191 protein-coding genes, 5 tRNA genes and 3 other RNA genes (2 of these 199 only partly in view) are annotated in these 230,686 nt (G+C 56.9%); 63 read left to right on the top strand and 136 right to left on the bottom strand.

Features of this window, described 5'->3' with window-relative positions; translation table 11 throughout:
- The 3 genes in view from rhtC to pldA are tightly spaced (at most 24 nt apart) and all read right to left on the bottom strand, a layout consistent with a single transcriptional unit that may run on beyond the window.
- Positions 1-109: the beginning of a threonine export protein RhtC gene (gene rhtC, locus ACX3P5_RS19655; protein WP_458969155.1), read on the bottom strand. The gene continues 515 nt to the left of window position 1, outside the view; the window shows 109 of its 624 coding nt (coding positions 1-109); it begins with the start codon at positions 107-109; its stop codon lies beyond the left edge, outside the window.
- A 12-nt stretch (positions 110-121) separates the two neighbouring features.
- Positions 122-1,951 carry an ATP-dependent DNA helicase RecQ gene (gene recQ / locus ACX3P5_RS19650; RefSeq protein WP_233985643.1) on the bottom strand — a complete coding sequence of 610 codons (1,830 nt, stop codon included), beginning with the start codon at positions 1,949-1,951 and terminating at the stop codon, positions 122-124.
- A gap of 24 nt (positions 1,952-1,975) precedes the next feature.
- Complete coding sequence (gene pldA, locus ACX3P5_RS19645) at positions 1,976-2,854, bottom strand: phospholipase A (protein WP_233985644.1); 879 nt, start codon at positions 2,852-2,854, stop codon at positions 1,976-1,978.
- A 194-nt stretch (positions 2,855-3,048) separates the two neighbouring features.
- Here pldA and ACX3P5_RS19640 point away from each other — a divergent pair, with 194 nt between their 5' ends.
- A complete protein-coding gene (locus ACX3P5_RS19640; protein ID WP_233985645.1) occupies positions 3,049-3,519 on the top strand; it encodes a thioesterase family protein in 471 nt (156 codons plus the stop codon).
- Between the two features lie 23 nt (positions 3,520-3,542).
- Complete coding sequence (rarD, locus tag ACX3P5_RS19635) at positions 3,543-4,442, top strand: EamA family transporter RarD (protein ID WP_233985646.1); 900 nt, start codon at positions 3,543-3,545, stop codon at positions 4,440-4,442.
- On the opposite strand, the gene ACX3P5_RS19630 is transcribed toward rarD, so the two are convergent.
- The 10 genes from ACX3P5_RS19630 to ACX3P5_RS19585 all read right to left on the bottom strand — a co-directional run bounded on the left by ACX3P5_RS19630 (position 4,413) and on the right by ACX3P5_RS19585 (position 15,221).
- On the bottom strand, positions 4,413-5,465 hold the full coding sequence (locus ACX3P5_RS19630) for an AbrB family transcriptional regulator (RefSeq protein WP_233985648.1): 1,053 nt from the start codon (positions 5,463-5,465) through the stop codon (positions 4,413-4,415). The genes rarD and ACX3P5_RS19630 overlap by 30 nt on opposite strands.
- A 97-nt stretch (positions 5,466-5,562) precedes the next feature.
- Positions 5,563-6,516 carry a magnesium/cobalt transporter CorA gene (corA, locus tag ACX3P5_RS19625; RefSeq protein ID WP_233985649.1) on the bottom strand — a complete coding sequence of 318 codons (954 nt, stop codon included), beginning with the start codon at positions 6,514-6,516 and terminating at the stop codon, positions 5,563-5,565.
- 179 nt (positions 6,517-6,695) lie between these two features.
- Positions 6,696-6,752, bottom strand: a complete 57-nt coding sequence (gene ysgD, locus ACX3P5_RS19620; protein WP_353846917.1) for a YsgD/CorL family protein — start codon at positions 6,750-6,752, stop codon at positions 6,696-6,698.
- Between the two features lie 66 nt (positions 6,753-6,818).
- Positions 6,819-8,981: a DNA helicase II gene (gene uvrD, locus ACX3P5_RS19615; RefSeq protein ID WP_233985650.1), complete on the bottom strand. Its 2,163-nt coding sequence runs from the start codon at positions 8,979-8,981 to the stop codon at positions 6,819-6,821.
- A 165-nt stretch (positions 8,982-9,146) separates the two neighbouring features.
- The gene (gene yigB / locus ACX3P5_RS19610; RefSeq protein ID WP_458969154.1) at positions 9,147-9,863 is read right to left on the bottom strand and encodes a 5-amino-6-(5-phospho-D-ribitylamino)uracil phosphatase YigB; all 717 of its coding nucleotides are present in this window, start codon (positions 9,861-9,863) and stop codon (positions 9,147-9,149) included.
- Positions 9,860-10,765, bottom strand: coding sequence for a tyrosine recombinase XerC (xerC, locus tag ACX3P5_RS19605; protein WP_233985652.1), 906 nt, complete (start codon positions 10,763-10,765; stop codon positions 9,860-9,862). Before xerC ends, yigB begins: the two co-directional genes overlap by 4 nt.
- Complete coding sequence (locus tag ACX3P5_RS19600) at positions 10,762-11,466, bottom strand: DUF484 domain-containing protein (protein ID WP_233985653.1); 705 nt, start codon at positions 11,464-11,466, stop codon at positions 10,762-10,764. Before ACX3P5_RS19600 ends, xerC begins: the two co-directional genes overlap by 4 nt.
- Positions 11,463-12,287 carry a diaminopimelate epimerase gene (gene dapF, locus ACX3P5_RS19595; RefSeq protein WP_233985654.1) on the bottom strand — a complete coding sequence of 275 codons (825 nt, stop codon included), beginning with the start codon at positions 12,285-12,287 and terminating at the stop codon, positions 11,463-11,465. The genes ACX3P5_RS19600 and dapF overlap by 4 nt, the downstream gene beginning before the upstream one ends.
- Positions 12,288-12,315: 28 nt before the next feature.
- A complete protein-coding gene (lptM, locus tag ACX3P5_RS19590; protein ID WP_031375042.1) occupies positions 12,316-12,516 on the bottom strand; it encodes an LPS translocon maturation chaperone LptM in 201 nt (66 codons plus the stop codon).
- A gap of 146 nt (positions 12,517-12,662) precedes the next feature.
- Positions 12,663-15,221 (bottom strand): class I adenylate cyclase, encoded by a 2,559-nt coding sequence (locus tag ACX3P5_RS19585; protein WP_293002437.1) that lies wholly within the window; start codon positions 15,219-15,221, stop codon positions 12,663-12,665.
- 313 nt (positions 15,222-15,534) lie between these two features.
- On the opposite strand from ACX3P5_RS19585, the gene hemC reads away from it, so the two are divergent.
- The 4 genes from hemC to hemY are packed head-to-tail and all read left to right on the top strand — an operon-like array spanning position 15,535 to position 19,559.
- The gene (hemC, locus tag ACX3P5_RS19580; RefSeq protein WP_336756918.1) at positions 15,535-16,476 is read left to right on the top strand and encodes a hydroxymethylbilane synthase; all 942 of its coding nucleotides are present in this window, start codon (positions 15,535-15,537) and stop codon (positions 16,474-16,476) included.
- Positions 16,473-17,201 (top strand): uroporphyrinogen-III synthase, encoded by a 729-nt coding sequence (gene hemD / locus ACX3P5_RS19575; RefSeq protein ID WP_336756919.1) that lies wholly within the window; start codon positions 16,473-16,475, stop codon positions 17,199-17,201. The genes hemC and hemD overlap by 4 nt, the downstream gene beginning before the upstream one ends.
- 25 nt (positions 17,202-17,226) lie before the next feature.
- Positions 17,227-18,360, top strand: coding sequence for a uroporphyrinogen-III C-methyltransferase (gene hemX / locus ACX3P5_RS19570; RefSeq protein ID WP_233985658.1), 1,134 nt, complete (start codon positions 17,227-17,229; stop codon positions 18,358-18,360).
- A gap of 2 nt (positions 18,361-18,362) precedes the next feature.
- A complete protein-coding gene (hemY, locus tag ACX3P5_RS19565) occupies positions 18,363-19,559 on the top strand; it encodes a protoheme IX biogenesis protein HemY (RefSeq protein ID WP_233985659.1) in 1,197 nt (398 codons plus the stop codon).
- A gap of 1,104 nt (positions 19,560-20,663) precedes the next feature.
- Here the strand turns inward: hemY and ACX3P5_RS19560 are convergent.
- The 19 genes from ACX3P5_RS19560 to trxA form a co-directional block, all read right to left on the bottom strand.
- A non-coding RNA gene (locus ACX3P5_RS19560) (RtT sRNA) lies at positions 20,664-20,793 on the bottom strand.
- Between the two features lie 32 nt (positions 20,794-20,825).
- A tRNA-Pro gene (locus ACX3P5_RS19555) sits at positions 20,826-20,902 on the bottom strand.
- Positions 20,903-20,922: 20 nt separating this feature from the next.
- Positions 20,923-21,009 (bottom strand) — tRNA-Leu (locus tag ACX3P5_RS19550).
- 16 nt (positions 21,010-21,025) lie between these two features.
- A tRNA-His gene (locus tag ACX3P5_RS19545) sits at positions 21,026-21,101 on the bottom strand.
- 102 nt (positions 21,102-21,203) lie between these two features.
- Positions 21,204-21,280 (bottom strand) — tRNA-Arg (locus ACX3P5_RS19540).
- A gap of 158 nt (positions 21,281-21,438) precedes the next feature.
- The gene (gene wecG, locus ACX3P5_RS19535) at positions 21,439-22,179 is read right to left on the bottom strand and encodes a lipopolysaccharide N-acetylmannosaminouronosyltransferase (RefSeq protein WP_458969153.1); all 741 of its coding nucleotides are present in this window, start codon (positions 22,177-22,179) and stop codon (positions 21,439-21,441) included.
- A 25-nt stretch (positions 22,180-22,204) separates the two neighbouring features.
- Positions 22,205-23,548, bottom strand: a complete 1,344-nt coding sequence (gene wzyE, locus ACX3P5_RS19530) for an ECA oligosaccharide polymerase (protein WP_233985661.1) — start codon at positions 23,546-23,548, stop codon at positions 22,205-22,207.
- A complete protein-coding gene (wecF, locus tag ACX3P5_RS19525) occupies positions 23,545-24,612 on the bottom strand; it encodes a TDP-N-acetylfucosamine:lipid II N-acetylfucosaminyltransferase (protein ID WP_458969152.1) in 1,068 nt (355 codons plus the stop codon). Before wecF ends, wzyE begins: the two co-directional genes overlap by 4 nt.
- On the bottom strand, positions 24,609-25,859 hold the full coding sequence (gene wzxE, locus ACX3P5_RS19520) for a lipid III flippase WzxE (protein ID WP_458969151.1): 1,251 nt from the start codon (positions 25,857-25,859) through the stop codon (positions 24,609-24,611). The genes wecF and wzxE overlap by 4 nt, the downstream gene beginning before the upstream one ends.
- A complete protein-coding gene (gene rffA / locus ACX3P5_RS19515; RefSeq protein WP_458969150.1) occupies positions 25,859-26,989 on the bottom strand; it encodes a dTDP-4-amino-4,6-dideoxygalactose transaminase in 1,131 nt (376 codons plus the stop codon). The genes wzxE and rffA overlap by 1 nt, the downstream gene beginning before the upstream one ends.
- A complete protein-coding gene (rffC, locus tag ACX3P5_RS19510) occupies positions 26,976-27,683 on the bottom strand; it encodes a dTDP-4-amino-4,6-dideoxy-D-galactose acyltransferase (RefSeq protein WP_336756927.1) in 708 nt (235 codons plus the stop codon). Before rffC ends, rffA begins: the two co-directional genes overlap by 14 nt.
- Positions 27,661-28,542, bottom strand: coding sequence for a glucose-1-phosphate thymidylyltransferase RfbA (gene rfbA, locus ACX3P5_RS19505; protein WP_233985667.1), 882 nt, complete (start codon positions 28,540-28,542; stop codon positions 27,661-27,663). Before rfbA ends, rffC begins: the two co-directional genes overlap by 23 nt.
- An 18-nt stretch (positions 28,543-28,560) precedes the next feature.
- Complete coding sequence (gene rffG / locus ACX3P5_RS19500) at positions 28,561-29,631, bottom strand: dTDP-glucose 4,6-dehydratase (RefSeq protein WP_336756931.1); 1,071 nt, start codon at positions 29,629-29,631, stop codon at positions 28,561-28,563.
- On the bottom strand, positions 29,628-30,887 hold the full coding sequence (gene wecC / locus ACX3P5_RS19495) for a UDP-N-acetyl-D-mannosamine dehydrogenase (protein WP_458969149.1): 1,260 nt from the start codon (positions 30,885-30,887) through the stop codon (positions 29,628-29,630). Before wecC ends, rffG begins: the two co-directional genes overlap by 4 nt.
- Complete coding sequence (wecB, locus tag ACX3P5_RS19490) at positions 30,884-32,014, bottom strand: non-hydrolyzing UDP-N-acetylglucosamine 2-epimerase (protein WP_262287777.1); 1,131 nt, start codon at positions 32,012-32,014, stop codon at positions 30,884-30,886. The genes wecC and wecB overlap by 4 nt, the downstream gene beginning before the upstream one ends.
- A gap of 10 nt (positions 32,015-32,024) precedes the next feature.
- Entirely contained in the window at positions 32,025-33,074 is a 1,050-nt protein-coding gene (wzzE, locus tag ACX3P5_RS19485; RefSeq protein ID WP_233985670.1) for an ECA polysaccharide chain length modulation protein, read from the bottom strand.
- A 24-nt stretch (positions 33,075-33,098) separates the two neighbouring features.
- On the bottom strand, positions 33,099-34,187 hold the full coding sequence (gene wecA / locus ACX3P5_RS19480) for a UDP-N-acetylglucosamine--undecaprenyl-phosphate N-acetylglucosaminephosphotransferase (RefSeq protein ID WP_233985671.1): 1,089 nt from the start codon (positions 34,185-34,187) through the stop codon (positions 33,099-33,101).
- A 280-nt stretch (positions 34,188-34,467) separates the two neighbouring features.
- The gene (gene rho, locus ACX3P5_RS19475) at positions 34,468-35,727 is read right to left on the bottom strand and encodes a transcription termination factor Rho (RefSeq protein WP_031375060.1); all 1,260 of its coding nucleotides are present in this window, start codon (positions 35,725-35,727) and stop codon (positions 34,468-34,470) included.
- Positions 35,728-36,078: 351 nt separating this feature from the next.
- Positions 36,079-36,411, bottom strand: coding sequence for a thioredoxin TrxA (trxA, locus tag ACX3P5_RS19470; RefSeq protein WP_003851963.1), 333 nt, complete (start codon positions 36,409-36,411; stop codon positions 36,079-36,081).
- Positions 36,412-36,528: 117 nt separating this feature from the next.
- Here trxA and rhlB point away from each other — a divergent pair, with 117 nt between their 5' ends.
- The gene (gene rhlB, locus ACX3P5_RS19465) at positions 36,529-37,821 is read left to right on the top strand and encodes an ATP-dependent RNA helicase RhlB (protein WP_458969148.1); all 1,293 of its coding nucleotides are present in this window, start codon (positions 36,529-36,531) and stop codon (positions 37,819-37,821) included.
- 7 nt (positions 37,822-37,828) lie between these two features.
- Positions 37,829-39,313, top strand: a complete 1,485-nt coding sequence (gene gppA, locus ACX3P5_RS19460; protein WP_458969147.1) for a guanosine-5'-triphosphate,3'-diphosphate diphosphatase — start codon at positions 37,829-37,831, stop codon at positions 39,311-39,313.
- A gap of 61 nt (positions 39,314-39,374) precedes the next feature.
- On the opposite strand, the gene rep is transcribed toward gppA, so the two are convergent.
- Positions 39,375-41,396, bottom strand: a complete 2,022-nt coding sequence (gene rep, locus ACX3P5_RS19455; RefSeq protein ID WP_336756935.1) for a DNA helicase Rep — start codon at positions 41,394-41,396, stop codon at positions 39,375-39,377.
- A 74-nt stretch (positions 41,397-41,470) separates the two neighbouring features.
- Between rep and ppiC the strand changes: the two genes are divergently transcribed.
- Positions 41,471-41,752, top strand: coding sequence for a peptidylprolyl isomerase PpiC (gene ppiC / locus ACX3P5_RS19450; RefSeq protein ID WP_010257386.1), 282 nt, complete (start codon positions 41,471-41,473; stop codon positions 41,750-41,752).
- On the opposite strand, the gene ACX3P5_RS19445 is transcribed toward ppiC, so the two are convergent.
- Complete coding sequence (locus tag ACX3P5_RS19445; protein ID WP_458969146.1) at positions 41,753-43,813, bottom strand: AsmA family protein; 2,061 nt, start codon at positions 43,811-43,813, stop codon at positions 41,753-41,755.
- Positions 43,814-43,876: 63 nt separating this feature from the next.
- Entirely contained in the window at positions 43,877-44,650 is a 774-nt protein-coding gene (pdeH, locus tag ACX3P5_RS19440; protein WP_458969145.1) for a cyclic-guanylate-specific phosphodiesterase, read from the bottom strand.
- A 283-nt stretch (positions 44,651-44,933) separates the two neighbouring features.
- On the opposite strand from pdeH, the gene kdgK reads away from it, so the two are divergent.
- Together kdgK and ACX3P5_RS19430 are read left to right on the top strand one after the other, a co-directional pair.
- On the top strand, positions 44,934-45,866 hold the full coding sequence (kdgK, locus tag ACX3P5_RS19435) for a 2-dehydro-3-deoxygluconokinase (RefSeq protein WP_336756938.1): 933 nt from the start codon (positions 44,934-44,936) through the stop codon (positions 45,864-45,866).
- A gap of 382 nt (positions 45,867-46,248) precedes the next feature.
- Positions 46,249-47,121, top strand: a complete 873-nt coding sequence (locus tag ACX3P5_RS19430) for an alpha/beta hydrolase (protein WP_233985678.1) — start codon at positions 46,249-46,251, stop codon at positions 47,119-47,121.
- Here ACX3P5_RS19430 and ACX3P5_RS19425 read toward each other — a convergent pair whose 3' ends face one another.
- The 8 genes from ACX3P5_RS19425 to bcsR all read right to left on the bottom strand — a co-directional run bounded on the left by ACX3P5_RS19425 (position 47,122) and on the right by bcsR (position 61,784).
- Positions 47,122-48,618 carry a M16 family metallopeptidase gene (locus ACX3P5_RS19425; protein WP_336756940.1) on the bottom strand — a complete coding sequence of 499 codons (1,497 nt, stop codon included), beginning with the start codon at positions 48,616-48,618 and terminating at the stop codon, positions 47,122-47,124.
- Between the two features lie 246 nt (positions 48,619-48,864).
- Positions 48,865-50,154, bottom strand: coding sequence for a dicarboxylate/amino acid:cation symporter (locus ACX3P5_RS19420; protein WP_233985680.1), 1,290 nt, complete (start codon positions 50,152-50,154; stop codon positions 48,865-48,867).
- 225 nt (positions 50,155-50,379) lie between these two features.
- The gene (gene hmsP / locus ACX3P5_RS19415; protein ID WP_458969144.1) at positions 50,380-52,386 is read right to left on the bottom strand and encodes a biofilm formation regulator HmsP; all 2,007 of its coding nucleotides are present in this window, start codon (positions 52,384-52,386) and stop codon (positions 50,380-50,382) included.
- A gap of 116 nt (positions 52,387-52,502) precedes the next feature.
- Positions 52,503-55,970, bottom strand: coding sequence for a cellulose synthase complex outer membrane protein BcsC (gene bcsC / locus ACX3P5_RS19410; protein WP_458969143.1), 3,468 nt, complete (start codon positions 55,968-55,970; stop codon positions 52,503-52,505).
- Entirely contained in the window at positions 55,963-58,251 is a 2,289-nt protein-coding gene (gene bcsB / locus ACX3P5_RS19405) for a cellulose biosynthesis cyclic di-GMP-binding regulatory protein BcsB (protein WP_458969142.1), read from the bottom strand. The genes bcsC and bcsB (ACX3P5_RS19405) overlap by 8 nt, the downstream gene beginning before the upstream one ends.
- A gap of 4 nt (positions 58,252-58,255) precedes the next feature.
- Entirely contained in the window at positions 58,256-60,859 is a 2,604-nt protein-coding gene (gene bcsA / locus ACX3P5_RS19400; RefSeq protein ID WP_458969141.1) for a UDP-forming cellulose synthase catalytic subunit, read from the bottom strand.
- The gene (gene bcsQ / locus ACX3P5_RS19395) at positions 60,856-61,587 is read right to left on the bottom strand and encodes a cellulose biosynthesis protein BcsQ (protein WP_458969140.1); all 732 of its coding nucleotides are present in this window, start codon (positions 61,585-61,587) and stop codon (positions 60,856-60,858) included. The genes bcsA (ACX3P5_RS19400) and bcsQ (ACX3P5_RS19395) overlap by 4 nt, the downstream gene beginning before the upstream one ends.
- Positions 61,587-61,784, bottom strand: a complete 198-nt coding sequence (gene bcsR / locus ACX3P5_RS19390) for a cellulose biosynthesis protein BcsR (protein ID WP_010257416.1) — start codon at positions 61,782-61,784, stop codon at positions 61,587-61,589. Before bcsR ends, bcsQ (ACX3P5_RS19395) begins: the two co-directional genes overlap by 1 nt.
- A 200-nt stretch (positions 61,785-61,984) precedes the next feature.
- Between bcsR and bcsE the strand changes: the two genes are divergently transcribed.
- Genes bcsE through bcsG form a run of 3 tightly spaced genes read left to right on the top strand, consistent with a single transcriptional unit; the run spans position 61,985 to position 65,369 of the window.
- Positions 61,985-63,520 (top strand): cellulose biosynthesis protein BcsE, encoded by a 1,536-nt coding sequence (bcsE, locus tag ACX3P5_RS19385; RefSeq protein ID WP_458969139.1) that lies wholly within the window; start codon positions 61,985-61,987, stop codon positions 63,518-63,520.
- A complete protein-coding gene (gene bcsF, locus ACX3P5_RS19380; protein ID WP_039390442.1) occupies positions 63,520-63,708 on the top strand; it encodes a cellulose biosynthesis protein BcsF in 189 nt (62 codons plus the stop codon). Before bcsE ends, bcsF begins: the two co-directional genes overlap by 1 nt.
- A complete protein-coding gene (gene bcsG / locus ACX3P5_RS19375; protein WP_458969138.1) occupies positions 63,708-65,369 on the top strand; it encodes a cellulose biosynthesis protein BcsG in 1,662 nt (553 codons plus the stop codon). Before bcsF ends, bcsG begins: the two co-directional genes overlap by 1 nt.
- 128 nt (positions 65,370-65,497) lie before the next feature.
- On the opposite strand, the gene ACX3P5_RS19370 is transcribed toward bcsG, so the two are convergent.
- The 18 genes from ACX3P5_RS19370 to ACX3P5_RS19285 form a co-directional block, all read right to left on the bottom strand.
- A complete protein-coding gene (locus ACX3P5_RS19370; protein ID WP_233985688.1) occupies positions 65,498-66,505 on the bottom strand; it encodes a glycosyl hydrolase family 8 in 1,008 nt (335 codons plus the stop codon).
- A gap of 8 nt (positions 66,506-66,513) precedes the next feature.
- Positions 66,514-66,957, bottom strand: a complete 444-nt coding sequence (bcsD, locus tag ACX3P5_RS19365) for a cellulose biosynthesis protein BcsD (protein WP_061901880.1) — start codon at positions 66,955-66,957, stop codon at positions 66,514-66,516.
- Complete coding sequence (locus ACX3P5_RS19360) at positions 66,957-70,772, bottom strand: cellulose biosynthesis protein BcsC (protein WP_458969137.1); 3,816 nt, start codon at positions 70,770-70,772, stop codon at positions 66,957-66,959. Before ACX3P5_RS19360 ends, bcsD begins: the two co-directional genes overlap by 1 nt.
- A gap of 11 nt (positions 70,773-70,783) precedes the next feature.
- Positions 70,784-73,672, bottom strand: coding sequence for a cellulose biosynthesis cyclic di-GMP-binding regulatory protein BcsB (gene bcsB / locus ACX3P5_RS19355; protein ID WP_458969136.1), 2,889 nt, complete (start codon positions 73,670-73,672; stop codon positions 70,784-70,786).
- Positions 73,669-75,780 (bottom strand): UDP-forming cellulose synthase catalytic subunit, encoded by a 2,112-nt coding sequence (gene bcsA, locus ACX3P5_RS19350; RefSeq protein ID WP_233985692.1) that lies wholly within the window; start codon positions 75,778-75,780, stop codon positions 73,669-73,671. Before bcsA (ACX3P5_RS19350) ends, bcsB (ACX3P5_RS19355) begins: the two co-directional genes overlap by 4 nt.
- Before the next feature lie 49 nt (positions 75,781-75,829).
- A complete protein-coding gene (gene bcsQ, locus ACX3P5_RS19345) occupies positions 75,830-76,633 on the bottom strand; it encodes a cellulose biosynthesis protein BcsQ (RefSeq protein ID WP_010671647.1) in 804 nt (267 codons plus the stop codon).
- On the bottom strand, positions 76,624-77,214 hold the full coding sequence (bcsO, locus tag ACX3P5_RS19340) for a cellulose biosynthesis protein BcsO (RefSeq protein ID WP_233985693.1): 591 nt from the start codon (positions 77,212-77,214) through the stop codon (positions 76,624-76,626). The genes bcsQ (ACX3P5_RS19345) and bcsO overlap by 10 nt, the downstream gene beginning before the upstream one ends.
- A 516-nt stretch (positions 77,215-77,730) precedes the next feature.
- Positions 77,731-78,753 carry a dipeptide ABC transporter ATP-binding subunit DppF gene (gene dppF, locus ACX3P5_RS19335; RefSeq protein WP_233985694.1) on the bottom strand — a complete coding sequence of 341 codons (1,023 nt, stop codon included), beginning with the start codon at positions 78,751-78,753 and terminating at the stop codon, positions 77,731-77,733.
- Complete coding sequence (gene dppD / locus ACX3P5_RS19330; RefSeq protein ID WP_233985695.1) at positions 78,743-79,729, bottom strand: dipeptide ABC transporter ATP-binding protein; 987 nt, start codon at positions 79,727-79,729, stop codon at positions 78,743-78,745. The genes dppF and dppD overlap by 11 nt, the downstream gene beginning before the upstream one ends.
- 12 nt (positions 79,730-79,741) lie before the next feature.
- Positions 79,742-80,644, bottom strand: a complete 903-nt coding sequence (gene dppC, locus ACX3P5_RS19325; RefSeq protein ID WP_094120946.1) for a dipeptide ABC transporter permease DppC — start codon at positions 80,642-80,644, stop codon at positions 79,742-79,744.
- Between the two features lie 9 nt (positions 80,645-80,653).
- Entirely contained in the window at positions 80,654-81,673 is a 1,020-nt protein-coding gene (dppB, locus tag ACX3P5_RS19320; RefSeq protein WP_233985696.1) for a dipeptide ABC transporter permease DppB, read from the bottom strand.
- Between the two features lie 171 nt (positions 81,674-81,844).
- Entirely contained in the window at positions 81,845-83,455 is a 1,611-nt protein-coding gene (gene dppA, locus ACX3P5_RS19315; RefSeq protein WP_233985697.1) for a dipeptide ABC transporter periplasmic-binding protein DppA, read from the bottom strand.
- An 829-nt stretch (positions 83,456-84,284) separates the two neighbouring features.
- Positions 84,285-84,414, bottom strand: a non-coding RNA gene (locus tag ACX3P5_RS19310) — RtT sRNA.
- Positions 84,415-84,448: 34 nt separating this feature from the next.
- A non-coding RNA gene (locus ACX3P5_RS19305) (RtT sRNA) lies at positions 84,449-84,578 on the bottom strand.
- A 34-nt stretch (positions 84,579-84,612) separates the two neighbouring features.
- Positions 84,613-84,689: transfer RNA gene (locus tag ACX3P5_RS19300), tRNA-Pro, on the bottom strand.
- A gap of 126 nt (positions 84,690-84,815) precedes the next feature.
- Complete coding sequence (gene eptB / locus ACX3P5_RS19295) at positions 84,816-86,507, bottom strand: kdo(2)-lipid A phosphoethanolamine 7''-transferase (protein ID WP_233985698.1); 1,692 nt, start codon at positions 86,505-86,507, stop codon at positions 84,816-84,818.
- A 320-nt stretch (positions 86,508-86,827) separates the two neighbouring features.
- Positions 86,828-87,256, bottom strand: a complete 429-nt coding sequence (locus tag ACX3P5_RS19290) for an organic hydroperoxide resistance protein (RefSeq protein WP_233985699.1) — start codon at positions 87,254-87,256, stop codon at positions 86,828-86,830.
- A gap of 95 nt (positions 87,257-87,351) precedes the next feature.
- A complete protein-coding gene (locus tag ACX3P5_RS19285) occupies positions 87,352-87,816 on the bottom strand; it encodes a MarR family winged helix-turn-helix transcriptional regulator (RefSeq protein WP_233985700.1) in 465 nt (154 codons plus the stop codon).
- A 64-nt stretch (positions 87,817-87,880) separates the two neighbouring features.
- Between ACX3P5_RS19285 and ACX3P5_RS19280 the strand changes: the two genes are divergently transcribed.
- Positions 87,881-88,474: an HD domain-containing protein gene (locus ACX3P5_RS19280; RefSeq protein ID WP_458969135.1), complete on the top strand. Its 594-nt coding sequence runs from the start codon at positions 87,881-87,883 to the stop codon at positions 88,472-88,474.
- Positions 88,475-88,516: 42 nt separating this feature from the next.
- Here ACX3P5_RS19280 and ACX3P5_RS19275 read toward each other — a convergent pair whose 3' ends face one another.
- Positions 88,517-88,810 carry an HTH-type transcriptional regulator gene (locus tag ACX3P5_RS19275; RefSeq protein WP_094119881.1) on the bottom strand — a complete coding sequence of 98 codons (294 nt, stop codon included), beginning with the start codon at positions 88,808-88,810 and terminating at the stop codon, positions 88,517-88,519.
- 704 nt (positions 88,811-89,514) lie between these two features.
- On the opposite strand from ACX3P5_RS19275, the gene ACX3P5_RS19270 reads away from it, so the two are divergent.
- The 6 genes from ACX3P5_RS19270 to ACX3P5_RS19245 all read left to right on the top strand — a co-directional run bounded on the left by ACX3P5_RS19270 (position 89,515) and on the right by ACX3P5_RS19245 (position 96,706).
- Complete coding sequence (locus tag ACX3P5_RS19270; protein WP_458969134.1) at positions 89,515-91,113, top strand: gamma-glutamyltransferase family protein; 1,599 nt, start codon at positions 89,515-89,517, stop codon at positions 91,111-91,113.
- Between the two features lie 181 nt (positions 91,114-91,294).
- The gene (locus tag ACX3P5_RS19265; protein WP_233985703.1) at positions 91,295-92,011 is read left to right on the top strand and encodes a DUF3053 domain-containing protein; all 717 of its coding nucleotides are present in this window, start codon (positions 91,295-91,297) and stop codon (positions 92,009-92,011) included.
- 441 nt (positions 92,012-92,452) lie between these two features.
- Positions 92,453-94,387 (top strand): PTS mannitol transporter subunit IICBA, encoded by a 1,935-nt coding sequence (locus ACX3P5_RS19260; protein WP_233985704.1) that lies wholly within the window; start codon positions 92,453-92,455, stop codon positions 94,385-94,387.
- Between the two features lie 92 nt (positions 94,388-94,479).
- Complete coding sequence (gene mtlD, locus ACX3P5_RS19255) at positions 94,480-95,628, top strand: mannitol-1-phosphate 5-dehydrogenase (protein ID WP_233985705.1); 1,149 nt, start codon at positions 94,480-94,482, stop codon at positions 95,626-95,628.
- A gap of 64 nt (positions 95,629-95,692) precedes the next feature.
- Positions 95,693-96,238, top strand: coding sequence for a mannitol operon repressor MtlR (mtlR, locus tag ACX3P5_RS19250; RefSeq protein WP_233985706.1), 546 nt, complete (start codon positions 95,693-95,695; stop codon positions 96,236-96,238).
- A 105-nt stretch (positions 96,239-96,343) separates the two neighbouring features.
- A complete protein-coding gene (locus tag ACX3P5_RS19245) occupies positions 96,344-96,706 on the top strand; it encodes a YibL family ribosome-associated protein (protein ID WP_233985707.1) in 363 nt (120 codons plus the stop codon).
- 8 nt (positions 96,707-96,714) lie between these two features.
- Here ACX3P5_RS19245 and ACX3P5_RS19240 read toward each other — a convergent pair whose 3' ends face one another.
- From ACX3P5_RS19240 to ACX3P5_RS19230, 3 genes are all read right to left on the bottom strand, one after another.
- Positions 96,715-97,677 carry a VirK/YbjX family protein gene (locus tag ACX3P5_RS19240; RefSeq protein WP_233985708.1) on the bottom strand — a complete coding sequence of 321 codons (963 nt, stop codon included), beginning with the start codon at positions 97,675-97,677 and terminating at the stop codon, positions 96,715-96,717.
- A gap of 205 nt (positions 97,678-97,882) precedes the next feature.
- Positions 97,883-98,500: a superoxide dismutase [Mn] gene (gene sodA / locus ACX3P5_RS19235; RefSeq protein WP_031375573.1), complete on the bottom strand. Its 618-nt coding sequence runs from the start codon at positions 98,498-98,500 to the stop codon at positions 97,883-97,885.
- A 258-nt stretch (positions 98,501-98,758) separates the two neighbouring features.
- A complete protein-coding gene (locus ACX3P5_RS19230) occupies positions 98,759-100,099 on the bottom strand; it encodes an aspartate aminotransferase family protein (protein ID WP_458969133.1) in 1,341 nt (446 codons plus the stop codon).
- 177 nt (positions 100,100-100,276) lie between these two features.
- Between ACX3P5_RS19230 and ACX3P5_RS19225 the strand changes: the two genes are divergently transcribed.
- Positions 100,277-101,053, top strand: a complete 777-nt coding sequence (locus ACX3P5_RS19225) for a DeoR/GlpR family DNA-binding transcription regulator (protein ID WP_458969132.1) — start codon at positions 100,277-100,279, stop codon at positions 101,051-101,053.
- On the opposite strand, the gene fdhD is transcribed toward ACX3P5_RS19225, so the two are convergent.
- Positions 101,050-101,874, bottom strand: coding sequence for a formate dehydrogenase accessory sulfurtransferase FdhD (gene fdhD, locus ACX3P5_RS19220; protein WP_233985711.1), 825 nt, complete (start codon positions 101,872-101,874; stop codon positions 101,050-101,052). The genes ACX3P5_RS19225 and fdhD overlap by 4 nt on opposite strands.
- A 402-nt stretch (positions 101,875-102,276) precedes the next feature.
- On the opposite strand from fdhD, the gene fdnG reads away from it, so the two are divergent.
- The 5 genes from fdnG to ACX3P5_RS19195 are packed head-to-tail and all read left to right on the top strand — an operon-like array spanning position 102,277 to position 108,436.
- Positions 102,277-105,327, top strand: coding sequence for a formate dehydrogenase-N subunit alpha (gene fdnG / locus ACX3P5_RS19215; RefSeq protein ID WP_458969131.1), 3,051 nt, complete (start codon positions 102,277-102,279; stop codon positions 105,325-105,327).
- A 12-nt stretch (positions 105,328-105,339) separates the two neighbouring features.
- The gene (gene fdxH / locus ACX3P5_RS19210; RefSeq protein ID WP_233985713.1) at positions 105,340-106,239 is read left to right on the top strand and encodes a formate dehydrogenase subunit beta; all 900 of its coding nucleotides are present in this window, start codon (positions 105,340-105,342) and stop codon (positions 106,237-106,239) included.
- The gene (gene fdoI, locus ACX3P5_RS19205) at positions 106,239-106,880 is read left to right on the top strand and encodes a formate dehydrogenase cytochrome b556 subunit (RefSeq protein ID WP_233985714.1); all 642 of its coding nucleotides are present in this window, start codon (positions 106,239-106,241) and stop codon (positions 106,878-106,880) included. The genes fdxH and fdoI overlap by 1 nt, the downstream gene beginning before the upstream one ends.
- Positions 106,880-107,806, top strand: coding sequence for a formate dehydrogenase accessory protein FdhE (gene fdhE / locus ACX3P5_RS19200; RefSeq protein WP_233985715.1), 927 nt, complete (start codon positions 106,880-106,882; stop codon positions 107,804-107,806). The genes fdoI and fdhE overlap by 1 nt, the downstream gene beginning before the upstream one ends.
- A gap of 18 nt (positions 107,807-107,824) precedes the next feature.
- On the top strand, positions 107,825-108,436 hold the full coding sequence (locus ACX3P5_RS19195; protein WP_336756975.1) for a glutathione S-transferase: 612 nt from the start codon (positions 107,825-107,827) through the stop codon (positions 108,434-108,436).
- 240 nt (positions 108,437-108,676) lie between these two features.
- On the opposite strand, the gene ACX3P5_RS19190 is transcribed toward ACX3P5_RS19195, so the two are convergent.
- The 4 genes from ACX3P5_RS19190 to ACX3P5_RS19175 all read right to left on the bottom strand — a co-directional run bounded on the left by ACX3P5_RS19190 (position 108,677) and on the right by ACX3P5_RS19175 (position 112,604).
- A complete protein-coding gene (locus tag ACX3P5_RS19190) occupies positions 108,677-109,258 on the bottom strand; it encodes a hypothetical protein (RefSeq protein WP_458969130.1) in 582 nt (193 codons plus the stop codon).
- Positions 109,259-109,419: 161 nt separating this feature from the next.
- Positions 109,420-110,190, bottom strand: a complete 771-nt coding sequence (locus ACX3P5_RS19185) for a hypothetical protein (RefSeq protein ID WP_458969129.1) — start codon at positions 110,188-110,190, stop codon at positions 109,420-109,422.
- A gap of 440 nt (positions 110,191-110,630) precedes the next feature.
- On the bottom strand, positions 110,631-110,828 hold the full coding sequence (locus ACX3P5_RS19180) for a hypothetical protein (RefSeq protein WP_458969128.1): 198 nt from the start codon (positions 110,826-110,828) through the stop codon (positions 110,631-110,633).
- 9 nt (positions 110,829-110,837) lie between these two features.
- Positions 110,838-112,604, bottom strand: coding sequence for a VENN motif pre-toxin domain-containing protein (locus tag ACX3P5_RS19175; RefSeq protein WP_458969127.1), 1,767 nt, complete (start codon positions 112,602-112,604; stop codon positions 110,838-110,840).
- Positions 112,605-112,964: 360 nt separating this feature from the next.
- On the opposite strand from ACX3P5_RS19175, the gene ACX3P5_RS19170 reads away from it, so the two are divergent.
- Together ACX3P5_RS19170 and ACX3P5_RS19165 are read left to right on the top strand one after the other, a co-directional pair.
- Positions 112,965-113,189 carry a SymE family type I addiction module toxin gene (locus tag ACX3P5_RS19170; protein WP_458969126.1) on the top strand — a complete coding sequence of 75 codons (225 nt, stop codon included), beginning with the start codon at positions 112,965-112,967 and terminating at the stop codon, positions 113,187-113,189.
- The gene (locus ACX3P5_RS19165) at positions 113,186-113,509 is read left to right on the top strand and encodes a SymE family type I addiction module toxin (protein WP_458969125.1); all 324 of its coding nucleotides are present in this window, start codon (positions 113,186-113,188) and stop codon (positions 113,507-113,509) included. Before ACX3P5_RS19170 ends, ACX3P5_RS19165 begins: the two co-directional genes overlap by 4 nt.
- A 62-nt stretch (positions 113,510-113,571) precedes the next feature.
- Here ACX3P5_RS19165 and ACX3P5_RS19160 read toward each other — a convergent pair whose 3' ends face one another.
- From ACX3P5_RS19160 to glyQ, 5 genes are all read right to left on the bottom strand, one after another.
- Positions 113,572-114,072 carry a contact-dependent growth inhibition system immunity protein gene (locus ACX3P5_RS19160; RefSeq protein ID WP_458969124.1) on the bottom strand — a complete coding sequence of 167 codons (501 nt, stop codon included), beginning with the start codon at positions 114,070-114,072 and terminating at the stop codon, positions 113,572-113,574.
- Entirely contained in the window at positions 114,072-125,132 is an 11,061-nt protein-coding gene (locus ACX3P5_RS19155) for a hemagglutinin repeat-containing protein (RefSeq protein ID WP_458969123.1), read from the bottom strand. The genes ACX3P5_RS19160 and ACX3P5_RS19155 overlap by 1 nt, the downstream gene beginning before the upstream one ends.
- 68 nt (positions 125,133-125,200) lie before the next feature.
- Positions 125,201-126,931: a ShlB/FhaC/HecB family hemolysin secretion/activation protein gene (locus ACX3P5_RS19150; RefSeq protein ID WP_458969122.1), complete on the bottom strand. Its 1,731-nt coding sequence runs from the start codon at positions 126,929-126,931 to the stop codon at positions 125,201-125,203.
- A gap of 363 nt (positions 126,932-127,294) precedes the next feature.
- Entirely contained in the window at positions 127,295-129,364 is a 2,070-nt protein-coding gene (gene glyS / locus ACX3P5_RS19145) for a glycine--tRNA ligase subunit beta (RefSeq protein ID WP_458969121.1), read from the bottom strand.
- A gap of 9 nt (positions 129,365-129,373) precedes the next feature.
- Positions 129,374-130,285: a glycine--tRNA ligase subunit alpha gene (glyQ, locus tag ACX3P5_RS19140; protein ID WP_031375581.1), complete on the bottom strand. Its 912-nt coding sequence runs from the start codon at positions 130,283-130,285 to the stop codon at positions 129,374-129,376.
- Positions 130,286-130,505: 220 nt separating this feature from the next.
- Here glyQ and ACX3P5_RS19135 point away from each other — a divergent pair, with 220 nt between their 5' ends.
- Entirely contained in the window at positions 130,506-131,501 is a 996-nt protein-coding gene (locus ACX3P5_RS19135; RefSeq protein ID WP_233985726.1) for an acyltransferase, read from the top strand.
- 49 nt (positions 131,502-131,550) lie between these two features.
- Here ACX3P5_RS19135 and yieH read toward each other — a convergent pair whose 3' ends face one another.
- Positions 131,551-132,210, bottom strand: coding sequence for a 6-phosphogluconate phosphatase (gene yieH / locus ACX3P5_RS19130; RefSeq protein WP_233985727.1), 660 nt, complete (start codon positions 132,208-132,210; stop codon positions 131,551-131,553).
- A 151-nt stretch (positions 132,211-132,361) separates the two neighbouring features.
- Here yieH and ACX3P5_RS19125 point away from each other — a divergent pair, with 151 nt between their 5' ends.
- On the top strand, positions 132,362-133,675 hold the full coding sequence (locus ACX3P5_RS19125; RefSeq protein ID WP_233985728.1) for an NCS2 family permease: 1,314 nt from the start codon (positions 132,362-132,364) through the stop codon (positions 133,673-133,675).
- A 49-nt stretch (positions 133,676-133,724) separates the two neighbouring features.
- Here the strand turns inward: ACX3P5_RS19125 and ACX3P5_RS19120 are convergent, their stop codons facing one another.
- A complete protein-coding gene (locus ACX3P5_RS19120; RefSeq protein WP_336756996.1) occupies positions 133,725-134,501 on the bottom strand; it encodes a hydroxypyruvate isomerase family protein in 777 nt (258 codons plus the stop codon).
- Positions 134,502-134,552: 51 nt separating this feature from the next.
- On the bottom strand, positions 134,553-135,872 hold the full coding sequence (locus ACX3P5_RS19115) for an MFS transporter (RefSeq protein ID WP_458969120.1): 1,320 nt from the start codon (positions 135,870-135,872) through the stop codon (positions 134,553-134,555).
- A gap of 335 nt (positions 135,873-136,207) precedes the next feature.
- Here ACX3P5_RS19115 and ACX3P5_RS19110 point away from each other — a divergent pair, with 335 nt between their 5' ends.
- On the top strand, positions 136,208-137,119 hold the full coding sequence (locus ACX3P5_RS19110; protein WP_458969119.1) for a sugar phosphate isomerase/epimerase family protein: 912 nt from the start codon (positions 136,208-136,210) through the stop codon (positions 137,117-137,119).
- Positions 137,120-137,162: 43 nt separating this feature from the next.
- Here ACX3P5_RS19110 and ACX3P5_RS19105 read toward each other — a convergent pair whose 3' ends face one another.
- The 8 genes from ACX3P5_RS19105 to rpmH form a co-directional block, all read right to left on the bottom strand.
- On the bottom strand, positions 137,163-138,023 hold the full coding sequence (locus ACX3P5_RS19105; protein WP_458969118.1) for a sugar phosphate isomerase/epimerase family protein: 861 nt from the start codon (positions 138,021-138,023) through the stop codon (positions 137,163-137,165).
- Between the two features lie 308 nt (positions 138,024-138,331).
- On the bottom strand, positions 138,332-139,081 hold the full coding sequence (locus tag ACX3P5_RS19100) for a 4'-phosphopantetheinyl transferase family protein (RefSeq protein WP_233985733.1): 750 nt from the start codon (positions 139,079-139,081) through the stop codon (positions 138,332-138,334).
- A 189-nt stretch (positions 139,082-139,270) separates the two neighbouring features.
- Complete coding sequence (locus tag ACX3P5_RS19095) at positions 139,271-139,861, bottom strand: malonic semialdehyde reductase (protein ID WP_233985735.1); 591 nt, start codon at positions 139,859-139,861, stop codon at positions 139,271-139,273.
- A gap of 277 nt (positions 139,862-140,138) precedes the next feature.
- Positions 140,139-141,503 carry a tRNA uridine-5-carboxymethylaminomethyl(34) synthesis GTPase MnmE gene (gene mnmE, locus ACX3P5_RS19090; protein WP_233985736.1) on the bottom strand — a complete coding sequence of 455 codons (1,365 nt, stop codon included), beginning with the start codon at positions 141,501-141,503 and terminating at the stop codon, positions 140,139-140,141.
- A 91-nt stretch (positions 141,504-141,594) separates the two neighbouring features.
- Positions 141,595-143,241 (bottom strand): membrane protein insertase YidC, encoded by a 1,647-nt coding sequence (yidC, locus tag ACX3P5_RS19085; protein ID WP_094119857.1) that lies wholly within the window; start codon positions 143,239-143,241, stop codon positions 141,595-141,597.
- A gap of 2 nt (positions 143,242-143,243) precedes the next feature.
- Entirely contained in the window at positions 143,244-143,501 is a 258-nt protein-coding gene (gene yidD, locus ACX3P5_RS19080) for a membrane protein insertion efficiency factor YidD (RefSeq protein WP_072051038.1), read from the bottom strand.
- Positions 143,465-143,824 carry a ribonuclease P protein component gene (rnpA, locus tag ACX3P5_RS19075; protein WP_008926396.1) on the bottom strand — a complete coding sequence of 120 codons (360 nt, stop codon included), beginning with the start codon at positions 143,822-143,824 and terminating at the stop codon, positions 143,465-143,467. The genes yidD and rnpA overlap by 37 nt, the downstream gene beginning before the upstream one ends.
- Before the next feature lie 14 nt (positions 143,825-143,838).
- A complete protein-coding gene (gene rpmH / locus ACX3P5_RS19070; protein ID WP_003849659.1) occupies positions 143,839-143,979 on the bottom strand; it encodes a 50S ribosomal protein L34 in 141 nt (46 codons plus the stop codon).
- Between the two features lie 596 nt (positions 143,980-144,575).
- On the opposite strand from rpmH, the gene dnaA reads away from it, so the two are divergent.
- From dnaA to ACX3P5_RS19010, 12 genes are all read left to right on the top strand, one after another.
- A complete protein-coding gene (gene dnaA, locus ACX3P5_RS19065) occupies positions 144,576-145,988 on the top strand; it encodes a chromosomal replication initiator protein DnaA (protein ID WP_031375181.1) in 1,413 nt (470 codons plus the stop codon).
- Between the two features lie 4 nt (positions 145,989-145,992).
- Positions 145,993-147,093 carry a DNA polymerase III subunit beta gene (gene dnaN / locus ACX3P5_RS19060; protein ID WP_233985737.1) on the top strand — a complete coding sequence of 367 codons (1,101 nt, stop codon included), beginning with the start codon at positions 145,993-145,995 and terminating at the stop codon, positions 147,091-147,093.
- Positions 147,094-147,322: 229 nt separating this feature from the next.
- Entirely contained in the window at positions 147,323-148,408 is a 1,086-nt protein-coding gene (gene recF, locus ACX3P5_RS19055) for a DNA replication/repair protein RecF (RefSeq protein WP_458969117.1), read from the top strand.
- Between the two features lie 18 nt (positions 148,409-148,426).
- The gene (gene gyrB, locus ACX3P5_RS19050) at positions 148,427-150,835 is read left to right on the top strand and encodes a DNA topoisomerase (ATP-hydrolyzing) subunit B (protein WP_233985739.1); all 2,409 of its coding nucleotides are present in this window, start codon (positions 148,427-148,429) and stop codon (positions 150,833-150,835) included.
- A gap of 194 nt (positions 150,836-151,029) precedes the next feature.
- Entirely contained in the window at positions 151,030-151,509 is a 480-nt protein-coding gene (locus tag ACX3P5_RS19045) for a YhcH/YjgK/YiaL family protein (RefSeq protein WP_336757005.1), read from the top strand.
- Between the two features lie 100 nt (positions 151,510-151,609).
- Positions 151,610-152,419 (top strand): sugar-phosphatase, encoded by an 810-nt coding sequence (gene yidA, locus ACX3P5_RS19040; protein WP_094119852.1) that lies wholly within the window; start codon positions 151,610-151,612, stop codon positions 152,417-152,419.
- A 131-nt stretch (positions 152,420-152,550) separates the two neighbouring features.
- Positions 152,551-153,249, top strand: coding sequence for a FadR/GntR family transcriptional regulator (locus ACX3P5_RS19035; protein ID WP_233985742.1), 699 nt, complete (start codon positions 152,551-152,553; stop codon positions 153,247-153,249).
- On the top strand, positions 153,246-154,121 hold the full coding sequence (locus ACX3P5_RS19030; RefSeq protein ID WP_458969116.1) for a 2-dehydro-3-deoxygalactonokinase: 876 nt from the start codon (positions 153,246-153,248) through the stop codon (positions 154,119-154,121). The genes ACX3P5_RS19035 and ACX3P5_RS19030 overlap by 4 nt, the downstream gene beginning before the upstream one ends.
- Complete coding sequence (locus ACX3P5_RS19025) at positions 154,105-154,722, top strand: 2-dehydro-3-deoxy-6-phosphogalactonate aldolase (protein ID WP_458969115.1); 618 nt, start codon at positions 154,105-154,107, stop codon at positions 154,720-154,722. Before ACX3P5_RS19030 ends, ACX3P5_RS19025 begins: the two co-directional genes overlap by 17 nt.
- Positions 154,719-155,867, top strand: coding sequence for a galactonate dehydratase (gene dgoD / locus ACX3P5_RS19020; RefSeq protein WP_336757009.1), 1,149 nt, complete (start codon positions 154,719-154,721; stop codon positions 155,865-155,867). Before ACX3P5_RS19025 ends, dgoD begins: the two co-directional genes overlap by 4 nt.
- A gap of 113 nt (positions 155,868-155,980) precedes the next feature.
- Entirely contained in the window at positions 155,981-157,303 is a 1,323-nt protein-coding gene (locus ACX3P5_RS19015; RefSeq protein ID WP_233985746.1) for an MFS transporter, read from the top strand.
- A gap of 47 nt (positions 157,304-157,350) precedes the next feature.
- Positions 157,351-158,613 carry a DUF3748 domain-containing protein gene (locus tag ACX3P5_RS19010; protein WP_458969114.1) on the top strand — a complete coding sequence of 421 codons (1,263 nt, stop codon included), beginning with the start codon at positions 157,351-157,353 and terminating at the stop codon, positions 158,611-158,613.
- Here the strand turns inward: ACX3P5_RS19010 and ACX3P5_RS19005 are convergent.
- Positions 158,585-158,956: a YceK/YidQ family lipoprotein gene (locus tag ACX3P5_RS19005; protein ID WP_233985748.1), complete on the bottom strand. Its 372-nt coding sequence runs from the start codon at positions 158,954-158,956 to the stop codon at positions 158,585-158,587. The two genes, ACX3P5_RS19010 and ACX3P5_RS19005, sit on opposite strands and share 29 nt — an antisense overlap.
- Positions 158,957-159,246: 290 nt before the next feature.
- Here ACX3P5_RS19005 and ibpA point away from each other — a divergent pair, with 290 nt between their 5' ends.
- Entirely contained in the window at positions 159,247-159,663 is a 417-nt protein-coding gene (gene ibpA / locus ACX3P5_RS19000; RefSeq protein ID WP_046289498.1) for a small heat shock chaperone IbpA, read from the top strand.
- 45 nt (positions 159,664-159,708) lie between these two features.
- Here the strand turns inward: ibpA and ACX3P5_RS18995 are convergent, their stop codons facing one another.
- The 6 genes from ACX3P5_RS18995 to ACX3P5_RS18970 are packed head-to-tail and all read right to left on the bottom strand — an operon-like array spanning position 159,709 to position 165,430.
- Positions 159,709-160,620: an EamA family transporter gene (locus ACX3P5_RS18995; RefSeq protein WP_233985749.1), complete on the bottom strand. Its 912-nt coding sequence runs from the start codon at positions 160,618-160,620 to the stop codon at positions 159,709-159,711.
- A gap of 20 nt (positions 160,621-160,640) precedes the next feature.
- On the bottom strand, positions 160,641-161,141 hold the full coding sequence (locus ACX3P5_RS18990; protein ID WP_233985750.1) for a YbaK/EbsC family protein: 501 nt from the start codon (positions 161,139-161,141) through the stop codon (positions 160,641-160,643).
- Positions 161,142-161,170: 29 nt separating this feature from the next.
- Positions 161,171-161,971, bottom strand: coding sequence for a 2OG-Fe(II)-dependent halogenase WelO5 family protein (locus ACX3P5_RS18985; protein WP_458969113.1), 801 nt, complete (start codon positions 161,969-161,971; stop codon positions 161,171-161,173).
- A 5-nt stretch (positions 161,972-161,976) separates the two neighbouring features.
- Entirely contained in the window at positions 161,977-162,684 is a 708-nt protein-coding gene (locus tag ACX3P5_RS18980) for a class II glutamine amidotransferase (protein ID WP_458969112.1), read from the bottom strand.
- Complete coding sequence (locus ACX3P5_RS18975) at positions 162,672-163,946, bottom strand: ATP-grasp domain-containing protein (protein WP_336757019.1); 1,275 nt, start codon at positions 163,944-163,946, stop codon at positions 162,672-162,674. Before ACX3P5_RS18975 ends, ACX3P5_RS18980 begins: the two co-directional genes overlap by 13 nt.
- A 17-nt stretch (positions 163,947-163,963) precedes the next feature.
- The gene (locus ACX3P5_RS18970; RefSeq protein WP_458969111.1) at positions 163,964-165,430 is read right to left on the bottom strand and encodes a hypothetical protein; all 1,467 of its coding nucleotides are present in this window, start codon (positions 165,428-165,430) and stop codon (positions 163,964-163,966) included.
- A gap of 227 nt (positions 165,431-165,657) precedes the next feature.
- Here ACX3P5_RS18970 and ACX3P5_RS18965 point away from each other — a divergent pair, with 227 nt between their 5' ends.
- Positions 165,658-167,109 (top strand): aminotransferase-like domain-containing protein, encoded by a 1,452-nt coding sequence (locus tag ACX3P5_RS18965; protein WP_233985755.1) that lies wholly within the window; start codon positions 165,658-165,660, stop codon positions 167,107-167,109.
- Here the strand turns inward: ACX3P5_RS18965 and ACX3P5_RS18960 are convergent.
- The 5 genes from ACX3P5_RS18960 to ACX3P5_RS18940 all read right to left on the bottom strand — a co-directional run bounded on the left by ACX3P5_RS18960 (position 167,106) and on the right by ACX3P5_RS18940 (position 172,534).
- Entirely contained in the window at positions 167,106-168,356 is a 1,251-nt protein-coding gene (locus tag ACX3P5_RS18960; protein ID WP_458969110.1) for a valine--pyruvate transaminase, read from the bottom strand. The genes ACX3P5_RS18965 and ACX3P5_RS18960 overlap by 4 nt on opposite strands.
- 81 nt (positions 168,357-168,437) lie before the next feature.
- The gene (ghrB, locus tag ACX3P5_RS18955) at positions 168,438-169,412 is read right to left on the bottom strand and encodes a glyoxylate/hydroxypyruvate reductase GhrB (RefSeq protein WP_458969109.1); all 975 of its coding nucleotides are present in this window, start codon (positions 169,410-169,412) and stop codon (positions 168,438-168,440) included.
- A gap of 83 nt (positions 169,413-169,495) precedes the next feature.
- Positions 169,496-170,779: an MFS transporter gene (locus tag ACX3P5_RS18950; RefSeq protein WP_233985758.1), complete on the bottom strand. Its 1,284-nt coding sequence runs from the start codon at positions 170,777-170,779 to the stop codon at positions 169,496-169,498.
- A 33-nt stretch (positions 170,780-170,812) separates the two neighbouring features.
- Complete coding sequence (locus ACX3P5_RS18945) at positions 170,813-171,778, bottom strand: sugar kinase (RefSeq protein WP_233985759.1); 966 nt, start codon at positions 171,776-171,778, stop codon at positions 170,813-170,815.
- 9 nt (positions 171,779-171,787) lie between these two features.
- Positions 171,788-172,534: a sugar phosphate isomerase/epimerase family protein gene (locus tag ACX3P5_RS18940; RefSeq protein WP_458969108.1), complete on the bottom strand. Its 747-nt coding sequence runs from the start codon at positions 172,532-172,534 to the stop codon at positions 171,788-171,790.
- A gap of 402 nt (positions 172,535-172,936) precedes the next feature.
- Here ACX3P5_RS18940 and mchS3 point away from each other — a divergent pair, with 402 nt between their 5' ends.
- A complete protein-coding gene (gene mchS3, locus ACX3P5_RS18935; RefSeq protein WP_458969107.1) occupies positions 172,937-173,338 on the top strand; it encodes an MchS3 family protein in 402 nt (133 codons plus the stop codon).
- Positions 173,339-173,351: 13 nt separating this feature from the next.
- On the top strand, positions 173,352-173,555 hold the full coding sequence (locus ACX3P5_RS18930) for a hypothetical protein (RefSeq protein WP_458969106.1): 204 nt from the start codon (positions 173,352-173,354) through the stop codon (positions 173,553-173,555).
- Between the two features lie 250 nt (positions 173,556-173,805).
- On the opposite strand, the gene ACX3P5_RS18925 is transcribed toward ACX3P5_RS18930, so the two are convergent.
- From ACX3P5_RS18925 to ACX3P5_RS18910, 4 genes are all read right to left on the bottom strand, one after another.
- On the bottom strand, positions 173,806-174,831 hold the full coding sequence (locus tag ACX3P5_RS18925; protein ID WP_458969105.1) for a LacI family DNA-binding transcriptional regulator: 1,026 nt from the start codon (positions 174,829-174,831) through the stop codon (positions 173,806-173,808).
- 72 nt (positions 174,832-174,903) lie between these two features.
- Positions 174,904-175,884 carry a LacI family DNA-binding transcriptional regulator gene (locus tag ACX3P5_RS18920; RefSeq protein WP_458969104.1) on the bottom strand — a complete coding sequence of 327 codons (981 nt, stop codon included), beginning with the start codon at positions 175,882-175,884 and terminating at the stop codon, positions 174,904-174,906.
- 148 nt (positions 175,885-176,032) lie between these two features.
- Complete coding sequence (locus tag ACX3P5_RS18915) at positions 176,033-176,695, bottom strand: OmpA family lipoprotein (RefSeq protein ID WP_233985763.1); 663 nt, start codon at positions 176,693-176,695, stop codon at positions 176,033-176,035.
- A gap of 116 nt (positions 176,696-176,811) precedes the next feature.
- Positions 176,812-177,372, bottom strand: a complete 561-nt coding sequence (locus ACX3P5_RS18910) for a DNA-3-methyladenine glycosylase I (RefSeq protein WP_233985764.1) — start codon at positions 177,370-177,372, stop codon at positions 176,812-176,814.
- A 253-nt stretch (positions 177,373-177,625) separates the two neighbouring features.
- Between ACX3P5_RS18910 and ACX3P5_RS18905 the strand changes: the two genes are divergently transcribed.
- From ACX3P5_RS18905 to ACX3P5_RS18880, 6 genes are all read left to right on the top strand, one after another.
- Positions 177,626-178,255, top strand: a complete 630-nt coding sequence (locus tag ACX3P5_RS18905; RefSeq protein ID WP_458969103.1) for an autotransporter — start codon at positions 177,626-177,628, stop codon at positions 178,253-178,255.
- 75 nt (positions 178,256-178,330) lie between these two features.
- On the top strand, positions 178,331-179,005 hold the full coding sequence (locus tag ACX3P5_RS18900) for a hypothetical protein (RefSeq protein WP_458969102.1): 675 nt from the start codon (positions 178,331-178,333) through the stop codon (positions 179,003-179,005).
- A 110-nt stretch (positions 179,006-179,115) separates the two neighbouring features.
- A complete protein-coding gene (dnaT, locus tag ACX3P5_RS18895; RefSeq protein WP_458969101.1) occupies positions 179,116-179,652 on the top strand; it encodes a primosomal protein DnaT in 537 nt (178 codons plus the stop codon).
- The gene (gene dnaC, locus ACX3P5_RS18890) at positions 179,652-180,392 is read left to right on the top strand and encodes a DNA replication protein DnaC (RefSeq protein ID WP_233985768.1); all 741 of its coding nucleotides are present in this window, start codon (positions 179,652-179,654) and stop codon (positions 180,390-180,392) included. The genes dnaT and dnaC overlap by 1 nt, the downstream gene beginning before the upstream one ends.
- A 155-nt stretch (positions 180,393-180,547) precedes the next feature.
- Positions 180,548-182,059, top strand: coding sequence for a sodium:solute symporter family protein (locus ACX3P5_RS18885; RefSeq protein WP_233985769.1), 1,512 nt, complete (start codon positions 180,548-180,550; stop codon positions 182,057-182,059).
- Between the two features lie 127 nt (positions 182,060-182,186).
- Complete coding sequence (locus ACX3P5_RS18880) at positions 182,187-183,320, top strand: ROK family protein (RefSeq protein WP_458969100.1); 1,134 nt, start codon at positions 182,187-182,189, stop codon at positions 183,318-183,320.
- Between the two features lie 33 nt (positions 183,321-183,353).
- On the opposite strand, the gene ACX3P5_RS18875 is transcribed toward ACX3P5_RS18880, so the two are convergent.
- From ACX3P5_RS18875 to xylF, 8 genes are all read right to left on the bottom strand, one after another.
- Positions 183,354-184,805 carry a sugar porter family MFS transporter gene (locus ACX3P5_RS18875; protein WP_336757031.1) on the bottom strand — a complete coding sequence of 484 codons (1,452 nt, stop codon included), beginning with the start codon at positions 184,803-184,805 and terminating at the stop codon, positions 183,354-183,356.
- A 556-nt stretch (positions 184,806-185,361) separates the two neighbouring features.
- Positions 185,362-185,823: a hypothetical protein gene (locus tag ACX3P5_RS18870; protein ID WP_458969099.1), complete on the bottom strand. Its 462-nt coding sequence runs from the start codon at positions 185,821-185,823 to the stop codon at positions 185,362-185,364.
- Positions 185,768-186,088: a polymorphic toxin type 44 domain-containing protein gene (locus ACX3P5_RS18865; protein WP_233988240.1), complete on the bottom strand. Its 321-nt coding sequence runs from the start codon at positions 186,086-186,088 to the stop codon at positions 185,768-185,770. The genes ACX3P5_RS18870 and ACX3P5_RS18865 overlap by 56 nt, the downstream gene beginning before the upstream one ends.
- 89 nt (positions 186,089-186,177) lie before the next feature.
- Positions 186,178-186,669, bottom strand: a complete 492-nt coding sequence (locus ACX3P5_RS18860; RefSeq protein ID WP_336757032.1) for an Hcp family type VI secretion system effector — start codon at positions 186,667-186,669, stop codon at positions 186,178-186,180.
- A 230-nt stretch (positions 186,670-186,899) separates the two neighbouring features.
- Positions 186,900-188,078, bottom strand: a complete 1,179-nt coding sequence (xylR, locus tag ACX3P5_RS18855) for a D-xylose utilization transcriptional activator XylR (RefSeq protein WP_233985775.1) — start codon at positions 188,076-188,078, stop codon at positions 186,900-186,902.
- A gap of 94 nt (positions 188,079-188,172) precedes the next feature.
- A complete protein-coding gene (gene xylH / locus ACX3P5_RS18850; protein ID WP_233985776.1) occupies positions 188,173-189,357 on the bottom strand; it encodes a xylose ABC transporter permease XylH in 1,185 nt (394 codons plus the stop codon).
- Entirely contained in the window at positions 189,350-190,870 is a 1,521-nt protein-coding gene (locus ACX3P5_RS18845; RefSeq protein ID WP_458969098.1) for a xylose ABC transporter ATP-binding protein, read from the bottom strand. Before ACX3P5_RS18845 ends, xylH begins: the two co-directional genes overlap by 8 nt.
- 28 nt (positions 190,871-190,898) lie before the next feature.
- A complete protein-coding gene (xylF, locus tag ACX3P5_RS18840; protein ID WP_233985778.1) occupies positions 190,899-191,891 on the bottom strand; it encodes a D-xylose ABC transporter substrate-binding protein in 993 nt (330 codons plus the stop codon).
- Between the two features lie 340 nt (positions 191,892-192,231).
- Between xylF and xylA the strand changes: the two genes are divergently transcribed.
- From xylA to ACX3P5_RS18825, 3 genes are all read left to right on the top strand, one after another.
- On the top strand, positions 192,232-193,554 hold the full coding sequence (gene xylA / locus ACX3P5_RS18835) for a xylose isomerase (protein ID WP_233985779.1): 1,323 nt from the start codon (positions 192,232-192,234) through the stop codon (positions 193,552-193,554).
- Between the two features lie 17 nt (positions 193,555-193,571).
- Positions 193,572-195,014, top strand: a complete 1,443-nt coding sequence (xylB, locus tag ACX3P5_RS18830; RefSeq protein ID WP_458969097.1) for a xylulokinase — start codon at positions 193,572-193,574, stop codon at positions 195,012-195,014.
- A 421-nt stretch (positions 195,015-195,435) separates the two neighbouring features.
- Entirely contained in the window at positions 195,436-195,684 is a 249-nt protein-coding gene (locus tag ACX3P5_RS18825; protein ID WP_458969096.1) for a hypothetical protein, read from the top strand.
- 382 nt (positions 195,685-196,066) lie between these two features.
- Here ACX3P5_RS18825 and ACX3P5_RS18820 read toward each other — a convergent pair whose 3' ends face one another.
- From ACX3P5_RS18820 to ravA, 24 genes are all read right to left on the bottom strand, one after another.
- Positions 196,067-197,305: an MFS transporter gene (locus ACX3P5_RS18820; RefSeq protein WP_233985782.1), complete on the bottom strand. Its 1,239-nt coding sequence runs from the start codon at positions 197,303-197,305 to the stop codon at positions 196,067-196,069.
- Between the two features lie 107 nt (positions 197,306-197,412).
- Positions 197,413-198,147, bottom strand: a complete 735-nt coding sequence (gene phoU / locus ACX3P5_RS18815; RefSeq protein WP_003849553.1) for a phosphate signaling complex protein PhoU — start codon at positions 198,145-198,147, stop codon at positions 197,413-197,415.
- 17 nt (positions 198,148-198,164) lie between these two features.
- Positions 198,165-198,938: a phosphate ABC transporter ATP-binding protein PstB gene (gene pstB / locus ACX3P5_RS18810; protein ID WP_233985783.1), complete on the bottom strand. Its 774-nt coding sequence runs from the start codon at positions 198,936-198,938 to the stop codon at positions 198,165-198,167.
- A gap of 44 nt (positions 198,939-198,982) precedes the next feature.
- Positions 198,983-199,873: a phosphate ABC transporter permease PstA gene (gene pstA / locus ACX3P5_RS18805; protein WP_031376161.1), complete on the bottom strand. Its 891-nt coding sequence runs from the start codon at positions 199,871-199,873 to the stop codon at positions 198,983-198,985.
- Positions 199,870-200,832, bottom strand: coding sequence for a phosphate ABC transporter permease PstC (pstC, locus tag ACX3P5_RS18800; RefSeq protein WP_031376162.1), 963 nt, complete (start codon positions 200,830-200,832; stop codon positions 199,870-199,872). The genes pstA and pstC overlap by 4 nt, the downstream gene beginning before the upstream one ends.
- 87 nt (positions 200,833-200,919) lie before the next feature.
- Entirely contained in the window at positions 200,920-201,963 is a 1,044-nt protein-coding gene (pstS, locus tag ACX3P5_RS18795) for a phosphate ABC transporter substrate-binding protein PstS (RefSeq protein WP_233985784.1), read from the bottom strand.
- 165 nt (positions 201,964-202,128) lie between these two features.
- A complete protein-coding gene (glmS, locus tag ACX3P5_RS18790; protein WP_458969095.1) occupies positions 202,129-203,958 on the bottom strand; it encodes a glutamine--fructose-6-phosphate transaminase (isomerizing) in 1,830 nt (609 codons plus the stop codon).
- A gap of 146 nt (positions 203,959-204,104) precedes the next feature.
- Positions 204,105-205,475 (bottom strand): bifunctional UDP-N-acetylglucosamine diphosphorylase/glucosamine-1-phosphate N-acetyltransferase GlmU, encoded by a 1,371-nt coding sequence (gene glmU / locus ACX3P5_RS18785; RefSeq protein ID WP_233985789.1) that lies wholly within the window; start codon positions 205,473-205,475, stop codon positions 204,105-204,107.
- Positions 205,476-205,636: 161 nt separating this feature from the next.
- Positions 205,637-206,056 (bottom strand): F0F1 ATP synthase subunit epsilon, encoded by a 420-nt coding sequence (locus ACX3P5_RS18780; protein WP_233985790.1) that lies wholly within the window; start codon positions 206,054-206,056, stop codon positions 205,637-205,639.
- A 24-nt stretch (positions 206,057-206,080) separates the two neighbouring features.
- On the bottom strand, positions 206,081-207,478 hold the full coding sequence (atpD, locus tag ACX3P5_RS18775) for a F0F1 ATP synthase subunit beta (RefSeq protein ID WP_010258870.1): 1,398 nt from the start codon (positions 207,476-207,478) through the stop codon (positions 206,081-206,083).
- A 30-nt stretch (positions 207,479-207,508) separates the two neighbouring features.
- Positions 207,509-208,375 carry a F0F1 ATP synthase subunit gamma gene (gene atpG / locus ACX3P5_RS18770; RefSeq protein ID WP_031590993.1) on the bottom strand — a complete coding sequence of 289 codons (867 nt, stop codon included), beginning with the start codon at positions 208,373-208,375 and terminating at the stop codon, positions 207,509-207,511.
- 52 nt (positions 208,376-208,427) lie between these two features.
- Complete coding sequence (atpA, locus tag ACX3P5_RS18765) at positions 208,428-209,969, bottom strand: F0F1 ATP synthase subunit alpha (RefSeq protein WP_010258868.1); 1,542 nt, start codon at positions 209,967-209,969, stop codon at positions 208,428-208,430.
- 14 nt (positions 209,970-209,983) lie between these two features.
- Positions 209,984-210,517, bottom strand: a complete 534-nt coding sequence (gene atpH / locus ACX3P5_RS18760; protein WP_233985791.1) for a F0F1 ATP synthase subunit delta — start codon at positions 210,515-210,517, stop codon at positions 209,984-209,986.
- A 14-nt stretch (positions 210,518-210,531) separates the two neighbouring features.
- Positions 210,532-211,002, bottom strand: coding sequence for a F0F1 ATP synthase subunit B (gene atpF / locus ACX3P5_RS18755; RefSeq protein ID WP_233985792.1), 471 nt, complete (start codon positions 211,000-211,002; stop codon positions 210,532-210,534).
- A 105-nt stretch (positions 211,003-211,107) separates the two neighbouring features.
- Positions 211,108-211,347 carry a F0F1 ATP synthase subunit C gene (gene atpE, locus ACX3P5_RS18750; RefSeq protein ID WP_003849523.1) on the bottom strand — a complete coding sequence of 80 codons (240 nt, stop codon included), beginning with the start codon at positions 211,345-211,347 and terminating at the stop codon, positions 211,108-211,110.
- Positions 211,348-211,451: 104 nt separating this feature from the next.
- Entirely contained in the window at positions 211,452-212,270 is an 819-nt protein-coding gene (atpB, locus tag ACX3P5_RS18745) for a F0F1 ATP synthase subunit A (protein WP_233985793.1), read from the bottom strand.
- Positions 212,271-212,278: 8 nt separating this feature from the next.
- Entirely contained in the window at positions 212,279-212,659 is a 381-nt protein-coding gene (atpI, locus tag ACX3P5_RS18740) for a F0F1 ATP synthase subunit I (protein ID WP_233985794.1), read from the bottom strand.
- A gap of 707 nt (positions 212,660-213,366) precedes the next feature.
- Positions 213,367-213,990, bottom strand: coding sequence for a 16S rRNA (guanine(527)-N(7))-methyltransferase RsmG (gene rsmG, locus ACX3P5_RS18735; protein ID WP_458969094.1), 624 nt, complete (start codon positions 213,988-213,990; stop codon positions 213,367-213,369).
- Between the two features lie 47 nt (positions 213,991-214,037).
- Positions 214,038-215,927, bottom strand: coding sequence for a tRNA uridine-5-carboxymethylaminomethyl(34) synthesis enzyme MnmG (gene mnmG / locus ACX3P5_RS18730; RefSeq protein WP_458969093.1), 1,890 nt, complete (start codon positions 215,925-215,927; stop codon positions 214,038-214,040).
- Between the two features lie 432 nt (positions 215,928-216,359).
- Positions 216,360-216,800: an FMN-binding protein MioC gene (gene mioC / locus ACX3P5_RS18725; RefSeq protein WP_458969092.1), complete on the bottom strand. Its 441-nt coding sequence runs from the start codon at positions 216,798-216,800 to the stop codon at positions 216,360-216,362.
- Positions 216,801-216,955: 155 nt separating this feature from the next.
- On the bottom strand, positions 216,956-217,417 hold the full coding sequence (gene asnC, locus ACX3P5_RS18720; RefSeq protein WP_013359557.1) for a transcriptional regulator AsnC: 462 nt from the start codon (positions 217,415-217,417) through the stop codon (positions 216,956-216,958).
- 102 nt (positions 217,418-217,519) lie between these two features.
- Positions 217,520-219,658 (bottom strand): 5-histidylcysteine sulfoxide synthase, encoded by a 2,139-nt coding sequence (gene ovoA / locus ACX3P5_RS18715; RefSeq protein WP_458969091.1) that lies wholly within the window; start codon positions 219,656-219,658, stop codon positions 217,520-217,522.
- A gap of 71 nt (positions 219,659-219,729) precedes the next feature.
- Positions 219,730-221,190 carry an ATPase RavA stimulator ViaA gene (gene viaA, locus ACX3P5_RS18710; protein WP_458969090.1) on the bottom strand — a complete coding sequence of 487 codons (1,461 nt, stop codon included), beginning with the start codon at positions 221,188-221,190 and terminating at the stop codon, positions 219,730-219,732.
- Entirely contained in the window at positions 221,187-222,683 is a 1,497-nt protein-coding gene (ravA, locus tag ACX3P5_RS18705; RefSeq protein ID WP_233985800.1) for an ATPase RavA, read from the bottom strand. Before ravA ends, viaA begins: the two co-directional genes overlap by 4 nt.
- A gap of 293 nt (positions 222,684-222,976) precedes the next feature.
- Here ravA and kup point away from each other — a divergent pair, with 293 nt between their 5' ends.
- The gene (gene kup, locus ACX3P5_RS18700) at positions 222,977-224,845 is read left to right on the top strand and encodes a low affinity potassium transporter Kup (RefSeq protein WP_233985801.1); all 1,869 of its coding nucleotides are present in this window, start codon (positions 222,977-222,979) and stop codon (positions 224,843-224,845) included.
- Between the two features lie 31 nt (positions 224,846-224,876).
- Here kup and qseC read toward each other — a convergent pair whose 3' ends face one another.
- Together qseC and qseB are read right to left on the bottom strand one after the other, a co-directional pair.
- Complete coding sequence (gene qseC, locus ACX3P5_RS18695) at positions 224,877-226,220, bottom strand: quorum sensing histidine kinase QseC (protein ID WP_336757053.1); 1,344 nt, start codon at positions 226,218-226,220, stop codon at positions 224,877-224,879.
- Positions 226,208-226,879 (bottom strand): quorum sensing response regulator transcription factor QseB, encoded by a 672-nt coding sequence (gene qseB, locus ACX3P5_RS18690; RefSeq protein WP_233988241.1) that lies wholly within the window; start codon positions 226,877-226,879, stop codon positions 226,208-226,210. Before qseB ends, qseC begins: the two co-directional genes overlap by 13 nt.
- Positions 226,880-227,041: 162 nt before the next feature.
- On the opposite strand from qseB, the gene ACX3P5_RS18685 reads away from it, so the two are divergent.
- The 5 genes from ACX3P5_RS18685 to rbsB form a co-directional block, all read left to right on the top strand.
- Positions 227,042-227,443, top strand: a complete 402-nt coding sequence (locus ACX3P5_RS18685) for a YgiW/YdeI family stress tolerance OB fold protein (RefSeq protein ID WP_336757056.1) — start codon at positions 227,042-227,044, stop codon at positions 227,441-227,443.
- 183 nt (positions 227,444-227,626) lie between these two features.
- Positions 227,627-228,046, top strand: a complete 420-nt coding sequence (rbsD, locus tag ACX3P5_RS18680) for a D-ribose pyranase (protein ID WP_233985804.1) — start codon at positions 227,627-227,629, stop codon at positions 228,044-228,046.
- Between the two features lie 7 nt (positions 228,047-228,053).
- On the top strand, positions 228,054-229,562 hold the full coding sequence (gene rbsA, locus ACX3P5_RS18675; RefSeq protein WP_094121266.1) for a ribose ABC transporter ATP-binding protein RbsA: 1,509 nt from the start codon (positions 228,054-228,056) through the stop codon (positions 229,560-229,562).
- On the top strand, positions 229,559-230,530 hold the full coding sequence (rbsC, locus tag ACX3P5_RS18670) for a ribose ABC transporter permease (protein ID WP_233985806.1): 972 nt from the start codon (positions 229,559-229,561) through the stop codon (positions 230,528-230,530). Before rbsA ends, rbsC begins: the two co-directional genes overlap by 4 nt.
- Positions 230,531-230,556: 26 nt before the next feature.
- On the top strand, positions 230,557-230,686 hold the start of the coding sequence (gene rbsB / locus ACX3P5_RS18665; protein WP_233988242.1) for a ribose ABC transporter substrate-binding protein RbsB. 746 nt of this gene lie beyond the right edge of the window; the window shows 130 of its 876 coding nt (coding positions 1-130); it begins with the start codon at positions 230,557-230,559; the stop codon falls past the right edge of the window.

Raw genomic sequence — 230,686 nt, 5'->3', positions numbered from 1 at the left:
CTTTGCGCGATCGGCTGGCGGCAGTCTGAGACACGAAAAAGAAATCGGGGCCGGGGCTCATCAGAGCCACCAGATGAACCAGCGCCACGGTAGCGAATAACATCAGCATATGCAGTGTCCTTTACTCTTCATCATCAAGGTGCTCTTTGATCATCACCAGGAAAGGTTTGCCAAAGCGCTCCAGTTTACGGTGGCCGACGCCATTGACGCTGAGCATCTCTGAGGCGCTGACCGGCATCTGCTCGGCCATTTCGATCAGCGTGGCGTCATTGAACACCACGTATGGCGGAATATTCTCTTCATCAGCAATCGCTTTGCGCAGCTTACGCAGCTTGGCAAACAGTTTGCGATCGTAGTTACCGCCGTGAAACTTCGCCGGACTGTTGCTTTTCGGCCTGGCGGTAATCAACCGCGGAACCGCCAGCATCAGCGGCACTTCACCACGCAGCACCGGCCGTGCCGCTTCGGTCAGCTGCAGCGCCGAGTGCATGGCGATGTTTTGCGTGACCAGCCCCAGATGAATCAGCTGGCGTAACACGCTGACCCAGTGCTCATGGCTCTGATCTTTGCCCAGCCCGTAAATCGGCAGTTTGTCGTGCCCGAGCTCGCGGATTCGCTGGTTATTGGCTCCACGCAGCACTTCGACAATATATCCCATGCCGAAACGCTGGCCGACGCGATAGATACCGGAGAGCGCTTTTTGCGCCTCAACCAGACCGTCGTAGCGCTTGGGCGGATCGAGACAGATATCGCAGTTGCCGCACGGCTGCTGCCGGCCTTCACCGAAGTAGTTGAGTAGCACCAGACGGCGACAGGTCTGCGCTTCCGCGAAGGCCCCCATCGCGTTGAGCTTATGACGCTCAATATCCTGCAGCGGACCCGGCGCTTTTTCTTCGAGACATTTGCGCAGCCACGCCATATCCGCCGGATCGTAGAGCATCATCGCCTCAGCCGGCAGGCCATCACGCCCTGCTCGTCCGGTTTCCTGATAGTAGGATTCGATGTTGCGCGGAATATCGAAATGTACCACAAAGCGAACGTTGGGCTTGTTGATGCCCATCCCGAATGCCACCGTGGCGACCACGATTTGCAGATCGTCGCGCTGAAACGCTTCCTGCACCCGGGCGCGCTGCTCGCTGTCGATTCCGGCATGGTAGGCACCCACGCTCAATCCACGGCTTTGCAGGCGTGCGGCGGTGTCTTCGACCTTCGCCCGGCTGTTGCAGTAAATGATGCCGCACTTACCGCGCTGATCCTGCACGTAACGCAGCAACTGCTCGGTAGGTTTGAATTTCTCGACCAGCGTATAGCGAATATTGGGGCGGTCAAAACTGCTGATCTGAATCAGCGGGTCCTGCATATGCAACAGGTTAACGATATCGTTGCGGGTGGTTTCATCGGCGGTAGCGGTCAGCGCCATCACCGGCAGCTCCGGGAAGCGCTGACGCATCCGTCCCAGCGCACCATACTCCGGACGGAAATCGTGGCCCCACTGAGAAATACAGTGCGCTTCGTCCACCGCCAGCATGGCGGGCTGCCAGTGCGCCAGATTTTCGAGGAAGTTATCCATCATCAGGCGTTCTGGCGCGATATAGAGCAGCTTAACCCGACCGGTACGGCAATCCGCCATCACCGTCTGCTGCTGCTCACGCGTCATGGTCGAATTGAGGTAGGCCGCCGCCACGCCGTTGGCCAGCAGTTGATCCACCTGATCTTTCATCAGCGAGATCAGCGGCGAAACCACCAGCGTCAGCCCGTCGCGTACCAGCGCCGGGATCTGATAGCACAGTGATTTACCGCCGCCGGTCGGCATCACCACCAGACAGTCGCGCCCGCTCAGCGCCTGGTTAATGATTGTCTGTTGACCGGGACGAAACTGCTGGTAGCCGAAGGTATCCTGCAATACCTGCTGCGCCAGCGCTTCCTGATTAAGGACTGCCGAGGTTGCCACGCTATTCCTGTCTTTCGTTAGGGATTAGAACAAGTCGTTAAGCGTTACGCCGACACCCAGACGGGTCTGACGATGGTCGTAATCGATCAGCGATTCGCCATAGCCGCTAAATACCTGCGTATAGAAGCGAACGTGCTCCGAGATCGGATAGCTCCAGCCAAACGTCGCGCCGCCATAACCGCTGTTCCAGTTATAGTTGCCTTCTACACTGAAGATACTATCGCCGAGCATGTAACCCAATTTGGCGCGGTAGTAACCCATATATTTGGTGATATCGGGATTATCATCGCTGCTATCCCCTTCCGGAATGCGGTACCAGGGTTTGATCTCCGCCATGAAGTTGCCGTTCTGCGCCATCAGACGCGTATAGACGCGGTTCCAGCTACGTGAAGTGGGGTCGCTACGGCCATTAGATTCATGGTTGAGACCCACCTCAACATCACGCAGGGTCCAGCCCGCGAACGAGTAATCGGTCGCCCAGCCCAGGAAAATCTGCGGCTCATAGTTGGTTTCACGAAACGGGGATGACTCACCGCGATTCGACAACTGCCACCAGGAACGCTGCGTATAAGAGGCCGCCAGCACCGAATTATCACCCAGGATACCGCGCCACAGCGGGAACGCCAGGCTGAGCTGGAATTTTACCTCATCCTTACGGGCATTTTCAGCCCAGTTATAGGAGGAGATCGCCTCTTTATTGAGATCGCTGGTATAGGTATAGAGAAGATAGTTGTTCTCATAAGGATAGAGAACAAACGGGTTGTCATGCTTCTCCAGCAGGTTAGCGATAATGCTGCCACGCACCTGCGGCGCGTCATGAACATCTTTAACCTGAGCTTCGTCCGCCTGCGCCAGTGCAGGAAGTAATACCATAGCCGCCAGCAAGGCGCGATGCTTACGCATAAAATTCTCCGGTGAGCGCTGCGTAGTAAAAAGTACCGAAAGGGTGTGTTAAAAAGCAGGCCATTCTACACACAAATGGCAATGATGATGAGAGCTGATTTCTTAAACTGGAAACCCCCTCGCGAGCGGCATAGAATACACAGCTCATTAACATTACGCGCCCCTCTGGCCCGAATTTTTCAGGACACCGCATCATGTCATCACTCGTGCTGACGCAGCAGGAAGCTCGCCAACTGGTTGGCGAAATTTTCGTGTATCACATGCCGTTTAATCAGGCGTTAGGCCTGGAACTGACGCGGCTGGAGGCTGACTATGCCGAAATCAGTTTTGCCAACAAAACCATGCTGGTCGGCAACACCGCACAGCAGATTTTGCACGGCGGGGTGATCGCCTCGGTGCTGGACGTCGCGGCGGGTATGGTGTGCGTCAGCAATGCGCTCACCCGCCAGCAGAGCATCAGCGAAGAGGAGTTACGTCAGCGTCTCTCCCGCATGGGCACCATCGACATGCGCGTTGATTATTTACGGCCGGGACGCGGTGAACGTTTTACCGCCACCAGCAGCCTGCTGCGCGCCGGCAACAAAGTCGCGGTGGCCCGCGTCGAATTACACAACCAGCAGGGCGATTATATCGCCACAGCAACCGCCACTTATCTGATCGGCTAATTTTGCCTGACAACGGAACTGACATGGATACGCAACAAACTCGCCAGGGCGTCGGCTTTGCACTGGGTGCTTACTTTATCTGGGGTATCGCCCCGGCTTATTTCAAACTGGTGAAAGCCGTTCCGGCAACCGAGATCATGACGCACCGGGTTATCTGGTCAGCCCTGTTTATGCTGATCCTGATCTCCCTGACCCGCAGCTGGCCTGGCGTACGCAGCGTGCTGCGCCAGCCGAAAAAAGTGCTGTTGCTGGCGATCACCGCGCTCACTATCGGCGGTAACTGGCTGCTGTTTATCTGGGCAGTCAATAACCAGCATATGCTGGAAGCCAGCCTCGGCTACTTTATTAACCCGCTGATTAACGTGGTGTTCGGCATGCTGTTTTTGCGCGAGCGTTTTCGCCGCTTACAGTGGCTGGCGGTGTTGCTGGCTACCGTCGGCGTGCTGGTGCAGCTCTGGCAGTTCGGTTCGCTGCCGATTATCGCGCTGGGTCTGGCGCTAAGCTTTGCCTTTTATGGCCTGCTGCGTAAAAAGATTCAGGTGGATGCGCAGAGCGGGATGCTGATTGAGACCCTGTGGCTGTTTCCGCTGGCGGCCATCTACCTGTTTGGCTTTGCCGACAGCGCCACCAGCCACTTATCCGCCAATCCGCTGAGCCTGAACCTGAAGCTGGTGGCGGCCGGTATCGTTACCACCATTCCGCTGATGCTGTTCGCCGCTGCCTGTAGCCGCCTGCGTCTCTCCACCGTCGGTTTCTTTCAGTACCTGGGCCCGACGCTGATGTTCGTGCTGGCGGTGGTGTTCTACGGCGAGACTATCACGCCAGACAAAATGGTGACCTTTGGCTTTATCTGGCTGGCGCTGCTGGTGTTCGTCTGTGATGCGGTGGCATTTTCATTCCGTGGCCGGCCGCGCATAGCGTGAGATAAAGCGCGCCATCGCCGGGCCGGTCAACAGGATGGTGAACAGCCGCAGCGTCTGTAATGCCATCACAAATGCCATGTTGACCTGGGTGCCGGCAGCAATAATCGCCACCGTGTCCAGCCCGCCGGGACTGGTGGCGAGATAGGCCGTCATCAGATCGATATGCAGTACCCGCGTCAGCATCCACGCCAGCCCACCACAGAGCAGCATCAATCCAAAGATTGACGCCAGCATCTGCGGCAGCGTACGTAATGCCAGCAAAAAGACCGGTCGGGTGAAGCGCAGCCCGACGCTCCAGCCGATCAGCGCGTACGCCAGCGCCAGCAGCCATTCCGGCACCTGCAAAACCGCTATTTCACTGCTGTGCAATGCCGCACCGGCCAGCGCCGGCAGCAATAAGGCACCGGAAGGAATACGCAGCCGGGTGCCGAGCCATGCCCCTATCAGCATGACCGCTAGCGTCACCGCAAAACCGCGATTCAGCGGCGGGAACCAAATCGTCGAAATGCTGTGGGCTGCATCGCCCAGCCCGATTCGCGCCACCATTGCGGCCGCCGTCGCGACAAACAGCACCCGCAGATACTGCATAAACGCCACCAGCCGCACGTCAGCACCAAAATCACCGGCCATCGCCACCATCGCTGAGGCACCGCCCGGTGACGATCCCCATGCGCCGGTCGGGCCGGGCAGATGACTGAAGCGAACCAGCAGAAAACCCGACAGCCCGCTGGCGGCCAGCGTCAGCAGCAACACCGCCAGCACCACCGGCCAGTCCTGAATCAGCGGCGTCAGAATCGAAGGCGAAAGGCTCTGCGCAATCATGCAGCCCAGGATCGCCTGAGCCAGCAGAAACAGCCGTTTATCAATTCGCAGCGTGGCGCCGGACAGCCCCATCACCACTCCGACAATCATCGGCCCCAGCAACAGCGCGGCGGGCAGGTGAAAAAATTGCAGCACGCCGCCCAATAGCACCGAGCTTAATAACAGCAGTGTCCATTGTGCGCGCAACGAGAGAGCGTCCATAAGAAGTTAATAATTTGTAAAAAGAGGGGAGTAGATTACGCAGAAATGCAGACCGGGACCAGCAAAACGGGCCGTATCAGACGACCCGTTGCACGCTTTATAACCAGTTTTTACGTTTGAAGTAGAGGTAGGGTGCCAGACCCGCCAGAATCATCAGGCCGATGGCGGCCGGATAACCAAAGCTCCACTTCAGTTCGGGCATAAACTCAAAGTTCATGCCGTAGCTGGAGGCAACCAGCGTTGGCGGCAGGAACACCACCGATACCACCGAGAAGATCTTGATGATGCGGTTCTGTTCGATGTTGATAAAGCCCATCGCCGCCTGCATCAGGAAGTTTACCTTCTGGAACAGCGACTCGTTGTGCGGCAGCAACGATTCGATATCGCGCAGGATTTCACGCGCCTGTTCCAGCTGATTGCCCGGCAAACGCGCTTTACGCACCAGGAAGTTGAGCGCGCGCTGGGTATCCATCAGGCACAGGCGCACCTTCCAGCCGATATCTTCCAGTTCGGCTAAGCGGGACAGCGCCAGATCGTACTCTTCGCCCTGCTGACCTTCCATGATCACCCGGCTGAGTTTTTCCAGCGCGCTATAGATGTTTTCAATCTCATCCGCCAGCTGTTCGATTTTGGTTTCAAACAGGTCGAGCAGCAGTTCGAACGCATTGCCGTCAATCAGGGTCTGGTTGCGGGCACGCATACGATAGAGCCGAAACGCCGGCAGTTCGCGTTCACGCAGCGTGTAAAGGCGGCCTTCACGAATGGTGAACGCCACGGTGGAGTTACCGGCGTGATCTTCCGCATCTTCATAAAAGAAGAAGGAGTGGATATGCAGGCCATCTTCATCTTCGAAGAAACGTGCTGAGGCCTCGATATCTTCCAGCTCAGGTCGGGTTGCCAGGCTCTGACCCAGCTCCGATTGCACCCGTTCACGCTCACCCTCTTCCGGTTCGATCAGATCGACCCAGACGGAGGTGGTCAGTTTGTCGTTTTCGTCTTCCAGCTCCAGACGCGTCAGGCGGCTGTGATCCAGTTTAAATGCGCTCAGCATAGCAATACTCCCCATTGCAGACTAAATGGGACAAGGCCGTTCGCCGTTCCGCAAAGCGGAACGGGCAACCTGAACACGGAAACAGAGTTTCAAGGGTAAATCAGTGCTGACTCGTGCGACGGGATTAGTAAAGGGAGGTCGCTGATAACCGCTAAGGCTACCCGCGTAGAGAGGTAGCCTTAGATGTTATTCCTGTTATCCAGGTTAGTGAGCCAGCATCGACTGGGCGTGTCCAAGGCATTGTCCTCTCATGATAATAGTGGGCGCATGTTACGCTGAGACGAAAAAGTCGTCAACCGCAGCTAAAGGGTTTCCAGTTTGGCGTAAGCCGCCACTAACCACTTGATTCCCTGCCCCTGAAAGGCCACCTGCAGGCGGCTGTGCTCACCGCTGCCTTCCAGATTAATGATGGTGCCTTCACCAAATTTTGCGTGGTGAACCCGCTGGCCGAGCGCGAATCCGCTGTCGTTTTTGCTCACCGGCGCGCCCATCCGCTGGTGGTTCACCGGCCGGCTGACGCTGGCGCGTAAGCGCACCTCTTCGATGCACTCTTCCGGCAGTTCGCCGATAAAACGGGAAGGCCGGTGATACACTTCCTTACCATAGAGTCGGCGGGTTTCGGCATAGGTCAGCGTCAGCTTGATCATCGCACGGGTGACGCCAACGTAAGCCAGACGACGCTCCTCTTCCAGCCGGCCGCCTTCATCCAGCGACATCTGGCTTGGGAACATCCCCTCTTCCATCCCGACGATAAACACCTGGCTGAACTCCAGCCCTTTTGCCGAGTGCAGCGTCATCAGCTGCACCGCATCCTGCCATTTGTCCGCCTGGCCTTCGCCCGCTTCCAGCGCCGCGTGCGATAAAAAGGCCTGCAGCGGCATTAAATCTTCATCTTCATCCTGATAGCTGAACTGGCGCGTGGCGGTCACCAGTTCCTCAAGGTTTTCGATACGAGCCTGGCCTTTTTCGCCTTTCTCCTGCTCGTACATCAGCCACAGGCCGGAATCTTTGATCACCCGATCGGTCTGGACGTGCAGCGGCAACTCTGCTGTTTCGGTAGCCAGCGAATCAACCAGTTCACAGAAGCGTTGCAGCGCCGAGGCAGCCCGACCAGCCAGCGCCCGGGTCTGCAGCAGTTCACGCGTCGCCTGCCACAACGTCATCTGCCGTTCACGCGCGGTCTGACGCACCACGTCGAGGGTACGATCGCCGACGCCACGCGTCGGGGTATTCACCACGCGCTCAAATGCCGCGTCATCATTGCGGTTGGCCATCAGACGCAGATAAGAGAGCGCATCTTTGATCTCCTGACGTTCGAAGAAGCGCATACCGCCATAAATCCGGTACGGCATACTGCTTTGCAGCAGCGCCTCTTCCAGCACGCGCGACTGGGCGTTGCTGCGATAGAGAATGGCGCAATCGTTCAGCGCATTGCCGTTTTCCATCCACGTCTTGATGCGGTTTACCACAAAGCGCGCTTCGTCCAGTTCGTTAAAGGCGCAATAGATGGAGATAGGCTCGCCGTCGCTGCCGTCGGTCCACAGCTCTTTGCCCAGACGTCCGTTGTTGTTGGCGATCAGGGCGTTGGCAGACTTCAGAATGTTATTGGTGGAGCGATAGTTTTGCTCCAGGCGGATGGTTTCCGCGCCGGGAAAGTCCTGCAGGAAGCGCTGAATATTCTCAACCTGCGCGCCGCGCCAGCCATAGATAGACTGATCGTCATCACCGACGATGATCACCCGGCTGCTGTCACCCGCCAGCATACGGATCCACGCATACTGAATGTTGTTGGTATCCTGGAACTCGTCCACCAGCACATTGGTGAACCGTTCGCGATAGTGATTAAGAATGTGCGGCTTGTTGAGCCACAGCTCATGCGCGCGCAGCAGCAGTTCAGCAAAATCGACTAAACCGGCGCGGTCACAGGCTTCCTGATAAGCCTGATAGATGCGCAGCCAGGTCTGTTCGACCGGGTTACCGTAGCTTTCGATATGCTTTGGCCGCAGGCCTTCATCTTTTTTGCCGTTGATGTACCACATGCCCTGACGTGCCGGCCACTGCTTCTCATCCAGGTTCATCGATTTGATCAGGCGCTTGAGCAGGCGCAGCTGATCTTCGCTGTCGAGGATCTGAAAATCCTGCGGCAGGTTAGCGTCCAGATGGTGCGCACGCAGCAAGCGGTGCGCCAGGCCGTGGAAGGTGCCGATCCACATCCCGCCCTGACTGGTACCGATCAGTTGCTCAATACGGTGACGCATCTCGGCCGCCGCTTTGTTGGTAAAGGTCACCGCCATGATCGAGTAAGGTGAGCAGTTCTCGACCGACAGCAGCCAGGCGATGCGATGCACCAGTACCCGCGTTTTGCCGCTGCCCGCGCCTGCCAGCACCAGCAGGTTACTGCGCGGTGCCGCAACGGCCTCGCGCTGTTTGTCATTCAAACCGTCGAGCAGTTCAGAAACGTCCATAAGCCCCGTTTACCAAAGAAGAGAAGCGTCGTCGTCCGGTCTGGTCCGCCTGATGGCAGGCCGCGCGTTGCGGCAGCCGATTGATGCAGCCGGCGGGTTTAAACCCGGCGACCGTCACAAGCGCAGCGCGAAAACTGGGAAGACGACTGGATAAATTTACAGCCATTATAGCAGTGAGGTGAGGGATGCCAACTGCGAAATTTCGACGTGCGGCAGCAGGCGCGCATCCGCGATCTGCATCAGGTTACCCTGGCGCAGGTTAATCCAGCAGGCCTGCATCCCACAACGCAGCGAGCCCACCACATCGGTAGTGAGATCGTCGCCGACGTGCAGAATGTGTTGTGGCGCAATGTTCAGCCGCTGCGCCGCCCGCTGATACATATCCTGCCACGGCTTGGCGCGCCCATCCGGTCCGGCCCGCAGCGTGAACTGAAAGTAATCAGCCAGCCCCATTTTTTCCGGGCAGGCATTACCGTTGGTGACCGCCACCAGCGGCACTTTTTCCGCCAGTTTTTTCAGCGTCTGATGGGTCTCATCCGGCATCTCAACCTGGCTACGCCATTGATGAAACACCGCCATCACCTGCTCTGCACCCGCCGTCGCTTCAGCAGCCGACAAGCCAATATTCAGCATCGCCAGCTCAACAGAACGCCGACGCCATTCCGACACGTCGTGATAGATCTCCGGCTCACGCTGTAACAGCTCATCACGCAGCGCCTGATAGGCCTGCGGCGTAAAATCGCGCAGCGCCGGATGAAAGGCCTGCAACGCCGCATGTGACTCAGCGGTGGTCCGGCGGATCACCGGATAGTTATCATACAGCGTGTCATCAAGGTCGAAGGTGATCGCTTTGATGGCAGCCAGCGGACGATAAAACTTCATTCGTTCTTTCCTCGTTTGGCCCTGGGATGCGCAGCATCATAGACCGAAGCCAGATGCTGGAAGTCGAGATGGGTATAAATCTGGGTGGTCGAGAGGTTAGCGTGGCCCAGCAGCTCCTGCACGGCGCGCAGATCGCCGCTCGACTCCAGCAAATGAGTCGCAAAGGAGTGACGCAGTTTATGCGGATGAATATGGCTGGTGACGCCCTGCTTAATACCCCATTCGGCGAAGCGCTTTTGCACGTTGCGCGTCGATATCCGGTTGCCGCGCGTAGAGAGGAACAACGCGTCATCTTCAGCGTTAAAGGCCGCTCGCAGCGGTAACCAGTGCTGGACCCAGCTGACAGCGGTGCGGCCAATCGGCACACGACGCTCTTTGCTGCCCTTACCCACCACCCACACTTCGCCGGAGTCGAGATCGACGTGGCGACAATCCAGATTCACCAGTTCAGAGAGACGCAGCCCGCCGCCGTACATCACTTCCAGCATGGTGCGGTCGCGCACCGCCAGCGGGTCGCTGGGATCGATCTCCAGCAGTTGGTTGACGTCATCCACATCAATATTTTTTGGCAGATGGCGCGCCTTACGCGGCGTCATCACCCCTTTAGCCGGGTTGGCGCTGAGTAAACCCTGGCTGACCTGCCAGTCGAGAAAACTGCGCAGCGCGGAAAGGCGTAACGCGAGGCTGCTGGCGGCCAGGCCGGCGCGACGACTGCGCGCGGCCATGCTGCGCACCTGCGCCGGCTCCAGCTGCGCCCAGCTACTGAGCTTCATCTCATCGGCAATCGCCACCAGCGCCGCCAGCTGGCGGGCATAGCTGCTCTGGGTCAGCGGACTGAGCTGGCGCTCCACTTTCAGGTAGCGCAGAAATCCGTCGACGGCCTCCTGCAGCGCGCTGTTCATGCGCGTTCAACCCAGCGGGCCAGCAAATCAGGCATCATCTGTGACAGGTGCTGCAACAGCAGCGTTCCCATGCCGGATTGATAATGCTGGCTGTCGCGGCTGCTGAAGATCAGCACGCCCAGATCGCCCGCTTCGCCCATCAGGGACATTGCAACCGAACCGATTGCTTTGGCCTGCGGCAACAGCAGCAGTAATTCCGGGCCATTGATATTACCCAGATAGTGATGCTGATTACCGAAGCGCTGAATCCGCAGCGGCTCAAACGCCTGACGTGACAGGCTAAGCTGGAAGAAATCAGAGGGCGCGCCGAGCTGCCATTTATCACTGAACAGGCGCACGTTAGCACCGGCCAGGCCGAGTTCACGCGCCCAGCGATGCAGACGATTAAGCATCTCCTGCAGCGAATCGGCCGCCGCCAGATGGCTTTGCAGCGCCAGCAAGCGATCAAACAGCTCGTGATTGGCGGTCGCCTGCTCCATCAGCAGGGTGATCTCTTCTTCCAGCTGCTGAATGTGGTTACGCTGCCGCGCCATGTGCCACTCAACCAGTGACACGCTGCCGCGCACCGGATGCGGCACCGCCATCTGTTCAATCTGGCGGGCGTTGCGGATGAAGAAATCGGGATTTTGCCGCAGATAATCGCTGACGGCCTGATCGTCCAGCAGAACGGTAGTGTCGGTCTGCTCTTCGATATTTTTCATAGATGAATAAACCCATCGTAGACGTGTGTGGCAGGTCCGGTCATATAGAGCGGCTGACCCGCCCCTTTCCAGGCGATATGCAGCGTTCCACCGGGCAGATCGACGCGCACTTTAGGCGCCAGAATACCCTGCTGAATGCCGCACGCAACGGCAGCACAGGCACCGCTGCCGCACGCCTGCGTTTCCCCTGCGCCGCGTTCATACACGCGCAGACGAATATGTTCCGGACTGATGATTTCCATAAAGCCGACGTTAACGCGATCCGGGAAGCGTTCATGGCTTTCCAGAATCGGGCCCAGCAGTTCAACCTGCGCGGTTTTCACGCTTTCGACCTGAATCACGCAGTGAGGATTGCCCATTGAAACCGCGCCCAGCATCACCGTCTGTTCGGCAACGCGCAGCAGATAGAGATTTTCAGCTTTATTGGCGCGAAACGGCACCTGCTGCGGCTCGAAATTGGGCTCGCCCATGTTGACGCGAACCTGATCGTCCGGCGTAACGCTCAGCACCATCCGGCCGTTTTGGGTACTGACGCGGATGTCGCTTTTGTTAGTCAGCCCTTTCAGCTGAACGAAGCGGGCAAAACAGCGCGCGCCGTTGCCACACTGGGCGACTTCACTGCCATCGGCGTTGAAAATGCGATAGTGGAAATCGAGATCGGGATCGTAAGGCGGCTCAACAATCAGCAGTTGATCAAAACCGATCCCCAGATGGCGATCGGCCAGCCGGCGGATCAGTTCCGGCGAGAAAAAGACGTTTTGCGTCACCGCATCGACCACCATAAAGTCGTTGCCGAGACCGTGCATTTTGGAGAACTGCATTTTTTGCTCCGCCGGATAAGCCATGATATTAGTTCGCTTGCGCGCTCGAATCGCCGGTCACCAGACCGTTCACATCCGCTTTAGATGCATCGGCTTTCTGGCGTTCAGTCGGCGCTTGCTGTTTCTTCGGCTGGTCCTTCGGCGGGAAGTAGAGCGGCCCTTTCAGACCACAACCGGCAAGGCTGGTCACGGCCAGCGCCATCGCCAACAGGCTTATCACTTTCTTCATTCTTTATGCTCTTCATGTCCTTTACCTGGATGCTTATCATCGCAGTTGAAGTTGGAAAAGCAACAGGAAATGCCCGCAAATAGCGTGAGCAGAGTGTCAGGCCAGGAAGATGATGGCCGCCTGCACAGGCAGGCGGCCGATCGCTATTAATGCACCTGATAGCGCGGCTGATAGTCGCCGTTGTCGTTGTCAGGCTGCGAGGCGCACAGCTGGGTCAGCGTCTGGCTGCGGAATGGAATCACCTGGAAACGTTCGCCAGTGTTCACGATCTGATAAAACTGCGGCAGGTTGAAGTTGATAAAACTGGAGCCGTAGGTGAAACGATCGTGCGATGAGGAGTAGAAGCGGCTGACGTCACGCACCAGCTCCTCTTTGCTGCCTTCACAGTGGTGATACACCTCGACCCGATTGGTCTCATCCAGAATGTAGATATTGAAACCACGCTCATCGGTGGTGTTTTCAAAAAAGAACTGGATGATGCCTTCGCTGGCATAGCCGTTCACCACCGGCGGCAGCGGCGTCTGGTTGGTTTCCACCTTGATCGACAGGCCGTGCAACTTGTTGTTGGAGATCGCACCGTAAAATTCAACCGCGTTTTCCAGCTTCTGTACCGACACGCTCATGCGTTCAAAGAACAGTCCCCAGGTCTGGCCCGCCATGCGCAGCGCCTTAAAGCGACCCGGCTCCTGACGCGTACTGGAGAGACGCAGCTCAATGCATTCCGAGACCAGCTGCTGCACACGGGTGCGGATCAGGCCGCGCAGATGCTGACTGTAGCAGAACACTTCGACCGTATCGGGTGGCGCAGCATCCTGATGCATTTTGCCAAGGATGGTTTTCAGCCCTTCAATCATCGCCTGTTCGCCGCTGAAGTGCAGCGTACGCACCTCATTCCACGAATTACGGTAGAGCAGGTCGATACTGCCGATCAGGCACTGTTGCTGCTGGCCAAAGCTGAACACATCCAGCTTGCGGAAGTCGAAATGCACCACCTGATTGCGAAACGCCGAGGTCGGATCGTGCTCAAGATTGACGATAATCGCGAGGTGGCGAATTTCACACGGACTGTAGAGCGCTTTCGGCGTCGGTGCCGGCAGACGCAGCGGGAAATGACTGGAGACGTCATTGACCAGCTCCTGCAGGCGCGCCAGATCGCAGATCTCATTGCCTTTAATGTGCAGCCGGGTTTTGCGGGTCAGCAGACCGTTAAACCACGCCCACGCCACCAGCTTATTCAGGTAACGGTTATATTCCAGCGGCTGATGGCTGATGATCGAATCCATGTCCGGTGCCTGATTATACAGATACCAGCCAGAGCGATTGGCCCGGCCAGGCGGCACGTGGATAAAGGTCAGATTCGGTTCAGAGAGATCGGGCGAAATCTGCGGATTCACCAGCGTCACTTTGCCCGGCAGTGCTTCAAATGCGGCGTACAGTTTACGGGTCAACACACCGATATCCTGCGGACTCGCGCTGACGCTTAAATTGTTGCGGCGGGCGAAGCGGATCAGATTGCGATAACTCTGCATCATCGCATCCAGCAGTTCGTTGTGCGCTTCACGCACCCGCTCGATTTTCCACTCGGCGCGGTTATCCAGGATGGCAATTTTCTCTTCATCCCAGCCCCACTCTTTCACCAGCTGCAGCAGAATTTCACGCCGCCAGCCGGTGCGATGCTGATGTTCTTCGGTGCTGAGTTTTTCGCACACTTTGAGATAGAAGCAGCGGCGCACCAGATCGAGACGTGGCTGATCGTCCACGCTGGTCAGATAATGGGTGACGCGCTCCAGCATCATGCAGTAGGGATCAAGCCCGAAGCAGATGATTTCGCCGTCGTGCAGACGCTGTTTGATGTCCATCGCCAGCAACTGCGTATTCGGGTATTCCCAGCTGTAGGCTTCCAGCAGCAGCGTTTTAAGCACCGCTTTGTAGGGTGAGTCGATGCTTTTATAGAGCTGCCACAGGCTGGCGCCGAAATATTCTTCCGCCGACAGCGTACCGAGGCCGCCCAGATCGAGCCACTCATTCGGCGTCAACACGCCTTTGGCATACAGCGACATCACGTAGTCGTCGTAATGGTGCTCTTCTTCGCCCGGCACCATATTCCACAGGATACGTTTACCCGCCATGCGCACCGCAGTACGGTAAAACTCATCCAGCAGCAGAATGTGTTGTGTTGAGCCGCAATCTTCCCCGCCCAGATTACCGCTTTCGTTATGCCGGAAACGGTTCTCATCGATCAGGAAAAAGCTCACTTCCACGCCCATGGAGACGCACCACTTCTGCAGCATGGTACATTTACGCTGCAGATTAAGGCGCTCTTCATTGTCCAGCCAGGATTGATGGCAGACCCAGATGTCGAGATCCGACACGCTGTTCTGACCCACAGACGAGGTGCTGCCCATCGAATAGATCGCCGTGATCGGCATTTCGCCTTTTGGCGTATCCGCCAGACGCAGGTCGCTGTCGCCGGTCAAATCGGCCAGCAGCTGACGCTGATTTTCATCAGGCGTGAAGAAGCTGATGCCATGTGGAACGCTACCTTCAAGGTAACCCGGCATCTGCGGATGTTGATAATGTAATAAGGTTGGCAGCAGACTGTAGACGCGCTGAAAAGCGGGTCCCATGGCAGCCAGTGCACGATCGACGCGCAGCTGGTTGATTGCATCCAGTCTCTGTTTCAGTGTCTCAATGTAGAGGTACAAGACGTTTCGCCTGATTGTCCCAGTGTTTAAGCACCCTGTTTCCACCATCTGCCGCTTATGAAGTGTAAAAGTGGGCAGATTATTGCTGGAAACGTGATCAATCTAACACCCGGCAGATTGACCGTAAAGAAAGTTGCGCTACTTAACAGTTTAGCACGTTCTTACTGGCTTCCCGCCTTTTCAGCACCGGTATCAAATGAGGCTTGATAAATCGGGCCTAATCCGCGAGCAGGCCGTTTTCAATCCGTTGAAACTGACAGCATTCCCCCATAGATGATAGGATATTCAGTGAACGATCAAAATGGTTAACAGCATGTTAGACAAAATTTTCAGAATTGCTACAAGACAAAGTCCGCTGGCCTTATGGCAGGCACATTATGTACAGCAACGTTTGATGAGCGCCCATCCTGGCCTGCGCGTTGAGCTGGTGCCGATGGTCACCAAAGGTGACATTATCCTTGACACCCCGCTGGCCAAAGTGGGCGGTAAAGGGCTGTTTGTCAAAGAGCTTGAACAGGCGATGCTGGACGGCCGTGCCGATATGGCGGTGCACTCGATGAAAGATGTGCCGGTCGATTTCCCGCTGGGGCTGGGTCTGGTCACCATTTGCGAGCGCGATGATCCGCGCGATGCGTTCGTTTCTCATCATTATGATTCGATTGATGCCCTGCCGCACGGTGCGGTGGTCGGAACCTCCAGCCTGCGCCGCCAGTGCCAGATCAGCGCGCGTCGCCCCGATCTGGTGATTCGATCGCTGCGCGGTAATGTCGGCACCCGCCTCGGCAAACTCGATGCCGGTGAATATGACGCCATTATCCTGGCCGTCGCCGGTCTCAAGCGTCTGGGCCTGGAAGATCGTATCCGTCAGGCACTGCCCGCTGAGATTTCACTGCCCGCCGTCGGCCAGGGCGCGGTCGGCATTGAATGCCGCGTGGATGACAGCACCTTAATCAGCCTGTTACAGGCATTAAACCACGATGATACTGCCGTCTGTGTCAAAGCGGAACGGGCCATGAACACCCGCTTAGAGGGCGGCTGTCAGGTTCCTATCGGCAGTTTTGCCGTGCTGGAAGGCGATGAGCTCTGGCTGCGTGGCATGGTTGGCGCACCGGATGGCAGCGTGATGGTCAGCGGCGAGCGGCGTGGACCGCGCGCGCAGGCCGAACAGATGGGCGTTTCACTTGCGGATGAACTGCTGAACGGCGGCGCGCGTGAAATTCTGCGAGAGGTCTATCAGGGGCAGCCGCCGGCATGACGATCCTGGTGACGCGTCCGGAACCCGCCGCAGCAGAGCTGGTGTCACGCCTGCATGCGCTGGGTAAGCAGGCCTGGAGCCTGCCGCTGATTGAGTTCGCGCCGGGCGTCGATCTGCCTCAGCTGCCGCAAAAGTTAGCGGCGCTGCAGCCTGGCGATCTGGTTTTTATCCTGTCACAGCAGGTTATCCACTACGCTCAACACGCGGTCACAGCGTGGCCCGCCGGGCTGGACTATTATGCAATTGGTCGTTCTACTGCACTGGCGTTTCATACCGCCAGTGGCCATCAGGTGACCTGGCCGCATGCGCAGGAAACCAGTGAAGAATTAATCCGGTTAAACACGCTGCAACAGGTTGCCCACAAACGTGCCCTTATTTTACGGGGCGACCCTGGCCGCGAGCTGCTGGCGGACACGTTAACTCAGCGGGGCGCAGAGGTAAGCTTTGCGGCCTGCTATCAGCGCTGTCAGAAGCAGTACAATGGCGCGACAGAAGGCCGGAGATGGCGCGATCGTGGCGTCTCAGTGCTGGTGGTCACCAGCGGTGAAATGTTACAACAGCTTTTTTCGCTGTTCCCCGCAGTTGATCGCGAGGAATGGCTGCTCAACTGCCGACTGATTGTCGTCAGTGAACGTTTGGCTACCCTGGCCGCAGGATTGGGTTGGCAGGATATTCAGGTAGCCGATGGTGCCGATAACGATGCGCTGTTGCGCGCGTTACGCTGAACTTTAACAATGGGATGTGCCACATATGACGGAACAAAAAGACTCCTCCGCCATGGTTGAAGAAACCACCCCAGCGGTTGACCGCTCTGCTGCCAGCAACACCACACCACCCCGTAAAGCAAAAAACGGTGGAATGGTGCTGGGTGCGGTTGCGATCGTCATTGCGCTGGCGATTGGTGCGGGTTTATACCTTAATGGGAAACATCAGGCTGATTTACAGGCACAGACCAACCAGCGCCTGAGCGAGCAGCTTAGCGCGCTCCAGCAGCAGGCCAGTAGCGATAAGCAGCAGCTCACCCAACAGCTGAGCAGCACCGAAACGGCCCTGCAGAAAGCCGAAGCACAACAGGGCGCATCCACAAAAGAGCTGGAAACGCTGCGTGAGAAAGTCGCCGTAATTTCAGGCAACGATGTCCGTAGCTGGTTGCTGGCACAGGCTGATTATCTGGTGAAACTGGCCGGTCGCAAACTATGGAGCGACCAGGATGTCACTACCGCTGCCGCGTTGCTGAAAAGCGCCGATGCCAGTCTGGCCGATATGAATGACCCGAGCGTAATGAATGTTCGTCGCGCCCTGACTCAGGATATCAGCACGCTCTCTTCGGTCACTCAGGTCGATTATGACGGTGTGATCCTGAAACTGAATCAGCTGTCGAACAACGTCGATAACCTGCGTCTGGCCGATAATGACAGCGATGATGCGCCGATGGATAGCGACGGCGGTGAACTGTCAGGTTCGGTGCGCGAATGGCGGCAGAATCTGGTGAAGAGCTGGCACAATTTTATGGATGACTTCATTACCATCCGTCGCCGTGACAACACCGCACAACCGCTGCTGGCCCCTAATCAGGACGTTTATCTGCGTGAGAACATTCGTTCTCGTCTGCTGATCGCCGCCCAGGCGGTGCCACGCCATCAGGATGAAATCTACAAACAGTCAATCGACACCGTTTCTGCCTGGGTTCGCGCCTGGTACGACACCAATGATGCCGCCACCAAAGCGTTTCTCGCCCAGCTGGATGAGCTGAGCCAGCAGAGCATCAATATGGACCTGCCAGATAATCTGGAAAGCCAGCCGTTACTTGAGCAGCTGATGCAAACCCGCGTGCGGAACCTGTTAGCGCAACCCTCTGCCGCTGCTAATCAGCAGGGAGGCTAAGCATGCTTAAGGTATTTATCCTCTTTATCCTGCTGATTGCGGGCGTGGTGCTGGGACCGATGATCGCCGGTCATCAGGGCTATGTGCTGATTCAGACCGATAACTGGAATATCGAAACCAGCGTTACCGGCCTGGTGATTATCCTGATCATCAGCCTGCTGGTGATTCTGGCGGTGGAGTGGCTGCTGCGTCGCGTGCTGCGTACCGGTGCCCGTACCCGCGGCTGGTTTACCGGCCGTAAGCGTCGTCGCGCCCAGCGTCATACCCAGTCGGCGCTGATGAAGCTGGCAGAAGGCGACCATCGTCAGGTTGAAAAGCTGCTCTCTAAGGATGCCGATCATGCAGATGTGCCGGTCGCTAACTACCTGCTGGCGGCGGAAGCGGCGCAACAGCGCGGTGATGAAGCCCGCGCCAATCAGCATCTGGAGCGGGCGGCTGAGCTGTCAGACAGCAACACCATTCCGGTAGAAATTGCCCGCGCGCGAATTCAGCTGGCGCGTAACGAAGATCACGCCGCCCGTCACAGCATCGATCGATTACTGGAAGTCGCGCCGCGCCATCCTGAAGTGCTGCGTCTGGCCGAACAGGCGTATATCCGTACCGGTGCCTGGAGCGCCCTGCTCGATATACTGCCTGCGATGCAGAAAACCCAGGTCGGCGATGACGATCATCGCACTGCCCTGCAGCAGCAAGCCTGGCTGGGCCTGATGAGTCAGGCGATGGCCGATCAGGGTAGCGATGGACTGAAGCGCTGGTGGGGCAATCTGAGCCGTAAAACCCGCCAGGAAACGACGCTGCAGGTGGCGATGGCTGACCACCTGATTGAGTGTGACGATCACGATACCGCGCAGTCAATCGTGCTGGAAGGGCTGAAACGTCACTATGACGATCGGCTGGTGCTGCTGATGCCGCGCATTAAGAGCGGCAATCCGGAGGCGCTGGAGAAAGCGTTACGCCAGCAGATCAAACAACACGGTGCGACGCCGCTGCTGCACAGCACGCTGGGTCAGTTGTTGATGCGTCATGGTGAATGGCAACAGGCGGCCGAGGCGCTGCAGCAGGCGCTGGCGCAACGTCCTGATGCGTTCGACTATGCGTGGCTGGCGGATGTGTATGATCGTCTGCATCGTCCGGAAGAAGCGGCGAAAATGCGTCGTGAGGGGTTACTGCTGACGCTGAAGAATAATCCCGGCGGCTGATCGGGCTTAACAGAGTATGAAAGCCGGGCATGCCCGGCTTTTTTGTGCCCGTCATTTACCGCCCGTTGTCAGTAACACGCAGATAAAAAAACACCTGCCATTGGCAGGTGTAAGATCAGGTCGGTAAGACAACCGGGAGGTACCTGACTCAACGTGGTGTCCGTTAACCCTGTAAGACTTACGCGATACAGGCAGGCAGACAACAGGTACCTAAAAATTGGCTCTGCATCATTCCCAGGTTTATGTTGCATCAGCAAACATAAGAGGTGGAATGAGCATCTACAAAATCATTACTGCATAATTCATGCCAGGTTTATGATTTTTTTAAAACCTCAATAATTCAGCAGGTTAAAGAATTAACTGAAAGCATCTTCCGGGAGACCTGCCGGGAAGTGTAGGTATTTAGCGACAGCGGTGACTTTCTCTGTCTCTGAATAGAGACAGTTAAAATAAACTGACTATGAACGCAATAATAACAATGACTTATCTGTCGGCAATTCACGACGCTGCCGATCCAGTTCATACTGCTGGCGAAATCAAAGTGGGATGAATCTGGCTACACGCGCAGACACGCTTCTACCATTGGGCAGGCTTCAGGAAGCATACGCCTTTCGCAAAGACGCAAAAAACGCCTTCACTGGCGGGCTCAGTGCGGGCGATTACGCACCTCATCCCTGAGGTGCGCCCGTAGCCAGGCTAACGCTTTGCGTTGTTTAAAAACGTTCCCCGCGGTTTTGTCTCTGGCCCGCGATGCTTTGCTACAGGCGTATGCTTCCTTCGCTTTACGTCTGGCAGACACATCAGGTACTTAGATTAGCACTCCAGACGGTTGCCAGCCCAAACCAGAGTCAGTCTGCCCGCAATGCAAATGCTCAACGCGCAGGGAATAGGGTCAGAGGAGGAAAGCGTCCCGCGCCAGGGACGGCGCGGGCCGAGCGGCCATGGATGGCATTAGCGCCTTTCCGATCTGACCGTATTCCCTGCGCAGGCTCGAACTTACAGCTACGCTGTTCCTCTGCACCCTACCCCAATCTCCCGCAGAAATTCTCATCCTCTTTTTATTCAGACGAAAAAAAACCTGTCTTTTCAGACAGGTTTCTAAAATGGTCGGCGAGAGAGGATTACCCGGCTCTGCGAGCCGCGCCCTGCGGGCCGTTGCTGAAGCAACGTTGTCTCGCTACGCTCGGCTCAAACCTCCTTCGGAGGTTCTCATCCTCTTTTTACTCAGACGAAAAAAAACCTGTCTTTTCAGACAGGTTTCTAAAATGGTCGGCGAGAGAGGATTCGAACCTCCGACCCACTGGTCCCAAACCAGTTGCGCTACCAAGCTGCGCTACTCGCCGATTTTTTTAACTGTTTTGCCTGGTGCGAAGAGAGGGACTTGAACCCTCACGTCCGTTAAGACACTAACACCTGAAGCTAGCGCGTCTACCAATTCCGCCACCTTCGCGTATCCCAGCAAAATCTGGGGTGGCTAATGGGACTCGAACCCACGACAACTGGAATCACAATCCAGGGCTCTACCAACTGAGCTATAGCCACCACAATACTTAATGTTACAAGTTCAAAACCTGCAGCATCTGAATCTTTACTGCCAACTAACGCGGTAAATCAAACCACCGAAGCTCATGCGCACAAACGATATGGCGCGCCCGACAGGATTCGAACCTGAGACCTCTGCCTCCGGAGGGCAGCGCTCTATCCAGCTGAGCTACGGGCGCGTAGCGCCGTTGCGGATGTGCATACTAGAGATAAGCGCCCATCGTGTCTAGTGCTTTTTCAATAAAAAAACGCGTTTGATTACGCTTTGTGCATTTCGTCGACAAATAGTGCACTTCTCCCGCCGTAACGGGTAAAAACGCGGCATTAATCAGCAATATCAGAGATCCCCCCGCCAGTGATAGCGCAAATATTTCAGCAGTTTTAATTGCCGCCGCAGGCGACTCGGTTGCCTGATCAGCCGGTAGAGCCACTCCAGTCCGAGCCGCTGCCAGATTTTAGGCGCACGCTTCACATGACCGGTGAAAACATCGTAGGTGCCACCAACACCCATATAGAGCGCATCAGGCCATTGAGCACGGCACGCCAGCATCAGCATCTCCTGACGAGGAGAACCCAGCGCCACCGTCACCAGCTTCGCGCCACTGGCAGCCACGCGGGCAAACAGTGCGTCCTGTTCGGCTGGGGCAAAGTAACCATCCTGCGCCCCGACAATGTTCACATTCCACTGGCGACGCAGCTTGTCGCAGGTTTCATCCAGCACCGCCTGACGTCCGCCGATCAGAAATACCGGCGTGCCTTCGCGTCCGGCCCGCTCCATCAGCGCTTCCCATAAATCTGCGCCCGCAATGCGCTGCACCGACGCCTGCGGGTATTTTTTACGAATCGAACGGACAATGCTGATGCCGTCCGGGTAAGCGAACTCCGCCTGCGCTAACAGGTTACGCAATCCCTCATCCTGTTCAGCAGTCAGAATCTTTTCTGCATTAATAGCCACTAAGATGCCGCTGCGCACGCCCTGCGGCGGCATTAAAAAATCCACCGCCGACGGCATACTGTCGAAGCCATACAAGGTGACGCCGCGAATCAGGTACTGCGGCGAGTCAGGTAACTTTGTCATATCTTCCGTCAATCCCAGAGGTTATTCAGGAGGGGCTATGTAACACCCGCCTGCTGCGGTCGCGAATTAAACCAGCGCGATCCAATAACCAGAATAGTAATTTAGCCAGGCCCAGGCAGGCGGCAAAAATAATCGCGAAAAACACCACGCGTGAGCCAAACGCATCCAGCCCTTCACGGGCCAGCACGATCATGTTGAACACCGCACCAAAACAGAAACTTTGCAGGATCGCCCCGCTGTAGCGATTGGTTTCCTGGCAGCCGCGCGCATAGAGCGCATCGAAGGCTTTAATAATCATCCCCACCGCCACCGCGCCAACAGGGATCGCCCAGACGCCACCCATTACCACCAGCGAGCCGATCAGCGTCGGTGAAATGGCCAGTCCCGAGTGGTTGTTCAGCACTTCCCAGGTGAAGTAGTTTGCGCTGTTCAGCACCGCCAGCGGACGATCCGGCCACAGCCAGCTGGGGATAAAGACATAAAAGTCACGCCACAGCGGCGCCAGCCCCTGAAACTCAATACGGGCATAGTTATCCAGCAGTAACGCCAGATTCTCCCACGGCGAGAAGGTATCACGCGTCAGGTAAAGGAAGGTGTAAAACGCTTCATCGCCCATGACGTCGAGGTTGTAACGGCGCAGCGCCAGCCAGAACATTCCGGCAATCGCCATGACGCCTGCGGTCGCCAGCATCCACAGCGTAATCCAGCCGCGGGTGATGCCGATAAACAGAAACAGGGCGAAGGCGATAATAATATTGGCCCGGGTCCCGCCGACCAGCGCATAGGTCAGCAAACCAAACGCGACTGTCACCACCAGAAACAGCAGCCAGTTGCGCTGCGTCGGACGCAAAAAATAGGGGATCAGCATCGCCGGAATAAAGAAATAGAAGAAGCGTTTCAGCGCCACGCCAGAGACTTCACTGGAAAAAATCTGGTTATAGGCGGTCAGGCGGAACAGCAGAAACCCATTGTGGATGAAAAACACCGTCACGGTGCCCAGCGCCACCAGCGCCAGAATGACACAGGTCAGATGGGTTTCGACCCGATTCATCTGCAGCCAGGGTTTAGCGGGCGGAGCATTAGCGGGCCTTAGCCGTACCTTATAGCTAACGTAGTAGATGGCATAAAAACCTGTGGCCGACAGCAGCGCCTCCAGCAGTGAGGGCACCGGCACGACCCCGACATTGAAGCGGAACACCAGTATGCTGGTCAGCGGAAAACCAAAGTAGAAGGTCAGTAAAAACAGCAGAGTGAAGAACAGGTGAAAGTTAAAACGCACCCGCTTAAACTCCCGCCAGGTCAGGGTCAGAATAAACCCCAGCGACAGCAGATAAACCATCAGCAGACCGCTAAACTGCATAAGGCTCATGACAACTCCCCTTCGCTGAGGCGTAATGCGTTGCGCCATCCCGCCAGATAGCCGGGGGCAAAAAAGGCGATCGCCTGCTTATCGCAGCCAGCCAGCTGACGGCGTGCTTCGGCAACGACCGCTGGTGTCAGCGCATCCTCACTGAACAGCACCGGCAGCTGCTGCTCCGCTACATCCCGCCAGAACGGATTTTTACGACTCAGAACAAACGGCACGTTGGCCTGAATCAACAGGCATAAAGTTCCGATGCCTTGCTGGCGTTCAAACATAAAATAACCGACATGGCAGCGCGCCAGCAGCGCTAAATAGTCATCAAACGCCATTTTTTCAGTGATCAGGTTCACCTGACCCTGCGGAAACAACGCCTCAGCCGCTGCCTGCACCTGACTGATATAAGCCTGATTGTTCGGCGGATAACCCAACGGCACCTCGATGCGCACCTGGTCGCCAAACTGCGCGCGAATCGCCTTCAATCCATCAATGTGCCGGTTGCTGGGATCGCCTGAATTTCCCAGCAGCAGAGTAAACGTCGGATCGGGCGCAGAGTGAACCGCGACTTCCGGCATGCGGGTCGGGAAATAGAGCAACGCGCCCGGCACCCGACGATGGCGCTGCTGGTAATGATGCAGATCGCCGCGGGTGGCAAAAACCTGCGCCACCCGTCCCTGCGCCATCCGGCGCAGAAAATAGAACAGGCGAAACTTCAGGCTGCGTGAATCTTCATACAGATCGGCGCCCCAGACGTGCCAGAACAGCTGGGAACGCTGCAGCTTACCGCTGAGTAGCGCCAGCCAGATCCAGGGATTGAACTGGCCGTGGCAGAAAAAGCGTTGCTGACGATTGCTGGCCCGCTGCAATACCGCCTGCGCCAGCGCCTTTTTACTGGTAAAGCACTCAATCTGTAAGGCACCGAACGGCGCTACGCTCTCAGGCTGCTGCGTCACCACCATAAAGTGGCGAGGTTTGGCCACAGGCTGTTCAACGCTCAGTACGTCGTTGAAAAAGCGCAGCACCGTAAGGTTGTGGTGGGGAATATCCGATCCCAGAACGTGAATTAAAGTCATTTTTTCCGGCAATAAATCATAAAGGCGCCACAACACAGGGCGAAATAAGCCATATAGGTAAACATGTAGGCCTGCGCCGCACCCGTTGCGCCATGTAACGGGATCAGCCAGCGTGAGAACAGCGTCAGCAACACAAACTGGCTGATCTCAGTCAGAACATAAAAGCGCAGCGAGGCTTTGGCGATCACCAGATATCCGAAAACGTAGGCGCCCACTTTAAAAACATCGCCACACAGTTGCCAGATAAACAGATCGCGCATGCCGCGAAACGCATCGGAAAACAGCAGGCTGATGGCAATATCACGCAGAACCCATACGCCAAAACTGGCCACCGCCACCGCCGGCAGCACAAAGCGCAGAGCACGCCCTATTTCCAGCGCGATATCGCGTTTGTTATCCAGTCGCGCCAGCGTCGGCAGCAGCCAGACGCTGAAGGTAGCGGTGATAAATTGCAGGTAGGCATCAGAGATGCTGGTCACGCCCTGCCAGAGACCGACCTGCGCCCAGCCCTGCTGCGCCGCCAGCAGGTTACGCATCATCACCCAGGCCACCGGCAGCGTTACGGTGGTAATCAGCGCCATCAGGGTATATTTGGTCAGGTTACGGGCCAGTTCAGGCTGCCATTGCGGACGCAGCCAGCTGAGCGGCAAAGGGATGCGGCGTTTCAGCAGCGCCATCGCCGGTAGAAGCAGTAACGCCGGTACCAGCGCCAGCCCGATCAGTGCGCCCTGATAACCGCCAAACCACCAGCACAGCAGATAGCCGCCGACCCCAATCAGGCTGCCGAGAATCAGCGCCAGCGCATTGCCGCGCGCATCACGATAGCCTTTCAGCAATGCCAGACTAAAGTTCGCCCAGGCAATGCCGAGCTGAAGAAACGCCACCACGCGGATCACGTTCTGATAGCGATCGTGACCAAACAGCGCATGGCTGATCGGCCCAGCCGCCAGCAGGAACAGCAGCGCCAGTACGCCGGAAAAGCCCAGCACCATGGTCGATGCGGTACCGACCAGCGCCCGCAACTGCTCCGGCTGCTGCTGATATTGCGCCACATAGCTGGTCACGCCGTTGAAAATGCCGGCACCGGCCAGCACGCCCAGTACGGTGATCAGCTGACGAAAGTTTCCAGCCTGACCGACGCCTTCCGGCCCGAAGCTGACCGCCAGCAGTTTGACCACCAGTAACCCGGCAACAATTTTTACCAGCGTGGACGAGGCGGTCCACACCGAGGCTCTGGCGAGTGACATCAGGAAAAGAAGCTCAGCAGCGAGCTGATAACCGTGCTCTGGTTATTATCCGACAGGTTGTAAAACAGCGGCAGGCGCAGCAGACGCTCACTTTCCACCGTGGTGAAACGATCGACGCCAGCAAACTGCGAAAAGCGCTGACCGGCGGGTGAACTGTGCAGCGGAATGTAGTGGAACACCGTCAGTATCTCGGCTTCTTTCATCCAGTTGATCAGCGCCTGACGATCGTCCTGATCGCGCAGTTTGATGTAGAACATATGCGCATTGTGCTCGCAGCTGGCAGGGATCACCGGCAGATCGATGCGCCCCTGCTCCGCCAGCGGCTGAAGCGCATCGTAGTAACGCTGCCAGAGACGCAGCCGTTGCTGATTAATACGTTCGGCCGCTTCCAGCTGCGCCCAGAGATAGGCCGCCTGCAGATCGGCCATCAGGTAGCTCGACCCCATATCGCGCCAGGTATATTTATCCACCTGACCGCGAAAGAACTGACTACGGTTAGTGCCTTTTTCCCGGATGATCTCGGCGCGTTCGACCAGGCTGGCGTCATTGATCAGTGTCGCGCCACCTTCGCCGCCGGCGGTGTAGTTTTTGGTTTCATGGAAGCTGAAGCAGCCAATATGGCCGATGGTGCCCAGCGCACGGCCTTTGTAGCGTGACATCACGCCCTGCGCCGCATCTTCTATCACAAACAGTTTATGCTTCGCCGCCAGCGCCATAATAGTGTCCATTTCACAGGCCACGCCTGCGTAGTGCACCGGCACGATGGCGCGGGTTTTTTCAGTGATGGCCGCTTCGATCAGCGTTTCATCAATGTTCATGGTGTCAGGACGCACATCGACAAACACAATGCGCGCACCGCGCAGCACAAAGGCGTTGGCAGTAGAGACAAAGGTGTAGCTCGGCATGATCACTTCATCGCCAGGCTGCAGATCGATCAACAGCGCCGCCATCTCCAGCGACGCGGTACAGGAAGGCGTCAGCAGCACTTTTTTGCTGCCAAAGCGCTGCTCCATCCACTGCTGGCAGCGACGGGTAAAACCGCCGTCTCCGCACAGCTTGCCGCTGTTCATTGCCGACTGCATGTACTCAATTTCGGTGCCCACAACCGGGGGTGCGTTAAATGGAATCATGACCTTTCCTGTAGAACCAGTAGGCGGTGCTGTCGATGCGGGCACCGCTGCGTAAATAGAGGCGCATCGCCGTAAGATTGCTGAGCTGAGTGGCGACATGGAGCTGCGCCAGCTGCCGCGCCCGCGCCCAGTCTGCTGCCGCCAGCATCAGCCGCTGACCCAGCCCCTGGCCCTGCGCGTCAGGCAGCACCGCCAGCAAGCCGATGCGGGCATCACCGTCCACTTCACGCAACGAGACGAAACCCTGCAGTTGGCCTGTGGCATCCGCAGCTACCAGGCATTGGTGATCAAAGGTGCCACGCACCGCATTTTCAATCCACTGGGCGTAAAAACGCCCGCTGGCGTCGGGCGCATACCAGGGCGCGCGGAAACGGCTCTGACTGAACAGCTGCGAGGCCGCCTCGCGCAGTGACGGAATCTGCGCCTCGCGCGCAATGCGAATGCCGCTCTGTCGTTCGGTCTGTTTAATCGCCAGCGTCAGGTCCGCTTCGCCTTCCACCAGCTGGAACCGGTGCTGCTGCAGCGTATCAATCAGTGCGGTCTGGCTGGCAGGTACTTTAATCTGCAGCAGCGCGCAGGGATGCTGCAACGCTGCGTCCAGCGCAGTGTCACCGTTAAGATCCAGCCGCACGGTGTCGATACCGAAGAACTGGCTCTCCCAGCTAAGAGGATTAATATTGACGTGGACGGGCATGTAATAAATCCAGCAGGTATTGGCCGTAGCCGGTTTTCGTCAGCGCTTCGCCGGCCGCACGTAGCTGGTCATCACTCAGCCAGCTGTTGCGCCAGGCGATCTCTTCCAGGCAGGCGATTTTAAAGCCCTGGCGCTTTTCGACCGTCTGCACAAACATGCTCGCTTCCACCAGGCTGTCATGGGTGCCGGTATCCAGCCATGCGAATCCCCTTCCCAGCAGTTCGACAGTCAGCTCACCGCGCTCAAGGTACATCTGATTAATAGCAGTGATTTCCAGTTCGCCGCGTGACGAAGGTTTCACCTGTCTGGCGAAGTCGACCACCTGATTGTCGTAGAAATAGAGGCCGGTGACCGCCCAGCGGGATTTCGGTTGCGCTGGCTTTTCTTCAATAGAAATCGCTTTAAAGTCATCATCGAATTCCACCACACCAAAGCGTTCGGGATCCATTACCTGATAACCAAACACGGTTGCGCCGCGGTTCTGCTCTGCGACTTTCTTCAGCTTCGGACTGAAGCCCTGGCCGAAGTAAAGATTATCACCCAGCACCAGGCAGCAATTGTCGTCACCAATAAAAGATTCACCGATGATAAACGCCTGCGCCAGCCCATCCGGATGAGGCTGAACCGCGTAACTCAATCGAACACCAAATTCCGTCCCGTCGCCAAGCAGGCGTTCAAACTGCGCCCGATCTTCTGGTGTAGTAATCAGCAAAATATCGCGAATACCCGCCAGCATCAGCACTGACAGCGGGTAATAGATCATCGGTTTGTCATAGACCGGCAGCAGTTGTTTTGAAACTGCACGGGTGATGGGATGTAAACGTGTGCCCGATCCTCCGGCTAAAATGATGCCTTTCATCGCTGCTCCTTTCGCTGTTTATTGCGATAAGCCGAGGCGCTCGCCACGGTAGCGGCCATCGAGAATGGCTTGCCACCAGTCGGGATTCGCCAGATACCAGGCGACTGTTTTACGCATGCCGCTTTCAAACGTTTCCTGCGGCGTCCAGCCTAATTCGCGCGCGATCTTACTGGCGTCAATTGCGTAACGCTGGTCATGGCCGGGCCGATCGGTAACGTAGGTAATCAGGTCGCGATAATGGGCCAGCCGCTGCGGTTTTTGATCTGCCGCCAGCTCTTCCAGCAGGCTGCATACGGTTTCCACCACTTCAATATTACGCCGCTCATTATGGCCACCAATATTATAAGTCTCACCGGGCTTGCCCTGGCTGACCACCTGATACAGTGCGCGGGCATGGTCTTCTACATAGAGCCAGTCACGTATCTGTTGTCCGTTGCCGTACACCGGCAACGCTTTACCCGCCAGCGCGTTAATGATGGTGAGCGGGATCAGTTTTTCCGGGAAATGACATGGACCATAATTGTTTGAACAGTTGGTCACCAGCGTCGGCAAACCGTAGGTTCGGCGCCAGGCACGGACTAAATGATCACTGCTGGCTTTACTGGCAGAGTAGGGGCTGCTGGGAGCGTAAGGCGTGGTTTCGGTGAAGTAATCCTCGCTGCCATGCAGATCGCCAAACACTTCGTCAGTTGAGATATGGTGGAAAATAAACGCCGCTTTGCGTGTAGCATCCAGCGCTTGCCAGTAAAAGCGTGCAGCTTCCAGCAGCTGGTAAGTTCCAACGATGTTGGTTTCGATAAAGGCAATCGGCCCATCAATAGAGCGATCAACGTGACTTTCCGCAGCCAGGTGCATCACACAATCTGGCTGATAGCGGTCAAAGATCTGATCGAGCGCCGGGCGATCGCAAATGTCAGCCTGCTCAAAGTTAAAACGTGGCGAATCGGCGACGCTGCTTAGCGAAGCCAGGTTGCCAGCATAGCTGAGTTTATCGACCACCACGACCTGATGATCAGTTTCGGCAATCAGAAAGCGCACCAGTGCCGAGCCGATAAAACCGGCACCGCCAGTGACCAGAAAACGTTTCATCGCCAGACGCCTTTGGTATCAACCACCCACTGCTGACGGACTGCGGCGGCATCCACTGCGCGGAAAGCGCGGTGATCAACCAGCATCACCAGAATGTCCGCCTGTGCCAGCGCCTGCTCGCTGGAGACCAGCGTGGCTCTGTCATTCAGCACCTCCGGAATCTGATCGATGTGCGGTTCAACCACCCAGCTGGTGCCGCTATGCCAGTCAGCAATCAGTCGCGCAACGCCCATTGCCGGGCTTTCGCGCAGGTCATCAATGTCAGGCTTAAAGGCCAGACCGAAACAGGCAATGGTCAGATCGCTGGCACGCTTGCCGGTTTGCGTCAGGCTGTCCGCCACCGCCGTTTTGACCTGATCCAGTACCCATTGCGGCTTGGCGTCATTCACTTCGCGCGCGGTCCGAATCAGACGGGCCAGTTCAGGATTCTGCGCCACGATGAACCAGGGATCGACGGCGATGCAGTGCCCGCCCACGCCCGGGCCAGGCTGCAGAATGTTAACGCGCGGATGACGATTGGCCAGCGCAATCAGTTCCCAGACGTTAATCCCCTGAGCGGCGCAAATCAGCGACAGCTCATTTGCAAAGGCGATATTAACGTCACGGAAGCTGTTTTCGGTCAGCTTACACATCTCAGCGGTGCGGGCGTTGGTTTCCACGCATTCGCCTTTCAAAAATAGCCGATAGAGTTCACTGGCGCGTGCCGAACAGGCTGGTGTCATGCCGCCAATCACCCGATCGTTATTGATCAGCTCTACCATCACCTTGCCCGGCAGCACCCGCTCCGGACAGTAAGCGATAAAAATATCGGGCGTCTCACTCTGCTGCGGGAAACGCAGATCGGGACGCGCAGCCGCCAGCCACGCGGCCATCTGCTCGGTGGTGCCGACCGGCGAGGTAGATTCAAGAATCACTAAATCGCCCGTTTTCAGGACCGGCGCGATCGACTCTGCTGCGGCTTTCACAAAGCGCAGATCGGGCTGATAGCCCGCCTGGAAGGGCGTTGGCACCGCAATCAGAAACGCGTCAGCGGCTTCCGGCTGGGTGGTCGCCCGCAAATCACCGCGCGTCACGGCAGCGTGCACCACCTGGTCTAAATCGGGTTCCACGATATGAATCGCGCCACGATTAATGGTGTCAACCGCACGGGCATTGATATCAACGCCCACCACTTTTTTTCCCTTTGAGGCAAAAACGGCTGCCGTTGGCAGCCCAATGTATCCCAGTCCAATCACGGAAATGGTTTCAAAACTCATAAGTCGGCTCGGTTATCTTTTAAGGCTTGTAAAATACGGCCACAGGCTTTGCCATCGCCATACGGATTATGGGCATGGCTCATCGCCTGCCAGGCGTTATCGTCAGTCAGCAGGGTGCTGACCTCAGCCACGATTCTGGCAATATCCGTCCCCACCAGTTTTACCGTACCGGCATCGACCGCTTCGGGCCGCTCGGTGGTATCACGCATCACCAGTACCGGCTTGCCCAGCGATGGCGCTTCCTCCTGAATCCCTCCTGAATCGGTGAGAATCAGCCAGGCGCGGTTCATCAGCCAGACAAAAGGCAGATACTCCTGGGGCTCGATCAGAATGATATTTTCAATGCCGCTAAGTATACGGTTAACCGGCTCGCTAACGTTGGGGTTCAGGTGCACCGGATAGACGATTTGCGCTTCCGGATGCTGACGCGCAATCTGCGCCAGCGCGCTACAGATGCGCTCAAATCCGTCGCCAAAACTTTCACGCCGATGGCCGGTGACCAGCACCAGCTTCTTGCTGTCGTCGAGGAACGGATAGCGGGCCGCCAGCTGAGCATTCAGATTGGTGTCATCCAGCACCCGATCGCGCACCCATAACAGCGCATCAATCACCGTGTTGCCGGTCACCACGATGCGCGCATCCGGCAGATTTTCCTGCAGCAGATTCTGGCGCGATCGCAACGTCGGTGTGAAATGGAGACGGGCAAGATGGCCGGTGAGTTTGCGGTTTCCCTCTTCCGGCCACGGCGAGGCGAGATCGCCGGTGCGCAGTCCGGCTTCAACATGACCCACAGGGATTTGCTGATAAAACGCCGCCAGGCTGGCCGCTAAGGTGGTGGTTGTGTCGCCGTGAACCAGCACAATGTCCGGTTTGAAGTCGAGCAACACGTTCTTCATGCCCTCTAAAATGCGGCAGGTGATCTCGGTCAGCCCCTGCTCTGGTCGCATAATATTGAGGTCGTAGTCCGGCTGCAGCTGAAACAGGCGCAGCACCTGATCGAGCATCTCGCGATGCTGTGCAGTGACGCACAGCCGCGATTCAAAAGCCGGATCCTGCGCCAGCGCCTGAACCAGCGGTGCCATTTTAATTGCTTCAGGACGGGTACCAAATACTGTCAGAACTTTCACACTGTTTCTCTCAATGACGCTGGTCTGAGATCAGACGCGGACGACGTGTCAGCGCCACACCAGCACCCACCAATGCCCCTACGGCACCCCACATAATCATCATGAACAGGCGGCGCGGACTATCACGCGACACCGGCTCTTCTGGGGTACGCAGGTAACGGTAAGTCTGGAACTTGCTGTTCAGTGTCGGGCCGGCTACCAGCGTGGTCAGCATGGCTCTGTTCTGATCATAGCTTATATCGAAGTTGGGTCCGGTGGCGCGCAGGGTATCAAGCTGCCCCTGTAACACCGGCTTGCCCAGCAGAAACAGATCGCTGTCCGCCAGGTTTTCCCCGGCTTCGCGCGCCTGCTTTTCATTAATCCCCTGCTGGCTGGCGATCTTCAGCGCCTGCTCCAGGCGATGTTGCTGACGCTGAAACACCGCGTTAGCCACATCTTCCTGCCGTTTGACCTGCGCCTGAAGCTGCGCCGTCCGTGCCTGCCAGGCACCTTTAAACTCTTCATTCAGATGGCGTGCCGCCCGCTCGCTGGCGTAAGCAATGTACTGGCGCAGCAGGTTATTGGCATCGCTGGCGGTTTCCGCTTTAAGGCGGACATTGTCCGGCAGGTTATGTGCTGCATCGGCTGGCGTGAACACAATATTGCTGATCATATCGTCGAGCAGCGCGGCATCGTTGTGCGCGTTACCGGTTTTACGGCTTTTATAATAATCGGTTTGCTGCCAGAACTCGCGGCGCGTATCCCATGAGGCGAGTTGCATGGTGAACTCCTGATAGACCTCATCCATCACCGTGGGCGAGGGAGCAGAGAGCGTCAGCGCGTTATTGCGCACATCCAGGTTGGCAAGAAACTGCTGCTGCGCATAGTAAGAGCCCAGCATGTTGACGGTCGGGCGATCGGTAACCGCGGTGGTGCTCCAGACCTGCCTCATCAGCAGGGTCGCCAGCCAGGCGACCAGAGCAAACAGCAGCGCCAGCCCGACAATCCAGCGCTTGCCTTGCCATAAACGGCAACACAGGCCGCGAATATCCAGTTCGTTGTCCACAATCTCAGCAGGCATGGCAGCGTTATCCTTTATCAGCGCTTAGCGGGGTAAATTGTTTTTGGCGTTACGGTAATGGCTCAGACGGCGTTTAAGACGCCGGACACGTCGCGCCACGCGCCAGGCATGCTTCAGGCAGTAGCCGTAAACCATGAAGGCCACCAGGAACAGCAGCAGCATGACCCATTCCGGGATGAACGCCAGGTATTCACCCAAGACACCGATACCGGCAAGAATCGCGGCAGCAACGGTGATCAGCACAAAGGCCTGACGTGAGCTAAAACCAGCGCGCATGATCAGATGGTGGATATGCTGGCGGTCAGCAGAAAACGGGCTCATGCCTTTACGCAGACGGCGGTACATAATCGCCACCATGTCCATTAAAGGAATGGCGATCAGCCAGAGTGCGGTGACGGGAGTGATGGGATGGCTCAGACCCTGCGTCGTTTCCAGCAGAATCCAGATGATGGTGAAGCCGATCATTGTGCTGCCGGCATCGCCCATAAACACTTTAAAGCGGCGGCCGAGGAAGCCGAGGTTAAGCAGGATGTAAGGTAACGTGGCGGCGATCATCGCAAAACACCACATGGCGAGGCTGGTCTGGCCATCAAAGTAGAGGATGATGCCCATCGCCGCGAAGGTGACCGAAGAGAGTCCGCCGAGCAGGCCGTCAATGCCATCAACCATATTAAAGGCGTTAATCGCCGCCCAGACGGCAAACAGCGTCAGCACATAGCCAAACGGGCCGACAATCAGTTCAAAGGGTCCGACGATAAACCCAAGGCTCAGCAGATAAAGTTTGGCGCCGGTCATCATCACCACCGCGACGATCGCCTGCACCACGGCACGGATTTTCACGCTGATATCGAAACGATCGTCCAGTGCGCCAACCAGCACCAGCACCCCGGCGCACCCCAGATAGAGCAGCGCATGGGGCAGATAATAATTGGTTATCGCGAAGGTGAAGCAGATACCTGCAAACACAGAAATGCCGCCCACCAACGGAATCGCGCCATGATGGCGTTTACGTGAGTTAGGCTTATCAACCAGACCAATTTTTTTAGCTGCTTTTCGGGCAAAAAAGAGGAAAGCCAGGGAAAAGAGAAAAATTAAACCAAGCTCAGTACTCATAGTGAGTAAATTCACGTTAAACGCTCTCAGCTAACATCACGGGCAACAATACGCGAAACAATGCGCTTATCGCTGCGTCGGATTCCGAATTCTGCATAAAGAGATGCACGAACGGTCATTTATTCGCCACCACTACCACAGTCATTATTAATGCTCCTGCCAGTGTTCAATCCTATAGCTCAGAAATGAAAAACGCCACGTTGAGACGTGGCGTAAGGTCGATTTTCTGCGCATTTAGGCTAAAAAAGCCGAATCTGTGGTTCGGCTTTGCAGTATCGGATTAGGAACGCTTCATCATGTCGAAGAATTCGTCGTTGGTTTTGGTCATCGCCAGCTTGTTGATGAGGAACTCCATCGCGTCGATCTCGCCCATTGGGTGAATGATTTTGCGCAGGATCCACATCTTCTGCAGCTCTTCCTGAGAAGTGAGCAGCTCTTCTTTACGCGTACCGGAACGGTTGTAATCGATCGCCGGGAAGACGCGTTTTTCAGCAATTTTACGTGAGAGATGCAGTTCCATGTTACCGGTACCTTTAAACTCTTCGTAAATCACCTCATCCATCTTCGAACCGGTATCAACCAGCGCGGTCGCGATGATGGTCAGGCTGCCGCCCTCTTCCACGTTACGTGCTGCGCCGAAGAAACGCTTAGGACGGTGCAGGGCGTTGGCATCGACACCACCGGTCAGGACTTTACCTGAAGCCGGGACCACGGTGTTATAAGCACGCGCCAGACGGGTGATGGAGTCGAGCAGGATGATCACATCTTTCTTGTGCTCAACCAGACGCTTGGCCTTTTCGATCACCATTTCAGCAACCTGAACGTGGCGCGAAGCAGGCTCATCGAAGGTCGAGGCGATAACTTCGCCTTTCACCAGACGCTGCATCTCGGTCACTTCTTCCGGACGTTCGTCGATCAGCAACACCATCAGGGTGCAATCCGGGTAGTTATACGCCAGGCTCTGCGCGATATTCTGCAGCAGCATGGTTTTACCGGCTTTTGGCGGTGCCACGATCAGACCACGCTGACCACGACCAATCGGTGACGCCAGATCCAGCACACGTGCCGTCAGATCTTCCGTTGAGCCATTACCCCGCTCCATACGCAGACGTTTATTTGCGTGCAGCGGCGTGAGGTTTTCGAACAGAATCTTATTACGCGCATTTTCCGGCTTGTCGTAGTTAACTTCGTTAACTTTCAACAGCGCAAAATAACGTTCACCCTCTTTAGGCGGACGAATTTTGCCAGAGATGGTATCACCTGTGCGGAGGTTAAAACGGCGAATCTGGCTGGGGGAAACGTAGATATCATCAGGACCGGCGAGGTAGGAGCTGTCTCCGGAACGGAGGAATCCAAATCCGTCCTGTAATATCTCCAGCACGCCATCACCAAAGATGTCTTCGCCGCTTTTCGCGTGCTGCTTCAGGATGGAGAAGATAATGTCCTGCTTGCGCATACGAGCCTGGTTTTCCAGCCCCATATTTTCGCCGAGAGTAATCAGCTCAGCAACCGGCGTATTCTTTAATTCGGTAAGATTCATAGTGATGGGTTCTTAAACTCGGGGTAATACTCGAAATGTTTGTCGTGAATGGTATGGCAATTAATCCATGCCGTTAATGGCTCTTTTCGACTCTTCTCGACGATCATCGTCTGGGATGGCGACCTGGAAGCGAGGAGACGGTCGATTGCGATGCCAGAGTTGGAGCTAACCGTCAGATTGCTAAACCGTTCTATCTTTATAAGGTACAGTGCGACAGGGTTTAACAAGGGAAAACTTTAGATGCTAACTACAAGGTAAGTTCGTAATGCAGTGTTGGTAACTTAGCACGCCTGAAAGCGAACGTCCAGCAGCAGGAGATAAATTCACCACTGCCAGACGTTCAGCCCTGAATTACGCCAGGTTGGCGTTCAGGAACTCTTTCAGCTGGCCTTTAGACAGCGCGCCCACTTTGGTCGCGGCGACTTCGCCATTTTTAAACAGCAGCAGCGTCGGGATACCACGAATGCCGTATTTCGGTGCCGTGCCTGGGTTATCATCAATATTCAGCTTAGCGATGGTCAGTTTGCCATCATACTCTTCTGCAACTTCATCAAGGATTGGTGCGATCATTTTGCAAGGACCACACCATTCAGCCCAGAAATCTACCAGTGTAACGCCGTCGGCTTTCAGCACGTCGGTGTCGAAACTGTCATCAGTCAGATGAACGATTTTATCGCTGCTCATGTTTTACTCCACAAGATTATGCCTGGCGAATTGGCGTAATATAAACCAATGTAGGTTGACTTTATTTCATCGGATACGCTTTCGTAAAGCGATAGTAAGCTGATATTCTACCACACTATGAGCAAAACACACTTAACTGAACAGAAGTTTTCCGACTTCGCCCTGCACCCAAAAGTCGTTGAAGCCCTTGATAGTAAAGGCTTTCAATACTGCACGCCGATTCAGGCGTTAGCCCTGCCCTTTACGCTTTCCGGGCGTGATGTTGCAGGCCAGGCGCAAACCGGTACCGGCAAAACGATGGCGTTTCTGACGTCAACGTTTCATCATCTTCTCTCTCATCCTGCGCCTGAAGGTCGTCAGGTTAACCAGCCACGGGCATTAATTCTCGCGCCAACGCGTGAACTTGCCGTGCAGATTCATGCCGATGCAGAACCGTTAACCGCCTCAACCGGCCTGAAACTGGGCCTCGCCTACGGCGGTGATGGCTACGATAAACAGCTGAAAGTGCTGGAGCAAGGCGTCGATATTCTGGTCGGGACCACTGGCCGTCTGATTGATTACGCGAAGCAAAACCACGTTAACCTCGGTGTCATTCAGGTGATGGTGCTGGACGAAGCCGACCGCATGTTCGATCTCGGCTTTATTAAAGACATTCGCTGGCTGTTCCGCCGGATGCCGGCAGCGACCCAGCGTCTCAGCATGCTCTTCTCCGCCACGCTCTCTTATCGGGTGCGTGAACTGGCGTTTGAGCACATGAACAGTGCTGAATATGTTGAAGTGGAACCGGAACAGAAAACCGGCCACCGCATTCAGGAAGAGCTTTTCTATCCGTCTAACGAAGAGAAAATGCGCCTGCTGCAAACCCTGCTGGAAGAAGAGTGGCCTGATCGCGCCATTGTGTTCGCCAACACCAAGCACCGTTGCGAAGATATCTGGGGCCATCTGGCTGCCGATGGTCATCGTGTCGGCCTGCTGACCGGTGATGTCGCTCAGAAGAAGCGCCTGCGCATTCTTGACGACTTCACCAAAGGGGATGTGGATATTCTGGTTGCGACTGACGTTGCCGCCCGGGGCCTGCATATTCCTGCCGTGACGCACGTGTTTAACTACGATCTGCCGGATGATTGCGAAGATTACGTACACCGTATCGGTCGTACCGGTCGTGCGGGCGCCAGCGGACACTCCATCAGCCTGGCCTGTGAAGAGTACGCGCTGAACCTGCCGGCGATTGAAGAGTATATCGGTCACAGCATCCCGGTCAGCAAGTACAACAGCGATGCATTACTGACTGACCTGCCGCCGCCTAAGCGTCTGGCACGCAGCCGTACCGGCAACGGTCCGCGTCGCGGAGGCAACAACGCTAATCGTCGCGGTGCGCCACGCAACAACAACCGTAAACGTTCGGGTTAAGCTCACCATGCTAAGCGCATCGTCACTTTATGCTGCGATTGATTTAGGTTCTAACAGCTTTCATATGTTGGTGGTGCGCGAGGTGTCTGGCAGTATTCAGACCATCGCGAAAATTAAGCGCAAGGTACGCCTTGCGGCCGGTCTGGATAAAAGCAACCATTTGTCAGCTGAGGCGATGACGCGCGGCTGGCAATGCCTCAAACTGTTCTCTGAACAACTGCAGGATATCCCTCTCGATCAGATCCGCGTGGTGGCAACCGCCACGCTGCGTCTGGCAGCGAATGCGCAGGAATTTCTCGATACGGCGCAACAGATTCTCGGCTGTACCATCAACGTCATCAGCGGTGAAGAAGAGGCTCGCCTGATTTATCAGGGCGTGGCGCACACCACCGGCGGTTCCGATCAGCGTCTTGTGGTCGATATCGGCGGCGGCAGCACCGAGCTGGCGACCGGTGATGGTTCGCATGCCACCGTGTTATTCAGCCTGTCGATGGGCTGCGTGACCTGGCTGGAGCGCTTCTTTAGCGATCGTCACCTGGCGAAGGAGAACTTTGACCAGGCGGAACAGGCGGCGCGCGAGATGATCCGGCCGATTGCCGCGCAACTGCGTGAGCAGGGCTGGCAGGCCTGTGTCGGCGCGTCGGGTACGGTGCAGGCGCTGCAGGAGATTATGGTGGCGCAGGGGATGGACGAGCGCATTACCCTGAATAAACTGCAGCAGCTGAAGCAGCGCGCTATTCAGTGCGGTAAGCTGGAAGAGCTGGAAATTGAAGGGCTGACGCTGGAACGGGCGCTGGTGTTTCCCAGCGGCCTGTCGATTCTGATCGCCATCTTTCAGGAACTCGCTATTGATAGCATGACGCTGGCGGGCGGCGCGCTGCGTGAAGGGCTGGTTTACGGCATGCTGCACCTGCCGATCGACCGCGATATCCGCACCCGCACGCTACAGAACGTCCAGCGTCGTTTTAGCATCGACGTAGAGCAAGCCGATCGGGTCCGCCAGCTGGCAGAACGTTTTTTCCGTCAGGTCTCTACCCTGTGGAAGCTGGATCAGCGCTGCCGTGACCTGCTGCTCAGCGCCTGCGCCATTCATGAGATTGGCCTGAGCGTCGACTTCCGCCATGCGCCGCAGCACGCCGCTTATCTGGTCCGTCACCTCGATCTGCCCGGCTTTACCCCGGCGCAGAAGAAATTGCTGGCCTGTCTGCTGCAGAATCAGAGCGGCAGTATCGACCTGGCGTTACTGGCGCAGCAGAATGCCCTGCCGCCGCGTCTGGCGGAACGGATGTGCCGTCTGCTGCGTCTGGCGATCATCTTCTCCAGCCGCCGTCGCGACGACACCCTGCCGGCAGTCCGGCTGCAGGCTGACGATGACGCGCTGCATCTGACTTTACCTGATGGCTGGCTGGAGGCGCATCCGCTGCGCAGCGAGCTGCTGGAGCAGGAGAGCCATTATCAGTCCTATGTGCACTGGTTACTGACCCTGTCGTAACCGGCACCCGTTAAGGCAGCCTGAGGCGCGCTGTCGTCGCCTCATCCTCTCTTCCACCGGCTTAGCCTTTCTTCGCCTTATCCAGCATCGCGCGCAGGCCCGCAACCCGACTCTGTCCGGTTTTCATCCGCTCTTCGGCACTCACCACTTTGCGCTCCGTCTCCCACTGCAGATCGTCCTGCGGCAGTTCCAGCAGAAAACGGCTCGGCTCCGGTCGCACCAGTTCGCCATACTGCCGACGTTCACGGCAGAGGGTAAAGGTCAGCTCTTTCTGCGCCCGCGTGATGCCGACGTAAGCGAGACGCCGCTCCTCTTCGATATTGTTCTCATCGATGCTGCTCTGATGCGGCAACAGTCCCTCTTCCATCCCCACCAGAAACACATAGGGGAATTCCAGGCCTTTAGACGCATGCAGCGTCATTAACTGCACCTGATCAAGCTCTTCGTCGCTTTCCCCGCGCTCCATCATGTCGCGCAGGGTAAAGCGCGTGACCACCTGCGCCAGGGTCATCGGCTCATCCAGATCGCTGCCTTCCAGCATCTCCGTCATCCACTGAAACAGCGTGTTGACGTTCTTCATCCGCATCTCTGCCGCTTTCGGACTGCCGGAGGTTTCGAACAGCCAGCTTTCATAGTCGATACCGCGAATCAGGTCGCGTACCGCATTCACCGGCTCGCGTTCGGTCAGCTGGATAATCTCGTTCAGCCAGTGGGTGAAGCGTTGCAGATGTTCCAGTCCGCGTCCGCCCAGCGTCTGACCCAGACCGACATCAAAGCTGGCGTTAAACAGGCTCTTGTTGCGCAGGTTGGCCCATTCGCCCAGTTTTTGCAGCGTCGCCGGGCCAATCTCGCGGCGCGGCGTATTGACGATGCGCAAAAAGGCGCTGTCATCGTCGGGATTGGTCAGCACACGCAGATAGGCCAGCAGATCTTTGATCTCCGGGCGTGAGAAGAACGAGGTACCGCCCGAGATGCGATAGGGAATACGGTTCTGCATCAGAAACTTTTCAAACACCCGCGACTGATGGTTGCCGCGGTAGAGAATGGCGTAGTCTTTATACTGCGTCTTGTTGATAAAATGGTGGGCAATCAGTTCGCCGGTCACCCGCTCCGCCTCGTGCTCTTCACTGTTGGCGGTGACCACCTTCAGTTCACTGCCCAGACCCAGTTCAGAGAACAAGCGTTTTTCAAATACGTGCGGATTATTGGCGATCAGGATATTTGCCGCTTTCAGGATGCGCTGGGAGGAACGGTAATTCTGCTCCAGTTTCACCACCTCCAGCGCCGGAAAATCTTCTTTCAGCAGCACCAGGTTTTGTGGCCGTGCCCCGCGCCATGAGTAGATCGACTGATCGTCGTCGCCCACCACGGTAAAGCGCGCCCGCGCCCCAACCAGCAGCTTCACCAGCTCGTACTGACTGGTGTTGGTGTCCTGATACTCATCCACCAGCAGATAGCGAATGCGCTGCTGCCAGCGCTCACGCACCTCCTGATTACGCTGCAACAGCAGCGTCGGCAGCAGGATCAGATCGTCAAAATCGAGCACGTTACATGACTTGAGATGCTGGTCGTAAAGGGCGTAGCAGTGGGCAAAAATTTTATCGCGCTCTGAACTCGCCCGTGCCGCTGCGTGCGGCGGATCGACCAGATCGTTTTTCCAGTTCGAGAGGGTCGAGATCAGCTGCTGCAACAGAGTTTTATCCTCTTCCAGCCACTCTTTCGTCAGCTCTTTCAGCAATCCGAGCTGGTCCTGGTCATCAAACAGCGAAAAGTTGGACTTCATGCCCAGCGCCGCCGTTTCACGCTTGATGATCTCCAGCCCCAAAGTATGGAAAGTGGAGATCATCAGGCCGCGCGCCTCTTTGCGGCCCAGCGTCTGCGCCACACGCTCTTTCATCTCACGAGACGCTTTATTGGTGAAGGTGACCGCGGCGATATGGCGCGCCTGATAGCCACACTCCCGAATCAGATGGGCGATTTTATTGGTGATTACGCGGGTTTTGCCCGATCCCGCGCCCGCCAGCACCAGACAGGGACCGGTAACAAATTCGACGGCGCGTTGTTGGCTGGGGTTTAAACGCATAGGAAAATCGCTCAGTTGAATCAAAAGAAAGGGGTTTATACTGGGCGGCAATTATACACAACCGAGATAGCAACATGGCGAAAACCGCGGCGGCTTTACACATCCTGGTGAAAGAGGAAGCACTGGCAAAAGAGATTCTGGCGAAACTGGCAAAAGGCGGGAATTTCCAGCAGCTGGCAAAGAAGCACTCAACCTGTCCCTCCGGCCGTAACGGCGGCGATCTGGGGGAATTTCGCCAGGGACAGATGGTGCCGGCGTTTGATAAGGCGGTCTTTACCTGCCCGCTGTTAACGCCATACGGGCCGGTAAAGACCGGTTTCGGTTATCACATTATCAAAGTGCTCTATCGCAACTAATTACTTCTTCTGCTTCATCTGCTGCAGGACGGTGCTGCACTGGTTGTCTTCGTTATCACTTGGAGAGATCAGTGCCAGCAGCGCCGCTGCCGGACCCACGACCGCGCCCAGCGCCACGGCAGCGGCACCCCGTGCCAGCAACGGCCCCGTTTTCACGCCCGCATCCGGATTTTTAAAGGTGCCACGCACGTAGAGCGGGGAGCGCAGCGTCACGATGCGGATGCCTTTACTCTCCGGATTCACCGAAAGATCCAGCCGCTCACTGGCGAAGTTTGCATTGCCTGACACATTGATAATCGCGTTCTCGGTATCAAACACAAACAGGTTAGGCGTCGCCACACCATTCTGCAGTTTGAGATCGGTGGCGGCGCAGTTGATGCGCACCTGATCATCACCAAACAGCTTGCCCACCACATAGTTACCAACGTTGAGTCCGGCAATTTCCATCAGGCTGCGGCTAATCAGCCCATCATTCATCAGCAGTTTGAGCTGCCCGTTACTGGTCGCCAGCAGATCGGCCACTGAGTTACCGGTGCCGGTAAAGCTGGCATCGCCATTGAGCTGGCCACGGCTGTTCTTCATCGCCTCGACATTCGGGAAGAGCTGACGCAGCTGCAGCTTACGTATATGAAGGTCAACCCGACCGCGCATCGGCGAGTGATCCCCCTCCAGCCGGATGGTGCTGTTGAGCGCACCGCCCGCCACACCAAAGCGCAACGGGTCCAGCAGCAGATCGCCGTTTTTCAGCTGCAAATGGGTATAAAGATCGCTTAACGGCAGCGAATTGCTGTGTTCGATACGTTTACCGCTGAACTTCACGTCGGCATCCATCACGTCCCAGTTTTTGGTATCAAACTGGTCATGTGGCAATACCCGATCGGCGGGCTGGCTCGATTTCTCTCCGCGCCGGGCTTTTGCCTGCGCGGTTTTGTCGCTGCCTTTGCCGGAATCGACGCCAATCAGCGGACCCAGATCCGCCATCCGCAGCTGGTCTGAAGTCAGTTCACCGCTGAGTCTCGGCCGCGGTTTGCCCTGGCTATAGATCAGCGAACCGTGAATATCGCTGTCACCAATGTGGCCGTTGAATTTTTCATAGCGGTAGACCGCGCCTTTCTCACCACTGAACTTCGCGATCAGGTGACCGTCCGTTTCATACGGAGGAGTGTCAGGCAACAACACGCCGGTCAGCCCGTACAGATTCGCCAGTGTGTCACCCGAGAAGCGCAGCCGCACGTTGAGTCCGCCGAGGTTCATCGGGTCCTGAACTCCGCCGGTGACCTGGACCCGCGTGCTGCCGTTACGCAGGTCAGCCTGCACCGGGAACGGTGTGTTCTGACTGCGCAGCGACAGCATCCCGCCTATTTTGCCCTGACCACTGAGTTTCTCGTCGTTATAGGTGCCGTTCGCCTGCCAGCCGAAAACAAAATCGCCCGCGCCCTGCTGCTTATCATCTCCGCCAGCGATCTGCGCGTAAGGCACCGGTTTACCCAGCGGGTTAACCTGTACCGTTACATCGGCGTGGTTGATGGCATCGCGATAGCGGATCTGGCCCTGATCGAACAGGATGTTATCGAGACGGAATGACCAGGCGGAAGGCGCCGCATTCTGATCTTTGCTGTCGCTGTTAGCGAGGTTAAAGGTCCAGTTATTTTTCTTATCCGCGGTCTGAATCAGACGCGCATCGGGTCGCTGCAACTTAATCCACGGAATGAACAGCTCTTTATGCAGCAGCGACAGCGGTGACAAGGTGGCATCGACCCGCTGCAGATGTACCATGGTGACGTCAGCAATATCAGGCGGATTACCCAGCATGATATCTTCCGCATGGATCTGCGGCCACGGTATCCAGCGTCGCCAGCCCGGTTCCTGCGGATTGCGCGCCCAGTTAACGCCCAGATCGCCGCGTATTGCAAAGGGCCGATTGAGTTCGGTTGAGACTTTCTGATTGATGGTGGGTTTCAGGCGATTCCAGTCAAAGGTGGCGATCACCACGATGATGACCACGATTAACAACAGCAGAATCCCTACTACCCAACTGACTATTTTCCCGGTACGCGACATTGCGCTTTCTCCTTGCACGTTCACTGTCTCCGTTAAAGATAGTCGAGACCGTGAGCAACGGCGTCAGGGAAGCTGGATAGTGAGATGATTCAATTCAGAAAAGGGAAGCGGGCGCGAAAAGAAATAGCCTTGAGCGGCGATGGCGGGTGAGCGTCTGACCTGCTGCCACTCCTCTTCCGTCTCCACGCCTTCAACGATGACGCCATTACAGTAACGGTTGATCAACGCCAGCAGCATCGAAAACAGGCTGCGTCCTTCGTCGGAATTGCGCAGCAGGATAAACAGTTCACGCGACAGTTTAATGTAGTCATATTTCAGTTCGGTCAGCGCCGAGAAATTGGCCATGCCAGAGCCAAAATCATCCAGCCACAGCGGCCCCAGCTCCGGCATCTGCGCCACCATCTCTTCCTGCGGCAGCACATGATGCTCTGTGAGTTCAAAGCGTACCCAGGGCAGACGAGCAATCAGGCTGCGGATCGCCGGATGATGCTGCAGCGCTAACAGAGACGGACCATCAATGTTGACCGAAGCGACCACCCCATGTTGTTCGAAAAAGGGTGTCCACTGCATTAGCAGTTCGAGTTGTTCATGCACCACATGCAGCCGCTGGGGGATATCCAGCCCGGCAAAATAGGCTTCCGGCGACAGGCTTTTTTCAGGTGCCAACGGATGCGTAATTGCCGTCAGCAGCTCGATTGCCAGCAACCGTCCCGTCACCTGATAAATCGGCTGGAAGCGATAGCATCGTTGGCACTGGTGCCAGAAATGGGGTATTTCCGGTTGGGCGTTGAGGTCAGTTGAAGATGGTAGCCATTGACGAATACTCTCCATCACCATGGTGTTTTCCTGGTTGGTAACGAGCGCTCAAAATGGGCGACTCAACGGTGATTATCGACCATGCCTGTGATCGCTTGATGAAATGTCCAGCCACATCAAAGCGGGAAGTCTAACAACCTTTGAGCTGACACAATCGCCAAAACAAGCCGAACATAGCGCGCTTTATCTGCCAGATCGGTGCTATTCGTCACCTTAAGTTAAATTAAAACACCGTTTTAAAAGCATTGACGTCTGCCATACCAGACGCGAGACTAGGGCGATATTTCACTACAGGTCTAAAACCATGACGCAGAAAAAAATTGCCATTATTGGTGAATGCATGATTGAGCTGTCCGAAAAAGGTGAGAACATTAAACGCGGCTTTGGCGGTGATACGCTGAATACTGCGGTCTACATCGCCCGTCAGGTGGATCAGCAGCAGCTTCGGGTCGATTATGTTACCGCGCTGGGTGTTGACTCGTTCAGCGATCAGATGATCGCCGCCTGGCAGCAGGAAAAGGTCAATACCGATCTGATCCAGCGTCTCGACAATAAAATGCCTGGCCTGTATGTGATTGAAACCGACGCTGAGGGTGAGCGCACCTTCTGGTACTGGCGCAGCGATGCCGCCGCCCGTTACTGGCTTGACAGTCCTCAGTCAGAAGCGATCTGTCAGCAGCTGGCGCACTATGACTATCTCTATCTGAGCGGGATCAGCCTGGCTATTTTAGCCCCAGCCAGCCGCGATAAACTGATGCAGCTGCTGGATCGCTGTCGCGCCAATGGCGGTAAGGTGATATTTGATAACAACTATCGTCCGCGCTTATGGGCCGATCAGGCCAGCGCCCAGGCCGCTTACCGCGCCATGCTCAACCGCACCGATATCGCTTTTCTGACGCTGGATGATGAACATCTGCTGTGGGGCGAACAGCCGCTGGAGGCGGTAATTGCGCGCACGCGTCAGGCCGGTGCCAGCGAAATTGTGATCAAACGCGGCGCAGAATCCTGCCTGGTTGCCATCGGCGACGATCCCCTGATTGATGTGCCAGCGGTCCGTCTGGCAAAAGAGAAGATCATCGACACCACCGCCGCTGGCGACTCGTTCAGTGCCGGTTATCTGGCACGCCGTCTGACCGGTGCTTCAGCAGAAGCGGCGGCACAGCGCGGTCACCTCACCGCCAGCACGGTGATTCAGCATCGCGGCGCGATTATCCCGGCCGGGGCGATGCCCGACTAAACGACGGCTGCGGGCCGGTTATTACAACCACGGATAACCCGCCCGACGCATTATTCCTTCTTAACAGCCCGCAGCGAAATATCCGGTAAATTTCAGCTAACAAAGCGGGCTGTATCGACCATTTACCTTAAACAAATAAATCATCGTTAATCGCCGGCCCCGCACCGCTAGCGCCTCCAGAACATCTTATAAATTATGTTTTAAAATTAGTGAGTTACTCTCAAAATCCCGCCACCAGGCATAGTCCGAATCTGGTCATTTTTGTCGTTTTCGGATGGACGTCCGCCGGAAAAAAGACCATCTTTTAATCAACAACAGCAGGACGCTGTGCTCTCCGGCCGCGAAAAAAACAATTAAAACACTCCTCGCATCAGGACATGTTATGCACACAGAAATTATTAATATCTGGCCTCAAGGTGATGCGCCAGGCGCCAGCGATTCACGCGCGCAGCCACAAATCATCGATATGGCGAAACAGTATGAGCCTTACGATCGGGCCGCCACTGGCGTACGCTGCCCGGAAATGGCGATCTGGTATCCGGTAGAGTCGAATGGCATTACCCTGCTGGTCGCGCCGGGCGGCGGTTATCATCGCGTGATGATCGACCGCGAAGGAAGCGCGCTGGCGACCTTCTTCACCTCAATGGGCTACACCCTGGCGGTGATGACCTACCGGCTGCCTTATGATGGTCATCACGAAGGTCCCGATGCGCCGCTGGCCGATGCCCAGCGCGCGGTGCGGGTGCTGCGTGAACGGGCGCAGCGCGGGCTCAACGGCAAATATATCGTGATGATGGGCTTTTCAGCGGGTGGTCACGTCGCCGCCAGCCTGGGTACCCGTTTCGCCGAGAAGCTCTATCCGGTGCAGGATGGTGCTGAAAACTTCTCGCCGCGTCCGGATGCGATGGTGCTGGTCTATCCGGTAATCAGCATGCGGGACGGCATGGCGCATGAAGGTTCACGCACCCGCTTGCTCGGCGCGTGGCCGGATCAAAAAACCATTGAAGCCTATTCACTGGAAACGCGGGTACACCCGCTGGTGCCACCGACGCTGTTGATTCACGCTGCCGACGACGAATCGGTTTCGGTGAACCATAGCATGGCGTTTTTCGGCGCGTTACGGCAGCACAATGTCCCGGCAGAAGTGCATTTCTATCAGAAGGGCGGCCACGGATTTGGAATCCGCGGCGTGGCAGATTTGCCCCTCGCCAGCTGGCCGATGTTAGTGACCGAGTGGCTCAGGGCGAAAACCTGATTATGCGGCTGGCGGCTGGATGTCGCTGGCGCTGCTGTCCGGCTGGCTGGCATCGTTGCCGGTCGCCGGCGCCACAGGCGGTGCCATCACCTTTTCCCACTCACTTTGCAGGCTTTTGACGTTGGTTTCGGCTTCGCCTTCCGGCTGAATCAGCACCATCATCAGCTCCTGGCTCAGTTGCTGACGCAGCTCCTGATTCAGCTGTTCACGGGTCAGACCGGCAAGAAAGGTCTGACGCAGTTTCTGGTACTGCTCCGGCGCGATATCCACCACCGAGTTCCGCTGCGAGCGCAGTCGCTGGCTCATCAACACGTCGGTATCGGTGCGGGCATAGGTGGTGAACAGCTTATTCAGCTCCAGCAGCTTCTGCGCCATCAGCGCATCAAACTCCTCCTGCGGTAAACCTTTGTCGCGGACTGCCGCCAGTTCACGCGCCACCAGATTCATGTTCTGCGCCAGCGTCTCATTGCGTGCATCGAGATTGATTGAGCATTGCGCACGCTGGTAAAGCACGCGGCAGTCAAAACCGACCTGCACGCCCTGCGCTTTGCTGTCGCTCAGCGTGCGCTGCACATGCCAGAACAGCGCTTCACGCGCCAGATCGCCCTGCCAGTAACGCTGCAGGTTCTGGGAGTCGCGAATCGGTTGCCACGGCGTATCCCACACCAGCGACAGGCGATCCTGCGTCATTTTGCCGCTGACCAGGTTAACCGGCTCGTGCGGCAGCGGCGATAAGGTTGGCAGCGGCGCAGGGGTTTCACGTTTGCCGGTCAACGGCGAAAACGCTTTGTTGATCTGCTCGGAGAGGCTACGGCTTTCGACATTACCCACCACGTACAGCGTCATCGCATCAGGGGTATACCACTGACGGTAAAAATCATTCAGCTGGGTTAAATCGACCGGGGCACGCGGTTGCGCTGCGGGATCGTGCGCCAGTAATGCCGAACCTTTCAGACGATAGCGCCACCAGACATCCTGGGTATCTTTCGGCCAGGTGGCGACCGGATCGGATGCGGACAGGGCGGTATTCACCACCTGCTCGGTAATCGCCATGTTGCCTGCGGTGGCCGCCAGCCAGTTCAGGGCTTCTTTCAGCAGTTCGGGGCGATTGTTGGGCAGGCTGAGGTTGTATTGCGTGAAGTCATAGGAGGCGATAACGGGCGGCAGCGGATGCTGGGGGTCCATCGCCTGTTGCCATAACGCCCGCTGCTGGTTGGTGTCGAGCGCGGTGTTATGCACCATCGCCAGACGTGGCAGCAGATGGCTGAAGCCCGCCTGTTGCGCACTTTCGACCAGCGAGCCGGTATTCACCACCATACGCAGTTCGATGCGGTCACTGGGACGTTGCGGTGTGGCCAGTAACTGCCAGTTAAATCCGTTATCCAGCTTGCCTTCCTGCCAGGCCGGATCCGGTTGCAGCGTTTCTGCCTGGAGACCATAGCTGGTGGCTGCCAGCACTAATCCACCAACCAAAAGCCGAATTCTGGTGCCCTGCATGTGAACCCCTACTCAAATAATTCAAATATCGTTATCGCTGGCACGTTTTGCCGCTGTTATTAGCGAACCGGCTGGACGCCGAATCGCGCTGTTATCCAATAACAGAGTGTTTGACCACAGGAAGCTCAGGATGTCGCGCAACGAAGTGAAAAACGTCAAAAAAACAAGTAGGGTTTATTATCCAAATGCCCGCTGTCAGGGCAAGCGACAGCGGGCATTTGTCGGGATTTAAGTGAAAATCAATGATTAAACGGAAGGTTCAGACGCTTTTTTCGCCTTATTCCGGCCAGCAAGCGTGTCATTCAGCTGTTTTTGATCCAGCTGGTCGACCCATTTTGCCACTACCACGGTCGCCACACCGTTACCCACCAGATTGGTCAGCGCACGGGCTTCAGACATAAAGCGGTCGATACCCAGAATCAGCGCAAGACCGGCCACCGGCAGATGTCCCACCGCGGAGAGCGTTGCCGCCAGCACGATGAATCCGCTGCCCGTCACCCCGGCAGCCCCTTTCGAGGAGAGCAACAGCACCACCAGCAGCGTGATCTGATGGAAGATATCCATGTGCGCATTGGTGGCCTGGGCGATAAACACCGCCGCCATGGTCAGGTAGATCGAGGTCCCGTCCAGGTTGAAGGAGTAACCGGTCGGTATCACCAGTCCCACCACCGATTTCTTGCAGCCGAGCCGCTCCATCTTATCCAGCATACGCGGCAGCGCAGACTCGGAAGAGGAGGTGCCCAGTACGATCAGCAGCTCTTCTTTGATGTACGCGATAAATTTGAAGATGCTGAAACCGGCAAACAGACGCGCAATCAGCCCCAGCACAATCACCACGAACAGAATACAGGTGATGTAGAAGCAGATAATCAGCTGGCCGAGCTGCACCAGCGAACCCACGCCATACTTACCGATAGTGAACGCCATGGCACCAAAGGCCCCGATAGGCGCCAGCCGCATGATCATATTGATAATGCCGAAAATGACTTTCGAGAAGTTTTCAATCACGTTGAAAATCAGCGTGCCGGTGTTGCCGAGGCGATGCAGTGCGAAACCAAACAGAATGGCGAACAGCAGCACCTGCAGAATGTTACCGCTGGCAAAAGCACCGATCACGCTGTTAGGGATCACATCCAGCAGGAAGGCCACAACGCCCTGCTGTTCCGCCTGCTGCGCATACATGGCCACCGCTTTGGCATCCAGCGTCGCCGGATCGACGTTCATCCCGGCACCCGGCTGCACCACGTTGACCACCACCAGACCGATAATCAGCGCGATAGTACTGACAATTTCAAAATAGAGCAGCGCCACCGCACCGGTGCGGCCGACCGCTTTCATACTTTCCATCCCGGCAATGCCGGTCACCACGGTACAGAAAATCACCGGGGCGATAATCATCTTGATCAATTTAACAAAGCCATCTCCCAACGGCTTCATCTGGGTCCCGAGTTCCGGATAAAAATGGCCTAACAAAACGCCGATGCCAATCGCCATCAGCACCTGGAAATAGAGGCTTTTAAAAAGTGAGGTTTTCATAAACAGGTGTCCACTAACGCCGTGAGGTGATGTTGTCGGATTCGTTATTGTGACTGACGGGCAACACAGGCGGCGCCTGACAGTAACCCGAAAATAACACTCTGTTTACGTGATTAATACAGGCTGACAAACCAGCGGGAAATGATACCGACGTAATTCTGAACTGAAACGCTTCAGCATGGGGTTTTGTAACTAAAATTCTCGCAAAATCAATGAATCAGGCAATTATTCCGTCATTGAGGGTTTTTCAATCCATGCCTGATTGAATCGCGCTACCGGCAGCGCTTCAGCATAAAGGTAACCCTGACCGATGTAGATACCGCGCGCCAGCAGCCAGTCGCGCTGCTCAGCGGTTTCGACCCCTTCAGCAATCACGTCCAGGTGAATAATGTCAGCGATCGCTGCCACGATGCGCACCATGGTGTCATCAACGGGCAGCGCCGCCACAAAGCTGCGATCCATCTTGAGCTTATTGACCGGCAGAGCTTTTAACTGATGCAGCGAATTGAGGTTGGAATAGCCCATGCCAAAATCATCCAGCGCCACCGCGACGCCGGTTTGTTGCAACATCCGCAGCAGCGAGATCGCCTGCTCGGCATCACCGATATGGGCGGTTTCCGTCATCTCCAGCACAAAGGTGCCGGGCGCAATCTGATGGCGCGTCAGCAGCGCCTGCAGATGGGAGACCATCGCGGTATCGCGCAGCTGAACGGCAGAAATATTGACGCTAAGCGGCAGCATGATGCCCTGTCGCTGCCAGCCTGCCAGAATCCGGCACGCCTCTTCAAATACCCAGCGGCCAATCGCGGTAATGACGCCAATCTCCTCCGCGCTGGCGATAAACTCTTCCGTCAGGCCAAAACTGCCGTCCGGCTGACGCATACGCAGCAGCGCTTCCGCGCCAGCCAGCTCGCCGGTTCGCATATCAATCTGCGGCTGCAGGTAGAGCGCGAACTGATCGTCATGCAGCCCCTGCAAAATATCGTGTTCCTGGGTCAGGCGTTTCTGTGCCCGCTCGGTTAATGCCGCATCGAAGAACAGAATCTGATTTTTCCCCTGATGACGCGCCGACATCATGGCGGAGGTCGCGCGATCGAGCAGCTCATTGGCGCTCAGCGGCTGGTCGTCGCGCAGCGCCAGCCCGATGCTGGCGTTAGGTCGCAGCTGCAACTGATGCAGATTGACCGGCTGGTTAAGCCGAATCATCAGGTTGCGCGCCAGCCGCAGCGCGCGGAATGGATTACTGGCGCGCTTCATCAGCAGCACGAAATCGCTGGTGCCGGTCTGAGCCAGCAGCGTGTGGTCATCCAGCGTGCTGCGGATCTTCTCGACCAGGGTCAGCATCAGCGTGTCACGCTGCTCATCACTCAGCACGCCGTTGGCTTCCTGCAGGGTCTCAATACGGATCACCATCAGGCCGAGTGGCTGGTCAGGGTTGCACATATACTGATCGACCAGCGCCAGAAACAGCGCCCGGTTGGGCAGGTCGGTGACGTCAAAATGGGTGGTCAGCCGGCTCATCTCATCGTGTACCGATTCCAGCACCTGCTGATTACGATTGTAACTGCGGATCAGCATGCCAATCTCATCGTCGCGATGGCTCGGCGGCAGCGTCAGTTTGTGGGTCAGAATCGACTGTGGCGGCAGCTCCTGCAGTTCACGCGAGATATTACGCAGCGGATGCACCACCAGCCGGTTAATGCACCAGCTGATCGCTACCGACAGAATCAGCGCCAGCAACAGATAGGTGGTGATCATGGTCGACAGAGTACTGAGGATGAACTGGTAAACGCGGGTCGAGTTAGCCTGCAGCACCAGATAGGCGAGAGGTTTCGGCAGGCCGGTATTCTCGACCGAGTAGAGCGGCAGCGTTATCTGCACCGGCAGCTCAAACAGGCGCGCCACCAGCCGCGGCACCGGTTTTTCGTTTTCAAAGTCAGCGTGCAGCGCCTGGAAGGCGTTGGGCAGCACCACATCGGCACGCGATAAAATCCCGGCGGGCTTCAGTGAGTGAAGAATGCGTTCGGCCTGCGGAATATCGGCTCTCAGTACCGCTTCCGAGAGCGGCTGACGCACGGTATGAGCGATATTCTCCATCTGCTGGGCGTAGTCAATCCTGCGCTGCTGCACAAAATGAAACAGTTGGATGACGATAAAGATGCTGATGGTGATAACCGCAACCAGCGAAACCGTCGCCATCTGCTTTATCGTAAGTGACCGGCTTACCCGCAAAAATTCTCTCCTGACGATGAAAAAAGCCCAGATAGCAGACAGTACAATGCCCGCCAGTATATCCCATAAACTGACTTTTTTACCGTCTGAAAAGTCCGGCTTTTTCCCGGTCGGGATTATTTGAAATCCGCATAAGGGGTCAGCGGCTGTGGCGGCATATCCAGATCCCCTTCCCAGCCAGCGGCAGAGTAACGCACGTAAATAAGCCCGTGACTTGGGGTATAGTCTTTCGCCTGTTGAATATCGACGCCCACCCCGATAAACCAGTCGGGCGTGATACGACGTTCAACCACGCCCTGCAGCGTATACCCGGTGCCGCTACCGGTGCTGCTGGCGGAAACGGGATTGCTGGCAAGGGTAAAACCGGGATTGACCGGATAGCGTTGCTGCGCATCGGTTTTCGAATGTGACCAGGAAACCGAGCCGCCCAGGTCGAACGACCAGTTTTCCGTACGCTGTCGCCAGGTGACCGGCACGGAAAAGGAGAGATACTGCTGCGGACTGTAGTAGCCGCCCTGACCGAAGGTGTAATCGCTGAGATCCTTCTGATAGTGCCAGAGCATGCTGTTCAGCCCGACGGTGGCCCGGCGATTATCGCTATTAATGAGCTTGTAGTAGTAGCCGGCCATTAAGCGCTCGCGACTGTTATCCGCAACGTTTTTACCGGTGATCTGATGCGCGCTGATGTCGCCCCAGACACCGTGCGCCCCACCCTGATCGTAACTCAGCCCGATGCTGCCACCCGTTGCCACTACGCCGCCCCAGCTTTTTCCACCGTTGGTCGCTGGATCGCGCGCGCCCGAATAGGAAAGCAGCGAACTGGCGATCGGCCGTCGCGAGGCGGTCAGCGTCACGCCAAGATCCCTGACGTCAGTTTTCCAGCTCAGACCGCCGGTCCAGTTGGTCACCTCAAAGCCCAGCGGCGTGGTACCCAGATCCGCTGACCAGCGGTCATTATGCCAGCCGATGCCCAGCGCGGTGCCCTCGGCGCGCTGACTGGCATCGCGGCTGCATCCGCCGGAACTGGCGTCGTCGCAGCTACCAAACTGCTCGTCGAAGCTGCCGTTGCGGGTGGAAAAACTCCCTGCCGAGACGTCCACCCGGTCGAGACGGAAAAAACCGCGTCCGTCGGCAAACGGACTTTCCGCCTGTAGCATGGTGGTATGGGCTGTAAAGTCGGAGACCCCAGCCGTACCCTTATTGCGCGAATAATCCTGCTGCACCGTCAGCGTGGTCTCACGCTGACGATAGAGATCGGCGGTGTCGCTGCGAATACTGCGCTTCAGCCAGTCATCCTGGGCCTGAGTGCGTGTCGCGCGGCTGATACTTTCGCCGCTGCCGATACCGCTGGCCGTCATCGCCTGACGATAATCCGCCAGTGCGATCTCTGGCTGCTGCTGTGCGCGCTCCAGCCGTGCCGCATCACGAAACACCAGTGCCTTATCCTGTGAAGGCGGCAGTGACGCAGCGCGCTGCTTCAGGCTGGCAAAGCGCACGGCAGCCTGCGTGGTTTCGCCCACCGCCTGCCATGCCAGCGCGGCGCGGCGATCGGCATTAAGACTATTGGGCTGGGCTGGCTGCTGCTCAAGTGCCTGCCGTGCTTCACCGGTGCGCTGGAGCGCGACCAGCGCTTCGATTCGTCCCAGCGCTGCGTCGCCGCTATCCGACTCGCGCGACAGCACCTGCTGATAGGTCTCCAGTGCCTGCTGCGCATCCCCGCGAGCCAGCGCCCAGTCGGCCAGCGTCAGGTCGCGTCGACTGGAAACCGGCTGCTGGTAAAGCAGCATCACCGCTGCCGGCTCCTGCCCTGCCGCACGAAGCGCTTCAGCGCTGGCAAAAATTTTATCCTGCCCGAGCCGGTCAGCCAGCTCATGCATATTGCTGTTCCACTGCGTTTCAGGCAGGCGATGCAGCGTTGCCAGTGCGGCGTCATCATTATCCCGGCTGGAAAGGTAGAGTGCGGCGGCGTAGACCGCAGTCGCATCTCCGGGATGCTGCTGTTGCAGCGTCGCGATCTGCGCATCCGCCTGTTGGGTGGCCCCACCGTCGCGTAGCGCGCTCGCCAGCCGATAACTCAGCCAGACGTCATCCGGCTGCAACGCCAGCGCCGCCCGATACTTCTCTGCCGCCTGCGGCCATTTATTCTGCCGGGCGAGCGCATCGGCCTCGGCGCGCAGACTGTCACTGCGTAGCGCGCGCAACGTTCCCGCCATCTCGCGCTGCTGCGCGGCAGGTAGCGTACTGATAAACTGCATTACGCGGGCAGGCGACTCGGCCTGATAAAGCCCGGCCAGGCGACGCACGGTGGTGGTGTTGGTCGCGTCAAGCCGCAGCGCATGCTGCCAGAACAGTTCGGCACCTGCCGCATCTTTGCGCGCCATCGCCACATCGCCCAGGCCAATCAGGGCATAGCTGTCGGTGCTATCAATTTTCTGTGCGGCGCGGTAAGCGCGTTCGGCTCCCTCAACGTCATGCTGCGCCAGCGCCTTGTCGCCCTTTTCGACCGCCAGCCAGTAACGGTTAGTCTGCAGCAGCGACTGCCATTTGCCGATCAACGTGCTCTGCTTGCCCGCCTCAACGGCGCGTTCCAGCCAGAGCACCGCCACGTCACGATGGCCGGCGCGTGCCTGAGTCTGCCCCATTGCACCCATCAATTCGGCGTCGTTGGGGTTATCCTTCACTGCCCGGCTAAGCGCTGCCATCGCATTATTGACATCGCCCGCCTCGACCAGCGCCAGGCCACGCATCCGTTCGCGATAGGCGGGATCGGCGAGCTGCGCCTGCTGCTTCGCCAGCACATCGGCTCCCTGCTGGTGTGCGTCGCCGTCGATAAAGACAGCCAGATAAGCCTTTAACTGCGCCACGCTGCTGTCGCTGACCGGCTGATCGTTGATTTGCTGCAGCCAGAGATCGGCGGCGGCGGCGCGTCCGCCGTTGCTGTTTGCCAGCTTTTTCAACTGCGCTATCGCCTGCGCCGGCTGCTGTTGATCAAATGCCATGCGTGCAATTTGCAGCTCAACCCCGATATTGCCCGGGTAGCGCTGTTCCAGCGCCTGCAGCTGCTGGTAAGCGACGCTCTCCTGACCGGGAATGCGTGCCAGCAGCCGCCAGTATTCCAGCGCCGTATTTGCATCCGGAAAAACCCCGCCGAACAACGCATCGTAAGCACTTTTCGCCTCCGCCAGGTGCCCCGAAGTGGCGAGCAGGCGCGCCTGCTGTAGCTGCTGCCGCCCATCCGACGACATCAGCGTCAGGCCGACGGCTGATTCACGCGTTGCGGCCGAGTCGGGCGCAACCTTTTTCAGCTGCTCCAGCAGCATCTGCGCTTTAGGGATATCGCCCTGACGCAGCGCCAGCCGCAGGCGAGCCGCCAGCACCTGCGGATTATCGGGATCGATCTTCTCAAGTCGGTAGAGCGATTGCTGCACCAGATCGTATTTGTTGGTCGACTCGCCGGTGCGTACCTGTGACAGCAACCATTCGACCGGCGACACCTCCGGTCCGTCGACCGGTGCAGTCAGCCCCGGCAGCGCACTCAGTGCGCCGAGCAGCATGCCTGCCCGCAGCACCCGGGCGTTATTCATCTTCATCCAGTAAACGACGACGGGTAATAATTCGCATCAGACGCCAGGTCATCAGCGCGAACAGCACCACCACAAAGAGTGCGCAAAGTGCCAGCCAGAAGGGATGGATTGAGAGTAGCGACCAGAGACGCTCCCACCACGGCAGATGACCAACGTAGTAGCTCTCTCCCACGCGCAGACTGTTAACCCCTGACTCGCGGATCACCACGGTGGAGCCAGACATCGTGCCACGCTTGCCGCTGTCACCCATCGCCTCGTTGAGCAACTGCCAGCTGCGCGGCGTGCCATCGGCGAGCAACGCGACAACGCTGCGCTGATCGTAAAAAGGTGACTGGAAGCCAATCACTGTTGCCAGCGGGCCGCGGGAGCTGATAGTCGTCGTGCTTTCTGCCGCCTGCTCGCGCTGACTTTGTGGGTTCACCTCCGGAGTGATCCGTCGCACAGGCTCTTTCAGCCAGCTGGCGGTAGCGTCAACCAGTGCAGGGATCTGCTGGTCATCCTGAAGATCTTTGGGGATGACGCCGATCATCAGCAGATCCACATCCTGCTTCTTCGCCGTGTCCCAGTCATCGGTCAACTGAACGCGCAGCGCCGGATAGCCGGTTTGCGCACCCATATTGCCCAACGTATTCAGCAGCGTGCTGACCTGTTCTGCATCAGGCTTTGGCGGCATCAGTACCAGGGTTTGCGCCAGATCGGCGTAGCGGCTGAACGGAAAGCCCGCATTCGCCCAGGCGCGCAGCGACGGCATTTCGATGTAGTGGCGATAGCCGGAAAAATCGATGCTGGAATTGTCGTCCACCACCACATGATGCGTAATCGGCGTTGCGGTTTCGCAGCGCCCATCCGCGTTGCCGCTGATGGTAATGTTGGCGTAATCAAAATCGAAGCGCAGCTGATTCACTACCCCGAGGCGCAGCGCCGGAATCAGCAGCTCATGGCTCTTGTCCAGCATTCCCTGTATCAGCGGAATATGCAGCAGCTGCTGACCCGTGGTGTTTTTCGGCGGCAGCGGATAATCCTGAATGAACTGATTATTCAGGTTGACCGCCAGCCGTGAGCCATCCGACTGGAAAGGCGCGGTATAGCGATAGCTCAGATCCATATCGATACCGCGCGCGCGAACCAGGAAGAGATCGGGCGGCAGATTGAGGGTCAGGCTGACGGGATTAGGCTGCACCCCATCAGACTGCAACTGATTCTCATATTGCGTCAGTTCGGCGAACGTGGTGCGGCGATCGGTTCGCACCCAGTTAGGTGCGTCATAGGCCTGGCGCGGGGAGAGCAGCTTAACGCTGTCGATGGTTGAGATATCGCCGCGCAGCAGCAGCTCACCCTGGGCGATACCCTGAACCGCCGTCAGCAGGTCTTCATCATTGCGTCCCAGAATCAGCAGCATTTTTTCATACGGATTATCGGGCTGGCTGACAATCTCTACTGTGGGTTTCGCCACCGGCGGCAGATCTTTCAGAAAATCCGGGCGCGCATCGTTGGTGGCAAACACCACCGCATGCTGCTGTTGCGGTAGCTGGTTATACAGCACCGGGAAACGCTGCCCGCGCCAGCCCGTTTTGCTGCCAAACCAGGAAGCAAGAATGGCGGCGGCCCGCTGCTGCGTGACATCCGGCTGGGCGCTGAACACCATCGGCAGGGTCAGCGGCCGCGTATCCCGCGAATCAAAAAAGGGTTCCGGAAAGTGAGAGAGGTCATTTTTCAGCGGCAGTTTTTGCAGCGTCAGATCGATGCCGCTCTGTTTGCCGATATCCAGCCAGATTGCGCTATTGGCAGGATTTTCACAGACGTTGGCGTAGTGGCCCACCAGCTCGAAACGCACGCGGTTAAAGTCGGCAATGTAACGCGGATCGATCGACAGCTGCGTCTGGGTCTCTTTACCCAGCTGTTCCGGCGTCAGGGTGATCAGACCGACCAGCTCATCATTGAGATAAACCTTCAGCTGCGACAGCGTCGGCAGCAGTGCGGGCGAAGGCCGAAAGCTGAGGTTCAGCAACGCGCGCGTCACCACCTCATCGCTGCGCACACCGAACTCAATCTGTCCGGTAGTGCGCGTGCCACGCAGCGTCATGCTGCCAGGCGGCGGTGCCAGCTGGGCAAAGCTCAGCTGGCTGTTCCGCAGCGGTGCGCCGTTATCCTGCGGTAAAGATTGCACAGGCGTTACACCATTGATGTTTGCGGGCACGTCCTCCTGCGCGGCGGCACAGCTTAACGTTGCACTGCCCAGCAGCAGAGCGGCAAACCACCTGTTTACTCTCGGTATCGTCATATCATCAACTCAATGCGTTTTTTGAAGCCGGCACACGTCCGATGCCTTGCGGCAACAGCGAGGCCAGCCAGCTCACCCCAACGGTAAGCAGGTTAAACAGCCGACGTAACTGCGGTGGGCCATATTCCGCCAGGCGCAGGTAACCTTTGAAGCCGAGGATCATGATATCGGCGAGGCTTTGCACCGGTTTATCTTCCGGAAAACCGTCCTGCCACAGCGCCCAGGTATCGGCGCGGGCGAAGGTACACTGGATAAATTCAATATGCTGCTGGGTGGTCAGCTGATGGAGACGCACGCCAGCACGGTGGCCAAAGACACGCTGCACCTGGCACGGAAAGCTGAACTCCTGCTGTCCACGACGCAGCAGCAGCCACACTTTTTCATTCTCCCGCAGCGCATCCGGCTCGCGCATCTCCAGCCCGACACCGCCGTCAGAGTAATCACGCAGCGTACAGGGCAGCATATGACCATCTTCGCGTGCAATGGCGGCCGGCATGGCGATCTCCACCCGGTGCGCCTCACGGATCTGCCGTGCTTCAACCGAAACCGCTACCGCACCGCCAAGAATAATCATGTTGTAGAGCACCCAAATCAGGCTCACCCATACCGTCAGTACCTCATTGGCCGGACCGTGCTGCATGCGCCAGAACGCCATCAATACCCCTGCGAGGTTGAGCAGCACCAGCAGCATATAGGGCTTGGTTATCACCCAGTCCAGATGCTGCTCCTCGACCAGCCCGCCTTTTGTGGTGACGTTAAACTTCCCTTTATGAGGATTGAACAGCGCCACGGTGGTAGGCCGGGCGATATACCAGGCCAGCACCGTCTCGTAGACCTCGCTCCAGAAAGAGTGTCGCCAGCGTCCCTGAATACGCGAGTTGGTGAGGCTGGTATGCAGCATATGGGGCAAAACATAAATGGCGATCGCCAGCGCAGGCGCGTAGATGATGTAGGCATGACAGAGCAGAAACGCCAGCGGCGCCAGCAGGAAGACCAGCCGCGGAATGCCAGAGAGAAAATGCAGCATGGCGTTGGCATAACAGAGCCGCTGTACCCACTTCAGCCCCTTACCAAACAGCGGGTTATCAAGGCGGAAGATCTGCACCATACCGCGTGCCCAGCGGATACGCTGTCCGATATGCGCTGACAGACTTTCGGTCGCCAGTCCGGCCGCCTGAGGAATGCGGATGTAGGCCGAAGTGTAGCCGCGCCGGTGCAGACGCAGCGAGGTATGGGCATCTTCGGTAACGGTTTCCACCGCAATACCGCCAATTTCATCCAGCGCGCTGCGGCGCAGCACGGCGCAGGAGCCGCAGAAAAAGGTGGCATCCCAGGTATCATTACCGTCCTGCACCAGCCCATAAAAGAGCGAACCCTCATTGGGCGTACGACGAAACCGCCCGAGATTGCGCTCAAACGGATCAGGCGAGAAGAAGTGATGCGGCGTCTGCATCATCGCCAGCCGGGGATCTTTGATAAACCAGCCCATGGTCATCTGCAAAAAGGCGCGCGTCGGTACATGGTCACAGTCGAAAATCACCACAAATTCGCTGCGGCAGTACTTTTTCAGCGCGTGATTGATGTTGCCGGCCTTGGCGTGCTCATGGGTGGGACGGACGACATAGTTGATACCCACGCTGGCGGCAAATTCGCGGAATTCCGGCCGGTCACCGTCGTCGAGCAGATAAATATTCAGGCGATCTTTCGGCCAGTCGATGCCCATGGCAGCGTAGATGGTGGGTCTGACCACGCTGAGCGGTTCGTTGTAGGTTGGCACCAGCAGATCGATGCCTGGCCACTGATCCCGATCGACAGGCATCGACACCGGCTGACGGTTAAGCGGCCAGAGCGTCTGAAAATAGCCCAGCACCAGCACCACCCAGGCGTAGGTCTCAGCCGCAATAAGCAGCAGACCAAACACCAGACTCAGCGGATCGTCCCAGTTCAGCGTCGAGGTATAGCGCCACCAGAGGTAGCGGCACGATACGGTCAGCGACAGCACAATCAGCATCATGGTCGGGAAACGCCCCGGGACGCGTCGTACCAGCATCGCCAGGCTCCAGAGCAGTACCACAAAGATAAACTGCGTCATCAGACCAAAGGGCTGGCTGATACAGAGCAGCGCCAGCAACGTGGCAAACAGGGCGGTGACGGCGAAGAGGCTGCGTCGCACCAGCGGCGACAGCCGCTTCAGCCACTGTTCGATGCGCACATCGATTCCCTGGGTCTGTGAGTGGGCAACGGCCCTGTCCAGCCAGCGGTAGCCATGGTGGCGCCAGCCAGACAGCGCACCGAGGCCACGGAAACCGCCACGAGCGCGATCGCTCTGCGGCAGGATCACCAAAAGCCACAGCGTCTGGATCAGATAGCGCAGGATATCCAGTGGTCGCGGCCGCTCCGGCGAAATGTGCGGATAGAGCCGGCGGCGCTGCTGAATAATCCGCTGCCAGCCCGGCGTTTCGAAGCGAAGCAGCATCAGGCCCAGCACCGACCAGAACAGATGGAGCGCACTGGCGAAGCGGGACGCGCCATTGCCTCGTGCGGTGGTGTAGCCCCTGTGCAGCGATTGCCAGGCGGGCGCGGTTAACAGCCAGCACAACGGATTCAAGAGCTCACTCCATTCAGATTGAGCAGCAGCCAGCTTGCCAGCGTGATGATCTCTTCACTGACCAACGCATGTGGCCGATATTCACCGACCGGCTGCTTCATCATCAGCGCTTCTGCCAGTGCCTCATCCCGGTGGATCAGCAGCGGGATCAGCGGATTCAGCGAGGCCATCCAGAGCTGATGCAGATCCTGCTGCAGACGGCTGTTGGCATTAAACTGATTGATAATAAAACGGGTGCGCGCCGGAAACTGGCGCTGGCTAAGCCGCAAATGGCAATTCGCGTCTGGCTGAGTGACGCACAACAGGCTGTCCAGCATCGGATAGAGCGTTTCATGCCAGGGCAGGGTATCGGCAGGCAGATCGAAAATAATCCACTGATAGCGCGCCCGCAGGTCCGGTAATGCCTGGAGCAGCGGCGAGGCGATCGCCTCATTCTGTCTGGCAATAGTCAAAGCATGCTGATGGGAAAGCACCCCGTGAGGCAGCAAATCAGGACCATCGGGATAGCGAAGCCCGCTGTGCTGCCAGTCACCGCCCTCACACAGTGCTTTCATCCAGCCATTATCCTGCTGAGCGGGCAGATTAAAATGCACGCCGAGCTGGCTGACCGGGGAGCCATCGATCAACAATACTCGCTCGCCGAGTGCCGCCAGCGCCCAGCCCAATCCGGCACAAAGAGAAGTCGTGCCGACGCCGCCCCGTACGCCCTGAAGCGCGATCTGCGGCATCAGCGATCGGTCTCAGACTGGCTGGCAAGGGTTTCCGCTAACAGCGGCCAGCGCGACACGATCGCTTTCAGACGCTCTTCCCGCGCAATGTCGACATAGCGGAAAGAGTGCAAAGAAAACGCATCACGCAACGCACTAATATCATCCTGACGATCGCCATCAGCGGCAACAGGGTTATAGAGATTGTGGTTTTTCATTACTGTTCGCCAAAAATAAAACAACGTCACACTCAGGATGACGGACTGGGCGTAAAGGAAAGTTGAAAAACATTTCCAGAAACGCGGCAATTGCAGAACAATGTGAGCCGGCCTGTGATTAGCAATGTTTAAATTTCTCAGGTTACATCCCGGCCTGTCTATAATAAGCTAGCCTGGACTGGAAAAATAACGAATTCAATATGAAAAATTCTTTTTCGCTGGGGCTGTTGCATGTTCAGCCTGAATTAACGGCATTGCAAACGCCTGGCTGTTATTGGGTGACCTGTGCGCGGCAGGATGATGCCCGCACTTTTATTCGACAGGTAATTTCACATCAGCAGGCCGTAACGCTGATCAGCGCTGACCAGCCGCCGCGTGATTTACTGACGCCCGATCCCATTGACGGACCCGATCGTATCCCGCTGTTTTCTCTTTCCAAAAGCAAAGGCAGTTTGTTGCAGCTGGAAAGTGATTTTCTGCGCACGCTCGGCAGTAAAAATGGGTTAGTGATATTTAATAGCAACGCAGCGCAATGGGATAAGCTTGATGACGCAGAATTATCCCGCTGGATAAAGGGCATGCGTCAGACGCTGCATAAAAGAAAGCTCACCCTTTTAATCGTGACCTCCGGCGCCACAATAATAAATCTGAGTAATCATCTTCAGCGTTATTTTCGTCAGCTGGATGGCGTTGCGCATTTGAGCTTTCAGCAGGATAGCTGGCAGTATCGAATTAACTGGTGGTATACCGCGGAACGCCTGCTTGCCGATCGGGCAATACGTCTGGGCTGTGAAAATGAACGCTTTTTTACCTTAAATGAAAAGCAGGAACCGCTGAGCCTCAACGACGAGCAGCATTATCTTGCGGACAACATCGTGCTCGAGGGCGCGCCGCCGCTTTCACGCCAGTGGCAACTGTTCGAGGATAATGAGCAGGTCTGGTTGCGGGCGCAGCAGGCCAATGCCGCAACGGTGATTTTCAGCCTGACCCGCAGCGAATATATCAACGAACTGGCGAAGATGGTGCACAGCCTGCGTCGTACACGCGGCAACGGCCTGAAAATTGTGGTACGCGAGATGGGTGCCAGCCTGCGTTATAGCGACGAACGTCTGCTGCTGGCCTGCGGTGTGAACGCCATCGTCCCGACCAACGCCACACTGTCGCGCTTTCTGACCACGCTGGAGGGCCTTCAGGGACAGGTGTTTAACCGTCGCGTTCCCGCTAGTCTTGAGGCGTTAACCGCTTCGTTGCAGCCTCTGCATGAGAAAGGCTACCTGCGTCTCGACGCCTTCTGTCAGTCAGTCGGCCAGTTGATCAGCAATACCCTGCTGCCGGAAAATGATAAGGGCCTGCTGGTCGCGTTGCGGCCGGTGCCACAGCTTAAGCCTCAGCAAATCCTGACGCTCTGTAAACCGCGCCGCTTTGGCGACCTGGTCACGGTGCTGGAAGATCGTGTCATCCTTTTCCTCTCTTCCTGTCGCTATAACGACCTTGATAAAGCATTGAAATATATCTTTTCTCTGCCTCGCGACGAGCTGTTTGCTAACCGGATGGTCTGGTTTGAGGATAATCAGATCCTCGCGGAAGTCAGCAATATCAAGAAACTGACGCCGATGGCAATTCAGGATCTGACTCCGGTATCAGAGACGGCCCGCGCCGCCGTTGAGAGCCGGCCTGAAACAGATGAACGCGCTGCACCGCAGCCCATCACTTTATTGCCGGAGAACAAAGCCTGATGAATCTGATGGATTGGGTACAAATTGCGCTACTTACTCTGGTTATCCTGCTGTTTTTAAAGCCGTTATATCAAAAATGGCTACCCCGTCGCTGGAACGGCATCATGAATCGCCTGTTGCCGGCTCGCGCGCTTAAATCGGAAGGTCACTGGCAGCGTCAATCCTCTGAAACGGATAGAAAAAATTAATGAATACTGATCAACCTGCGGCGGCCTCCTCTTCCCGCTTCTGGTCCTCCTGGCGTGGACTGGGCGGCTGGAATTTCTACTTTTTACTGAAGTTCGGCCTGCTGTGGTATGGCTATCTCAATTTTCACGCCCTGAGCAATCTGGTGTTTCTCGCCTGGCTGCTTTTTCCGTTACCCTCGGCGCGCCTGCATCGCATCCGCCAGTTGATCTCGATTCCGGTTGGCATCGCGCTGTTCTGGCACGACACCTGGCTGCCAGGACTCAGCAGCATACTCAGCCAGGGCGATCAGCTGGCGGGCTTCTCTGCGGCCTATCTGCTCGACCTGGCCGATCGCTTTATTAACTGGCAAATGGTGGGGGCCGCCTTTGTGCTGCTGGTTCTCTATCTGTTTGTTTCACAATGGATTCGCATCACGGTGCTGGTTTCCCTGATGCTGATCTGGCTTAACGTGCTGACGATTGCTGGCCCGGCGATGTCGCTGCTGCCGACCCGGACGGCCACGCCACAGGTCGTATTGAATCAGACGCCCAGCGGCGGCCAGCCAGCCGTCACGCCGGACGGTCTGGAGCAGTCTGCGCCGCCGACCAGCGCGAATCTCACCGCCTGGCTGAACCGCTTTCATGAAAGTGAACGCCAGCGCGTAACGCATTTTCCCGACAATCTGCCCGCCGATTCGCAGCCTTTCGACATCCTGGTGATCAATATCTGTTCGCTCGCCTGGTCTGATATGGATGCTTCTCAGCTGCGTAACCATCCGCTGTGGCAGCATTTCGACATCATGCTGAGCAATTACAACGCCGCAACCAGCTACAGCGGACCGGCAGGTATCCGACTGCTGCGTGCCAGTTGTGGCCAGACCTCGCATAGCGATCTCTATAAACCTGCCGATCCGCGTTGCTATCTGTTCGACAATCTGGCGAAGCTGGGCTTTAAAGAGCAGTTGATGATGGATCACACCGGCGTATTCGGTAACTACCTGAAGGAGGTGCGCGAAGGCGGCGATATTCAGGCACCGCTGATGTCACAGGCGGGTATCACACCAGAACTGACATCATTCGACGGCTCGCCGGTCTTCAACGATACGCAACTGATGCAGCGCTGGCTGGACGACCGCAGCAAAAGCAGCGATGCGCGCAGCGCCACTTTCTACAATCTGATCCCGCTGCACGACGGCACCCGCGAACTCGGCAGCACCAAAACGGCACCGTGGAAGCCGCGCGCGCAACTACTTTTCGATCAGCTTGATGCCTTTATGACGCAACTGGAGAAGTCGGGCCGACGGGTGATGGTAATGGTAGTGCCTGAGCACGGTGCCGCGCTGCAGGGAGACAAAATGCAGATGTCCGGCCTGCGCGATATTCCCAGCCCGGATATTACTCACGTACCGGTAGGCATCAAGTTCGTCGGGATGAAGGCGCCGCATCAGGCTCAGCCATTGAACATTGATGCGCCAACCAGCCTGCTGGCCTTATCAGAGATTGTGTCGCGCGTCGTAGATGGGCAGGTTTTTAATGCCCCGAATGTGAATATGTCGGTGCTGACTGACAAGCTGCCACAGACGCCGGTGGTGTCGGAAAATGACGGTGCGGTGGTGATGATGTATCAGGGCAAACCCTGGATCAGGCTGAACGGCGGCGACTGGGTCGCCTATCCGCAGTAACGCGTAACCGCCGGGCTGCAGAGCCGTGACCCGGCAGTTAAAGGCGGAGCAGGCGAGGCGCCTGCTCCCTGTTGAGCGCGTGGCTGTCGATGGCAGAACAGCGGCCAGCGCCGCCATTCTGCCGGTTATCAGCGCTTCTCCTGAAACGCCTGCCAGGTCAGCAACTGCAGACTGGCAGAAAAGTAGTTCTGATCCGCAGCCAGCTTATCGCTCAGATAGCCGGTTTCATTCAGCGTCAGGTCACGTACCGCCAGCAGTCCGCCCTCAAGATGGTAAGGTGCAGGGGCATTCGCCAGCACGTCGAACCAGGCGGGTGTCAGCATGCGGCTGTAACCCTGCCAGACGCGCTGAAACGGCACCAGTGCCAGGCTGTGCGGGTCATACCACCAGATGTTCAGCGGCACGCGAATCGCATCGTAACTGAAGCGGTTCGAATAACCGACGGCCGGGGCAACCGAACCGTCGGCATTCAGTGCGACCCAGTCCATTGGCAGCCCGGTTTTACCAAAGCTCAGCTTACCCAGCAGATCAAAGCCATCGTTAATCAGCTTATCCCAGACCTGAAGATGGCTGTGTTCACCAAACTCGCGCCACGCCTGAAACAGGAAGTAAGAGGGATTGAGCACCACATAACTGACTTTGTTAAAGCCCTGCGCACCCGGCAGCATCACGGTGTGGCCGCCAAAGCTCGTGACATCCAGCCTGATGATGGCGCGCTGAATACGGTCAGATTCCTGCTGGTAGCTCTCCACCTGCCATTTCTGTGCAGCACGCTGTAGTGCCCAGGCCAGCAACACATCGCCATCCGAGGCGTTATTTTTGTCGGCGACCGGGTTGTCACTGCCTGGCACGTAGCGCCAGTAGAAGAGATCGGTCTGCGGATTACGCAGCTGGCTGCGCGTCCACTGCCACAGCCGATCGAAGGTGGCGCGATCGTTGTTGGCCACCGCCAGCAACATGCCATAACCCTGACCTTCGGTGTGGCTGACGTTGTTATTGGCGGTGTCAGTGATCCGCCCTTCTGAGGTCACAAAGCGACTTTTAAAAGTCTCCCAGCCGCTGGCATTGGCCTGCGCGCTGCAGGCCAGCAGTAAAACAGAGCAGAGCCAGACCCGCCAGAGTGGATTACGTTTCATTTCCGATCCTATTGATATCGATAGTGCAGCGTGCTGCCATCGTTGAGTTCAAGCGTAACCGGCACAATGCTGCTGCCGCCCTGGCCCTGCAACCAGCCCGAAAAAAGTCCGGCCATCACCGCACCAAACGCCGCCTGCCAGTCAGCCGGAGAGTGGGTGTTGTCGCCTGCCGGTAAGGCGTGATACGCAATCAGCAGCGCCTTCTCTTCCGGCTGAAGCTGCACAAACCCCCAGTTAAACCGCGCCAGTTGCAGATTGCACTCGCGCTCCAGATCCTGCACGGTACGCGACTCTGGCAAAGGATAGCGGGTCGCCAGCGACTCCCCCATCTTATAGAGAAAGGCTTCCGCCTCCTGCTGACCAGCGTTGGCGATCATCCCGTCAATCAGCACGCTGACCAGGTCAAACCAGCCCGGCTGATAAGGATGCGATACCCCCGAATGCTCACTCATTACTTCTCTCCGAACAGGTAACGGACATAGAGCTGCGCGCTGCTTTCGTTGTAGTCACCAAAGGTGTCATAACCCAGCTGGCCGCCAATCGTCACATCTTTATTGAGTTTGTAGTCCGCCCCGGCGTGCAGGTTGTAGCCGATGCCGTTTTTGCTGCTGCCTGAATAGTAAGCGTCTTTCACGCTGCCGCTGGCGGCAAGGGATTCCAGCTCTGACTGCAGGCTGGCATCCGCCGGGAAGTACGCGCTTTTATCCTGACTGTAGGTCTGATAACCGGCTGCACCGCCAATATTGACCTTCAGATCGTCAAATGTGCGGGAGAACTCAATCGGGAAGGAGACCGACGCATAGTTCTGCGGGCTGAAGTAGCCGCCCTGACCGTAGCTGAAATAGCTGAGGTTTTTCGAGAAGTCCATCCATGACAGACTCATGCCCACTTTCAGCTCGCGATCGTCAGTGTGGAACGGACGGAGGTAGGCGCCGGCCGTCGCCTGCAGGTTGTTGTTGCTGGCGACATTCTCGCCAAGGTAGCTGTACGCGCCCGCACCGGCGTAGAAACCCGCATCGCCATTGTCGTAGCTTAACAGGGCGTTAGCGCCGTTTTTGGTGACGCGTCCCCAGCGTTTGCCGCTGGCTTTATCTTCTGCGCCGACGTAAGAGAGCAGGCTGTCGGTAATCGCGCGACGTTCACCGGTCAGGATCAGCGTCAGGAAGTCGGTGAGTTTCGGTGACCACTGCACGCCACCAACCAGGGTACTGAGATCCTGGCCCAGCGGCGTACTGCCGATATCCACTTTATAGCTGTCGCCCTTCAGCGCCAGATTCAGCTCCACGCCCGAAGCGGTTTGCGAATCGGTGGTGGCGTTCGGCAGGTCATTCACCGTTGCACCGCCTGCGGCCACTACCCTGCCCTGACTCAGCGCATTGGTGCCGAAACGACGCCAGGCATCGGCTGCGCCACTGCCCGCCGTAAGTGACACCGGCGTGGCGGTAAAGTCGAAGCGCGCCGTTTCAAACGGCACGGTAGAGAAGGTCAGCGGCGCTTTGGCTTCCGTCAGCTTGCTCAGGCCCGACTCGCCGTCACGCCCGCGCACCTGCACCATGCCCTGACTCCAGCTGCCGGTTTTCTCCTGCAGCGAATCCATCATGGTGTCGACATCGTGCAGAATCTGTGACTGCCGGGAAACAGTTTCGCTGCCCGCGGCCGGTTCACCCTGCGTTGTCACGCCAGCGGCAACGCCCGCAGGTGCCGCCTGCCACGGCAGCACGGTGCCGTAGCTGGATGGTGAACGTCCCACCGGCGAAGTATCACGGTTGATAAACGGATTATCCGCCAGCGCCAGTCCACCCACGGTCGGCACGCTGCCAGGCTGCGCGCCCTGCAGGCCAATCAGCTGACCGCGCGCTGAACGCAGATAAGCCATCGCCTGAGAATGCTCGCCATTGGCTTCCGCCACCCGCGCCAGCAGCAGCAGACGATCCGGTGTCTGAGTCGTACTGTTAAGGCCGCGACTCAGCTCATTAGCGCGCTGCACATTGTTCTGCGCCAGCGCGACGTTGATGGCCCCGACGCGCGCATCCTGCGTCGGCGTATCCTGGGTCATCAGGTAGTCATAGACCACGCCCGCATCGCGGTTCATCTTGCCGTCCTGGTAGAGACGGGCCATCGAGAACATCAGATCGCGGTTCTGCGGGTCCTGCTGCAGTGCACCAATCAGCTTGTCATACGCCACCGCGTACTGACGCTGCTGTCGCAGGCGATCCACTTCGTTAATCAGATAGCCATTGCGAATACCGGCCAGCTGCGTCGGCGTACTGCGCGCCTGCAGTTCCGGGTTGCTGAGGAAACGCTGCGCCTCACTGCCGAGGCCCGCCTGATTCAGCACCGTCATCTGCGCGGCATAATCGCCCGCATTGCCCTGCACGCCACGCTGCAGGTTAGCCCGCACCACCGAAACGGCGCTGGTGAGATCGCCCGCCTGCGCCAGCTTCTGCGCCAGGTTTCCGGCATCAACCGGGTTGGTGGGTGGATTAACCGTGAGCGCCTTCAGGGTATTGGCGGCGGCAGCCGTCGCGCCCTGCGCCAGATACTGGTCGGCCGTGCTCATCTGCAGATTGAAATTAACCCGCTGCGCCAGTTCACGCATCGCCGCCGTCTTCGCGTTAGCGGGAATGCGCGACAGCAACGTGCTGGCCTGTTGCCAGCCGCCGCTTTCGCTGGCGTTAAGCGCACCGGCATACAGTTCGCTGGTGCTGGCCCCGTTACGCATCACCGGCTGCATTACGTTGGCCGCCTGCAGCGTGTCGCCCTGCTGACGGTAGAGCCGGGCTAAATCGAGCCGCAGCCAGCCATCCGTGGGATAGCGCTGAATACCCTGCTGCAGCGTCGCGATGGCAGCGGCATTGTTACCGGCCGCCAGTTGACGCTTCGCCTGCTGACGCAGCGCATCGGCTTCATTGGCCCGTGGCGTGACGCTCTGGCGCACGCTGTCCGGCAGTGCCCCCAGCAGCGTGTTAGCTTCGGCGCCCCGATTCTGCTGACGCAGAACGTAGAACAGCCCCTCTTTGGCGCTGCGGTTATCCGCATCGCTTTGCAGAATAGTGCGATAGAGTTGCTCCGCCTGCTGCGGCTGATTGGTGCGGCGCAGCACGTCGGCGCGAAACAGTCTGGCGGCCAGCCCTTTTTCGCCGTCAGCCTGCACCAGCGGTTCGCTTAATGTCAGCGCCTGCACCGTGTCTCCGCTTTTCAGTGCCTGCTGGGCGCTGGCCAGCTGTGCATAAAAACGCGCATCGTCAGCCTGCTGCTGACGCGATGAACCCTGATCGCCGCCGAGCTGAGCAGACCGCTGCAGATAATCCGCCGCTTCCTGATAACGTCCGGCTCGCTGGGCCACATAGCCCATGCCCGCTAACGCATCGGCATCCTGCGGATTCGCGCTCAGTACTTTTTCAAAGCTGGACTGCGCACCGCCGACGTCACCGCTGTTGAGCGCGCTGAATCCGGCCCCTTTTTCTGCGCCGCCGACGTTTTTACGGTAGTAGTCGATCACCGCTGAATCCTGCGGATGACGTTGCTGCCAGGTCTGATAGAGCGCCGCATCTGACGGCTGTGGACCGAGCCACAGCAGCGCCTGACGCAGTGAGCGGTCGGCATCCTGATTACCGCTCGCCAGCGAACTCAGCACCTCAATGCCTTCGCGACGGGTCGGTTCCTGATAGGTCAGCGCTTTACCCAGCGCCAGCCGCGCGCCGGTGTCCTGCGGATGCTGAGCCGCAAACTGGCGCAGTGCCTCAACCGCCTGCGGCAGCAGCGTACGGTCGCCCGCCATAGTGAGGTAATATTCTGCCGCGACGCTGGGTGGCGGCTCATTGCCGCTGAAGGTGTTGCGCCAGGTCTGTAACGCCGCCGGAATGTTGCCGCTGCGCGCCTGCTGACGCGCCAGCGCAAGCTGCGCCTGCGGAATGGTCTGCATCTGGCGCGCATTATCCAGCTCGCCGAGGTGTGGATCGTTGGGGGAGACATGGCTCAGCCGGGCGCGATACTGCGCCGCCGCCGCAGTGTCGCCGCCCTGCTGTGAATAGAGCGCCAGCAGGTAGAGCGCCTGAGTGTTGTTGGGTTCAACCATCAGCACCTTTTGCAGTGAGGCTGTCGCCAGGTCGTCATGCGCTTTCTGATGCCAGTAAGAAGCCTGATCGAACAGCGCCTGCAGCGCCGGGTTGGCGCTTTCCGCCGCCAGCAGCGGCTGTGACAGGGCCAGCGCGCTGCCCAGCAGCAACGCCTTACGGATACCGGCACTTAACAGATTTTTTTTCATTGTTATTATCCTTACTTCCTGCCGGAATCACGATCGGGCTTCGGGTTCAGACGCCGCCAGGCATGACGCTTCAGCATCACCCAGGCCGCACTGCCCACCAGCGCGGAGAGCAGCATCGCCGCCACCGCCAGCAGTACCGAGTGCTGGTTGGCATACCACACCACCATCATGTACCAGGGCAACTCACCGCTGGGGAACTGCGCGCCGACGCGGAAACTGCGAATGCCGTTTTCATCGGTAATAATCGCGGTATCGCCACGAATGCCGGCGTTAATCTGCGCCGAACTCAAATCGTTATGCAGTCGCAACAGCTGATCGTCGCTGGTTGCCACCGTCATCACCACCAGCCGATCGCGGTTCCATGGCGATCGGTAGCTGAGGAAGCCTCGCCACGCTTCGTTGGAGGAGAAGTAACGATCGGCATCCAGCTGCTGACGACTCCAGTCACCGGTCAGCCAGCCGCGTAATTTTTCCAGCGTGTCGGGCTCTTTCACCCCAAAGGTGCTGCTGGTGGCGTCATAAGGGGAAGCCGCCAGCATCGCCTGATTAAAAGCGCTGTTGCCGGTGGTGCTCACCGCCAGCAGATCGCTCTGCTGTATGCGCGCCAGATGGGTGCCGCCGCTGGGCAGGCCAAACAGTACCTGATTCTGTGTCAGCGCCAGACCGGTGGCTTTACCAGCCCGCGCCGCCAGATCCAGTAGCGTTGACAGTTCAGCATCGCTGGGCGTTTCCGGCAGCAGCAGCGTGGTCTGGCTGAAATCGGCCAGACGTGAGAACGGAAAAGAGGCACCCACAAAGTAAGAGAGGTTCGGCAGCATGCTGAAGTGACGGGTATGGCTCAGATCGATCCATGAGTCCTCTTCAATCCGGCTTTTGATATTGTTGTTCAGTAACACACCGCAGGGCGCATCAGCCCGCGGTTTGATATTGAAGTAGAGCGCCAGCTGGTTATCGCCATAGATCAGGTAGGGTTCGAGATTAAGCTGATACTGCTCCTGACGCGCATCACCGCCCAGACGGTGCCAGGCGTTCTCCAGCAGGCCGACTTTGTTCACCGTCAGATTGCGCAGAAAAGTACCGTTGAGCATGACGTTAAGGAAAGAATTATCCTCATCGATCCAGCTTTCGGACGGGAAGCGATAGTGCAGATTGACCGGCACTGTGTCGCCATCCCACAGGAACAAATCAGGCGCGGCGCGGAAATTAACACGCAGCGCATCATGCCAGATGCCGCTGCTGGTCAGACTCTGATCTTTACGCAGCAGTTCGCTCAGCCGTACCGGGCGGTCAGTGTTAATCCAGCGTGGTGCATCGTAAGGTTTGCGGTTTGCAATAGTCTGCGCAGGGACCTGCAGTTGACTCTCATCAGTCGTCAGTGGCTGCGTCGTCAGACGGTTCGCCGCCTGACGCAACTGCTCCTCATTGTTGCCACTGACCAGCAGCAATTTGTAAACCGGATTATTGGGATTATCCACCACCTGCAACATCGGACCGTTACTGGCCGGGAAAGTCAGGGTGCCGATCCGGTCACCAGGATGACCAAACAGGATGCCGTTTTGTTCCGGCAGTTCGCCGCGCACCACCGGGAAACGGATGCCGCGATAATCACTCTGAATGCCAAGCCAGGATGCCACCAGTGCCGCCGCGCTGACGGCATCGGCTGAAACATTGCTGGCAAATCCCACCGTCACGGTGGACGCCGTCATCCGCTGAGGATCCAGGAAGGGGCGCGGGAAATTACGCAGGCTGGTGCCGATATTGAGCTTCTGGCCCTCAAGGTGCAGCGACGTGTTCGGCAGAATGGTGACCTGATACTGCTGTGCGCTCTCTCTTTCACACAGCAACTTGTCCGCATCATTGATTTTAAAACTCAGGTTATTCGCCGACACCACCATCGCCGCCGGAATATCCAGCTCATAGTCGCTGACATCGCTGTCCGTCGCACTCAGCGGCAGCGTGCCGAGCGGCTGACCATTCAGCATCAGCTGCAGCGACGTATTGCGTGCCGCCAGCGCAGCAGAGACGCGCAGCGTCAGATTAAGTCGCGCATTGGTGATGACTTCATCGCCGGGCAGGGTGAAGGTGATACCCGACTGAAGCTGACCGCCGGTCAGCGTGATGCCGCGCGACTGGCCCATCTGGGCTACTGAAATAGCACTACTGATCGGCTGATTGATGGCAGCCGCGATCGGCGGCTGCGCTTCTGCAACCGGCGCAGCTACCTGACCTGGCGCGTAGGGCAGCGCACTGGCGGCCGCTTCCAGCGCGGGATCGGCACTGCTCAGGCCTTGCGGCAGGGGCACCGCGGACAGCGCGCTGCTGTCCTGGGTCACAGCGCCGGTGGCGGCCATCGGCGCGGTGGTCTGGGCAGAAGCCGCCGCCTCACCGGTCGATGACGCGGTCTGAGGCGTTGAAGTCGCGTCACCGGTCACTGAAGATGGCTGAGTTTGTGATGTCGCCTCGCTACCTGGAGCGTAAGAGGCGTTCACCGCGGGTGCCACGGCATTGGGTGATGCACTCTGTGGCGCCGATACCGGTGCAGATTCTGCGGACGGTGTCGCAGATGGCGCATTTGCCGCTGGTGACACGGACGGCATTGCAGACTCTCCACCGCTGACCGGGACCGCTACCTGGTCTGAACCTGCCGTCTGGCTGGAACCCTTATTCATGGCTGCCACAGATGCCGCATCGCTGGCCGGAGCCTGATTTGTCGCGGGTGCAATGACGGTGGCATCGGCAGGCTGCGTGGTGGAAGCAGCATCAGGCGGCGTCGGGGCTGAACTGTTTACCGGCGCAGCACTGCTGTTATCAGTAGCAACCGGCGTTTCCGCGCCAGCGGGCGTCAGCCATAACGCTGCGGTCAGTGAACTGACCAGCAAAGTTTGCGTCAGGATCTTCATGCCGCCCCATCCTTTTTCGCCGCCGCGGCAACCGGGTCGACATTTTTACGTTTATCGTGGCGGCCTTTCCAGGTCAGCCAGAACAGCTCAAAGACGGTACGGATAATAGTGCCTAGCGAAATCAGCGGGTTGTCCTGCTTATACTCCGGCTGAATCCAGGCATCCGCACGAGCCAGCACCACACGGACCAGTTCGCGACGTCGCGCCAGCGGCATCGCCTCAAAGCGCAGACGGATGCTCTCATCATCGCCGGAAATCTGACTGACCGGGATAGTGATCGCGCCGGATTTCAGCAGCAGATCAATCTCTTCAATCTCATCAGTTTCATGACGTCCATCGGGTGCATCAAGCTGCGCGCCGCCCATCGAAAGGTTGCTGGTCTGGGTGCGCGATGAAATGCCGCTGGCGTAATGAATAATCGCCGGGATTTGCACCTCAACACGGATGGTTTTTCGCACCTGCTTGGTTTCGCGCGCCACGGCAATCGCCGCCATCAGAATGATCAGGCTGAAGATCGCCCAGCCGACGTTGAGCGCGATAACGTAAGGATCGACGCCAAAATAGTCATGCATCACCGCACGCACCACACCGGCTACAATGCCAATGCCCAGCAGCAGCGCCACAATCACATGTGGACGCACGATGTGGAAATCGAAGAAGCCCTGATCCAGCACGCCGCCTTTATCGGTCACGTTAAACTTGCCATGTTTTGGCGACAGCAGGGTCAGAATGGTCGGGATCACCAGATGGAAACACATCACCGTCTCATAAATCTCACCCCAGAAGGTGTAGCGGAAACGGCCATTCATCCGCGAGTTAACATAAAGCGACATCACCAGATGCGGCAGCACGTAAGCAAAAATCAGCGACGCGGAGGAGTGGATGATATTGAGATTAAACAGCAGATAGGCCAGCGGTGCCGTCAGAAAGGCGACACGCGGCAGACCAAACTGGAAGTGCAGCATGGCGTTGAGGTAACACAGGCGCTGCTGCCACTTCAGGCCACGGCCAAACAGCGGGTTATCGACGCGGAAAATCTGCGTCATGCCACGCGCCCAGCGGGTACGCTGAATGATATGCAGGCCCAGACGTTCTGTTGCCAGACCGGCAGCCAGCGGGATCGACAAAAAGGCTGAGCCCCAGCCCAGTCGCTGCATTTTCAGGGCGGTGTGTGCATCTTCGGTCACGGTTTCAACGGCAAAACCGCCAATCTCTTCCAGCGCTGAACGACGGATAACCGCACAGGAGCCACAGAAGAAAGTGGCATTCCAGTTATCGTTACCCTGCTGCACCGGGCCATAAAACAGCGAGCCTTCATTTGGAATGCTGCGTGCGGCGCGCAGGTTACGCTCAAAGGGATCGGGAGAATAGAAGTAGTGCGGCGTCTGTAGCAGCGCCAGCTTCGGATCTTTCAGGAACGGTCCGACCGTCGCCTGCAGGAAGGTGCGCGTCGCCACGTGGTCGCAGTCGAAGATGCAAATCAGCTCACCTTTGGTGATTTTCATCGCATGGTTGAGGTTCCCGGCTTTGGCATGTTTGTTGTCGTCACGGGTGATATAACCCACGCCGACATCCGCCGCAAAGCGGGCAAACTCGCTGCGCTTGCCATCATCCAGCAGATAGACCCTGATTTTGTCACGCGGGTAGTCGATGCACTGCGCCGCGAGTACGGTGTCGCGCACCACATCAAGACTTTCATTGTAGGAAGGCACATAAATATCGACCGTCGGCCACAGGCTGGTGTCGTCCGGTAAGGGTTCAATCGTGCGTTTTAATGGCCAGGTGGTTTGCAGGAAGCCAAGAATTAAGATCAGCCAGACGTACAGCTCCGCCAGATACAAGCCAATGCCTAAGATAGCTTCTACTTCGGAATTAAAGTGCAACGTCTCGGTGGTCCGCCACCAGATATAGCGGCTGGACATCAGCGCAGAGAGAATCACCATCACCACAGTTATTTTGCGGCTCTTGCTGAAACCCAATAAAAACATCATGCCGATGCTGATCAGACCAAAAATATACTGTTTCTGGCTGTCCATTGGCGTAATGATGATCACCGCGGCAACGGGTGCAAGCACCAGCAGCAGCAGGTAAAACCCGATTTTACTCATGATTCACCCTGAGAAGAGCTGTGTAAGTCAGTCGCCTGGCGGAAGCCGACTAAAAGTGGTTTGTGCGGATGGGAGCCTGAACTTCGCCATTACCCACGGTGATATTCAGAATGCTGCTGACCCTTTTCGCGATCAGTTCAATATCAAATGCCGCTGCGGAGGCGGGACTGAAATCGTAAACAGACTGCTGCGAAGCATTGGCTTCACCCACACTTTCATCACGGTGAACCACGCCCAGTAAATTATCGCCCAGGCGCTGCTGCATAAATGCGGTGACATCGCGATTGATATTCCGGCGGTTGTCACACTGGTTAAGGATAAAATAGTGACCCTGCTTATTATTGAGAGGTTTACCGATCATCCGGTTCTCTTCAATCTGCGGTAATAACGAGACTGATGCGGTATCGGCTAACATCACCACTAAATGCATATCGGCCAGCGCCGTCATTGCTTTAAGGGCGGGGCCTGGGCCAGGCGGGAAATCAGCCACGATCACCAGGCCGGGATAATTGAGCACCGTATCCAGACCGCGCTTAATAAAGTGGGGATCTTTCATCAGGTTCTCTTCGAACCGTTCACGCTGCGGCTCCGTGACGTCGCCATAGGGCAGCACAAAGATATTGCCGCCGGTGGTAAGAATCGACTGGCTCCAGTCCGCCTGCTCTTCTGAGCGCGCCACAAATCCGCGGCCATCATGAAGCGGCACGCCAAAGTGAAGACGCAGTGCATTCTGCACATCAAAATCAATCGCCAGAACTTTGCTACCGGAACGCGCCAGACTCCAGGCCAGATTCGCCGCCAGCGTGGTTTTCCCCACGCCCCCCTTCGGCGAGCACACACAAACTAATGGCATAGCGCAATCTTCTCCAGTAACGGTTTGAGTAAGGTTTCTTTCGGCAGATTAATCTCGCGCGAGCGGAACAGCGCACCAAATCGTCCTGGCTCAGAATGGGTGGCGGTGGGTGCGACGACGGGCTGAAGATCCGCCACGGTGGCAGGCCGGACAGGCTCAGCACGCAGCATGGTCGCAGGCTCAGCCACAGCCACTTTTTGCAGCGGTGGCGGTGGCGGAAAGAGTGATGAAGGGCCGCGTTCAGTCGTGCTGGTTGCTGGCAGGTTATTGCCTGACAGGCTATCGAGAATCGAGGTGCGGGCTGCCATTGCCGGTTGCGCAGTGAGTGCGGCATGTCGTGCCGGTGTCCCAGCCGGTGGAGCCGTGAACTCATCACCACGCAGCGGCTGAGGTTGCGGCAGGTCAATACGCTCGCCGCCGCCAAACGGGGTCTGATGTTCTTCTTTCGCCAGCTGGCGAATCAATGCCCATTTACTGTGTTCCGCCGCCTCCTGCGTCTGGCCAGACATATCTTTAAAGTCGATGTCGAGCGTTTGCGTTTTCTCTTTAAAACGCTGCAAATCATCGTAATTATTCTTCATTGGCCATGGCCTGCAACAAGGTGGGAATTTTCCTGGAATATAGCACATCCGCTTAAACTCGGTGAGAAAAATCTGATTACAAAAACAGCAAATTCAATAAAATAGTTTAATCAAAAAGATTCGATCGTGGCGGTAAATAGCCGATGACGGGTGCTTTTGGTCGGAAATTAATAAGTCAGGCTTACGTGAAATTGTTTCGCCCGATTGTTACATTTATTCGATCCGGTTAACTCATCTTACGCATGGCACAACCAGCGTGGTTAAGATGAGATTAATCCCCGTTGCTGACGAAATCCTTCACCTGATCTGACGCTGACGTCAGCATGAAAAAAGCCGGTGAAGCGTTGAGGAAACTTATCGGTTTCTGCCGGAAATATCATCAGAAAAATCATTGGTTAATGTCGGTAACGAAACAACAGCGGCAGAGAAAGGTGGCGAGTAAGAGGAGGCAGCAACGGCAGGCGCTGGCGGGCAAGTTGCGTTAAAAAAAGGCTCCAGCAGGAGCCTTTTGGTGAGTTAACCGACTTTTTCAGCCGCGCCGACCGGCTGATTTTCATCCTGGTCAACGGCAAAGCAGGCGATCTGCTGTCCGCCGTAGCTTTTCAGCTTCGGTTGCAACTGAACGCAGGTGCCAAAACGGCGGCGGCAGCGCGCGTTGAAAGCACAACCCGGTGGCGGACTGAGCGGGCTCGGCAGTTCGCCGGTCAGCTTGATCCGCTCACGGCGATCATCCGGATTGAGACGCGGCGTGGCCGACAGCAACGCCTGAGTGTACGGATGGCGCGGGTTGGCAAAAATCGCCTCTTTGCTGCCCTTCTCGACACAGCGGCCGAGGTACATCACCATCACTTCATCCGCAATGTGCTCCACCACCGACAAATCGTGCGAGATAAAGACGTAGGAAAGTCCCATATCCTGCTGCAGATCCATCATCAGGTTCAGCACCTGGGCGCGCACCGACACGTCGAGCGCCGAAACCGGCTCATCGGCAATCAGCACGTCCGGATCGAGCATCAGCCCGCGGGCAATCGCAATACGCTGGCGCTGACCGCCGGAAAACATGTGCGGATAGCGGTCATAATGCTCGGTCTTCAGGCCCACTTTCGCCATCATCTCCAGCGTCTTCTCGCGGCGCTCGGCTTTGGTCAGCTGGGTGTTGATAATCAGCGGCTCTTCCAGAATCTGACTCACTTTCTTGCGTGGGTTCAGTGAGCCATAAGGGTTCTGAAAGACGATCTGGATTTTCTGACGACGCAGTTTCTGCGCCTGCGGATCGTGCTTCAGCAGATCCTGCCCATGCCAGTAAAGCTGCCCTTCGGTCGGGGTTTCAATCATCGTCAGCAGGCGGCCCAGCGTGGATTTCCCACAGCCCGACTCGCCAACGACCGCCAGCGTTTTGCCGCGCTCCAGATTAAACGAGACGCCATCCAGCGCTTTCACCAGACGTTCCTGACCAAACAACCCTTTCTTCACCGGGTAGTGCTTTTTCAGATCGATCGCCTGTAACAAATACTCATGCTTGGTTGTTTCATGACTCATAAGTCGGTCTCCCGGCATCGTCCAGCGGATAGTGACACTTGGACTGGCGGCCTGGAATGGTGCGCAGTTCCGGTTCTTCCTTGCGACAATGGTCCGTCGCGTAAGGGCAGCGTGGGTTGAGCAGGCAGCCAACCGGGCGATCGTATTTGCCCGGTACCACGCCCGGCAGCGAGGCCAGACGGGCTTTATCGGCCGCGAACTCCGGCAGCGCACGCAGCAGCGCCTGGGTGTAAGGATGACGCGGCGCCTTAAAGATATCGCTCGCCTTGCCGCTCTCCACCACCTGACCGGCATACATCACAATGATGTGATGCGCGGCTTCAGCCACTAACGCCAGATCGTGGGTAATCAGGATCAGCGCCATATTCTCCTGCTGCTGTAACTCCAGCAGCAGTTCGATGATCTGCGCCTGAATAGTCACGTCGAGCGCGGTGGTCGGCTCATCGGCAATCAGCAGTTTGGGTCGGCAGGCAATCGCCATAGCGATCATCACACGCTGGCTCATCCCACCTGACAACTGGTGCGGATAAACATCGAGTCGTGACGCCGGATCGGGAATCCCCACCTGGTTCAGCAGGTCGATCGCCCGCTGACGTCGGGTGCGTTTATTGCCGCCCTGATGCACTTTAATCGCTTCCATGATCTGGAAACCGACGGTGTAACAGGGATTGAGGCTGGTCATCGGGTCCTGGAAAATCATCGCCACTTCCGCGCCCACCAGCTGGCGGCGCTCTCGTTCGGAGATGCGTTTCAGGTCGCGCTGGTTAAACTCCAGCTTTTCCGCCATCACTTTGCCAGGGAAATCGATCAGCCCCATGATCGCCAGTGAGCTGACCGATTTACCGGAGCCGGACTCACCCACAATGCCGACCACCTGGCCCTGCTCAACCTGATAACTGATGCGGTCGACCGCCCGGAACGGTGCTTTTTCGTCGCCGAAATGCACCGACAGTTTGTCTACATTTAATAACGCCATCTCGGTGCCTCTTTACTGCTTGAGTTTCGGGTCGAGTGCATCACGCAAACCATCGCCCATCAGGTTAAATGCCAGCACGGTCAGCAGAATGACTAATCCAGGGAACGTCACCACCCACCAGGCACTTTGCGCATACTGCAATACGTCGGAGAGCATGGTGCCCCACTCCGGCGTTGGCGGTTGCGCACCCATACCGAGAAAGCCCAACGCCGCCATATCGAGAATGGCGTTGGAGAAACCTAACGATGCCTGCACGATCAGCGGTGCCAGACAGTTAGGCAGAATATTTACAAACATCTGACGCAGCATACCGGCTCCGGCGACGCTGGAGGCGGTCACATAGTCGCGGTTTACCTCCACCAGGACCGCGGCGCGGGTCAGACGGATGTAGTGCGGCAGCGCCACAAACGTCAGGGCGATAGAGGCGTTAACGATCGACGGACCGAAAATAGCCACCAGTACCAGTGCCAGCAGCAGGCTGGGCAGCGCCAGCATGATATCGACCAGACGCATAATGGTGGCATCCACCACGCCGCCGAGATAACCGGCCAGCAGGCCGAAGATCACGCCGAAAATCAGCGACAACACCACCACCAGACAGCCAACCAGCAGCGACAGGCGCGCGCCGTACATCAGACGCGACAGCACATCGCGGCCGACATCGTCGGTGCCAAGGATATAACTCCAGCTTCCGCCTTCCTGCCAGACCGGCGGATGCAGCAGCGCATCACGGAACTGCTCAGCTGGCGCATGAGGTGCCAGCAGATCGGCGAACACCGCCACCAGTAACATAATGATGATGTACGCCAGGCCCACCACGGCGCCTTTGTTACGCTTAAAATAGTGCCAGAATTCCTGAAACGGGGTCATCGGCTTGGGTGCAGCGGTTACGCTGGCGGGATCAACAACAGACATGATGCCCCCTTATTTCTTATGACGTATGCGCGGGTTAACCACGCCATACAGCAGATCAACCAGCAGGTTGACCAGGATAATCAGTACCGCCGTCAGCAGCACGCCGCCCTGCACTACCGGATAATCGCGGCGTTGCAACGCTTCGATCAGCCAGCGACCCAGGCCTGGCCACGAGAAGATGGTTTCGGTCAGGATCGCGCCGGCCAGTAAGGTGCCGACCTGCAGACCAATGACGGTTACCACCGGCAGCATGGCGTTACGCAGCGCATGTACCACGATAACCCGCATCCGCGTCAGCCCTTTGGCGCGTGCGGTACGGATGTAATCTTCCCCCAGCACTTCCAGCATCGCCGAGCGCGTCATACGTACAATCACCGCCAGCGGAATAGTGCCGAGCACGATAGCCGGTAAAATCATGTGCATTACCGCATCGTGGAAATCGCCCGCTTCGCCCCAGAAAAAGGTATCGATCAGCATAAAGCCGGTCAGCGGCATGGTGTCATCAAGGAAGACAGTGTCGCCGACGCGACCAGAAACCGGCGTCAGGTTGAACTGCACCGACACCAGCATGATCAGCATGATGCCCCACCAGAAGATCGGCATTGAGTAGCCGGTCAGTGAGATGCCCACCGCGGTGTGATCGAAGATTGAGCCGCGTTTCACCGCCGCCATCACCCCAACCGGAATGCCGACCGCGACCGCAAACAGCATGGCGCAGACGCCCAGCTCCAGCGTGGCTTTAAAGCGCGGCACAAACTCATCCCATACCGGGATGCGGCTCTTGAGTGAAATACCCAAGTCGCCGTGTAATACGCCGTTAATGTAATGCAGATACTGTTTCCACAGCGGCTGATCAAGGCCTAACAGCGCCATTAACTGTGCATGACGTTCAGGGGAAATACCGCGTTCGCCCGCCATGATCAGCACCGGATCGCCGGGGATCATGTGAACAAATGCGAAGGTGAGTAATGTAATACCGATAAACGTTGGGATGACAAGGCCCAAACGTCGGAGTATGAACTGCAGCATAATCCGGGTTCTCTCTTGTCCGCGCGACCGTCGCCGCGAGGGTAGTTATTGCTTACATCTGACGATCGGGTAGGCCCGACCGCGACGCAGACAGGCTGCGCCTCTACCGTTTCCAGTAAAACAGGGAGATAAAGCCGGAGCGACGCGCAGCCGCCCCGGAAAAGGCAACAATTATTCCTGAATGTCTACCTGGGCAAAGTAGTGTCCGCCAAGCGGATCGACTTTGTAGCCGGAGACTTTCTTGCTGACCGGTTCATAGACCGTTGAGTGCGCGATCATCAGCGCCGGTGCCTGGTCATGCATGACAACCTGTGCCTGTTTGTAGTACTCGATGCGCTTCGCCTGATCGGCGGTGGCGCGAGCTGGCTGAATCTGATCCTCGAAGGATTTATCGCACCAGCGCGAGTAGTTAGAGCCATCTTTCGCCGCTGAACAGCTGAACAGCGTGGCGAGGAAGTTATCCGGGTCCCCATTATCGCCGGTCCAGCCCATCATCACGGTCTGGTGTTCACCGGCTTTGGCACGCTTCAGATATTCGCCCCACTCGTAGGTGACGATTTTGGCTTTCACGCCAATCTTCGCCCAGTCGCTCTGAATCATCTCCGCCATACGGCGCGCGTTCGGGTTGTAAGGACGCTGTACCGGCATCGCCCACAGGTCAATGGAGAAGCCGTCAGCCATGCCCGCTTCTTTCAGCAGCGCTTTGGCTTTTTCAGGATCGTAAGCGTAATCTTTCACCGCGTCGTTGTAGCCCCACATGGTCGGTGGGATCAGGTTTTTAGCCGGCTGGCCAGCACCCTGATAAACGGCATCAATGATCGCCTGTTTGTTGACCGCCATGGTCAGGGCCTGACGCACTTTCAGGTTATCCAGCGGTTTTTTCTCAACGTTGTAAGAGAGATAGCCGACGTTCAGGCCCGCCTGCTCATACAGGTTGATGTTTTTGTCCTGCTTCATGCGCGCAATGTCAGCCGGGTTTGGATACGGCATCACCTGACATTCACCCTTCTGCAGCTTGGCGTAACGTACCGAGGCGTCAGGCGTAATTGAGAAGACTAAGCGATCGATTTTTGGTTTGGTGCCCCAGTAATCCGGGTTGGCTTTATACAGAATGCGCGAATCTTTCTGATACTGCAGCAGCTGGAACGGGCCGGTACCGACCGGGTTCAGGTCGACCTTCTGCGGCGAGCCAGCTTTCAGCATGTTGTCCGCGTACTCTTTCGACAGAATAGAGGCGAAGTCCATACCGAGATCCGCCAGGAATGGTGCTTCAGGACGGGTCAGCACAAAGCGCACGGTATGATCGTCCACTTTTTCGATTTTGCTGATCAGGTTCGGCATATCCATGCCTTCGAAATATTCGTAGCTGCCGCCGGAGACGCCATGATAAGCGTTGTTTTTATCCAGCTGGCGTTCAAAGGTGAACACCACATCATCCGCGTTAAATTCGCGCGTCGGTTTGAAATCTTTGGTGGTTTGCCACTTCACGCCTTTACGCAGGTGGAAAGTGTAGGTTTTGCCGTCGTCGCTGACATCCCACTTCTCGGCCAGCGCTGCGTGCAGCTCGGTGGTGCCGATGGTGAACTCAACCAGACGGTTGTAGATCTGGCGTGAGCTGGCGTCGTAAGTGGTACCTGAAGTGAACAGCTGCGGGTTAAAGCCTTCCGGAGAACCTTCTGAACAGTAAACCAGGGTTTTTGCCTGAACACCGGCGGCGACAGTCATAGCAATCAGGCTCAGACCGACCTTCAGCATCCCGGATTTAGCCAGGGAGTTGATCATGCTTTTGCTCCATTGTGATGTGATGTTGTGTGCATTGCCCGACCTCTGATTTTTTTATGCGGTTCAGGCGTACCACCGAACGGGTGGTTAAAGTGCGCTACGTTTTTTTTGTTTTTTCTGATGCCATGGAATCACTCAGAAAATTCCGTAACTGCGGCTTTATTGACGCATCAATTTGTCAACAGTTGCAATGAACGTCAATACAACGGTTAGTTATTTACACAGAGTGTGAGGGATAGCAAGCAACGGTAAAAAAAAACCTTTCCGGATAAAAGCCATACAATGCACAGCGCCGGTCGCTTATTTTCCAGACATTCTGCTGGAAGCGTGGTTTATCGCTAGTGATTCTCACCGCTAAAAAACTTAAAACTTTTACCGGCAAATGTTGAATAACTGAACGATTCACCGTGCGTTATGACGTTCAGCCAGCGGAATATGCTGGTCCCGAAGCATAAGAAATCAGCAACTTGCCGATTTCGGTCATAAGAAGAACGTGTCACGAATTATGATTGCATCTCTTGCATGGCAAGGCCTGCCAGAGGGAAAGCGGCGATAACAACGGCGGATGAGCGGAATACGTAGCGGGTGGTATTTATTGGAACTTTCTGGAAGATGACAGCCAGAAGCTGAAGTTTGTCAGCACTCTGAAGCGGCTGCCAGTCGTAAAGCGAAGGGAGCATACGCCTGTAGCAAAGCATCGCGGGCCAGGGATGGCGTTTTTGCGAAAGGCGTATGCTCCCTGAAGTCCGCTCAACGATAAATCCGTACCTTTCATCCTCTTTTCTACAGACGAAAAAAAACCTGTCTTTTCAGACAGGTTTCTTAAATATGGTCGGCGAGAGAGGATTACCCGGCTCTGCGAGCCGCGCCCTGCGGGCCGTTGCTGAAGCAACGTTGTCTCGCTGCGCTCGGCTCAAACCTCCTTCGGAGGTTCTCATCCTCTTTTTACCCAGACGAAAAAAAACCTGTCTTTTCAGACAGGTTTCTTAAATATGGTCGGCGAGAGAGGATTACCCGGCTCTGCGAGCCGCGCCCTGCGGGCCGTTGCTGAAGCAACGTTGTCTCGCTACGCTCGGCTCAAACCTCCTTCGGAGGTTCTCATCCTCTTTTTACCCAGACGAAAAAAAACCTGTCTTTTCAGACAGGTTTCTTAAATATGGTCGGCGAGAGAGGATTCGAACCTCCGACCCACTGGTCCCAAACCAGTTGCGCTACCAAGCTGCGCTACTCGCCGATGGGGGCGCATGTTACTGCGACCCCCGATCAGCGTCAACCGCTTTTTGCGCTTTTGCCGCCGATCGCCTGGAAAGCACGCGGTTAGCGGCAATCCAGCCGCCGTCACACCCTTTCGCTGTTGTTATTACAGCGGTTTAGCCGGATGGGTAGCCGGTGCCTGACACCAGTTATTGGCTGGGTTGATCCCGCCATCGGGTGAGGTATAGCCCAGACAACCGAGAATGGTATCGAACAACTCCACATGACGATGGGTTTTGCCGACGCGCTGCTGCGCCTGCAAGCGCTCAAAGTTGCTGCGGTTCTGGCTGTCGGCCAGATACTTATCAGACGCCCACACGATCATCGGCACGCGGAACTGCTCCGGTGGTGCCATTTCACGCGGTGTGCCGTGCAGATGCATGTTTTCGCTGATCGATTCACCGTGGTCAGCGGCATAGAAGACAATCGCCTTCTTATCACGCAGCTGATCCAGCACGCTGTCGAGCATACTATCGACATACAGCACTGAGTTGTCATAGGCATTAATCAACTGCGCCTTGCTGCAGGTTTCATCCACGCCCATACATTCCGGCTGATACTTCGCAAAACTGCGCGGATAACGCTGGGAATAGAGATAGTGCGAACCTTTGGTATGCAGCACCACCAGATGCTTACCTTTCGGGAAACGATCCAGTGACGCCTTCATCTCCGGCACCAGCAGCATGTCGTCGACTGCTTTACCCTGGTTACGCTTCTCTGAACCAATCTGCTCACGGAAGGCAAAGTTATTGGCGTTGATATTGTCGTAGAACCAGACCTCGCTCTGCATCGCAAATAGCTCAGAGGTAAAGCCCAGCTCTTTCATCACCGCAAACACGTTCTGCTCTTTCAGCGTGCGACCCGGATTATCCATGGTGCCGCCTTCGCGTACAAACATGCAGCGCAGCGACAGTTTGGTCGCGGTATCGCAGGATTCACCGCGGAACGCCACCAGGTTTTTCTCTTTCGACAGTTTAGGTGTGGTATCGCGATCGTAGCCCAGCATCCCCATGTGATCCCAGCGGGTGGTTTCGCCAATCACAAACACCACATAGGTGTCGTCCAGCCCGGCAGGCGCGACGTAGGTAAATTTTTTCGCCGGATCGAGCAGTTCCTCGCTATTCAGCGACTCATCTATGCGGGTCCAGGCGAACAGCCCCACCGCTGCCAGCCAGTTCGAAGGCAGATAAGAGTGCGCCACTACACCGCCGTAGCTCGGCAAATCGATGTTGGTGATCTCTTCGTTATTCTTCTGCTGCTTGTCGAAAAACCGAATTGGCAGCCAGACCAGCGCCACGCAGAGCAGCATAATCAGGGTGGGTTTCAGGCGCTGTCCTGGCGTACGCAGCTGTTCATTCAGCGTCATACTCAGTTTATTACGCCAGATCATTAACAGCGGCAGTGCGCTGACCAGCACCATCCACAGGATGAAATGGTAGCCAATCACCTCTTTGGAGAGATCGGTATCGGTGGTCATCACCGATGCCACAATGCCGTAGCCAATCACGACGTTAAAAAATGCCATGTAATAGGCGGCAGCAACAGAAATCAGCACAATCAGCGTGGCCAGTACGCGATAAAACCACTTCCCACCCAGCGACAGCAGCCGCATCAGGAAGAAAGTCAGCAGCACAATTGCTACCACTTCGGTTACAGCAGTCAGCCAGTTGGTCACCGTCGATTTCGTCAGGAAACCGTCAAAACGGCGATAAAAAATCGGTAAATTCAATAATATACCGAGATAGAGCGCAAGCAGGAGCGACAACTTTTGCTGCGTTAAGGTTTTAATATAATTCATGAAAAATGGAGTTTCCCCGGAATGAAGCGCTTTACCAAATCTTTAATGTGACTACCGAAACGCGGCAGAGTTCGCTGAACAAGCGGACCGGACCAGATGAAGGAAAATTCTGAACGGATTTATGGGCTATAACGCGAGGTGGCTCAGTAAAACATGGCTGCAGTAGTTAGACCAGAAAATAATCTTTGTCGAGCCGATTAGCACATTTTTTGTACAATCGATATAACTGGACAGATTTCAGACTGCAAACAGGGTTAAAAAGCGGGTAAGGCGCGACGGGCGGGAAAGAGAGCGGGCCAGAGTAGCGGCCCGCTGCACGCTTAGCGAATAATATTCAGCGTCACGTCGATGTTATTACGGGTTGCGTTTGAGTACGGGCAAACGATATGTGCCGCATCAACCAGCTTCTGCGCTTCCGCTTCATCCATCTCTGGCAGGTGAATGTTCAGGGTCGCTTCGATACCAAAGCCGTTCGGAATCGGACCGATGCCGACTTCTCCTTCAATCCACGCCTCTTTCGGCAGGGTAATTTTGTCGCGGCCAGCCACAAATTTCATCGCACCCAGAAAACAGGCTGAGTAGCCCGCTGCAAACAGCTGCTCAGGGTTCGTCACTTCACCACCTGCACCGCCCATCTCTTTTGGTACGCCCAGCTTCACGTCCAGCACACCGTCAGAGGAGGTTGCACGGCCATCACGACCACCGGTTGCTTTGGCTTTTGCGCGGTAAACCACTTGTTCTAAAGACATGACATTTCTCCGTTACGCTATTTAATCGCTCACTACTTGTAACGCCGTAATGAGGCGGTGAGGTTCAACGGGCGCGGGACGCCCGTCAGTAAGATTTATCGTGATCGGTTCAGGTTGTCGCGTAAGTCATCCAGCTGCCCTTTCAGCGCCAGCAGCGCATCATCGTCACAGGCGGTGGCACATTTGACCGCTTCCGGAATCGCTTCCGCCTTGCTGCGCAATGCCCGGCCAGCCTCCGTCAGCGTGACCGCGACCTGACGCTCATCCTGTCGGGTACGCTGCCGCATAATCAGGCCCGCACTCTCCAGGCGCTTCAGCAGCGGCGTCAGGGTGGCTGAATCCAGGAATAGCTGCTCGCCAATCTCTGAAACCGTAAGATCGTCCTTCTGCCACAGCACCAGCATCACCAGATATTGCGGATAGGTGATGTCGAGTTGGGTCAGCAACTGGCGATAGACCTTATTCATCGCCAGATTGGCGGAATAGAGGGCAAAGCAGAGCTGCTGATCGACCAACAGTGGCATCGTTTTCACTTTTTTGTCATCTTGATCACTGTTCATAAGATTCAATATAGATAGCGCGCTAGATAATTGCAAGCAAACTTTTTTAATCCGGAGTAAACGCATGCAGAATTCACTGGAAGAACAGGCGCGACGTTACGCTACGCAGGCCCACGCCGACGCCGGTCAGCGCCGCAAATATACGGATGAGCCCTATATTGTTCATCCGGCGGCAGTGGCGGAATTAGTTCGCAGCGTCAGCGATGATGATGCGCTGCTGGCCGCGGCCTGGCTGCACGATACGGTGGAAGATACGCCGACCACGCTGGGCGATATCGAAAATCTGTTTGGGCCGCGGGTTGCCAGCCTGGTCGGGATGCTGACCGACAGCGCACCGGCGACGGCTAAGAACCGGGCGGCGCGTAAACTGGCGCACTTTCGCCATACCGCCGATGCCAGCCCGGGGGCGCAAACCATCAAGCTGGCGGACATCATCGATAACACCCGCGCGATTGTGCGCTTCGATCCCCACTTCGCCCGCATCTATCTGGTGGAAAAACAGGTGCAGATTGCCTTGCTGAAACAGGGCGATGCACAGTTATGGCAACAGGCATCGACCATTATCGAAGCGGGTATCGCCCAGCTGGGACAGCCGCCCTACAACGTACCGGACAGCTGGTTTGAGAAACAGGCGGCTAAATACCGCGAACTGCGCTAAAAAAAAACCCGCCATGGCGGGTTCCTTTGGATTTTTTCTTCATTATTCCAGCAGTTGCCGACCCAGATAGGGGTTGGCATGCAACAGCTTCATTAACTTCTGTGCCGTAGCGGAAGGACGGGTACGTCGGGCTTCCCAACTTTTTACTGAAGAAACGCTTACGCCCATCACTTTTGCAAATTCATCAACCTGCATGCCGGTCATTTCGCGCAGACGCTGTGGCTCTGGCACGGCTGGTTGGCGTTGAATAGATAACTCAGCGGGACGGTTGTCACGTGTCAAAACAATCTGCTCAAGGCTGCTGAGCAATTCAAACATCGGGTCTTTTAATTCCATAGAGAACTCCTTAAAAACTCACTATGAAGCACGTGAAAGTAGAGAGGTACGAGTCTGAAGTCAGACTCTGAAACCGGGCCTGGTCAGGCTGTATCCCGCAAGGGTTTGTTTTTGTTATGAGAGAAACCACTACGGGACACAGCCTGCTGTGCACTGCTTGTAAACATGTCAGGTCAATGCAACAAATGCCGGGAAGCTAAGTATGGATAGAGACCTGACGATTTGCCGCGCAATTTATAATTATTTTTTTATCTTTTCTTAGCCGAAAAAGTTCCAGCGCCACTAAATAGTTGAGGCTATTATCTTTTTGCCTCAGCAAGCGGTAAAAAAATCAAATTATGTTTGGTAGTAATGTGGCTGCCGTCATGCTTTGTGGCAGCATATTGTCGATTCTGTGAGGAAATACACTTCCTCATGAATGATTGCAAAATATACGCCAATGGCTCACTTCTTAAACATTTATATTCACTCTATTAATCAAATTAAGAATAGTCCTGGGGCGGCAGACCCGGTCTGCGCGGCACAGCTCACATCCACAGTCTGCCGATTCTTCTACTCTGCCCGGACCCGCTTCAGCGCCGGTGGTCGCAACCAGCGCGAAAGCGCCTTTTACGGGTGCGGATGCCGGGCAGCAGGTGAGCCCGTTGCGCTGCCGTGGTGCGTCTGCTGGCAGGCAGCCAGCTAATCAATCAGAAGGAACAGCAATGAGCGATATCGATTTCAATGTGAGTTATGCCTCTCATCGGGTGCCGATGATGGGTCGTCATGCTGTGGCCACCTCACAGCCGCTGGCCGCCCAGGCGGGTATGCGCATGTTGCAACAGGGCGGTAATGCGGTGGATGCCGCGATTGCCACGGCGATGGCGCTGACCGTGGTCGAGCCGACCGGCAATGGCATCGGCAGCGATGCCTTCGCCATCGTCTGGGATGGCCGCGAACTGCACGGGTTAAACGCATCAGGCCGTTCGCCAGCGGCATGGAACCCACAGCGCTTTGCCGGTCATCACGCCATGCCGGAAACCGGCTGGGAGTCGGTGACGGTGCCTGGCGCGGTCTCGGCGTGGGTCACGCTGGCGCAACGTTTTGGCACGCTGCCGCTGACAACCTTAGCCCAGCCGGCGATTGACTATGCGCGCCAGGGTTTCCCGGTTTCGCCATTGATTGGTCATCTCTGGCAGCGCGGCTACGACAAACTTCGGGATCAGCCCGGCTTCAGTGACTGCTTTGCGCCACAGGGCCGTCCGCCGCGCATTGGTGAGTTGTTCCGCAACCCGGCCCAGGCCCGTACGCTGCAGCAGATTGCCGATACCCAGGGCGAGAGTTTTTATCGCGGTGAACTGGCGCAAAAGATGGTGGCTTTCGCTCAGGAGCACGGTGCAGCACTGAGCCTCGACGACCTCAACAAAAATCGCGCTGACTGGGTGACATTACTGTCGCGCCCGTTTGCCGGCGGTTCGGTGCAGGAGCTGCCGCCCAACGGGCAGGGCATCGCCACGTTAATCGCCCTTGGCATCCTTGAGGCGTGGGACATTGGCCGCTATGCGCCCGATTCACCGCAGTGGCTGCATCTGTCGATTGAGGCGATGAAACTGGCTCTGGTCGATCTTGAGCGTTACGTCACTGATGAAGACCACCTTGAATTTCCGGCAGATCGCCTGTTAAGCGCCGACTATATCCGTCAGCGGGCAGCACTGATCGATCCGGCACAGGCCGGTGACTTCCGGTTTGGCTCACCGCAGCAGAGCGGCACTGTCTATCTCTCCACCGCCGATGCCAGCGGCATGATGGTGTCGTTTATCCAGTCTAACTATATGGGGTTTGGATCGGGCGTGGTGGTGCCGGATACCGGCATCAGCCTGCAAAATCGCGGCGCCGGCTTTTCCCTCGATCCGCACCATCCCAACGTGGTAGCGGGCGGTAAGCGGCCGTTCCACACCATTATTCCCGCCTTCGCGCTGGATGGTCAGGGTCAGCCGCTGATGTCGTTTGGCGTGATGGGCGGCCCGATGCAGGCGCAGGGGCATCTGCAACTGGCGCTGCGGATTATGCTGCATCGACAGAATCCGCAGGCGGCGATCGATGCGCCACGCTGGCGCGTGGTGCAGGGCCGTGAAGTGGTGTTTGAATCGACACTCGATCGCAATACCCTCAGCACCCTGCGCCGCATGGGACACCATGTGGTACTGGAAGATCCGCTGAGTAACTATAATTTTGGCGGCGCCCAGGCGATACTCCGCGATCCGCAGGGCTTCTATATTGCGGCGACCGAAAGCCGTAAAGATGGACAGGCGCTGGTCTTCTGACGCCGCGCCAGGCCGCAGCGGTGCACCGATTCAGCCGTTATCGGGTTGACGCGCACTGTGGCCGGACAGTGCAGCCGCATCTCACTGATGGTTTCACATTGTGCCGTGACGCGGGTTTGTTCTATTCTTTAGGCCATTCTTACCTGGACATCAGCCAGTTTCACCGACAGGAGTTGAACGTATGGCTTTAGGACTCACACGCCTCTGGGCGCGCGGCGCTATTGTAGTCGCTGGCGCGCTGATCGTGCTGCAACTCACCGCTTGCGGTGATAAAGAGGGCGAGCAGCGCAAAGCATTTACCGATTTTCTACAGAATACCGTGATGCGCAGTGGCGAGCACCTGCCGAGCCTGAGCGAAAATCAGAAGCAGAGCTTTGGTAAATTCGCCAGTGATTACGCCATCCTGTATGGCTTCTCGCAGCAGGCAAATAAGGCAGTCGATCAGGGGATGCGTCCGGTAGTCGATGAGCTTTCAGCCATTCGCGTGCCGCAGGATTACCTCAGCCGTCGCGATTCGCTGCGCCAGGCGAACAGTGCGCTGGTGATTGTCACCCAGCAGATCGAAAGCGCCAAAATGCAGGCAGACAGCAGTAAAGCCGCGCTGAAGCAGGAAGACGAACTGAAAAAAGTCTACGATACCGCCTATAACAAGGTGGTCACCGTGCCGGCGAACCAGCTGATCCCGCTGCTGCCACAGCTGCAGGCGCTGAGCCAGGCGGCGGTGCAGACCGGTGATTTCCTGCAAACTCAGGGCACCCGCGTCAGCTTTAATGAGGGCGGCGTGCAGTTCCCGACCCAGGAGCAGGCGTCACAGTACAATGCGCTGATGAGTACCTTATCAGCCAATGCCCAGGCGCTGACCCAGGCGCAAGCGGCCGTTCAGGGTGGTTTACAGTAAGCACATCAAGCGGCAGGCGTTGATCGCCTGCCCTTTTCCCTTCCGGTTTGCCGCCTTTCTTTCCCTGCTTTTCTGTGGCCTGACGAAACTGTGATCGGGCGCATTTTTGACCAAAAATAGTTTGTGATCTAAGTCACATAGTTATAACAAACTGCTGCCCGCCATTTGTGACCAGAGTCACAAACAGACCGGTTTTGCGGTTAAAATCTGCCCACCTACAGATTATTCTGAGTTAATTTTGTGACATCGATCACTAAAAACACCCCCGCACCCACCTGGATTACGTGATCTAAATCACACTTCTTCTGACCGCTACGCAGCGTCATATTCGCGTGATAGAGTCCGGCTGCATACAGTAATACCACCGGCTGACTGTCGGGGTGGCTAAACAAAAACAAGCGCGCTCTCCTATTGCAGCGCGTCTCAATAAGGGGTGGGTTTATGTCCTCATCAGTGAAGGTCAAAGTACAAAGCTTTGGTCGCTTTCTGAGTAATATGGTGATGCCGAATATCGGGGCGTTTATCGCCTGGGGTATCATCACTGCACTGTTTATTCCAACTGGCTGGATCCCTAACGAAACGTTAGCCAAACTGGTTGGCCCGATGATCACCTATCTGCTGCCGCTGTTGATCGGTTTTACCGGTGGACGTCTGGTGGGCGGCGACCGCGGTGGCGTGGTCGGTGCTATCACTACCATGGGTGTGATTGTCGGTGCTGACATGCCGATGTTCCTTGGCTCGATGATTGCCGGTCCGCTGGGCGGCTGGGCGATCAAGTCGTTTGACCGGGCCGTTGACGGCAAAATCAAAAGCGGCTTCGAGATGCTGGTCAACAACTTCTCTGCCGGCATTATCGGTATGCTGCTGGCGCTGCTGGCGTTCCTGGCTATCGGTCCGCTGGTTGAAGGTCTGTCACACATCCTTGCGGCGGGCGTCAACCTGATGGTGCAGAATAACCTGCTGCCATTAACCTCGATCTTCGTTGAACCGGCGAAAATCCTGTTCCTGAACAACGCCATTAACCACGGCATCTTCTCGCCGCTCGGCATTCAGCAGGCCAGCGAAGCGGGCAAGTCCATTTTCTTCCTGATTGAAGCGAACCCAGGTCCGGGCATGGGCGTGCTGATGGCCTATATGTTCTTTGGTCGCGGCAGCGCGAAACAGTCGGCCGGTGGTGCAGCCATTATTCACTTCCTCGGCGGCATCCATGAGATCTACTTCCCGTATGTGCTGATGGCACCTCGTCTGCTGCTGGCAGTGATCCTCGGCGGTATGACCGGCGTCTTCACCCTGACGCTGCTCAACGGCGGTCTGGTCTCCCCTGCTTCACCGGGCTCCATCCTGGCGGTGCTGGCGATGACGCCAAAAGGCGCTTACTTCGCCAACATTGCGGCCATTGTGGCAGCCTTCGCCGTCTCCTTCGTGGTCTCTGCCATCCTGCTGAAAACCAGCAAGGTGAAAGAGGATGACGATATCGAAGCCGCGACGCAGCGCATGCAGGATATGAAAGCCCAGTCTAAAGGTCAGTCTGCAGCAGGCGCCGCGGTTGCCAGCGATGCCATGAGCGTTGAGCTGAACCATGTGCGTAAAATCATTGTCGCCTGTGATGCCGGTATGGGTTCCAGCGCTATGGGTGCTGGCGTACTGCGTAAAAAGGTGCAGGATGCCGGTTTAAGCAACGTATCGGTGACCAACACGGCAATTAACGCCCTGCCGGGTGATGTTGATCTGGTGATTACTCACCGCGATCTGACCGAGCGCGCGATTCGTCAGGCACCTCATGCGCAGCATATCTCGCTGAATAACTTCCTCGACAGCGCGCTCTACAGCACCCTGACCGAGCGTCTGGTGGCGGCGAACCGCAGCGAAGTACACCGTGAAACGGTGAAAACGGCGCTGTCAGACAGCTACGACGAAGGTAATGCGCACCTGTTTAAACTCGGTGCTGACAACGTCTTCCTCGGCCTGAGTGCCAGCAACAAAGAGCAGGCGATCCGTTTCGCCGGTGAACAGCTGGTAAAAGGCGGCTATGTTGAGCCGGAGTATATTGAAGCGATGCTGGCGCGTGAAAAACTGACGCCGACCTACCTTGGAGAGTCAATTGCGGTGCCGCACGGTACGGTCGAAGCGAAAGACCGCGTGCTGAAAACCGGCGTGGTGTTCTGCCAGTATCCGGCAGGCGTGCAGTTCGGTGATGATGCCGAAGATGTGGCACGACTGGTTATCGGTATTGCCGCCCGCAATAACGAGCATATCCAGGTGATTACCAGCCTGACCAACGCGCTGGACGATGACCGCGTGATTGAAACGCTGGCTAACACCACCAGCGTACAGGAAGTGCTGGATCTGCTGTCAGGCAAACCGCTCACCGCGTAAGCTAATGGTATTTTCCCTGGGGCGGTCAGGCCCGTCCCGATTCCTGGGGCGGGCGTGCCCGCCCCATCGTCATTTGATATGGGTCAAAAATTATGAAAGCGTTACATTTCGGAGCAGGAAACATTGGTCGGGGCTTCATCGGTAAATTACTGGCGGATGCAGGTATCGAACTGGTTTTTGCTGATGTGAATCAGGCAGTGCTGGATGCACTCAACGCGCGTCATGAGTATCCCGTTCATGTGGTTGGCGAGCAGGCCAAAGTGGAAATGGTCAAAGGCGTCAGCGCGGTCAACAGCACCAGCGACGACATCATTACCCTGATCGCTGAGGTGGATATGGTCACCACGGCGGTCGGCCCGCAGATTCTGGAGCGTATTGCAGGCAGTGTGGCTAAAGGTCTGGCAACACGCAGCGACAACGGCAACACCCGTCCGTTAAACATCATCGCCTGTGAAAACATGGTGCGCGGCACCAGCCAGCTGAAACAGCATGTGCTGAAGGCACTGCCGCAGCAGTATCACGCCTGGCTGGAACAGCATGTCGGTTTTGTGGATTCGGCGGTCGATCGCATCGTACCTCCCTCTGAGGCGGGCAGCAGCGATCCGCTGGAAGTGACGGTAGAAACCTTCAGCGAATGGATTGTTGATAAAACCCAGTTCAAAGGCGATCTGCCGGCCATTCCGGGCATGGAGCTGACGGATAACCTGATGGCGTTCGTCGAACGTAAACTCTTTACCCTCAATACCGGTCATGCCATCACCGCCTATCTCGGCCAGCTGGCGGGTCATCAGACCATCCGTGATGCGATCCTGGATGAAAAAATCCGGGCGACGGTTAAAGGCGCGATGGAAGAGAGCGGCGCGGTGCTGATTAAGCGTTACGGTTTTGACGCGGATAAACATGCGGCCTATATCCAGAAAATCCTGGGTCGCTTTGAGAACCCTTACCTGAAAGATGACGTTGAGCGCGTTGGCCGCCAGCCGTTGCGTAAGCTGAGCGCAGGCGATCGCCTGATTAAACCGACGCTGGGCACGCTGGAGTACGGTTTACCGCACGCCTGTCTGGTGCAGGGCATTGCCGCCGCGATGCACTATCGCAGCGATCAGGACCCGCAGGCTCAGGAGCTGGCTGCCCTGCTGGCAGAAAAAGGTCCACAGGCCACGCTGGCGGAAATTTCCGGGCTGGATGCCAACAGCGAAGTCGTGACGGCTGTGGTGAGCGCCTGGCACGCTATGGCATAATGCGCGCGTGTTAGTGACGCAAGCCGGGCGCAGTTCGCCTGCGCCCAACGGCGGTATCAACCTTATGCAGGCAATAATGGAAGAGAAGCAAGCTTTTGAAAACCGGGTGCTTGAGCGCCTGAACGCCGGTCGCTCGGTGAGAAGCTTTCTGATCGCCGCTGTTGAGCTATTGGCTGAAGCGGTCAATTTGCTGGTATTGCAGGTATTCCGCAAAGATGATTATGCCGTCAAATACGCGGTGGAACCGCTGTTACTGGGCAATGGTCCGCTGGGTGAACTGTCGGTGCGGCTCAAGCTGATTTACGGACTCGGCGTCATCAGCCGGCACGAATATGAAGATGGTGAACTGCTGCTGGCGCTGCGTGAGGAGCTGGATCACGACAGTGGCGATTATCGTTTTACCGACGATGAGATTCTCGGTCCGTTCGGTGAGCTGCACTGCGTGACGGCCTGGCCGCCTGCGCCGGTATTTAACACCGACGACGCGGAGCTGCGCAGCATGCAGCAGCAGCGCTACCTGCAGATGGTACGATCTACCATGGTGCTGTCGCTCACCGAACTGATTTCCCGCATCAGCCTGAAGCAGGCGTTCAAAAAGTCCGCCAGTTAAATCCTGTCAGGTGCCGGGCCGGTGCCTGACATCGCCATAACCTAACCGGGAACATACGCCAGATTTGGTGTATCCTTTGCCTGTTTTCCTCAACGAGTTGTTGTCATGAAAGAGCAAGAAAAAAACGAAATCAAACTTCTCAGCGATAAGCTGGACGCCCTGAACCGCAAAGAGCCGCAGTTACTGGAATCGGGTGATGTCGAGAAACTGGGCGCGCTGCTGAAAGAGAAAGAGACGCTGGTCATTGAGATTGAGCGTCTGCGCGGTCAGCGGGTTGAAAAACTCAGTGCCGAGGCGCAGAAGCTGCAAAAAATGGGCTTCAGCCGCGAAATTACCAAGAAAGAGCAGGCAAATCTGGGCGCGCTGAAGAAAAGCGTGCGCGGCCTGGTGGTGGTGCATCCAATGACCGCGCTGGGACGTGAGATGGGGCTGACCGCGATGACCGGCTTCGCCAGAACCGCCTTCTGATCGGCCGATCAGGCAGCGGCCTGATCGACCCGTTGCTCGCCGGCGGTGGCATACACCTGCTCCGCCAGCGCATCCAGCATCTCATAACGACGGCGGTATTCCGCCCGCTTCTTACTGGCAATCTCTTCCAGCGTTTTACGCGGCAGTCTCAGTGGCAGCGTAAACATTCCATCCTGTCGCGCTTCACCGTTCAGTGACAGCCAGAACTCGCTGTAGCTGGCAAAGAACTTATCCCCCTTGCTGTGACGATAGCGCAGGCTTCGGAAAACGTGGGTCTCATCACCGACTGCCAGAATATTTTCCACACCGCACTGCTGCGCAACAATAAATACCACTTCCATCAACAGACGCTTCGGAAATAGACCGTGTGCCGCTTTGGTCGCCTCGCGAATAACATCATTGCTGATATGTTTCCGCGGACCCTGTAATCCACCAATTAATAAGGTGCGTTTTTTATTCTCGTTAATAATTGAGAATGAAAGCGAAGCAATAATTTCACCGTTATAACGCAGCACCAGCGTCACCTCGCCTTCCCGGTCAAAATAACCTGAACTGCAGGAGAGTAAAAACGCTTCATCATGTTTACCGTTCAGCGAAGCCAGCAGATTATCACCGGCGCTTTGCAGCAACTGGCGCAACATCGGATTCGGCAGGTTATTCATCAGGGTATAGTGATCCAGTATCGCCTGAGCGCGCGCAGCGATGCTGATACCGGAACGCAGATAGGGCCGATGCAGCTTGGCGGGCAGCAGCCCCTGGGTGCTCATCAACAGTCCGATCTGCGGCAATTGCGACAGCTGATGTAAATAATGGGTGGTGGTCAGCGGCGATATCAGGCTTCTTAACACAAATTTCAGCCGGAAACGCTTACTCAGCCACAGCTTGTCAGGAATATATTTCCCGCTGATTAACTGAAAAAACAGCGATGCAGAAGAATCCGTGGTGGTTTCGTGAGTAGTTATAATTGACATAGTTATCGACACGCAGTGAGCAGGAATGTCACTGAGGATAAAACAACCAATGTCAACGGCAGGTTAATGTGCCGTAAGGTTAAAATTCATCGTGGTCAAAAAGCACCGTTTGTTGATTTTTGGTTTAATTTGGGGCAACGCGAATTAAAGATAAAAAAAACCGGTGAAATAAATTTCACCGGTTTTTTGTTAACGCGGGATTAACTTACTGAGCAGCAGCAAAGCGGGCTGCCGCTTCGTCCCAGTTAACCACGTTCCAGAACGCTTTGATGTAGTCAGGACGTTTGTTCTGATACTTCAGGTAGTAAGCGTGCTCCCACACATCCAGGCCAAGGATCGGGTAACCTGAAACGCCGGCGATCGCTTCGCCCATCAGCGGGTTGTCCTGGTTAGCAGTAGAGACCACCGCCAGCTTGTCGCCTTTTTTAACCAGCCACGCCCAGCCTGAACCGAAACGGGTTGCAGCCGCTTTCTCAAACTCTTCCTGGAATTTTTCTACGCTACCGAAATCTTTTTCGATCGCCGCTTTCAGGTCGCCCTGCAGCGTGGTGCCGATTTTCAGGCCTTTCCAGAACAGGCTGTGGTTAGCGTGGCCGCCGGCGTTGTTGCGCAGTGGGCCTTTTTTGTCAGCTGGCAGCTGATCCAGTTTGGTGATCAGCTCATCGACCGGCAGATTGGCAAATTCAGTGCCTTCCAGCGCCGCGTTCGCGTTGTTCACATAGGTCTGGTGATGTTTAGTGTGATGGATTTCCATCGTCTGCTTGTCGAAATGCGGTTCCAGTGCGTCGTATGCGTAAGGCAGGGATGGCAGTGAATAACTCATGTTCTTCCTCTCCATTTAGTATTTGAGCAGCACGACGAATTCGGGACGTGCCGCGTAAGCAGTCGAATCATTATAGTTAAATTCATGTAGCGTAAAAGGGTAATCAATGCCCTATTAACCATAAGGATTTGAGGAATATGGCAAAAGCAACCCGTTGTTTTTACTGACTGCCGCCTCAGATGCGCCTTTTCAGGCCGCCCGGCTCGTCTCTCTCAGGGCCGTAACAACGGCGACAGCGCCCCTTTTGCCCGCCAGGGATCAGCGCCCCAGCTCGCGCAGCGCGCTATCCAGCGCCCCGACCAGCCAGTCGATGTCGCTCTCCTGAAACGCCAATGGCGGACGCAGTTTCAGCACATTCCCATACGGACCGGCCACCGATGTCAGCACCCGATGCTCACGCAGTTTCTCAATCAGGTCCAGCGCCAGCGCTTTGTCTGGCGTTTTGCTGTCACGATCGGTCACCAGTTCAAAGCCGATAAACAGCCCGGCGCCGCGCACATCCCCGACGCAGTCATAACGGTCCATCAGGCTGCGCAGTTCGGCCAGCAGTTTCGCGCCCACCACACGGCTGTGTTCCTGCAAGCCCTCTTCGGTGATCACGTTCAGCACCGCCTGCGCCGCGGCCATCGCCACCGGATTACCGCCAAAGGTATTGAAGTAAGGAATCGAATCGCTGAAGGCGGCCAGCACCTCACTTTTTGCCAGCAGACCCGATACCGGAATGCCATTCCCCATCGGTTTACCGGTCGTGATGATATCCGGCACCACATCGTGACGACCAAAGCCCCAGAACGCATCGCCGGTGCGACCAAAGCCGGGCTGCACTTCATCGGCGATAAAGATACCGCCGTTGGCATGAACGACGTCCACTGCCCGCTTCAGGAAACCGCGCGGGTCAGGCAGTACGCCGTCAGAAGAGAAAATAGAGTCTGCCAGAAAACCGGCGAATTTAATGCCGTGCGCCGCCATGTCATCAATCTGCTGCTGAATCTGGTCGGCAAACCATTCGCCCAGATCGGGCGCATCAACCCGATAAGCATCAGGCGGCATCACCAGCCGGGTGGTGGGTGCCAGCGGCTGTCCGCTGCCAAGCGCCGGTGAAGCGCCGGAGGTGAGCTCACTGGTGCCGTGATAGGCCTCCTGACTGACGATAATGCCGCTGCCGCCGCTAAAAGCGCGCGCCACGCGGATCGCCAGATCGTTCGCCTCAGAACCGGTACACATGTACATGGCGCGATCGATCGCCGCTGGAGTGGTGGCCAGCAACGCTTCACTGTAATCGAGAATATTTTCATGCAGATAGCGGGTATGGGTGTTCAGCATTTTCATCTGCTGCGTCACCGCCTCAATCACCGCCGGATGGCAATGACCAATGCTCGCCACGTTGTTATAAACGTCAAGATACTTGTCGCCTGCCGCATCCCACAGATACTGCCCTTCACCGCGCACCAGGTGCACCGGCTTGCGATAGAACAGGCGATAAGATTCGCCGAGCACTTTGCTGCGTTTTTCGGTCATCCTGCGCGTGTCGCTATCCAGCGCATCCGCATGTTCAGCACGAAAACTGTTGGTATCCATAATGGTGGAACGCGTGGCCATGGTAACTCCCGTTGCGAGGTGAAGTGGTTGAGGCTGATAACCCATCATGCCTGCCTGCGCTAAAAATGCAACAAAATACACAAATACAACCAAATACACATGACGACATCCGGGTACTCAGGTAAGCTTAGTCACTGATTCAGCCGACTTTCGCACTGCGCGCAATAAGGAATGACCATGCTGCAGGAAACGCGCCTTCAGCGCATCCGGGCGCTGCTGACCCACTTAAATCAGGTCAGTACTGAGCGCATCATCCGGGAACTGGGCGTATCACGGGAAACCGCGCGCCGCGATATTATTGAGCTGGAAGCGCTGGGGCTGGCACGCCGCGTTCACGGCGGTCTGGTGGCGATCGAGACGCCGCCTGAACCGCCGCTGACCGTGCGGCGTACGGTTCAGGCGAGGGAAAAACGCGCTATTGCCCGGGCGGCGGCAGATTTGTTGCAGCCGGGTCAGACGCTGTTTCTGGATGCAGGCAGCACCACCACGCTGCTGGCGGAGGAGCTACGCGCCCTGTCGGGCCTGACCATCCTCACTAACAGCCTGCAGGCTGCGCTGGCGCTTAGCGCCGGAGAGGAGCATGACGTGCTGGGGAATGAGATTATTTTGCTGGGCGGGACGTTGTCAGCCGGCGCGCAGCAGACGCGCGGCGAAATAACCGTGGCGGAGATCGTACGTTATCGTGCCGACGTTGCGCTACTGTCGCCGGTCGGGATTGAGGCGAGTCGCGGCGCCACCAGCTTCCATCCACACGAAGCGGCGATTGCCCGGGCGATGGTGCAGCAATCCGCCGCGACGATCCTGCTGGCCGATCACAGTAAGCTGGGCGTGGTCAGCCGTACGGTTTACGCCGTACCGCAGGCGATCGCCACGCTGATTACCGATGGCGGCGCTGAGGCCTCCACTGCGCTGGCGGCGCTGCAACAGGCACTGCCGCAGGTGATAGTGGTTTAAATCAGGCGTTGTGGATGGCTGTAAATGGTGGCGCGTCCCGGCTTGCTGAAGCCGACCAGCGTCAGGTTGCAGCGCTCAGCGACCTCCACCGCCAGCCGGGTGGCGGCCGAGACGGCAAACAGGATTTCGACGCCGCACATGGCGGATTTTTGCACCATTTCGTAGCTGGCGCGGCTCGATACCAGCACCGCGCCCTCGCCCCAGACGGACTGGCTGCGATAGCCCAGCAGCTTATCCAGCGCCACATGGCGGCCCACATCCTCACAGCCGCCCGCCAGCTCTCCATCCGGCTGTACCCACGCGGCGGCATGGGTACAGCCGGTTTTCTGTCCAACCGGCTGGTAATTTTTCAGTTGCCCCAGCGCCCGATCCAGCTGCGCCAGCGCGAAAGTCTGGGTAAACGGTAACGGCGCCAGCGGTTTACCAATCTGATCCAGCTGTTCGACACCGCAAACGCCACAGCCGGTACGGCCAGCCAGCGCACGACGCTGCGCTTTCAGCGCCATAAAGCGACGACTGGAAAGCTCAATCTGCACCTCGATACCGTGACAACCCGGCACCACATCCATGCCGAAAATATCCTCTGGCGCGTCAATAATGCCTTCCGACAGCGAAAATCCCAGCGCAAAGGCCTCCAGATCTTTTGGCGTGGTCATCATCACAACGTGGGAGATGCCGTTATAGACCAGCGCCACCGGCACCTCTTCCGCCAGCCAGTCAGGCTGAGCCACCGCGAGGTCAGCGCGCTGCCACACCAGCGTTTCGCTGATACCTGCCTGAGTTGTTAAATCTTCGCCGGGAGTTTGCAGAATAGCTTTCAAGGAGTACGACCTGTTGTTAACAAATAATGAAATGCGGCTGTTCGCGCTGTCGGGTTAAACGGCAACGACAGCCACTAATTTTGCCCTCACACCGGGTACAGCGCAAATAAACCACAAGGCATTTGATGCGGTTATTTATCGCCGGATCGCCCCAGCCACGCCCGCTGGCGGCAGAATGCGAATGATTATTTCTCCCGATTTAACATTCGTGAGCATTCAGGAGCCGTAATTTTGGCCCGCCGCTGAAAATTGTCTTGCGCAGTAAATCCGTTGCTAAAAAATTTTAACAAAATGTAAATGCCGGATTACTAATGCCTAACCTCTTGACCCTGGTCAACTTACAAGCAGATAGGGCTGCTATTTTGCAAGGCTTCGCAATGGAGCCAATAAAGAAGAACGAAAATGCAAATTAACAGACGGAGTTTCTTTAAACTCTGCGCCGGCGGTTTAGCGGGCACCAGCGCAGCATTATTAGGTTTCGCCCCGGCAACGGCGTTAGCCAGCGTCCGGGAATATAAACTGATCCGCGCCAGAGAGACGCGTAATAACTGCACCTACTGCTCGGTGGGCTGCGGCATGCTGATCTACAGCCTGGGCGACGGCGCGAAAAACGCCAGCGCCTCGATTTACCACATTGAAGGCGATCCCGATCATCCGGTCAGCCGCGGTTCTCTCTGCCCGAAAGGCGCAGGCGTGCTCGACTTTATCCACAGTGAGCAGCGGCTGAAGTACCCGGAATACCGCGCGCCAGGCAGCGATAAATGGCAGCGCATCAGCTGGAATGAGGCCTTTGAGCGCATCGCCCGGCTGATGAAGCAGGATCGCGACGCCCATTTCCAGACCACCAACGCTGCCGGCGTCACGGTTAACCGCTGGCCGACCACCTCGATGTTATGTTCTTCGGCCGCCAGCAATGAGACTGGCCTGCTCGACCACAAATTTGCCCGCGCGCTCGGTATTCTGGCGCTGGAAAACCAGGCCCGGCTGTGTCACGGTCCGACGGTTGCCGCGCTGGCACCCAGCTTTGGTCGCGGTGCAATGACCAATAACTGGAACGACATTAAGAACGCCAATGTGGTGCTGATCATGGGCGGTAATCCAGCCGAAGCGCATCCGGTCGGGTTTAAATGGGTCATCGACGCCAAAATCCACAATCAGGCGCAGGTGATTGTGGTCGATCCACGCTTTAACCGTTCCGCCGCCGTGGCCGATTTCTACGCGCCTATACGCGCCGGTAGCGACGTGGTGTTCCTGATGGGGGTGATCAACTACCTGCTGCAGCATGACCACATTCAGCATGAGTACGTGCGGGCCTTCACCAACGCCGCGCTGATTGTTGATGAGGGCTACAGCTTCAGCGACGGTCTGTTCAGCGGTTACGATGCCGCCACCCGCCAGTACGATCGCCAGAGCTGGCACTATGCGCTGGATGAAGCGGGTCATGCGCAACGCGATGAGAGCTTCAGCCACCCGCGCTGCGTGCTCAACCTGCTGAAAGCCCACGCCAGCCGCTATACCCCGGAAATGGTGGCACGCCTGTGCGGTACGCCGCAGGAGAGTTTCCTCGCGGTCTGCCAGCAGCTTGCTGCCACCAGCGTGCCCGATCGTACCACGACCATTCTCTATGCGCTGGGCTGGACCCATCACACCAACGGCTCGCAGATTATCCGCACTGCCGCGATGATCCAGTTGCTGCTCGGTAATATCGGTATGCCTGGCGGCGGTATCAATGCGCTGCGCGGCCACTCCAACGTGCAGGGGTTTACCGATCTTGGTCTGCTGTCGCAAAGCCTGCCGGGCTACCTGCCGCTGCCGTCAGAAAAAATGACCACTCTGGCGAGCTATCTGCAGAAAGCCACGCCGGCGGCGTCCCTGCCGGGCCAGGTCAACTACTGGCAGAACAGCGATAAGTTTTTCGTCAGCCTGATGAAGAGCTTCTATGGCGATAACGCCACGGCAGAAAATCAGTGGGGTTACGACTGGCTGCCTAAGTGGGACAAAAGCTACGACTGCATGGCGCAGGCTGAGATGATGGAACAGGGCGAGCTGAACGGCTGCCTGATTCAGGGCTTTAACCTGCTGGCCGCCTTCCCGGATAAAAATAAAGCGGTTCGGGCCCTTTCCCGACTGAAATATATGGTGGTGATCGACCCGCTCAGCACCGAAACCGCCAGCTTCTGGCAACATCATGATGAGTTTAACGACGTCGATCCGGCCAAAATCCAGACCGAAGTGTTCCGTCTGCCCTCTTCCTGTTTCGCCGAAGAGTCGGGATCGGTGGCTAACTCGTCGCGCTGGTTACAGTGGCACTGGGCTGCCGCTGAGCCGCCGGCTGAAGCGCTGCATGATGGCAAAATCCTCGGCAATCTGTTTTTGCGTCTGCGCGACCTTTATCGCCAGGAAGGCGGGACCGCACCTGAACCGTTGATGGCGATGCGCTGGGATTACCAGGACCCCGCGGACCCCTCACCGGAAGAGGTGGCGCAGGAGAGTAACGGCCGCGCGCTGGCGGATATCTACGATGACAGCGGTAAGCTACTGCTGAAGAAAGGCCAGCAGCTCAACGGCTTTTCGGAACTGCGTAATGACGGTACCACCGCCAGCGCCTGCTGGATCTACGCAGGCAGCTGGACGCCGCAGGGCAATCAGATGGCGCGACGCGATAACGCCGATCCTTCCGGGCTGGGCGCGGTCTCCGGCTGGGCCTGGGCCTGGCCCGCTAACCGGCGCATTCTCTACAACCGCGCCTCTGCCGATAGCCAGGGTAAAGCCTGGGACCCGCATCGCCGCCTGATTGAGTGGGACGGTGCGCGCTGGCAGGGCATCGATGTGCCGGACTATCCGGTAACCCTGGCACCGCAACAGCAGGCCGGGCCCTTTATCATGCAGCCCGATGGCCTGGGTCATCTGTTTGCGCTGGATAAAATGGCGGATGGCCCGTTCCCGGAACACTACGAACCGATGGAAAGCCCGCTGAGTGATAATCCGCTGCATCCGCAGCAGCGTCACAGCCCGGTTGTCCGGCTGTTCCGCAACGATGCTGCCAGTCTGGGTGAGGCCGCGGATTACCCCTGCGTGGCGACCACCTACTCGATCACTGAGCTGTTCCGCCACTGGACCAAACATGCCTTGCTGAACGCCATTGCCCAGCCGGAGCAGTTTGTCGAAATTGGCGCTGAGCTGGCCGAAGAGAAAGGGATTCGCGCCGGTGACCGCGTTAAGGTCTCTTCACGCCGCGGCTACATCAAAGCCAAAGCGGTGGTGACGCGCCGACTGCCGCGTCTGATGATTGACGGTAAGCCGGTCGATACCGTGGGCATTCCCTGTCACTGGGGCTTTGAAGGCACAACGCGCAAAGGCTTTCTCGCCAACACGCTGACGCCTTCGGTTGGCGATGCCAACTCACAGACCCCGGAATACAAGGGATTTTTAGTGAAAGTGGAAAAAGCGTAACGGTGGATGACAATGGCTTACCAGTCACAAGATATTATTCGTCGCTCAGCGACCAATGGATTTACCCCGCCGCCACAGGCGCGCGATCATCAGCGCCAGGTCGCAAAATTAATCGACGTCACCACCTGCATCGGCTGTAAGGGCTGTCAGGTCGCCTGCTCCGAATGGAACGACATTCGCGATGAGGTCGGACATAACGTTGGGATCTATGACAACCCCACCGATTTAAGCGCCAAATCCTGGACGGTGATGCGCTTCTCCGAAGTGGAAGAGAACGGCAAGCTGGCGTGGCTGATCCGCAAAGATGGCTGTATGCACTGCGCCGATCCCGGCTGCCTGAAGGCCTGCCCTTCGGCGGGCGCGATCATTCAGTACGCCAACGGCATTGTCGATTTCCAGTCAGAACAGTGTATTGGCTGCGGCTACTGCATCGCTGGCTGCCCGTTCAACGTGCCACGGCTGAACAAAGAGGATAACCGCGCCTACAAATGCACCCTGTGTGTCGATCGCGTCAGCGTCGGCCAGGAACCGGCCTGCGTGAAAACCTGCCCGACCGGTGCCATTCATTTCGGCAGTAAAAGCGACATGCTGACGCTGGCCGCCGAGCGGGTTGCTGAACTGAAAGCACGCGGTTACGCCCAGGCGGGCGTCTATAACCCGGCAGGCGTGGGCGGAACGCATGTGATGTATGTGCTGCATGACGCCAGTCAGCCGCAGCGCTATCACGGGTTACCTGCCGATCCGCATATCAGCCCAACCGTCACCTTCTGGAAAGGCATCTGGAAACCGCTGGCCGCCGTCGGCTTTGCCGCCACCTTCGCGGCTTCGCTGTTCCACTATGTCGGCGTGGGCCCGAATCGGGTCGAAGAGCATCACGATGACGACGACGATCGTCCGGAGGAGCGCAAATAATGAAACATTCCGATCGCCTGGTGCGTTACCGCGCTGTGGAACGCATTAATCACTGGATTGTCGCCTTATGCTTTGTCATGGCGGCACTGAGCGGGTTAGGTTTTTTCTTTCCCTCATTTAACTGGCTGATGCAGATATTTGGCACGCCACAGCTGGCGCGTATCCTGCATCCGTTTGTTGGCGTAGTGATGTTTGCCGCCTTTATGCTGATGTTTTTACGCTACTGGCGACATAATCTGATCAACCGCGATGACCTCTACTGGGCGAAAAATATCCACCGTATTGCCCTGAATGAAGAGGTCGGTGATACCGGTAAATATAACTTTGGTCAGAAGTGTGTGTTCTGGGCTGCTATCATCAGCTTAGTATTGCTGCTTGTCAGCGGCATTGTGATCTGGCGACCTTACTTCGCGGGCGCGTTCACTATTCCGCTGATCAGACTGGCGTTAGTGGTGCATTCGGTGTCGGCTACCGCACTGATCGTGGTCATCATGGTGCATGTCTATGCCGCGCTGTGGGTCAAAGGCACGCTGACGGCGATGATTGAGGGCTGGGTCAGTTCAGACTGGGCCAGACACCACCATCCACGCTGGTATCGTGAGCAGCGTAATCCGCCTATAAAACAGGAAAAACGCCCCTGATGAGCATTCGCATTATCCCGCAAGATCAGCTGGAGAAGAGCGAAAAAACAACGGCGGAGATGATTCCGCCGTTACTTTTTCCACGGCTGAAAAACCTGTATAGCCGTCGTGCTGCGCGACTGCGTGACCTGGCGGCTAAAAATCCTCTGGGCGACTACCTGCGTTTTGCTGCGGTGATCGCCGAAGCGCAGGAAATTGTGCTGTATGACCATCCGCTGCATATGGACCTGCGGGCGCGGCTGGAAGAGAGCGCCCGCGAGGGCAAGCCGCCACTGGATATCCACACGCTGCCACGCGACACGCACTGGCAGCGGTTACTGCACTCGCTGATTGCGGAACTAAAGCCTGAGATGAGCGGCCAGGCGCTGGCGGTGCTGGAGAATCTGGAGAAAGCCTCTGCCACGGAACTGGAAACGCTGGCCAGCGCCCTGTTTGCCGGCGAGTATGCCAGGGTGAGCAGCGACAAAGCGCCGTTTATCTGGGCCGCGCTGGCGCTGTACTGGGCGCAGATGGCCGCGATGATCCCAGGCAAAGCGCGTGCTGAGATGGGCGATCAGCGGCAGTTTTGTCCGGTGTGCGCCAGTATGCCGGTCGCCAGTGTGGTCCACATGGGCAACCACGACGGCGCGCGGTATCTGCACTGCAACCTGTGCGAAAGTGAGTGGTATGTGGTGCGCAGCAAATGCACCCAGTGTGAACAGACCCGCGACCTGCACTACTGGTCGCTTGACAGTGAACATGCGGCGGTGAAAGCGGAGAGTTGTGGCGACTGCGGCACCTATCTGAAGATACTCTATCAGGAAAAAAATCCGGCTATCGAACCGGTCGCCGACGATCTGGCGTCGCTGGTGCTGGATGCCCGGATGGAGCAGGAAGGCTTTGCCCGTAGCAGCCTCAACCCCTTTATGTTTCCTGGCGAATCGTAGCTAACCTGGAGGAACCCGATGAAACTGATTGGCAGCTATACCAGCCCGTTTGTGCGTAAGATTTCGATCATTATGCTGGAAAAAGGCATTATCTTTGAGTTCGTTAACGCATCGCCTTACAGCGATGACAGTCACGTTCCGCACTACAATCCGCTGGGAAAAGTTCCGGCGCTGGTGGCTGACGATCAACAAATCTGGTTCGATTCCAGCATCATCGCGGAGTTTCTCGAACTACGCGGCGATGCGCCCGCCCTGCTGCCTGCCGATCCCCATCAGTCACTGCAGATCCGTCAGCTGGAGAAGCTGGCAGATGGCGTCAGCGACGCCGCGCTGGTGATTGTGCGGGAGCAGATGCGGCCAGGCGATCAGCAGTCGGAAGAGGTGCTGCTGCGTAACCGCGAGAAGATCCAGCGCAGTCTCGATATGCTGGAGAAAATCGCCGCAGAGGGAAAATGGCTCAATAACGGCCAGCTCAATCTGGCTGATATCGCCACCGGCTGTATGATCGGCTACCTCAATTTCCGTCGCGTAGTGCCGAACTGGTGCGTGGAACGACCTGCGCTGGTAAAACTGGCTGAGACGCTGTTCCAGCGCGAGAGCTTTGCACGGACAACGCCGCCTGCGGCGTGACGGATTGCTGAGCCAGAACCATTAAGAGGGACAATGGTGTCTGGCTGCATGTCAGGGTAATGACTTCATTAAGGGCAGCAGAGATCTGGAGCCAGGCTATAGTTCAGTAAAAGCCAACGAATATTACTTTTACTGGATTATCTTCATTCCTGCCTCTGGACTTTCCTCGCAGAAATTTTAACTATCACCCAGCCAACCTGAAATTATAAAAATAATAATTAAAGCGTATAGCTTTTTTAATTAATCATAAGTGAACTGATAATTTATAATGTAAGAACCTATTTTATTAGTATGAGCCGTCACCCATACTTTAGTCATACCTTGCTTCCTGTCATTGTATAAATTCTTACGATTTGTACAAAGTTGAAGCCATCTTTTTGTGTGCGCATCTTTAATCCACAAGCCAGCTTCACAATGGCTATTTTTCCCAACTGCCGGACCTGGAAACGTAACCTCGTATTCAGACTCATACTGAACAATCTTACCAGGAGCGACATAAACATAGACACTGTAACAATTTAGAATGCAAATAATACCAACAGAAAACCCACATCCAAAAGCTTTCAGTACATAGATAGCTGATTCACCAACTGGTCTAAAATAAACAACTCGCCCCGCAAAAACAAGACCTACTATTGATGCAACAGTAATGTATGTTGTCCACTCGGGAACACTCTTCATTAATACAACACGTCTTGCGACGCAATTTGACCACATCAGATACCATAGCCATGCTGCAAATATGACAAAAAAAACGGAGAGTAATAAATAGAACTTAACCTTGCCTTTATCATAGCCTGAAACAAAACGGCTTCCATGCATTTTAATCTCTCCTTGATCACACTAAGCCTTATTTTAACTTCTGGTTACTTAGTGAGTCACCTTCTCATAAAGATATTTTTAATCACTTCAATTTTCTAATAAAATCAGAAAAACTTCACTTTCGCTTTGCTAATTGACTACAGGTTTTAGAGCGTATTTTATTATACTTTGTCACTGACACTGTCTGGTGCGCCTATCAGCTTCAGGTTGCAAGAAGCATACGAGGTTACCGCACCCAGCACCGCATGCGCCATCAGGTTCGCTTCGGTATTAACCTTACCGTTCGCGTCCGTGGTCCGCTTATGTATTTCCTCCGCCAGGTATGGACTTGCCGCGCCGCTTATCGCCTGCGCCAGGTTCCCGCCCGACAGGCCCTGCACCGCCGCCGTCACCGCGCTGATGGCCCGCTGCACCTTACCGCCGGTCCCGAATTCGCTGTCAACGAACGCCTGATTGTAGAAGTTGCTGTAAACCTGCTTACTGACGTCGTCTGCGCTGTACTGCTTCGTCGGATCCTTGGCTTTAAGCTCAGCCAGTGCCCTGTCGCGGTTGGTCTGCGTGACGCCGGACATCTTCTCGTTCGCCTCCCGGGTTGCGGTGATCTCACCCTGCGTCCGCGCAATATCGCCCGCCTGGCTGCCGATTTCCCCTATCAGCTGAGCCGCCTTCAGCCGGTTCTGCTCCTTCTCCTTGTCGAAGATGGTCTCAAGACCCGGATTCGCATTTTCCACGTCGCGGCTCAGTGTTGCAACGTCCTGCGCCTGTTTCTCCTTATCGCGGATAACGATGGTGCCTTCGCTCACCGCCGACTTCGTCACAGAGTCCGCGCTGCCGCTGTCGTTCAGCCCCGCCAGCATGCCGTTCGCCATGTTCCCGGCGAACTGACCGCCCACGCTGCCGCCGGTGCTGATGCCCGCGCTCTGGTGCTCCACCTTATAGTCCGCGTGGTTCTCAATATCGCCGAAGCACAGCGTGCTGGTTTCCAGCTAATTCTTAAATAGAATGGCGTGACGGTGAATAGATAATATTATGACGGGATAACGGCGAGTTGATTATTGACGGGAAAGCCTGTTTTTTTATGTGGGCCGTTCAACCTGATCCACTTTGGGGTCTCGGGGCGAAGCCCTGACCAGGTTGTTTTGTCCCTCACTTTACCTTCCCTCACTTTACCTACGATTGAAGATACCAGGTGGTCGATATCGGTATGGTGAATGGATGATGGATGGCGACTGGATCATCGAGTCCGATATTACCGACGTTGAACAACAGGAGGTCACAGCTGCACCCGGCGTACTTCGGTTACGGCGGCGGGAGGATGGGGTTTTTAGGGCGTAAAAGCACAAATCCCGGCCAACTGGCCGGGATTTGAGTACTAATTCCATTCCACATTAAAATCAGCTAACTGATTATCTAGGAACCGTCTTTTCTCAAACCAATAATCAAAAACCTCAGCCTCCTCGCTACTTAAAATTAGGTAGAACCCTCCTGTTTCCCCCTCTGTATCATCGACGATTTGGATTTCCCATCCAGCATATTCGCCATCATTAACGATGCCTTTCTTTAAGAGCATTTTGCTTCCTTAGTTTTTATAAGGAACATGGTTGTTCGAAATATACTTGCCTGTTGTAGGATTTTTTACAGCAAAATGTACGTGTGGGACTCCCGGCGCATGGGCACCACCAATTGAACCTGAGTCAATCCTAAATTCTTTTGTCCCATCAGCACTATGGTAAACACCAGATCCCGGTTTTCCGATCTCTTTATATCCCGTTCCTAAGAATTTTAAACCAGCAGCTAACGCTTCATCTGAACTCAAAGTTGTTGAACTGGTGAAGTTTTTCTTACCAGATAAGGTCTCATTAATAACAGTATCTATCTTGCTGTTTGAATTCTCTGAAAGATAAACTATGTCTTTCTTCGTGAGAGGATCGGCTCCCGGATTGACTAAGATATTCCCAACAGTATCAGGTTTTCCTTCCGTATTACCGGTATTAGTAGCTCCCTGTCCTGAAGCCTGATTATTACCAGTGTTGGTCGGCGTATCATTTGGATCTAACTGCTGATTTCCACCCGTATTCGCAGGACCTGACCCAGCTATCTGGTCACCACCGGTATGAACAGGCGCGTATTTATCCTGAAGCGAACTGAGATACTTTCTTGTGATCTCGTCGTTACCCATCATTTGCAGGGTGACAAGATGCTCCAGTTCATCAGAGGTCATTTTATCAGCTACATCTTTAATGGCCAGTCCGGCAAGCCCTGTGATTCCGGCTTTCGCACCAATCTCCAGCAACTGCTCTGCAACCTTATTCCGGCAAGGTGAAAGTGCGGCACAACCACGCGCAACCAGTGCAAGATTATTGTTTTCAACCGCGTTCTTACCCGCCTGCGCACCCGCCACAACATCCGCCGTGCTGTCACCAACCACGCCGCCCGCCAGACCCGCCGCCAGCGTACCCAGCGCACTTATCGTCTGCCGCTGCTCCTCAGACAGGTCGTTACGTTTAACGCCCGGATACAGCTGCTGCGCGATGTACTCACCCATCGCCGCGCCCGAGGCGCCCGCCAGCGCCGAGTTGCCCGCCGCGTACGAGGTTACCGCACCCAGCACCGCGTGCGCCATCAGGTTCGCTTCGGTATTAACCTTACCGTTCGCGTCCGTGGTCAGCTCGTGTATCTTTTCCGCCAGGTACGGTGCCGACGCGCCGCTTATCGCCTGCGCCACGTTCCCGCCCGACAGGCCCTGCACCGCCGCCGTCACCGCGCTGATGGCCCGCTGCACCTTACCGCCGGCCCCGAATCCGCTGTCAACGAACGCCTGATTGTAGAAGTTGCTGTAAACCTGCTTACTGACGTCGTCTGCGCTGTACTGCTTCGTCGGATCCTTGGCTTTAAGCTCAGCCAGTGCCCTGTCGCGGTCGGTCTGCGTGACGCCGGACATCTTCTCGTTCGCCTCCCGGGTTGCGATGATCTCACCCTGCGTCCGCGCAATATCCCCCGCCTGGCTGCCGATTTCGCCGTGAGCTGCGCCGCCCTGCAGCAGAATGTCCCGCAACGCATCAAGCCCCAGGTCGCCGCCCGCCGTCAGCTGGCTGCCGGTGAGGCTGATGTCGCCGCTCTGCGCCGTACCGTTTTTGCCGGTTGCCGTGACGGTCAGGTTCCGGCCCGCAGTCAGCGTGCTGCCCTGCGACTGGAAGCTCGCGGTACGCGTCTCGCTTTTCGACGACTGGCTGCCGTACGAGGCGCTGATAACGTCACCCTCCCGCCCGATCACCGTCACGCTCTGCTGCCCGCTGAAGGTACTGCCAGTGCTGGCCTCACAATCCTGATTGTGCAGGCTGCTCATTTTATCAGCACTGAAGATCCTGTCATTACCCGTTAAGGTAAAGAGGCGATAAAGATTTTGCAGACAGATTAAAAGCTGGCTGATGTGGATTCAAAGCAGGAAAATCAGCCCTCTTACAGGTACTGATAACTTCAGGAAGAAGGGATACACACAAATCAGGCAAAAGGAGAAAAAAATCTGTTTTCCAGAGACGCCTCTCAATCTATTACCTGACTTCCAACGGGTTTATATAGAAGAAGGTGTATATTTGAACAGGAGAAAACAGGAAAGGAAGAATATATCGGAATATTTATAGCGCGGCTGAAGCGGGTTGGCCCCCGCAACAGCCGCTGACCACAACTAACTGGATTGGAGTTAATTATGGCTAGAGATGATTCTACGTCAGAACCTGCTGTACCCCAAGCACGTAACAGCATCGTCGGGTACCGCACCAACGGCGGTAAGCCGAACCCGCTGCCACAGCTGACCATCCAGGGACGATGGCTGGAACAGTGGGGATTTACCAGAGGCCAGCCGGTTAGCATCATGGCCGAACAGGGCCAGCTGATTATCCGCATCATGCACATCACGGAGGATAACGTATGAACATCACTTTTATCAGTGAGCCCGTCCCGGAACTGACTGTCGCAGGCGGCCAGCTGGCCGCGCTCGGATTTGCCACCGACACTCCGATCCGGCTGGTGCTGCGGGATAACACGCTGTCGGTGACAACCGTTACCGATGAGGCGGAGTGGATAGAGCTCTGTGAAGCCAGCCAGCAGTGGCAGGATCTGGGGGCTGACTGGGTGCGGGAGAATGGCGAGGTGATTATCGGCGGCGACTGGCTGACCGGCTTCGGTATCACCGAGGCGGAACAGCTGGAGATGACCGCTGCACCCGGTGTGATCCGGTTGCAGCGGCGGTAAGCGGAAGGATTCAGGATTTAAAAGCAAAAATCCCGGCCAGGTTGGCCGGGATTTATATTTAATTAACCCTTGCAGCGACTGAGTGCTAACCGTAACCCTGCACCGATTTCAGAGGGTGAACTATCTGCTGGAAGTATCACATAATCAGATTCATTGATCCTGTCACCGCTCCAGGCTTCCAACTTTTCATGGTAGCTGGGACGAATAGTAATCTGATTGTTTACCAGATGAACACCACATTTTTTCATATTCTTAAACAATGCACGTTTGGTTTTATAACCATATTTCTCCATCAGCATCGATATCCAGGTTGCGTATTGTTCTCTCCCTTTTTCAGGATCAAAAAAGGTCTCGCATTCCTTAACTGTCAATGTCCGGCTGCTTAGCAGCGCTTCAAAAATTGTTTCACCGACGCTCTGATCATCTGCGTCTGGTTGTAACAAATGTGATGGGGAGTCAGGATCTTTGCGGACGCGGCCTAACCCTGAATAAGTGTTCACATTCAAAAATTTATTCGTTACGAATACTTCAGCCCAATAATCCTGATCTTTATTAAATTCCATCATTTCACCTGTGTTACTTTAACTGTCACACCTTGGTTTTTACCGTATTCAATGGCTCTATTTATTTCTATCCATTGAGATTTGGTCGTATTAGCAGGTATCGCCAGTTGAATTTCTCTGTTAGCGATCATTGATGATGTTATTGTTTCACTTGAGAGTGAATATTCTTTAAACTTTGCCGCCGCATCAATATTTCCCTTGATCGAACTGTAAACCTGATTAGGGTTAACCAGCTTCGCCATCGTCTGCGTATCCATTGACTTTGCACTCACAGCCGTTTTTGTTGACACATCATAATAATCGAACGTTTTAAAGTTCTGCGGTAACCGCGCATTGGTGGGCAGTGAAGTCCCGACATAATCTTCCCACGGCATTCCCTGTTTCATATTGCCCTGGCCCCATTTCATGCCCACTTCTGCGGCGCTGACGGTAGCCGTTGCCGTATTGCGGCTCATAAACGAGACAGCCGCTTTTGTCACATCCTTCGCCAGCAACCCGCCAGAAACAAGCAGGGCCTGATTTTCCGGGTCAGACACGAACGTGGCATACTTTGTCCATTCAGGGCTGGTTTGATCTATCTTCGCCAGATCCCGGCCGTTCCACTGCTGAACGTAAGCTTTGGCTTCCTCGCTGGTCATGACATTCACGCCGGGAAGGGTGCCGACCCAACCGGGACGTTCTGCCATATCATAGCCACCCTGAGCCAGCTCTTTATCGACGACCTGAACTTCCAGCGGGTTGTCTTTCAGCTTATCGCTGGTTTCAGCGCTTTGCCGATCGCTGACCTGCTTCCATTTATCAACAACGGCCTGGCAATCACCGCCAGCGCTTCGGCAGTCTGACAGCTCCTTATCAAAGGCGACTGACTGTGACTGGTTAAGCCAGTTAAATTCAACAGCATTTTTTCCCGCCTGAGCCCCCGCCACCGCATCCGCCGTGCTGTCACCAACCACGCCGCCCGCCAGACCCGCCGCCAGCGTACCCAGCGCACTTATCGTCTGTCGCTGCTCCTCAGACAGGTCGTTACGTTTAACGCCCGGATACAGCTGCTGCGCGATGTACTCGCCCATTGCCGCGCCCGAGGCGCCGGCCAGCGCCGAGTTGCCCGCCACGTACGAGGTTACCGCACCCAGCACCGCGTGCGCCATCAGGTTCGCCTGGACATTAACCTTACCGTTCGCGTCCGTCGTCAGTTCATGTATCTTTTCCGCCAGGTACGGTGCCGACGCGCCGCTTATCGCCTGCGCCAGGTTCCCGCCCGACAGGCCCTGCACCGCCGCCGTCACCGCGCTGATGGCACGCTGCACCTTACCGCCGGTACCGAATCCGCTGTCGGCGAACGCCTGATTGTAGAAGTTGCTGTAAACCTGTTTACTGACGTCGTCTGCGCTGTACTGCTTCGTCGGATCCTTGGCTTTAAGCTCAGCCAGCGCCCTGTCGCGGTCGGTCTGCGTGACGCCGGACATCTTCTCGTTCGCCTCCCGGGTTGCGATGATCTCACCCTGCGTCCGCGCAATATCCCCCGCCTGGCTGCCGATTTCCCCTATCAGCTGAGCCGCCTTAAGCCGGTTCTGCTCCTTCTCCTTGTCGAAGATGGTCTCAAGACCCGGATTCGCATTTTCCACGTCGCGGCTTAAATCTGCAACGTCCTGCGCCTGTTTTTCCTTATCGCGGATAACGATGGTGCCTTCGCTCACCGCCGCCTTCGTCACAGAGTCCGCGCTGCCGCTGTCGTTCAGCCCCGCCAGCATCCCGTTCGCCATGTTGCCGGCGAACTGACCGCCCACGCTGCCGCCGGTGCTGATGCCCGCGCTCTGGTGCTCCACCTTATAGTCCGCGTGGTTCTCAATGTTCCCGTAGCCCAGCGTGCCGGTGTCCAGCTTATTCTTATCGGCGGCAGCAGTGGAAGCGATGACCGCCCCGTTGAGCTGCGTGTGCTCACCCACGGTCACGTCAAAGCCGCCGCTGCCCGCAAATATCCCGGTCTGCTCCGCCACGCTCTGCCAGGTGCTGTGCATCTTATCCCGGCTCACGTTCACGTTCGCCGACCCGGTCATTGAGCCGAACGTGACGCTGCCGCCCGCGCTGGCGCTCTGCTGTCTGCTGTCGTAGCGGTCGCTGTCCTGCTCCGAGGCCAGCGTCAGGTTGCGGCCCGCGTCCACCTTCACGCTCTCACCGCTTGCCTGCGCGCCCCTGAGCGTGGTGTCGCGCCCGCTGGTCAGGCTGAGCCGGTTGCCCGCGTCCAGCGTGGTCTCGCTGTGCGTCAGCCCGTTGCCTTTTTCACTGCCCTTCGCCGCGTTGACGCTCGCCGACACGCTGATGCCGTAGCCGCCCGACCCCGCGCCGATGCCGATACCGGCGCTGCCGCCTTTGCTGCTGTTTTTGCTGTCGGTGCTCTGCGTGTTCTGCCCCGACTGCAGCAGGATGTCCCGCGACGCATCAAGCCCCAGGTCGCCGCCCGCCTTCAGCTGGCTGCCGGTGATGCTGATGTCGCCGCTCTGCGCCGTACCGTTTTTGCCGGTTGCCGTGACGGTCAGGTTCCGGCCCGCCGTCAGCGTGCTGCCCTGCGACTGGCTGCTCTCGGTACGCGTCTCGCTTTTCGACGACTGGCTGCCGTACGAGGCGCTGACGCCGATGGTGTTGCTACCGCCTTCTCCGCCGTTCTGCAGCCCGTCCATCTGAGCCGCCTGTGCCGCCTGCACCCCGTTCAGCGCCGCCTGGGTGTTCTGCAGCGCGCTGACCCGACCGTCGCCCGACTTCCTGGCCTGCTGCGCGCTGCTCACCGCCGTGTTGAGCGCGCTGCCCGCCGTGCCTGACAGGGCGATGCTCAGACCGCTCTGTTTCTGCTCGAAGGTTTCCTTACGGCTGCGTGAATCAACGCCCGGGTCGACAGTTACGCTGTCGCCCGTCAGGTTCAGGTCCTGACCCGCCACCAGGTCTGCGCCGCCGACGTGCAGCCGGTTGCCCGCCGTGATGTCCACGCTGCCCTGGCTGCTGCCGACGGTGCTGACGCTCTGGCTCTGGGTCGTGCCCTTCTCATCGATTTCATGGCGGGTGGACTGCTTGCCGATAGTGAAGCCGATGCCGCCGCTGCCCAGCAGCCCGCTCTTTTTATTCTCCTGCAGCTGATAATGGCTGTCGGTCTCGGTTGCCGCGCCGATCTCCACGTCGCGCCCGGCCCGCAGACTGACGTCCCGATCGGCAGCCACCGCCGATCCGGTCACCGTCAGGTCGCGTCCGGCGATGACCGTGACGCTTTCGCCGCTCAGCAGGCTGCCGTTCTCGCGGGTGCTGCCGTCCTGCGTAATAGTGTGGCTGCTGCTCTTTTTCAGGAAGCCTTTTCTCTCAGAACGTTCTTCACTAAAGTCCAGCGCCCGTTCGGTGGCGGTATTGAGGGTCACATCCTGTTTCGCCTGCAGTGCCACGGCCCCCAGCTCACTGTGCAGAGTGCTGGCCGTGGCGGTGATGCTGCCGTCCTGCGCCACCACCGTGACGCCATCACGTCCACTGAGCGTGCTCCCCACCACGTTCTCACGCAGCATTTCCTCCGAGCGTTCACCTTTGGTTTTTCGGCCGCGACTTTTTTCTTCTGAGACGCGGTGCTCGCTGTCTGTCGTGTGGCTGAGGATGACATCCTTTTTCGCCTGCAGCGCAACAGCACCCTGTCCGCTATGCAGCGTGCTGCCGGTGACCGTCACGTCACCCTCACGCCCGATGACCGTTACGCCCTGTTCTCCGCCGAAGGTGCTTCCCATGCTGCCCTCGCGAATCGTCTCCTCGTCACGATGACTGCGGGTATTACCCAGCCGCCTGTTCTCGCTGTCCAGGTCCTGCGTGCGGGTACGCGCATCCTTAATAGTGACGTCCTGTGCGCTGACGCCAATGCGGCCCCCGGTACTGTCGACCTGCGCGCCTTCGGCCAGCAGGTTATTTCCCGCCACCAGCGTCACACCCTGAGCGCCGCTCAGGGTGCTGAGCAACAGACGATCTTCCTGGCGACTGTTGCTGACCGACGAGGTGCGGCTGTCAGCCTCAAGATGGGTGGTATTGGTGGTGGTTTCAGCCCTGATAGTGATATCGCCCGCTGCCTGCACATCGAGCTGGCCGCCAGCATTGGCCTGACTGCCGGTGAGTGTGACGTCCCGCCCGGCTGAGAGAAGAAGATTGCCTCCGGCGTTGAGTTCACTGCCGAGCGCCTGCTGCCATTCACCACTAACATGCGCCAGCCGTGAACCAGCCTCTTCCATGCCGTCGCGGGTACGGTTCCCCATCGAGCCCGATATGAAAGCAAGATCCGCGGTATGGCTGCTTTTCGCAGCGGTAATGGTCAGGTCGTTGCTTGCCAGCAAGCTAAGATTATCGGTGGCATCCAGCTTCGCTCCAGCGAGCGTAATATCAGTACCGCTGAGACGAATATCATCGGCGCTCATCGTCGCCTGACGCAGCGCATCCTGCAAATTAGTGCTGATTGTCAGTTGGTCGGCCCGCACATTAATGCTGCCCGCCTTGATATCGCCGCTTTGATGCAGAAACTCTCCGGCATCGATGGACAGCGCCTTGTCAGCAAACAGGTTAGCGGCATTGGTCACGCTGTCGGCCGAGAGTTGCAGGTTGCCTCCACCAATCACTGCCCCATCCCCGGTTAACCGCAGCGTGGTCTGTGCCAGATAAACTTTCGGCACCCACACTGTCTGAGGGCCGTCTGCCGTATCAACAGTTTCGCTGACCAGCCAGACGATATCCTGTTGCAGCGCCGCGATTTGTTGCGGCGTCAACGCCACGCCCGGCACCAGATGGAAATCCTGCGCCACTTTAGAGCCGTTGTTCATCAACTCCTGATACTGCGCCATCGCATCCCAGCCGTTAACGGAAGGCCTGCCGGTCAGTTTCAGCACCTGCTCGCGCACCAGTCGCTGCTCGTAGAAACCGTCACCCAGGCGTTTATGCACCAGTGACGGATCGTAACCCACCTGTTCGAGCAGATAGTCGCTGCTGATAAATTTGCTCTGGCTGGTAAAGCGCTCGTCAGTCACCACCAGATACGGGCTGCCCGCCGCGGTATGCTGACTGAACAGGCCGTTATTGGGGAGGGTTGTGGCGACTCTTTCCAGTTGTTGCAGCGCCGTCAGGGCCAGCTCTGCCGGTAACAGCGGTCGTCCTGGCTGAGATGGGGAGCTGAGGCCGGACTGCGTAAGCTGGCCGCCCGCTGCAAGTTCTGTGTCGCCGTCATGACGGGCAATGCCGTCTACGGCAAAGGCCAGCGGATTTCGTTCATACTCCGCACGCTCAGCGTCCACTGCCTGCAGCGCCGCTTCAAGCTGGCTGATCTGCGCCTGATTAACCGTGGTGTTGGTGATGCTGAATCCGTTTATCGTGACGTTTCCGTTGCCGGTAATGATGCCGTCAACGGTTGCCAGGGCGGTGGTCTCATCGGAATTGAAGGTCGGATACCAGTGATGGGTATCCTTGTCATAGTGATCGACAATCACTTCCTGCCGTCGCTCATTGACCGAATAGCCCCGGTTATCTACGCTTCCCCCACCTTCATGTGTCAGGTTGCCATTGGCGGTAATAACGCTGGCGTCATTGAGCAACTTATCCGTGATGCGCAGGATCATGTTGCCACCCGCCAGAATACGGGCTCCGATGCCTTCGCTTACCAGTTGGTCGCGTGTAACCGTGCCAGTAGCAGTACGCTCACGCAGATTATTGTAATCGGAGACAAACGGCGCACTATCGATGTCGATGTGACGTTCCGGGTCCCACTGTTCAATTTGCCCAATGTTATGTTCGCGCCAGAAGGTATTGTGATAAGGCGTCGGGGCACCCTTCTGGCGGTATCCACGGGTCTCATAAAAAGTCATGGCATAGCTGCCGTCGGCGTTGGGTTTAAGCGCCAGATAATTTATCCACAGCTCAGTCAGTTGACCTTGATTGTTTTTGACACGGACCTGAGCGCGTTTGCCCGCCGCGTCAATCGCCAGCAGCGTGCCGTAAGGATTACTCTGCGCCGCTGCCTCATCCTGGAAAGTCAGTTGCTGTGTGGTCGACGCCATGGTGCTGAGATCGGTGCTCACTGCTGAGCCGTAAGATCGCCAGTAGTAGTTATATCGATGCCACTTGTAGTCGCTGGTCTCAGCCTCACGCTCTATCACCAGCCCTTCGCGCAGGTTATCGAGCCGCCGCGCCTCAATCGTTGCATCACCGTCCATTTCGATAAAACTTGCCCGATTCTCAATCAGGTCATCACTGTGAAGGTTCATCCGGTCGCCGCTATAGAGCAGAGCGCCGTCCCGGTTGGTCAGGCGCTCACCGGTCTGCAGCGTCAGACTTTCAGTCGCCGCGATGACTGCAGGCTGTCCGTGGTTGTCAATCACCCGGCCACGCACGGTGACCTCATCGCCCATCACGGTGGCGCTGTTATCCAGCGAGTCGACATTCAGCGTCAGGGCATCAGCTTCAAGACGCCCGCTGTTCAGCAGCGCACCGGTAGTGAGCTGAACTGTTTTGCCCACCAGCATCGCAGGATTGGTTATGGCCGAGGCATTCAGCACCAGATTACCCGGCAGCAGCCAGTCAACCAGGTTAGTCAGTGCCCCGCTTAGAGAGAAGGTTACCGTCCCGTTACTGCTGATAGTTTCGCCCGCGTTGTGGGTATAGTCCTGTTGCGCGGTCAGCGTCAGCGCCTGCAAGCCCAGCAGCGTGCCGTCCTGATTATTGAAAGAGTGTGCATGGATGCTCAATGCGCCAGCACTCTCCAGCCTTCCGCTCTGATTGAGCAGCACCAGCGGTGAATCAGTCGGTGAGAGATCACCGTTGATGGTGAGGTCGCCATTCGCCAGCACCCGTCCCTGCCGGTTGTCCAGTTGTGCAACACCGCGCAGCATGAGCGTACCAGCGCTTTGCAGCCGTCCGGCGCTGTTATCGATATCACGGACAGAAATGTCGGTGTAGGTGGTGCCGAGTAACAGGCCACCGTCGCGGTTGATAAAGCGATCGGCCTGCAGTGAGAGTCCCGCCTGGCTGCTGATCATGCCCTGTGAACGGTTATCGATCGCCGTGGCGTTCAGCACTAAATCCTGAGTGGCGACCATCTGTCCGCTCTGGTTGTTCAGCTGAGTGGCATTCAAAGTCAGCACCGCCCCGCTGTGAACTTTGCCCTGCTGATTATTGAGCGTGTCGACATGATAGAAGCCCGCGCCCTGGCTGATCAGCGTGCCGCTGGCATTCTCCAGCAGCCCGGTAGTCAGGTTTATCGTCTCAAGACTGCTGAACACGCCCTGACGGTTATCGATCGTCGCGGCATTGATTTGCTGTCCGCCGTTGCTGCGTACCGCACCGCCACTGTTATCAATCTGACCAGACAGCTGCAGGGTAAGCTGTTGCTGACTGTCGATGTTGCCGCCTGCGTTGTTCAGCACCTGCGCATCCAGCTGAAATACTTCGCCGCTCTGCACTTTACCGGCCCGGTTATCCAGATCACCGGCCAGGTTCAGCCGTGACTGCCGCTGGCTGTAGAGCAGACCGCCCTGGGTGTTATCAAGACGCGCAGCGGTGATAGTCAGCGCCTCACCAGCCAGCCACTGGCCGCCCGTATTGTTTATGTTACCGGCGCGACTACCGTCGGTCTGACCTTGCACCGTCAGTTGCTGCTGGGCATAAATCTTACCGGCAAGGTTGTTGATGTCCTGAGCAACACGTAACACCATGCCAGCTGCCGATTGCAGCACGCCGCTGGCGTTACTGAGCCAGTTCGCCGTGAGTTCCGCCTGCTGCTGACTTTGCACACTGCCCGCCGTGTTATCGAAACCGGCACTGGTGGCAGTCCAGCTCGCCTGGCTGCCCATCCAGCCCTGGGCATTGCCCATCTCCTGCGCCTGGAGGGTCTGGTTTAACCGGCTGAAAATTCGGCCATTGCTGTTATCCAGACGGCCGGAGAACTGCATATCCAGCGTGTCCAGCGCATTGATCGCGCCCTGAGCATTCAACAGATTCGCGGCGCTGGCCTGCGTGCGGCCATTGCCGGTAAGGCTGCCGCCCTGATTGTCCCAATCGCCCGTCAGATTGAGCGTAAGTGCCTGCTGGCTAAAAATCAGTCCTGACTGGCGATTGGTCAGCGATCCACCCTGCAGGAGAAGATCGCCACTGCTTTGCAACGATCCGCCATCGTTATTAAACAGCGTCGCTGCGGTGCCACGGATCGCGAGCGCGTTTTGCGCCGTGAGTTTGCCACCCTGGTTGAGAATAGTGCCGTGGCTGGTAAGGGCGAGATCACCGCCAGATTGCAACCGGCCGCTGCCGTTATTGAGCTGGTCTGCCGTCGCCGTAACCCGCTCACCGCCCTGCGCCATACCGTCACGGTTCTGCCAGAGTCCGCCGCTGTTGAGGGAAAGATGATGACCCGCTTCGATCCAGCCGCCGCTGTTATCCAGGCCCTGTGGCGTCGCCAGGCTCAGATCATGCAGCGCAATCAGTTTGCCCCGGGCATTATCGATCTGGCTGGTGTTAAGCAGCAGTGATTTACCGCTGATTTCACCTGAACGGTTGCTCAGCTGGCCCGAGGCATTCAGGGTCAGCTGCTGGCCGCCGAGAATCTTACCTGCCTCATTCTGCATCTCACGCGCCGCCAGTGTGGTCAGATCGTTACTCTGAAGCGTTCCACCACGGTTATTGAGTTCGCCATCGGTACGGATAGTCAGTGCGTCACCCGCACCCAGTAGCCCCTGTGTGTTGTCAATCCCCTGACCGGCAGTGAGATCCAGCGTCTTCTGGCCAATCACTTTGCCCTGAGTATTATCGAAGCTGCTGCTGTTCACCTTCAGCGCGGTGCCGCTGATTTCACCTGTGCGGTTGCTGATCTGATCGTGCACGGAGAGGCTTAATTGCTGGCTGGAGAGCAGTTTGCCGTCGTCGTTATTGAGGCTGCTGGCTTGCGCGCTGAGCTGCGTTTCGCTTTGCGCCGTGCCGCCACGGTTGTTCCATTCACCGGTGTGAATATCCAGCGCCCCGCGCGCTACGATCTGGCCAGCCTGATTGTCCAGTCCACTGACTGTCAGACCGAGGTCGCGCTGGCTGACGATCTCGCCCTGCGCATTATTCAGATGCTGCGCATTCAGCAACAGCTGACCGCCGTTCAGGGTGCCGGACTGATTATTCAGGTCAGCACCCGCGCTGAGCGTCAGCGCATCACCGGCCAGCAGCTTACCCTGACTGTTGTTAACAGCCGCGCTGGCATTAATAGTCAGTGCGGCCTGGGTTTTGACGGTACCACCCTGGTTAGTCAGGCTGCCTGTTTCAAGCGTCAGATCGCCGTTGTTACCCAGCTCACCCGCGGTATTGTCGAGCAGACCGTCAATCCGCCAGGTTTGCGCCACGTTGTCGAGTGCGACCATGCGCCCACGCTGGTTATTCAGGGAGGCGGCCCGGAAGCTGAGCTGCCGGCTCTCAATCGTTCCGTCGCTGTTATCCAGACCACCACTCAGTGTGAAGCGGCTTTCGCCACTTCCGGTCTGTGACCATCCGGCTTGCTGGCTGAACAGGCTGCGTCCATCGATCTGCCAGCGCCCGGCGCTAATCTGCGCCTGCTGCGCCTCAATATCACCTGCCGTGTTAATCATCAGCTCATCACCGTTGATCACCGCCTGACGCACGGCAACACCCCCTTCCTGAGCCGTCAGCGTTGCGCGGCTGGCCGCGATCTGAGCGCCACTGAGATCGACCCGGCGTCCGCGCACGCTGACCTCTTTTTTGCTCAGCAGGCTACCGCTGGCGCGAATGACATCCTGGCTCTCAAGCTGCAGATTAGCTTCCTGCACAACCTGGCTGCTGGCATCGCTGCCTGCCAGCAGGTGTCCGCTGCTCTGTATGCCGCGGGCCGCGGTCAGCCGCACATCACCTGCCGCCGCCAGGGTGCCGGACTGAGTGATTCCGCCTTCGCGGCTCCGGACCGTCAGCTGACCACCACTGTGGAGTTTGCCCTGATAGTCAATATCCTCTCTGGCCGCCAGGCTGATGTCGCCTCCAGCCTGCGTCACGCCATCCTGTGCCGCCGATTGCCAGACGAGCTTACCTTCGCTGCTCACCACCAGCGTTTTGCCCGCCTGAACCTGGGCATTCTGATTACGTACGCCAACGCCCGCTTCGGTGCCAATCATGCGGATCTGGCCGCTGTACATGCCGCCCATCTGCCCCATGTCGATCGCCAGTTCAGGTCTGGCGCTGCCGTCGTCAGCCAGCGGTGTGACCGTCTGTGCGTCTGCGCTTACGCGGTTGCGACCGGCCACCACCGCCAGCTCTTTTTTGGCCCAGACGCCCGCATTGATCTCCACCGCGCGGGCCAGTACGTCAACGTACTCAGTATCGTGACGGGGATCGCCGTTGAGTCCGCCGCCTTCAATGCGCACCACGCCACGTTCGACCTGATAACCCGCCAGGCTGCCGTCAGCATTGAGTTGTGGCTTGCCAGTGGTCAGCGTCATGCGGCCGGCGTTGATGGTGCCGCATCCGTTACAGACGATCCCGGCCGGGTTGGCAACGATCACCTGCGCCCGTCCGCCCGCCACTTCCATATAACCGCGTAGCTGGCTGGGATTATTGCTGTTTACTTCGTTGATGATCACCCGCGCCGCTGGGGCGTTTGGGTTGAGTTTCGGGTTGCCCTGAATCATTCCGGCCAGTTGTGTTGAGGTCATCACTGCGGAGTTATTCAGGATGGCGCCGTTCTGCGCGACGTTGAATTGCTGATACTGGTTATGCGAGATACCCGCCTGATTGGGGGCCGTGATATTGACCTGTGGCAGCCCGTTCTGGGTAGCGATGATATCCGGCCGCTGTCCTGGCGTAGCATTACTATCCGCTACAATGCCGTTCGCCATTGCTGGCCCGGCAAACAGGGCCAGTCCAAGCAGCCACGTCGCACGGCGTAGAGTGACCCAGAGGCGCGCCGAACCGTTGCCACAACTCTGACCCGGTTCAGTGCTGCAACTGCGGGCCAGTTCCGATACCACACGGAGTTCCCCATGGGTACGGCTGAAGATAATACGATAGCAATGTTTATTCATGGGTCACATCCGTGAGAAAAAGCGGTCCATTCAAATCGTTAGCGAAGCGGGAAAGCGGGCTTTGCCGATCAGATTTCCAGATTAATGCTAAAACCTGCCGTTACGCCTGAAGTATGAAAGCCTGCAGGCTTATAGAGCGGCATACCAGCAAACAGGTCATAGCTGAACCGTTGCCATAGTGCGCCACGCACGCCAAGTGCGCTGCCAGCCAGTTGATGTCCAACCAGGTAGTGCGTGCCGGGTCCGCTTACCCGGCCATAATCGGCAGCCAGATAGAGCTCATGTCCGCGCGAGAAAAGATTCCAGCCGATTTCATTACGCCACAGCAGTCCTTTTTCCCCCGACAGCATCTGTTCACCATCGAAGCCGCGTACCGTATAGCGGCCAGCAATCGCCATTCGCTCCTGCGGCGTCAGGGCATTCGGACTCCATTGTCCCCGCACGCTGCTGTAAACCCGCCAGGGCTGCTCGCCCACGGCGAAAGGCTGATTAATGCTGAGGTCGCCCAGCAATATGCCGGTACGTGCGCTGCCCTGATGTCGCGACTCTTCCGGCGCAGGAAGCGCATTAAACGCACCGGTACCGCGCCGCCAGGCAATATTAGCGTCCAGCGTGCTGCTGCCCAGGTAGCTATGCTGATTCAGGCCCAGCTCCCAGCCCGCGGTGCGCCGCTTTTGCTGCTCAATATCGATATCGTTGACGGCGTTGGTGGCGTGCTTTCGATAGCCGCGCAGGTTAAGCGTGGTTTTGTGCGACCGATCGCGGTAGAGCAACCGGGAGACCGTGAGCTGGACATTGTCGCTCTTGCCGCTGTAGCGCAGCACCTCGTTGGCATTGGGGATGTTCTGGTGATAGGTGTAGTCGTTGTAGTTGGCGGAAACGGCCCAGTATCCTATCGGGAAAAAGTAATTCAGGGTGTGCGAGCGGTTGCCGAAAGGCCCATGCTCAAACAAATTTTTGCCGATGTTGGCGTAGAACAGATCGTTCTGCGCAAAAGGCGCATCCACTGCGAGGGTGGCGGAACCGAGATAGCGCCCGGTCGTTCTGGAGCCGCTGTCATCCAGTCCCAGACTGAGCCGCACCGGGCGGCCTTCCTGCCAGTTGACCTGCAGATCGCTGGTGGCTTCCTTGTCGCCAGGCACGATTTTAATGTCGGCACTGGCACTCGGCACCCGCTTAAAGTTCTCCAGACCCTGCTCAATATCCCGCAGATTCAAAATATCGCCCGATGATGCCGGAATCGCATTCCACAACCGTCCGCGCCAGGACACCGGTTCATCAAAGCGGATCTTGCTGATACGGCCCGGCTGTAACGTCAGCGTTAACACACCTTTGGTCAGATCCTGCTCCTGCGCCATTACGCGCGTGGTGACATAGCCTTTGGCCAGAATCGCATTCTGCACTTTGTTGATGGCGAGGACGATCCCCTGGCTGCCCAGGCAGCGGCCGGTGGCGTCTGCGGCGGCATTGAGCGCCCACTGAAACTGGCTGGCTGCCTCGCCAGTCAGTACAAGGCGATCAACGATAAAACAAGGGTGCTCACTGGCAGGATAATCGGGCAGCAACCTGTCGGGCCGGGGAAGATGCTCATTAGCCTGCGGCGCATTCTGCTGTTGCAGCGCACGTTCACGCGCCTGCTGACGCAACTGCTCGCGAGCATCAATCTCCTGACTTTCCTGTTGGCGGGTATCTGCTGGCGTGGCCGCCAGCAGGGGTAAAACGCAGCTAAACAGCGATCCCGCCAGCACGACGAATAAACGCGTTAGCGATAACCTGAGGAATAAACAAATTCGTTTCATGAAAATCCGTTTCATTAATTTTAACCGGCTGTAATTACTGGCGAATTATCTACCTGAAAATCAGAAAAACAATAGAATATCTTTTTTTCAGGCGGTTTCTTAACAAGAGGATTACCGAAATATATTACGTGTAATGCGGCCATTTAATTTTTGTAATAATCTGATATGGATGGGACGTTTAATTTAAATTTATGTTGGCAAAGGGGCGTTATAACGATTATTTATTGCTTTATGAGAATTGAGGTTATTTAAAGGTTGAAAACAGTTGCCGTCAGATAACAGGCAGAAAAGGCTTTAGAGGCGGGAAAACTTAATAAAAAAAGGGACGATAGCTCGTCCCTTTTCCATACTGCACTGAAAGGTTTACTGCAGCAGCGAGATATCCGCCACCTGCAGGAACAGTTCACGCAGTTTCGCCAGCAGCGTCAGGCGATTAACCCGCACCGCCGGATCATCCGCGTTGACCATCACCTTATCGAAGAAGTTATCTACGGCTTCACGCAGCTGCGCCAGTTCAATCAGCGCATCCTGATAACGGCCTTCGGCGAAGTAAGGCTGCAGCTTGCTGCTCAGCGCGGTGACAAAGGTCGCCAGCTGAATCTCTTCATTCTCTTTCAGCAGCGACGCCTGCACGCTGTCATTCAGCGTTTCGGTCGATTTTGCCAGAATGTTAGAGACGCGCTTGTTGGCGGCGGCCAGCGCAGCGGCGGCATCCAGCGTACGGAAATGCGACACCGCTTTCATGCGGGCATCGAAGTCTGCCGGACGGGTCGGACGACGCGCCAGTACCGCCTGCAGCGTATCAATGCTGTGACCTTCTTCCTGATACCAGGCGCGGAAGCGGCCCAGCATAAAGTCGATCACATCATCCACCACGCGAGCGTTGCTCAGCTTGCTGCCATACAGACGCACCGCTTCCTCGGTGAGGGTTTGCAGGTCGAGCGGCAGGTTCTTCTCAACAATAATACGCAGCACGCCCAGCGCCGCACGACGCAGTGCGAACGGATCTTTGTCGCCTTTTGGATGCTGACCAATGCCGAAAATACCGGCCAGCGTATCCATTTTATCGGCAATCGCCAGCGCACAGGCGACCGGGCTGGAAGGCAGCGCATCACCGGCAAAGCGTGGCTGATACTGCTCATTCAGCGCCACCGCCACATCTTCGGCTTCGCCGTCGTGGCGCGCGTAGTGCATCCCCATCACGCCCTGAGTGTCGGTGAACTCGAAGACCATGTTGGTCATCAGGTCACACTTCGACAGCAGACCGGCGCGGGTGGCGTGATTCACATCGGCACCAATTTCACCGGCAATCCAGCCCGCCAGCGCCTGAATGCGATCGGTTTTATCACGCAGCGTGCCCAGATCTTTCTGGAACAGCACCGTTTCCAGCCGTGGCAGATGATCTTCCAGACGCTTTTTGCGGTCGGTATTGAAGAAGAACTCCGCATCGGCCAGACGCGGACGCACCACTTTCTCGTTACCCCAGATAATCTGGCGCGGATCGCTGGATTCGATATTGGTGACAAAAATGAAGTTCGGCAGCAGGTTGCCGTCATTGTCATACACCGGGAAATATTTCTGATCGCCTTTCATGGTGTAAACCAGCGCTTCAGCCGGCACCTTGAGGAATTTCTCTTCAAAGGTGGCGGTCAGGACGACTGGCCACTCCACCAGCGACGTGACCTCTTCCAGCAGGCTGTCGCTGAGATCGGCATTACCGCCCAGACGGCGCGCGGCCGCTTCGGCATCAGCCTTGATCATCGCTTTACGGGTCTGGTAATCGGCGATCACTTTACCGCGTTTCTCCAGCACATCCGGATACTGATCGGCATTATCAAGGGTGATGTCCTGTTCGCCCATGAAGCGGTGACCACGAATAGTCCGCGCCGAGTCGATGCCCAGAATGGTGGCCGGGATCAGCTCTTCGCCGAGCAGCAGGGTCACGGTGTGAACCGGACGGACAAACTGCACATCGCTGTCGCCCCAGCGCATCAGTTTTGGCACCGGCAGTTTGCTCAGCGCGGTAGCGATCATCGCTGGCAGCAGGGTTTGCGCAGCTTCGCCCTTAACCTGGGCGCGATAAACCAGCCATTCGCCTTTATCGGTGCTCAGACGTTCAGCCTGATCAACGGTGATACCGTTACCGCGTGCCCAGCCTTCTGCGGCTTTGGTGGCGTTACCGTCGGCGTCAAACGCCGCGCTGACCGCCGGACCGCGTTTTTCCACTTCCCGATCGGGCTGGGAAGCGCTGAGGTTAGCGACTTTCAGCGCCAGACGGCGCGGCGCGGCAAACCAGGTCACCTCACCGTGGTTCAGGTTAGCGGCATCAAGTTCCGCAGTAACCTGCGCAGCAAAGGCTTCAGCCAGGCTGCGCAGGGCTTTTGGTGGCAGCTCTTCGGTGCCGATCTCCACCAGGAAAGTTTTGTCAGTCATGGCTGCCTCTTACTTTTTGTTATTGCACATCGGGAAGCCCAGTGCCTCGCGAGAGGCGTAGTAAGCTTCAGCCACGGCTTTCGTCAGGGTGCGGATACGCAGAATATAGCGCTGGCGCTCGGTGACCGAGATCGCTTTGCGTGCATCCAGCAGGTTAAAGCTGTGTGCGGCTTTCAGGATGCGTTCGTAAGCGGGCAGCGGCAGCGGTTTTTCCAGCGCCAGCAGATGCTGCGCCTCTTTCTCGTACTGCTCAAAGCAGGTAAAGAGGAAATCGACGTCGGCGTATTCGAAGTTATAGGTGGATTGCTCCACTTCGTTCTGATGGAACACGTCGCCGTAGGTGGTTTTACCCAGCGGACCGTCGCTCCACACCAGATCGTAGACGCTGTCGACGCCCTGGATATACATCGCCAGACGCTCCAGGCCATAGGTGATCTCACCGGTCACCGGCTTGCACTCCAGGCCACCGACCTGCTGGAAGTAAGTAAACTGCGTCACTTCCATGCCGTTGAGCCACACTTCCCAGCCCAGTCCCCAGGCACCCAGCGTCGGGTTTTCCCAGTTATCTTCCACGAAGCGAATGTCATGCACCGTCGGGTCCATACCCAGCTCTTTCAGCGACCCGAGATACAGCTCCTGAATGTTGTCCGGTGACGGTTTAATGATCACCTGGAACTGGTAATAGTGCTGTAAGCGGTTCGGGTTCTCACCGTAGCGACCATCGGTCGGACGGCGAGACGGCTGCACGTAAGCGGCGGCGATCGGCTCCGGGCCGAGTGCGCGCAGGCAGGTCATCGGGTGTGAAGTGCCAGCGCCTACTTCCATGTCCAGCGGTTGAACAATGGTGCAGCCCTGACGTGCCCAGTAATCCTGCAAGGTCAGGATCAGGCCCTGAAAGGTCTTGGTATCAAACTTTTGCATGTTGAATTTGCACGCGATTGGCTAGATGAAAAAAGAGGGCAACAGTATACCCTTTGACCGCGCGATGTGCAGCCGGAAATCCTGTGCGGTTGCGGCGCGGTTTCACCGTAATCGCCTGTTGCAGCCATACAGAGGTCTCTGAATCCTGCGGCCAAAGGTTGTTGCCATCGCCGCGCCTGGCTACCCTTCTTCGCACGGACGCTATGCGCAAGAGGACGCCATGCCGCAGAAGATTTACTGGATCGATAATTTACGCGCGGTTGCCTGCCTGATGGTGATCGTGATCCACACCACCACCTGGTATATCACCGGCCCCATGGCGGTAACCGGCGCCAGCTGGGATGTTGCTAACCTGCTGAACTCCGCCTCACGGGTCTGCGTACCGCTGTTTTTTATGATCTCCGGCTACCTGTTTTTTGGTGAGCGCAGCGCGCAGCCGCGCCACATGATACGGCTGGTGCTCTGCCTGTTATTTTACAGCGCCGTGTCGCTGGCCTACATCACCTGGCTGACGCCGATCAGTGAAGGGCGCTCGATTCTGAAAATGCTGCAAAAGCCGGTTTTTTATCATCTGTGGTTCTTTTTTGCGCTGATCGGCATCTATCTGATGTCGCCGCTGATACAGGTGAAAAGCGTGCAGGCGCGTTATGTGGCGCTGCTGGTGCTGGTGCTGGCGGTACTGGCCAATCCCAATACCGTCAGCCAGTCGCTGGGGCCGTTTCACTTTCTGCCGGTCAACCTCTATGTCAGCGGTGACAGCATCTATTACCTGCTGTATGCACTGTTAGGACGGGCGATCGGCACCATGGAGACGACAAGACGTGGGCTGACGCCTGCCGCCACTGGCGTATTTATCGCCTGCGTCATAGGCATTGCGCTGGGCACAAAGCAGGCGTTACGGGTCAACGGGGCGTTTAACGACACCTGGTATCTCTACTGCGGGCCTCTGGTATTTATCGCGGCGATCAGTCTGCTGATGGTGTTTAAAAACGCGCTTAACCAGCGCGCGCTGCCGGGTTTAGCGCTGATTGCGCGCTATTCACTGCCGATCTACGGTTTTCACGCGCTGTTTATCCACTATCTGCGTACCCATCATTACGACGATATGTCACGTCCGTGGCTCGATCTGCCGTGGGTATTCGGCGTCACGCTGGGCGGCAGCCTGCTGCTGGCGATGGTGCTTAAACGCGTCGATAAACGTCACTTCGTCAGCTGACGGGCTGCGCGCGCTGCTGACACGACAGGCCGGGCCCGGCTGAAGCCTGTTATACCAGGTCCCAGCCGCGGGCGCGCCACAGCGCGGGCAGCTCCGCCATGTTGTCGAATCGCGTCACCAGCGGATGATCCAGTTCCGGGTTATGCGCATCGGCGCAGTAGTAGAAGACCGGAATACCGGCGGCAATGCCGGCACGCGCGCCCGCTTCAGAGTCATCCACCAGGATGCAGCGCTCAATCGCGACCTGCATCTGCTCGGCAGCGTGGTACATCAGTTCCGGATCGGGCTTCCAGTGCAGAATGTCATAACCGCTGTAGAGACGATCAGCAAACCGCGGCAGCATGCCGGTTAAGCCCAGCGAGTGCTGCATCTTCTTCACCGTTCCGTTCGACACCACGCACATCGGCACTTTGATCTGCTCAACCAGCGCTTTCGCGCCGTCGATCGGCTTGAGATGCTGGTCAAACAGCTGTGCCACTTCGGCACGGTAGGCGGTTTCCACCTCTTCCATCGGTAACGACGTCTGATGCGCTTCACCGACGTCGCGGATGATGTCGTACAGTTTGACGCCTTTATACTGCTCAAACATCTGCTGCAGCGACAGGTCGATGCCATAGCGGGCGAAGGTATTGACGTAGGCCTGGGTACAGAGCAGTTCGCTGTCCACCAGCGTGCCATCGCAATCGAAAAAGACGCATTCTACTGACATCAGACTCTATCCTTTGATTTTATGGGCGTCCCTCACTCTACCGTACTGAGCGAAGATTGCGAGAGTGGCAATCGGTTGCGAAAAATCATTGTATTGGCCTGGTAAAATCGCCAGGATACGCGCCGATGATTTTTTCTTCTGGATGGATGGCATGAGCAAGCAAGGCCTTTTGCAGCGCATCTTTAAACTGCAGGAACATGGCACCACGGTGCGCACCGAAGTGATCGCAGGGGTAACCACCTTTCTCACCATGGTTTACATCGTCTTTGTGAACCCGCAGATCCTTGGCGTGGCCGGTATGGACACCCAGGCGGTGTTTGTCACCACCTGCCTGATTGCCGCCTTCGGCAGTATTCTGATGGGGCTGTTTGCCAATCTGCCGGTGGCGCTGGCACCGGCGATGGGGCTGAACGCCTTTTTCGCCTTTGTGGTGGTGGGCGCGATGGGCTATTCCTGGCAGGTCGGCATGGGCGCGATCTTCTGGGGTGCGGTGGGCCTGCTGATCCTGACGCTGCTGCGGGTGCGCTACTGGATGATTGCCAACATTCCGCTGAGTCTGCGCGTCGGCATCACCGCCGGGATTGGTTTGTTTATCGCCATGATGGGGCTAAAAAATGCCGGCATTATTGTGCCCAATCCCGATACGCTGGTGGCGGTAGGCAACCTGACTTCGCACAGCGTACTGCTGGGCGCGCTGGGTTTCTTTATTATCGCTATTCTGGCGTCACGTAATATCCATGCCGCCGTACTGATCTCTATGGTGGTCACTACCGCCATTGGCTGGATGCTGGGTGACGTGAAGTTTGTTGGCCTGTTTTCCGCGCCGCCGGCCATCAGCTCAGTGGTGGGCCAGGTCGACATCAAAGGTGCATTCAACATCGGCATGGCTGGCGTCATCTTCTCCTTTATGCTGGTCAATCTGTTCGACTCCTCCGGCACGCTGATCGGTGTCACTGACAAAGCCGGGCTGACCGATGAAACCGGCACCTTCCCGCGTATGCAGCAGGCGCTCTATGTTGACAGCATCAGCTCGGTCAGCGGCGCGCTGGCAGGAACCTCTTCGGTCACCGCCTACATTGAAAGCACCTCGGGCGTCGCGATTGGTGGCCGCACCGGTTTGATGGCGGTGGTCACCGGCGTGCTGTTTTTGCTGGTGATGTTCCTGTCGCCGCTGGCGGCCATGGTGCCAGGCTACGCCGCAGCCGGTGCGCTGATTTATGTCGGCGTTTTGATGACCGCCAGCCTGTCGCGCGTGCGCTGGGATGATTTGACCGAAGCGGTGCCCGCTTTCGTCACCACCGCGATGATGCCGTTCAGCTTCTCTATTACCGAAGGCATTGCGCTGGGCTTTATCGCTTACTGCGTGATGAAACTTGGCACCGGCCGCTGGCGCGAAATCAGCCCTTGCGTGGTGATTGTCGCACTGCTGTTTGTGCTGAAGATTGTGTTTATCGACGCACATTAACCGCCGCGATAGCCGCATCAGGCCGCTCCCGTCAGGGCAGCGGCCTTTTTTATTTCAGCACCCCAAGCTGACGCAGATGGGCAAAGCTGGCGTCCGTTGTGCCCTGCGGATGAAACTCCAGGCTGACCCAGCCGTCATAGTTGAGGTTATCCAGCAGCGTGAACAATCGCCCGAAATCGACTTCGCCGCTGCCGGGCTGGTGACGACCGGGAACGTCCGCAATCTGGATATGCGCAATACGGTCGATAAAGGCGGGCAGCACGCGATACGGATCTTCACCGGCGCGCAGCGAATGCCAGAGGTCATATTGCACCGCCAGATTATCACTGCCGATCTGGTCAAACAGTCGCACCGCCTGCTCCACGCCGGAGATCACCGCGCCGGGCACATCACCGTGATTAATCGGCTCCAGCACCAGTTGAATGTCATGCGCCCTGAGCGCGCTGGCCGCCAGGGCAAAATTTTCGCGCAGGGTAGGCAGAGGATCGCCCTGTCCCGCGGCCGGTCCTGACGGGCAGTTAATACGTGGCGGTTTCAGCTGCTGCCCATAGCTCACCGCCTGGTCGATAGCACGGCGGAACTCCTCACGCCGCGCCGGTTGCGCCGCGAATCCACGGTCACCGGCATCCCAGTCACCCAGCGGCATGTTAAACAGCACCAGCTGCTGCTGATTGCGATCCAATGCCTGCTGGATATCGGCGCTCTCCAGGCCATAGGGGAAGAAAAATTCGACCGCCTCAAATCCGGCTTCAGCGGCGCGATCGAAGCGTTCATAAAACGGATATTCGGTGTAGAGCATGGTCAGATTAGCGGCAAAACGAAGCATAGTCTCTCCTGTAAGATGTCGCCCGGCAGCCTGACCGCCAGGCGAGAGCGGTTAGCTGATTTGGGTGCTGCCGGTTGGCAACGGCGCGGCCGGCGGCGCAAAACGGATAAACAGCGTGCCGATCACGTAGAGCGCGGCGCACAAGGTAAAGAAAGTCAGCACACCGCCATAGCCGCCGGTGAGCTCAAGGATCAGGCCAGCGAGGATCGGCACCAGAATGCCGCCCACGCTGCCCGCCATATTCATAAAACCGCCGACCAGGCCGGCGCGCGCCGGATGGGCGATCAGCGCCGGAATGCTCCAGTAGATACTGCCGCCGCCGGTCAGGAAGAAGGAGGCGACCGACAGCATCGCCACCGCGGTAATCGGGTTAGCGACATCCGGCAACGCAAAGAAGATCAGCAGCGTAACGCCGCCCGACAGCGCAATCAGGCTCTTCACCACCGTTCCGTGCTGAAAGCCACGCTTCACCAGCGCATCGACGGCGAACCCGGCACCGAGTGATCCTGCTGCGCCCAGCATAAAAATCACAAAGGTGGCGTTACCGATGGAGCGCAAATCGAAGCCGCGTGCCTGCGCCAGATAGCTGGGTCCCCAGGTCATCAGGCCAAAGTAGATCATCGCCCAGGTCGCCCGGCCAAACATCAGACCGCACAGCGATCGCCAGTCGACGCCCGGACCGGCTGGCGGCGGCGCATCCGGCTGCGCACCCTCGTCACGACCCTGTCGTATCTGCGCCAGTTCGGCGGCGTTAACCCGTGGGTCCTCTTCCGGACGATCGCGCAGCTTGTACCACGCCAGCAGCGCCAGCGACATGCTGAACAGGCCGGCGACGATAAACGCCAGCCGCCACGAATCGAGCATGTCGATCAGATAGGCGATGATCAGTCCACCAAACGCCACACCCAGCGGGCTGCCGCAATCCATTATGGCTGCGCCGCGGCCGCGTTCCGATTTCGGCATCCAGCTGGCATTCATTTTGCCGCCGGAGGGCGAAATCGGCGTTTCGGCAACGCCCAGCGCAATGCGGGCGAAAATCAGCGACAGTCCGCCCGTCGCCAGCGCCAGCCCAATCTGGCTAAGACCCCAGAGTATGCTGGAGAACGTCAGTACTTTACGCGGACCAAAGCGGTCCAGCGCCCAGCCGCCCGGCACCTGCAGCAACGCGTATGACCAGAAAAAACTGCTGAGAATCAGTCCCTGCATGGCAGGCGACAGGTGAAACTCATCTTTGATAAACGGAATGCCGATGGAAAGCGTAATGCGATCCATCAGATTGACCGCCAGCAGGACAAAGAGTACGGCGAATATGCGCCAGCGAACCCGGGTGGGCTGGGCCGCGGTATCGGAATCAGGGTGTAACGCTTGCATAACTTTCTCCCGCTTGTCAGTGGCGATGCCGGAAGCATTCCGGACACTGAACATATGTTCATTAACATATCTTATGTATAGCCATTAAAGCGGATTCTCAGAGAAAAGATTTGCGACAGCTCACACTTCCGTAAATGCAGTCAAAAAGGGCTGCAACAGGACAATAATCTGAATAATAGCGCCATATCATTGATACCGGTGACTAACCAGTTGGGCAAAAAATCCCATCACGCCGTCAAAAATGTGAAGTCAGCCGCATTAATCCCGGCAACATTACGCTTTTCTTGATGAACAAAAGTTTTCATTAATAACTTATGAATAAATCAGGAGGCAGGATGAAACAGACCGCGCTGGTGCCCTCAGCTCATATTGCTGAGCTGTTCTTTCCGGATATGCAGGATGAAAGCAAAGTCGTCGATATAGCTGAGCACCTCAGTCAGCAGCCATTTTATCGTTTCATTGAAACCGGCATGGTGATGCAAGCGGCGCAGGCCCGACGACTGCGGGATATCAGTGAAACGCAGCAGGTGAAGCTGACACAGTGGATGACCTTTGTGTTGAATCAGCAAGGTCTGAACCTCAGCAGCCCTGATCCGATTCAGCGTAAGCGCAGCATGAAACGGGCCTGCGAACTGGTGCATCGTGCTGCCGACTGTGGCGCAACCCGGATTGCCTTCGTCAGTGGCAGCGATCCCGGCGAGGCACTGCGCGAAGCGGCCAAAAGTGCACTCGGCGAGACGCTGGAACAGATCGGTGAAGTGATGAGTCAATACCCGCAGATGATCATGCAGCTGGAGCCGCTGGACCGCTTCGCCCATAAATGCCAGCTCATCGGCCCCACTGACGAAACCCTGAACTGGATGAAGCCGCTGCGCCGGACCTGTCCACGGCTCTATCTCGCCTGGGATAGCGCGCATGTGGCATTGAATCAGGAAGATCCGATCGCGGCTCTGCGTCAGTCCGGATCGCTGATCTCACAGCTGCATTTATCCAATGCCATACTCGATCCGCACGATCCGGGTTACGGCGATCACCATATGCGTTTTGGCGCGCCTGGCTTCCTGACGCCCGCCGTGGCGGCGGAGATTGTGGCCGCAGCCCGTCAACTGCCGGACGATCCGCTCTTAGAGGAGCGCAGCATTGCAGTGGAGATGCGCACCACCGATCGGGACGATCGCTGGCAGACCGAGCTGGCGTGCCGGGATTTTCTGCAACAGGCACTCGTCGGGGCAGCGCAGACAGCCTGACACCGCCGGTACGCCGCGTGCGTACCGGCTAAGGAACGGTCCGTTAGTGGTCTGCAGCCAGCCGATAACCCAGCATCTTTTCCAGCGCCAGCCGCGACCGGATTAACACTTCAAGGCTGATGGCCGGATCAACCGGCTGGTCAGCCCGCTGTGGCCAGCTGTCGGGCTGGCGGTGCATTCGCAGAGGGATCTCCAGGCTGGCCGGGATAGCATTTTCCGCCAGCGCCTGAAGCAGCGGCGCATAATTGAGTTCACCTTCTCCAATCGGCGGGAAATGATATTCTCCATTCTGCCGCATCACATCTTTAAGGTGGCAATGCCGGGTGCCAGGCAGCATCGTCAGCGCCTCGGCGATCGGATCCTGCTGCGGACAGAGCGACACCATGTTGCCGGGATCGAGATTAAATGCCACCGCCGGATGGCTGACGGCCTCCAGCAGCGCGAAGCCATCCTCCGCCAGCGCAAAGGCGTCATAGTCCGGATCGCCCCCATTCTCGATACACAAAATGCAGCCCGCCTCTTCGGCAATCGGTGCCATGCGTCGCAGGTTATCTATTAATGCCGCACGATCATCGCGTCGCGCGGTGCAGGCATTAAGATAGCGGGCACCAATCTGCTGAGCAAAAGTCACACGCAGACGGAATTGCTCCACCGCATCCGGGGCTGCCAGATTAATGGTGCAGCCAAGTGCATGCATCTTCAGATCATATTGCTGTTTAAGATCGTTGATGCGTGCGGCATTCTCCCGGCCAAACAGGGCCGGATCGAGTTGCCCGACATAGCCCTGATTGTAAGCCAGCTCAATGTAAGCAAAACCCGCGTCGCGTACGGTACGAAAGGCAACTTCCGGCGGATGCCCATCGAACATGGCGCTGTTCACGCCCAGCTTCATTTTTTCCATCATCCTCTCCTCAGGCGCGGCCATTGACGGCAGCGCTGGTGATCCTCTGCTTAACAAAAGCTCATCTTGATTACTTATGTTCAACCTTATAGAAACAAACAGCGCGGAATGAAGTGATGACGGTCACAAAAGCCTGCATCAAGCCCACGAGGTAGCAGCGTTGCGGTCGGGATCACAGCCAAAAATATGAATTTTTTCAGCGAGATTGTCACAGATGGGTCAGCGCAGCGGCCGCATGAACAGATGAACCACTTCCTTTCTTGTGATCGTAATGTTGGGGTTTTACGCGATATGCAGGTGGTGCTCAGCCGCTAGATTTCGGGATGCAGACTGCGTTCGGTAGGCAGGCTGGTCAGCCGCAGAGCGCGGGGACCAATATTGGGTTTACTCATTTCCACTTCGCGTAAAACGATCCACTGGTGGTCATTATCCATCTCCCACAGATGCAGGCGCTGGGTCGCCGGTGAAAGCGCACAGGACCAGACCAGCGTCGGCTCAGCATCGCACACCACCTGAATATCCGGAAAGAGTGATGAGCGCAGGCGGCCTGCGCCTGGCAGCAGACGCAGTGAATCCAGCCCCTGCTGGCGCTCACCTGTCAGCTTGAGAATGCTCTGGCGCAGCGTCCAGATTTGCGTCACGGCTTCGACAAAATCCTGCTGGGCATTAATCCAGGCGATCTCGCCGGAGGTTAATCCCTGCATCAGCTGCTCCTGAGTCTGGCGGCTGCGCGCCCGTACAATTTCCATATCCAGCCCGGCGCGTCCGCCCTCTTCAGCCAGCAGCACGCCGACCATATTACCGGCATAGGCAATGCTGAAATCAGGCAGATCGCTGTCAGCAAAAGCGGGTCGCCCGTTGCTGTCGGTAATCAGGCGCGGCAGCTGATTAATGCCATAAACCCGCAGCATCAGTTGCGCCAGCAGCGTACGCGCGGCAAGAAAACGTCCACGGCGCTTATCAGCAAACTGCTGTGCCGTGTCAACGATATCCTGGGGAATGCGCATATCTTCTGCAGAAAAGTCGGGATTGCCCGTCCAGCGTACAAAATGACCAGCCATCTGTCGCTCCGTGAAAATGGTCAGATAATCATCAGCTGCATTGTAAGAATTTTCTTAGCTTAATGCACCCGGCATCACACAGATTGGGGTAAATTCGGAATAGGACGAGCCATCAGAGAGAATTTGCGGCGCTGAGTTTTCAATCGCGCCACAAGAAGCGTCGCGACGGGCATCGCGACGCTGAGCGCATCAGGCGAAACGGCACGCCTGCTCAAAACTGAGGCGCGGCAGACGCGGGTGCAGTTTTGATGCTTCACCATAGCCGAGGTTAATCAGCAGGTTAACCTGATACTGACCGTCGGGGAAAAAGGCGTCATTGACTTTGGCCGGATCAAAACCGGACATCGGGCCGGCATCCAGCCCCAGCGAGCGGGCCGCCAGAATCAGATAACCCGCCTGCAGGCTGCTGTTACGGAAAGCGGTCTCTTTCGCTGCTTCCGGGCTGCCGGTAAACCAGCTGCGGGCGTCAGCATGCGGGAACAGTGCGGGCAATTGTTCATAAAATTCGCGGTCCCAGGCGACAATCACCGTGACCGGCGCGCTCATGGTTTTTTCGAGGTTGCCGGAAGAGAGCGCCGGTTTCAGCTTCTCTTTGCCTTCCGCCGAGGTCACGAAAACAAATCGCGCAGGCGAGCAGTTCGCCGAAGTCGGGCCCAGCGCCGTTAAGGCATAGAGCTGTTCCAGCAGGGCGTTATCGACTGGCTTAGCCTGCCAGTAACTGTGGGTGCGGGCGTCGGTAAACAGCGTGTCCAGTGCGGCAGTGTCGAGCGGTGTACTCATGCAACTCTCCTGTGTCAGGCGAAAGATTTCGCCCAAGGGTATCCACGTATAGGGTTTGCGTCCGGTCCGGCGGAATGAGGCGGGGATTGTTCACCGCAATCCGTAGCCGCACGTCAGATCGGCGCTTCAACCGTTATACGGCAATGCCGGGCCGCCGCAAAATAACATATCAGCAAGAATCACCGCAGGCAGGATGCAAAAGGATGGCGGTGGCGTGATTAGCGAGAGGAAGGATCAGGCCCGACGGCGGGAGGCCGTCGGGCCGGCAAATCAGCGGTTATTTACCGATACAGAAGCTGGAGAAGATGCGGCCCAGCAGATCGTCAGAGGTGAACTCGCCGGTAATCTCGCTTAGCGCCTGCTGTGCAAGACGAAGCTCTTCTGCCAGTAACTCACCGGCCCAGGCACCCAGCAGCTGCGCTTTGCCCTGAAGTAAGTGAGTCGCCGCTAACTCCAGCGCCTGCAGATGACGACGACGCGCCAGGAAGCCGCCTTCCATATTGCCGGCGAAACCCATGCTCTGCTTGAGATGGTCACGCAGTTGATCCACGCCCGCGCTGGTCCGGGCCGACAGCCGAATCAGTGAGTGACCATTTACTTCAGTCAGCCCGAGAGGTTCGCCAGTGACATCCGCTTTATTCCGCACCACGGTAATCGGCAGTTCAGGCGGCAGACGTGAGACAAAATCGGGCCAGATGGCGGCGGCTTCGGTGGCGTCGGTGGTGGTGCCATCGACCATAAACAGCACGCGATCGGCCTGCTCGATCTCCTGCCAGGCGCGCTCAATGCCGATGCGTTCCACTTCGTCGCTGGCCTCACGCAGACCGGCGGTATCAATGATATGCAGCGGCATGCCATCGATATGAATATGCTCGCGCAGAACGTCGCGCGTGGTGCCGGCAATGTCGGTGACGATCGCCGCATCCCGGCCCGCCAGCGCATTCAGCAGGCTCGATTTGCCCGCGTTAGGCCGTCCCGCAATCACCACTTTCATGCCTTCGCGCAGCAGGCTGCCCTGACGCGCCTCAGCCCGCACGCCATCCAGATCGGCCATCACCGCATTCAGCTGCGCTTCGATTTTGCCGTCAGAGAGGAAATCGATCTCCTCGTCCGGGAAGTCGATGGCGGCTTCAACGTAGATGCGCAGATGAGTCAGCGCTTCCACCAGTTGATTGACGCGGGTAGAGAAGACGCCCTGCAGCGAATTGACCGCCGAACGGGCCGCCTGCTCTGAGCTGGCATCAATCAGATCGGCTATCGCCTCGGCCTGCGCCAGATCGAGCTTATCGTTGAGAAAGGCGCGCTCAGAAAACTCACCAGGCTGGGCGATGCGTACGCCGGGCAGCGCCACGATGCGCTTCAGCAACAGATCGAGGATCACCGGGCCGCCGTGGCCCTGCAGCTCCAGCACATCTTCACCGGTAAACGAGTTTGGCCCCGGAAACCACAGCGCAATACCCTGATCCAGCACGCTGCCGTCGGCATCGGTGAACGGCAGATAGTCGGCATAGCGTGGCTTAGGCAGTTTGCCCAGCAGCTGCTGCGCCACCTCGGCGGCTCGTGCGCCAGAGACGCGCAAAATGCCGACGCCGCCGCGTCCGGGGGGCGTGGCCTGGGCAACAATAGTATCGCTGTGGCTCATAAATTCTCTCTCGCTACAAAAAACAAAGGCGGTCGCTTTGACCGCCTGAGGATAGACCGTTTAGGGCGGGATCGCTCCCGCTTTACATCGCTTAGGCTTTCTTCTTGTCGCGGCTATGCAGACCGCGTTTTTCCAGGCCGCGATAAATCAGCTGCTGCTGGAGAATGGTCACCAGGTTGCTGACGATGTAGTACAGCACCAGACCTGACGGGAACCACAGGAAGAACACGGTGAAAATCACCGGCATGTAAGTCATGATCTTCTGCTGCATCGGATCGGTCACGGTGGTCGGTGACATCTTCTGAATGAAGAACATGGTGATGCCCATCAGAATCGGCAGGATGTAGTACGGGTCCTGCGCAGAGAGGTCATGGATCCACAGCACAAACGGCGCGTGACGCAGTTCTACCGAACCTGACAGCATGTAATAGAGCGCCAGGAAGATAGGCATCTGAATCACCAGCGGCAGACAGCCACCCAGCGGATTCACCTTCTCTGCTTTATACAGCGCCATCATTTCCTGGCTCTGCTTCTGCTTGTCATCACCCAGACGCTCACGCATCGCCTGAATTTTCGGCTGCAGCATACGCATCTTGGCCATCGAGGTGTACTGCGCTTTGGTCAGCGGGTACATGATGCCGCGCACGATAAAGGTGATCACGATAATGGAGAAACCCCAGTTACCGATAAAGCTGTGGATAAATTTCAGCAGTTTGAACAGCGGCTGAGAGATAAACCACAACCAGCCGTAATCCACGGTCAGATCAAGGTGCGGCGCAATCGCTGCCATCTTGTCCTGAATTTCCGGGCCGACCCACAGAGTCGCACCGAGGTTCTGCTGTGCGCCCGCGGCAATCGTCACCGGCGCAGATTTGTAGCCAATCGCCGCCACGCCATTACCCAGGTTACTGGTATAAAGGGTGTTAGTGCCTTCGGTACGCGGAACCCATGCGGTTGCGAAGTACTGCTGCAGCATCGCCACCCAGCCGTTGCTGGTGGTGGTGCTCAGGTTCTCGTTATCGGCGATGGTGTCGAATTTGTACTTCTCATATTTCGACTCGCTGGTGGAGTACGCCGCACCACGGAAGGTATGCAGTGCAAAGTTGTTGCTGCCGGTATCACGGTGCTTAGGCAGATCAATGGTCTGCTTCAGCTGGCCAAACAGCGACACTTCCAGCGGCTGCTGGGTGGTGTTGTTGACGTGATAGTCGACGTTAACCGCATATTCGCCACGCTTGAACACGAAGGTTTTGGTGTAAACCACGCCGTTCTCAGCGGTATAAGTCATCGGCACACGCAGCTCGGACTGGCCTTCAGCCATCTCGAAGTGATCCTGCGTGGTGGTGAACAGTGGACGTGCGCCATTGTTCGGGTTGTCCGGGCCATTACGGCCGGTCAGACCACTCTGTGCCTGATAAAGGAACGATGGCGTCGTTTCAAGCAGCTGGAACGGCTGGTCGGAACCCAGTTTGTCCGGGAAAGTCAGCAGCTGTGCTTGTTCAACATCACCGCCGCGGGTGTTGATATTTAATGACAGGACATCAGTCTTAACGGTGATCGTCTGGCCCTGACCGCTGGCCGGTACACCCTGACTGGCGGCATCACCCGCTACGCTGTTTGTGTTTTGTGTGGTCTGCGTCTGCTGTGGCTGCGGAGCGTGGTCCGTCTGCCAGGCTTGCCAGATCATAAAAGACACGAACAGAAAAGCGATGAGAAAGAGATTGCGTTGCGAATCCATCGTTAATGTTCTCTGGTATCAAAGGTTTTTGGCGGCACAGGATCGTCACCACCCGGGTTCAAAGGGTGGCATTTTAATACGCGTTTTAACGTCAACCAACTGCCTTTTATCACGCCGAACCTGCGTAATGCCTCAATTCCGTATTGAGAGCAGGTCGGATGAAACCGACAGTGTGGTCCCAGTAATGGACTGATGCCGCGTTGATAGACGCGTATCAGGACGATCAGGAGCCGCGCGCCAGGCGACAGTGACGACGCCATAATTTCTCCAACGCTTCCGCCAGCATACGGTTATCCAGATCGGCAACCCCCTTCTTCGCGACCACCACGAAGTCCATCGACGGCAGTTCATGTTGACGCAGACGAAAACTTTCGCGGGTCAATCGCTTGATCCGGTTGCGTTCGTGGGCGCGTTTCACATGTTTTTTAGCGACGGTGAGACCGATGCGGGGATGCCCCAGCGCGTTAAGGCGGCCGAGAATAGTAATTTGCGGCGTGCCAGCCCGTTGTGGCTGCTGGAAGACGAAAGTGAAATGAGTGGGAGTTAACAAGCGTAACTCCCTGGGAAATGCGAGCTTACCCATCAGGGTTAGCTTTATTACTTAGAAACGGTCAGACGAGAACGGCCTTTAGCACGACGACGTGCCAGAACCTGACGACCATTTTTTGTAGCCATACGAGCACGGAAACCGTGTGAACGGTTGCGCTTCAGTACGGACGGTTGAAAAGTGCGTTTCATGGCGGTTTCTACCTAAACTTGAAAATTTTCACTGGGTGACGCGTTTCGGGCCAATAAATCGACCGACGCCTCAATGTGTCTTTAATAAAGAGGCGGGATTGTAATAATTGTACAGTCCCGAGTCAATTTACTTCGCGTGCAGCAGTACCTGAAAACACGGATACAGCCCGCTGAGTCCGGGCATTGGGCTTAACGCGACAACGCCGGGTGACGAATTATACGGGCTCCCGGTCAAAGCGCAAGGATCGCACCGGATCTTATTGCGATCAAATTGGCGGATCGTGGGGATAAAACGAGAAGTCGCCCGAAAATCTGACGCATTCAGCCAGATTCCTGCTGGTTTTTCCTGCAACTGGCGTAAACTTCTCTGCGCGTCTTTCGCCTGTGGATAAAAAGGATCAAAACTGTGTAGAAAGGGAAGATCTCTGTCTCGCTTTGCGCTATGATCCGCCCTTCCGCTGACGATCCTCCGGTGATTGCAGGATGGAAAACCGCTGATAGCGGTCGCAGGCGCTTTCTTACGTCTGTGTCAAAAATGAACGTTTCTTAGAGTAACGCCTACTATTCTTATCGAATTTGTACGAGTGGAGTCCGCCGTGTCACTTACGCTTTGGCAACAGTGTCTTGCCCGTTTGCAGGATGAGCTTCCTGCCACCGAATTCAGCATGTGGATTCGTCCACTACAGGCTGAGTTAAACGACAATACGCTTGCCTTGTATGCTCCAAATCGCTTCGTACTCGACTGGGTTCGGGACAAATACCTCAACAGCATTAACGCATTACTGAATGAATTCTGCGGGCCAAACGTACCGTTATTGCGTTTTGAAGTGGGGACACGCCCGGTTCAGCAAACGGCCGCTGTCAGCCAGCCGGTGATGGCCAGCGTGAGCGCGCCTGCTATTCCGGTACAGAGCCACATCCGTCCGGCCCCGACGCAGATCATGCGTCCAAGCTGGGATAACGTGCCGGCACCTGCTGATGTGACCTATCGCTCGAATGTGAATAACCGCCATAACTTCGATAACTTCGTTGAAGGTAAATCTAACCAGCTGGCGCGCGCGGCGGCACGTCAGGTGGCCGATAATCCAGGCGGCGCGTATAACCCGTTGTTCCTCTATGGCGGCACCGGTCTGGGGAAAACTCACCTGCTGCACGCGGTGGGTAACGGCATTATTGCGCGTAAACCCAATGCCAAAGTGGTTTACATGCACTCCGAGCGCTTCGTCCAGGACATGGTCAAGGCGCTGCAGAACAACGCGATCGAAGAGTTTAAGCGCTACTACCGTTCGGTCGATGCGCTGCTGATCGATGATATTCAGTTCTTCGCCAATAAAGAGCGCTCGCAGGAAGAGTTCTTCCACACCTTTAATGCCTTATTAGAAGGCAATCAGCAGATCATCCTGACCTCGGATCGTTATCCAAAAGAGATCAACGGGGTGGAAGATCGTCTGAAGTCACGTTTTGGCTGGGGGTTAACGGTGGCGATCGAGCCGCCTGAACTGGAAACGCGCGTGGCGATCCTGATGAAGAAAGCGGATGAGAATGACATTCGTCTGCCTGGCGAAGTGGCCTTCTTTATTGCTAAGCGGTTACGCTCCAACGTGCGTGAACTGGAAGGCGCACTGAATCGCGTGATCGCCAACGCCAACTTTACCGGTCGGGCGATCACCATCGACTTCGTGCGCGAAGCGCTGCGCGATCTGCTGGCGCTGCAGGAAAAGCTGGTCACCATTGATAATATTCAGAAGACCGTGGCTGAGTACTACAAAATTAAGGTCGCGGATCTGCTGTCCAAGCGCCGCTCGCGTTCCGTGGCGCGTCCGCGCCAGATGGCGATGGCGATGGCTAAGGAACTGACCAACCACAGCTTGCCAGAAATTGGCGATGCCTTTGGCGGTCGCGACCACACGACGGTGCTTCATGCCTGCCGCAAGATTGAGCAGCTGCGTGAAGAGAGCCACGATATTAAAGAAGATTTCTCTAATCTCATCAGAACATTATCTTCCTGACGCTATGAAATTTATTGTTGAACGTGAGCAGTTACTGAAGCCGCTGCAACAGGTAAGCGGCCCGCTAGGCGGTCGCCCGACGCTGCCGATCCTTGGAAACCTGCTGTTGCAGGTGACGGAAGGAACGCTGTTGCTGACCGGTACCGATTTAGAAATGGAGATGGTGGCGCGGGTTGCCCTGACGCAGGCGCATGAGCCTGGCGCAACCACCGTGCCGGCACGGAAATTCCTCGATATCTGTCGCGGATTGCCGGAAGGCGCGGAGATCACCCTGGCGCTGGAAGGCGATCGCATGTTAGTGCGTTCCGGCCGCAGCCGTTTCTCGCTGTCGACCCTGCCCGCCAGCGATTTCCCGAATCTCGACGACTGGCAGAGTGAAGTTGAATTTACCCTGCCGCAGGCGACGCTGAAACGGCTGATCGAAGCGACCCAGTTTTCCATGGCGCATCAGGATGTTCGCTACTACCTCAACGGGATGATGTTTGAAACCGAAGGGGAAGAGCTGCGCACCGTAGCCACCGACGGTCACCGTCTGGCGGTCTGCTCAATGCCGATCGGCCAGGCGCTGCCGAGTCATTCGGTGATTGTGCCGCGTAAAGGAGTGATTGAGCTGCTGCGTCTGCTGGATGGCGGCGATAACCCGCTGCAGGTCCAGATTGGCGGCAGCAATATCCGGGCGCACGTCGGTGACTTTATCTTCACATCGAAGCTGGTTGATGGTCGTTTCCCTGATTATCGCCGCGTATTGCCGAAGAATCCCGATAAAGCGCTGGAAGCGGGCTGCGATCTGTTGAAGCAGGCCTTTGCCCGCGCGGCGATCCTGTCGAATGAAAAATTCCGCGGCGTTCGCCTCTATATCACCGAAAATCAGCTGAAAATCACCGCCAATAACCCTGAACAGGAAGAAGCGGAAGAGATGCTGGACGTCAGCTACAACGGCACCGAACTGGAGATTGGCTTCAACGTCAGTTACGTACTGGATGTACTGAACGCACTGAAGTGCGAAAACGTTCGTCTGCTGCTAACCGACTCGGTATCGAGCGTGCAGATTGAGGATGTGGCGAGTCCGGCGGCGGCCTATGTCGTCATGCCCATGCGCTTGTAGAATATATCGGCCTGGCTTACTTGCCATTCTGATTCCGGGCAGTGCTCGTCCCTGGTCACATACTTCAGTATGCTCCCAGGGCCTGCGCGCTGGCCGGAACCAGACTGGCTGCGACGCCGACGGCCTGGTGACTGGGATACCGGGCAAACTGGCTTCGACGTTAACGCCCTGGATCGGCAGGTCAAATCCCAGGCCCAAAACTTTATTGCCCTTCACGCTGGACTGATTCATGGCTTTAACCCGCCTCCTAATCAAAGATTTTCGTAATATCGAACAGGCTGACCTGGCTTTAGCGCCCGGCTTCAATTTTCTGGTCGGCGCCAATGGCAGCGGTAAAACCAGCGTATTAGAGGCGATTTACACCCTGGGCCACGGCCGGGCGTTTCGCAGCCTGCAGGCGGGCCGCGTGATCCGTCATGATGAGGCGGCGTTTGTGCTGCATGGCCGGCTGGAAGGTAAAGAGCGGGAAATCGCTGTCGGACTGACCAAAAACCGCGCCGGCGACAGCAAAGTACGTATCGACGGCAGCGATGGCCACAAAGTAGCCGAACTGGCGCAGCTGCTGCCGATGCAGTTAATCACTCCCGAAGGGTTTACTTTGCTCAACGGTGGCCCCAAATACCGTAGAGCCTATGTCGACTGGGGCTGTTTCCATAATACGCCCGGTTTTTTCAACGCCTGGAGCAACCTGCGCCGCCTGTTAAAACAGCGCAACGCCGCGCTGCGCCAGGTGTCACGCTACAGTCAGATCCGTCCCTGGGATCAGGAGCTGGTGCCGCTGGCAGAACAGATCAGCCTGTGGCGCGCCGAATACAGTGCGGCGATTTCGGCGGAGATTACCGCCACCTGCAGCCAGTTCCTGCCTGAATTTGATCTGCGCTTTTCGTTTCAGCGCGGCTGGGATAAAGAGAGCGATTACGGCGAGTTGCTGGAACGTAACTTTGAGCGCGATCGCGCCCTGACCTATACCGCCAGCGGTCCTCATAAAGCCGATTTTCGTATTCGGGCTGAAGGGACGCCGGTGGAAGATTTACTCTCACGCGGGCAGTTAAAACTGCTGATGTGTGCATTGCGTCTGGCACAGGGCGAGTTCCTGACAAGCCAGAGCGGACGCCGCTGTGTTTACCTGATTGATGACTTTGCCTCGGAACTGGATGACAACCGTCGACGCCTGCTGGCGGAGCGGTTAAAAGCGACCCAGGCACAGGTGTTTGTCAGCGCAATTTCTGCCGAGCATGTAATCGACATGACCGATGAAAAGGGCAAGATGTTCCGCGTGGAACAGGGTAAAATAGCGGTTCAACCTGAAGATTAAAATGAGCGAGAAACGTTGATGTCGAATTCTTATGACTCCTCAAGTATCAAAGTCCTGAAGGGGCTTGATGCGGTACGCAAACGCCCGGGCATGTATATCGGCGATACCGATGACGGTACCGGTCTGCATCACATGGTATTCGAGGTCGTGGATAACGCAATCGACGAAGCGCTCGCTGGTCACTGTAGTGACATCGTGGTTACCATTCATGCGGATAACTCCGTTTCGGTGCAGGATGATGGACGCGGCATTCCAACCGGTATTCACGAAGAAGAGGGCATTTCCGCCGCTGAAGTGATCATGACCGTGCTGCATGCCGGCGGTAAGTTCGACGATAACTCCTACAAAGTCTCCGGCGGTCTGCATGGCGTCGGTGTCTCGGTGGTGAACGCCCTGTCACAGAAGCTGGAGCTGACCATTCGTCGCGAAGGCAAAGTACACCAGCAGGTCTACGTCCATGGCGTGCCGCAGGCACCGCTGTCGGTGACCGGCGAGACCGATTTGACCGGTACCCGTGTGCGCTTCTGGCCAAGCCACGAAACCTTTACCAACGTGCGCGATTTTGAGTATGACATTCTGGCGAAACGCCTGCGTGAACTCTCATTCCTCAACTCAGGCGTGTCGATTCGTCTGGAAGATAAGCGTGATGGCAAGTCTGACCATTTCCATTATGAAGGCGGCATCCGGGCGTTTGTTGAGTACCTCAACAAAAACAAAACCCCGATTCACCCAACCGTGTTCTATTTCTCTACCGAGAAAGATGGCATCGGTGTGGAAGTGGCGCTGCAGTGGAACGACGGCTTCCAGGAAAACATCTACTGCTTTACCAACAACATTCCACAGCGCGACGGCGGTACCCACCTTGCCGGTTTCCGTGCTGCGATGACCCGTACCCTGAACGCCTACATGGATAAAGAGGGTTACAGCAAGAAAGCCAAAGTCAGCGCCACCGGTGACGATGCGCGTGAAGGCCTGATCGCCGTGGTTTCGGTAAAAGTACCGGACCCCAAATTCTCTTCACAGACCAAAGATAAACTGGTCTCGTCTGAGGTGAAATCGGCGGTTGAGCAGCAGATGAACGAACTGCTGGCGGAGTATCTGCTGGAAAACCCGTCAGACGCCAAAATCGTGGTCGGCAAAATCATCGACGCTGCCCGTGCGCGTGAAGCCGCGCGTCGTGCGCGTGAAATGACCCGTCGTAAAGGCGCGCTGGACCTGGCGGGTCTGCCAGGCAAACTGGCTGATTGCCAGGAGCGCGACCCGGCGTTGTCAGAAATTTACCTGGTGGAGGGTGACTCCGCTGGCGGCTCGGCTAAACAGGGCCGTAACCGTAAGAACCAGGCGATTCTGCCGCTGAAAGGTAAGATCCTCAACGTTGAGAAAGCGCGCTTCGACAAAATGCTCGCCTCGCAGGAAGTGGCTACGCTGATCACCGCGCTCGGTTGCGGCATTGGTCGCGATGAGTACAACCCGGACAAGCTGCGCTATCACAGCATCATCATCATGACCGATGCCGATGTCGATGGTTCGCACATCCGTACGCTGCTGCTGACCTTCTTCTATCGTCAGATGCCGGAAATTATTGAGCGCGGCCACGTTTATATCGCGCAGCCGCCGCTGTATAAAGTGAAGAAAGGCAAGCAGGAGCAGTACATCAAAGATGATGACGCGATGGATCAATACCAGATCGCTATCGCGCTTGATGGTGCCACGCTGCACACCAATGCCAGCGCCCCGGCGCTGGCCGGTGAGCCGCTGGAGACGCTGGTCTCTGACTTCAACAGCACCCAGAAGATGATCAAGCGTATGGAACGCCGTTATCCGCTGGCCCTGCTGCGCGCGCTGATTTATCACGATACGCTGAGCGATCTGAGCAATGAAGCGGAAGTAACCGGCTGGCTGAACAGTCTGGTGAGCTACCTCACCGAGCGCGAAGCGCACGGCAGCACCTACCTGGCGCAGGTGCGTGAAAACCGCGAGCTGAACCTGTTCGAACCGGTGCTGCGCGTCCGTACCCACGGTGTGGATACCGACTATCCGCTGGAAGCCGATTTCATTCAGGGCCCTGAGTACCGCAAAATCTGCGGCCTCGGCGGCAAGCTGCGTGGACTGCTGGAAGAGGATGCTTACATTGAACGTGGCGAGCGTCGTCAACCGGTGGCCAGCTTCGAGCAGGCGATTGAGTGGCTGGTTAAAGAGTCTCGTCGTGGCCTCTCAGTACAGCGCTACAAAGGTCTGGGCGAGATGAACCCGGAGCAGCTGTGGGAAACCACCATGGACCCGGATAGCCGTCGTATGCTGCGCGTGACCATTAAAGATGCGATTGGCGCTGACCAGCTGTTTACTACCCTGATGGGCGATGCGGTTGAACCGCGCCGCGCCTTCATCGAAGAGAATGCGCTGAAAGCCGCCAACATCGATATCTAATCGGCTGCTGACGTAACAGGCCATCACGCGAGTGATGGCTTTTTTTTTGCGCAGCCGTCTGAAAACCACGGCGATTGCCCCATGTTGCCTGCAGGCTGCGATCGCGATCACTTTTTAGCCTGCGCCCCTCTCTTACTCTTGTCTCTCTTTGCGCCTCTGTGGCGCACTATTCTGTTCTGACAGGGAGTTAAACCATGATTATTTGCGATCGTCGCGACTGGGCCAGAGAACGTCATGCCTTTCATCCGGTGGTTGACCAGGCGATAAGCTGGATTGCTGAGACCGATTTCAGCCAGCTCGAAACCGGCAAATATGCCATTCTGCCCGACGATAAAATGTTCTGTCTGGTGCAGGAGATGATGACCGAGCCGGCCAGTGCGCGTAAGGCTGAGTCCCATTTTAGCTACATCGATATCCAGTATCTGCTTGAAGGCACTGAAAATATCGGTGTGGCCCGGGCGCATCCGGATCAGCAGGTGACCGAAGATTTTGCCCAGCAGCGCGACGTGGTTTTTTATCAGCAGACGCTGAACGAATCGATGATCACCCTGACGCCCGGTATGTTTGCGCTGTTTTTCCCGCACGACGTGCATCGTCCCTGCTGCGCGCCCGCCGAACCGGCCCGCATCCGAAAAGCCGTGATTAAAATCCACCGCGATCTCTTTACCGGCTAAGCTCCGGGTGTCAGTCATTTGTCATCGCTTGCCACTAAACTGGTCAATGTGAGCTGAATCGCGCTAGCATTGAGTAAAACCCAGACGCAACGAGGACCCTATGGCTATTAAATTGATCGCTATCGACATGGATGGCACCCTGCTTAATCCGCAACACGAAATCACGCCGGGCGTGAAATCCGCCCTGGATCGCGCCCGCCAGCAAGGGGTTTCGATTGTACTGACCACCGGCCGGCCGTTTGTCGGTATCCAGCGCTATCTGATGGAGCTGGATATGCAGACGCCGGGGCAGTATGCGATCAGTAACAACGGTGCGCTGGTCCATCAGGCCGAAGACGGTGAATGCGTGGCGGAAGTGACGCTGACCTTTGACGACTATCTCTACATTGAGCAGCTGGCGCGTGAGCTGGGCGTACATTTCCAGGCCTTCGACAAATCTCACCTCTATACGCCGAACAAAGACATCAGTGAATACACCATCCACGAAGCGAGCCTGACCGGGATTCCGGTGCGCTACCGCGCCGTTGACGAGATGGATCGCGCCACCCGTTTTCCCAAACTGATGATGATCGATCGCCCTGCTCTGCTGGACGCGGCGATTGCCCGTCTGCCTGAACAGGCGCGCCAGACCTACACCATCCTGAAGAGTGCGCCTTACTACCTCGAAATTCTTGATCGCCGGGTTAACAAAGGCCAGGGCGTAAAAATGCTGGCGGAGAAACTTGGGCTGAAGCAGGAAGAAGTGATGGCGATTGGCGATCAGGAAAACGATCTGGCGATGATTGAGTATGCCGGCACCGGAGTAGCGATGGGTAATGCCATTGATTCGGTTAAGAAAATCGCCCAGTTCGTGACCAAAACCAATATGGAAGATGGCGTCGCACACGCGATTGAAGAGCTGGTACTGTAAATCGTCCGTTTTGTTGCTGACAGGCTACAGCGCAACAGATTGTCTGTTTTGTGATCAGGATTGTAGTACAACCTTGATAGGTGGTACTACAATTTTTGCTCAGGCATGGGCCGGGCAAAGGAACACAGACAGTGGAAAAGCAGGATGTCAGCAAAACCGATCGGATTCTTTTAACGCTGGGCGAAGAGATTGTCTCCGGCCAGTTTGCGGCAGGCCAGCCGTTGCCCGCCGAGGCGGACCTGTGCGAACGGTTCGCTACCTCCCGTAATATCATCCGCGAAGTCTATCGCTCCCTGACCGCGAAACGCCTGATTGAAATTAAGCGTTACCGCGGCGCCTTTGTCACTCCGCATCAGCAGTGGAACTTCCTCGACAGCGACGTGCTGCAATGGTCGTTAAAGCACAATCACGACCCGAAGCTCATCGCCGCGATGAACGATGTGCGGGTGCTGGTCGAGCCACAGCTGGCGCGCTGGTCAGCCGAACGCGCGACCTCACAGGATTTAGCCGGTATCGAGCAGGCGCTCAACGATATGATCGCCTGGCACGACGATCGTGATGCCTTTAACGAGGCCGATATGCGCTACCACGAGGCGCTGCTGGCCTCTGTGCACAATCCCATTCTGCAACAGCTCAGCATCGCGCTGGTTCAGCTACAGAAAGCAGTGTTTGCCCGCACCTACCGCGCCGATCGCGACAACATGCCGCAAACCCTGCGTGAACATCAGAACCTGTTCGATGCCATTCGTCATCAGGATGCTGACGCCGCAGAAGCGGCGGCACGCGCCATGATCGCCAGTTCAACCCAACGCCTGAAGGAGATCGTGTGAGTCACTATATCGCGCTTGACTGGGGCTCGACCAACCTGCGCGCCTGGTATTACCGCGACGGAGAGTGTCTGGATAGCCGACAATCTGAATCAGGCGTGACGCGCTTAAACGGCCGCAGCCACCAGCAGGTATTTGACGAAATCACTCAGCACTGGCCGGTGGATGCGGTGCCGGTAGTGATGGCGGGCATGGTGGGCAGCAACGCCGGCTGGCTGCCCGCGCCTTATCTTTCCTGCCCACAGGCGCTGGACACCCTCGCGGCGCAGCTGACCGTGGCCGGTGAAAAGCGCTGGATCGTGCCGGGATTAAGCGTCAGCCGCCGCGATAATCACAACGTGATGCGCGGTGAAGAGACCCAGCTGCTGGGGGCGCAAACGCTGGCACCGGCGGAACTGATCGTGATGCCCGGCACCCATTCCAAATGGGTGCAATGTGAAGGACGTTACGTCACCGATTTCCGCACTCTGATGACCGGCGAACTGCATCATCTGCTGCTGAACCACGCCCTGATCGGCGCCGGTTTACCGCCACAGCAGCCGGATGCGGCGGCCTTTCAGCGCGGGCTGGAAACCGGCATCAACGATCTGTCCCTGCTGGCGCGACTGTTTGAAGTGCGGGCGCAGCATCTGCTGGGCGCGCTGGCCCCCGAGTCGGTCAGCGATTTTCTCTCCGGTTTACTGATCGGCCATGAAGTCGCCAGCCAGCAGGTGTCCCCGACGCTGAGCGGTCCGGTGACGCTGATTGCCAGCGAGTCGCTGGCCCGGCGTTATCAGGCGGCGTTTGCCCTGCTGGATATCCCGCTGCAATGGCTGGAGGGCGATCGCGCCTTCCAGCATGGAATAAGGAGAATTATTGATGACCTTACCCTTTAGCCTGCCGCTGATTGCCATTCTGCGCGGCATCAGGCCGGACGAAGCCGAAGCACACATCAGCGCCCTGATTGAGGCGGGTTTTGACGCGATTGAAGTGCCGCTCAACTCACCCGACTGGCAACAGACCCTGCCGCAGATGGTGCGTCAGTTTGGCGATCGGGCGCTGATCGGTGCCGGAACGGTGCTGAATGTCGCTCAGGTCAATGCCGTCGCGGCAGCGGGCGGCCGCCTGATTGTGACGCCGAATACCGATGCAGAGGTGATCGCCGGGGCGGTCAGACAGCAGATCTGGACGGCGATCGGCTGTGCCACCGCCAGTGAAGCCTTCACCGCGCTGAACGCCGGTGCGCAGGCACTGAAAATTTTCCCGGCCTCGGCCTTTGGTCCGGCCTATATCAGGGCGATCAAAGCCGTGTTGCCGCCGGAAGTACCGCTGTTCGCCGTCGGCGGAGTAACGCCTGAAAACCTGGCGGACTATCTGGCGGTCGGCTGCGTCGGTGCCGGACTGGGCAGCGATTTGTACCGCGCCGGTCAGCCGCTGTCGCGCACTGTAGAAAAAGCCCAGGCTTTTGTTGCTGCTTATAAGGACGCCGTACGATGAAAATTACTAAACTCACCACTTATCGCCTGCCGCCGCGCTGGATGTTCCTGAAGATTGAAACCGATGAGGGCGTATGCGGCTGGGGCGAGCCGGTGATTGAAGGCCGGGCGCGCAGCGTCGAAGCGGCGGTACAGGAACTGGGTGATTATCTGATCGGCCAGGACCCGGCGCGCATTAACGACTTGTGGCAGGTGATGTACCGGGGCGGTTTCTATCGCGGCGGCCCGATCCTGATGAGCGCCATCGCCGGTATCGATCAGGCGTTGTGGGATATCAAAGGCAAAACGCTGGGCGTGCCGGTCTGGCAGCTGCTCGGCGGGCAGGTACGTGACCGGATGAAGGCCTATAGCTGGGTGGGCGGCGATCGTCCCGCCGAGGTGATTGCCGGTATTGAAACGCTGCGCGCCATCGGCATCGACACCTTCAAGCTCAACGGCTGCGCCGAGATGAGCCTGATCGATAACAGCCGTGCGGTGGATGAGGCGGTTAATACCGTGGCGCAAATCCGCGAAGTGTTCGGTAACCAGATTGAGTTTGGTCTCGATTTTCATGGCCGGGTCAGTGCGCCGATGGCGAAAATATTGATCAAAGAGCTGGAGCCTTATCGTCCGCTGTTTATTGAAGAGCCGGTGCTGGCCGAACAGGCGGAATACTATCCGCGTCTTGCCGCGCAAACCCACCTTCCGATTGCCGCTGGCGAACGCATGTACTCCCGCTTCGAGTTTAAGCGGGTGCTGGCAGCGGGCGGACTGGCCATCGTGCAGCCCGATCTTTCCCATGCTGGCGGCATCACGGAATGCGTAAAAATTGCGGCGATGGCGGAAGCGTATGACGTCGGGCTGGCGCCTCACTGCCCGCTCGGTCCGCTGGCGCTGGCCGCCTGTCTGCAGGTTGATTTCGTTTCGCATAACGCCGTATTCCAGGAACAGAGCATGGGCATTCACTATAATCAGGGCGCAGAACTGCTTGATTACGTAGTGAATAAAGCGGATTTCGCCATGCACACGGGCAGCTTTGCCCCACTGATGAAGCCGGGTCTCGGAGTCGAGATCGATGAAGCGCTGGTGATCGAACGCAGCCGCGACGCACCTGACTGGCGCAACCCGGTGTGGCGGCACGCCGATGGCGCCGTTGCCGAATGGTAACCTTCGCCGCTTTACCGTAGTCGCCACCCGCTTCACCCCATAATAAGAAACACTCGCCAGGTCCCGCGTGATGCGGGATCCGGGTCCGCTATACCCTACGTGAGGATCTCCCGATGAGTGAACATCTGCATCTGAGTACCGTGAAAAAAATGAACCGGCGCATCATGCCGTTTATCATGCTGCTCTATCTGATTGCCTATATCGACCGTGCCAATATTTCCGTCGCCGCGCTCCAGATGAATGCCGATCTGGCGATGACCGCCGAGATGTACGGCATCGCCGCCGGTATTTTTTACGTCACCTACATCATCTTCGAAGTGCCGAGTAACGTGCTGCTGACGCGGGTGGGCGCACGGCGCTGGATCGCCCGCATCATGGTGAGCTGGGGCATCATCGCCGCCGGCATGAGCCTGGTCCAGACGCCCACCCAGCTTTATGTGATGCGCTTTCTGCTCGGAGCGGCAGAAGCGGGCTTTACGCCCGGCATTATCTTCTATCTCTCCTGCTGGTATCCGCGCAGCGATCGCGCACGCGCCATGTCGATGTTCTATATCGGTGCGGCGCTGGCGTCGGTGATTGGCCTGCCGCTCTCCGGCAGCCTGCTGAACATGCACGGGATGTTAGGCGTGGAGGGCTGGCGCTGGCTGTTCCTGCTGGAAGGCATTCCCGCTTTCTTCCTTGGGATTGTGACCTGGTTTTATCTCGACGATTCACCGGCCAAAGCACGCTGGCTCTCCGGCGAGCAGCGTAGCTGGCTGCAACAGACCATTGAACGTGACGAGAAACATTCTGCGATTCACCACCATAACTGGCGGGTGGCGCTGAAAAGTGGCCGCGTCTGGGCGCTCAGCCTGCTGTGGCTGTTGCAGGCGTTTGGCACCATCGGCGTCACGCTGTTCCTGCCGCTGATCGTCAAGGGCGTGGCGGAGGAGCGCAGTAACCTGATGGTCAGCCTGCTGTCGGCGGTACCGTTCCTGTTTGCCTGTCTGTTTATGTATTTTAACGGCCGGCATTCCGACAAAACCGGCGAACGCGCGCGCCATCTGGGATTGCCGCTGATTGCCGCGGGCCTGCTGTTGCTGGGCGCGATGGCGGTCTCGCAGCAGTGGCTGGCCTATGGCCTGCTGGTACTGATGGTGGGTCTTAACTGGGCAATCACGCCGGTCTTCTGGGCGGTCACCACCGAAACCATCTCCGGCGTCGCCGGGGCCGCCTCTATCGCCCTGATCAATGCCGTGGCGAACATCGCCGGCCTCGGTTTTCCGCCGATCATGGGCCGCATTAAAGATGCCACCCACAGTTACCATGATGGTTTGCTGATTGTGGCGGGCGCGCTGGTACTGGGTGGCCTGCTGGGTCTGCTGCTGGGACGAAAAAAAACCGTCGAGGGTGAGGAACGGGTAATCAATGAGGTGAAATCGAAGCTGCATCTTTAGCCCGTTTGGCGTAGCGTGTGGGGCAACATTTTTATCAGGTTGCCCCCATGCGCGAAAAACAGATCACCTTTGCAGCCCGCCAGCATCAGCTTACCAATATCAATGTCTGGACCGCCGACAGCCAGTGGCTGGCGTTTGATCTCCGTCCGTCCGGCGCGTCGTTTACCAGCCAGACCATTGAGCGGGTCAATGTCATGACCGGTGAGGTGGAGGTGCTCTATCAGGCGCAGCACGGTGCGCATGTCGGTGTGGTTACCGTCAGCCCCGATCTGCCGCCGCGCTATGTCTGCATTCACGGGCCGGAACATCCCGACGCCACCTGGCACTATGACTTTCACCATCGGCGTGGGGTGATCGTTCAGAACGGTGAGGCGGTCAACCTGGATGCCTGCGATATCACGCCCCCTTTCACGCCCGGCGCACTGCGCGGCGGATCGCACGTCCATGTCTTCAGTCCGGATGGATCGCGCCTCAGCTTTACCTACAACGATCATGTGATGCATGAATGGGATAGCCATCAGGATTTGCGTAACGTCGGCATCGCTGTGCCGCTGGGCGCGGTCAGGCCGGTGAAGCAGCATCCGCGCGAATATGAAGGCAGCTATTTTTGCCTGCTGGTCAGCTCGACCCATCCGCAGCCTCTTCCCGGCAGCGACCAGATTAATCGCGCTTATGAAGAGTGCTGGGTTGGCGATCGCGGTTATCAGAAACCCGACGGCAGCTGGCAGCGCTGGGCCATCGCCTTTATTGGTGACACGCTGAACGCGCAGGGAGAAAAGCGGCCGGAGGTGTTTATTGTCGATCTGCCGGCGGCGCTGGAGGATTACGCCCGGGCGGGCGACGCGCCGCTGGAGGGCAGTGAGCGGCAGCTTCCTGCACCGCCGGCTGGCGTGCAGCAGCGTCGCCTGACGGTCAGCAACGGGCTGGCGCTGCAACCGCGCCACTGGCTGCGCGCCGCGCCGGACGGCAGCCAGATCGCTTTTCTGATGGCGGACCGGCAGCAGGTGATCCAGCTGTGGAGCGTGTCGCCCAACGGCGGGGAACCGCGCCAGATCACCCGGCTGAGCCACAGCATTCAGTCGGCGTTTAGCTGGCACCCCAGCGGTGAGGCGATTGCTTTTGTCTGCGATAACAGCGTGATGCGATGTGAGATCGCCGATGGACAGTGCCAGCGGCTGACCGACAGAACGGAAGCGGCTCCGTCGGGCGACGCAGTGGTCTGGTCACCCGATGGACGTCAGATTGCTTATATGCGAGAGGTAAACGGCTGGCGGCAGCTGTTTACGGTTGCGGCGACGGCGGCTGCATAGTCGGCAGCGGCTGGGCCTGTGCCAGATGTTCCTGGGTATGCGCCAGCTTCTCGCTTTTCAATACCCGTTCACGCGGAGAATCGATCGATCTGTCACTGTCGTTGCGATAGTAGTCCCACGGCAGCAGCAAGGTATCCAGCACAGCGGAGAAAGGCAGATCGATCAGCGCCAGCGGTTTCAGTGCCCAGCTGGTGTCGTCATCCACCAGCAGGTCGGCGCTGGCGCGCGTGCCAGGATAGTAGCCCTGACTGGCACCGGTATGTGACATGACGCTGGAGCAACCGCTTGCCGCAACGGCGCAGCAGACGACACCCGCCAGCGGTAAAGTTTTCATCAAATTCATTATTATCATCCCTTCAGCCCCGGCAGAAGCCTGACTGAGTTGGCTTGCCAGACAACGTCATCGCTCTGGGGCAATGTCCGTTCTGGTCCGGCAAAGGTAGTCCTGAGTGTATGTCATTTCCTCAATTTGGCGAAAAAAATTGCGTTTTTCCCCCTTGAAATCTGACGTCCGGCACCCATTTTTAGATTACGGACGCACTCACCGTTGCCGCAAGGGACAGTGAGGTGCCGTATACAGCCTGTCCCGTAGTGGAAGGTTGCCAAAACTTGCTGAAACTCAGGAGTCTTAATATGCGTAATTTTGATCTCTCTCCACTTTATCGTTCTGCCATCGGCTTTGACCGCCTGTTTAACCTGCTCGAAGCGAACCAAAACCAGAGCAACGGCGGCTATCCTCCGTACAACGTCGAGTTGGTCGATGAAAACCACTATCGCATCACCATCGCGGTAGCCGGTTTCTCTCAGAGCGAACTGGAGATCACCGCCCACGATAACGTGCTGATCGTGCGGGGCGCCCATCCGGAAGAGCAGACCGAGCGTAAATACCTGTATCAGGGTATCGCCGAACGTAATTTCGAGCGTAAATTCCAGCTGGCCGACCATATCGTGGTACGTGATGCCCGCCTGGAAAACGGTCTGTTAAGCATCGATCTTGAACGCCTGGTCCCGGAAGAAGCGAAACCACGCCGTATTGAGATTCTGAAATAATCGATGAAAAGAATAAACGCCGCGTCAGCGGCGTTTTTTTTGCCTTCAGGATTGGGTTCGCATCGCTAAACGCTGGCCCACTACCCCGCCAAATACGTTCACCAGCAGTCCGAAGATAATCACCGTCGCACCCAGCATCTGCTGTCCCGACAGGTGCTCATCCAGCACCAGCACGGCGGTTACGATCCCCACCACCGGCACCAGCAGCGACAGCGGCGCGACGCGCCAGGTTTCATAGCGGCTGAGTAAATTTCCCCAGATCGCATAGCCCATAATGGTGGCGACAAACGCCAGATAGAATAGCGCCAGCACCGTCTGTAGCCCGATATGCAGCAGGCTGTTGAGGATAGCGGCCTGGCCGTCGAACAGCAGCGAGCAGGCAAAGAAAGGGACGATCGGCACCAGCGCGCTCCACACCACCAGCGACATGATCGGCACCTGGCGGTTGCGCATAATGATCTTGTTGGTGATGTTGCCCAGTCCCCACGACAGCGCCGCCGCCAGCGTCAGCATCATCGTCGTCAGGGTGATGCCAGCGGTGGTCTGGCCCGCCATACCGGCCGTGGCCAGCATAAACATCCCCAGCGTGGCGATAATAATCCCGGCGATGTGATTCCAGCGCAGCTTCTCCGCCAGCAGCAATGCGCCCAGCAGCAGCGTAAAGAACGCCTGCGCCTGCAGCACCAGCGATGCCAGGCCGGCGGGCATTCCCAGCTTAATCGCCAGAAACAGAAACGCGAACTGACCAAAACTGATGGTCATGCCGTAGACCACCAGCCAGCGCAGCGGAATAGGCGGACGGCGCACAAAGAAGATGGCGGGAAACGCCACCAGGCTGAAGCGCAGCCCGGCCAGCAAAAAAGGCGGCATCCCCTGTAGTCCCAGCTTAATCACTACAAAATTGACGCCCCACGCCACCACCACGCACAGCGCTAACAGCATATCTTTTACCGACATCAGTTACTCCTTGTGCCGCCTCAGGCGGTGACCGCCACCGGCGTCGCGATATCCACACAGCAGTCGTCACCAACAATGCGAAAATAGTCCTCTACTGCCAGCGCAATCGACTTCTCCAGCGCGCCCGCGTTAAACCACAAGGTCCCGACCTGTTGCAGCCGCGTATCGACCCGCAGCGCCAGCCGGTCATCAAAACTAAACGGCGGCACCGCGCCCATGACGCAGTCGGTCAGCGCCTGCGCCGTCTCCGGCGCGGCGAAGGCGGACTTCTTGCCACCGATAGCGCGCGCCGCGCTTTTAAAATTGATCCGGCAGTCGCCCGGCACAATGGCCAGCAGGTAACGCGCTTCCGCGCCTTCCGGCATGCTGACCTCCAGCACCATCGCTTTGGCCGCCTGATTGAGCGCGTTACCGCGCATCTGACTGATCAGATCGGTCTGGCCCACCGCCTCATGCTCCACCACGCGGTAGTTCGCCTGATGCTGATCCAGCAGCGCGATAATTTTTTCAAACGTCGTCATTTCCCTCTCCTTCTCTGGCGCAACCTGAATCAACTCCAGGCGATAGCGTGCTTCATTTTTTTATCGGTCAGGCCGAAAAAGAAGCCCATAGTGATGCGGGTATCGCCTTCAACCCGGTCGATTTCGTGATAAAAGGCGGGGTTAAACAGGTAGATATCGCCGCTGCGTGGCGAGAACTCACAGGTTTCACTGCCCGCGATCACGCCGCTGCGGTAGCCCAGTTCACCTGGCGTTTTGAACTGCTCATCCTCCGGCGACCATTTTTTGTTGTAGATGCGCAGCGCGCCGCCCGCGTTGCACTCCTGCAGGCAGACCACGCAGCTGAGCTGATGCAGGATCTGCGTCACCACCAGACCGCTGCTGGCGGCATCGCGCACGATGTTGTCGTTATGCAGCGGATTCGCCACACCGTCGGCATGAAAGCGCACGATTGAACCGGCATAGTCACCGCGGCCCGGCTCGTGCGCGGTGCGCAGGCTCTCCAGCCGCAGCGCATGTTGCACCCAGTGGTAGATCTGTTCGCGCAGAACGCTCAGTGACGGCGGCAGCGACGGCTGAATGTCGCGCAGTTCCGTAAAATAGTTGTCCGGCGCGGCCGTGTGTTTTGCCAGATAAGGACCCAGCGTCGTCAGCGCGCCGTTGGGATAGTGAGAGACGCGAATCTTCTCCCGGCAGCGCTGGAGATCCGCCACCACCGACTCGCGGACGTCCGGCGTGAGGAAGTTACGCAGCACCAGCAACGGCACCCGTGCCGTCACGATGTCATCCAGCCAGGTCGACTCCACAAACATGTTGGGATTAATCACGCGGAACTGATTGAAAATAGCCATGTTTCTCACTCCCTAAACGGTATTTCATAGAGTTCATGATTGTTCATGCGCCGCCAGTTGCCAGCGCTGCCTGGTATTGCCACCGGTTCAGACGCGATCAGCGTACAATCGTCCTGTTGCCGAAAATGCATCGTGAAATAGTCGGGATACGGCGTATCGTCGGGATGCCACTGCCACACCCAGGCCTTGTCGCGGGTAACCACAATGGCATTGCCGGCGCTGCCGCCCGGCTCAACCTGCGCCATTTTTGCCCGCAGGTAGTCGCGGGTGAAATCGGCCGGGGTGATCTGATCCACCAGATAGCGCAGATACTCTTCCGAATCGAAGCGTGATTCCGTCAGGCCAAGCTGGCGATAAACCGTCGGCAGGTAGCCGTTGTGCATCATGTACCAGCAATGTTCCGCGCTGTTGCGCCACAGCGGATGAGAAAATTCCAGCCCCTGATTTTTACTCAGCGTCGCGTGGCGCACATGTACCGCCAGAAAGCGGCTGCGCAGCCGATCGACATCAATGCCCGGCAGCGCGTCGGCGAATGCGCCGGTGCCGTGTAGCGTGCGGATCTCGCCCTTCTCCAGCCACAGACAGCCCCAGCCGTTAGGATGTTGTTTAATCGGGCCATCATGAGTGGCGCTCTCGCCGCAGCTCATGGCACGCGCCGCTTCCAGAATCGCCGCGCTATCGAACCGGCCATGCGCCAGAATCATTCTGCACATACAATATTTCTCCCTGCCGCCGCGGGCTGCGCGGCGATCACCTGATGAAAGGCCGCCAGAATCGGCTCACGCGCTGCCGCCGTCAGGCAAAAGGTCGCCAGAATGCCCGCGTGACGGGTCAGATCGGCATACAGTGACGATCGCGGTGACACCTGCAGCGTCGGCAGCCTGAGGGTCGGCATCAGCTGGCCCTGCTGATGCTGCTCAATCCAGCGCTCAGCCGCCTGCAACTGCGCCGGCTGCCGTAACCGCAGCTGACCCACCGCCCGCGGCGCGGTGAAGGCAAAGGCCGGTAACACCGCGCCCGCCTCCAGGCCAAAGGTCACCTCTGCCCAGTCGATGCCGGTCGCCTCCTGCACCAGCGTCGCCACGCCCATACCGGAAAGGCGGAAGCCCATCTCCAGAAAGTGCGGAATACCGTTCACCAGAATGAAATCGATATGAAAAGCGCCCTGACGATAGCCAAAGGTTTCACAGCAAAAGGCCATCAGGCTGGTGAACGACGGCGGCAGCGTGGCGGCGGCCAGCGCCACATGCCCCGACTCACAGAAGCTGACGCAGCCGTCGGCGTCACGATGCTGTTCAATCACCTTATGACAGCAGGTCAGCGCCTGCGGATGTCCCTGATGCACCACGCCCTGTAACGAAAACTCATCGCCCGCTAATCCGCTTTCCACAATAAAACCGCTGAAGCCGCGTCCGCCGTAGTTCATGGTCTGAACCAGTTTGTTCACTACGCTGCACAGCTGCTCAGCCCGCTCAATCAGCCAGATCCCCAGGCCGCCGCCGCCATCCACCGGTTTCACCACACAGGGATAGATCAGCGCCTCTTTCGCATCCAGAATGCTGAGCGGCGAGGCGAAAAAGCGAAACTCCGGCTGCGGAAAGGCGGGCCAGGCTTTTTTCAGCGCCATACGCTGTGCATATTTATCCAGCGGAATAAACGCGGCGGGCGCATCGGGTCCGGCCAGCATTTCCCGGACCCGTCCGGCACTAGCGTTGTAGGCTTCAAAGCCAGCCAGCACCACCTGCGGATGCGACAGCAAACCGGCGTGCAGATAGGCCTGCATCACCTCCCACGGATTTTCCGGCCGATCGAGGCGAACGATCAGATCAAACGGCAGCGTCAGACTCAGCGACTGGTAATCGACAAAGTCACCCATCTCCGCCAGCACGGTAAAATATCCCTCGCGCTTCGCCACCGCACAGTAGGGATTCTGTCCGTCACGGGTCGCGCCAATCTGCAGAAAAATCTTTTTCATCGCCTCGCCTTACCGGACTATCGCCCGGAAATGATTTCGGTCACGGTATCGTTCAGCACACCGTTGTTCACCTGAATCACTGCTTTGTGGGGATCAAAACGCAGTACGCGCGACAGCGGATCGGCGCTTTTGCCGTCCAGCAGCGAACTGACCGGCAGGCTCTGCCAGCAGTGGCGCATCTGCGCCAGCGTCATGCCGGAAAGCCGAGTTAACTGCTGCGCCAGCACGCTATCGTCGCTGCGGTTCTCCAGCAGATCGCGGATTGCCGCCTCGTCCAGCGTCAGTTGCTGCTGGCTCAGCCAGTGGCCGAGCTGTTGTCCCTGAGCGAGAAACGGCGAGTAAATCATGCAGACCAGCTGCTCTTCACTGAGATCGAACGCCTCGATGGCGAAAGCCGCCGCCCGCTGGCGCTGGCGCTGGATCGCCGCATCATCCTGATAACGCGCCGCCATTTCATCGATCAGCGACGGTGGAAAATCTTTCTGCACCATTAAGCCAAGGGCAAAGCGCACATATTCACGGATGCCTTCGGCGTAATTGCGCTGCAACAGGGTTTCCGCCCGCAGCCCGCGCAGGTGGGCCATCAGGGTCGGGTTACCGCAGTCTGATTCGGAGAAGCTGAACATCAGCTCATCAAAACGGAAGCGCATAAATTCACTGAGCAGCGCCCAGTGCGCGCCCGCTTCATAGGCGGTGTCCTGATAGATATTGAAAAACAGCGGATCGCGCGCCAGCTGATGGGTGATGCGATGCGCCGGTGTCAGTTGATCGGCACCATAGATTCGGCTGCCATAGCGTTCGGCGACGCCATCCAGCGTCTGCAGGAAACCACTGAAACCGCGGCTTTTGTCGGCCACCGGCGCATCAAACAGCCGCGACAGATGCCGCGCCCAGGCCACATAGGCCGCCTGTTCCTGGGGTGAATCGCCAGTGATGATCACATCCACACCCCCGTCGTAATCCGCCGCCAGGCCAAAGGAGTTCACCATGCTGAGGTTGCAGGCGTTACAGAACGTGGAGCGCCCATCCGCACGAAACCGGTGGCCGTTCATCAGCACATCGCTGCGATTCTGCTGCCGCACGGCATCCGGCATCGGCAGATGCCGGGCAAACGGGCGAATCTGTAAGCCATCCACCACCAGACACTCCGCCAGCGGATCGTCATGCATCGCCAGCGATTGATAAACCCGGTTGATGTTCTCCATCACGCTGTCATTCATCGCCGCATGGCGGTTGGTGCTGACGCGCAGGCGAAAGGTAGTCCCGCGCTGTTGCCAGAGAATGCCCTGGATATAACGAACATAGGCCACCATGTAGCTGCTGTCTTTTCCCCCGCCATAGGCGAGCAGGACACGATTATTTTCAAGCTGCTGCCGATCGGGTAACGCCGCCAGCAGACGAGCAGAACAGCGCTGAGCAGAGTCGATGATGGCGGGCGAAAGGTATGCTTCAATCTCCTTCATCATGGTGGTCAGATTATTCATTTTTCACTTTTTCCTTACGCGAATAGAATCACTCAATGGCCTGAACGTCTGGGATCACAGCGGTCGGCCTGGGCGGATGACGATCACGCTCAGCACACCTCTCAGACACACGCCAGTCCTGGCGAGAGGTCCGTTTAGCGTCATGAATAATTAAGAGATGCAGCCTAAAGTACTTTGAATGTACTCTGTTGAATATGCACAGATCAGCGCGATATGGGGTGGAACAGATGGCCGAAGTTGTCGGGGAACAGGAGAGTCAGAGCAGCCGTTACCGCCAGATAGCAGAACAGATCAAGCAAGCTATTCATGCCGGTACGCTGGCACCCGACAGCCGTCTGCCGTCGGTGCGGACGCTGGCAACGCAGTATAACGTCAGCCTCACCACCGCCCTGAAAACATTACGTACGCTGGAGGATGAGCGCTACGCCGTGGCCCGGCCTAAATCGGGCTTTTTTGTCGCACCACAGCGCCATCGGCCGCCTCAGTTGCCCGCCGTCAGTGAACAGCCGCGCGCCATCGCCCCGCTTGATGAACAGACTGAGCTGCACCTGGCGATGCTCGGTTCCGACTGCCGGGTACGGCTCGATCTGGCCAATGGCGACAGCGCGCTCTATCCGGTGAAGAAGCTCGGCTTACTGATGCGTCAGATGGGCTACAGCAAACCTGCGCTGCTCGGTAACACCGTCAAAGGCACCGGCTATGCGCCGCTAAAAGTGGAGATCGCCCGGCGGGCGGTCGATTACGGCTGCAATATCAGCACTGACGATATCCTGATCACCAACGGCTGCATTGAAGCGATCTCGCTGTCGCTGCGCGCCACCACCCAGCCTGGCGACGTGGTGGCGGTCGAATCGCCCTGCTATTTCGTGCTGTTGCAGATGCTGCATAACCTCAATTTGCGAGTGATCGAAGTCGAAGCCGGGCCGGAAGGCTATGTGAATGTCGCGAAGCTCACCGGACTGTTTCAGCGCAAAGCGGTGCGGGTATTTCTGACCCTGTGCAACATCAATAATCCGCTGGGCAAAAGCATCCCAAACGAGCAGAAAGCCTATATCGCGCGGCAGGCGGATGAAAACGATGTGGTGATCATTGAGGATGATATCTTTGGCGATACCGCTTTTGGTGAACGTCGCCCTTTCCCGATGCGCGCCTTCAGTCCGAACGCCATTCTGTGTAGCGGCTTTTCCAAAACCGTGGCGCCCGGCATCCGCATCGGCTGGGTACACAGCGTTAACTACATGCGCAAAATCGCCTCGCTGAAATATACCTCAACCATGGGCACCTCGGTGCTGTCGCAGGCGGCGGTGGCCGAGCTGCTGCGCAGCGGCGGCTACGACGCACATCTGCGTAAACTGCGGCGTGAGCTGGCGCAGCAAATCAGCGCCATGCGTCAGTCGGTGCTGCGGGAATTTCCGGCGGGAACCCGGGTTTCTGAACCGGAAGGCGGCTATGTGTTATGGGTAGAGATGCCGCCACAGGCGCTGAACGTGCGCGCGCTGTTTCTGAAAGCGCGCAATGCGGGCATCGGCATTGCGCCGGGCCATATTTTTGCCACCGATCAGCGCTACGATCACTGTTTCCGGCTCAACGCCGGTTTTGGCTGGAATGCGGAAGTGGAGCAGGCGATACAACAGCTGGCGCAGTGGTGCCAGCTGTCGTTAACCGGGCCGCAGGATTAGGCGTCGCGCCAGGCGATTTCGACCTCTTCGGCCAGAATCTGCACCGCCCGTTCGATGTTCTCCGCATCCGGCACGTAGTTCATGCGCATACATTGATGGGTGTGCGGCCATTCATGTTCCAGGCCCGGAAAGAAGAAGTGGCCCGGCACCATCAATACGCCGCGCGCTTTGAGCCGCTGGTAGAGCATTTCGGTGCTGATCGGCAGATCGCGGAACCAGAGCCAGAGGAAAATCGCCCCTTCCGGTTTGTGGATCAGGCAGCGCTCTTCCGACAGATAGCGGCGCAGGATAGCGATCGTCTGCTGCACCTTCTGCTGATAAAACGGCTTAATCACCTCTTCCGACAGGCGCAACAGATCGCCCCGGCGGATCATTTCACCGGCAATCGCCGGTCCGATGCTGCCAGGTGCCAGGCTGATGATGCCGTTCATATTGCTCAGCGCGCCGATGGTTTTCTCATCGGCGATGATAATGCCGCAGCGCGCGCCAGGCAGGCCGAGCTTCGACAGGCTCATGCAGAGAATAATGTTGGGATTCCACAGCGGGCGAACCTCACTGAAGATGATGCCGGGAAACGGCACGCCATAAGCGTTATCGATCAGCAGCGGGACGTCATGCTGTTGTGCCAGCGCATCGAGCTGCATCAGCTCATCGTCAGTGATCACGTTGCCGGTCGGATTGGTCGGACGCGACACGCAGATCAGTCCGACATCGTCATTCATCGGCAGATGATCGAAATCGACGTGATATTTAAACTGGCCAGCCGGCAGCAGTTCAATGTTCGGTTTGGCCGACACGAACATCCCCTCTTCCAGCCCGGCATCGGCATAGCCGAGATATTCCGGTGCCAGCGGGAACAGCACGCGCTTTTTGCTGCCGTCAGCCCGACGACCAGCGAACAGGTTAAACAGATAGAAGAAGGCGCTCTGGCTGCCGTTGGTCAGCGCAATGTTCTGCGCACTGATGGGCCAGCCCAGCCGATCGCGCAGCAGCTCTGCCAGCGACTCCAGCAGCGTCGCTTTGCCACGCGGGCCATCGTAATTGCAGAGCGCCTCGCTGAGCTTGCCTTCCTCGTGCATCTGCTGCAGCAGTTGCTGAAAGTAGTCGTTCATGGCCGGGATTTGCGCCGGATTGCCGCCACCCAGCATGATGGTGCCGGGCGTGCGCAAGCCCGCGCCCATATCTTCCATCAGACGTGAGATGCCGGAATGTTGGGTAAATTTGTCGCCGAACTGAGAAAAGGACATAGCGGTTAAAAATTTGTGATAGCGAATCGGGGGTCCACCATAACGCCCGCCATCGGCGGGCGCAATGGAAAGGCGCAGGGATTACTTCAGCGCCTGCGGGTTAACACAGTTTTTATCGACCTGACCGCTGAGCGCAGCGATCAGATTATCCACCGCATCCAGCATCATGCCGTAGCGGGTTTCATGCGTGGCGGAACCGATGTGCGGCAGCGTCACCACGTTAGGCAGCGACAGCAGCGGCGAATCAGTGGGCAGCGGCTCTTTCTCGAACACGTCCAGCCCGGCGGCGTGCAGTTTTCCCGCCTGCAGGGCCGCGATCAGTGCGTTTTCATCGACCACCGGTCCGCGTCCGGCGTTGATCAGCACCGCTTTCGGCTTCATCAGGGCGATTTGCTCTGCCCCGATCAGGTGGTGAGTCTGTTCCGTCAGCGGCAGGCTGATGCAGACAAAATCACTCTGTTTCAGCAGCGTCTCCAGCTCACAGCGTTCAGCGCCGAACCGCGACTGCGCTTCCTGATGTTCCCGCCGTGCGTTGTAGAGGATCTTCATGCCAAAACCAAAGTGGGCGCGCTGCGCCAGCGCCATCCCGATGCGACCCATGCCGAGGATACCCAGCGTTTTATGGTGTACATCGATGCCAAAGCGCTCCGGACCGATACTCTTCTGCCAGTTGCCCGCTTTCACCCAGGCATCCAGTTCCGGTACCCGACGTGCGGTGCTCAGCACCAGCGCCATGATGGTATCGGCAACGGTTTCGGTCAGCACGGTCGGCGTATGCATCAGCACGACGTGACGCTGGTTCAGCGCGTCGACGTCAAAATTGTCATAGCCAACAGAGACGCTGGAGCAGGCGCGCAGTTTTGGCATTTTCGCCAGCAGCTCGCCATTCACTTTTCCTCCTGAGCCCAGCAGACCTTCCGCCTGGGCCAGCGCCTCAGCGTGCTGCTGCTGGCTGGCGGGTGACAGGTCACTGATTTCAGTAATCTCAGCGTGCGCCGCCAGGCGGGCGCGCAGATCATCAGGCAGTTTTTTATACAGAATCACAGCGGGTTTCATTCAGTGGCTCCCGGTCATTAAAACAGTGACGGGCGGCGCTCGGGCCGCCCGGAAGATGAGGGCTAACGTCTGGGCTTACGCTTTCAGGCGTGTTTCGCGCCGTGCAGCGGTGGCGTCGTCTTGTTCTGCGCCGGTTTAACAATCAGTGTCAGCCACACCGACACCAGCAGCGCCGATCCCATAAAGATGTAGGACGCCGACGGGCTGCCGGTGGCACCATTAAGATAGCCGACAATCCACGAACCGATAAACGAGCCGAGCGCACCCATGCTGTTGATCAGCGCCATCGCCCCGCCGGAGACATTGCGCGGCAGCATCTCAGGAATGATGGCGAAGAACGGGCCGTAAGGGGCATACATCGCCGCACCGGCAATCACTAACAGAGTATAAGAGAGCCAGAAGTTGCCCGATCCCAGCAGATAAGAGCCGAGGAACGCCAGCGCGCCGATCAGCAGCAGTGGCCAGACAAACAGCTTACGGTTTTGCGTCTTATCAGAGGCCCACGACACCACCACCATCGCAATGGTCGCGGCCAGATAAGGCACCGCTGACAGCCAGCCCGCTTCGACCATCCCCATCTGGGTGCCGTTACGCAGAATTGACGGCAGCCACAGCACGAAACCGTAAACGCCAATGCTCCAGGCAAAATATTGCAGGCAAAGAATGATCACGTTGCGGTTACGGAACGCTTCGCTGTAGTTACGCACCGCTTTGATGTTGTCCTGCTCTTTCTGCAGTTCCGCCTGCAGTGCAGCTTTCTCGGCATCGCTCATCCAGCGCGCCTGCGCCGGTTTGTCCTGCACCATAAACCACCAGGCGATGGCCCAGACAACGGCCGGAATCCCTTCGAAAATAAACATTTCACGCCAGCCGAAGGATTCGATCAGGTAGCCTGACACCACCGACATCCACAGCACCGTCACCGGGTTACCGAGGATCAGGAAGGTATTGGCGCGGGACCGTTCAGATTTGGTGAACCAGTTACTGATGTAGATCAGCATCGCCGGCATCACCGCCGCCTCAACCACCCCGAGGATAAAGCGGATCGCCGCCAGCATCGGAATGTTGCTGACCACACCGGTCAGCGAGGCACAGCCGCCCCACAGGATCAGGCACCAGAAAATCAGTTTTTTAACGCTGCGGCGTTCGGCATAAATCGCCCCGGGGATCTGGAAGAAGAAGTAGCCGAGGAAGAACAGCGCGCCCAGCAGAGAGGACATGCCTTTGGTAATGCCGAGATCGTCGTTAATTCCCGCCGCCGAGGCAAAGCTAAAATTGGCGCGGTCGAGATAGGCCAGGCTGTAGGTGATAAACACGATGGGCATGATGAACCACCAGCGTTTTGGCGCGATTGTCTGCGTTTTCATCGAGAACTCCTGTGTCAATATGTGAGGCGCGGGCTACGCGTCGCCAAGTTGCTGACGCGTCGGCAGACCTTCGCTGTCGCCAATCACCTGAATCGCCATCGAACCAATTTTGTTACCGCGCTGAATCGCCTGCGGCAGGCTCAGGCCTTCCAGCAGCGCACTGATCACCCCAACGGCAAACCCGTCGCCAGCGCCCACGGTGTCGACCACGTTATCGACTTTAACCGCGGCAACCTGACCTTTTTCGCCTTCAGCGGTTTTATACCAGGCACCGTCACAGCCGGTTTTAATCACCACCGCTTTCACCCCTTTATCGAGGTAGAAATCGGCAATGGCTTCCGGCTGACGATAACCGGTCAGAATCAGCCCCTCTTTTTCACCCGGCAGCACCCAGTCGGCGTACTCCGCCAGCAGATTAAGCTGCTTACGCATCTCCTCTTCGCTGCGCCACAGCACCGGCCGCAGATTGGGGTCGAAGGAGATCGTTTTCCCGCGCGCGCGCATCTCTTTGGCCGTATGTTTCAGCAGTGCCAGCGAACTGTCGGAGATCGCCGCCGCAACACCGCTAAGATGCAGATGGCGGGCTGAGCCAAAATAGTCCGCGTCGAAATCCTCAACCGACAGATGGCTGGCCGCCGAGCCCTTACGGAAATACTCCACCAGCGGATCGGAGCCGTCATCGACTTTGGATTTTAGCTGGAAGCCGGTCGGATAGCGGTTATCGACCGTCACCTGGCGGTGATCGATACCCTCTTTCTCCAGTTGCTGACAGATAAAACGGCCAAAGGCATCATCGCCAACGCGACTGACCCAGCCCACTTTCAGACCAAGACGCGCCAGGCCGGTCGCCACATTCAGTTCGGCACCCGCTGCGCGTTTAATAAAAGTTTCTGCCGCTGCCAGATCGCCGGTTTCACGGGCGATAAACATCGCCATCGCTTCTCCGATGGTGACAACATCAAGCGGACCGTTGTGATGCGTAGTGTAATGCGTCGTCATCTTCACTCCTCAAACGTTGCGCAGCAGCGACACATAGTGGCGGGTGACCGCAATCAGATCGTCGCCTTCCAGCGGAAATTCAATGCCGCGCGGTGCCGTGGCGGGCAGCTGTTGCAGCAGCGCACGCCACGCATCACCGGCCTCATCAAGCGCAATCGCCCGGTAGCTGTCATGGTGTGGGATCGCCGCTTTCACATGCACATAACTGACCTGCGACGCCAGCCGTTGCGCGGCCTGCATCGCATCTTCGCCGGTCCAGCACCAGTTGCCCATATCAAACGTCATGCCGATCGGCAGCGCCGCCGCGCGGACCGCCGCAAAAAATTGCTCGCTGGGATCGAGCCTGCCGTGCTCCGTCTGATCATTTTCCACCGTCAGCGGCAGCGGCTGGTCTGCCAGCAGAGAGTGCAGTGACGCCGGAATCGTACCGTTGAAAGGGCCCAGCGCCAGTTTCAGACGTTGTGCGTTTAACTGGCGTGCTTCTTCAAAGTAGTGAGTTATGCGCGGATTTACGTCACCGCCGTCACAAAACAGCGTATCCGGCACCGAATAACTGGCGTGCAGCTGATGCTGCGCCACTGCGGCGGCCAGCGCCGGCAGATCGGCCAGCGTGGCGTCATCGAACAGTTCACGACGGATTTCGACACCGTCAGCGCCTGCCTGCTGGATAATCGGCAGCAGTGCGGTCTGACCGCCGAGTGCGGCAATCTGCGAATGGCCGTAAGCGGCAGTCACCACGATAATGTCAGGCTTCATGTTGTGCTCCATCGGGGCTTTTAGCTTAAGTTCTGTAAAAACCCTAGATGGAACCGGTTCCAAAGCAAAGCAGCAAAGGATGAAATTATGATCGTGCTCACGAAGCTAGCACGTAAACAGGTTCTGAGGGCCAAAAGTGCGGGATTTTACGCTAAGTGCATTTTTCAGGAGGTTTGATGAGTGAAAAAGACGAGGGTTTTACTTAATTTTATTGTCGAAGTCATTATCCATACCCTATCCATCGTTAAAAGCCAGTGATTGAGTTAACGTAAAACTGATCGTTAACGTTAAGGCTTTCTGTAATGAAAAGTACAGCGTCAGCGAATTAGCGTACTTTTGCATTCCATTGGATTTCAAATCACTTTATAGTCGGGACACGGATAACAAACGGATCTTCTACCGATGAAATGGAATTTAATACCTTTAATTGTTGTTACAGGCTTAACAACAGTCTCAGCTCAACCGCAGCAGGAAATACAAAAAGAACTATCCATCGTTAATTTATTTTCGATTGGCTTTAATGGTTTTGTCGCAAGAAAAATGCCGCAACAAATAATATACGAAAAAGCATTAACAGATAACAATTCCGTAAATATATTTCAAACGATAATAGAAGATGCAACATCCACTCCTGAAGCCAAGGCTTATGCCGCTTGCGGCCTTTGGGAGAAAAAACAATTAGACAAAATAAAAATAAAAAAAGAATATGAAGACTTGAGTGTCACGCTATTAACAGGCGACATACTCAAACAGGAACCTTTAGGAAAGGTTATTGGGAATATAATGTTACACGGATGCAAATAAAGGAGATTTAAAAATGAAAGACTTAGAAAAGAAACAAACAGAACTCGTTACGGGTGCAATGAATTTAAACGGCTTAAGAGAATCAATGAACACCATTAATCTTAATGGTGTCAATCAAGGATCATGGATTGATGCAGCAAACGTCTGCTGGAAGCCAGGCACACCATCAATCATCATGTTCCCTGGTGGATATTATATCCCTGGATTCCGTTTTTAATATCGACAGGAAGCCCATCCTGTATGGGCTTCTTTCATCTATCACATGATGCACCCTGATATGGCTGCTCTTTCATGACGTCATCATGTTGCTATTTCAGTCGCTGCAGATGACTTTCCATATTATGACGTTGCAATATCTGCCCAAACGGCTCTGGTGTTTCGCATGCTGACTCAGGTTTCTGATCTGCACGCTCAGCATCACGTTGTTCCTTTGGACTATTCCTGTAGATGAAAAGCAAATCTGAAATTCAGCCCAGAGGCTGGCTGGAACCGCGAACGATCAGTTCACCCGAGAAGACCTGCTCGCTGACCGGCAGATCGCTGCCTTCAATGCGGGCGATGACTCTTTCCAGCGCGCTGTAGCCAATCTGCCAGGTGGGCTGTTTCAGCGTGGTTATGCCGACGCCTGCCAGCGCGGCCCACTCCAGCTCGTCGAAGCCGAGCAGACCGATATCGCGGCCCCAGTGCAGATTGATGCGCTGCAGCGATCGCGCAACCTGCAAAGTCAGCGCACCGTTCGCCACCATTACCGCGCTGCGTTTGCCCGCATGGCGCTGGTGAAAGTCACGCAGCGCCTGATCCAGCGCGGCAGGCTGATGCAGCGCCAGCTCGGCGTTTTCATGCTGCACCTGCGGATGGGTCGCCAGCACCTGGCGGAAAGCCTGCAAACGTTCACGACGCGTATTGACGCTGCCCAGCGGCTCGCTGAGAAACAGCAGCGCCTCGTAGCCGTTATCGACCAGATGGCGCGTTGCTGTCTCCGCCGCTTCGGCATTATTCAGGCCCACTACGTCGCAGGGAAAATCGGGGATTTTGCGGTCAATCAGCACCATCGGCAGCAGGGATTGTTGCAGATGACTCAGCACCTCTTCACGCATCCCCACCGCGTTAACCACAATGCCTTCCACCTGATAGCTACTCAGCAGCTGCAGATAGTGCTGTTCCAGGTCCACTTCATTGTTGGTGTTACACATCAGCAGGGTGAAACCCTGTTCGCGGCAGGCCGCTTCAATACCGCTCATCACATCGACCGAATAGGGATTGGTAATGTCGGCGATGATCAGCCCAATCAGTCGGGTACGGCCACGCTTCAGGCCGCGCGCCATCTGGCTTGGACGATAGCTGAGGTCAGCAATGGCCTGCTCAATCCGGGCTTTGAGATCGGCTGACAGCAGATGCAGCTCGCCATTGAGATAGCGTGAAACGCTGGTTTTTCCGGTTCGTGCCGCGTGAGCAACATCGCTGATGGTGGCGCGAGGCGGCCTGATTTTCATGAAATATCCTGCAAAAGTAGAAACCAGGCAGAGACTAGCACAGCAACGTCCAGTCGCAAAAAAGCACGCCCGCTAGGCTGGCAAATGCAGCCAGGGCTGCCACAGCATCTGTAATTGCGACGGCGGCGTGCCATCCAGCAGCTGTAATACCATCTCCGCCAGCTGCTCGCCCACCTGTTGCTGCGCCGCCTGCCGAATGGTGATCAGCGGGTAATCGAGAATCGCATCCTGCGGTAGCCCGTCCCAGCCAATCAGCATTATGGCATCGTCGCCCTCTGCCCGTCCGGCCTGCTGCAGTGCGACCACGGCACCTTCCGCCAGCGGGCCGCAATCGGTAATGATGGCGTCGGGCGGATTCTGCTGTGCCAGCCAGGCACGGGTCTGCTGGTAGCCGGCACGCCGCGTCGCGGGTACCGCAGCCTGCGCATAAGGCGCGGTGGTACCGAGCGCATCCAGATAGCCCTGACGACGATCGCGTACCCCGGTACGGGGTTCATTGCTGCCGAGCCAGGCAATCTGCCCTTTTCCCTGTGACAGACAATAAGCAACTGCCAGTTGCGAACCGGCCGCATGGTCAACATCGAACCAGGCATAGTGTGGCGGCAGATCGCTGCGCCCCAGCGCCAGAAAGCGAAAGTCAGTCTGCAGCAGCGTGGAGAGCCGCCTGTCCTGCGGGGTGATATGGGTAACAACGATGGCATCCACGGCGCGACTGCGCAGCAGACGGGTCAGGAAGGGCTGGCTCTGCGGCTTATCCGCCAGCAGCAGCAGATCGATTTCATGGTAGGCAAGGCGTTGATCCAGCGCCAGCAACATCTCACTGAAGTGACCGTCGCTCAGCGGCGATGTCCCGATGGGATAGAGCAAACCAACCGCATTGGCGCGGCCGGTTTTCAGACGACGGGCGGCCGCGTTAGCCCGATAGCCGCGACGTTGCGCCTCTTCTTCAATCCGTTTACGGGTCGCCTGCGCGACATCCTGATACCCATTGAGCGCGCGACTGACCGTGGTGACAGAAAGCCCTAGTGCCGCAGCAATCGCTTTAAGTGACATAAGACACGACCCGCTGATCAATTTTTGATCAGACTACCATAAAGCCTGAAGTGGCTCTATGGATAGAAACCTTACTGGAACCTTTAACGTGCATCTTTACAGAAAAGGTCAGTGGCGTGAATGCGCCCCCGTTCGGGGGCGACAGCCATCAGCCGAGCGGGCTGAGGGTAATTTCTACACGACGGTTTTGCGCTTTTCCGGCCTCGGTACTGTTGCTGGCGACCGGATTATCAGGGCCTGCGCCCTGAGTACGCAGACGATTGCTGGCAACACCCTGGACGATCAGGGCGCTGGCGACGCTCTCGGCACGCTGCTGTGACAGACGCATATTCAGGGCGCGCGTTCCGGTGCTGTCGGTATAACCCACCACGTTTACCGCGGTTTTCGGATACTCTTTCAGTACCATTGAAACGCCGGTCAGGGTATTCGCGCCCGCCGGTTTCAGGTTGCTGCTGTTGGAGTCAAACGTCACGTTGTTCGGCATATTAAGAACGATGTTATCGCCTTCACGGGTCACGCTGACGCCCGTACCGCGCATCTTGTCGCGCAGCTTCGCTTCCTGCACGTCCATGTAATAGCCGACACCGCCACCCAGTGCTGCGCCGCCTGCGGCACCAATCAGCGCACCTTTGCCGCGATCTTTCTTCGAGGAGGAGAGTACGCCAACGCCAGCACCCACTAAGGCACCCAGACCGGCGCCCACGCCTGACTTACCCGCCTGCGATTCGCCGGTGTAAGGGTTGGTGGTACAGCCGGACAGGGCCAGGCTTCCGCTTAATAACAAGGTGACCGCGATTAATTTCTTCTGCATTTTTGTTCCCTTACGTTCGACACACAGGGGAAAAGCTCTCCCCATAATCGGCACGATTATGCCGCGTAACCGTCAGGAAAGGATAAGGGAAAGTCTTAAATTGCCCGCCGCGGCGCTTAAAGATTGTCAGGATGGCAAAAACAATCGGTCTGGTGATCGTTTATCAGCCCGCACGCCTGCATAAAGGAATAACAAATTGTCGGGCCGATGAATTTAAAACCACGCAGTTTAAGCGCCTTAGAGAGCGCAATGGCGTGCGCTGAGGTGGTGGGCGCCAGTTTGTAGTCAGGATAATGGTGGACAATTTGCGCGTTATCGACAAATTGCCAGACGAAGCGGGCAAAATCCTCGCCTTTCGCTTCCATCGCCAGAAAAGCCCGGGCGTTGGCGATAATGGCGGCAATTTTGCCGGGATGACGAATAATACCGCTGTTCTGCAGCAGCGCCGCAACATCCTGCTCGTCCATTAACGCGATCGCCTGCGGGTCAAAATGGTGAAACGCCGCACGGTAATTCTGCCGCTTTTTTAATACCGTGATCCAGGATAACCCCGCCTGCTGCCCTTCAAGGCAGAGCATCTCAAACAGCGCGCGCTTGTCGGTTTGCGCCACGCCCCATTCGGTATCGTGGTAGGTCAGATAGAGGGGATCCTGGGTTACCCAGCCGCATCGTTGCATTTTCGGATTCCTTATCGCAGAAAAATTTTATCGGGCCGCTTGATCTTAGAAACAATCGGTTAATAGTTAAACAACTGACAACAATATGATGATCGGTACTCTCACGACGAGTAAACAGGCTCACAAACCGGTGGTTAATCCAGACGCCCGGGAATAACTTCAGCCTCCGACTGGAGAGGGTATGGTGCAGAAAAGTGGGTGGAGAGGCCAGCGCTATCGGATACGCGCCTGGTGTGGTGCAGGACTTTTATTTTTGACGCAACCGACCTTTGCCTGGGGCGGCGACTTTGCTGCGCCCGCAATGACCGTAGCTCAACCCGATTACGACACTATTCTGGCAGAGAAAATCTCCCGCACGTCGCTCGACTTCAGCGATGAGAATCGCGCCCTGTTCGAGGCCGCGCTCAATTCACCGGCCAGCCTGCCGGTAGAACTGCACAGTGAAACCGGCACCGTTGGCAGTACGCCGCTGGGAAAACGCTATCGCGCCGGAGTGGAACTGCCGGTCGGCGAATCCCTTACCACCGGTCCGGTGGCGCAATATGCGGTCGATCCGCAGCAGATGGGCTGTCTGCAATGCGACTACAGCGATCAGCAGAGCCGTGAGCAGGTTGCCAGCGTCGGCTGGCGTGTCGATCTGCAGCAGGGATGGATTACGCCGTGGGCTCAGCTCAGCTACAGCCGTCCCCTGAACGAGTCGTCACAAAACGATCGGCGTGAGACGGCAATCGGTCCCCATCAGGAGAGCGGAATTGATCTGAGCGTGGGGGCACAGCTGCCGCTCAACCGTAATCTGGCCGCTTTCGCCTCGTTTTCACAAAACAGCGCGCTGAATAGTGATGAGCCGTTGCTGTATAGCCTCGGCCTCAGCGCCAGCTTCTAGGCGGGGCATAAAAAGAGAAAGGACGTCAGTCGTTTAAAATATAATGAGTCCGCTAATCATTATACTGGTAACACTATGCGCAACGATTTGACAATTATTGGCCGTGAAATCACGGTCTTCGTACTGGCAGCACTCTTTCTCGCCCTGATGATTTTGCCCATCTATATCGATGTGGCCTGGATGAACGATGCGCTGCACGAAACCTCTTTTACTGAAACCACCCAGGAAATTATGCTGGCGGTGATTGCCGCCCTGTTCTTTATCACTGCCCATCGCCGTCCGGCACAGCGCGGCGCGCTGACCTTAGTGGCGGGCTTCTACAGCTGTATGCTGATCCGCGAACTCGACTTTGTGTTTGATGCTATCCAGCACGGCAGCTGGATCTGGTTCGCGCTGGCGGTGACGGCCGGTTGTCTGGCCGTCGCGCTGCGGACGCCGAAAAAAACCCTGCACGCGCTGGCCAGGCTGCTGCAACACCGCAGCTGGCCGGTGATGGCCTCCGGCTTTCTGGTGGTGCTGGTCTTCTCCCGCCTGTTTGGCATTCATGCGCTGTGGCAGCATCTGATGCTGGGGGATTACAACCGCGTGGTGAAAAACATGGCGGAAGAGGGTACCGAGCTGCTGGGCTACGGCCTCTGCTGGCTGGCTTCAGTACGTTATTTATGGCAAACGCGCCCGGCGGCTGTCGCCGTCAGTACGACCCAGCCCGCCGCTGCCCGTCATACCTCTTCTCCGGTAACCTCTTACTGATAATGCTCGCGCTTTTTGAGCGATCCGCACCATTAAAAAAGGTACAATAAACACTTCTGCGTCGGCGGCTGTGCCCCGGCGCAAGGTGTTTGTTAACCTCAGGTCTTTTCATGTCAGTCAAAATCTTAACTTCAACGCTCATTGGCCTGGATGCCTTCCGCCAGGACCCGCTGACTGCGCTGCAGCAGGCGGAGAACGGTACGCTGGCGGTGTTAGAGGATTACGCGCCGGTGATGTACGCCATCACCCCGACGCGCCTGGCGCAGCTGCTGGCGCTGGAAGCCGCTGCCCGACAGCCGAATGATGTGGCGCTGGATGACAGCCTGTATGACGATGCGCCTGCGGCCATCTCTGCGCCGGTCGGTAAGTTCGCCATGTATGCTGGCTGGCAGCCCGACGCCGACTTTACCCGCCAGGCCGCCATCTGGGGCGTGGCGCTGAGCGAACCGGTAACCGCCACCGAGCTGGCGGCCTTTGTCGCCTACTGGCAGGCAGAAGGCCGGTTGTTTTACCATGTGCAGTGGCAACAAAAACTGGCGCGCAGCATTCAGATGAACCGCGCCGCCAACGGCGGGCAACCGAAGCGTGATATCACGCAGTTGCCTGACCCTGACCGTACCATTCCCGATGGTTTCCGAGGTGAGTGATGAAAACGCCGAACGATCTCTTTAGCCGTCTGAAAAGAATGATGCCTGCCGGCACCCGACCGAAATTTGCTAATGGCGAAGAGCTGCTGGCGTGGAATCAGGAACAGGGCCGCCTGCGCTCTGAAGCGATTGTGCGTGAAAACCGCGCCATGAAAATGCAGCGCATTATGGGCCGCTCCGGCATCCGTGAACTGCATATGAACTGCTCGTTTGATAACTACCGGGTGGAAAATGAGGGCCAGCGCAAAGCGCTGGATCTGGCGCGGCAGTATGCCGCCGAATTTGATGGCAGCATCGCCAGCTTTGTTTTTTCAGGCCGTCCCGGTACCGGCAAAAACCATCTGGCGGCGGCGATTGGTAACGATCTGATCCTGCGCGGTAAGAGCGTGCTGATCGTCACGGTCGCCGATCTGATGTCGAGCATGAAAGGCACCTTCAGCGGCAGCAGCGGCATTACCGAAGAGCGTCTGATTCAGGACCTCAGCAGCGTTGATCTGCTGGTAATTGATGAGATTGGCATGCAGAGCGAATCCCGCTACGAGAAAGTCATCATCAATCAGATTGTGGATCGCCGATCCTCCTCCAAGCGTCCGACCGGCATGCTTTCTAACCTCGACCATGCCGGTATGAACGCACTGCTCGGTGAGCGGGTGATGGACCGGATGCGGCTGGGTAACAGTCTCTGGGTGCGCTTCGACTGGGAAAGTTATCGCAGTCGGGTACGCGGCGACGAATATTAATTCCCTGCCCGTCCCGCCGGGCTGTCCACACGGCTGAGCCGCGTCTCCGCACTCAGCCGGCGTAACGCCGCCGGACCGATTTATCATCAGTCGCCCTGCTGTTGACCTGCCTGCGCCGCGTTGCGCGCCAGGCGGCAAACCGGGTGGAGTCCGCCATGAACCTGCTTGATTACGCTGTAATTGCGCTCTACGCGCTGATGATTGTGCTGATCACGCTGTGGGCGATGCGCAGAGTCGGCAATACCCGTGACTTCTTTACCGCCGGTGGCCGCATGCCCTGGTGGCTCTCTGGCATTTCCCACCATATGTCTGGCTACAGCGCCGCCGTTTTTGTGGCTTATGGCGCGGTGGCGTACAACATGGGCATTACCATCTGGTTCTGGTGGGCGCTGCCGATCTCGCTGGCGGTGTTGATCGGTTCTTCGCTGTTTGCCCCGCGCTGGGCCCGGCTGCGGGGTTATATGCAGATTGAATCTCCCACCGAGTATCTGCTGACCCGCTATAACCTGCCGACCCAGATGGTGCTGGCCTGCAGCGGCGTGCTGTTAAAAACGGTGGATGTCGGGGCGAAATGGGCCGCCATTGCGGTGATTATCAACGTCTTTACCGGCCTTGAACTGCCGGCTGGCATTGCCATTGCCGGCGGGCTGAGTCTGTTTTACAGCATCATCGGCGGCCTGTGGGCCGATGCCTGCAACGATTTTGGTCAGTTTCTGGTGCAGTTTGTCGCCGCGCTGGTGATGCTGGTGGCGGTTGGGCTGCAGCTCGGCGGCGCTGGCGCACTGTTGACGATCTGGGATCGGCTGCCGGCCAGCCATCTGCAAATCGTGCAGGGCCCTTACACCACCGGCTTTATCTTCTCCTGGCTGCTGATCCACACCCTGAGTTACAACGGCGGCACCTGGAATCTGGCGCAGCGGTTTATCGCCGCACCGGACGGACGCGAAGCGCGCAAGGCGGCGCTGCTGTCGGCGGCGCTCTATCTGATCTGGCCACTGATACTGTTCTGGCCGATGTGGGCCGCACCGCTGCTGTTTCCCGACCTGGCCGACCCGTCGCGTGCCTGGTCGATGATGGCGATGCAGTTACTGCCCAACGGTCTGATCGGACTGATGCTGGTGGCGATGTTTACCCATACGCTTTCCATGACCTCTTCTGACGCTAACGCCATTACGGCGGTAGTCACCCGCGATATTCTGCCTGCCGTCTGGCCGCGTGCTTTCCCGCGCGGCCAGAGTTCACTGCGGGTGGCGCGCTGTATTACCTTCCTGTTTATTATCACTACGCTGCTGATCGCCCTGAATGCCAGCCGGTTCGGCGGCGTACTGTCGCTGCTGATTATCTGGTTTGGCGGGCTGGTCGGCCCGATTTCAATTCCGATGCTGCTGGGCCTGCTGCCCGCTTTCCGTCGCTCTGGCAGCACCGCGGCGCTGGTCAGCTGGGCGACAGGCGTTGGCACCTTCTTCTGCGTACGCTTTGTAATCGACGACGCCAGTCTGGCGACCCAGGTAGCGGCGCCGGTGTTTTCCTCGTTGCTGTTGTTTACCCTGATGGGCTGGCTGCGTCGCTCGCCGGTCAGCCCGCAGGTTGATGCGCTACTGGAGGCGCTTAATCAGGATCGCCCCCTGCCGGCTGCCGCCCAGGAGCAACAGAAAATCCTGCGTTAAGCCTTTCTCGCCCGGCCAGCCAGCGGGATCTCACCTCGTTGTGTGAAACAGCGCGCAAAAGTGTGGGATGACGAACCGGCACAGGCTGATACACTGAATTATTCCTCCTCTGTTGGGTGAATCCGCCATGAAAGCAAACGGCAAAGGTCCCGCCTTACTGCGACTTAATAACCAGAAACGGGTGATGACCCAGTTGCGGAGACTGCGCGTCACTTCGCGCCAGGATCTGGCCCAGGCCTTATCGCTCAGCAAAAATACGGTCTCACTGATCATTGATGATTTGCTGGAGCAGGAGCTGATCGAAGAGCTGGGGCCGGTCAGCGTGGCTGCGGCCGGACGGCCCAAAATTGAAATTAGCCTGCGGCCAGAGAAGCTGAAAAGCGCAGGCGTGATGGTGGAACGCAATGTGATCCACTGGCGGGTCTGTGACTACTTTTCCCAGGTGCTGGCGGAACAGACGCTGCGTACTGATACCGAAAACCCGACCCGTCTGCTGGCCGAACTGGCGATGCTGTGCCGGGAACTGGCCGAAGGCTATCCCGATTTACTGGGTATCGGCCTGGGTTTTCCCGGCATTGTCGATCCCCGGCGCGGCTGGATGCATCTCTCTTCGCACCTCAACTGGCAGGATGTGGATCTGCTGACTGCGCTGCGTAAGCACGTCCGGTTACCGATCCGTATCATGAATAATGTGAAAGCGGCGGCACTGCTGGCGGTGCAGCAACGAGGTCTGTCAGTCGACAGCGGTCATTTTTATCTGCGTATCTCTGAGGGGATTGGCGGGGCACTGGTGCAGCACGGCGAAGTCTTTACCGGACACAGCTGGACCGCCGGTGAAGCGGGCCATCTGACGGTGCAGCCTGATGGCCCGCGCTGTAGCTGCGGCCGCCGCGGCTGCCTTGAGGCGTTGATCAGCCAGCCGGCAGTAAAACAGCAGCTGGCGCAGCGCCAGCCTGGCCTGAGCTGGCAGAACCGCGACAGTGCGCCGCGGATAGTGGATGAGGTGATGGCGCAGGCGGGCAGCTATCTGGGCCTGGCACTCAGCCAGATTATGCTGCTGCTCAATCCGGCGACCATCATGATTGATTGTCCATGGAATGCCAGCCCGGCCTTTTGCAAGGCGGTACGCGATAACACCCAGGCCAGCGCCCTGGCCTTTACCGCCGCGCACACCCAGCTGCTTTTTCTTGATAACCGCATCGATCCGGCCAACGGGCTGGCGCTGGCGGTGATTGAGCAGACCGAGCAGCGGGTCGGTTAAGCCGGATGATCAGGCAGCGTGAGCTGCCTTTTTTTATGATCGGACGTCACTAACCGGCACGCTGATCGCCTTATCCGCTTCGCGCGGGTCGATATTAAACTTCTCCAGTACGCGCGCATGGATTTTCTCCAGCGGGAGTCCGGCCGTTTCTGGCAGATAGCGAAAAGTGAAGAAGTACATACCCAGTGAAAACAGCGCAAACAGCAACAGCGGGAAACCGCCGTGGAACATTTCGAGCAGGAAAGCGTTGCTGTTGAGGATTGGGAACGTGGTACTGATAACAAAGTTTGCCATCGACATGGCGCAGATGGAGATGCCGACGCAGATTGATCGAATTTCGGTGGGAAACAGCTCGCCGAGTACGGTCCAGACGATCTGTCCCCAGGTCATGCCAAAGAACACCATGTAAGCAAACAAGCCCACCACCGCCAGCAGCCCCGGCAGTCGGTAATAGAACGCGATAAAGGTATAGGCGAGGAAAATGGCGGAGGTAATTGCACCCAGCAGCAACAGCTTACGCCGCCCGACCTTATCGATCAGCGCCATCCCCATCAGCACGCCGACAAACTGGCAGACCGACAGCCAGAACGTCTGCAGCAGCGCCGAATCAGTGCTGCCAGAGACATTTTTCAGCAGCGTCGGGCCGAAATACTGAATCACGTTGATGCCGCTGATCTGGTTGCCCACCGCCAGACCAATACCGATGATCAACAACGGCAGCGTGGTTTTATTCAGACGGAAGCGGGATTGATGACGGCTGGCCGCTTCATCAGAAAACGACTGTTTAATCTCATCGAATACGCTCGCTGCGTGTGCCGGGTTAGAAATTTTACTCAGGGTATCCAGCGCCTCTTTGTCTTTGCCTTTCAGTACGTTCCAGCGTGGCGACTCCGGGATAAAGGCAATGAAAAAGATGAACAGCGCGCACGGCACCAGCGCGGTAGCCAGAATGTAACGCCAGCCGATATCAACCATCGCCTCGGGCAGCATCGATTTATTGATGAAATAGTTAGTCAGCAGCACCACCGATTGTCCACCGACGCAGCAGACGGCGTAGAGCGCGCTGGTGCGACCGCGAAACTTCGACGGAGACAGTTCTGCCAGATAGATTGGCGAGATCACCGAGGCCAGGCCTATCGCTAATCCGCCAAGGATACGGAACGCGACAAAGGTGAAAAAGTTGTGGGCGATAGCGGTGCCGACCACCGAGGCGGTGAACAGCAACGCGGTAATGGCGAGTGATTTTTTGCGGCCAAATTTATCACTGAGCTTCGGGGCAATAAAACAGCCCACCAGGCTGCCCAGCAGGATGTTTGACACGGCCCAGCCGGTTTCAGCCGGGGTGAGTTGAAAATAGTCACTGAGCGGTTCGATGGCACCAGAGATAATCGATGAGTCGTAGCCCATCAGCAGACCGCCAAAGGCGGCGACGGTGCAACAGAGCATGACATATTTCATGTTGTAGCGTTTTTGCCGGGTTTCCATTTTTCAGGCTCCTGTTCTCTACTGCCTGAACCGGATCGGTTCAGAAAGAGGAGGTATGATTGTCCGTGGTTTAAGTGTTTCAGCGCTTGGGTACTAGTGAAATATATTTTCTAAATAAGAGAATTTGGATTAATTCTTTCGGAAGTGTGAGCCGCGTTGGAATTTTTTTGCGCGCGATGAGGAAAAACCATCATTAAATCTATTAATAATCAACATCATGAAACCTAACTGCGCCATTCACCTCACTATACGCATGATTGCGGCGGCGACGGTGGGTGCCGATAAGAAAGTGAAAAAGAGCAAGCCCTGTGAAAAAGCGCGCGAAATGAGACCGGAGAAGGCTGTTGCCATCCGGCTGATTTTTAAGGGTATGCGGGTCGGTGCAGAGAGCGGTTTGCGGCCGCCGGGCGGGCGGCGTCTCAGAATCAATGTCCCTGCCCGGCTGATGAAATATAATTTTCAGTCATGATACTTTCAGAACGAAAAACCGTTCTGGCTATTGGCGGTCTGTTTAAAAAGAGCTGCTCCTACAAAATGTCCTAAAGCCTTACCGCGCTCAGAAAGGTGAGGATGAGAGGTAAACCGGAACGGAATAGATTGCCCCGCCTGCCCGATAATCCGCAGGACTATGAAATGCATAAACGGTTCCTTTCACCGCCAAAAAGACCGCGTTATTGCTGATCTTCTTCAGGGCCTCTTTATCCGTGGTGATGATGAAAGGTGCATTATCATCATCGTTCAGACTTGCCATAAACGCGTTGTCATCTTTGGAGGCATCATACAAATAGAAGCGATACGAGAAGCCGGTAGTGGCACCGGCACTGGCTTGTGTGATGTAAAGATTCGCCAGGTTGTTTACCTTCTCTTTCCTGACCAACTCTTGCTTAAGCGGTGAGAAGTGCCACATCCGGTAAGCGCCGAAAACGGCCACGACCAGCAGCATCAGGAGAAGGTATCGCTTCTTAAAAGCCCGCACGTTTTGCATAATCAATGCCCGCCCTAATCCAATACTGATCATCAGGATCATCACCGTAAGGCGCTGAGCCTGTCCAGCTCCCCCAGGCTGGGTCAGCTGTTCCTGCCCTGCTTTGTGCCCATCCTGCGCCTCTGAGTAACACCTCATCGGTAATCCCGGCAGCATGACCAACAGCACCGTAATGAAAGTTACCGAAGTTTTCGAATTGCGGGCCGCGCTGTTTGTAATCCCATGGGCCATGTCCTCTCACCTGCTGATAAAACCATACATAGGTCAGCGCTGAGGGTCCGCGATGAAATCGCGCCATCATCATGTTATTGACAATGCTGACTCCAGAAGGTGTAAAAGAGGCGACATCATAGGGAGGATGAGGTGATGCAGCTAAAGTTGGGTATCTCACGCCTGCACTCTCTCGTTCCAGCTATCAGTAAACATGATGTTGCCGTCGCAGTGCTTCCAGGTGATTTTTTCGTAGCGAAGTTCTACACACTCAAGGTGGTTATGTTTTTCTTTGGTCGGATCTTTCGTGTCATGCATCACAGGAGAGATGCCGACAATCCTCACACCTTCAAGCAGCATGTTGAAGTATTCCCTTTCCTGTCCAGCGTCATCAATGCGATACCATTTAAACTCTGCTGACCTGAGGGTTTGTCCCGTGGCAACGGCTTTATAGAGCCAGGGGCTGGACCTATCAAACTCTTTTTGAATAATCACAGCGGAATGCCTGCGAGTCCCGGTAATCTTTCCGGTCATTCCATCTGTCGGGATGCTCAGGTTATGGGAAAAACCGTTGATCTCAATGCTGCCATCGCGGTCCTGAACATCCACCGATCCTTGAATGTGAGTGCCGCCGTCGTCTTTGAGCCATAAGTAGGCAGGAATAGCCATGTTCCTTCATCCTTGTGTTGTGATTAAATCCCTACAAAAAGTGTATGTAATTGCCATTGCTGAGTAAATAACCAAATTGAACGGCACGCTATTATGAAATAAGGTTGCCCGGGAGGGCGACGGGACAGGTAAACCCCCATTGAGCCGGTTCATAAAACACGCTTTTCCAGGGCTATCTCCTGATTCCCAGCCTCTTCCTATCGATTCCCCTGATCAGGCCTGCCGCGCTGTTACAACACATTTTCACCATAAAGCTGGCGATATTCTTTCGGCGTAGTGTCATAGCCTTTCCTGAATACCGAATAGAAATACTGCAGCGACGGATAGCCGCACATCTGTGAGATTTCGTTGATATTGAGTGACGACGACGCCAGCAGTTCACGGGCTTTTTCCAGCTTCTCGCGGTGGATCATCGCATGGATAGTGTCGCCGGTTTCATCGCGAAAGCGTTTTTCCAGATTGGATCGGGACATACCGATAGCATCCAGCACCTGCTCGACTTTGATGCCCTTGCAGGCGTTAAAGCGAATGTAATGCATCGCCTGGATAACCGCGGGATCGCGCAGTGAGCGGAAGTCAGTAGAGCGGCGGGCAATGACTTTCACCGGCGGCACCAGGATGCGCTGAAGCGGCAGTGACTGCTTATCCAGCAGGCGATGCAGCAGTTTGGCGGCCTGATAGCCCATCTGCCGCGATCCCTGCGCCACCGATGAGAGCGCAACGCGCGACAGATAGCGCGTCAGCTCTTCGTTATCAATACCGATCACCGCCAGCTTTTCCGGCACCGGAATTTTCAGATGCTCACAGGCCTGCAGCAGATGGCGCGCCCGTGAATCGGTGACGGCGATAATGCCGGTTTGCGGTGGCAGCGTCTGCAGCCAGTCGGCGAGCCGGTTCTGGGCGTGTTGCCAGTTTTCCGGTGCGGTCTCCATGCCCTGATAGACCACGCCCTGATAGCGCTCACGCATCACCAGCTGACGAAACGCCTGTTCCCGCTCCTGCGCCCAGCGCTTACCGCCTGAGGCGGGCAATCCGTAGAAAGCAAAGCGGTTGATGCCTTTCTCTTTGAGATGCATAAAGGCCCGCTCCACCAGCGCCGCATTATCCGTGGCGATGTAATGCACCGGCGGATAATCCTCCTGGCGGTGATAAGAGCCACCGACGCCAACGATCGGCACCGGCACATTCGACAACAGGGTTTCAATGGAGCGATCGTCATAATCGGCGATCACGCCGTCACCCAGCCACTCGCGAATGTTGTCGATGCGGCAGCGAAAATCTTCCTCGATGAAAATGTCCCAGTCGGTTTGCGACGCCTGTAGATATTCCCCGACGCCTTCGACAACCTGGCGGTCATAGACCTTGTTGGCGTTGAACAGCAAGGTAATGCGGTAACGTTTATCATGCATAGTGGCGCGTTCCCTTAGATTCTCAGCGCATTGCATAGCACGGCTGACAGCGGGCATAAAAAGGGTTTGCGCCACAATGTGATCGTCCGCGCGATTACACCCGACGCCGCGTGGCGGTATCCATCCACACCGCCAGCAGCAGAATGGCGCCCTTGACGATGTACTGCCAGAAGGTCGGCACATCCATCATACTCATGCCGTTATCCAGCGAGGCCATGATAAAGGCGCCCATCACCGCGCCCGCCACTGAGCCAACGCCGCCAGCCAGGCTGGTGCCGCCAATCACACAGGCGGCGATGGCGTCGAGCTCGGCAATGTTGCCCGCCGAAGGCGAACCGGCACCCAGTCGCGAACTAAGGATCAGCCCGGCAATCGCCACCATCACGCCGTTAATCGCAAACACCGCCAGTTTGGTGCGCGCCACGTTAATCCCTGACAGCCGCGCCGCATCAATATTGCCACCAATAGCATAAATGCGACGGCCAAACGCGGTACGCGTCGCCATAAACATCCCGGCCAGCAGCAGCAAAGCAAGCAGTAACACCGGAGTCGGTACGCCGCGGTAATCGTTCAGCAGCCAGATCGCACCCAGCACCAGAATGGCGGTGATCGCCTGACGCGCGACGGTGCCGCTGGCGGCGCTCTGTGTCAGCCCGAGTTGCTGACGGCGCAGACGCAAACGCCATTGCCACAGCATAAACAGCGCCAGTCCGGCAAAACCAAACCCAAACCCGACGCCGCCCGGCAGATAACTCTGCCCAATCTGCGACATGCCCGGCGTGATGGGCGCTACCGTGGTGCCGTCGGTAATGCCGACCAGGATGCCGCGAAAAGCCAGCATGCCGGCCAGCGTGACGATAAATGACGGCACTTTGCGGTAGGCGACCCACCAGCCGTTCCAGGTGCCGAGCAACAGCCCCATGACCAGCGTCACCACAATGGTCAGCGGCAGCGGCCAGCCCAGCCAGACGTCAAAAATTGCCGCAGCACCGCCCAGCAGCCCCATCATAGAGCCGACCGACAGATCGATCTCCGCTGAGATAATCACAAATACCATTCCCACCGCCAGGATGCCGGTAATGGCGGTCTGGCGCAGCAGGTTAGAAACGTTACGCGGGCTGAGCCAGGCACCGTCGGTAGTCCAGGTGAAGAACAGCGCCAGCAGCACAATCGCCCCCAGCATCACCAGCACCTGTAGGTTGGGCAGGGAGAATTTGCCGGGCGACGGCTTACCCGGCGTGCCGGACAGGCTGCTTTGGGTACTTTCACTTTTAAGCATAATGTTCACTCCGCAGGGCGGCTTCCATCACCTGCTCCTGAGTCAGGTTATCGTTGATCAAATCAGCTTTGATTTCCCCTTCATGCATCACCAGCACCCGATCGCTCAGGCCCAGCACTTCAGGCAGCTCGGACGAAATCACAATCACCGCAATGCCCTGCTGCACCAGCGCATTAATCAGCAGGTAGATCTCCTGACGCGCGCCCACATCAATGCCGCGCGTCGGTTCATCCAGAATCAGGATTTGCGGATTCAGCAGCAGGCATTTCGCCAGAATCGCCTTCTGCTGATTACCGCCACTGAGCCGGCCAATCGGCAATTCGGATGAGGAGGTCTTCACCCGTAAGCGGGTGATCGCCGCGTTGATCGCCTGCTGCTCCTGCGCTTCATCCAGCGTGGAGAGCCGATGGCTGAACTGGTCCAGCGCCGCGAGGGTAATATTTTTCCCCACCGCCATCAGCGGCACGATGCCATCCTTTTTACGATCTTCGGGCACCATGGCGATGCCGTGCGCGATGGCGGCACGGCAATCGGTGATGTTGACCTGTTTGCCATTAATCCAGATATCGCCCTGCCAGCGTCCCGGCCAGACGCCAAACAGACACTGCACGGTTTCGGTCCGGCCCGCACCGACCAGCCCGGCGATACCGAGAATTTCGCCGCGCTTCAGGCTGAACGAGACGTTGCTGACGCGGCGGATATGGCGGTTAACCGGATGCCAGGCCGTCAGGTTCTCCACCTTCAATACCGTGTCGCCAATCTGATGCGGCGCATGAGGATAGAGCGCGGTCAGTTCACGTCCCACCATCATGGTGATGATGTCATCTTCGCTCAGGCCCGCCGCCGGACGGGTAGCGATATGCTGGCCGTCACGAATCACGCAGATGGTGTCGGAGATCGCTTTGACTTCGTTCAGCTTGTGGGAGATGTAGATGCAGGCGATGCCGTGTTCACGCAGGTTACGGATGATGCCGAGCAGCACCTCCGTTTCCTGTTCAGTCAGTGAAGAGGTCGGTTCATCCAGAATCAGTAACCGCACCTGTTTGTTCAGCGCACGGGCGATCTCCACCAGCTGCTGCTGCCCCAGGCCCAAATCCCCTACCCGAGCGGCGGGCGAGACGTTCAGCCCGACCCGCGCCAGCAGCTGCTGGCAGCGTAGCGTCATGGTTTCATCGTCCACCAGGCCGAAGCGGCCCAGCTCGGCACCGAGGAAAATGTTCTCCATCACCGTCAGCTGCCGCACCAGCGCCAGCTCCTGATGAATGATCACAATGCCTTTGCGTTCGGTATCCCGAATGGTCTGCGCCTGAATTTCGTCACCGGAGAAGTGAATCTGGCCGTCAAAATCGCCGTGCGGGTAGAGTCCGCACAGGATTTTCATCAGGGTCGATTTACCCGAGCCATTTTCGCCACACAGTGACATCACTTCACCCGCATCCAGCCGCAGGCTGACATCGTTCAGCGCTTTCACCGCGCCGAAGCGCTTAGTGATGTTGTTCATTTCCAGCAGCATCGACTGTTCTCCCTCACGCCAGGCGCGGTCAGAGTTCGCTCTGTTTGTGGAAACCGTCTTTCACCACGGTGCTTTCGATATTGTCTTTGTTGACCTGAATTGGCGTCAGCAGCCGCGACGGCACCTCTTTAAGTCCGTTGTTCAGCTTGCTGTTGCTGGACGGCGTTTTGCCATTGCCCAGTTCGACCGCAATTTTTGCCGCCTCGGTGGCGAGTTCAGTGATCGGCTTATAGACCGTCATGGTCTGGGTACCGGCTTTAATCCGTTTGATGGCGGCCAGATCGGCATCCTGACCGGAAATGGCGACTTTGCCCGCCAGCCCCTGCGCGCTCAGCGCCTGAATCGCACCGCCTGCTGTGGCATCATTCGAAGCCACCACCGCATCGATATGGTTACCGTTGGCGGTCAGCGCATTTTCCATAATTTTCAGTGCGTTTTCCGGCAGCCAGGCATCGACCCACTGATCGCCGACAATTTTAATGCTGCCGTTATCAATAAAAGGTTTTAAAACTTTCATCTGGCCGGCGCGGAACAGGCGGGCGTTATTATCGACCGGTGAACCGCCCATTAAAAAGTAGTTACCCTTAGGCACCTGTTTCACAATGCTTTCGGCCTGCATTTCACCCACTTTTTCATTATCAAAAGAGAGATAAAAATCGATGTCGGCGTTATTTATCATGCGGTCGTATGCCAGAACTTTAATCCCTTCCCGTTTGGCTTCTGCCACGACATTACTCAGTACCTGGCCGTTGTAGGGAATAATCACCAGCACATCGACGCCGCGGTTAATCATATTTTCAATCTGCGACATCTGCGTCTCTTCATTGCCGTTTGCCGACTGAACGAACACCTGCGCGCCCAGCGACTCCGCCTGTTTGACGAAAATATCGCGGTCTTTTTGCCAGCGTTCCAGACGTAAATCATCAATTGCCATGCCGATCTTCACTTCTTTGGCCACGCTGGTCTGGCTGAACAGAGCCAGCGCAGCGCAGGCGGCTAACAGCGCATGTTTTATCTTCATTGTGTTCATCCTGTAGGTTGAGGCTATTGTCGTTGGCCCATGAACCAGGCGGATGAATTGTTGCCCTGATTTTCCCGCCACATCAATTACTGATTTTTATCCGGCTATTACGTTTTTTGGTTTATTTCTTTTTTTATGAGCGCGATCGATATTTCATCTTTTTCGGAGTAACCAATATCGCTGGCCCGGCGGCGTGAAAAAGCGGGTTATTTTGCGAGCCAGCCCACAAATAATAATTATCTGACCGTCAGTGTGAAATATCGTAATTGAGACGCGCCGACAGCCATTATCAAATATCGCTTCAATAGACCATCCGGGTCCTGATGCTAAGGAGCAAACCATGCACGCTTATTTCGATCAGATCGATCGCGTCCGTTATGAAGGCACCAAATCCACTCAGCCTCTCGCCTTTCGTCATTACAATCCTGACGAGGTGATCCTCGGTAAGACCATGGCCGAACATCTGCGCTTTGCGGCCTGTTACTGGCACACCTTCTGCTGGAACGGTGCGGATATGTTTGGCGTCGGCGCGTTTGATCGTCCATGGCAAAAGAACGGGGATGCGCTGCAGCTGGCGAAGCAAAAAGCGGACGTCGCCTTTGAGTTCTTTCACAAGCTGAACGTGCCTTATTACTGCTTCCATGACGTTGATGTCTCGCCGGAAGGCGATTCGCTGCGCAGCTATCAGGATAACTTTGCCGTGATGACCGATAAGCTGCTGGAGAAGCAGCAGGAGACCGGCGTGAAGCTGCTGTGGGGCACGGCGAACTGCTTTACCCATCCGCGCTACGGTGCCGGGGCCGCCACCAATCCCGATCCGGACGTTTTCGCCTGGGCCGCAACTCAGGTGTGCAGCGCGATGCAGGCTACCCAAACCCTCGGCGGTGAAAACTATGTGCTGTGGGGCGGTCGCGAAGGGTATGAAACCCTGCTGAATACCGATCTGCGTCAGGAGCGTGAGCAGATTGGCCGTTTTATGCAGATGGTGGTTGAGCACAAACACAAGATTGGCTTCCAGGGCTCACTGCTGATTGAACCTAAGCCACAGGAGCCGACTAAACATCAGTACGACTACGACGTGGCTACCGTGTATGGCTTCCTCAAACAGTTCGGGCTGGAGAAAGAGATCAAGGTCAACGTCGAGGCGAACCATGCCACGCTGGCGGGTCACTCTTTCCATCACGAAATTGCGACCGCCATTGCGCTGGGCATTTTCGGCTCGGTCGATGCCAACCGCGGTGACGCGCAGTGTGGCTGGGATACCGATCAGTTCCCGGTCAGCGTGGAGGAGAATGCGCTGGTGATGTATGAGATCCTCAAGGCGGGCGGTTTCACCACCGGCGGCTTAAACTTTGATGCCAAAGTGCGGCGTCAGAGCACCGACAAATACGATCTGTTCTACGGTCATATCGGCGCGATGGATACCATGGCGCTGGCGCTGAAGGTCGCGGCCCGGATGATCGGCGATGGCGAGCTGGATAAGCGCGTGGCGCAGCGATACAGCGGCTGGAATGGTGAGTTCGGCCAGCAAATTTTAAAAGGTGAGTTTTCCCTCGCCTCGCTGGCGGCGCATGCTCAGCAACAGCAGCTCAATCCACAGCATCAGAGCGGACGCCAGGAGCAGCTGGAAAACCTGGTGAATCACTATCTGTTTGATTTCTAAAAATTCAGGAGCAGAGCATGTTTATCGGGATCGATTTAGGCACCTCCGGCGTCAAAGTGGTGCTGGTGGATGCTGCCGGTCAGGTGATGGCGACAGAAACAGCGCCGCTGCAGGTTTCACGTCCACAGCCGCTGTGGAGCGAGCAGGATCCCGAAAGCTGGTGGCAGGCGCTGGATCACGCCATGCAGGCGCTCAGCGGGCAGCACGATCTGCACGCCGTCGAGGCGATCGGGCTGAGTGGCCAGATGCATGGCGCAACCCTGCTGGACAGCGCCGGTCGCGTTCTGCGTCCGGCAATACTGTGGAACGATGGGCGCAGCGAGGCGCAGTGTCGTGAGCTGGAGCGGAAGGTGCCGGACGCCCGGGCGATCACCGGCAACCTGATGATGCCCGGTTTTACGGCGCCCAAGCTGCTGTGGGTGCAGCAGCATGAACCGGCCATCTTTAGCCAGATTGCCCAGGTGCTGTTGCCGAAAGATTACCTGCGCTGGCGGATGAGCGGCGACTTCGCCACCGATCTGTCAGACGCGGCCGGCACGCTGTGGCTGGATGTGGCGCAGCGTGACTGGAGTGATGAGATGCTGCGAGCCTGTGACCTCAGCCGTGCGCAGATGCCGCAACTCTATGAAGGTAGTGCGTTGACCGGCACGCTGGATGCTGACCTGGCGGCGCGCTGGAAGATGAATCCGGTGCCGCTGGCGGCGGGCGGTGGCGACAACGCGGCGGGCGCGGTTGGCGTCGGCATGACCGAGCCGGGTCAGGGCATGCTGTCGCTGGGCACCTCTGGCGTCTACTTTGTGGTGAGTGAAGGCTATCTGAGTAATCCAGAGCGGGCGGTTCACAGTTTCTGTCATGCCTTACCGCAGCGCTGGCATCTGATGTCAGTGATGCTCAGCGCGGCCTCCTGCCTCGACTGGGCGGCTGCGCTGACCGGCTGCAATGATGTGCCCACGCTGCTGGATGAGGCGGCACGGGCGAGAGAGGATGTGCCGCCACTGTGGTTTTTGCCCTATCTCTCGGGTGAGCGCACGCCGCATAACAACCCCAACGCCCGAGGCGCTTTCTTTGGCTTTACCCACCAGCATGGTCGGTCGGAACTGGCGCGGGCGGTGCTGGAAGGTGTCGGTTTCGCGCTGGCGCAGGGCATCGACGTGCTGCACGACTGCGGCGTACAGCCGAAAAGCATTATGCTGATCGGTGGCGGCGCGCGCAGTGCAATGTGGCGTCAGATGCTGGCGGATATCAGCGGCCAGACGCTCGATTACTGTCACGGTGGGGAAGTCGGTCCGGCGCTCGGTGCGGCCAGGCTGGCCCAGCTGGCGCTGGACCCACAGGCGGTCGCGCCCGCGCTTCACCTGGTGCAGCGCCACCAGCCAGACGCCGCGCGTACTGCGCACTATCAGCCGCTGCGGCAGACGTTTGCCACGCTCTATCAGCAGTTACTGCCGCTGATGAACTAAACAGGCATGGACGTTCTCGCCAGAAACCGGCTTTACCCTGGCGAGGCGTCCTGTTTGAAGGCGGGTGTAAAACAGCAACGCCGGGCGGATATTTCGCTTTGGTTATCTTATTTTCCAGGAAATCAGATAAATAGATTTAACGCTTCATCATTCTTAATAAACTTATTTAATCAACCTTGCTCGACTGAGTATTTCGCTTTAATAAAGACAACTACCTTTAATAAAAATAAATTGACTTACTTCTGAATGTCTGTGCAGCCTGATAGAGAATAAAATGGATATTTTACTATGCCATCGCACCACGAATTAGCGATTAATGCTAATAAACTGAATGATATTTTGTTTCTTATTTACTTATTTTCTTATTACGCTATAAATAAGCCACCCCAATTCAGGGGCTCACGTAAATAAGGACATAACAATGAAAGAATTAAACAACAATGAAATCCAGTCAGTCAGCGGTGCCGGTCTGCAACAGTTTCTGGCTGGCCTGAACAACGCCCTCAGCAACGTCAACACCGCGCTGACGGAGACCACCTCAGCACTGGAAAGCTCCACCAGCAAGGGCGAAACCATTGGTCTGACCCATAAGCAATTTGGCCTGAACATCGCATCAGGTCATATGACCAGCCTGTATAACTTTTTATCTTCATTCAGCAAAAGCGCATAATTTATTTTAACTGCCGTGTGAGCTGAAAAATTAATTAATAAGGTTGTTATAGGCTGACTATAACAACCTGATTTGCTATTTGTCCGCTCCGGTTAATGTCTTTCTAAATCCCCACTTCTTTATTAATCCCTTGCACCGTCATCAGACCTTTCCCTCGCCTGACACCCTAAATAACGTCACATTGAACAAACGTTAGCGGCGTAATAATAAATCCTTTTTCACTGCATCTCTGCACGCAAAGGATAGTGCCTGCAACAGCCATGTTATTGCTCGCTGCTGAAAATGAATAAACGTCGACAGGATTCAGGTTGCCGGCTTTCTGGCGGGCAGTGGCTGGGATGAGACGGCAACGTCGTCATCCCAGCCATTCAGGCGGATACAATCAGCCAATTGCGCCCAGCGCATCTTCCTGACTCTGCTTTTTCGGCAGCAGGAATAACGTCGCCGCGATATCCAGCAGGTAAATCAGCGCCAGCAGCGTAATCGCCGCGGCAAACGAGAACTGGCTCGCCAGCAGGCCTATCACCACCGGGCCAAAGCCACCGACGCCACGTCCAAGGTTAAACAGAACGTTTTGTGCCGTGGCCCGCACCTGCGGCGGAAAGGTATCGGAGATCAGGGCGCCGTAGCCGCCAATCATGCCATTGACGAACATCCCCATGATCGCGCCGGTGAACAGCATGATGTTCGGGTCGCGCAACTGAGCATAAACCACCACCATCACCACCGCGCCAAACTGATAGAGCAGGAAAATTTTCCAGCGCGCAAAGCGGTCAGCCAGCACGCCAAACAGCCAGATACCGAAGGTCATACCCACCACCGTCACCGCCGTCCACAGCCCTGATTTAGTCAGGCTGAAGCCAAAGCTGGAGGAGAGGTAGCTTGGCATCCAGATCATCAGCCCGTAGTAGCCAAAGTTCTGCACCGAACAGAGAATAAAGATGCCGAGGCTGGCTTTCGCGGTAGCCCGATCGCGGACCAGCAGTTTTAGCCGGGCCGGAAAGGAGAGCGACGGCACGTTTTTCACCTGAGCCTGAAAGGCTTCCGGTTCGCCCATGCTGCGGCGAATAACAAACGAGACCAGTGCAGGCAGCAGCCCCACCAGAAACATGCCGCGCCAGCCGATCACGGTCAGCAGCGGCGGCGTAATGAATGCCGCCAGCAGCACGCCCAGTTGCCAGCCGATACCGACCCACGCCGAGGCGCGGTTACGCTTCTCCGCCGGCCAGGCTTCGGCAATCAGCGCCATACCGATACCAAATTCGCCGCCCAGGCCGACGCCTGCCAGCGTGCGCCAGGCCAGCAGATCCCAGTAGCCCTGCGCCACCGCGCATAAGCCGGTAAACACCGAGAACACCAGAATCGTGACGGTCAGCATACGGATACGGCCAAAGCGATCGCTGAGATGACCAAACACAATGCCGCCGATCACCGCGCCAATCAGCGTCCAGGTGACCAGCGATCCCGCCTGCGAGGGATCGAGCGCCAGCGACACGCTGATCGCGGGCAGCATAAAGCCGAGGATCAGCAGATCAAAACCGTCCATCGCATAACCGCTGACGGCAGCCAGCATCGCTTTACCGGGCGTGACGCCGGGTTTACCCTGGGGAGAAGGAGACATTATTCAGCACCTCAGAAAGAAAAGTGCCGCAAGTATAAAGAGTGTTGCTGGAGGGACCAATCGAAAACGCGCAACCGTACGCCAGCGCGGCGTACGGTTGAGGTCATTCAGGACGGTTTGTTGCTGCCGTCATCACCTGACAGCAGTTCGTCGAGCCGATCACCGCCAACGTGGCGGAAATCCTGACCTTTGACGAAATAGAAGATGATTTCACAGATGTTCTGGCAGCGGTCGCCGATGCGCTCAATCGCCCGGGCGCAGAACAGTGCCGTCAGTACGCTGGGAATGGTGCGCGGATCTTCCATCATGTAGGTCATCAGCTGACGCACAATGCCTTCGTACTCTTTATCGACCTTCTTGTCTTCGCGGTAGATGGTAATTGCTTCGTTGAGATCCATGCGCGCAAAGGCATCCAGCACATCGTGCAGCATCTGCACGGTATGGCGTCCCAGCGACTCCAGGCTGACCAGCAGCGGCAGATGTTGCTGGCCAAACTTCTCCAGCGCGGTGCGGCTGATTTTCTCCGCCACGTCACCAATCCGTTCCAGTTCAGAGATGGTTTTGATGATCGCCATCACCAGCCGCAAATCGATCGCGGTTGGCTGACGTTTGGCGATGATGCGTACGCAGGCTTCATCAATCTCCACTTCCATCATGTTGACCTTCTGGTCACCGTCGATCACCCGCTGTGCCAGTTCACCGTCCAGGTTATGCATCGCGGTGATGGCATCGGTCAGCTGCTGCTCAACCATGCCACCCATGATCATCACCTGGGTGCGAATGTGCTCCAGCTCGGCGTTGAACTGACCGGAGATGTGTTTGTTCAGATTCAGATTATCCATGGCGATCTCCTGTCAAATCAGCCGTAGCGGCCAGTAATGTAGTCTTCAGTTTGCTTCTGTGCCGGCTTGGTGAACAGCGTGTCGGTATCGCTAAATTCAATCAGTTCGCCCAGATACATAAATGCGGTGTGGTCGGAACAGCGTGCGGCCTGCTGCATGTTGTGCGTCACGATCACCACGGTGTAATCCTGTTTCAGCTCGGTAATCAGCTCTTCAATACGCCCGGTGGAGATGGGGTCGAGCGCCGAGCAGGGTTCGTCCAGCAACAACACTTCCGGGCGAATCGCGATGCCGCGCGCGATGCAGAGACGCTGCTGCTGACCGCCGGAGAGACTGTAACCGCTCTGATGCAGCTTGTCTTTGGTTTCATTCCACAGCGCCGCTTTGGTCAGCGCCCACTGCACTCGCGCGTCCATATCGGCACGGGACAGTTTTTCAAACAGGCGGACACCAAAGGCGATGTTGTCATAAATCGACATCGGAAACGGTGTAGGCTTCTGAAACACCATGCCGACCCGGGCGCGCAATAACGCGATATCCTGTTGCGTCGCCAGAATGTTGTCGCCATCCAGCAGAATATCGCCTTCCGCCCGCTGATCCGGGTAGAGCGAATACATTTTGTTGAAGGTGCGCAGCAGGGTCGATTTACCACAGCCGGATGGCCCGATAAAGGCGGTCACCTGATTTTTGGCGATATCCAGATTGATATTCTTTAACGCGTGAAACTTGCCGTAATAGAAGTTCAGATTACGGACCTGAATTTTATCGGCTGGTGCAGTCGCGATACTCATTGCTCGTCTCTCTTATACGGCGCCGCGCAGGGCAGCGCCGGAAGTTAACCGTGTTTACCCTTGGCGAAAATCACCCGCGCTACGATGTTCAGCAGCAGCACGCACAAGGTAATAATCAGTACGCCAGCCCAGGCCAGGCTCTGCCATTCGGCGAACGGGCTCATGGCGAACTTAAAGATGGTGACCGGCAGGTTCGCCAGCGGCTGCATCATGTCGGTGCTCCAGAACTGGTTCGACAGCGCAGTAAACAGCAGCGGTGCGGTCTCACCGGCGATACGGGCAATCGCCAGCAGTACCCCGGTGATAATGCCGGAAACGGACGCCTTCAGGGTGATCGCCGAGATCATCTTCCACTTCGGCGTGCCCAGCGCGTAAGCTGCTTCACGCATACTGTCCGGCACCAGCCGCAGCATGTTCTCGGTGGTACGAATCACGATCGGAACCTGCAGCAGCGCCAGCGCAATCACACCGGCCCAGCCGGAGAAGTGCTGCATCTGCGACACCACAATGGTGTAGACGAACAGCCCGACCACAATGGACGGGGCCGACAGCAGGATGTCGTTGATAAAGCGGATCACTTCCGACAGAAACGACTTGCGGCCATATTCCGCCAGATAGATACCGGCCATGATGCCCAGCGGCGTGCCGAAAAAGGTGGACCAGAAAATCAGCAGTCCGCTGCCCGCTAAGGCGTTGGCCAGACCGCCGCCGGCGGTATTCGGTGGCGGCGTTGATTCGGTAAACAGCGACCACGACAGCCCATCAAGGCCGCGCGATACGGTGGTAAACAGGATCCACACCAGCCAGAACAGGCCAAAGGCCATGGTCAGCAGCGACAGCGTCAGCGCTATCTTGTTTTTGGTGCTGCGCCAGGACTGCATCTTACGCCGGGATGCGTCCAGTTCGGCGCGCGCCTGAACTTCAATCGTGGTCATGATCGCGCTCCTTCACTTTTCGCCAGCCGCATAATCATCAGTTTTGAAATCGCCAGCACGATAAAGGTAATCACAAACAGAATCAGGCCCAGCTCCATCAGTGCCGCTACGTGCACGCCGGACTCCGCTTCAGCGAACTCATTGGCGAGGGCGGAGGTGATGCTGTTGCCCGGCATAAACAGCGACGGGCTGTCGAGCTGGTAGGTGTTGCCGATAATGAAGGTCACCGCCATGGTTTCACCCAGTGCGCGGCCCAGACCCAGCATCACGCCACCAATCACGCCATTTTTGGTGAACGGCAGGACGATGCGCCAGATCACTTCCCAGGTGGTGCAGCCGATGCCGTAGGCAGACTCTTTCATCATCACCGGCGTCTGCTCAAACACATCACGCATCACCGAAGCGATATAGGGGATGATCATGATCGCCAGAATCACGCCGGCTGCCAGAATACCGATGCCGAACGCCGGGCCGGAGAACAGCTCACCGACAATCGGAATACCTGACATCACGTCGTTGACCGGCGTCTGGAAATATTCGGCAAACAGCGGGGCAAACACGAACAGGCCCCACATGCCGTAGACGATGCTGGGGATCGCAGCCAGCAGTTCGATGGCGGTGCCCAGCGGACGTCGCAGCCAGCCTGGCGCCAGTTCGGTCAGGAACAGCGCGATACCAAAACTCACCGGCACCGCAATAATCAGCGCGATGATTGAGGTGACGAGGGTGCCGTAAATCGGTACCAGCGCACCAAACTGTTCGTTGGGTGCATCCCAGGTTTTGGTCCACAAAAAGGAGAAACCAAACTTCTGAATGCTTGGCCACGAGGAGATGATCAGGGAGACGATAATGCCGCCCATCAGTAACAGCACAATCAGCGCAGCCAGTTTAACCAGCGCACCGAATATTCTGTCACCTTGCTTGCCTGGGGCTTTGAATGCCGGCTTGGTTGCAGCCATAGAAGTCTCAGTCTTCAGGAGTTATCAGGGCGGCAGTGCGCCGCCCGTTGGGTCTGACCGAACCGCAGTCCGGTCAGGGTCGGTCAATTACTGATAAAGCGCCTTACCAGAACTGTCTTTGATATTGGCTTTCCAGGCAGCGCGAATCTGTTCGGTCACGCTCTCTGGCAGGGCGGCATAATCCAGCGCGGTGGCGGTTTTGCTGCCATTTTTGTAAGCCCAGTCAAAGAACTTCAGCACTTCGCTGCCTTTGGCCGCATTAGCCTGATCTTTGTAAACCAGGATAAAGGTGGTTGAAGAGATTGGCCAGGCATCCGCGCCTTTCTGGAAGGTCAGGTCCTGAGCAAAAGATTGGCTCCAGTCAGCCCCTTTCGCCGCGTTGCTGAAGCTGGTTTCGCTTGGTGCGACCGGCTTGCCGTCGGCATCCATCAGTTTGGTGTAGGTCAGGTTGTTCTGTTTGGCGTAAGCGTATTCCACATAGCCGATTGAACCTGGCAGACGCTGAACAAAGGCGGCCACGCCGTCATTGCCTTTACCGCCCAGACCGACCGGCCAGTTTACGGTGTTGCCTTTACCAATTTTGCTGTTCCAGTCCGGGTTCACTTTCGCCAGGTAGCTGGTGAAGACAAACGAGGTGCCGGAACCATCGGCGCGGCGTACCACGTTGATGTTGGTGTCTGGCAGTTTCACGCCCGGATTGAGCTTAGCGATCGCCGGATCGTTCCACTTTTTGATGGTGCCGAGGTAGATGTCGCCGACGGTTTTGCCATCCAGCGTCAGTTCACCCGATTTGATACCCGGCAGGTTAACCGCCAGTACCACACCGCCGATCACGGTCGGGAACTGGAACAGGCCATTTTTCTGCAGATCTTCATCTTTCATTGGCGCATCGGACGCACCGAAATCGACGGTTTTGGCGATGATTTGTTTCACGCCGCCAGATGAACCGATGCCCTGGTAGTTAATCTTGCTACCGGTGGCTTGCTGATACTCTGCTGCCCACTTGGCATAAACCGGCGCCGGGAATGTCCCGCCTGCGCCCGTCAGATCGGTGGCCGCAAAAGCAGATACCGCGCTGACTGCAAAGGTGGCGGCGAGGATTCGGGCTACGGTGCTACGCATCAGTGTCATGTTCCCTCCAGGGGAGAAAATTCAGGCTCGGGGCCGTTTTAGTAAGAGTCAGTGATTGCTGCAGGAGGGAAAATAGGACAGTTTGATGACAGTGAAATGTACGAAATATGACAGTTATATGACAGCGGGCGAAAATGAAGCGGGCCCGCGACGGGGCCCACTTTGTTATTCCACGGTAACCGATTTCGCCAGGTTACGCGGCTGATCGACGTCGGTGCCTTTGATCAGGGCGACGTGATAGGAGAGTAACTGCAACGGCACGGTGTAGAAGATTGGCGCAATCACCTCTTCAACGTGCGGGAGCGGGATAATCTTCATCCCGTCACTGTCGCTGAAGCCCGCATCCTGATCGGCAAACACATAGAGCAGACCGCCGCGCGCGCGCACCTCTTCGATATTGGATTTCAGCTTCTCCAGCAGTTCGTTGTTGGGCGCGACCACGATCACCGGCATATCGGCGTCAATCAGCGCCAGCGGGCCATGCTTCAGCTCGCCAGCCGCATAGGCTTCAGCGTGAATGTAGGAGATCTCCTTGAGCTTCAGCGCCCCTTCCATGGCGATCGGGTATTGATCGCCACGACCAAGGAACAGCGCATGATGCTTATCCGAGAAGCCTTCCGCCAGGTTTTCAATCAGCTTATCCTGCGCCAGCATCTGCTCAATCCGGCCTGGCAGCGCCTGCAGCGCATGGACAATCTCATGCTCTTTTTCCGCCGCCATGCCTTTCAGCCGACCCAGTTTCGCCACCAGCATCAGCAATACCGCCAGCTGGGTGGTAAAGGCTTTGGTTGAGGCGACCCCAATTTCGGTGCCCGCTTTGGTCATCAGCGCCAGATCGGATTCCCGCACCAGCGAAGAACCCGCCACGTTACACACTGCCAGCGAGCCGAGGTAGCCCAGCTCTTTGGAGAGGCGCAGCGCCGCCAGAGTATCGGCGGTTTCACCCGATTGCGATAAGGTGATCAGCAGGCTGTTTTTCCGCACCGCGGATTTGCGGTAGCGAAACTCAGAGGCGATCTCAACGTCGCACGGGATGTTTGCCAGCGACTCAAACCAGTAGCGTGACACCATGCCGGAGTTGTAGGAGGTGCCGCAGGCGATGATCTGGATATGCTCCACCTGGCTTAGCAGCGTTTCCGCGCCTGCGCCCAGCTCGCTGAGGTCAACTTTGCCCTGACTGAAGCGCCCGCTCAGGGTGCTTTTCAGCGCAATCGGCTGCTCGTAGATCTCTTTCTGCATGTAATGACGGTAGATACCTTTATCACCGGCATCATATTGCAGATTCGACTCGATTTCGGCGCGCGTGACCGGCTGACCGGCGCGATCCACAATCGTCACATCGCGACGGCTGATTTCCGCGATATCGCCCTCTTCCAGATAGATGAAGCGCCGCGTTACCGGCAGCAGCGCCAGCTGATCGGAAGCAATAAAGTTCTCACCCACGCCGCGGCCAATCACCAGCGGGCTGCCGGAACGAGCCGCCACCAGCAGCGACGGATCGCGGCTGTCCATGATCACCATGCCGTAGGCACCGCGCAGTCGCGGAATGACGCGCAGCACCACCTCACGCAGCGTACCGCCCTGTTTCTGCTCCCAGTGCACCAGGTGCGCCACCACTTCGGTGTCGGTTTCCGAGACAAAAACGTAGCCACGCGCGATCAGCTCAGCGCGCAGCGGCTCATGGTTTTCAATAATGCCGTTGTGCACGATAACGATGTGCTCTGAAACGTGCGGATGCGCATTGGCTTCCGACGGTTCGCCGTGCGTTGCCCAGCGCGTATGGGCGATACCGGTTCCGCCAATCAGCGGCTGCTGTTCGGCAGCCTCGGCCAGCTTCTGCACTTTCCCTAAACGTCGCAGACGCGTAACGTGCCCCTGACGATCGACCACGGCCAGACCGGCCGAATCATATCCGCGATATTCAAGACGACGCAGGCCTTCCAGCAGAATTTCTGCGATATCGCGTTGCGCTACTGCACCAACAATTCCACACATAATGATGTTTTCCTGACTACATGGCTGTTCGCCACTTTCGTTGTCATGCGACCTGATATCCGGCTTTGCCGGTTCCCCGAGCCTTGTAGAGAGTGGGGATTATAGTTTTGGCACTGCATCGGCCCGCGCGAAGCGGGCCGTTAAAATTATTTTTTCTTCTGCGGACGCTGCCACGCTGCTTTGTGGTTCTGCTCTTTTCGGTTATAGACCAGACCGGCTTCGGTGACATCTTTCATGATGGTAGTACCGGCGGCAATCGTAGCGCCGGCCGCCACGCTGACCGGGGCCACCAGCTGCGTATCGGAACCGACAAACACGTTATCGCCGATCACGGTTTTGAATTTGTTGGCGCCATCATAGTTGCAGGTGATAGTGCCGGCACCGATGTTAACGTTGGCACCGATCTCGGCGTCACCCAGATAAGAGAGGTGGCCCGCTTTCGAACCCTCGCCCAGACGGGCTTTTTTCATCTCAACGAAGTTGCCAACGTGGGCGGCGTGCGCCAGCTCGCTGCCGGGACGCAGCCGGGCGAAAGGTCCGACAGTACAGGCGGTAGCCAGATTCGCATCCTCGATCACCGAATAGGGGCTGATTTCGCAATCGTCGCCAATCACGCTGTTTTTGATGATGCAGCCGGCACCGATTTTTACCCGGTCGCCGAGCGTCACCAGGCCTTCAATGATGACGTTGGTGTCGATTTCCACATCCCGGCCGTGGGTCAGCGTGCCGCGTAAATCAAAGCGGGCCGGATCGCGCAGCATCACGCCCGCCAGCAGCAGGCGCTCAGCCTGTTCGGTCTGATAAGTGCGCTCCAGCGTGGCCAGTTGCAGACGATTATTCACGCCGTCGGTCTCACTGATGCGCGTTGGATGAACCGCCTCAATCACCCGGCCTTCCTGATGGGCCAGCGCGATGATATCGGTGATGTAATATTCACCCTGCGCGTTGTTATTGGTGAGCTGCGCCAGCCAGCGTTTCAGATCGCCGCCGTTGGCGATCAGAATGCCGGTGTTGATTTCGGTGATTTTCAGCTGCTCTGGCGTGGCATCTTTCTGCTCGACGATGCCAACAATGGTGCCGTTCTCACGCACGATGCGGCCATAACCGGTGGGATTATCCAGTACCACGGTGAGCAGGCCGATGCCGCCCTGCGGTTTGGCCTCACGCAGGCGCTGTAACGTCGCCTCCGCAATCAGCGGCACGTCACCGTAAAGCATCATAATGTCTTCGTCATCCGCGAAGCAGGGCGCCGCCTGCTGCATCGCGTGGCCGGTGCCGAGCTGCTCGGCCTGCAGCACCCAGTTGAGCGTGCTGTCAGTGAGGGTCGCCTTCAGGCGATCGCCGCCGTGACCATAAACCAGATGCACCTGCTGCGCGCCCAGCCCTTTGGCGGCATCAATCACATGCTGCACCATCGGTTTGCCTGCCAGCGTATGCAGAACTTTTGGCAGATCGGAATACATACGGGTGCCCTTGCCGGCAGCAAGGATCACCACACTCATCGCACTGTTAGACATAACTATCCTGAGTGAATTTTTACGGGTGAAAGTAAAACGGTTTGAGGATGAGATTACTACATTTTTCTCAGGCCGAAATTAGGCGGAAGGGCGCAGATGATCGGAAAGACAAAAAAAATGCCAGCCCGAAGGGCTGGCATTTCGTGACGCATAAAGCTGGATTACATCGCTTTTTTGGTCAGTTCGATCACGCGCAGTTTGGCAATGGCTTTCGCCAGCTCGGCAGAGGCCTGAGCATAGTCCACGTCGCCGTGGCTGCTGTTCATGTGCTCTTCTGCTTTGCGTTTCGCTTCCAGGGCGCGGGCTTCGTCCAGGTCGGTACCGCGGATCGCGGTATCGGCCAGAACGGTGCTGCTGCCCGGCTGCACTTCCAGCACGCCGCCAGAGAGGTAAATAAACTCCTCTTCGCCGTGCTGTTTCACGATACGGATCATTCCAGGCTTAATGGCAGTCAGCAGCGGCGCATGGCCAGGGAAAATCCCCAGTTCACCTTCGCTACCTGACACCTGAATTTTCTGTACCAGACCAGAGAACAACTGCTTCTCTGCGCTGACCACATCCAGGTGATAAGTCATAGCCATAATCTTCCTCCCGGGAAACCGTTATTACAGTTTCTTCGCTTTTTCCACGGCTTCTTCGATGGCACCAACCATGTAGAAGGCCTGCTCTGGCAGGTGGTCAAACTCACCTTCCATGATGCCTTTAAAGCCACGGATAGTGTCTTTCAGCGTAACGTACTTGCCCGGTGAACCGGTGAAGACTTCCGCAACGAAGAACGGCTGAGACAGGAAGCGCTGAATCTTACGCGCACGTGCCACCAGCAGTTTATCTTCTTCAGACAGCTCGTCCATACCGAGGATGGCGATGATGTCTTTCAGTTCCTGATAACGCTGCAGCAGTGACTGAACGCCACGCGCAACATCATAGTGTTCCTGACCGACAACCAGCGGATCCAGCTGACGGCTGGTAGAGTCCAGCGGGTCAACGGCCGGGTAGATACCCAGAGAGGCGATCTGGCGGCTCAGCGTTACCGTTGAGTCTAAGTGCGCAAAGGTGGTTGCTGGTGACGGGTCAGTCAGGTCATCCGCAGGGACGTAAACGGCCTGTACGGAAGTGATTGAACCGGTCTTGGTGGAGGTAATACGCTCCTGCAACACACCCATCTCTTCGGCCAGCGTTGGCTGGTAACCTACCGCAGATGGCATACGACCCAGCAGTGCCGACACTTCGGTACCGGCCAGGGTGTAACGGTAGATGTTATCGATGAACAGCAGAACGTCACGGCCTTCATCACGGAATTTTTCCGCCATGGTCAGACCGGTCAGTGCCACGCGCAGACGGTTACCCGGCGGCTCGTTCATCTGGCCATAGACCAGCGCAACTTTATCGATAACGTTAGAGTCGGTCATTTCGTGGTAGAAGTCGTTACCCTCACGAGTACGCTCACCCACACCGGCAAACACTGAGTAACCTGAGTGTTCAGCCGCGATGTTACGGATCAGTTCCATCATGTTGACGGTTTTACCTACACCCGCACCACCGAACAGACCCACTTTACCGCCCTTAGCGAACGGACACATCAGGTCGATAACCTTGATGCCGGTTTCCAGCAGTTCCTGCGAGTTAGACTGATCTTCATAAGAAGGGGCCGCGCGGTGAATAGAGGCGATCTCTACTGCGCTGCCATCTTCTTCTTTCAGCTCGCCTTTCATGTCGATTGGCTCGCCGAGAACGTTCATGATACGGCCCAGGGTCGCTTTACCGACCGGAACCTGAATCGGTTTCTGCAGGTCGTTGACGCTCAGACCACGCTTCAGGCCGTCAGACGTACCCATTGCAATGGTACGGACCACGCCGCCGCCCAGCTGCTGCTGAACTTCCAGCACCAGACGCGCATCACCATTCATAACCTCGAGGGCACTGTACACTTGCGGTACCGCGTCCTGAGGGAATTCGACGTCAACAACGGCGCCGATAATCTGGACAATCTTTCCAGTTGCCATCTTGAATCCTCTACCTAATTCCAAACCTGGTTAAACCGCGGAGGCTCCACCGACAATCTCGGTAAGTTCCTGGGTGATGCTGGCCTGACGAGCTTTGTTGTACACCAACTGCAGCTCTTTGATCAGATTTCCGCCGTTATCGGTTGCGGCTTTCATCGCCACCATACGTGCGGCCTGCTCACTGGCCAGATTTTCCACCACACCCTGATAAACCTGCGATTCGACATAACGACGCAGCAGGGTATCCAGCAGCGCTTTCGGATCGGGTTCATACAGGTAATCCCAGGTCTTCGCCTTCATCTCTTCTTCACCTTCCGCTGGCGGTAACGGCAGCAGTTGGGTAATGGTCGGAGTCTGAGACATGGTGTTATTGAATTTGTTATTGACGATCATCAGCTTGTCGATGCGGCCTTCATCATAAGCCTGCAACATCACTTTTACCGGGCCAATCAGATCAGACAGAGCAGGTTTATCGCCCATGCCGCTGACTTGCGCCACAATGTTGCCACCCACAGCATTAAAGAATGACGCCCCTTTCGAACCGATAATCGACAGATCGCTCTGCACGCCTTTATCGGACCAGGACTTCATATCCGCCAGTAACTTTTTGAACAGGTTAATGTTCAAACCACCACAAAGCCCGCGGTCAGTTGAAACGACCAGGTAGCCGACGCGCTTCACGTCGCGCTCTTCCAGGTAAGGGTGCTTGTATTCCAGATTACCCAACGCAAGGTGACCAATCACTTTGCGCATGGTTTCTGCATACGGACGGCTGGCCGCCATGCGTTCCTGCGTTTTACGCATCTTGGAGGCGGCGACCATTTCCATCGCTTTGGTGATCTTCTGCGTGTTTTTCACGCTTCCAATCTTGCTTCGTATCTCTTTTGCGCCGGCCATTAGCTTCTCCTCAAAGCCTTGCGGCCTGCCTTTTCAGACAAGCCGCCAGACATTACCAGGACTGGGTTGCTTTAAACGTCTCGACCAGGCCTTTCAGCTTGGCTTCGATATCGTTATTAAAGTTACCCGACTGGTTGATTTCAGCCATCAGCTCAGCGTGGTCGCGATCGGCGAAGGCCAGCAGTGCAGCTTCGAAGCTGCCAATTTTTGCCAGTTCAACGTCGTTCAGATAGCCACGCTCTGCAGCGAACAGAACCAGACCCTGCTGCGCAACAGACATCGGCGCATACTGTTTCTGCTTCAGCAGCTCGGTCACTTTCTGACCGTGGCTCAGCTGTTTGCGGGTTGCATCATCCAGATCAGAGGCGAACTGCGAGAACGCCGCCAGTTCACGATACTGTGCCAGCGCGGTACGAATACCACCGGACAGTTTCTTGATGATCTTGGTCTGTGCAGCACCACCTACGCGGGATACCGAAATACCTGGGTTAACCGCCGGACGAATACCGGAGTTGAACAGGTTCGATTCCAGGAAGATCTGACCATCAGTAATCGAGATTACGTTGGTCGGAACGAACGCAGAAACGTCGCCCGCCTGGGTTTCGATGATCGGCAGCGCGGTCAGTGAACCGGTTTTACCTGTCACTGCGCCATTGGTGAAACGCTCTACATAATCAGCGCTTACGCGTGATGCACGTTCCAGCAGACGGGAGTGGAGATAGAACACGTCGCCAGGGAATGCTTCACGACCTGGTGGACGGCGCAGCAGCAGAGAAATCTGACGGTACGCGACAGCCTGCTTAGAAAGGTCATCGTAAACGATCAGCGCATCTTCACCGCGGTCACGGAAGTATTCACCCATCGCACAACCTGCGTACGGAGAGAGATACTGCAGTGCAGCAGATTCAGAAGCAGACGCCACAACAACGATGGTGTTCTGCAGTGCGCCATGCTCTTCCAGCTTACGAACCACGTTAGAGATGGTTGAGGCTTTCTGACCAATCGCAACGTAGACACACTTGATGCCTGAGTCGCGCTGGTTGATGATCGCATCGATCGCCATCGCGGTTTTACCGGTCTGACGGTCACCGATGATCAGCTCACGCTGGCCACGGCCGATTGGAATCATCGCATCGACCGACTTATAACCGGTCTGAACCGGCTGGTCGACTGACTGACGATCGATAACGCCCGGTGCAATCACTTCGACCGGTGAGAAACCGTCGTTGTCGATGGCGCCTTTACCGTCGATAGGTGCACCCAGGGTGTTCACCACACGGCCCAGCAGGCCACGGCCTACCGGTACTTCCAGAATACGGCCAGTACACTTAACCTTCATGCCTTCGGCGAGGTCAGCGTAAGGACCCATTACCACTGCACCTACTGAGTCACGCTCGAGGTTCAGGGCAATAGCGTAACGGTTGCCCGGCAGGGCAATCATCTCACCCTGCATCACATCGGCCAGGCCGTGTACGCGGATGATACCGTCACTTACAGAAACAATCGTACCTTCGTTGTGAGCTTCACTCACGACATTGAACTGAGCAATGCGCTGCTTGATCAGTTCGCTGATTTCGGTGGAATTCAGTTGCATATGCTCCAGTCCCCTTAAGACTGCAAGACGTCAGCCAGACGGTCAAGACGGCCGCGTACGCTGCCATCAATAACCAGATCACCCGAACGGATGATCACGCCTGCCATCACAGACTTATCAATTTTGCAATTCAGCTTAACTTTGCGTGACAGACGTTTTTCCATCGCGGCGCTGATTTTATTCAGCTGGTCGTCACTCAGCGTACTGGCGGAGATAACATCAACTTCTGCGGTGGCTTCATGAGCGTCACGCAGTTCGATGAATTGGGCCAGTACTGCCGGAAGCGCTGTCAAACGTCCGTTTTCCGCCATCACCTTAATCAGGTTCTGCGCGGGTTCATCCAGTTGATCACCACAGACTGCGTTAAACGACGCTGCCAGCGCTTCGGGTGCTAATGCACCTGAGAGAAGATCAGCCATCTGTTCATTGCGAGCCACTTCTGCGGCAAACGCCAGCATCTGTTGCCAGCGTTCTATACCTTGATGCTCAACAGCAAAGTCAAAAGCTGCTTTGGCGTAGGGGCGAGCTACAGTAATCAGATCAGACATCAGCCCCTCCCTCCTTACAGTTCAGCGACCAGTTTATCAACGATGTCGCTGTTAGCAGCTTCATCCACGGAACGTTCGATGATCTTCTCGGCGCCGGCCATAGCCAGCAACGCGACTTGCTTACGCAGTTCTTCACGAGCACGTTTGCGTTCGGCGTCAATTTCAGCCTGCGCTTGTGCCACGATGCGAGTACGTTCGTTTTCAGCTTCGGTTTTGGCTTCGTCCAGAATCTGCGCGCGACGCTTGTTCGCTTGCTCGATAATGACCTGAGCGTCTTCTTTGGCTTTTTTCAGCTGGTCGGTCGCATTAGCCTGCGCGAGATCCAAATCTTTCTTAGCACGTTCAGCAGAAGCAAGGCCTTCAGCAATTTCTTTCTGGCGCTTTTCGATAGCAGCCATAAGCGGCGGCCATACGTACTTCATGCAGAACGCGACAAACAGGATGAACGCGATAGCCTGGCCGAGGATTGTTGCATTAATGTTCACAGCACAATGCCTCTAGATTGAGTATTTAACTTTTCTGCCGTTATCAACGATAAGCGGCAGAATCCGTTCACCCTTGCACACTGTGCGCTGAGTGAACACAGGGCTTTAGGCGACAGCAAACATCACGTAGAGACCCAGACCAACAGCGATCATCGGGATTGCATCCACCAGACCCATTACAACAAAGAACTGCGTGCGCAGCAGAGGAATCAGGTCAGGCTGACGAGCAGCGCCTTCCAGGAATTTTCCTCCGAGGATGCCGATACCGATCGCAGCACCGATTGCCGCCAGGCCCATCATCACAGCGGCAGCCATGTACAGCAGATCCATATTCAGGTTTTCCATGACAGTCTCCAGTTTGTTTCAGTTAAATGCTCCCTTCATCTTCCGGGCTGCAGCCGGCTGGCTGTGACCCGGAATAGAGAGGGAAAGTAGTGTTGAGAAAAAAATCAATGTTCTTCAGATGCCATCGACAGATAGACAATCGTGAGGACCATGAAAATGAAAGCCTGTAGCGAAATGATCAGGATGTGGAAAATGGCCCACGGCACATTCAGCACCCACTGCGACCACCACGGCAACAGACCGGCAATAAGGATAAAGATCAGCTCACCCGCATACATGTTGCCGAACAGTCGTAAACCGAGAGAAACCGGTTTAGACAGCAGGCTGACACCTTCCAGAATCAGGTTGATCGGGATGAAGATCGGGTGGTTAAAAGGCTGCAGCGTCAGCTCTTTCGTGAAGCCGCCAATGCCTTTCATTTTGATGCTGTAGAACAGAATCAAAATAAAGACGCCCAACGCCATAGAGAGCGTGATGTTCACGTCTGCAGACGGCACAACGCGCAGCGCCGGCAGGCCCAACCAATGCTCACCGATATACGGCAGCAGATCGATTGGCAGCAGATCCATGAAGTTCATCAGGAAGACCCAGACAAAAATTGTCAGCGCCAGCGGGGCGATAAGTTTGCTCTTACCGTGATACATGTCGCGCACGTTGTCATCAACGAAACCGACAACCAGTTCGATAGCCGCTTGTAATTTCCCTGGCACACCGCTGGTAGCTGTTTTAGCCACTTTACGGAACAACACCAGGAAGATAAGTCCCAGCACCAGAGAGAAAAACATGGAATCGATATTTAATACCCAGAACGTCGCGGGAGCGTCGTGCGGATTCACTAACTCGAAAGTACGCAGGTCCAGCTGAAGGTTGTTCAGATGGTGCCCTATGTATTCTTGCGGAGTAGAGATTTCTCCTGCAGCCATGATGCCTCTTACCCTTTGTTGTTAATTACCGCCGGTGCCAGCATTTGTACCACCAGCACCGATAACCAGGTTATTCCGACCGGCCAGAAAACCGCCCCGAATAGACCCAACGCCACAATGAGCAAAATGATGGTCGCGAACACTTTGGCTATTTCACCCAAAGCGAAGCTCCACGCGACTCGTCCCGAAGCGGGGGTTTGCCCCTGCAGGCGCCAGGCTAAAAACAAAAACAACACGTTTGGCAGCCAGGCTGCCGCGCCGCCTGCCAGAGCAGAAACGCCCCAGGTGACATCTTTCAGAGCAAAGAGTGCACCGATGATGACAATCGTCACCAGCTGAATCATCAGCACTGTCCGGGCGAATTTTACACTGTAAAGAGACACTGACATGACGCTGATACTCTCCTGCCCCATTAGGGGTATGTCGCGTGTCGTATAAGACTGCCTTTACGCATTTGAGTCAAGCAGCAAAAGCCGTGCAAATTATACGGGCCGCACCTGCGATTTCAATCGGTAAGTAGCGAAAAGGTGAACAATTATTTAAATTTCTTTCCGGAGGGCTATTTTTCCAAAGATTAGCCCGCAGGGATTCGTCGTTTCCTGCCTGAAAATGGGCTGGCGACTTGCTTTTAAAGCGTGCTTTAGATCACATAATAAGCATTCGCACCGTCTCAACTTTTCTCTCAGGGCTAATTCCGGGCTTTTCCTTCTCTCAATAAACCTTTCAAAATCATAACATTGAAAATATAAGCGCAATCGGGGAAGCCTATTTTCCCGGAAAACACGCTATTGACATCGAAGGGTGCATGAGAAACGTTAAATTCATATTACGCACGCCGAGTTATTACCCTGATATATTTTCTGGCGTGACTATTTTTATTCCGCCAGTCCGCTATACAAGTGATCTTTCTGCTAACTAAATGTGAATTAAACGTTAAATGTAACAGAGCTTTTCGGATAATTTCCGTCGGCTTTGTTAATCCTCCACCGCATGTTGCAGAATGAAAATGCCGTTTTTTAAACGCATCAACTGCACCTTTTTTCACCAGCAATCGGATGAAAACCGACGGCTGGCGCAGAGTAAACCCTTATCCGTTTCAGGCCTGGTGCTGACGAATAATCACCAGGTGACGGTCACCTTCCAGCTGTGGAACCAGCAGTTTAACCACCGCATCACAGTGATAGCCCGCCGGTAAGCTGGCAATTTCATCATCCGGACGGACGCCTTTGAGGGCAAAAAAGCGCCCTTCTGTTCCCGGTAAATGATGACACCAGTTCACCATGTCGGTCAGTGAGGCAAATGCGCGGCTGATGACGCCATCAAAAGGTGGCTCGGCCGGGAAGTCCTCAACCCGGCTCTGTACCGGAGCGATGTTAGTGAGTCCTAACTCATGCTGAACCTGGCGCAGGAAGCGCACTCGCTTACCCAGGCTGTCGAGCAGCGTGAAGTGCGCATCGGGCATCACTATCGCCAGCGGAATACCTGGCAGGCCCGGTCCGGTTCCCACATCAATAAAGCGTGAGCCGATCAGCTGGGGTGCCACCACAATGCTGTCGAGGATGTGGCGCACCAGCATCTGCTGGGGATCGCGTACTGACGTCAGGTTGTAGGCTTTGTTCCATTTATCCAGCAGCCCGACATAGGCAACCAGCTGCTGTTTTTGTTGATCAGAGAGGGAAATATTGGCTGCCTGCAGCAGCGAGGAGAGTCGGTTAATCACAACGTAAGTCCAGTCAGCGGGGGCGAGTCGCCTCGCCCCGTTTCAGGTCAGGCGCTTTTGCGCAGCAGACCCTGTTTTTTCAGATAAATAAGCAGAATAGAGATGGCCGCCGGGGTGATACCGGAAATACGCGTCGCCTGGCCAATCGAGGTCGGCTTGTGGTCATTCAGCTTGGCGATCACCTCATTTGACAGGCCGTTGACCTGGCGATAGTCGAGGTCAACCGGCAACAGGGTGTTTTCGTTGCGCAGCTGACGATCGATCTCCTCCTGCTGGCGTGCGATATAGCCTTCATATTTGACCTGAATCTCAACCTGCTCAGCCGCCTGCTCATCAGCCAGCGCCGGACCAAAGGCGTTCAGCGACATCAGCTTCAGATAGGTCATTTCCGGACGACGCAGCAGATCTTCGCCACTGGCTTCTTTGGTCAGCGGCGCACTGAGAACCGTGTTCACCTCCGACACGTTATCCGATTTTGGATGAACCCAGATATCGCGCAGGCGCTGACGCTCCTGTTCAATCGCTTCCAGCTTCTGATTGAAGCGCGCCCAGCGGGCATCATCGACCAGACCCAGCTCGCGGCCGGTTTCGGTCAGACGCAGATCGGCATTATCCTCACGCAGCATCAGACGATACTCGGCGCGGGAGGTAAACATGCGATACGGCTCTTTGGTGCCGAGCGTGCAGAGATCGTCAACCAGCACGCCGAGGTAAGCCTGATCGCGACGCGGCGCCCAGCCCTCTTTGTCGGCAGACTGGCGCGCGGCGTTGAGGCCGGCCAGCATACCCTGCGCAGCCGCTTCTTCGTAGCCGGTGGTTCCGTTGATCTGTCCGGCAAAGAACAGACCGTGAATAAATTTGCTCTCCAGCGTCGGTTTCAGATCGCGCGGATCGAAGAAGTCATACTCAATGGCATAACCCGGGCGCACGATCTTCGCATTTTCCAGACCCTGCATCGACCGGACGATCTGAATCTGCACATCAAACGGCAGGCTGGTTGAGATGCCGTTCGGATAAATTTCGTTGCTGGTCAGTCCTTCCGGTTCGAGGAAGATCTGATGCGCATTACGATCGGCAAAGCGCATCACTTTATCTTCGATCGACGGGCAGTAGCGTGGCCCGATCCCTTCGATGATCCCGGCATACATCGGGCTGCGATCGAGGTTGTTGCGGATCACCTCATGGGTTTTTTCATTGGTATGGGTGATCCAGCACGGTACCTGCTGCGGATGCTGAGCGGCATTGCCCATGAACGAGAACACCGGCATCGGGTGATCGCCATGCTGCGGCGTCAGTACTGAAAAATCGATGGTGCGCGCATCAATGCGCGGCGGCGTACCGGTCTTGAGGCGGTTAACCCGCAGCGGCAGGGCACGCAGTCGTTTTGCCAGCGGAATGGAAGGCGGATCGCCTGCACGGCCGCCGCTGTAGTTATCCAGTCCGATATGAATTTTACCGTCGAGGAAGGTACCCACGGTCAGCACCACGGTCTTCGCCCGGAATTTGAGCCCCATCTGAGTCACAGCACCCACGACGCGATCGTTTTCCACAATCAGATCGTCAACCGCCTGCTGGAAGATCATCAGGTTGGGCTGGTTCTCCAGTGCGGTGCGTACTGCCTGACGATAGAGCATGCGATCGGCCTGAGCACGGGTTGCCCTGACGGCCGGACCTTTGCTCGCGTTTAGTATCCTAAACTGAATGCCGGCCTGATCGATTGCGTGGGCCATCAGACCCCCCATGGCATCCACTTCCTTCACCAGATGTCCTTTGCCAATGCCACCGATCGCCGGGTTACAGGACATTTGTCCAAGCGTATCAATGTTATGGGTGAGTAACAGGGTTTGCTGACCCATTCGGGCTGCCGCCATTGCGGCTTCGGTGCCCGCATGACCACCACCAATTACGATGACGTCAAAAGGATCCTGATAAAACATGAAGTGGTACCTCGATTGATGAACAGGCAGGATCGTCGTCCTGGGGCGTGGATTCTACTCAAATTCCGCCTGGGGTGAAAGCTGCGGGATCCTCAGGTTTTAAAAGAAAGGATCTTAGATCTGTATATGATCTTTCTGTTAGATCTCTTATTAGGATCGCCGGTTTCTGTGGATATGTGCCAGAACGCCAGTCACAACAAGCGATTAGCAAGGATCACTAGCTGTTAATGATCGGTGATCCTGATCCGTATAAGCTGGGATCAAAATGGCTACTTATACACAGCTCAAAAAGCATACTGCGGTTACTCTTTGGATAACTACCGGTTATACGCAGTAAAAGAGGGTAGTTATCCACAAAATAAACGGCTTCAAAAGGACAAAATCAGCATCTTCCACTGGGGATCGTCACTATTTCACGATCCCCGACCAGATTCAGATCGCGCTTTTCCAGTCCATCACCCATACCCCGGCCGGATCTTCAGGGATCTCATGCTCAAGGACATCGATTTCCAGACGATCGCCGATCCGCTGAGCGGCCTGGGCAATTAACAGCGTCTCTATCTGACGGATCGCCCCGCAAAACAGATCGTATTCGTGATTACCGAGGCCGACCGCCCCAAAGCGGACCTGAGAGAGATCGGGCTGCTCTTCATTAATTGCCTCGAACCACGGCAGCAGATTATCGGGAATTTCGCCTGCGCCATGCGTTGAGCAGACCACCAGCCAGATGCCTTCCAGCGGCACTTCATCCAGCGCCGGGCCGTGCAGCAGCTGCGTTGAGTAGCCTGCTTCCTGTAATTTTTCTTCCAGATGCTCAGCAACATACTCGGCACTGCCCAAAGTACTGCCACTGATTAAGGTAATATCGGCCATCTTGCTCTCCCGGACATTAAGGCGGGCATTGTACGCTGTGATCAAGCGGTGATCCACCTGTGGAAAACAGGGTTAATGGATCGGGTGATGTGAACGCAGCCGTTGTCAGCCGCTGCATTCGTCCGGGATAAGGTTGTACACAGGGGGAAGCGCGATCAGGGCTTGATGGTGCGCATGATCGGGTTTTGCAGGGAGATCAGGGTTTCTGTTGATTGAATTTCATCAATTGTCTGGATCTTGTTGATCAGCACCTGTTGCAGGGCATCAATCGAGCGGCACATCACCTTGATAAAGATGCTGTAGTGACCGGTGGTATACCAGGCTTCCACCACCTCATCCAGCGCTTCCAGCTTGCTCAGTGCCGCCGGATAATCGCGTGCGCTCTTGAGAATAATGCCGATAAAACAGCAGACATCAAAACCCAGCTGGCGCGGATCGATATCGACACGGGTGCCCAGAATAATGCCGGCCTGTTTCATCTTTTCCACCCGCACATGGATGGTGCCGGGGCTGACATTAAACTGTTTTGCCAGCTCGGCGTAAGCGGTACGCGCGTTATCCAGCAGGGCATTCAGAATGCCGCGATCCAGGTTATCGAGCTGCAAATGTTCGGCCATGACCATCCTCGTTAGGCTGCGTTGTGTTCACAAAGGGAGAATGTGCAGCAAAATAGCGAGACAGGCAACAACCGGCAGCGACGGACGCCGCTGCCGGCTCACTTAGCGTTTGCGCCAGACGGTAACCTGGGCCAGCGTGTGCTGGAACTTGCGCGCCGTTTCGCGGATCACAAACGGCTTATCGATTGGATCATCCAGCAGTTCAAAGTCGGCTGCCAGTAGCCGTTGCAGCGCCTGCAGCGTGGTCAGCGCCTCGCCATTTTCACGTACGCCGCCCAGCCAGTTCTCTTTCGGCGTGTATTCTTCCAGCCAGGTGTAAGGCGAGGAGAGCAGCAGGATACCGCCCGGCCGCAGCATCGGCGTCACATCCTGCAGGAAGCGCGCGGGCTGACGCAGGCGATCGATCAGGTTGGAGGCCAGCACCAGATCGTAGCGGCCCGGTTGCGGCTTGAGGTTACAGGCATCGCCCTGCACGAACCGGATGCGCTGCGCCAGATCGCCATCCAGCGCGAAATCTTTCAGGCGCACCTGGCGATACTCCACCAGATCGCCCTCCTGCGGCACTACATAACGGAAATCTTCTCCGCTGGTCAGCTGCAGCGCCACGTCGATGAAGCGCGCCGAGTAGTCCATGCCGGTGACGCGTTCAAAGTGGCGGGCCAGCTCAAAACTGGCGCGTCCGGTGGCGCAGCCGATATCCAGTGCTTCAGTCTGTGACGTGGTGTACTTCAGCGCCAGCTTCACCAGGCTTTCAGCATAATTATCCACGCCGAAATAGCGCGGGCCATACTGGAAGTCGAGATACTGCGACACCATGGCGTCAGTTTCATACGGGTTCAGCGTCATACTTTCCTGATGGCTGGAGACCACGTAGCGGAAACCGGCGTGCTGGAAGAAATGGCGGCGAAAGGCATAGCGCGCCGATTTCAGCGCTTCGTTGCCGGTTGAGATCCAGCTGCCGCCTTTGATCAGCGAATGCTTGCCATCAAAGGTCGGGGTAGAGAAATCATCGTAAAGCGGGTGGACTTTGAAACCTTCAAAGCCGTTGGTCGGTGTTGTGGTCCACTGCCAGACGTTGCCGACGATATCGAAAAAGTCGCCCTGGGCGAACTGATCGACCGGAGAGGAGGAAGCCCAGTACGCCAGATTGATATTGCCTGGTGCCTGTTCCCACTGCGGCTGATCGCCCGCCACCTGCTCGCGCAGCTGATACCATTCGGCTTCGCACGGCAGCTGAATCGCCATTCCGCTCTGTTCGGCTTTCCAGCGACAGAAGGCGGCCGCCTCAAGCTGGTTCACTTCCGCCGGCCAGTCCCACGGCATCGCCACTTCTTCACACATCAGACGCAGTTTAAGCTGATCGGGCATCGCTGGCGTGCCGACCCAGAACGTCGGCATCTCAGCCTGAGCAAATTGCCGCCAGCCCCAGCCTTCATCATCCCACCAGCGGGAATCCTGATAACCGCCCGCACGGACAAACTCAAAATATTCGGCATTGCTGACCAGCATTTTGCTGGCTTTGAACGGCTGCAGCGTAACCTGCTGGCTGCCGTACTCATTATCCCAGCCGTAGGTATCGTCGGTTTTCCCCAGCGTAACCGTACCGCCGGGCATCGCCAGCAGACTGTTGGCCGGCACATCCTGACGCTGGTGGCGCGCCAGCGGACAGATCGGCCAGGCGGGCTGCGGCGTTACCCAGTCAACCGGTAGCTGGCGGATCAGCACGCTGGAGGTTTCCAGATGGATACGCTCATGCTCGATACCCATCAGGATCACCCACGCCGGGCTGTCCCACGCGATCGGCAAGCTCAGCGGCAGGGTCTGGATCAGATCGCTGACCAGCGCTTTCACCCGGCCACGGTAGTCACGTACCTCATCAATGGTCGGCCACGCGTAGTGGTTGTCGTTGAGATCGTCCCAGCTCATTTCATCGACGCCAATCGCCATCATCGCTTCAATCCGGTCGTCGAGGCGCGCATCAATATAGCGTCCGGCCATCAGCTTATTAATGTAGAAGGTCGCCGTGTGGCCAAAATAGAAGATCAGCGGATGGCGCAGCGGAATCGCTTTGGTAAACCAGGCCTGCGGATCGGCCAGACAGGTAAACAGGCTTTCGTACTGTTCCCATGTCTGGTGAAAATAGCTCAGCAGCTCGGCTCGTTTTTGTTCAATGTTCTGGCCGGAGAGCAATAACGTACGCGTCGGCGCAGGCAGATCGCGATGAGGATGGACGGTGGTCACAAGGTGCTCCAGATTGCTGAGTAAGTGAAACGGTAATTCACTATAGCAAAGAAGCATTTCTGCCTGATGACTTAACGACGCCAGTGGCGCAGCAGGCGGCTTTTCATGCCGGTATCGAAGCGCCAGATATGGTCGAAGATGCGCATAATACCGGGCTTTCCGTGCGTCGACATCGCCACGGCGTGAAAACGTTGCTGATTATGTCGCTGGCGGTGTTTGATGGCGCCGATCACCTCTTCCGGCAGACGCTGGGCGATAAAATCGGAGACGATCACCGCATCCGCCTCCTGCCAGAGCACCCCTTCCATGCGCTTCACCACGGCGGAAAGACAGGCGGCCAGATCGGTGCCGCCACGAAAGCGCTGACTGAGGAAGCGAATCGCCTGCTCCAGGCCATCATCACCGGTCAGTTCATAGCCGATCACCTCATGGGCGAACAGCATAATGTAGCAGCGACGTCGATCGGCCAGCGCCACCTTGAGTAACGCCAGACAGAACGCTTTGGCGCAGCGCTCATTAAAACCACCCATGGAACCGGAGGTATCGACGCAGACAATAAACGGCCCGCGCGGCTGCTCCTCATGCTGCTGGTGGCTGACTGGCCGCAGCGTGACTTTTTCATGCCAGGCGTCGCCCTGCAGCTTGTAGGTCAGCAGGCGTTTCTCCACCAGCCGGCGATAAAACTCCAGCTCCAGTTCGCTGATGCTCAGCGCGGCCAGTTCCGGTGGCAGCAGGCGCAGCACATCATCACTCTGATGAATGCCGCTGACCTCTTCCGGCACGGCCGCCGGTTCATGAACCAGCTGATGAAACGCCTCCAGCGGCGCCTCCTGCGACGGCACGGATTTCGCTTCCCGGCTGCGACCAAGCTGCTGGGCCAGTTTCAGCAGCTCCGGCTGCTGGGCCAGAAAATCGCCGTATTGCAGCATCAGCTGGTAATCGCCCGGCTGCAGCGAGGTTTTACTCATGTCCCACAGCCGGCCGGCTGCGGCTTCGTCATCATCGCTCAGCATCGGGGCCAGCTGACCACTGAGCGCCATCCGCTGCTGCAACTCGGCCAGCAGGCGTTCGCGCTGCTGCTCCAGCAGTTGCTGATTCAGCGTCAGGGTTTGCAGCGTCAGGCTCAGCCGCCAGCGCTGTAAAAACAGCGTATGTTGCGCACTGCTGAGATGATGAATGTCGGTATGCTGGAGCAGTCGGCGGGCTTCATCGATAAAGGGGGAAGGCAGACGTTCAAGGGTCTGAAGCGTGGCGTCGAGCTGCTGGCTGAACTGACGATCGCTGAGCAACTGCACCTGTTGAAACAGCTGAAACTCTTCGGCCAGTAACGCGGGCACCGGCGTGGCTTTCAGTTCCGCGCTGATTTCCGCTTTCCAGCGCGGCACATCGCGCAGCAGCGCCTTTTTCAGACCGGGGAATCTTTCAAAAAACAGCGCCAGTTGCGGCGACGCCAGCAGCGCGATAATTAACTCTTCAATCAGTTCGGTTTCGCCAATTGAGAGCAGCGTGCTGAGCGTCTCCAGAGAGATCATTTACGCGCCTGTTTCAGCTGTTCCGCCACATCCTGCAGGCTGGTTTCAACCCGCGCCAGCCAGTCATCGCTGATAAACAGGCAGCGCTGATGCTGGCTGAACAGGTGGCGCTGACTGCGTAACTCACTCTCCAGCGTATCCAGCGCCTCGGTGATTTCACCTGGCAGCTGATCGCTGTTACTGACGCCAGGCAGCGTCAGACGTGAAGATTGCAGACTGACGTCGCGTATTGCCAGACAGTGTTGCGCATCAACCTGCAAATCCAGCGTCTGCGCAAAGCCAATCCCATTGAGTTTGCCGCGGATATCGCCGCCTTTTTGCAGCCACTGACTCAGTGCGTCACGGGCGATCACCAGATGCGTCACCTGCATATCGTGCAGCGTCAGCGGCTGTTGCAGCATCAGGGTCAGCTGATCATCAGTGAGGCTTTCCGGCAAATCGTAATGCGGTTTGCGGCTGAACATGCCGCTGTGTTTCTCCAGCGTGATCGCCTGCGCCATGCTCTGTTGCTGCTGTAAGGCCATGCGGCGGGCTTTGATCTGCTGCAGTCTGAGCAGCATCGGCTGCTGTTGCCAGGCATATTGCGTCATTAACAGATCGATTTCGCGCTCCAGCAGCTGCATTGAGGCGACGTCATGCCACAGGCAATCTTTCAGCAGGATCAGGTCGATGGGCGCGATGGCGTTGCGGCCGCTGTAAAAGGCGCTGGCCTGCAGCAGGTGAATCGCTTTCTTCCAGCGGCGATCGGAGATGTAAGGTGCGGCGGGCTGACTCTCCAGCTGCTGACGCAACTGGTAGATCAGCTCAAATACCGCATCGGGCAGGCTCACCTGGCTGATGCCGAGCTGCCACTGGGCGTACTCTTCATCACTGATGCGCAGCGATTCCGCCACCGGATTGGCATTTTCATCCTGCTGGTGGGTCAGCATGCTGCGGAAATTCTGCTTCTCATGCACGTTATCCAGCCATAAGCGGATCAGCATCCGGTCATACAGCGCTTCCAGACCGCTGTCTGCTTCCGGCAGTTCATTGGAGGCGGTCACCAGCAGCCGCATCGGAATTTTTTCTTCGCTGTCGCCGTTGCGGAAGCGGCGTTCATTAATCGCAGTCAGCAGCGTATTCAGAATCGCCGGGCCGGCTTTCCAGATCTCATCCAGAAAGACAATCTCCGCATCGGGCAGGTACCCTTTAGTCAGGCGCTGATAGCGACCCTCATCTTTCAGTGCCTGAATCGACAGCGGGCCGAACACCTCTTCAGGCGTCGAAAAGCGGGTCATCAGATATTCAAAAGCGCGGGCGTGCTGGAAGGCATATTTCAGGCGGCGGGCAATCAGGCTCTTGGCGATGCCTGGCGGTCCCAGCAGGAACACGCTCTCACCGCTGAGCGCAGCCAGCAGACAGAGGCGAATTGCGTGGTGCCGCTCATACAGGCCTTTTTCTAACGCATTGCTGAGACGAGAAATTCTTTCTGCCAAAAGATGGGGTTGAGCCATAATCACATCAATGTCCTTACAATCGTCGGGCCGCCGCGCTTAAGCAAGCGCCTTACTCTATAGATAATGATGCGTGAAAGCGTTGATAGCTGTCAGCTTTTTTGTTTCAGAAGGTTCGGTTAGCTGAAATGCGCCAGTAAGCAGCGGGTTACAGGCTAAAAACCCCGCGACTGGTGCAGCGCTAAGATTAACTGGGTATAGGAATTTTCGGCAATACGTGCATACTGTGCGCTTTTTGATGGCTTGAGCGAGGGGTTTTACACCTCTTAGACTCCAACAAAAGATAACTCTCTATGAGCTCGGATAATAAGCAGTCTCTTGGTGGGCTTACGCTGGCCGCAATTGGTGTTGTCTATGGGGATATTGGTACCAGTCCGCTGTATACCTTGCGTGAATGTCTCTCCGGCCAGTTTGGCTTCGGCGTAGAACGGGGCGCGGTATTTGGCTTTCTGTCGCTGATTTTCTGGCTGCTGGTGCTGGTGGTATCACTGAAATATATCAGCTACGTCATGCGGGCTGACAACGCTGGCGAAGGCGGTATTCTGACCCTGATGTCGCTGGCGGGCCGTCATACCGGTGCCCGCGCCACGGCGGTACTGGTGATCATGGGCCTGATCGGCGGCAGCTTCTTCTATGGCGAAGTGGTGATCACGCCGGCGATTTCAGTGATGTCGGCCATTGAAGGCCTGGAGATTGCCGCGCCGTCGCTGGATCCGTTCATTGTGCCGCTGTCGATTGCGGTACTGACGCTGCTGTTTGCGATTCAGAAACACGGCACCGGCATGGTCGGCAAGCTGTTTGCGCCGGTTATGCTGCTGTGGTTCCTGGTGCTGGCGATCCTCGGGGTTAACGGCATCATGAAAAACCCGGAAGTGCTGCAGGCGCTGAATCCTGCCTATGCGGTCAACTTCTTTATGCAGTACAAATCGATCTCCTTCTTCGCGCTGGGCGCGGTGGTGCTGGCGATTACCGGCGTGGAAGCGCTGTATGCCGATATGGGCCACTTCGGTAAAATCCCAATCCGTCTGGCGTGGTTTTCGGTAGTGCTGCCGTCTCTGGTGCTGAACTATTTTGGTCAGGGCGCGCTGTTGCTCAGTGACCCTAAAGCGATAAAGAACCCCTTTTTCCTGCTGGCGCCAGACTGGGCGCTGATCCCGATGCTGATTCTGGCAACGCTGGCAACCGTCATCGCCTCGCAGGCAGTGATCTCTGGCGTCTTCTCGCTGACGCGTCAGGCGGTTCGGCTCGGCTACCTGCCCGGTATGCGGATCATTCATACTTCTGAGCGTGAATCGGGCCAGATTTATATTCCGATGATTAACTGGGTGCTCTACTTTGCGGTGCTGATTGTGATTATCAGCTTTGAGCACTCCAGTAATCTGGCGGCGGCCTACGGTATTGCGGTGACCGGCACCATGGTGCTGACCTCGATTCTCTCCTGCACCGTCGCGATCAAAAACTGGCACTGGCATAAGCTGGCGGTTGGGGTGATTCTGCTGCTGATGCTGTTTATCGACGTGCCGCTGTTTACGGCGAACCTGGTTAAAATCTTCTCGGGTGGCTGGTTGCCGCTCTGCCTCGGCCTGGTGATGTTTATCATTATGACGACGTGGAAAAGCGAACGCTTCCGCCTGCTGCGCCGGATGCATGAGCACGGTAATTCACTGGAGGCGATGATCGCGTCGCTGGAGAAAGCGCCGCCGGTGCGGGTTCCAGGCACCGCGGTCTATATGTCGCGTGCGCTGAACGTTATCCCGTTTGCCATGCTGCATAATCTCAAACACAACAAAGTGTTACATGAGCGGGTGGTGCTGCTTACGCTGCGCACTGAAGATGCGCCTTATGTGCACAACGTACGGCGTGTCACCATTGAGCAGCTCTCGCCGACCTTCTGGCGCGTGGTGGCCAGCTATGGCTGGCGTGAAACGCCGAACGTGGAAGAGATTTTCCATCGTTGCGGGCTGGAAGGACTGAACTGCCGCATGATGGAGACGTCGTTCTTTATGTCGCACGAGTCGCTGATCATCGGCAAACGGCCGTGGTATTTGCGGCTGCGCGGCAAGCTGTTCCTGGCGTTGCAGCGCAATGCGCTCCGCGCGCCGGACCAGTTTGAGATCCCGCCAAACCGGGTGATTGAGCTCGGTACGCAGGTCGAAATTTAATCCAGATGACCCGCCTCACCGGCGGGTTTTTTTATGGCCAGCGCAGCGTGACACACAATCCGCTGTTGGGCCGCCGGCTGAACGTTAACTGCATCGCGTGCAGCTGGGCGATGTTACGCACAATCGATAACCCCAGCCCGCTGCCGCTCTTCTCCTGACCGGGCGGTCGCCAGAAACGTTCGCCTAACCGTTGCAGATCGGCTTCATTCAGGCCGTCTCCGTTGTCCTCGACTGACAGGCTGTTGGCCTGAAGCCGCACGTCCACCTCGCTGCCGGCTGGCGTATAGCGAATCGCGTTATCCAGCAGATTGCGTACCAGCAGTGACAGCAACAGTGGATTACCCTGAATCTGCGGATCGGCGTCGGCGTGGAGGCGCAGCGTGACGCCCGTTTTATCCGCCAGCGGCAGTTGCGCCGCCAGCGTCTCCTGCAGCGTCTGTTTTAATGACACCGGTTCGAAAGCGTTACGGGCATCATCCGCTTCCACCCGCGACAGCGTAAGCAGCTGATCCACCAGCCGGGTCGCGCGCACAATGCCGGCATCCAGCTGTTTCAGCGCATGGGTTCGCATCGTTTCATCGTCGACGGCCAGCTGAATCACTTCACTTTGCACCTGCAAGGCGGCCAGCGGACTGCGCAGTTCATGCGCGGCATCGGAGGTAAAGCGGCGCTCGCGATGCATCATTGCGTTGATCCGACTGAACAGGCCATTCAGCGCGATTATCAGTGGCTGGACCTCTTTCGGCACCCGTTCGGCCTGTAACGGCGTACCGTCATCCGGCGCGCGTTGCGCTAACTGCTGCGCCAGCTGCTTCAGCGGGCGCAGTTCCGACCAGACCAGGCTGATTAACAGCAGCAACATAAAAGGAAGCGCGATCAGCCAGGGTAAGACGCTGGCGTTCATCAGATCGCGCGCCATGTCATCCCGGTATTCCGACTCCTGACCCACTACCACGCGAAACTGCTTATCTGGCGTGGTCAGCCAGACCAGGCGCCAGCTGTCGTCGTCATTGGTGAGCTGACCATCATGAAAGCCCTGATAATCGGCCTCAAACGGCAGGTATCGGCCGTTATCGCCATCGTTCAGTACCTGTCTGCCGTCATGGGTGAAGACGGCAAACGCCAGCGCGTCATCATCCTGATCGCCGCGGTGGTGTCGTAGCAGTTGCTTCGTTTTTGGCAGCGTGGCGTTGTCCAGCGAAGAGAAATCAAGCGTCAGCAGGCGTTTTGCCAGCAGCATTTGCTGGGTATCAAACAGCTCGTCAATCGTTTCCCGCGTCTGATGCCATGCGCTGAGGCTGGCGCTGGCCCAGCAGATACCGAGCAGCAGCACAAAACCGATGCCGAGGCGCAGGAACAGGCTTACCGATCGCATTCAGCCGCTCCCAGGGTATAACCCACACCGTGCAGGGTGCGAATAAACTGGCTGCCGAGTTTTTTCCGCAGATGATGGATATGCACTTCTACCGCATTACTGGAGACGTCAGCATCCCAGCTGTAGAGCTTCTCCTCCAGCTGGCTGCGGGTCAGCACCCGGCCAGGATTGCGCATAAACAGCTCCAGCAGCGCCAGTTCACGGCTTTTCAGCTCAATCGCTTCGCCATCGCACAGGACGCTGTGACTGTCAGGCATCAGTACGACCTTGCCGTGACGCAACTCGGGTTGCAGCTGACCATGCCGGCGACGAATCAGCGCTTGCAGTCGGGCGGCCACTTCGGTTAAGGCAAAGGGTTTGCAGAGGTAGTCATCGGCACCCATCTGCAGGCCTTCGACCCGCTGATCGAGCGCATCGCGCGCCGTCAGGATCAGTACCGGCACATCCTCTCCCTGCTGTCGCCACTGTCGCAGAATATCCAGCCCGTCACGTTCGGGGAGTGAGAGATCGAGCACCACCGCATCCCAGGGCGCGGCGTGCAGCGCCTGAAAACCGGCCTCACCGGAGGTAAACCAGTCGACGCTAAATCCCAGCTTGCCCAGCCCCGCTTTGATACCGTCGCCAATTAAGCGATCGTCTTCTATCAGTAAAATACGCATCATTTCTCCCTGCGTTGATAGCGCTTTATACGAAGCAGACCACGGCTTGTACAGCTGATTTCGGCGAAAATTGCTTATTTTTACTTCTTAAGAAGCTGTTAAGAAGCCTATGGTTAACTGGGTTCAACAAAACGAAACACATCATGGAAAAGAGGTGACAAAATGAAAAAGCACGCTGCAATTTTAGCCGTCGTTATGCTGGCATCTGCCCCGGTTTTGGCTGCACAGCAAGGCGGTTTTACCGACCCTAATGCCCCGGCGGCGCAGACCCAGACGAAACAGGGCGGCTTCAGCGCCGACCACACCAGCGTGGTGACCGTGAAGCAGGCTGAAGATATGCGCGACGAAAGCTGGATCACCGTTCGCGGTAAGCTGGAAAAGCAGATCGGCGATGAAGATTATCTGTTCCGCGATCAGACCGGCACCATGAAAGTCGAAATCGACCACAAGCACTGGAACGGCCAGACTATCTCGCCTCAGGATACCGTTGAGCTGACCGGTGAGCTGGATAAAGATTTCAACAGCATCGAAATGGACGTTAAGCAGGTCAGAAAACTGCCTTAATCGCCGCGATCGGGACCGCTTCGGCGGTCCTTTTTTTTGCCCCGCTATCTGCCCTAATTCAAATTTCCCTCCGCGTGAGCGAAACGTTTCGATAACGATCACAAATTTCACTCTCCCCGATTGAGTTGCTGGCGGCTTTTCATACACTCCTGTCAGCGAAACGTTTCGCTGTGGAGTGAAAAGATGAAAAAAGGTCGCTTGTTAAACGCTGAACTCTCTCATGTGATTGCCCGCCTGGGACACACGGATACGCTGACGATTGCTGATGCCGGTTTGCCGATTCCGGCAGGACCGCAACGCATTGACTTAGCACTGACGCCGGGTACGCCCGATTTTATGCAGGTGGTCAATGCCGTCACGCTTGAGATGCAGGTAGAAAGCGCCCTGATCGCGGAGGAGATTAAGCAGCACAATCCGCCGCTCCATAGCGCACTGCTCGCCGTGCTCGAAGCCTTGCAACAGCACCAGGGGAATTGCATCACCATCAGCTACACCAGCCATGAACAATTCAAACAACAGACGCAGCGCAGTCAGGCGGTCATTCGCAGCGGAGAGTGTTCTCCGTTTGCGAATGTCATCCTGAGCGCCGGCGTCACCTTCTGAGGCCGCTATGCAACCTTTACTGCAGCTTAACGGCATTGAAAAATCGTTCCCTGGGGTGAAAGCCCTCAAGGGTGCCTCACTGAATGTCCGGGCAGGACGCGTGATGGCGCTGGTCGGTGAAAACGGTGCCGGTAAATCCACCATGATGAAAGTGCTTACCGGGATCTATCAGTTTGATGCCGGTTCGCTGCACTGGCTCGGCAAAGAGACCCGGTTCAATGGCCCTAAAGCCTCACAGGAAGCGGGCATCGGCATTATCCATCAGGAACTGAATCTGATCCCCCAGTTAACCGTGGCGGAGAATATTTTCCTCGGTCGTGAATTTGTTAACCGTTTTGGCCGCATCCAGTGGACGCGCATGTATGCCGAAGCGGATGCCTTGCTGAAGCGGTTAAATCTGCGCTTCAACAGCCACAAGCTGGTGGGCGATCTGTCGATTGGCGATCAGCAAATGGTCGAAATTGCCAAAGTTCTGAGCTTTGAGTCGCAGGTGATCATCATGGATGAACCGACCGATGCGCTGACGGATACCGAAACGCTGTCGCTGTTTCGGGTAATCAATGAACTGAAGGCGCAGGGCTGCGGCATCGTCTACATCTCGCATCGCATGAAAGAGATCTTTGAGATCTGCGATGACGTCACGGTGTTTCGTGACGGCCAGTTTATTGCGGAGCGTCCGGTCAGCGAACTGACCGAAGAGAGCCTGATCGAAATGATGGTCGGCCGCAAACTGGAAGATCAATATCCGCATCTCGATCAGACTCCGGGCGAAGTGCGGCTGAAAGTCGACAACGTCAGCGGTCCCGGCGTGCATAACGTCAGTTTCAGCCTGCGCAAAGGAGAGATTCTGGGCATCTCCGGACTGATGGGCGCGGGCCGCACTGAACTGATGAAAGTGCTCTATGGCGCGTTGCCGCGTCATCAGGGCAGCCTGTGGCTCAGCGGTCGCGAAGTGGTGACGCGTTCGCCACAGGACGGGCTGGCGAACGGCATCGTCTATATCTCTGAAGATCGTAAGCGTGACGGCCTGGTTCTGGGTATGTCGGTGAAAGAGAACATGTCGCTGACCGCGCTGCGCTATTTCAGTCACGGCGGCGGCACGCTGAAGCACGCGGCTGAGCAGCTGGCGGTAGGCGACTTTATCCGGCTGTTCAACGTCAAAACGCCCTCTATGTCGCAGCCGATCGGCCTGCTTTCCGGCGGCAATCAGCAGAAAGTGGCGATTGCCCGCGGCCTGATGACCCGTCCCAACGTGCTGATTCTTGATGAGCCAACCCGTGGCGTTGATGTCGGTGCCAAAAAAGAGATTTATCAGCTGATTAACCAGTTCAAAGCCGAAGGGCTGAGCATCATCCTGGTCTCTTCTGAGATGCCGGAAGTGTTAGGCATGAGCGATCGCATCCTTGTGATGCATGAAGGCCGTTTAAGCGGCGAATTTACCCGTGAAGAAGCCACGCAGGAGAGCCTGATGGCCGCCGCCGTAGGCAAGCAACACAGCGAGGATTTAGTGGTATGACGACCCAAACTTTACCTGCCAGCCGTCGCTGGTTTAGCAAAAGCTGGTTACTGGAACAAAAGTCGCTGATTGCGCTGGTGGTGTTAATCGCCGTGGTGGCGAGTCAGAGCCCGAACTTCTTTACCGTGGCCAACCTGTTCAACATTCTGCAGCAGACCTCGGTGAACGCCATTATGGCGGTCGGCATGACGCTGGTGATTCTGACCTCCGGCATCGATCTCTCGGTGGGTTCACTGCTGGCGCTGACCGGTGCTGTCGGGGCCTCGCTGGTCGGGATGGAAGTGAATGCGCTGGTGGCAGTAGCGGCTTCGCTGGCGCTGGGGGCCGCGATTGGTGCGCTGACCGGTACCATTGTGGCGCGCGGTAAGGTGCAGGCATTTATTGCCACGCTGGTGATGATGTTGCTGCTGCGTGGCGTCACCATGGTCTACACCGACGGCAGTCCAATCAGCACCGGCTTTAATGCCAACGCCGATCTGCTGGGCTGGTTTGGTATCGGGCGTCCGCTGGGTATTCCTGCTCCGGTCTGGCTGATGGCGCTGGTGTTTATCGCCGCCTGGTACATGCTGCATCACACCCGTCTTGGCCGCTATATCTACGCGCTGGGCGGCAATGAGGCCGCAACCCGCCTCTCCGGTATTAATGTTAATCGCGTCAAGGTCATCGTCTATTCGCTGAGCGGTATGCTGGCCGCGCTGGCGGGCACCATTGAGGTAGCGCGTCTCTCCTCGGCGCAGCCCACGGCCGGTACCGGCTACGAGCTGGATGCCATTGCCGCCGTGGTGCTGGGTGGTACCAGTCTGGCGGGCGGTAAAGGACGAATTGTCGGCACCCTGATTGGCGCACTGATCCTCGGCTTCCTGAATAACGGCCTGAACCTGATGGGCGTCTCTTCGTACTACCAGATGATCGTTAAAGCGGTGGTAATCCTGCTGGCGGTGCTGGTGGATAATAAAAGCAGTAAATAACTCTGACCTATACACAGGATGAAATGATGAAAAAGTTAACCGCACTGGCCATGATCCTTGGCGCTACGCTCAGTACCAGCGCTATGGCAAAAGAGACCATCGCGCTGGTGGTATCGACCCTGAATAACCCGTTCTTTGTTTCCCTGAAAGAGGGTG

The sequence above is a fragment of the Pantoea sp. S-LA4 genome (assembly GCF_054482835.1).
The sequence above is the reverse complement of the archived record's forward strand: the minus strand, read 5'-3'. Positions and strand labels throughout refer to the sequence as shown.

Bases quoted from the DNA above. Each gene is read 5' to 3' on its own strand.
- ACX3P5_RS19445 (WP_458969146.1), bottom strand. From the start codon at position 43,813: ATGTCGCGTACCGGGAAAATAGTCAGTTGGGTAGTAGGGATTCTGCTG.
- bcsR (WP_010257416.1), bottom strand. From the start codon at position 61,784: ATGAAAAACCACAATCTCTATAACCCTGTTGCCGCTGATGGCGATCGT.
- bcsQ (WP_010671647.1), bottom strand. From the start codon at position 76,633: ATGCCATTAGTTTGTGTGTGCTCGCCGAAGGGGGGCGTGGGGAAAACC.
- ACX3P5_RS19005 (WP_233985748.1), bottom strand. From the start codon at position 158,956: ATGAATTTGATGAAAACTTTACCGCTGGCGGGTGTCGTCTGCTGCGCC.
- ACX3P5_RS18965 (WP_233985755.1), top strand. From the start codon at position 165,658: ATGGCCGAAGTTGTCGGGGAACAGGAGAGTCAGAGCAGCCGTTACCGC.
- ACX3P5_RS18985 (WP_458969113.1), bottom strand. From the start codon at position 161,971: ATGGCTATTTTCAATCAGTTCCGCGTGATTAATCCCAACATGTTTGTG.
- ACX3P5_RS18980 (WP_458969112.1), bottom strand. From the start codon at position 162,684: ATGTGCAGAATGATTCTGGCGCATGGCCGGTTCGATAGCGCGGCGATT.
- xylA (WP_233985779.1), top strand. From the start codon at position 192,232: ATGCACGCTTATTTCGATCAGATCGATCGCGTCCGTTATGAAGGCACC.
- mioC (WP_458969092.1), bottom strand. From the start codon at position 216,800: ATGGCCGATATTACCTTAATCAGTGGCAGTACTTTGGGCAGTGCCGAG.
- glyS (WP_458969121.1), bottom strand. From the start codon at position 129,364: ATGACTGACAAAACTTTCCTGGTGGAGATCGGCACCGAAGAGCTGCCA.
- ACX3P5_RS18780 (WP_233985790.1), bottom strand. From the start codon at position 206,056: ATGGCTATGACTTATCACCTGGATGTGGTCAGCGCAGAGAAGCAGTTG.
- yidD (WP_072051038.1), bottom strand. From the start codon at position 143,501: ATGGCGTCGTCACTGTCGCCTGGCGCGCGGCTCCTGATCGTCCTGATA.
- ACX3P5_RS19640 (WP_233985645.1), top strand. From the start codon at position 3,049: ATGTCATCACTCGTGCTGACGCAGCAGGAAGCTCGCCAACTGGTTGGC.
- ACX3P5_RS19285 (WP_233985700.1), bottom strand. From the start codon at position 87,816: ATGAACAGTGATCAAGATGACAAAAAAGTGAAAACGATGCCACTGTTG.
- ACX3P5_RS19195 (WP_336756975.1), top strand. From the start codon at position 107,825: ATGAAACTGATTGGCAGCTATACCAGCCCGTTTGTGCGTAAGATTTCG.
- yieH (WP_233985727.1), bottom strand. From the start codon at position 132,210: ATGTCAGTAGAATGCGTCTTTTTCGATTGCGATGGCACGCTGGTGGAC.
- wecC (WP_458969149.1), bottom strand. From the start codon at position 30,887: ATGAGTTTTGAAACCATTTCCGTGATTGGACTGGGATACATTGGGCTG.
- dapF (WP_233985654.1), bottom strand. From the start codon at position 12,287: ATGCAGTTCTCCAAAATGCACGGTCTCGGCAACGACTTTATGGTGGTC.
- bcsB (WP_458969136.1), bottom strand. From the start codon at position 73,672: ATGAAGATCCTGACGCAAACTTTGCTGGTCAGTTCACTGACCGCAGCG.
- mnmE (WP_233985736.1), bottom strand. From the start codon at position 141,503: ATGAGCCACAGCGATACTATTGTTGCCCAGGCCACGCCCCCCGGACGC.
- xylR (WP_233985775.1), bottom strand. From the start codon at position 188,078: ATGCATGATAAACGTTACCGCATTACCTTGCTGTTCAACGCCAACAAG.
- bcsG (WP_458969138.1), top strand. From the start codon at position 63,708: ATGAATACTGATCAACCTGCGGCGGCCTCCTCTTCCCGCTTCTGGTCC.
- ACX3P5_RS18925 (WP_458969105.1), bottom strand. From the start codon at position 174,831: ATGAAAATCAGGCCGCCTCGCGCCACCATCAGCGATGTTGCTCACGCG.
- kdgK (WP_336756938.1), top strand. From the start codon at position 44,934: ATGACGCAGAAAAAAATTGCCATTATTGGTGAATGCATGATTGAGCTG.
- glyQ (WP_031375581.1), bottom strand. From the start codon at position 130,285: ATGCAAAAGTTTGATACCAAGACCTTTCAGGGCCTGATCCTGACCTTG.
- ACX3P5_RS19165 (WP_458969125.1), top strand. From the start codon at position 113,186: ATGAACATCACTTTTATCAGTGAGCCCGTCCCGGAACTGACTGTCGCA.
- rffA (WP_458969150.1), bottom strand. From the start codon at position 26,989: ATGATTCCATTTAACGCACCCCCGGTTGTGGGCACCGAAATTGAGTAC.
- dppC (WP_094120946.1), bottom strand. From the start codon at position 80,644: ATGTCTGTTGTTGATCCCGCCAGCGTAACCGCTGCACCCAAGCCGATG.
- ACX3P5_RS19125 (WP_233985728.1), top strand. From the start codon at position 132,362: ATGAGCAAGCAAGGCCTTTTGCAGCGCATCTTTAAACTGCAGGAACAT.
- atpH (WP_233985791.1), bottom strand. From the start codon at position 210,517: ATGTCTGATCTGATTACTGTAGCTCGCCCCTACGCCAAAGCAGCTTTT.
- hemY (WP_233985659.1), top strand. From the start codon at position 18,363: ATGCTTAAGGTATTTATCCTCTTTATCCTGCTGATTGCGGGCGTGGTG.
- rffC (WP_336756927.1), bottom strand. From the start codon at position 27,683: ATGCCCGTCCACGTCAATATTAATCCTCTTAGCTGGGAGAGCCAGTTC.
- ACX3P5_RS18880 (WP_458969100.1), top strand. From the start codon at position 182,187: ATGAAAGCAAACGGCAAAGGTCCCGCCTTACTGCGACTTAATAACCAG.
- wecA (WP_233985671.1), bottom strand. From the start codon at position 34,187: ATGAGTACTGAGCTTGGTTTAATTTTTCTCTTTTCCCTGGCTTTCCTC.
- viaA (WP_458969090.1), bottom strand. From the start codon at position 221,190: ATGATCTCTCTGGAGACGCTCAGCACGCTGCTCTCAATTGGCGAAACC.
- ACX3P5_RS19425 (WP_336756940.1), bottom strand. From the start codon at position 48,618: ATGCAGGGCACCAGAATTCGGCTTTTGGTTGGTGGATTAGTGCTGGCA.
- mnmG (WP_458969093.1), bottom strand. From the start codon at position 215,927: ATGTTTTATCAGGATCCTTTTGACGTCATCGTAATTGGTGGTGGTCAT.
- rffG (WP_336756931.1), bottom strand. From the start codon at position 29,631: ATGAAACGTTTTCTGGTCACTGGCGGTGCCGGTTTTATCGGCTCGGCA.
- ACX3P5_RS19260 (WP_233985704.1), top strand. From the start codon at position 92,453: ATGTCCTCATCAGTGAAGGTCAAAGTACAAAGCTTTGGTCGCTTTCTG.
- rarD (WP_233985646.1), top strand. From the start codon at position 3,543: ATGGATACGCAACAAACTCGCCAGGGCGTCGGCTTTGCACTGGGTGCT.
- ACX3P5_RS19170 (WP_458969126.1), top strand. From the start codon at position 112,965: ATGGCTAGAGATGATTCTACGTCAGAACCTGCTGTACCCCAAGCACGT.
- bcsA (WP_233985692.1), bottom strand. From the start codon at position 75,780: ATGAGTAAAATCGGGTTTTACCTGCTGCTGCTGGTGCTTGCACCCGTT.
- yidA (WP_094119852.1), top strand. From the start codon at position 151,610: ATGGCTATTAAATTGATCGCTATCGACATGGATGGCACCCTGCTTAAT.
- rbsA (WP_094121266.1), top strand. From the start codon at position 228,054: ATGCAACCTTTACTGCAGCTTAACGGCATTGAAAAATCGTTCCCTGGG.
- atpE (WP_003849523.1), bottom strand. From the start codon at position 211,347: ATGGAAAACCTGAATATGGATCTGCTGTACATGGCTGCCGCTGTGATG.
- wzzE (WP_233985670.1), bottom strand. From the start codon at position 33,074: ATGCCTGCTGAGATTGTGGACAACGAACTGGATATTCGCGGCCTGTGT.
- ACX3P5_RS18820 (WP_233985782.1), bottom strand. From the start codon at position 197,305: ATGTCTCCTTCTCCCCAGGGTAAACCCGGCGTCACGCCCGGTAAAGCG.
- ACX3P5_RS18910 (WP_233985764.1), bottom strand. From the start codon at position 177,372: ATGCAACGATGCGGCTGGGTAACCCAGGATCCCCTCTATCTGACCTAC.
- pstA (WP_031376161.1), bottom strand. From the start codon at position 199,873: ATGACCACGATTGAAGTTCAGGCGCGCGCCGAACTGGACGCATCCCGG.
- ACX3P5_RS19225 (WP_458969132.1), top strand. From the start codon at position 100,277: ATGCTGCAGGAAACGCGCCTTCAGCGCATCCGGGCGCTGCTGACCCAC.
- rep (WP_336756935.1), bottom strand. From the start codon at position 41,396: ATGCGTTTAAACCCCAGCCAACAACGCGCCGTCGAATTTGTTACCGGT.
- ACX3P5_RS18975 (WP_336757019.1), bottom strand. From the start codon at position 163,946: ATGAAAAAGATTTTTCTGCAGATTGGCGCGACCCGTGACGGACAGAAT.
- rhlB (WP_458969148.1), top strand. From the start codon at position 36,529: ATGAGCAAAACACACTTAACTGAACAGAAGTTTTCCGACTTCGCCCTG.
- ACX3P5_RS19240 (WP_233985708.1), bottom strand. From the start codon at position 97,677: ATGTCAATTATAACTACTCACGAAACCACCACGGATTCTTCTGCATCG.
- ACX3P5_RS19270 (WP_458969134.1), top strand. From the start codon at position 89,515: ATGAGCGATATCGATTTCAATGTGAGTTATGCCTCTCATCGGGTGCCG.
- ravA (WP_233985800.1), bottom strand. From the start codon at position 222,683: ATGGCTCAACCCCATCTTTTGGCAGAAAGAATTTCTCGTCTCAGCAAT.
- ppiC (WP_010257386.1), top strand. From the start codon at position 41,471: ATGGCGAAAACCGCGGCGGCTTTACACATCCTGGTGAAAGAGGAAGCA.
- pstB (WP_233985783.1), bottom strand. From the start codon at position 198,938: ATGAGTATCGCGACTGCACCAGCCGATAAAATTCAGGTCCGTAATCTG.
- mchS3 (WP_458969107.1), top strand. From the start codon at position 172,937: ATGAAATGGAATTTAATACCTTTAATTGTTGTTACAGGCTTAACAACA.
- ACX3P5_RS19135 (WP_233985726.1), top strand. From the start codon at position 130,506: ATGCCGCAGAAGATTTACTGGATCGATAATTTACGCGCGGTTGCCTGC.
- ACX3P5_RS18995 (WP_233985749.1), bottom strand. From the start codon at position 160,620: ATGTCGGTAAAAGATATGCTGTTAGCGCTGTGCGTGGTGGTGGCGTGG.
- rfbA (WP_233985667.1), bottom strand. From the start codon at position 28,542: ATGAAAGGCATCATTTTAGCCGGAGGATCGGGCACACGTTTACATCCC.
- rbsD (WP_233985804.1), top strand. From the start codon at position 227,627: ATGAAAAAAGGTCGCTTGTTAAACGCTGAACTCTCTCATGTGATTGCC.
- ACX3P5_RS19420 (WP_233985680.1), bottom strand. From the start codon at position 50,154: ATGAAAACCTCACTTTTTAAAAGCCTCTATTTCCAGGTGCTGATGGCG.
- xylF (WP_233985778.1), bottom strand. From the start codon at position 191,891: ATGAAGATAAAACATGCGCTGTTAGCCGCCTGCGCTGCGCTGGCTCTG.
- ACX3P5_RS19180 (WP_458969128.1), bottom strand. From the start codon at position 110,828: ATGCTCTTAAAGAAAGGCATCGTTAATGATGGCGAATATGCTGGATGG.
- ACX3P5_RS19110 (WP_458969119.1), top strand. From the start codon at position 136,208: ATGAAACAGACCGCGCTGGTGCCCTCAGCTCATATTGCTGAGCTGTTC.
- bcsQ (WP_458969140.1), bottom strand. From the start codon at position 61,587: ATGCCGCAGATCGCGCTTCAGGGCGTACGGGGCGGCGTCGGCACGACT.
- atpI (WP_233985794.1), bottom strand. From the start codon at position 212,659: ATGTCAGTGTCTCTTTACAGTGTAAAATTCGCCCGGACAGTGCTGATG.
- rbsC (WP_233985806.1), top strand. From the start codon at position 229,559: ATGACGACCCAAACTTTACCTGCCAGCCGTCGCTGGTTTAGCAAAAGC.
- uvrD (WP_233985650.1), bottom strand. From the start codon at position 8,981: ATGGACGTTTCTGAACTGCTCGACGGTTTGAATGACAAACAGCGCGAG.
- ACX3P5_RS19265 (WP_233985703.1), top strand. From the start codon at position 91,295: ATGGCTTTAGGACTCACACGCCTCTGGGCGCGCGGCGCTATTGTAGTC.
- ghrB (WP_458969109.1), bottom strand. From the start codon at position 169,412: ATGAAACCCGCTGTGATTCTGTATAAAAAACTGCCTGATGATCTGCGC.
- ACX3P5_RS19150 (WP_458969122.1), bottom strand. From the start codon at position 126,931: ATGAAACGAATTTGTTTATTCCTCAGGTTATCGCTAACGCGTTTATTC.
- ACX3P5_RS19120 (WP_336756996.1), bottom strand. From the start codon at position 134,501: ATGCTTCGTTTTGCCGCTAATCTGACCATGCTCTACACCGAATATCCG.
- ACX3P5_RS19025 (WP_458969115.1), top strand. From the start codon at position 154,105: ATGACCTTACCCTTTAGCCTGCCGCTGATTGCCATTCTGCGCGGCATC.
- ACX3P5_RS19280 (WP_458969135.1), top strand. From the start codon at position 87,881: ATGCAGAATTCACTGGAAGAACAGGCGCGACGTTACGCTACGCAGGCC.
- ACX3P5_RS19245 (WP_233985707.1), top strand. From the start codon at position 96,344: ATGAAAGAGCAAGAAAAAAACGAAATCAAACTTCTCAGCGATAAGCTG.
- bcsE (WP_458969139.1), top strand. From the start codon at position 61,985: ATGAAAAATTCTTTTTCGCTGGGGCTGTTGCATGTTCAGCCTGAATTA.
- dnaT (WP_458969101.1), top strand. From the start codon at position 179,116: ATGTCAGTCAAAATCTTAACTTCAACGCTCATTGGCCTGGATGCCTTC.
- mtlR (WP_233985706.1), top strand. From the start codon at position 95,693: ATGCAGGCAATAATGGAAGAGAAGCAAGCTTTTGAAAACCGGGTGCTT.
- ACX3P5_RS19100 (WP_233985733.1), bottom strand. From the start codon at position 139,081: ATGGCTGGTCATTTTGTACGCTGGACGGGCAATCCCGACTTTTCTGCA.
- ACX3P5_RS19095 (WP_233985735.1), bottom strand. From the start codon at position 139,861: ATGAGTACACCGCTCGACACTGCCGCACTGGACACGCTGTTTACCGAC.
- ACX3P5_RS18915 (WP_233985763.1), bottom strand. From the start codon at position 176,695: ATGCAGAAGAAATTAATCGCGGTCACCTTGTTATTAAGCGGAAGCCTG.
- ACX3P5_RS19275 (WP_094119881.1), bottom strand. From the start codon at position 88,810: ATGGAATTAAAAGACCCGATGTTTGAATTGCTCAGCAGCCTTGAGCAG.
- ACX3P5_RS18990 (WP_233985750.1), bottom strand. From the start codon at position 161,141: ATGACGACGTTTGAAAAAATTATCGCGCTGCTGGATCAGCATCAGGCG.
- ACX3P5_RS18845 (WP_458969098.1), bottom strand. From the start codon at position 190,870: ATGCTGCTGGAAATGAACAACATCACTAAGCGCTTCGGCGCGGTGAAA.
- ACX3P5_RS18960 (WP_458969110.1), bottom strand. From the start codon at position 168,356: ATGTCCTTTTCTCAGTTCGGCGACAAATTTACCCAACATTCCGGCATC.
- ACX3P5_RS19290 (WP_233985699.1), bottom strand. From the start codon at position 87,256: ATGTCTTTAGAACAAGTGGTTTACCGCGCAAAAGCCAAAGCAACCGGT.
- fdhE (WP_233985715.1), top strand. From the start codon at position 106,880: ATGAGCATTCGCATTATCCCGCAAGATCAGCTGGAGAAGAGCGAAAAA.
- trxA (WP_003851963.1), bottom strand. From the start codon at position 36,411: ATGAGCAGCGATAAAATCGTTCATCTGACTGATGACAGTTTCGACACC.
- ACX3P5_RS18870 (WP_458969099.1), bottom strand. From the start codon at position 185,823: ATGATCAGTATTGGATTAGGGCGGGCATTGATTATGCAAAACGTGCGG.
- qseB (WP_233988241.1), bottom strand. From the start codon at position 226,879: ATGCGTATTTTACTGATAGAAGACGATCGCTTAATTGGCGACGGTATC.
- ACX3P5_RS19630 (WP_233985648.1), bottom strand. From the start codon at position 5,465: ATGGACGCTCTCTCGTTGCGCGCACAATGGACACTGCTGTTATTAAGC.
- sodA (WP_031375573.1), bottom strand. From the start codon at position 98,500: ATGAGTTATTCACTGCCATCCCTGCCTTACGCATACGACGCACTGGAA.
- ACX3P5_RS18940 (WP_458969108.1), bottom strand. From the start codon at position 172,534: ATGAAGCCTGACATTATCGTGGTGACTGCCGCTTACGGCCATTCGCAG.
- dppF (WP_233985694.1), bottom strand. From the start codon at position 78,753: ATGAGTCATGAAACAACCAAGCATGAGTATTTGTTACAGGCGATCGAT.
- ACX3P5_RS19600 (WP_233985653.1), bottom strand. From the start codon at position 11,466: ATGAAAAATATCGAAGAGCAGACCGACACTACCGTTCTGCTGGACGAT.
- glmU (WP_233985789.1), bottom strand. From the start codon at position 205,475: ATGTCTAACAGTGCGATGAGTGTGGTGATCCTTGCTGCCGGCAAGGGC.
- ACX3P5_RS18930 (WP_458969106.1), top strand. From the start codon at position 173,352: ATGAAAGACTTAGAAAAGAAACAAACAGAACTCGTTACGGGTGCAATG.
- ACX3P5_RS18865 (WP_233988240.1), bottom strand. From the start codon at position 186,088: ATGGCGCGATTTCATCGCGGACCCTCAGCGCTGACCTATGTATGGTTT.
- ibpA (WP_046289498.1), top strand. From the start codon at position 159,247: ATGCGTAATTTTGATCTCTCTCCACTTTATCGTTCTGCCATCGGCTTT.
- xylH (WP_233985776.1), bottom strand. From the start codon at position 189,357: ATGCTTAAAAGTGAAAGTACCCAAAGCAGCCTGTCCGGCACGCCGGGT.
- ACX3P5_RS18920 (WP_458969104.1), bottom strand. From the start codon at position 175,884: ATGTCACTTAAAGCGATTGCTGCGGCACTAGGGCTTTCTGTCACCACG.
- gyrB (WP_233985739.1), top strand. From the start codon at position 148,427: ATGTCGAATTCTTATGACTCCTCAAGTATCAAAGTCCTGAAGGGGCTT.
- dgoD (WP_336757009.1), top strand. From the start codon at position 154,719: ATGAAAATTACTAAACTCACCACTTATCGCCTGCCGCCGCGCTGGATG.
- recF (WP_458969117.1), top strand. From the start codon at position 147,323: ATGGCTTTAACCCGCCTCCTAATCAAAGATTTTCGTAATATCGAACAG.
- ACX3P5_RS18900 (WP_458969102.1), top strand. From the start codon at position 178,331: ATGCGCAACGATTTGACAATTATTGGCCGTGAAATCACGGTCTTCGTA.
- fdxH (WP_233985713.1), top strand. From the start codon at position 105,340: ATGGCTTACCAGTCACAAGATATTATTCGTCGCTCAGCGACCAATGGA.
- wecG (WP_458969153.1), bottom strand. From the start codon at position 22,179: ATGACAAAGTTACCTGACTCGCCGCAGTACCTGATTCGCGGCGTCACC.
- dnaN (WP_233985737.1), top strand. From the start codon at position 145,993: ATGAAATTTATTGTTGAACGTGAGCAGTTACTGAAGCCGCTGCAACAG.
- xylB (WP_458969097.1), top strand. From the start codon at position 193,572: ATGTTTATCGGGATCGATTTAGGCACCTCCGGCGTCAAAGTGGTGCTG.
- mtlD (WP_233985705.1), top strand. From the start codon at position 94,480: ATGAAAGCGTTACATTTCGGAGCAGGAAACATTGGTCGGGGCTTCATC.
- lptM (WP_031375042.1), bottom strand. From the start codon at position 12,516: ATGAAGAAAGTGATAAGCCTGTTGGCGATGGCGCTGGCCGTGACCAGC.
- ACX3P5_RS18685 (WP_336757056.1), top strand. From the start codon at position 227,042: ATGAAAAAGCACGCTGCAATTTTAGCCGTCGTTATGCTGGCATCTGCC.
- pstC (WP_031376162.1), bottom strand. From the start codon at position 200,832: ATGGCTGCAACCAAGCCGGCATTCAAAGCCCCAGGCAAGCAAGGTGAC.
- dppB (WP_233985696.1), bottom strand. From the start codon at position 81,673: ATGCTGCAGTTCATACTCCGACGTTTGGGCCTTGTCATCCCAACGTTT.
- ACX3P5_RS19105 (WP_458969118.1), bottom strand. From the start codon at position 138,023: ATGATGGAAAAAATGAAGCTGGGCGTGAACAGCGCCATGTTCGATGGG.
- ACX3P5_RS19430 (WP_233985678.1), top strand. From the start codon at position 46,249: ATGCACACAGAAATTATTAATATCTGGCCTCAAGGTGATGCGCCAGGC.
- qseC (WP_336757053.1), bottom strand. From the start codon at position 226,220: ATGCGATCGGTAAGCCTGTTCCTGCGCCTCGGCATCGGTTTTGTGCTG.
- atpG (WP_031590993.1), bottom strand. From the start codon at position 208,375: ATGGCCGGCGCAAAAGAGATACGAAGCAAGATTGGAAGCGTGAAAAAC.
- kup (WP_233985801.1), top strand. From the start codon at position 222,977: ATGAGCTCGGATAATAAGCAGTCTCTTGGTGGGCTTACGCTGGCCGCA.
- atpB (WP_233985793.1), bottom strand. From the start codon at position 212,270: ATGGCTGCAGGAGAAATCTCTACTCCGCAAGAATACATAGGGCACCAT.
- ACX3P5_RS19230 (WP_458969133.1), bottom strand. From the start codon at position 100,099: ATGGCCACGCGTTCCACCATTATGGATACCAACAGTTTTCGTGCTGAA.
- ACX3P5_RS18970 (WP_458969111.1), bottom strand. From the start codon at position 165,430: ATGAATAATCTGACCACCATGATGAAGGAGATTGAAGCATACCTTTCG.
- dppA (WP_233985697.1), bottom strand. From the start codon at position 83,455: ATGATCAACTCCCTGGCTAAATCCGGGATGCTGAAGGTCGGTCTGAGC.
- dppD (WP_233985695.1), bottom strand. From the start codon at position 79,729: ATGGCGTTATTAAATGTAGACAAACTGTCGGTGCATTTCGGCGACGAA.
- ACX3P5_RS18885 (WP_233985769.1), top strand. From the start codon at position 180,548: ATGAACCTGCTTGATTACGCTGTAATTGCGCTCTACGCGCTGATGATT.
- bcsD (WP_061901880.1), bottom strand. From the start codon at position 66,957: ATGAGTGAGCATTCGGGGGTATCGCATCCTTATCAGCCGGGCTGGTTT.
- glmS (WP_458969095.1), bottom strand. From the start codon at position 203,958: ATGTGTGGAATTGTTGGTGCAGTAGCGCAACGCGATATCGCAGAAATT.
- ACX3P5_RS19155 (WP_458969123.1), bottom strand. From the start codon at position 125,132: ATGAATAAACATTGCTATCGTATTATCTTCAGCCGTACCCATGGGGAA.
- bcsB (WP_458969142.1), bottom strand. From the start codon at position 58,251: ATGACGATACCGAGAGTAAACAGGTGGTTTGCCGCTCTGCTGCTGGGC.
- bcsF (WP_039390442.1), top strand. From the start codon at position 63,520: ATGAATCTGATGGATTGGGTACAAATTGCGCTACTTACTCTGGTTATC.
- ACX3P5_RS19190 (WP_458969130.1), bottom strand. From the start codon at position 109,258: ATGCATGGAAGCCGTTTTGTTTCAGGCTATGATAAAGGCAAGGTTAAG.
- ACX3P5_RS18825 (WP_458969096.1), top strand. From the start codon at position 195,436: ATGAAAGAATTAAACAACAATGAAATCCAGTCAGTCAGCGGTGCCGGT.
- ACX3P5_RS19370 (WP_233985688.1), bottom strand. From the start codon at position 66,505: ATGAAACGTAATCCACTCTGGCGGGTCTGGCTCTGCTCTGTTTTACTG.
- hemX (WP_233985658.1), top strand. From the start codon at position 17,227: ATGACGGAACAAAAAGACTCCTCCGCCATGGTTGAAGAAACCACCCCA.
- fdoI (WP_233985714.1), top strand. From the start codon at position 106,239: ATGAAACATTCCGATCGCCTGGTGCGTTACCGCGCTGTGGAACGCATT.
- atpD (WP_010258870.1), bottom strand. From the start codon at position 207,478: ATGGCAACTGGAAAGATTGTCCAGATTATCGGCGCCGTTGTTGACGTC.
- ACX3P5_RS19360 (WP_458969137.1), bottom strand. From the start codon at position 70,772: ATGAAAAAAAATCTGTTAAGTGCCGGTATCCGTAAGGCGTTGCTGCTG.
- wzxE (WP_458969151.1), bottom strand. From the start codon at position 25,859: ATGTCACTCGCCAGAGCCTCGGTGTGGACCGCCTCGTCCACGCTGGTA.
- rnpA (WP_008926396.1), bottom strand. From the start codon at position 143,824: ATGGGTAAGCTCGCATTTCCCAGGGAGTTACGCTTGTTAACTCCCACT.
- ACX3P5_RS19160 (WP_458969124.1), bottom strand. From the start codon at position 114,072: ATGGAATTTAATAAAGATCAGGATTATTGGGCTGAAGTATTCGTAACG.
- wecF (WP_458969152.1), bottom strand. From the start codon at position 24,612: ATGACTTTAATTCACGTTCTGGGATCGGATATTCCCCACCACAACCTT.
- ACX3P5_RS18945 (WP_233985759.1), bottom strand. From the start codon at position 171,778: ATGACGACGCATTACACTACGCATCACAACGGTCCGCTTGATGTTGTC.
- bcsC (WP_458969143.1), bottom strand. From the start codon at position 55,970: ATGAATAACGCCCGGGTGCTGCGGGCAGGCATGCTGCTCGGCGCACTG.
- ACX3P5_RS19010 (WP_458969114.1), top strand. From the start codon at position 157,351: ATGCGCGAAAAACAGATCACCTTTGCAGCCCGCCAGCATCAGCTTACC.
- asnC (WP_013359557.1), bottom strand. From the start codon at position 217,417: ATGGCCGAACATTTGCAGCTCGATAACCTGGATCGCGGCATTCTGAAT.
- pstS (WP_233985784.1), bottom strand. From the start codon at position 201,963: ATGACACTGATGCGTAGCACCGTAGCCCGAATCCTCGCCGCCACCTTT.
- ACX3P5_RS18875 (WP_336757031.1), bottom strand. From the start codon at position 184,805: ATGGAAACCCGGCAAAAACGCTACAACATGAAATATGTCATGCTCTGT.
- ACX3P5_RS19015 (WP_233985746.1), top strand. From the start codon at position 155,981: ATGAGTGAACATCTGCATCTGAGTACCGTGAAAAAAATGAACCGGCGC.
- ACX3P5_RS19115 (WP_458969120.1), bottom strand. From the start codon at position 135,872: ATGCAAGCGTTACACCCTGATTCCGATACCGCGGCCCAGCCCACCCGG.
- bcsO (WP_233985693.1), bottom strand. From the start codon at position 77,214: ATGAAGAATAATTACGATGATTTGCAGCGTTTTAAAGAGAAAACGCAA.
- ACX3P5_RS18950 (WP_233985758.1), bottom strand. From the start codon at position 170,779: ATGAAAACGCAGACAATCGCGCCAAAACGCTGGTGGTTCATCATGCCC.
- fdnG (WP_458969131.1), top strand. From the start codon at position 102,277: ATGCAAATTAACAGACGGAGTTTCTTTAAACTCTGCGCCGGCGGTTTA.
- eptB (WP_233985698.1), bottom strand. From the start codon at position 86,507: ATGAATTATATTAAAACCTTAACGCAGCAAAAGTTGTCGCTCCTGCTT.
- phoU (WP_003849553.1), bottom strand. From the start codon at position 198,147: ATGGATAATCTGAATCTGAACAAACACATCTCCGGTCAGTTCAACGCC.
- dnaC (WP_233985768.1), top strand. From the start codon at position 179,652: ATGAAAACGCCGAACGATCTCTTTAGCCGTCTGAAAAGAATGATGCCT.
- pldA (WP_233985644.1), bottom strand. From the start codon at position 2,854: ATGCGTAAGCATCGCGCCTTGCTGGCGGCTATGGTATTACTTCCTGCA.
- corA (WP_233985649.1), bottom strand. From the start codon at position 6,516: ATGCTGAGCGCATTTAAACTGGATCACAGCCGCCTGACGCGTCTGGAG.
- atpA (WP_010258868.1), bottom strand. From the start codon at position 209,969: ATGCAACTGAATTCCACCGAAATCAGCGAACTGATCAAGCAGCGCATT.
- wzyE (WP_233985661.1), bottom strand. From the start codon at position 23,548: ATGAGCCTTATGCAGTTTAGCGGTCTGCTGATGGTTTATCTGCTGTCG.
- xerC (WP_233985652.1), bottom strand. From the start codon at position 10,765: ATGAACAGCGCGCTGCAGGAGGCCGTCGACGGATTTCTGCGCTACCTG.
- ACX3P5_RS19175 (WP_458969127.1), bottom strand. From the start codon at position 112,604: ATGAGCAGCCTGCACAATCAGGATTGTGAGGCCAGCACTGGCAGTACC.
- rpmH (WP_003849659.1), bottom strand. From the start codon at position 143,979: ATGAAACGCACTTTTCAACCGTCCGTACTGAAGCGCAACCGTTCACAC.
- hemD (WP_336756919.1), top strand. From the start codon at position 16,473: ATGACGATCCTGGTGACGCGTCCGGAACCCGCCGCAGCAGAGCTGGTG.
- gppA (WP_458969147.1), top strand. From the start codon at position 37,829: ATGCTAAGCGCATCGTCACTTTATGCTGCGATTGATTTAGGTTCTAAC.
- rho (WP_031375060.1), bottom strand. From the start codon at position 35,727: ATGAATCTTACCGAATTAAAGAATACGCCGGTTGCTGAGCTGATTACT.
- pdeH (WP_458969145.1), bottom strand. From the start codon at position 44,650: ATGGTGATGGAGAGTATTCGTCAATGGCTACCATCTTCAACTGACCTC.
- yidC (WP_094119857.1), bottom strand. From the start codon at position 143,241: ATGGATTCGCAACGCAATCTCTTTCTCATCGCTTTTCTGTTCGTGTCT.
- hemC (WP_336756918.1), top strand. From the start codon at position 15,535: ATGTTAGACAAAATTTTCAGAATTGCTACAAGACAAAGTCCGCTGGCC.
- ACX3P5_RS19045 (WP_336757005.1), top strand. From the start codon at position 151,030: ATGATTATTTGCGATCGTCGCGACTGGGCCAGAGAACGTCATGCCTTT.
- ACX3P5_RS18860 (WP_336757032.1), bottom strand. From the start codon at position 186,669: ATGGCTATTCCTGCCTACTTATGGCTCAAAGACGACGGCGGCACTCAC.
- yigB (WP_458969154.1), bottom strand. From the start codon at position 9,863: ATGAAGTTTTATCGTCCGCTGGCTGCCATCAAAGCGATCACCTTCGAC.